215 protein-coding genes, 1 tRNA gene and 1 pseudogene (2 of these 217 running past the window's edge) are annotated in these 225,487 nt (G+C 65.6%); 84 read left to right on the top strand and 133 right to left on the bottom strand.

Annotation, left to right across the window (positions count from 1 at the left end):
• Window positions 1–770, top strand: the final stretch of a protein-coding gene (locus tag ACI766_RS06615; protein ID WP_003098610.1) for a [protein-PII] uridylyltransferase. Its footprint begins 1,933 nt before the window's first position; the window shows 770 of its 2,703 coding nt (coding positions 1,934–2,703); its start codon lies beyond the left edge, outside the window; the stop codon is at window positions 768–770.
• Window positions 771–787: 17 nt separating this feature from the next.
• A complete protein-coding gene (dapC, locus tag ACI766_RS06610) occupies window positions 788–1,996 on the top strand; it encodes a succinyldiaminopimelate transaminase (protein ID WP_016263171.1) in 1,209 nt (402 codons plus the stop codon).
• Window positions 1,997–2,045: 49 nt separating this feature from the next.
• Here the strand turns inward: dapC and ACI766_RS06605 are convergent, their stop codons facing one another.
• Window positions 2,046–3,791, bottom strand: coding sequence for a Na+/H+ antiporter (locus ACI766_RS06605; RefSeq protein WP_003109341.1), 1,746 nt, complete (start codon window positions 3,789–3,791; stop codon window positions 2,046–2,048).
• A 237-nt stretch (window positions 3,792–4,028) separates the two neighbouring features.
• Between ACI766_RS06605 and ACI766_RS06600 the strand changes: the two genes are divergently transcribed.
• Both ACI766_RS06600 and ACI766_RS06595 read left to right on the top strand, forming a co-directional pair.
• Complete coding sequence (locus ACI766_RS06600) at window positions 4,029–4,388, top strand: hypothetical protein (RefSeq protein ID WP_016263170.1); 360 nt, start codon at window positions 4,029–4,031, stop codon at window positions 4,386–4,388.
• 321 nt (window positions 4,389–4,709) lie between these two features.
• Window positions 4,710–5,003, top strand: a complete 294-nt coding sequence (locus tag ACI766_RS06595; RefSeq protein ID WP_003098613.1) for a hypothetical protein — start codon at window positions 4,710–4,712, stop codon at window positions 5,001–5,003.
• A gap of 14 nt (window positions 5,004–5,017) precedes the next feature.
• Here ACI766_RS06595 and ACI766_RS06590 read toward each other — a convergent pair whose 3' ends face one another.
• On the bottom strand, window positions 5,018–5,371 hold the full coding sequence (locus ACI766_RS06590; protein WP_003092421.1) for a YkgJ family cysteine cluster protein: 354 nt from the start codon (window positions 5,369–5,371) through the stop codon (window positions 5,018–5,020).
• Window positions 5,372–5,673: 302 nt separating this feature from the next.
• On the opposite strand from ACI766_RS06590, the gene ACI766_RS06585 reads away from it, so the two are divergent.
• The 5 genes from ACI766_RS06585 to ACI766_RS06565 all read left to right on the top strand — a co-directional run bounded on the left by ACI766_RS06585 (window position 5,674) and on the right by ACI766_RS06565 (window position 9,440).
• Window positions 5,674–6,021, top strand: coding sequence for an ArsC family reductase (locus tag ACI766_RS06585; protein ID WP_087823911.1), 348 nt, complete (start codon window positions 5,674–5,676; stop codon window positions 6,019–6,021).
• Between the two features lie 12 nt (window positions 6,022–6,033).
• Window positions 6,034–6,657, top strand: coding sequence for a LysE family translocator (locus ACI766_RS06580; RefSeq protein WP_004345492.1), 624 nt, complete (start codon window positions 6,034–6,036; stop codon window positions 6,655–6,657).
• Between the two features lie 29 nt (window positions 6,658–6,686).
• Window positions 6,687–7,721, top strand: a complete 1,035-nt coding sequence (gene dapD / locus ACI766_RS06575; protein ID WP_003092431.1) for a 2,3,4,5-tetrahydropyridine-2,6-dicarboxylate N-succinyltransferase — start codon at window positions 6,687–6,689, stop codon at window positions 7,719–7,721.
• Between the two features lie 94 nt (window positions 7,722–7,815).
• A complete protein-coding gene (locus ACI766_RS06570; protein WP_003098634.1) occupies window positions 7,816–9,021 on the top strand; it encodes a cysteine desulfurase in 1,206 nt (401 codons plus the stop codon).
• On the top strand, window positions 9,018–9,440 hold the full coding sequence (locus tag ACI766_RS06565) for a SufE family protein (RefSeq protein ID WP_010793364.1): 423 nt from the start codon (window positions 9,018–9,020) through the stop codon (window positions 9,438–9,440). Before ACI766_RS06570 ends, ACI766_RS06565 begins: the two co-directional genes overlap by 4 nt.
• Before the next feature lie 6 nt (window positions 9,441–9,446).
• Here the strand turns inward: ACI766_RS06565 and ACI766_RS06560 are convergent, their stop codons facing one another.
• Genes ACI766_RS06560 through ACI766_RS06545 form a run of 4 tightly spaced genes read right to left on the bottom strand, consistent with a single transcriptional unit; the run spans window position 9,447 to window position 13,943 of the window.
• Window positions 9,447–10,427, bottom strand: coding sequence for a DUF4340 domain-containing protein (locus ACI766_RS06560; protein ID WP_023119460.1), 981 nt, complete (start codon window positions 10,425–10,427; stop codon window positions 9,447–9,449).
• A gap of 3 nt (window positions 10,428–10,430) precedes the next feature.
• Window positions 10,431–12,278, bottom strand: coding sequence for a GldG family protein (locus tag ACI766_RS06555; protein ID WP_023087098.1), 1,848 nt, complete (start codon window positions 12,276–12,278; stop codon window positions 10,431–10,433).
• A gap of 10 nt (window positions 12,279–12,288) precedes the next feature.
• The gene (locus ACI766_RS06550) at window positions 12,289–13,023 is read right to left on the bottom strand and encodes an ABC transporter permease (RefSeq protein ID WP_023087097.1); all 735 of its coding nucleotides are present in this window, start codon (window positions 13,021–13,023) and stop codon (window positions 12,289–12,291) included.
• Entirely contained in the window at window positions 13,020–13,943 is a 924-nt protein-coding gene (locus tag ACI766_RS06545) for an ABC transporter ATP-binding protein (RefSeq protein ID WP_003122138.1), read from the bottom strand. The genes ACI766_RS06550 and ACI766_RS06545 overlap by 4 nt, the downstream gene beginning before the upstream one ends.
• A 283-nt stretch (window positions 13,944–14,226) precedes the next feature.
• Between ACI766_RS06545 and plsB the strand changes: the two genes are divergently transcribed.
• From plsB to ACI766_RS06530, 3 genes are all read left to right on the top strand, one after another.
• Window positions 14,227–16,731 carry a glycerol-3-phosphate 1-O-acyltransferase PlsB gene (gene plsB, locus ACI766_RS06540; protein WP_003113856.1) on the top strand — a complete coding sequence of 835 codons (2,505 nt, stop codon included), beginning with the start codon at window positions 14,227–14,229 and terminating at the stop codon, window positions 16,729–16,731.
• 143 nt (window positions 16,732–16,874) lie between these two features.
• Window positions 16,875–17,273 carry a YbaY family lipoprotein gene (locus ACI766_RS06535; RefSeq protein ID WP_003098642.1) on the top strand — a complete coding sequence of 133 codons (399 nt, stop codon included), beginning with the start codon at window positions 16,875–16,877 and terminating at the stop codon, window positions 17,271–17,273.
• A 136-nt stretch (window positions 17,274–17,409) separates the two neighbouring features.
• Window positions 17,410–18,090, top strand: a complete 681-nt coding sequence (locus ACI766_RS06530) for a DUF4197 domain-containing protein (protein ID WP_003098644.1) — start codon at window positions 17,410–17,412, stop codon at window positions 18,088–18,090.
• Window positions 18,091–18,130: 40 nt separating this feature from the next.
• Here the strand turns inward: ACI766_RS06530 and mexK are convergent, their stop codons facing one another.
• Both mexK and mexJ read right to left on the bottom strand, forming a co-directional pair.
• Window positions 18,131–21,208, bottom strand: a complete 3,078-nt coding sequence (mexK, locus tag ACI766_RS06525) for a multidrug efflux RND transporter permease subunit MexK (protein ID WP_003117477.1) — start codon at window positions 21,206–21,208, stop codon at window positions 18,131–18,133.
• Between the two features lie 4 nt (window positions 21,209–21,212).
• Window positions 21,213–22,316: a multidrug efflux RND transporter periplasmic adaptor subunit MexJ gene (gene mexJ, locus ACI766_RS06520; RefSeq protein WP_003113855.1), complete on the bottom strand. Its 1,104-nt coding sequence runs from the start codon at window positions 22,314–22,316 to the stop codon at window positions 21,213–21,215.
• A gap of 95 nt (window positions 22,317–22,411) precedes the next feature.
• On the opposite strand from mexJ, the gene mexL reads away from it, so the two are divergent.
• Window positions 22,412–23,050 carry an efflux system transcriptional repressor MexL gene (gene mexL, locus ACI766_RS06515; protein WP_003092468.1) on the top strand — a complete coding sequence of 213 codons (639 nt, stop codon included), beginning with the start codon at window positions 22,412–22,414 and terminating at the stop codon, window positions 23,048–23,050.
• A gap of 6 nt (window positions 23,051–23,056) precedes the next feature.
• Here the strand turns inward: mexL and ACI766_RS06510 are convergent, their stop codons facing one another.
• The 9 genes from ACI766_RS06510 to ppc form a co-directional block, all read right to left on the bottom strand.
• Window positions 23,057–24,334 (bottom strand): cytochrome P450, encoded by a 1,278-nt coding sequence (locus ACI766_RS06510; protein ID WP_003117476.1) that lies wholly within the window; start codon window positions 24,332–24,334, stop codon window positions 23,057–23,059.
• A gap of 28 nt (window positions 24,335–24,362) precedes the next feature.
• Window positions 24,363–25,148: a class I SAM-dependent methyltransferase gene (locus tag ACI766_RS06505; protein WP_023087096.1), complete on the bottom strand. Its 786-nt coding sequence runs from the start codon at window positions 25,146–25,148 to the stop codon at window positions 24,363–24,365.
• 55 nt (window positions 25,149–25,203) lie between these two features.
• Window positions 25,204–25,899, bottom strand: coding sequence for an extensin family protein (locus ACI766_RS06500; protein ID WP_023087095.1), 696 nt, complete (start codon window positions 25,897–25,899; stop codon window positions 25,204–25,206).
• Between the two features lie 4 nt (window positions 25,900–25,903).
• Entirely contained in the window at window positions 25,904–26,728 is an 825-nt protein-coding gene (locus ACI766_RS06495) for an isocitrate lyase/PEP mutase family protein (protein ID WP_003098657.1), read from the bottom strand.
• Window positions 26,729–26,800: 72 nt separating this feature from the next.
• Window positions 26,801–27,667 (bottom strand): DUF72 domain-containing protein, encoded by an 867-nt coding sequence (locus ACI766_RS06490; protein WP_003098658.1) that lies wholly within the window; start codon window positions 27,665–27,667, stop codon window positions 26,801–26,803.
• A gap of 18 nt (window positions 27,668–27,685) precedes the next feature.
• A complete protein-coding gene (locus ACI766_RS06485) occupies window positions 27,686–28,033 on the bottom strand; it encodes a hypothetical protein (RefSeq protein WP_003453667.1) in 348 nt (115 codons plus the stop codon).
• A 73-nt stretch (window positions 28,034–28,106) separates the two neighbouring features.
• On the bottom strand, window positions 28,107–28,787 hold the full coding sequence (gene tsaB, locus ACI766_RS06480) for a tRNA (adenosine(37)-N6)-threonylcarbamoyltransferase complex dimerization subunit type 1 TsaB (protein WP_003092483.1): 681 nt from the start codon (window positions 28,785–28,787) through the stop codon (window positions 28,107–28,109).
• A 103-nt stretch (window positions 28,788–28,890) separates the two neighbouring features.
• Window positions 28,891–29,538, bottom strand: coding sequence for an adenylate kinase (gene adk, locus ACI766_RS06475; protein ID WP_003092485.1), 648 nt, complete (start codon window positions 29,536–29,538; stop codon window positions 28,891–28,893).
• A 160-nt stretch (window positions 29,539–29,698) separates the two neighbouring features.
• On the bottom strand, window positions 29,699–32,335 hold the full coding sequence (gene ppc / locus ACI766_RS06470; RefSeq protein ID WP_003103713.1) for a phosphoenolpyruvate carboxylase: 2,637 nt from the start codon (window positions 32,333–32,335) through the stop codon (window positions 29,699–29,701).
• A 206-nt stretch (window positions 32,336–32,541) separates the two neighbouring features.
• On the opposite strand from ppc, the gene ACI766_RS06465 reads away from it, so the two are divergent.
• Window positions 32,542–32,886, top strand: coding sequence for a hypothetical protein (locus ACI766_RS06465; protein WP_003092488.1), 345 nt, complete (start codon window positions 32,542–32,544; stop codon window positions 32,884–32,886).
• 8 nt (window positions 32,887–32,894) lie between these two features.
• Here the strand turns inward: ACI766_RS06465 and cadR are convergent, their stop codons facing one another.
• Window positions 32,895–33,365 (bottom strand): Cd(II)/Pb(II)-responsive transcriptional regulator, encoded by a 471-nt coding sequence (cadR, locus tag ACI766_RS06460; RefSeq protein WP_003103716.1) that lies wholly within the window; start codon window positions 33,363–33,365, stop codon window positions 32,895–32,897.
• 113 nt (window positions 33,366–33,478) lie between these two features.
• Between cadR and ACI766_RS06455 the strand changes: the two genes are divergently transcribed.
• The 3 genes from ACI766_RS06455 to ACI766_RS06445 all read left to right on the top strand — a co-directional run bounded on the left by ACI766_RS06455 (window position 33,479) and on the right by ACI766_RS06445 (window position 37,313).
• On the top strand, window positions 33,479–35,695 hold the full coding sequence (locus ACI766_RS06455) for a heavy metal translocating P-type ATPase (RefSeq protein WP_003117471.1): 2,217 nt from the start codon (window positions 33,479–33,481) through the stop codon (window positions 35,693–35,695).
• Window positions 35,696–36,074: 379 nt separating this feature from the next.
• Window positions 36,075–36,479 (top strand): DUF4398 domain-containing protein, encoded by a 405-nt coding sequence (locus tag ACI766_RS06450; RefSeq protein WP_003092495.1) that lies wholly within the window; start codon window positions 36,075–36,077, stop codon window positions 36,477–36,479.
• Window positions 36,480–36,527: 48 nt separating this feature from the next.
• A complete protein-coding gene (locus ACI766_RS06445; protein ID WP_003092499.1) occupies window positions 36,528–37,313 on the top strand; it encodes an OmpA family protein in 786 nt (261 codons plus the stop codon).
• 75 nt (window positions 37,314–37,388) lie between these two features.
• Here ACI766_RS06445 and ACI766_RS06440 read toward each other — a convergent pair whose 3' ends face one another.
• From ACI766_RS06440 to ACI766_RS06355, 18 genes are all read right to left on the bottom strand, one after another.
• Window positions 37,389–37,910 (bottom strand): O-acetyl-ADP-ribose deacetylase, encoded by a 522-nt coding sequence (locus ACI766_RS06440; RefSeq protein ID WP_003163253.1) that lies wholly within the window; start codon window positions 37,908–37,910, stop codon window positions 37,389–37,391.
• The gene (locus tag ACI766_RS06435; protein ID WP_003092509.1) at window positions 37,907–38,230 is read right to left on the bottom strand and encodes a hypothetical protein; all 324 of its coding nucleotides are present in this window, start codon (window positions 38,228–38,230) and stop codon (window positions 37,907–37,909) included. The genes ACI766_RS06440 and ACI766_RS06435 overlap by 4 nt, the downstream gene beginning before the upstream one ends.
• Entirely contained in the window at window positions 38,227–39,132 is a 906-nt protein-coding gene (locus ACI766_RS06430; RefSeq protein WP_003103721.1) for an alpha/beta hydrolase, read from the bottom strand. The genes ACI766_RS06435 and ACI766_RS06430 overlap by 4 nt, the downstream gene beginning before the upstream one ends.
• Window positions 39,129–39,875, bottom strand: a complete 747-nt coding sequence (locus tag ACI766_RS06425) for a TIGR00266 family protein (RefSeq protein ID WP_003113847.1) — start codon at window positions 39,873–39,875, stop codon at window positions 39,129–39,131. The genes ACI766_RS06430 and ACI766_RS06425 overlap by 4 nt, the downstream gene beginning before the upstream one ends.
• A gap of 68 nt (window positions 39,876–39,943) precedes the next feature.
• Window positions 39,944–41,239: a flavohemoglobin expression-modulating QEGLA motif protein gene (locus tag ACI766_RS06420; RefSeq protein ID WP_003092515.1), complete on the bottom strand. Its 1,296-nt coding sequence runs from the start codon at window positions 41,237–41,239 to the stop codon at window positions 39,944–39,946.
• Between the two features lie 8 nt (window positions 41,240–41,247).
• On the bottom strand, window positions 41,248–41,799 hold the full coding sequence (locus ACI766_RS06415) for a hypothetical protein (protein WP_003103725.1): 552 nt from the start codon (window positions 41,797–41,799) through the stop codon (window positions 41,248–41,250).
• Window positions 41,800–41,895: 96 nt separating this feature from the next.
• Window positions 41,896–42,609: a TetR/AcrR family transcriptional regulator gene (locus ACI766_RS06410; protein WP_003092520.1), complete on the bottom strand. Its 714-nt coding sequence runs from the start codon at window positions 42,607–42,609 to the stop codon at window positions 41,896–41,898.
• A 211-nt stretch (window positions 42,610–42,820) separates the two neighbouring features.
• Entirely contained in the window at window positions 42,821–44,326 is a 1,506-nt protein-coding gene (gene lysS / locus ACI766_RS06405; protein WP_003103728.1) for a lysine--tRNA ligase, read from the bottom strand.
• 177 nt (window positions 44,327–44,503) lie between these two features.
• A protein-coding gene (gene prfB, locus ACI766_RS06400) for a peptide chain release factor 2 (RefSeq protein ID WP_010895661.1) occupies window positions 44,504–45,599 on the bottom strand; the annotation gives its coding sequence in 2 pieces (ribosomal slippage) (window positions 44,504–45,526 and window positions 45,528–45,599; 1,095 coding nt in all).
• A gap of 122 nt (window positions 45,600–45,721) precedes the next feature.
• On the bottom strand, window positions 45,722–46,765 hold the full coding sequence (gene wspR, locus ACI766_RS06395) for a Wsp signal transduction system regulator diguanylate cyclase WspR (RefSeq protein WP_003103734.1): 1,044 nt from the start codon (window positions 46,763–46,765) through the stop codon (window positions 45,722–45,724).
• A 107-nt stretch (window positions 46,766–46,872) separates the two neighbouring features.
• Window positions 46,873–47,880 carry a Wsp signal transduction system protein-glutamate methylesterase WspF gene (wspF, locus tag ACI766_RS06390; RefSeq protein WP_003092534.1) on the bottom strand — a complete coding sequence of 336 codons (1,008 nt, stop codon included), beginning with the start codon at window positions 47,878–47,880 and terminating at the stop codon, window positions 46,873–46,875.
• Window positions 47,877–50,186, bottom strand: a complete 2,310-nt coding sequence (gene wspE, locus ACI766_RS06385; protein ID WP_023085974.1) for a Wsp signal transduction system sensor histidine kinase WspE — start codon at window positions 50,184–50,186, stop codon at window positions 47,877–47,879. The genes wspF and wspE overlap by 4 nt, the downstream gene beginning before the upstream one ends.
• Window positions 50,183–50,872: a chemotaxis protein CheW gene (locus ACI766_RS06380; protein WP_003103738.1), complete on the bottom strand. Its 690-nt coding sequence runs from the start codon at window positions 50,870–50,872 to the stop codon at window positions 50,183–50,185. Before ACI766_RS06380 ends, wspE begins: the two co-directional genes overlap by 4 nt.
• On the bottom strand, window positions 50,865–52,133 hold the full coding sequence (locus tag ACI766_RS06375) for a CheR family methyltransferase (protein WP_003122132.1): 1,269 nt from the start codon (window positions 52,131–52,133) through the stop codon (window positions 50,865–50,867). Before ACI766_RS06375 ends, ACI766_RS06380 begins: the two co-directional genes overlap by 8 nt.
• Window positions 52,130–52,645 (bottom strand): chemotaxis protein CheW, encoded by a 516-nt coding sequence (locus ACI766_RS06370; protein ID WP_003106290.1) that lies wholly within the window; start codon window positions 52,643–52,645, stop codon window positions 52,130–52,132. The genes ACI766_RS06375 and ACI766_RS06370 overlap by 4 nt, the downstream gene beginning before the upstream one ends.
• Before the next feature lie 4 nt (window positions 52,646–52,649).
• Entirely contained in the window at window positions 52,650–54,278 is a 1,629-nt protein-coding gene (gene wspA, locus ACI766_RS06365; RefSeq protein ID WP_003106291.1) for a Wsp signal transduction system chemoreceptor WspA, read from the bottom strand.
• 266 nt (window positions 54,279–54,544) lie between these two features.
• Window positions 54,545–56,164, bottom strand: coding sequence for an MFS transporter (locus ACI766_RS06360; protein ID WP_003106293.1), 1,620 nt, complete (start codon window positions 56,162–56,164; stop codon window positions 54,545–54,547).
• Between the two features lie 108 nt (window positions 56,165–56,272).
• A complete protein-coding gene (locus ACI766_RS06355; protein ID WP_003159433.1) occupies window positions 56,273–57,946 on the bottom strand; it encodes a GMC family oxidoreductase in 1,674 nt (557 codons plus the stop codon).
• A 171-nt stretch (window positions 57,947–58,117) separates the two neighbouring features.
• Here ACI766_RS06355 and ACI766_RS06350 point away from each other — a divergent pair, with 171 nt between their 5' ends.
• Entirely contained in the window at window positions 58,118–59,023 is a 906-nt protein-coding gene (locus ACI766_RS06350) for a LysR family transcriptional regulator (protein ID WP_023085973.1), read from the top strand.
• A 36-nt stretch (window positions 59,024–59,059) separates the two neighbouring features.
• On the opposite strand, the gene ACI766_RS06345 is transcribed toward ACI766_RS06350, so the two are convergent.
• Complete coding sequence (locus ACI766_RS06345; protein WP_003106298.1) at window positions 59,060–59,755, bottom strand: tellurite resistance TerB family protein; 696 nt, start codon at window positions 59,753–59,755, stop codon at window positions 59,060–59,062.
• A gap of 321 nt (window positions 59,756–60,076) precedes the next feature.
• Here ACI766_RS06345 and ACI766_RS06340 point away from each other — a divergent pair, with 321 nt between their 5' ends.
• The 3 genes from ACI766_RS06340 to ACI766_RS06330 all read left to right on the top strand — a co-directional run bounded on the left by ACI766_RS06340 (window position 60,077) and on the right by ACI766_RS06330 (window position 63,828).
• Window positions 60,077–61,939 (top strand): NAD(P)/FAD-dependent oxidoreductase, encoded by a 1,863-nt coding sequence (locus ACI766_RS06340; protein ID WP_003106300.1) that lies wholly within the window; start codon window positions 60,077–60,079, stop codon window positions 61,937–61,939.
• Window positions 61,940–62,262: 323 nt separating this feature from the next.
• On the top strand, window positions 62,263–62,904 hold the full coding sequence (locus ACI766_RS06335) for a response regulator transcription factor (protein WP_003092560.1): 642 nt from the start codon (window positions 62,263–62,265) through the stop codon (window positions 62,902–62,904).
• A 120-nt stretch (window positions 62,905–63,024) separates the two neighbouring features.
• Window positions 63,025–63,828 (top strand): hypothetical protein, encoded by an 804-nt coding sequence (locus ACI766_RS06330; RefSeq protein WP_023104626.1) that lies wholly within the window; start codon window positions 63,025–63,027, stop codon window positions 63,826–63,828.
• A gap of 78 nt (window positions 63,829–63,906) precedes the next feature.
• Here the strand turns inward: ACI766_RS06330 and ACI766_RS06325 are convergent, their stop codons facing one another.
• Window positions 63,907–65,613: a WG repeat-containing protein gene (locus ACI766_RS06325; protein WP_023104627.1), complete on the bottom strand. Its 1,707-nt coding sequence runs from the start codon at window positions 65,611–65,613 to the stop codon at window positions 63,907–63,909.
• 210 nt (window positions 65,614–65,823) lie between these two features.
• Between ACI766_RS06325 and ACI766_RS06320 the strand changes: the two genes are divergently transcribed.
• The gene (locus ACI766_RS06320) at window positions 65,824–66,165 is read left to right on the top strand and encodes an FKBP-type peptidyl-prolyl cis-trans isomerase (RefSeq protein ID WP_003092567.1); all 342 of its coding nucleotides are present in this window, start codon (window positions 65,824–65,826) and stop codon (window positions 66,163–66,165) included.
• Between the two features lie 86 nt (window positions 66,166–66,251).
• On the opposite strand, the gene ACI766_RS06315 is transcribed toward ACI766_RS06320, so the two are convergent.
• The 3 genes from ACI766_RS06315 to ACI766_RS06305 all read right to left on the bottom strand — a co-directional run bounded on the left by ACI766_RS06315 (window position 66,252) and on the right by ACI766_RS06305 (window position 68,235).
• Entirely contained in the window at window positions 66,252–67,493 is a 1,242-nt protein-coding gene (locus ACI766_RS06315; protein WP_023085972.1) for a CynX/NimT family MFS transporter, read from the bottom strand.
• Between the two features lie 147 nt (window positions 67,494–67,640).
• The gene (gene armR, locus ACI766_RS06310) at window positions 67,641–67,802 is read right to left on the bottom strand and encodes a MexR antirepressor ArmR (RefSeq protein WP_003100689.1); all 162 of its coding nucleotides are present in this window, start codon (window positions 67,800–67,802) and stop codon (window positions 67,641–67,643) included.
• 7 nt (window positions 67,803–67,809) lie between these two features.
• Window positions 67,810–68,235 (bottom strand): hypothetical protein, encoded by a 426-nt coding sequence (locus ACI766_RS06305; RefSeq protein WP_003100688.1) that lies wholly within the window; start codon window positions 68,233–68,235, stop codon window positions 67,810–67,812.
• Between the two features lie 204 nt (window positions 68,236–68,439).
• Between ACI766_RS06305 and nalC the strand changes: the two genes are divergently transcribed.
• A complete protein-coding gene (gene nalC / locus ACI766_RS06300) occupies window positions 68,440–69,081 on the top strand; it encodes an efflux system transcriptional repressor NalC (RefSeq protein WP_003109635.1) in 642 nt (213 codons plus the stop codon).
• Window positions 69,082–69,093: 12 nt separating this feature from the next.
• Here the strand turns inward: nalC and ACI766_RS06295 are convergent, their stop codons facing one another.
• From ACI766_RS06295 to ACI766_RS06245, 11 genes are all read right to left on the bottom strand, one after another.
• Window positions 69,094–69,444 carry a hypothetical protein gene (locus ACI766_RS06295; RefSeq protein ID WP_003100685.1) on the bottom strand — a complete coding sequence of 117 codons (351 nt, stop codon included), beginning with the start codon at window positions 69,442–69,444 and terminating at the stop codon, window positions 69,094–69,096.
• A gap of 188 nt (window positions 69,445–69,632) precedes the next feature.
• Window positions 69,633–70,739: an NADH:flavin oxidoreductase/NADH oxidase gene (locus ACI766_RS06290; protein ID WP_003100683.1), complete on the bottom strand. Its 1,107-nt coding sequence runs from the start codon at window positions 70,737–70,739 to the stop codon at window positions 69,633–69,635.
• A gap of 168 nt (window positions 70,740–70,907) precedes the next feature.
• Entirely contained in the window at window positions 70,908–72,404 is a 1,497-nt protein-coding gene (gene lasB, locus ACI766_RS06285; protein WP_003113835.1) for a M4 family elastase LasB, read from the bottom strand.
• Between the two features lie 286 nt (window positions 72,405–72,690).
• Window positions 72,691–74,406 carry a single-stranded-DNA-specific exonuclease RecJ gene (recJ, locus tag ACI766_RS06280; protein WP_003100681.1) on the bottom strand — a complete coding sequence of 572 codons (1,716 nt, stop codon included), beginning with the start codon at window positions 74,404–74,406 and terminating at the stop codon, window positions 72,691–72,693.
• A gap of 43 nt (window positions 74,407–74,449) precedes the next feature.
• Entirely contained in the window at window positions 74,450–74,989 is a 540-nt protein-coding gene (locus ACI766_RS06275) for a YaeQ family protein (protein ID WP_003092594.1), read from the bottom strand.
• Between the two features lie 106 nt (window positions 74,990–75,095).
• Window positions 75,096–75,788: a phospholipase D-like domain-containing protein gene (locus ACI766_RS06270; RefSeq protein ID WP_003100680.1), complete on the bottom strand. Its 693-nt coding sequence runs from the start codon at window positions 75,786–75,788 to the stop codon at window positions 75,096–75,098.
• An 18-nt stretch (window positions 75,789–75,806) separates the two neighbouring features.
• The gene (locus tag ACI766_RS06265) at window positions 75,807–81,047 is read right to left on the bottom strand and encodes a DNA repair ATPase (RefSeq protein WP_412828492.1); all 5,241 of its coding nucleotides are present in this window, start codon (window positions 81,045–81,047) and stop codon (window positions 75,807–75,809) included.
• Window positions 81,048–81,196: 149 nt separating this feature from the next.
• Window positions 81,197–83,263 carry a flotillin family protein gene (locus ACI766_RS06260; RefSeq protein ID WP_003113833.1) on the bottom strand — a complete coding sequence of 689 codons (2,067 nt, stop codon included), beginning with the start codon at window positions 83,261–83,263 and terminating at the stop codon, window positions 81,197–81,199.
• A 35-nt stretch (window positions 83,264–83,298) separates the two neighbouring features.
• Complete coding sequence (locus ACI766_RS06255; protein WP_003100672.1) at window positions 83,299–83,940, bottom strand: hypothetical protein; 642 nt, start codon at window positions 83,938–83,940, stop codon at window positions 83,299–83,301.
• A 55-nt stretch (window positions 83,941–83,995) separates the two neighbouring features.
• Window positions 83,996–84,691, bottom strand: coding sequence for a PspA/IM30 family protein (locus ACI766_RS06250; protein WP_003092609.1), 696 nt, complete (start codon window positions 84,689–84,691; stop codon window positions 83,996–83,998).
• Between the two features lie 14 nt (window positions 84,692–84,705).
• Window positions 84,706–85,326 (bottom strand): YjfI family protein, encoded by a 621-nt coding sequence (locus tag ACI766_RS06245; protein ID WP_016253055.1) that lies wholly within the window; start codon window positions 85,324–85,326, stop codon window positions 84,706–84,708.
• A gap of 304 nt (window positions 85,327–85,630) precedes the next feature.
• Here ACI766_RS06245 and ACI766_RS06240 point away from each other — a divergent pair, with 304 nt between their 5' ends.
• Window positions 85,631–86,860, top strand: coding sequence for a CaiB/BaiF CoA transferase family protein (locus ACI766_RS06240; RefSeq protein ID WP_004351428.1), 1,230 nt, complete (start codon window positions 85,631–85,633; stop codon window positions 86,858–86,860).
• A gap of 184 nt (window positions 86,861–87,044) precedes the next feature.
• Here the strand turns inward: ACI766_RS06240 and ACI766_RS06235 are convergent, their stop codons facing one another.
• Entirely contained in the window at window positions 87,045–87,329 is a 285-nt protein-coding gene (locus tag ACI766_RS06235) for a DUF3509 domain-containing protein (RefSeq protein ID WP_003092618.1), read from the bottom strand.
• 111 nt (window positions 87,330–87,440) lie between these two features.
• On the opposite strand from ACI766_RS06235, the gene ACI766_RS06230 reads away from it, so the two are divergent.
• A complete protein-coding gene (locus tag ACI766_RS06230; RefSeq protein ID WP_076938858.1) occupies window positions 87,441–88,646 on the top strand; it encodes an adenylate cyclase in 1,206 nt (401 codons plus the stop codon).
• Between the two features lie 53 nt (window positions 88,647–88,699).
• On the opposite strand, the gene thrC is transcribed toward ACI766_RS06230, so the two are convergent.
• From thrC to xerD, 4 genes are all read right to left on the bottom strand, one after another.
• Complete coding sequence (gene thrC, locus ACI766_RS06225) at window positions 88,700–90,109, bottom strand: threonine synthase (RefSeq protein ID WP_087823905.1); 1,410 nt, start codon at window positions 90,107–90,109, stop codon at window positions 88,700–88,702.
• A 52-nt stretch (window positions 90,110–90,161) separates the two neighbouring features.
• Complete coding sequence (locus ACI766_RS06220) at window positions 90,162–91,466, bottom strand: homoserine dehydrogenase (RefSeq protein ID WP_003109642.1); 1,305 nt, start codon at window positions 91,464–91,466, stop codon at window positions 90,162–90,164.
• A 213-nt stretch (window positions 91,467–91,679) separates the two neighbouring features.
• The gene (gene dsbC, locus ACI766_RS06215; protein ID WP_003092626.1) at window positions 91,680–92,408 is read right to left on the bottom strand and encodes a bifunctional protein-disulfide isomerase/oxidoreductase DsbC; all 729 of its coding nucleotides are present in this window, start codon (window positions 92,406–92,408) and stop codon (window positions 91,680–91,682) included.
• A gap of 126 nt (window positions 92,409–92,534) precedes the next feature.
• Window positions 92,535–93,431: a site-specific tyrosine recombinase XerD gene (gene xerD, locus ACI766_RS06210; protein WP_003092629.1), complete on the bottom strand. Its 897-nt coding sequence runs from the start codon at window positions 93,429–93,431 to the stop codon at window positions 92,535–92,537.
• 214 nt (window positions 93,432–93,645) lie between these two features.
• Between xerD and ACI766_RS06205 the strand changes: the two genes are divergently transcribed.
• Together ACI766_RS06205 and ACI766_RS06200 are read left to right on the top strand one after the other, a co-directional pair.
• The gene (locus ACI766_RS06205) at window positions 93,646–95,481 is read left to right on the top strand and encodes a cation:proton antiporter (RefSeq protein ID WP_003100653.1); all 1,836 of its coding nucleotides are present in this window, start codon (window positions 93,646–93,648) and stop codon (window positions 95,479–95,481) included.
• A 112-nt stretch (window positions 95,482–95,593) separates the two neighbouring features.
• Window positions 95,594–96,280 carry a hypothetical protein gene (locus ACI766_RS06200; RefSeq protein ID WP_003119314.1) on the top strand — a complete coding sequence of 229 codons (687 nt, stop codon included), beginning with the start codon at window positions 95,594–95,596 and terminating at the stop codon, window positions 96,278–96,280.
• A 69-nt stretch (window positions 96,281–96,349) separates the two neighbouring features.
• Here ACI766_RS06200 and ACI766_RS06195 read toward each other — a convergent pair whose 3' ends face one another.
• The 6 genes from ACI766_RS06195 to ffh all read right to left on the bottom strand — a co-directional run bounded on the left by ACI766_RS06195 (window position 96,350) and on the right by ffh (window position 100,461).
• Window positions 96,350–96,775: an acyl-CoA thioesterase gene (locus tag ACI766_RS06195; protein WP_003092635.1), complete on the bottom strand. Its 426-nt coding sequence runs from the start codon at window positions 96,773–96,775 to the stop codon at window positions 96,350–96,352.
• Between the two features lie 151 nt (window positions 96,776–96,926).
• The gene (gene rplS / locus ACI766_RS06190) at window positions 96,927–97,277 is read right to left on the bottom strand and encodes a 50S ribosomal protein L19 (protein ID WP_003092637.1); all 351 of its coding nucleotides are present in this window, start codon (window positions 97,275–97,277) and stop codon (window positions 96,927–96,929) included.
• Window positions 97,278–97,318: 41 nt separating this feature from the next.
• Window positions 97,319–98,077 (bottom strand): tRNA (guanosine(37)-N1)-methyltransferase TrmD, encoded by a 759-nt coding sequence (gene trmD, locus ACI766_RS06185; RefSeq protein ID WP_003119312.1) that lies wholly within the window; start codon window positions 98,075–98,077, stop codon window positions 97,319–97,321.
• Window positions 98,078–98,083: 6 nt separating this feature from the next.
• Complete coding sequence (rimM, locus tag ACI766_RS06180) at window positions 98,084–98,611, bottom strand: ribosome maturation factor RimM (RefSeq protein ID WP_003113830.1); 528 nt, start codon at window positions 98,609–98,611, stop codon at window positions 98,084–98,086.
• Between the two features lie 15 nt (window positions 98,612–98,626).
• On the bottom strand, window positions 98,627–98,878 hold the full coding sequence (gene rpsP, locus ACI766_RS06175; protein WP_003092643.1) for a 30S ribosomal protein S16: 252 nt from the start codon (window positions 98,876–98,878) through the stop codon (window positions 98,627–98,629).
• A gap of 209 nt (window positions 98,879–99,087) precedes the next feature.
• Complete coding sequence (gene ffh, locus ACI766_RS06170; protein ID WP_003092645.1) at window positions 99,088–100,461, bottom strand: signal recognition particle protein; 1,374 nt, start codon at window positions 100,459–100,461, stop codon at window positions 99,088–99,090.
• A gap of 300 nt (window positions 100,462–100,761) precedes the next feature.
• On the opposite strand from ffh, the gene ACI766_RS06165 reads away from it, so the two are divergent.
• The 3 genes from ACI766_RS06165 to ACI766_RS06155 all read left to right on the top strand — a co-directional run bounded on the left by ACI766_RS06165 (window position 100,762) and on the right by ACI766_RS06155 (window position 104,484).
• Window positions 100,762–101,562 carry an inner membrane protein YpjD gene (locus ACI766_RS06165; protein ID WP_003092649.1) on the top strand — a complete coding sequence of 267 codons (801 nt, stop codon included), beginning with the start codon at window positions 100,762–100,764 and terminating at the stop codon, window positions 101,560–101,562.
• Window positions 101,563–101,574: 12 nt separating this feature from the next.
• Window positions 101,575–102,867, top strand: a complete 1,293-nt coding sequence (locus ACI766_RS06160; protein ID WP_003111904.1) for an HlyC/CorC family transporter — start codon at window positions 101,575–101,577, stop codon at window positions 102,865–102,867.
• Window positions 102,868–103,170: 303 nt separating this feature from the next.
• Window positions 103,171–104,484: an MFS transporter gene (locus tag ACI766_RS06155; RefSeq protein WP_003113829.1), complete on the top strand. Its 1,314-nt coding sequence runs from the start codon at window positions 103,171–103,173 to the stop codon at window positions 104,482–104,484.
• Window positions 104,485–104,491: 7 nt separating this feature from the next.
• On the opposite strand, the gene ACI766_RS06150 is transcribed toward ACI766_RS06155, so the two are convergent.
• Genes ACI766_RS06150 through ACI766_RS06130 form a run of 5 tightly spaced genes read right to left on the bottom strand, consistent with a single transcriptional unit; the run spans window position 104,492 to window position 107,826 of the window.
• Window positions 104,492–105,241, bottom strand: a complete 750-nt coding sequence (locus ACI766_RS06150; RefSeq protein WP_003122122.1) for an SGNH/GDSL hydrolase family protein — start codon at window positions 105,239–105,241, stop codon at window positions 104,492–104,494.
• A 1-nt stretch (window position 105,242) separates the two neighbouring features.
• Window positions 105,243–106,424, bottom strand: coding sequence for a formate-dependent phosphoribosylglycinamide formyltransferase (purT, locus tag ACI766_RS06145; RefSeq protein ID WP_003092658.1), 1,182 nt, complete (start codon window positions 106,422–106,424; stop codon window positions 105,243–105,245).
• A 37-nt stretch (window positions 106,425–106,461) separates the two neighbouring features.
• Window positions 106,462–106,656 carry a DUF1289 domain-containing protein gene (locus tag ACI766_RS06140; RefSeq protein WP_003092660.1) on the bottom strand — a complete coding sequence of 65 codons (195 nt, stop codon included), beginning with the start codon at window positions 106,654–106,656 and terminating at the stop codon, window positions 106,462–106,464.
• On the bottom strand, window positions 106,653–107,177 hold the full coding sequence (locus tag ACI766_RS06135; protein WP_003092662.1) for a gamma carbonic anhydrase family protein: 525 nt from the start codon (window positions 107,175–107,177) through the stop codon (window positions 106,653–106,655). Before ACI766_RS06135 ends, ACI766_RS06140 begins: the two co-directional genes overlap by 4 nt.
• Window positions 107,178–107,214: 37 nt before the next feature.
• Entirely contained in the window at window positions 107,215–107,826 is a 612-nt protein-coding gene (locus tag ACI766_RS06130; RefSeq protein WP_003092664.1) for a CoA pyrophosphatase, read from the bottom strand.
• A gap of 140 nt (window positions 107,827–107,966) precedes the next feature.
• Here ACI766_RS06130 and ACI766_RS06125 point away from each other — a divergent pair, with 140 nt between their 5' ends.
• From ACI766_RS06125 to nagE, 7 genes are all read left to right on the top strand, one after another.
• A complete protein-coding gene (locus tag ACI766_RS06125; RefSeq protein WP_003092665.1) occupies window positions 107,967–108,521 on the top strand; it encodes an NUDIX hydrolase in 555 nt (184 codons plus the stop codon).
• Between the two features lie 62 nt (window positions 108,522–108,583).
• The gene (locus ACI766_RS06120; RefSeq protein ID WP_003092667.1) at window positions 108,584–109,084 is read left to right on the top strand and encodes a L,D-transpeptidase family protein; all 501 of its coding nucleotides are present in this window, start codon (window positions 108,584–108,586) and stop codon (window positions 109,082–109,084) included.
• Between the two features lie 242 nt (window positions 109,085–109,326).
• Window positions 109,327–110,070: a GntR family transcriptional regulator gene (locus ACI766_RS06115; RefSeq protein WP_003092669.1), complete on the top strand. Its 744-nt coding sequence runs from the start codon at window positions 109,327–109,329 to the stop codon at window positions 110,068–110,070.
• A 16-nt stretch (window positions 110,071–110,086) separates the two neighbouring features.
• Window positions 110,087–111,178 (top strand): N-acetylglucosamine-6-phosphate deacetylase, encoded by a 1,092-nt coding sequence (gene nagA / locus ACI766_RS06110; protein WP_003113826.1) that lies wholly within the window; start codon window positions 110,087–110,089, stop codon window positions 111,176–111,178.
• Window positions 111,175–112,197, top strand: coding sequence for an SIS domain-containing protein (locus ACI766_RS06105; protein ID WP_003119309.1), 1,023 nt, complete (start codon window positions 111,175–111,177; stop codon window positions 112,195–112,197). The genes nagA and ACI766_RS06105 overlap by 4 nt, the downstream gene beginning before the upstream one ends.
• A 16-nt stretch (window positions 112,198–112,213) precedes the next feature.
• The gene (ptsP, locus tag ACI766_RS06100) at window positions 112,214–114,742 is read left to right on the top strand and encodes a phosphoenolpyruvate--protein phosphotransferase (RefSeq protein ID WP_087823906.1); all 2,529 of its coding nucleotides are present in this window, start codon (window positions 112,214–112,216) and stop codon (window positions 114,740–114,742) included.
• Window positions 114,743–114,766: 24 nt separating this feature from the next.
• Window positions 114,767–116,479: an N-acetylglucosamine-specific PTS transporter subunit IIBC gene (gene nagE / locus ACI766_RS06095; RefSeq protein ID WP_003162429.1), complete on the top strand. Its 1,713-nt coding sequence runs from the start codon at window positions 114,767–114,769 to the stop codon at window positions 116,477–116,479.
• Window positions 116,480–116,680: 201 nt separating this feature from the next.
• On the opposite strand, the gene ACI766_RS06090 is transcribed toward nagE, so the two are convergent.
• The 3 genes from ACI766_RS06090 to purL form a co-directional block, all read right to left on the bottom strand.
• Complete coding sequence (locus ACI766_RS06090) at window positions 116,681–116,998, bottom strand: YqfO family protein (RefSeq protein ID WP_003092679.1); 318 nt, start codon at window positions 116,996–116,998, stop codon at window positions 116,681–116,683.
• A gap of 179 nt (window positions 116,999–117,177) precedes the next feature.
• Entirely contained in the window at window positions 117,178–117,456 is a 279-nt protein-coding gene (locus ACI766_RS06085) for a CDGSH iron-sulfur domain-containing protein (protein WP_003113822.1), read from the bottom strand.
• A gap of 6 nt (window positions 117,457–117,462) precedes the next feature.
• Window positions 117,463–121,359 carry a phosphoribosylformylglycinamidine synthase gene (gene purL, locus ACI766_RS06080; RefSeq protein WP_003104809.1) on the bottom strand — a complete coding sequence of 1,299 codons (3,897 nt, stop codon included), beginning with the start codon at window positions 121,357–121,359 and terminating at the stop codon, window positions 117,463–117,465.
• 286 nt (window positions 121,360–121,645) lie between these two features.
• Between purL and mltF the strand changes: the two genes are divergently transcribed.
• Window positions 121,646–123,118, top strand: a complete 1,473-nt coding sequence (mltF, locus tag ACI766_RS06075; RefSeq protein ID WP_003104806.1) for a membrane-bound lytic murein transglycosylase MltF — start codon at window positions 121,646–121,648, stop codon at window positions 123,116–123,118.
• Between the two features lie 13 nt (window positions 123,119–123,131).
• Here mltF and ACI766_RS06070 read toward each other — a convergent pair whose 3' ends face one another.
• Together ACI766_RS06070 and ACI766_RS06065 are read right to left on the bottom strand one after the other, a co-directional pair.
• Window positions 123,132–123,716 carry a DUF2239 family protein gene (locus ACI766_RS06070; protein WP_003113820.1) on the bottom strand — a complete coding sequence of 195 codons (585 nt, stop codon included), beginning with the start codon at window positions 123,714–123,716 and terminating at the stop codon, window positions 123,132–123,134.
• A 125-nt stretch (window positions 123,717–123,841) separates the two neighbouring features.
• Window positions 123,842–125,098: an amino acid permease gene (locus ACI766_RS06065; RefSeq protein ID WP_003105913.1), complete on the bottom strand. Its 1,257-nt coding sequence runs from the start codon at window positions 125,096–125,098 to the stop codon at window positions 123,842–123,844.
• Window positions 125,099–125,160: 62 nt separating this feature from the next.
• On the opposite strand from ACI766_RS06065, the gene ACI766_RS06060 reads away from it, so the two are divergent.
• A complete protein-coding gene (locus ACI766_RS06060) occupies window positions 125,161–125,400 on the top strand; it encodes a hypothetical protein (protein WP_152959661.1) in 240 nt (79 codons plus the stop codon).
• A gap of 86 nt (window positions 125,401–125,486) precedes the next feature.
• Here ACI766_RS06060 and tadA read toward each other — a convergent pair whose 3' ends face one another.
• The 3 genes from tadA to ACI766_RS06045 form a co-directional block, all read right to left on the bottom strand.
• Entirely contained in the window at window positions 125,487–126,035 is a 549-nt protein-coding gene (tadA, locus tag ACI766_RS06055) for a tRNA adenosine(34) deaminase TadA (protein WP_003124122.1), read from the bottom strand.
• Window positions 126,026–127,417: a multicopper oxidase family protein gene (locus ACI766_RS06050; protein WP_003092698.1), complete on the bottom strand. Its 1,392-nt coding sequence runs from the start codon at window positions 127,415–127,417 to the stop codon at window positions 126,026–126,028. The genes tadA and ACI766_RS06050 overlap by 10 nt, the downstream gene beginning before the upstream one ends.
• 162 nt (window positions 127,418–127,579) lie before the next feature.
• Window positions 127,580–128,575 carry an NADP-dependent oxidoreductase gene (locus ACI766_RS06045; RefSeq protein WP_003453713.1) on the bottom strand — a complete coding sequence of 332 codons (996 nt, stop codon included), beginning with the start codon at window positions 128,573–128,575 and terminating at the stop codon, window positions 127,580–127,582.
• Between the two features lie 190 nt (window positions 128,576–128,765).
• On the opposite strand from ACI766_RS06045, the gene ACI766_RS06040 reads away from it, so the two are divergent.
• Window positions 128,766–129,680, top strand: coding sequence for an AraC family transcriptional regulator (locus ACI766_RS06040; protein WP_003162432.1), 915 nt, complete (start codon window positions 128,766–128,768; stop codon window positions 129,678–129,680).
• A gap of 51 nt (window positions 129,681–129,731) precedes the next feature.
• On the opposite strand, the gene ACI766_RS06035 is transcribed toward ACI766_RS06040, so the two are convergent.
• On the bottom strand, window positions 129,732–130,460 hold the full coding sequence (locus ACI766_RS06035; protein ID WP_003453717.1) for an MFS transporter: 729 nt from the start codon (window positions 130,458–130,460) through the stop codon (window positions 129,732–129,734).
• Here ACI766_RS06035 and ACI766_RS06030 point away from each other — a divergent pair.
• Window positions 130,396–130,935, top strand: a complete 540-nt coding sequence (locus ACI766_RS06030; RefSeq protein ID WP_162404107.1) for a hypothetical protein — start codon at window positions 130,396–130,398, stop codon at window positions 130,933–130,935. The genes ACI766_RS06035 and ACI766_RS06030 overlap by 65 nt on opposite strands.
• On the opposite strand, the gene ACI766_RS06025 is transcribed toward ACI766_RS06030, so the two are convergent.
• The 4 genes from ACI766_RS06025 to guaB all read right to left on the bottom strand — a co-directional run bounded on the left by ACI766_RS06025 (window position 130,932) and on the right by guaB (window position 137,524).
• Window positions 130,932–131,894 (bottom strand): SDR family NAD(P)-dependent oxidoreductase, encoded by a 963-nt coding sequence (locus ACI766_RS06025; RefSeq protein ID WP_003453720.1) that lies wholly within the window; start codon window positions 131,892–131,894, stop codon window positions 130,932–130,934. The genes ACI766_RS06030 and ACI766_RS06025 overlap by 4 nt on opposite strands.
• Before the next feature lie 639 nt (window positions 131,895–132,533).
• A complete protein-coding gene (locus ACI766_RS06020) occupies window positions 132,534–134,111 on the bottom strand; it encodes a hypothetical protein (protein ID WP_003453723.1) in 1,578 nt (525 codons plus the stop codon).
• A gap of 286 nt (window positions 134,112–134,397) precedes the next feature.
• Window positions 134,398–135,975 (bottom strand): glutamine-hydrolyzing GMP synthase, encoded by a 1,578-nt coding sequence (guaA, locus tag ACI766_RS06015; protein ID WP_003105901.1) that lies wholly within the window; start codon window positions 135,973–135,975, stop codon window positions 134,398–134,400.
• 79 nt (window positions 135,976–136,054) lie between these two features.
• Window positions 136,055–137,524 carry an IMP dehydrogenase gene (gene guaB, locus ACI766_RS06010; protein WP_003092702.1) on the bottom strand — a complete coding sequence of 490 codons (1,470 nt, stop codon included), beginning with the start codon at window positions 137,522–137,524 and terminating at the stop codon, window positions 136,055–136,057.
• Window positions 137,525–137,787: 263 nt separating this feature from the next.
• Here guaB and ACI766_RS06005 point away from each other — a divergent pair, with 263 nt between their 5' ends.
• The 4 genes from ACI766_RS06005 to ACI766_RS05990 all read left to right on the top strand — a co-directional run bounded on the left by ACI766_RS06005 (window position 137,788) and on the right by ACI766_RS05990 (window position 142,138).
• On the top strand, window positions 137,788–138,765 hold the full coding sequence (locus ACI766_RS06005) for a helix-turn-helix transcriptional regulator (RefSeq protein ID WP_003119304.1): 978 nt from the start codon (window positions 137,788–137,790) through the stop codon (window positions 138,763–138,765).
• 134 nt (window positions 138,766–138,899) lie between these two features.
• Window positions 138,900–139,796 carry a transporter gene (locus ACI766_RS06000; RefSeq protein WP_004345610.1) on the top strand — a complete coding sequence of 299 codons (897 nt, stop codon included), beginning with the start codon at window positions 138,900–138,902 and terminating at the stop codon, window positions 139,794–139,796.
• Between the two features lie 12 nt (window positions 139,797–139,808).
• A complete protein-coding gene (locus tag ACI766_RS05995) occupies window positions 139,809–140,966 on the top strand; it encodes an MFS transporter (protein ID WP_016263149.1) in 1,158 nt (385 codons plus the stop codon).
• A gap of 29 nt (window positions 140,967–140,995) precedes the next feature.
• Complete coding sequence (locus tag ACI766_RS05990) at window positions 140,996–142,138, top strand: class II histone deacetylase (RefSeq protein ID WP_003105893.1); 1,143 nt, start codon at window positions 140,996–140,998, stop codon at window positions 142,136–142,138.
• Here the strand turns inward: ACI766_RS05990 and ACI766_RS05985 are convergent.
• A complete protein-coding gene (locus ACI766_RS05985) occupies window positions 142,123–142,905 on the bottom strand; it encodes a sulfite exporter TauE/SafE family protein (protein ID WP_003113815.1) in 783 nt (260 codons plus the stop codon). The two genes, ACI766_RS05990 and ACI766_RS05985, sit on opposite strands and share 16 nt — an antisense overlap.
• Window positions 142,906–143,012: 107 nt before the next feature.
• Between ACI766_RS05985 and ACI766_RS05980 the strand changes: the two genes are divergently transcribed.
• The 7 genes from ACI766_RS05980 (at window position 143,013) to ACI766_RS05950 (ending at window position 150,083) form a co-directional block, all read left to right on the top strand.
• Window positions 143,013–143,921: a LysR family transcriptional regulator gene (locus ACI766_RS05980; protein ID WP_003137872.1), complete on the top strand. Its 909-nt coding sequence runs from the start codon at window positions 143,013–143,015 to the stop codon at window positions 143,919–143,921.
• Window positions 143,922–143,957: 36 nt separating this feature from the next.
• On the top strand, window positions 143,958–145,337 hold the full coding sequence (xseA, locus tag ACI766_RS05975) for an exodeoxyribonuclease VII large subunit (protein ID WP_003113813.1): 1,380 nt from the start codon (window positions 143,958–143,960) through the stop codon (window positions 145,335–145,337).
• Window positions 145,338–145,343: 6 nt separating this feature from the next.
• Window positions 145,344–146,279 (top strand): LysR family transcriptional regulator, encoded by a 936-nt coding sequence (locus tag ACI766_RS05970; RefSeq protein ID WP_003092728.1) that lies wholly within the window; start codon window positions 145,344–145,346, stop codon window positions 146,277–146,279.
• A gap of 151 nt (window positions 146,280–146,430) precedes the next feature.
• Complete coding sequence (dctP, locus tag ACI766_RS05965) at window positions 146,431–147,471, top strand: TRAP transporter substrate-binding protein DctP (RefSeq protein ID WP_003105399.1); 1,041 nt, start codon at window positions 146,431–146,433, stop codon at window positions 147,469–147,471.
• 74 nt (window positions 147,472–147,545) lie between these two features.
• A complete protein-coding gene (locus ACI766_RS05960) occupies window positions 147,546–148,040 on the top strand; it encodes a TRAP transporter small permease (RefSeq protein WP_003105397.1) in 495 nt (164 codons plus the stop codon).
• Complete coding sequence (locus ACI766_RS05955; protein WP_003105394.1) at window positions 148,037–149,317, top strand: TRAP transporter large permease; 1,281 nt, start codon at window positions 148,037–148,039, stop codon at window positions 149,315–149,317. The genes ACI766_RS05960 and ACI766_RS05955 overlap by 4 nt, the downstream gene beginning before the upstream one ends.
• Before the next feature lie 4 nt (window positions 149,318–149,321).
• Entirely contained in the window at window positions 149,322–150,083 is a 762-nt protein-coding gene (locus tag ACI766_RS05950; protein ID WP_003105392.1) for a M15 family metallopeptidase, read from the top strand.
• Here ACI766_RS05950 and ACI766_RS05945 read toward each other — a convergent pair.
• Entirely contained in the window at window positions 150,080–151,033 is a 954-nt protein-coding gene (locus ACI766_RS05945; RefSeq protein ID WP_003137870.1) for a GlxA family transcriptional regulator, read from the bottom strand. The genes ACI766_RS05950 and ACI766_RS05945 overlap by 4 nt on opposite strands.
• A gap of 120 nt (window positions 151,034–151,153) precedes the next feature.
• Between ACI766_RS05945 and ACI766_RS05940 the strand changes: the two genes are divergently transcribed.
• Window positions 151,154–151,783, top strand: a complete 630-nt coding sequence (locus ACI766_RS05940; protein WP_016253049.1) for a cysteine hydrolase family protein — start codon at window positions 151,154–151,156, stop codon at window positions 151,781–151,783.
• A gap of 34 nt (window positions 151,784–151,817) precedes the next feature.
• Here ACI766_RS05940 and ACI766_RS05935 read toward each other — a convergent pair whose 3' ends face one another.
• From ACI766_RS05935 to ACI766_RS05925, 3 genes are all read right to left on the bottom strand, one after another.
• Window positions 151,818–152,390: a putative natural product biosynthesis protein gene (locus ACI766_RS05935; RefSeq protein ID WP_016253048.1), complete on the bottom strand. Its 573-nt coding sequence runs from the start codon at window positions 152,388–152,390 to the stop codon at window positions 151,818–151,820.
• A 56-nt stretch (window positions 152,391–152,446) separates the two neighbouring features.
• A complete protein-coding gene (locus ACI766_RS05930) occupies window positions 152,447–152,923 on the bottom strand; it encodes a copper chaperone PCu(A)C (RefSeq protein ID WP_003105385.1) in 477 nt (158 codons plus the stop codon).
• Window positions 152,924–153,052: 129 nt separating this feature from the next.
• Complete coding sequence (locus tag ACI766_RS05925; RefSeq protein ID WP_003105383.1) at window positions 153,053–153,442, bottom strand: DUF2946 family protein; 390 nt, start codon at window positions 153,440–153,442, stop codon at window positions 153,053–153,055.
• 171 nt (window positions 153,443–153,613) lie between these two features.
• Here ACI766_RS05925 and ACI766_RS05920 point away from each other — a divergent pair, with 171 nt between their 5' ends.
• Window positions 153,614–154,462, top strand: coding sequence for a M23 family metallopeptidase (locus tag ACI766_RS05920; RefSeq protein ID WP_023085969.1), 849 nt, complete (start codon window positions 153,614–153,616; stop codon window positions 154,460–154,462).
• Window positions 154,463–154,547: 85 nt separating this feature from the next.
• The gene (locus ACI766_RS05915; protein ID WP_003113807.1) at window positions 154,548–154,943 is read left to right on the top strand and encodes a DUF4345 domain-containing protein; all 396 of its coding nucleotides are present in this window, start codon (window positions 154,548–154,550) and stop codon (window positions 154,941–154,943) included.
• Window positions 154,944–154,960: 17 nt separating this feature from the next.
• On the opposite strand, the gene ACI766_RS05910 is transcribed toward ACI766_RS05915, so the two are convergent.
• The 3 genes from ACI766_RS05910 to ACI766_RS05900 all read right to left on the bottom strand — a co-directional run bounded on the left by ACI766_RS05910 (window position 154,961) and on the right by ACI766_RS05900 (window position 159,194).
• Entirely contained in the window at window positions 154,961–156,376 is a 1,416-nt protein-coding gene (locus tag ACI766_RS05910) for a PepSY-associated TM helix domain-containing protein (protein WP_023085968.1), read from the bottom strand.
• 64 nt (window positions 156,377–156,440) lie between these two features.
• Window positions 156,441–158,612 (bottom strand): TonB-dependent copper receptor, encoded by a 2,172-nt coding sequence (locus ACI766_RS05905; protein ID WP_017148415.1) that lies wholly within the window; start codon window positions 158,610–158,612, stop codon window positions 156,441–156,443.
• A 120-nt stretch (window positions 158,613–158,732) separates the two neighbouring features.
• On the bottom strand, window positions 158,733–159,194 hold the full coding sequence (locus ACI766_RS05900; protein WP_003092760.1) for a DUF2946 domain-containing protein: 462 nt from the start codon (window positions 159,192–159,194) through the stop codon (window positions 158,733–158,735).
• Window positions 159,195–159,673: 479 nt separating this feature from the next.
• Here ACI766_RS05900 and leuA point away from each other — a divergent pair, with 479 nt between their 5' ends.
• The gene (gene leuA, locus ACI766_RS05895; RefSeq protein WP_023085967.1) at window positions 159,674–161,344 is read left to right on the top strand and encodes a 2-isopropylmalate synthase; all 1,671 of its coding nucleotides are present in this window, start codon (window positions 159,674–159,676) and stop codon (window positions 161,342–161,344) included.
• A 69-nt stretch (window positions 161,345–161,413) separates the two neighbouring features.
• Here leuA and ACI766_RS05890 read toward each other — a convergent pair whose 3' ends face one another.
• Window positions 161,414–161,746 carry a DUF5629 family protein gene (locus ACI766_RS05890; protein WP_003092770.1) on the bottom strand — a complete coding sequence of 111 codons (333 nt, stop codon included), beginning with the start codon at window positions 161,744–161,746 and terminating at the stop codon, window positions 161,414–161,416.
• Window positions 161,747–161,799: 53 nt separating this feature from the next.
• Entirely contained in the window at window positions 161,800–162,255 is a 456-nt protein-coding gene (locus ACI766_RS05885; protein ID WP_023097271.1) for a hypothetical protein, read from the bottom strand.
• A 180-nt stretch (window positions 162,256–162,435) separates the two neighbouring features.
• Here ACI766_RS05885 and ACI766_RS05880 point away from each other — a divergent pair, with 180 nt between their 5' ends.
• A complete protein-coding gene (locus ACI766_RS05880) occupies window positions 162,436–163,386 on the top strand; it encodes an aldo/keto reductase (protein WP_003107361.1) in 951 nt (316 codons plus the stop codon).
• 87 nt (window positions 163,387–163,473) lie between these two features.
• Here ACI766_RS05880 and ACI766_RS05875 read toward each other — a convergent pair whose 3' ends face one another.
• From ACI766_RS05875 to trmJ, 22 genes are all read right to left on the bottom strand, one after another.
• On the bottom strand, window positions 163,474–164,061 hold the full coding sequence (locus ACI766_RS05875) for a YidB family protein (protein WP_003113804.1): 588 nt from the start codon (window positions 164,059–164,061) through the stop codon (window positions 163,474–163,476).
• 133 nt (window positions 164,062–164,194) lie between these two features.
• Window positions 164,195–164,989 (bottom strand): amidohydrolase, encoded by a 795-nt coding sequence (locus tag ACI766_RS05870; protein WP_003106646.1) that lies wholly within the window; start codon window positions 164,987–164,989, stop codon window positions 164,195–164,197.
• Window positions 164,977–166,125 (bottom strand): pyridoxal phosphate-dependent aminotransferase, encoded by a 1,149-nt coding sequence (locus ACI766_RS05865; RefSeq protein ID WP_003106648.1) that lies wholly within the window; start codon window positions 166,123–166,125, stop codon window positions 164,977–164,979. The genes ACI766_RS05870 and ACI766_RS05865 overlap by 13 nt, the downstream gene beginning before the upstream one ends.
• A gap of 307 nt (window positions 166,126–166,432) precedes the next feature.
• The gene (gene der / locus ACI766_RS05860; protein WP_003092786.1) at window positions 166,433–167,914 is read right to left on the bottom strand and encodes a ribosome biogenesis GTPase Der; all 1,482 of its coding nucleotides are present in this window, start codon (window positions 167,912–167,914) and stop codon (window positions 166,433–166,435) included.
• 77 nt (window positions 167,915–167,991) lie between these two features.
• Entirely contained in the window at window positions 167,992–169,134 is a 1,143-nt protein-coding gene (bamB, locus tag ACI766_RS05855; protein WP_003092789.1) for an outer membrane protein assembly factor BamB, read from the bottom strand.
• A 1-nt stretch (window position 169,135) separates the two neighbouring features.
• Window positions 169,136–169,780: a YfgM family protein gene (locus tag ACI766_RS05850; protein ID WP_023083323.1), complete on the bottom strand. Its 645-nt coding sequence runs from the start codon at window positions 169,778–169,780 to the stop codon at window positions 169,136–169,138.
• 26 nt (window positions 169,781–169,806) lie between these two features.
• Window positions 169,807–171,096 carry a histidine--tRNA ligase gene (gene hisS / locus ACI766_RS05845; protein WP_003092797.1) on the bottom strand — a complete coding sequence of 430 codons (1,290 nt, stop codon included), beginning with the start codon at window positions 171,094–171,096 and terminating at the stop codon, window positions 169,807–169,809.
• 18 nt (window positions 171,097–171,114) lie between these two features.
• The gene (ispG, locus tag ACI766_RS05840) at window positions 171,115–172,230 is read right to left on the bottom strand and encodes a flavodoxin-dependent (E)-4-hydroxy-3-methylbut-2-enyl-diphosphate synthase (protein ID WP_003092800.1); all 1,116 of its coding nucleotides are present in this window, start codon (window positions 172,228–172,230) and stop codon (window positions 171,115–171,117) included.
• Window positions 172,227–173,276 (bottom strand): helix-turn-helix domain-containing protein, encoded by a 1,050-nt coding sequence (locus ACI766_RS05835; RefSeq protein ID WP_017002205.1) that lies wholly within the window; start codon window positions 173,274–173,276, stop codon window positions 172,227–172,229. The genes ispG and ACI766_RS05835 overlap by 4 nt, the downstream gene beginning before the upstream one ends.
• Entirely contained in the window at window positions 173,273–174,031 is a 759-nt protein-coding gene (gene pilF, locus ACI766_RS05830; protein WP_003092804.1) for a type 4a pilus biogenesis protein PilF, read from the bottom strand. The genes ACI766_RS05835 and pilF overlap by 4 nt, the downstream gene beginning before the upstream one ends.
• A 17-nt stretch (window positions 174,032–174,048) precedes the next feature.
• Complete coding sequence (gene rlmN / locus ACI766_RS05825; protein WP_003092809.1) at window positions 174,049–175,188, bottom strand: 23S rRNA (adenine(2503)-C(2))-methyltransferase RlmN; 1,140 nt, start codon at window positions 175,186–175,188, stop codon at window positions 174,049–174,051.
• 24 nt (window positions 175,189–175,212) lie between these two features.
• Window positions 175,213–175,644 carry a nucleoside-diphosphate kinase gene (gene ndk / locus ACI766_RS05820; protein ID WP_003092811.1) on the bottom strand — a complete coding sequence of 144 codons (432 nt, stop codon included), beginning with the start codon at window positions 175,642–175,644 and terminating at the stop codon, window positions 175,213–175,215.
• A gap of 243 nt (window positions 175,645–175,887) precedes the next feature.
• Window positions 175,888–176,088 carry a Fe-S cluster assembly protein IscX gene (gene iscX / locus ACI766_RS05815; protein ID WP_003092814.1) on the bottom strand — a complete coding sequence of 67 codons (201 nt, stop codon included), beginning with the start codon at window positions 176,086–176,088 and terminating at the stop codon, window positions 175,888–175,890.
• Window positions 176,089–176,114: 26 nt separating this feature from the next.
• Window positions 176,115–176,453 carry an ISC system 2Fe-2S type ferredoxin gene (gene fdx, locus ACI766_RS05810; protein WP_003092818.1) on the bottom strand — a complete coding sequence of 113 codons (339 nt, stop codon included), beginning with the start codon at window positions 176,451–176,453 and terminating at the stop codon, window positions 176,115–176,117.
• Between the two features lie 6 nt (window positions 176,454–176,459).
• Entirely contained in the window at window positions 176,460–178,319 is a 1,860-nt protein-coding gene (hscA, locus tag ACI766_RS05805; RefSeq protein WP_003100622.1) for a Fe-S protein assembly chaperone HscA, read from the bottom strand.
• 42 nt (window positions 178,320–178,361) lie between these two features.
• Window positions 178,362–178,883 (bottom strand): co-chaperone HscB, encoded by a 522-nt coding sequence (hscB, locus tag ACI766_RS05800; protein ID WP_003092824.1) that lies wholly within the window; start codon window positions 178,881–178,883, stop codon window positions 178,362–178,364.
• 7 nt (window positions 178,884–178,890) lie between these two features.
• Window positions 178,891–179,214 carry an iron-sulfur cluster assembly protein IscA gene (gene iscA, locus ACI766_RS05795; protein ID WP_003100617.1) on the bottom strand — a complete coding sequence of 108 codons (324 nt, stop codon included), beginning with the start codon at window positions 179,212–179,214 and terminating at the stop codon, window positions 178,891–178,893.
• A 27-nt stretch (window positions 179,215–179,241) separates the two neighbouring features.
• Window positions 179,242–179,628 (bottom strand): Fe-S cluster assembly scaffold IscU, encoded by a 387-nt coding sequence (iscU, locus tag ACI766_RS05790; protein ID WP_003092829.1) that lies wholly within the window; start codon window positions 179,626–179,628, stop codon window positions 179,242–179,244.
• 35 nt (window positions 179,629–179,663) lie between these two features.
• Window positions 179,664–180,878 carry an IscS subfamily cysteine desulfurase gene (locus ACI766_RS05785; RefSeq protein ID WP_003092832.1) on the bottom strand — a complete coding sequence of 405 codons (1,215 nt, stop codon included), beginning with the start codon at window positions 180,876–180,878 and terminating at the stop codon, window positions 179,664–179,666.
• Between the two features lie 29 nt (window positions 180,879–180,907).
• Entirely contained in the window at window positions 180,908–181,399 is a 492-nt protein-coding gene (gene iscR, locus ACI766_RS05780; RefSeq protein ID WP_003092836.1) for a Fe-S cluster assembly transcriptional regulator IscR, read from the bottom strand.
• Between the two features lie 144 nt (window positions 181,400–181,543).
• Window positions 181,544–182,320 carry a serine O-acetyltransferase gene (gene cysE, locus ACI766_RS05775; RefSeq protein ID WP_003100615.1) on the bottom strand — a complete coding sequence of 259 codons (777 nt, stop codon included), beginning with the start codon at window positions 182,318–182,320 and terminating at the stop codon, window positions 181,544–181,546.
• Window positions 182,320–183,093 carry a tRNA (cytosine(32)/uridine(32)-2'-O)-methyltransferase TrmJ gene (trmJ, locus tag ACI766_RS05770; protein WP_003092842.1) on the bottom strand — a complete coding sequence of 258 codons (774 nt, stop codon included), beginning with the start codon at window positions 183,091–183,093 and terminating at the stop codon, window positions 182,320–182,322. The genes cysE and trmJ overlap by 1 nt, the downstream gene beginning before the upstream one ends.
• 151 nt (window positions 183,094–183,244) lie before the next feature.
• Between trmJ and suhB the strand changes: the two genes are divergently transcribed.
• Entirely contained in the window at window positions 183,245–184,060 is an 816-nt protein-coding gene (gene suhB, locus ACI766_RS05765) for an inositol-phosphate phosphatase (RefSeq protein WP_003122098.1), read from the top strand.
• Between the two features lie 104 nt (window positions 184,061–184,164).
• On the opposite strand, the gene ACI766_RS05760 is transcribed toward suhB, so the two are convergent.
• From ACI766_RS05760 to queA, 6 genes are all read right to left on the bottom strand, one after another.
• Window positions 184,165–184,713: a glycine zipper 2TM domain-containing protein gene (locus ACI766_RS05760; RefSeq protein ID WP_003092848.1), complete on the bottom strand. Its 549-nt coding sequence runs from the start codon at window positions 184,711–184,713 to the stop codon at window positions 184,165–184,167.
• A gap of 183 nt (window positions 184,714–184,896) precedes the next feature.
• Window positions 184,897–185,817 carry a protein translocase subunit SecF gene (gene secF, locus ACI766_RS05755; RefSeq protein WP_003100612.1) on the bottom strand — a complete coding sequence of 307 codons (921 nt, stop codon included), beginning with the start codon at window positions 185,815–185,817 and terminating at the stop codon, window positions 184,897–184,899.
• A gap of 10 nt (window positions 185,818–185,827) precedes the next feature.
• Window positions 185,828–187,690 (bottom strand): protein translocase subunit SecD, encoded by a 1,863-nt coding sequence (secD, locus tag ACI766_RS05750; RefSeq protein WP_003100609.1) that lies wholly within the window; start codon window positions 187,688–187,690, stop codon window positions 185,828–185,830.
• 59 nt (window positions 187,691–187,749) lie between these two features.
• Window positions 187,750–188,088, bottom strand: coding sequence for a preprotein translocase subunit YajC (gene yajC, locus ACI766_RS05745; protein ID WP_003092856.1), 339 nt, complete (start codon window positions 188,086–188,088; stop codon window positions 187,750–187,752).
• Between the two features lie 43 nt (window positions 188,089–188,131).
• The gene (gene tgt / locus ACI766_RS05740) at window positions 188,132–189,250 is read right to left on the bottom strand and encodes a tRNA guanosine(34) transglycosylase Tgt (protein ID WP_003100607.1); all 1,119 of its coding nucleotides are present in this window, start codon (window positions 189,248–189,250) and stop codon (window positions 188,132–188,134) included.
• Window positions 189,251–189,262: 12 nt separating this feature from the next.
• Window positions 189,263–190,306, bottom strand: a complete 1,044-nt coding sequence (gene queA, locus ACI766_RS05735; RefSeq protein WP_003162596.1) for a tRNA preQ1(34) S-adenosylmethionine ribosyltransferase-isomerase QueA — start codon at window positions 190,304–190,306, stop codon at window positions 189,263–189,265.
• Window positions 190,307–190,408: 102 nt separating this feature from the next.
• Between queA and ACI766_RS05730 the strand changes: the two genes are divergently transcribed.
• The 16 genes from ACI766_RS05730 to ACI766_RS05655 all read left to right on the top strand — a co-directional run bounded on the left by ACI766_RS05730 (window position 190,409) and on the right by ACI766_RS05655 (window position 199,955).
• Window positions 190,409–190,495: transfer RNA gene (locus ACI766_RS05730), tRNA-Leu, on the top strand.
• A gap of 175 nt (window positions 190,496–190,670) precedes the next feature.
• Window positions 190,671–191,876 carry a tyrosine-type recombinase/integrase gene (locus ACI766_RS05725; protein WP_031635165.1) on the top strand — a complete coding sequence of 402 codons (1,206 nt, stop codon included), beginning with the start codon at window positions 190,671–190,673 and terminating at the stop codon, window positions 191,874–191,876.
• A 1-nt stretch (window position 191,877) separates the two neighbouring features.
• On the top strand, window positions 191,878–192,384 hold the full coding sequence (locus ACI766_RS05720; protein ID WP_124122657.1) for a hypothetical protein: 507 nt from the start codon (window positions 191,878–191,880) through the stop codon (window positions 192,382–192,384).
• A 79-nt stretch (window positions 192,385–192,463) separates the two neighbouring features.
• Entirely contained in the window at window positions 192,464–192,679 is a 216-nt protein-coding gene (locus tag ACI766_RS05715; protein WP_017002363.1) for a helix-turn-helix transcriptional regulator, read from the top strand.
• Window positions 192,679–193,026 (top strand): hypothetical protein, encoded by a 348-nt coding sequence (locus ACI766_RS05710; protein WP_023085965.1) that lies wholly within the window; start codon window positions 192,679–192,681, stop codon window positions 193,024–193,026. The genes ACI766_RS05715 and ACI766_RS05710 overlap by 1 nt, the downstream gene beginning before the upstream one ends.
• Before the next feature lie 269 nt (window positions 193,027–193,295).
• On the top strand, window positions 193,296–193,472 hold the full coding sequence (locus ACI766_RS05705; protein ID WP_023085964.1) for a hypothetical protein: 177 nt from the start codon (window positions 193,296–193,298) through the stop codon (window positions 193,470–193,472).
• The gene (locus tag ACI766_RS05700; protein WP_023085963.1) at window positions 193,465–193,698 is read left to right on the top strand and encodes a hypothetical protein; all 234 of its coding nucleotides are present in this window, start codon (window positions 193,465–193,467) and stop codon (window positions 193,696–193,698) included. Before ACI766_RS05705 ends, ACI766_RS05700 begins: the two co-directional genes overlap by 8 nt.
• The gene (locus tag ACI766_RS05695; RefSeq protein ID WP_003457699.1) at window positions 193,695–193,976 is read left to right on the top strand and encodes a DUF3077 domain-containing protein; all 282 of its coding nucleotides are present in this window, start codon (window positions 193,695–193,697) and stop codon (window positions 193,974–193,976) included. The genes ACI766_RS05700 and ACI766_RS05695 overlap by 4 nt, the downstream gene beginning before the upstream one ends.
• 149 nt (window positions 193,977–194,125) lie before the next feature.
• A complete protein-coding gene (locus ACI766_RS05690) occupies window positions 194,126–194,524 on the top strand; it encodes a hypothetical protein (protein WP_226340891.1) in 399 nt (132 codons plus the stop codon).
• An 844-nt stretch (window positions 194,525–195,368) separates the two neighbouring features.
• Window positions 195,369–196,385 carry a phage major capsid protein gene (locus tag ACI766_RS05685; protein ID WP_023085962.1) on the top strand — a complete coding sequence of 339 codons (1,017 nt, stop codon included), beginning with the start codon at window positions 195,369–195,371 and terminating at the stop codon, window positions 196,383–196,385.
• Window positions 196,385–196,600, top strand: a complete 216-nt coding sequence (locus ACI766_RS05680; RefSeq protein ID WP_023085961.1) for a hypothetical protein — start codon at window positions 196,385–196,387, stop codon at window positions 196,598–196,600. The genes ACI766_RS05685 and ACI766_RS05680 overlap by 1 nt, the downstream gene beginning before the upstream one ends.
• Complete coding sequence (locus ACI766_RS05675; protein ID WP_023085960.1) at window positions 196,597–197,085, top strand: hypothetical protein; 489 nt, start codon at window positions 196,597–196,599, stop codon at window positions 197,083–197,085. Before ACI766_RS05680 ends, ACI766_RS05675 begins: the two co-directional genes overlap by 4 nt.
• The gene (locus ACI766_RS05670) at window positions 197,082–197,309 is read left to right on the top strand and encodes a hypothetical protein (protein WP_023085959.1); all 228 of its coding nucleotides are present in this window, start codon (window positions 197,082–197,084) and stop codon (window positions 197,307–197,309) included. Before ACI766_RS05675 ends, ACI766_RS05670 begins: the two co-directional genes overlap by 4 nt.
• 17 nt (window positions 197,310–197,326) lie before the next feature.
• Window positions 197,327–199,006, top strand: a complete 1,680-nt coding sequence (locus ACI766_RS05665; protein ID WP_023085958.1) for a glycosyl hydrolase family 28-related protein — start codon at window positions 197,327–197,329, stop codon at window positions 199,004–199,006.
• A gap of 45 nt (window positions 199,007–199,051) precedes the next feature.
• Window positions 199,052–199,423: an HNH endonuclease gene (locus tag ACI766_RS05660; protein WP_162836459.1), complete on the top strand. Its 372-nt coding sequence runs from the start codon at window positions 199,052–199,054 to the stop codon at window positions 199,421–199,423.
• A 136-nt stretch (window positions 199,424–199,559) separates the two neighbouring features.
• Window positions 199,560–199,955, top strand: a complete 396-nt coding sequence (locus ACI766_RS05655) for a hypothetical protein (RefSeq protein WP_124122658.1) — start codon at window positions 199,560–199,562, stop codon at window positions 199,953–199,955.
• Between the two features lie 53 nt (window positions 199,956–200,008).
• Here ACI766_RS05655 and ACI766_RS05650 read toward each other — a convergent pair.
• The 8 genes and pseudogenes from ACI766_RS05650 to ACI766_RS05615 all read right to left on the bottom strand — a co-directional run.
• Window positions 200,009–200,230: pseudogene (locus ACI766_RS05650) on the bottom strand (transposase); the annotation flags it as partial.
• A gap of 112 nt (window positions 200,231–200,342) precedes the next feature.
• The gene (locus ACI766_RS05645) at window positions 200,343–200,876 is read right to left on the bottom strand and encodes a hypothetical protein (protein WP_124122659.1); all 534 of its coding nucleotides are present in this window, start codon (window positions 200,874–200,876) and stop codon (window positions 200,343–200,345) included.
• A 130-nt stretch (window positions 200,877–201,006) separates the two neighbouring features.
• Window positions 201,007–201,546, bottom strand: coding sequence for a helix-turn-helix transcriptional regulator (locus ACI766_RS05640; RefSeq protein WP_077557575.1), 540 nt, complete (start codon window positions 201,544–201,546; stop codon window positions 201,007–201,009).
• 459 nt (window positions 201,547–202,005) lie between these two features.
• Window positions 202,006–202,869 (bottom strand): hypothetical protein, encoded by an 864-nt coding sequence (locus ACI766_RS05635; RefSeq protein WP_023085957.1) that lies wholly within the window; start codon window positions 202,867–202,869, stop codon window positions 202,006–202,008.
• Window positions 202,870–203,429: 560 nt separating this feature from the next.
• Window positions 203,430–204,592, bottom strand: a protein-coding gene (locus tag ACI766_RS05630; protein ID WP_086937300.1) for an IS3-like element IS222 family transposase whose coding sequence is annotated in 2 segments (ribosomal slippage) — window positions 203,430–204,337 and window positions 204,337–204,592 — 1,164 coding nt in all. Because the reading frame shifts where the segments join, the coding sequence is not laid out codon by codon here.
• 261 nt (window positions 204,593–204,853) lie between these two features.
• Window positions 204,854–205,294, bottom strand: a complete 441-nt coding sequence (locus ACI766_RS05625) for a helix-turn-helix transcriptional regulator (RefSeq protein WP_034010466.1) — start codon at window positions 205,292–205,294, stop codon at window positions 204,854–204,856.
• A gap of 27 nt (window positions 205,295–205,321) precedes the next feature.
• A complete protein-coding gene (locus tag ACI766_RS05620; RefSeq protein ID WP_071536625.1) occupies window positions 205,322–205,603 on the bottom strand; it encodes a DUF4236 domain-containing protein in 282 nt (93 codons plus the stop codon).
• 646 nt (window positions 205,604–206,249) lie between these two features.
• Window positions 206,250–207,830: an EAL domain-containing protein gene (locus ACI766_RS05615; protein WP_003092861.1), complete on the bottom strand. Its 1,581-nt coding sequence runs from the start codon at window positions 207,828–207,830 to the stop codon at window positions 206,250–206,252.
• Window positions 207,831–207,959: 129 nt separating this feature from the next.
• On the opposite strand from ACI766_RS05615, the gene ACI766_RS05610 reads away from it, so the two are divergent.
• Window positions 207,960–208,457: an RDD family protein gene (locus ACI766_RS05610; RefSeq protein ID WP_003110924.1), complete on the top strand. Its 498-nt coding sequence runs from the start codon at window positions 207,960–207,962 to the stop codon at window positions 208,455–208,457.
• A 139-nt stretch (window positions 208,458–208,596) separates the two neighbouring features.
• Here ACI766_RS05610 and lptG read toward each other — a convergent pair whose 3' ends face one another.
• The 4 genes from lptG to ACI766_RS05590 form a co-directional block, all read right to left on the bottom strand.
• On the bottom strand, window positions 208,597–209,664 hold the full coding sequence (lptG, locus tag ACI766_RS05605; protein ID WP_003092863.1) for an LPS export ABC transporter permease LptG: 1,068 nt from the start codon (window positions 209,662–209,664) through the stop codon (window positions 208,597–208,599).
• The gene (gene lptF, locus ACI766_RS05600; protein ID WP_003092864.1) at window positions 209,657–210,775 is read right to left on the bottom strand and encodes an LPS export ABC transporter permease LptF; all 1,119 of its coding nucleotides are present in this window, start codon (window positions 210,773–210,775) and stop codon (window positions 209,657–209,659) included. Before lptF ends, lptG begins: the two co-directional genes overlap by 8 nt.
• A 191-nt stretch (window positions 210,776–210,966) precedes the next feature.
• Complete coding sequence (locus ACI766_RS05595) at window positions 210,967–211,890, bottom strand: alpha/beta hydrolase (RefSeq protein ID WP_003159398.1); 924 nt, start codon at window positions 211,888–211,890, stop codon at window positions 210,967–210,969.
• 83 nt (window positions 211,891–211,973) lie between these two features.
• Window positions 211,974–212,786 (bottom strand): AraC family transcriptional regulator, encoded by an 813-nt coding sequence (locus ACI766_RS05590; RefSeq protein ID WP_003122092.1) that lies wholly within the window; start codon window positions 212,784–212,786, stop codon window positions 211,974–211,976.
• A 336-nt stretch (window positions 212,787–213,122) separates the two neighbouring features.
• Between ACI766_RS05590 and ACI766_RS05585 the strand changes: the two genes are divergently transcribed.
• The 4 genes from ACI766_RS05585 (at window position 213,123) to ACI766_RS05570 (ending at window position 218,388) form a co-directional block, all read left to right on the top strand.
• Window positions 213,123–214,610 carry a leucyl aminopeptidase gene (locus ACI766_RS05585; RefSeq protein ID WP_023104632.1) on the top strand — a complete coding sequence of 496 codons (1,488 nt, stop codon included), beginning with the start codon at window positions 213,123–213,125 and terminating at the stop codon, window positions 214,608–214,610.
• On the top strand, window positions 214,607–215,035 hold the full coding sequence (gene holC, locus ACI766_RS05580) for a DNA polymerase III subunit chi (RefSeq protein WP_003100593.1): 429 nt from the start codon (window positions 214,607–214,609) through the stop codon (window positions 215,033–215,035). The genes ACI766_RS05585 and holC overlap by 4 nt, the downstream gene beginning before the upstream one ends.
• Before the next feature lie 11 nt (window positions 215,036–215,046).
• On the top strand, window positions 215,047–215,415 hold the full coding sequence (locus tag ACI766_RS05575) for a hypothetical protein (RefSeq protein WP_023085547.1): 369 nt from the start codon (window positions 215,047–215,049) through the stop codon (window positions 215,413–215,415).
• A gap of 120 nt (window positions 215,416–215,535) precedes the next feature.
• Window positions 215,536–218,388 (top strand): valine--tRNA ligase, encoded by a 2,853-nt coding sequence (locus ACI766_RS05570; protein ID WP_003092872.1) that lies wholly within the window; start codon window positions 215,536–215,538, stop codon window positions 218,386–218,388.
• 37 nt (window positions 218,389–218,425) lie between these two features.
• Here ACI766_RS05570 and ACI766_RS05565 read toward each other — a convergent pair whose 3' ends face one another.
• Window positions 218,426–218,839 (bottom strand): DUF2007 domain-containing protein, encoded by a 414-nt coding sequence (locus tag ACI766_RS05565; RefSeq protein ID WP_009876983.1) that lies wholly within the window; start codon window positions 218,837–218,839, stop codon window positions 218,426–218,428.
• 194 nt (window positions 218,840–219,033) lie between these two features.
• Between ACI766_RS05565 and ACI766_RS05560 the strand changes: the two genes are divergently transcribed.
• The 5 genes from ACI766_RS05560 (at window position 219,034) to rlmF (ending at window position 224,835) form a co-directional block, all read left to right on the top strand.
• Complete coding sequence (locus tag ACI766_RS05560) at window positions 219,034–220,011, top strand: ABC transporter substrate-binding protein (protein WP_003092876.1); 978 nt, start codon at window positions 219,034–219,036, stop codon at window positions 220,009–220,011.
• An 83-nt stretch (window positions 220,012–220,094) separates the two neighbouring features.
• Window positions 220,095–220,985 carry an ABC transporter permease gene (locus tag ACI766_RS05555; RefSeq protein WP_003092881.1) on the top strand — a complete coding sequence of 297 codons (891 nt, stop codon included), beginning with the start codon at window positions 220,095–220,097 and terminating at the stop codon, window positions 220,983–220,985.
• A gap of 2 nt (window positions 220,986–220,987) precedes the next feature.
• Window positions 220,988–221,782 carry an ABC transporter ATP-binding protein gene (locus tag ACI766_RS05550; RefSeq protein ID WP_003092883.1) on the top strand — a complete coding sequence of 265 codons (795 nt, stop codon included), beginning with the start codon at window positions 220,988–220,990 and terminating at the stop codon, window positions 221,780–221,782.
• A 118-nt stretch (window positions 221,783–221,900) separates the two neighbouring features.
• Entirely contained in the window at window positions 221,901–223,733 is a 1,833-nt protein-coding gene (locus tag ACI766_RS05545; protein WP_003100585.1) for an SLC13 family permease, read from the top strand.
• Window positions 223,734–223,824: 91 nt separating this feature from the next.
• Window positions 223,825–224,835: a 23S rRNA (adenine(1618)-N(6))-methyltransferase RlmF gene (gene rlmF / locus ACI766_RS05540; protein ID WP_003159388.1), complete on the top strand. Its 1,011-nt coding sequence runs from the start codon at window positions 223,825–223,827 to the stop codon at window positions 224,833–224,835.
• 89 nt (window positions 224,836–224,924) lie between these two features.
• Here rlmF and exoS read toward each other — a convergent pair whose 3' ends face one another.
• On the bottom strand, window positions 224,925–225,487 hold the 3' end of the coding sequence (exoS, locus tag ACI766_RS05535; protein WP_033944829.1) for a T3SS effector bifunctional cytotoxin exoenzyme S. The gene runs 799 nt beyond the window's last position; only the last 563 of its 1,362 coding nucleotides appear in the window; its start codon lies off the right edge, out of view; the stop codon is at window positions 224,925–224,927.

The raw sequence follows: 225,487 nt of genomic DNA, 5'->3' as shown, positions 1-225,487 counted from the left end.
GCAACGGCATCGACCAGGACGATGCCGAGCAGTTATGGAGCCAGCTCGGCGACGACTACTTCCTGCGCCACACCGCCGGCGACGTGGCCTGGCACACCGAGGCGATCCTCCAGCACCCGGACGACGGCACGCCGCTGGTGCTGATCAAGGAAACCACCCAGCGCGAGTTCGAGAGCGGTTCGCAGATCTTCATCTACGCCGCCGACCAGCACGATTTCTTCGCGGTCACCGTGGCCGCCATGGACCAGCTCAACCTGAGCATCCAGGACGCGCGGATCATCACCTCCACCAGCCAGTTCACCCTCGATACCTATATCGTGCTCGACGCCGACGGCGACTCCATCGGCAACAACCCGGAGCGCATCGCCGAGATCCGCGAGGGGCTTATCGACGCATTGAAGAACCCCGACGACTACCCGACCATCATCCAGCGCCGGGTGCCGCGCCAGCTCAAGCACTTCGCCTTCGCCCCGCAGGTGACCATCTCCACCGACGCGCTGCGCCAGGTCTCGGTGCTCGAAGTCATCGCCCCCGACCGCCCCGGCCTGCTGGCGCGGATCGGCGGCATCTTCCTGGATTTCGACCTGTCGGTGCAGAACGCCAAGATCGCCACCCTCGGCGAGCGCGTGGAGGACGTCTTCTACATCACCGATGCGCGCAACCAGCCACTCGCCGACCCCGACCTGTGCAAACGCCTGCAGGCCGCCCTGGTCGAGCAGCTGTCACAAGACAACGGACGGGACACCCTGCCTACCCGGATAAACTTCTGAGAAGCCTTGCCAACGCCATGAATACCGCACTCGACAACCTCCAACCCTACCCCTTCGAGAAGCTCCGCGCCCTGCTCGGCGGCGCCCGGCCGCCCGCGACGCTGAAGCCGATCGCACTGTCCATCGGCGAGCCCAAGCACCGCTCGCCGAGCTTCGTCGCCGAAACCCTGGCGGAGAACCTGGACCAACTCGCGGTCTACCCGACCACCCTCGGCCTGCCAGCCCTGCGCGAAGCCATCGCGCGCTGGTGCGAGCGGCGCTTCTCGGTGCCGGCCGGCTGGCTGGATGCGGCGCGCCACGTACTGCCGGTGAACGGTACCCGCGAGGCGCTGTTCGCCTTCACCCAGACCGTGGTCCGCCGCAGCGAGCCCGGCGAGGCGCCCGGCCTGGTGGTCAGCCCGAACCCGTTCTACCAGATCTACGAAGGCGCGGCGCTGCTCGCCGGAGCCGTGCCGCACTACCTGCCCTGCCGCGAGGAAAACGGCTTCAACCCCGACTTCGACGCGGTCGACGAGGCGACCTGGCAGCGCTGCCAGATTCTCTTCCTCTGCTCGCCAGGCAACCCCACCGGGGCCCTGGTACCGCTGGAGACCCTGAAGAAGCTGATCGCCCTGGCCGACCGCTACGACTTCGTGATCGCCGCCGACGAGTGCTACAGCGAACTCTACTTCGACGAAAACGCCCCGCCGCCCGGCCTGCTCAACGCTTGCGCCGAGCTGGGCCGCACGGATTTCAGCCGCTGCGTGGTGTTCCACAGCCTGTCCAAGCGCTCCAACCTGCCCGGCCTGCGCTCGGGCTTCGTCGCCGGCGACGCGGAGATCCTGAAGAAATTCCTCCTCTACCGCACCTACCACGGCTGCGCCATGCCGGTGCAGACCCAGTTGGCGAGCATCGCCGCCTGGAACGACGAGGTCCATGTGCGCGCCAACCGCAGCCTCTACCGCGAGAAATTCGACGCCGTGCTGGCGATCCTCGACGGCGTGCTCGACGTACAGCGCCCGGACGGCAGTTTCTACCTGTGGGCACGTACCCCGGTGGACGACACCGTATTCACCCGCGAACTGTTCGAGCAGCAGCACGTGACGGTGGTGCCGGGTTCCTACCTGTCGCGCGAGGTGGACGGCGAGAACCCCGGCGCCAACCGCGTGCGCATGGCCCTGGTGGCATCACTGGCCGAGTGCGTCGAAGCCGCCGAGCGCATCCGCGACTACCTGCGGGCGCGCTGAAGCCTGCGCGGAGAAACGAAAAGGGATCGCCGCGGCGATCCCTTTTCGTTCACACCCAGCGGGCGAAGCGATTGGTCAGCCAGCTTTCCTGCTGGTCCAGCTCGCGCAGGATGTCGCCCAGGGTCTCGTCGTCGATCTCGTTGTTACGCCGCTGCCGGTACAGTTCCAGGCGCTGCGCGCGCAACGCCTTCAGGCGCAAGGCCTTGTCGGCGATCTCCAGGGCTTGGGCCTGGTCGCGGGCCTCATCGGTGGTCGGTGCGGTATCCAGCGACTGGCGGTATTCGGCCATGATCTGCGCACGCGCCTCGGCGACCCGCGAAGTATTCGCCGCATCGTTGCCTTCCACCTGCGGCAGTTCCTCGCTCTCCAGGGCCCGGATCGCCGCCTCCGCGGTCTTGCGCCAGGCCTCGCGCCGCTCGCGCTCGTGGGCGCCATTGTTGCTCGCCGGCAGCCCGCGCAGCAGCAGCGGCAGGCCGATGGTCGCGCCGATCAGGGAAATCAGGATCACGCTGGTGGCGATGAAGATGATCAGGTCGCGCTGCGGGAAGGCGCTGCCATCCATCAGGCTCATCGGTACCGACAGCACCGCCGCCAGGGTCACCGCACCACGCACGCCGCTCAATGCACTGAGGGCGGAGAGACGGCGCAGGGAGATGCCGCTCAGCCCGGGCGGGCTTTTGCCGCGCCAGCGATCGATGCGCAGCGACAGCTTCCAGTAGCCATAGACCCAGCCGTAGCGGATCAGCATCAGCACGGCGGTGATCGCCGCCACGTAGGCCAGCAGCAGCGAGGAACGCCAGAGCAGGTCGCCGTGGTGGTTGGCCACCGACTTCATGATGTCCGGCAACTGCAGGCCGAGCAGCAGGAACACCACGCCGTTGAAGGCGAACTCCAGCATCGACCAGACGCTGCGGTTGAGCAGGCGCGTGGAAGTCTGCCGCGGCAGCAGGTCGACCCAGCTCTGCATCATGCCGGCCGCCACCGCCGAGAGAATCCCGGAGACGCCCAGGTGTTCCGCCACCATGTAGGAGGCGAACGGCAGCAACAGCATCAGTACCACGTGGGTCGCCGGGTCGTCCCAGCCACGGGAGATCATCCAGGCGCGGATGCGGCCCAGCGACCAGCTGAGGAACACCCCGATGGCCAGGCCGCCGACCGCGACCAGGAGGAAGTTGAGGCTGGCGTCCACCAGCGAGAACACGCCGGTCATCGCCGCGGCGATGGCGAACTTGAATGCCACCAGGCCAGAGGCATCGTTCATCAGCGCCTCGCCCTCCAGCAGGTGCATCAGGCGCTTGGGCAGCCGCCCCTGGGTGATCGCCGAGACCGCCAGGGCGTCCGTGGGCGACAGCACGGCGGCGAGGGCGAAGGAAGCCGCCAGGGGAATTTCCGGGATCAGCAGATGGATGAAATAGCCGGCGCCGACCACGGTGAAGAACACCAGGCCGAACGCCATCATCAGGATCGGCCAGCGCATCCGCCAGACTTCCCGCTTGGGAATACGCCAGCCATCGACGAACAGCAGCGGCGGAATGAACAGGAAGAGGAACAGCTCCGGGTCGAGGGCAATGTGCAGCCCGAGGGACGGCAAGGCCAGCAGGGCCCCGGCGGCGATCTGGATCAGCGGTAGCGGCAAGGGCAGCAACTGGGCAGCCAGGCGGGTGGCGCCGACGACCAGCAGCAGGGTCAGAACGGTGTACACGGTTTGCATGAGGGCGGGGATCTCCGGCTTCGTCCCTGGACGATGCGACTGCGCCGATTGCACCATCGCGATCGGTAGGCAGCTATCCGACATTCGCACAATCCGTACGGTCTTTCCTAGCCCCGCCGCTCTACCCCGCGCGTCCGCCCCCTCCGCGGCGACGACCGGGGCGCCCGGCCAAGGTTCCCGCACTAGTACATCCGAGCTATTTCATAGCGGTGCGAGACGCTCCTACACTCCCCTTCAGTCCAGGCCCGCCGTAGCGTCGGCCAGGACGACGCCCCGAAGGAGTACGGGGTGCAGCGCCCACTCAGACAAAGGAATGCCGCCATGACAAGCAAGGGACTTACTTCCGCACTGCTGCTCGCCTCGATGTTCGCCGCCACCTCCGGCTGCCTCCAGCAGAACGCACTGACCCAGGGCTACCGCACCACCCAGCCCGGGCAACCCGGCCAGGCCCAGGTCGCCTCCGCCAACACCCCTTGCACCCCCAGCGCCACCAATGACCTGATCGCTACCGGTCGCAGCCTGCTGGACATCACCACCAACCTGATCAAGACCCGCAACCAGATGAGCGACGGCGGCAGCATCCTGCGCGACGTCGACGACGTGCAGAAGGTCGGCAAGGGCCATGCCGTGCTGGACAGCGTCGAGAGCATGACCGGCGGTCCGCAGCAGCCCTGCGGCTAAGCGCACCACGACGATTCATCCCGGACAGCGAGCCCCCGCACGCTGTTCTCCCCCTGAGCCTCGCCTACCCGGCGGGGCTTTTTTTGTCCTGCGCCAAACAGCCGCCGCCCCGCATCAAGGAACTCGCCCATCACCCGGCCATGCAGACCAGGCCGCTTCGAGTCCCGTTCGTCACCTGTGCAAGGCGTCTGGAACGCGGCTATTGTCCGACGATCGAAGTGATGGCAATGTAGAATTACACCTTTGGATGTAGTCGTTTCGGGTAGGTCGCGAGATGGAACGAGCTTTTTCCCCTACCGCGGAATCGCGGAGCAGCGGCCCATGAGGCGCGCCGAGATGCTGTTGCTGAAGAGCCTGGCGGAAACACTGATGGCCGACCGGGACAACCGCCACGACGACTTGCAGGCGACCATGCGGCTGGCGCACCTGAGTTCGCCGGAGATGATCCTGTACATGGTCAACCGGGTGCTCGAGCTCGAAGAGAGCATCGAGCGGATCGCCGCGGTTCTCCAGAAACTCTCTGCGGACGAGCCGATGCCCCTAGAGGAAACGCCGCCCGAACCAGCCTTCGAACCGGCCCTGCAGTCCCGCGCCACCGAGACCGCGGAAACCTAGCGGCGGGCAGGCCGCTACACCAGCACCTGGCGAGTGCTGGCGATCAGCGCATGCACCTGTCGCTCCACCTGCTCCGCCACCGGCACTTCGGGCCCCCGCCCCTCCGGGCAGGGCAGGTTCGGCGTGGTGCCGAACAGCCGGCAGATCAGCGGACGTTCCTCATAGGCCTCGCAGCCGTTCGGTCCGAGATGGACGCAGTTCCACTCGGCCAGGGCGGCGTCGTGTTCGGCCTCGCTCTTCAGCGGCAGGCGGGCCATCTCTTCCGACGAGGCGGTAACCGGCCCGCAGCAATCGTGGCAGCCGGGCTTGCAGGCGAAGCCCGGTATCTGCAGGCGTAATTGGTCTATCTGGCGACCGATGCAACTCATGGGAAATCTCCTCGGCGGGGGAAGGATTGTACAGCGCGGACCGGAGCATTCCGAAAGTACCGGTAAGGATGCTCTCCAGCGAGCCGAATCGACCTGTTCAACCTGCGCTCTCTCCGTTCCCGGCCAGGGAAACAGCCCGGCTCCCTGTCCGCCCGCCCGTCCACGGCTATCTGCCGTCACGCCGCTCCCGAGCGCGGTAGCCCCGAGACCGCACAGGGGCGGAACGACGTGGCATAATCCAGCGATCACCTTTCGGCGACCTATCGGCAGGGCCCGGGAAGACCCGGGCCTCGGGAGAAGCAATGACCTACGTTCTCTACGGCATCAAAGCCTGCGACACCATGAAGAAGGCTCGGACCTGGCTCGACGAGCACAAGGTCGCCTACGACTTCCACGACTACAAGGCCGTCGGCATCGACCGCGAACACCTGCGGCGCTGGTGCGCGGAGCACGGCTGGCAAACCGTCCTCAACCGCGCCGGCACCACCTTCCGCAAGCTCGACGAAGCGCAGAAGGCCGATCTCGACGAAGCCAAGGCGATCGAGCTGATGCTGGCCCAGCCGTCGATGATCAAGCGCCCGGTGCTGGAACTGGGCGGCAGGACGCTGGTCGGCTTCAAGCCCGACGCCTACGCCGTCGCCCTGGCCTGAGCGGGAGGCCGCATGAGTGTCGCCTGGGCCCTGTTCGTACCCGCCTGCTTCGCCCTCAACCTGGCGCCGGGGCCGAACAACCTGCTGTCGCTGAACAACGCCGCCCGGCACGGTTTCGCCACCGCCTCGCTGGCCGGCGGCGGGCGCCTGCTGGCATTCGCCGGCATGCTCGCCCTGGCCGCCTCCGGGCTGGCGCTGGTGCTGCACACCTCGGCCTGGCTGTTCCTGGCGATCAAGGTGCTCGGCGCTGCCTACCTGTTGTGGCTTGCGGTGCAATTGTGGCGGACCGATGCGCAGCCACTGGCGAACGAAGCCAGCCCGGCGCGTCCCAGCCTCTGGCGCCTGGGGCGCCAGGAGTTCCTGGTGGCGGCGGGCAACCCGAAGGCCATCCTGATCTTCACCGCCTTCCTGCCGCAGTTCGTCGATCCCGGCCAACCGCTGGGCGCCCAGTTCGCCCAGCTCGGAGCGGCATTCCTGCTGCTCGAATGGCTGGCCATCGCTCTTTATTCCTATGCCGGGCTCCACCTCGGCCGGCTGCTCGCCGGCCAGCGGGCCCGGCGTCTGTTCAACCGCGGTTGCGCCGCGCTGCTCGGCAGCGCGGGACTGGGCCTGCTGCTCAGCCGCCGTCCGGCCTGACCGTTCCACTCCGTTTCGAGGAAACCCACATGTCGCAATCCCTGTTCAGCCTGGCCTTCGGCGTCGGCACCCAGAACCGCCAGGAAGCCTGGCTGGAAGTGTTCTACGCGCTGCCGCTGCTCAAGCCTTCGAGCGAAATCGTCGCCGCCGTCGCACCGATCCTTGGCTACGCAGCCGGCAACCAGGCGCTGACCTTCACTTCGCAGCAGGCCTACCAGTTGGCCGACGCCCTGAAGGGTATCGACGCCGCTCAGTCGGCCCTGCTCTCGCGCCTGGCGGAAAGCCAGAAGCCGCTGGTCGCCACCCTGTTGGCGGAAGACGCCGCGCCGTCCTCCACCCCGGAGGCCTACCTCAAGCTGCACCTGCTCTCCCACCGCCTGGTCAAGCCGCACGCTGTGAACCTGAGCGGCATCTTCCCGCTCCTGCCGAACGTGGCCTGGACCAACATCGGCGCGGTGGACCTGGCCGAACTGGCCGAACTGCAACTGGAAGCGCGACTGAAGGGCAAGCTGCTGGAAGTCTTCTCCGTCGACAAGTTCCCGAAGATGACCGACTACGTGGTCCCGGCCGGCGTACGCATCGCCGACACCGCCCGCGTGCGCCTGGGCGCCTACATCGGTGAAGGCACCACGGTGATGCACGAAGGTTTCGTCAACTTCAACGCCGGCACCGAAGGCCCGGGCATGATCGAAGGCCGCGTATCCGCCGGCGTGTTCGTCGGCAAGGGGTCGGACCTGGGCGGCGGCTGCTCGACCATGGGCACCCTTTCCGGTGGCGGCAACATCGTCATCAGCGTCGGCGAAGGCTGCCTGATCGGCGCCAACGCCGGCATCGGCATCCCGCTGGGCGATCGCAACATCGTCGAGGCCGGCCTGTACATCACCGCCGGCACCAAGGTCGCCCTGCTCGACGAGCAGAACGCCCTGGTGAAAGTGGTCAAGGCCCGCGACCTGGCCGGTCAGCCCGACCTGCTGTTCCGCCGCAACTCGCAGAACGGTGCGGTGGAGTGCAAGACCAACAAGACCGCCATCGAGCTGAACGAAGCGCTGCACGCGCACAACTGAGCCCAGCTCGCCTCCCCGCTCGCCCGACGGTGCTCGCCAGCGCCGCCGGGTGCGCTACCCTTTCCCCTGTAACCGTCCTCGCACAGTGTCCGCCATGTCCCTGCCGTCTCCCTGGCGCGCCGACTTTCCGGCCTTTTCCGCCTTCGCCGCGGAAGGCCTGACCTACCTCGACAGCGCCGCCACCGCCCAGAAGCCACAGGCCGTACTCGACGCCCTGAACGGCTACTACCTCGGCGGCGCCGCCAACGTCCACCGCGCCCAACATGTCCCCGGCGAGCGCGCCACCCGGGCCTTCGAGGCCGCGCGCAGCCGCGTCGCCCACTGGCTGCACGCCGGCAACCCGGCCGAGGTACTGTTCACCCGCGGCACCACAGAGGCGATCAACCTGGTGGCCTATGGCCTGGAGCGGCATTTCCGGCCTGGCGATGAACTGCTGGTCAGTGCCCTGGAACACCATGCCAACCTGCTTCCCTGGCAGCAGTTGGCCCTGCGCCGCGGCCTGGTCCTGCGCGTGTTGCCGCTGGACGAGCGCGGGGTGATCGACCTGGAGCAGGCCCGCCATATCATCGGCGAGCGTACCCGCCTGCTGGCGATCAGCCAGTTGTCCAACGTTCTCGGCACCTGGCAACCGGTGGTGGAGTTGATCCAGCTGGCCCGCGAGCGCGGTGCCTGGACCCTGGTCGACGGCGCCCAGGGCAGCGTCCACGGACGCCACGACCTGCCGGGCCTGGGCTGCGACTTCTACGCATTCTCCGGCCACAAGCTCTACGGCCCCGACGGCATCGGCGTGCTCTGGGGTCGCCCACAGGCCCTGGAGCAACTGGCGCACTGGCAGTTCGGCGGCGAGATGGTACGCCACACCGGCTTCCACGAAGCCAGCTTCCATGCCGCTCCGCTCGGCTTCGAGGCGGGCACCCCGGCGGTTTCCGCGGCGATCGGCCTAGGCGCGACCATCGACTGGCTGGCCACCCTGGACGAAGCCGAAGTCGCCGCCCACGAAGGCGCCCTCCACGCCCGCCTGCTCGCCGGCCTGCTGGCGCGCGACGGCGTCAGCCTGCTCGGCGAACCGCAGGCGGCGCTGGCCAGCTTCTGCGTCGACGGCGTGCACGTCGCCGATCTCGCCCACCTGCTCGGCGAACAGGGCATCGCGGTGCGCGCCGGCCACCATTGCGCGATGCCGCTGCTGCAACGCCTCGAGGTACCCGGCGCCCTGCGTGTCTCGCTGGGCTTGTACAACGATGCCGACGACCTGGAGCGCTTCTTCCTGGCCCTCGACCGCTCACTGGAGTTGCTGCGATGAACCCGGTTCTCCCCGAACAGGCCCAGGAGGCACTGGACGCCTTCGGTCACACCGCCAGTTGGGAACAGCGTGCGCGTCTGCTGCTGCAATGGGGCGAGCGCCTGGCGCCGCTCACGGAACACGAACGCCAGGAAGAGCATCGCGTGCACGGTTGCGAAAGCCTGGTCTGGCTGCTCGGCGAGCAGCGCGACGGCCACTGGCGCTTCCGTGCCGACAGCGACGCGCGCCTGATCCGCGGCCTGCTGGCGGTGCTGCTGGCACGGGTCGACGGCATCGAGACCCGCGAACTGGCGCGCCTGGACCTCAACGACTGGTTCACCTGCCTGGGTCTTTCCCGCCAACTGTCGCCCTCGCGCAGCAACGGCCTGAACGCCGTGCTGCAACGCATGCGCGAACTGGCCGGCCAGACCGCCGGCTGAGCCCGCTCAGCGCGCCAGCAGCTCCGGCAGGTGCCGGGCCAGGGCGCGGTAGCGGTCCTCTTCGATCCGATAGGCCCAGTCAGGATGGGCGGCGACCTCGCCCTCGGCGAAGCCCTCGACGCTCTTCGGCAACAACCAGTATTGCTCGCCCTGGCGCCGAATCTCGCCATCCAGGCGCGCGCCGGAAAACGTCCGCAGGCTGAACGCCAGGAGCAATGGCGCCTGCCTGAATCCCACCTGCGCCAGCGGCGCTACATCGGCGAAACGCAGGTCGGCGAACAGCGTCGCCGCGCCGTTGGCCGCTGCCTCATAGGCCAGCTTGCGCCCTGTGGGCAATTGCCGAACCTGCAGGTTCGGCTGCCCGGCGTCGTCGCGATAGAGATCCAGGCGTTCGCCCTTCGGATAGCGCAGTTGCAGTTCGCGCACCCGGGCGAAGGGCAGCGTGGCGATCCGCCGGTCGAGCCACTCCAGTTCGTTGTTCGGCAACGGCAGGCGCTTGTCGATCAGCCAGGCCTGCGAGTCGCCCAATCGTCGTACGAAGCTACCGCCATGCTGCGCATCCTTGCCCACCAGCAGCACCAGAGGCTCGCCGGACTGCCAATGCAGGCTCAGGCGTAGCGCCTGCCCCTCGCCACGCTCCGCCAGGCCAAGCAGCGCGTGGTTCTTCGGGTTGGCGCTCTTCGCCTCGACCTTGCGCGCCTCTGCCAACGCCTCGAGCAGCGCCGACAAGCGTAGCCGGTCGGCCGGATAGTCGGCCTTGGCCGGCAGGACCCACGCGCCCGCACGCCGCTCGACCCGGATATCCGGCGAACCGTCGGCAAACTGCATGTGCAGGCCACTCAGCGTCGCGCTGTCCAGTTCCGGCAGCCAGCGCTCTGCCGCCGGCAAGGCAGGTACCTCGGCTGCGCGCTCGCGCTGCAGCCAGGCGAAGGTTCCGGCCAGCGCCGCCACCAGCGCCAGCAGGACGATCAGCGTATTGCGCCGCATGCGTCAATGCCCTCCCCGGGCCATGCGCCGGCGCCGCCAGAGCCAGCCGAGCAGCACGCCGACCGTGAGCAACGAGGGAACCAGGGCGATATTGACCAGCTTCAGGGTGCGGCCCAGTGCGTCGATATCGGCGTTCAACTGGTACTGCACCTCGCGCAGCTCCTTGCGGATGCGCAGCTTCTCCTGCATGTACTGGCGCACCGTGGCCTGCTGATCGGGCGTCAGTTCGACGGCCTTCTCCGGGTCGGCACCCTGCTGGAGGGCGGCGAGTTGCTGCTCGGTATCGGCGAGGCGCTGCTTGAGCTGCTCCTCCTTCTGCCGGAAGCTCGTCTCGGCCTCGCGCTGCAGGCGCTCGACCACCACGAACGGCCGGCTGAACCGGCCGCGGGAGCGCACGCTGATCAGCGCGTCGGTGCCCGACAGGTTGTCCAGCGCGTTGACCACCAGTGCGCCGTTGTCGGCCCAGGGCTGCGGCACGCGCTGGCCGAAGAAGTCCTGCACCTGGACCCACATGCGATCGCTGAGCAGGTCGGTATCGGCCACGACGATGACATTGATGTTGCGCGCCTCCTTCAGGCCTTCCCGATGCCCCTCAATGCCCTCCGCGAAGGCACTCTTCGCCGGCCCCTGGATACGGGCGGCGAGAGTATGCCGTCGGCCGCTCGGGCGCAGCTCGCGCATCAGATCGCCGGGGTCGCGCAGCAGGCCGAAGCGCGAGGCGTCGAATGGCATCGCCTGGGTCGAGCTTTGCAGCAAAGGGGTGAAGCTGGTGCTCGCTCCGGGGAGCCTTTCGAGGATACCGGGCGTCGCCAGGGTCAGGCTTTCCAGGCCGGCAGTGGCGATGTCGTCCTGGTCCAGCGCCTCGCGCGGCAAGCTGAGCCAGGCCGGATGCCGGGCCGGACGCTGGTCCCGGCCAAGACTGATGGACATCGCATAGGCGCCGTCGCCGAGCACCTTGCCCGGCAGCAGCCGCAGCCCCCAGGCCTCGAACAGCGGCGCGAGGTCGGACGACTTGTCGCCATCCAGCGTAGCGGCGAAATCGCTGCCGCTGTCGGCCTCGCTGAAGGGGTCGACGAACGCCAGCAGCTTGCCCCCGCGCAGGACGAACTGGTCGATGGCGTATAGCGTCTGCTCGGGTAACTGCTTGGGATGCACCAGCAGCAGCACCGAGACCTCCGGCGGGATTTCCGTGGCATCGCTCTTGAGGCTGCGCAGGTCGAATTGCTGGCGGATTTCCTCCATGACCATCCACGGCGAGGTCGGCTGCCGGCTGGCCATGTCGAAGCCGCCATTGAGCGGCAGCGACGACATCAGGCCGACCACCGGCCGCTGCGGCTGGGCCAGGGTCTGCACCAGGCGACTGATGTCGTATTCGAGGAACTCCTCCTGATCGAGCGGGAAGAAGGGTATGACCTGGACTCCGTCCAGGGCGTTGCTGCCGGCCAGGCCGAAGTACAGGTTGTCGCCGCCCTGCTGCAGGGGAATTCCTTGCAGGCCGAACTCGGCGGCCTTGTCCTCGTTCTCGGAGAACGGCTCGGGATCGATCACCTGCAGGCGAATCCTGCCATTCGCCTCGCGCTCGTAGGCGCGCAGCAGTTCCTCGACGCGCCTGGCGTAGTTGCGCAGCGGCACCAGTTCCCGGGCACCGCTATCCGAATAGAAGAAGTACAGGTTGATCGGCTCGTCGAGGCCGGCCAGGATCCGCTTGGTGCCGGGGCTGATGGTGTAGAGCTTCTGCTCGGTCAGGTCGAGCCGCGCGCCGCTGAACAGCAGGCCGGAGACCATGTTGAAGGCCAGGAACGCCAGCGCGATCAGCAACAGCCCGGCGCCAGAGGACAACACGCGTTTCATCGACTCCCCCTCATTCGGCTTTCTTCAGCTCGACCGCCACCGCCGTGGCGGCCAGCCAGGCGACGATCAGGCTGACGAAATACAGCAGGTCGCGCAGGTCGATGACGCCCTTGCTGACGGCATCGAAGCGGGTCAGCAGGCTCAGCGAGGCCACCGCATCGAGCAACCACTGCGGCGCCCACTGGCTGAACGCATCGAGCACCAGCGGAACGCCGCTGAGCATGAACAGGAAGCAGGCGGCCACGGCGAGGATGAAAGCGATCACCTGGTTCTTCGCCAGGGCCGACATGCACGAACCGATGGCCAGGTAGCCGCCGGCCAGCAGCCAACTGCCCAGGTAGCCGGCGAGAATCGCACCGTTGTCCGGCTCGCCCAGGTAGTTCACCGTGAGCACCATGGGGAAGGTCAGCAGCAGCGCGATTCCGGCGAACGCCCAGGCGGCCAGGAACTTGCCGGCCACGGCTTCGAAGCGGGTCAGCGGCAGGGTCATCAGCAGCTCGATCGAGCCGGACTTGCGCTCCTCCGCCCAAAGGCGCATGGCCAGCGCGGGAACCAGGAACAGGTAGAGCCAGGGATGGAAGGCGAAGAAGGAGGCCAGGTCGGCCTGGTTGCGTTCGTAGAAGTTGCCCAGGTAGAAGGTGAACACACCCGCCAGGACCAGGAAGATCACGATGAACACATAGGCCAGCGGCGTGGCGAAATAACTCGCCAGCTCGCGCTTGAAGATCACCGGCAGTTGCTTCATGCCTCCGTCCCCCGGGTCAGGTTGCGGAATACCTCGTCGAGCCGGCCGCGCTCCACGTCCAGTTCGCGGATCCGCCAGCCGCGCTCGGCGACCAGCCCGCTGACCTGGGGGAAGATCACCGCGCCCGGCTGCGCCAGGACGGTCAGGCTGCCTTCGGCGGGGTTCTCCTCGATGCCCGCCACGCCCGGCAGCACCGCCAGCGCCACGGCATCCAGGGGCTCGTCGCTGTAGAGCGTCACCGCCTGGTGGTAGCGCGAGCGGCTGGCCAGCTCCAGCGGCGTGCTGTCCGCCAGCAGCCGCCCGCCGCCGATCACCAGGGCGCGGCTGCACAGCGCCGAGACTTCCTCGAGGATATGGGTGGAGATGATCACGATGCGCTCCTGCGCGAGGCCGCGGATCAGTTCGCGGACCTGGTGCTTCTGGTTCGGATCGAGCCCGTCGGTGGGCTCGTCGAGCACCAGCGCCCGCGGTTCGTGGAGGATCGCCTGGGCCAGGCCGACACGCCGGCGGAAGCCCTTGGAGAGGGTTTCGATGGTCTGCCGGCGCACCTCGTCCAGTTCCAGCAGCCCCAGTGCCCGGGCGACCCGCTCGCGCTTGCCGGCACCACGGTAGCCACGGATCTCGGCGATGAAATCGAGGAAGCCCTGCACGGTCATTTCCGCGTAGCAGGGCGAACCTTCCGGGAGGTAGCCGATCAGCCGCTGCGCCTGCAGCGTGCGGTTGCGGATGTCGAAGCCGAAGATGCTCGCGGTGCCGGCGCTGGGCGCCAGGAAGCCGGTGAGCATCTTCATGGTGGTGGACTTGCCGGCGCCGTTCGGACCGAGGAAGCCCAGTACCTCCCCCGTCTCCACCTGGAAGGACAGGTCGTCCACCGCCACCCGCGAGCCGAAGCGTTTGCCGAGGTTTCTTGTTTCGATCATGGTCCCCTACCTGTTCCGGCGGCCGCCGCCATGTCCGGCCAGGGCCGCGAAAAACGCGCAGGGACTATAGCCGAAGCGCCCCGCCGCCTGGCAATACGGGGCATCGGGAGAACCTTGGCAAAACGTGACAGAACCCGAACGCCTGCCGAAGGTTCTACATTCGCAACCTGTTCGCCGCCGTTCGCCGTAGGACGCGTTGCGTTCTTTTGCGGCCCTCCGGGGATTGCGGCAAACTAGCCGCGCCCGTCACGCCGGGTCCCGATCAACTGCCAGTAGACACCGTATGCCCCGCTACCCTTTCCGCCGCTTTGGTTTTGGCGCCCTGCGCCGCCTGCTGTACCTCTGGGTACGCTCGGAAACCATCAACCAATCGGCCTTCACCCTGAAGATCGACCGCAGCAAGCCGGTGCTCTACGTGCTGCAACAGCCTTCGGTCAGCGATCTCGCGGTAGTGGATACCGAATGCCGCAAGGCCGGGCTGCCGCGTCCGGTGATGCCGGTAGCGGTAGGCGACGCCATCGAGCCGGCGGCGTTCTTCTACCTGACGCCCGAACCCGACTGGCTCGGCCGCCAGGATAAGCGCGGCGCCTCGCCGACCCTGGTGCGCATGCTCGCCGCGGTCGGCCAGAACGGTCTCGACGACGCGCAGATCATTCCGGTCAGCGTGTTCTGGGGACAATCGCCGGACAGCGAATCGAGCCCCTGGAAGCTGCTGTTCGCCGACAACTGGGCGGTCACCGGGCGCCTGCGCAAGCTGGCGCGTATCCTGATCCTCGGACGCAAGACCCGCGTGCAGTTCTCCGCGCCGATCCACCTGCGCGAGCTGGTGGAACAGGGCAAGGGCCACGAACGCACGCTGCGCATGGTCAACCGTATCCTCCGGGTGCACTTCCGCAACCTGAAGACCGCGGTGATCGGTCCCGACCTGTCGCACCGCCGCAACCTGGTCAAAGGCCTGCTGCGCGCGCCGCTGGTACGCCAGGCGATCAGCGAGGAATGCGAGAGCGAACGGATATCCCAGGAAAAGGCCGAAGGCATCGCACTGCGCTACGCCAATGAAATCGCCTCGGACTTCTCCTATCCGGTGATCCGCTTCCTCGAAGTCATCCTCAGTTGGTTCTGGAACAAGCTGTACGAAGGTGTCAAGGTCAACCACATCGAGCGGGTGCAGGACGTGGCCCAGGGCAACGAGATCGTCTACGTGCCCTGCCACCGCAGCCACATCGACTACCTGCTGCTCTCCTACCTGCTGTTCCGCAACGGCCTGACCCCGCCGCACATCGCCGCCGGGATCAACCTGAACATGCCGGTGATCGGCTCGATCCTGCGCCGCGGCGGGGCCTTCTTCATGCGCCGCAGCTTCAAGGGCAACCAGCTCTACACTGCGGTGTTCAACGAGTACCTGCACACCCTGTTCTCCCGCGGCTTCTCCACCGAGTACTTCGTCGAGGGCGGCCGTTCGCGCACCGGGCGCATGCTCCACCCACGCACCGGCATGCTCGCCATCACCCTGCGCAGCTTCCTCCGTGACTCGCGCCGGCCGATCGTCTTCGTGCCGGTCTACATCGGCTACGAGCGCGTGCTGGAAGGCCGCACCTACCTCGGCGAACTGCGCGGCGCGACCAAGAAGAAGGAGTCGATATTCGACCTGTTCAAGGTGGTCGGCGCCCTGAAGCAGCGTTTTGGCCAGGTCTGGGTGAACTTCGGCGAGCCGATCCATCTCGACCAGTTCCTCGACCGCCACCAGCCCGACTGGCAGGACCAGGACCTCGGCCCGGAATACCGCCCCGACTGGCTGCCGCAGACCACCAACCTGCTGGCCAAGGACGTCGCCCGCCACCTCAACGACGCGGCGGCGATCAACCCGGTCAACCTGGTCGCCCTGGCGCTGCTCTCCACCAGCCGCCAGGCCCTCGACGAAAGCGCCCTGGCGCGAATCCTCGACCTCTACCTGGCGTTGCTGCGCAAGGTGCCCTACTCGCCCAGCGCGACCCTGCCGGACGGCGACGGCCAGGCCCTGATCGAATACGTGAAGAGCATGAACCTGCTGGCCGAGCAGAAGGACGCGCTGGGCCGCATCCTCTATCTCGACGAACAGAACGCGGTGCTGGCGACCTACTACCGCAACAACGTCCTCCACGTCTTCGCCCTGCCGGCGCTGATCGCCAGCTTCTTCCAGAGCAACTCGCGGATCAGCCGCGAACAGTTGCTGCGCTTCGCCCGCGCGCTCTATCCCTACCTGCAGGCGGAACTGTTCATCCGCTGGAGCCTGGACGAACTCGACGCGGTGATCGACCAGTGGCTGGCGGCCCTGGTGGAACAGGACCTGCTGCGCCAGGAGAACGACACCTTCATCCGCCCGGCGCCAAGCTCGCGGCAATACGTGCTGCTGATCCTCCTCGCTCGTTCGGTAACCCAGACCCTGCAGCGCTTCTACATGGCCATCGCCCTGCTGCTCAACGCCGGGCAGAACGCCCTGACCGCCGAGGAACTGGAGAACCTCTGCACCGTGATGGCCCAACGCCTGTCGATCCTGCATGGCCTGAACGCCCCGGAGTTCTTCGACAAGAGCCTGTTCCGCCACTTCATCCAGACCCTTCTCGACCTGCGCGTGCTGCGCAAGGACGAGGCCGGCAAGCTGAGCTACCACGAACTGCTCGGCGAACTGGCCGAAGGCGCCGCCAAGCGCGTGCTGCCGGCGGAGATCCGTCTGTCGATCCGCCAGGTGGCGCTGGAGCGCCCCGCCGAGGAAGCCGCCGCCGAAAGCAACGACGCGGCCGCCAACTGAAGCCCGGCGCCCGCCCCGCGAGGGACGGGCGTCGCTCCGCTGAAATATCCTGCGACCTTTCCCTGTTCCGGCCCGGCAACCTATGCTGGTTTCCCGGGTCAGAGGCCCGCTCGTTTTTTTGTTCCGTCTGAAAGGAGGCTCCCATGAAAAAACTGCCATTGCTGCTCGCCGCCAGCATTCTCGCCGGCTGCGGTACCCAGCAATCGACTTCGAACGCCAGCTTCGATGGTGAGGTCTTCTACCGCGAGCGTATCGCCCTGCCGCCCTCGGCGCGCCTGAGCGTGAGCCTGGAAGACGTGTCCCTGGCCGACGCCCCCTCGGTGCAGTTGGCCAGCCAGACCCGCGAGATCACCAGCCAGGTGCCGCTGGCGTTCCACCTGGAGTACGACCCGAAGCAGGTCAAGCCGGGCCACAGCTATGCGGTGAGCGCGCGCATCGAGCTGAACGGCCAGTTGCTGTTCATCAACACCACCCGCCACTCGGTGAAACTCGACGGCAGCGACCCGCAGCCCTATCGCGTGCAGGTCGAATCGGCGCGCTGAAGCACACCGCGGCATGCCGCCGGTGCGAACCGGCGGTTCCCTCCAGTACACTCCACCTCCTATTCGCTACCGGTTGCCGATCCACCTCACGACGAGCGGCCGGATACCCCGTACGTTCCACATCAAGGACGCTGTCATGTTCCGACTCACTGCCCTCTGCGCCGGCCTGCTGCTCTCGGCCAACGCCCTCGCCCTGTCCCTCGCCGACCTGTCGCAGAACGACGCCTCCAGCGGCCTGAAGGACGCCCTGACCCAGGGCGCGCAGATCGCCGTCCGCCAGCTTGGCCAGCCGGGCGGCTTCAACAACAACCCGGACGTGCGCATCGAACTGCCCGGCAAGCTGGGCAAGGCGGCGAAGCTGATGAAGCAGTTCGGCATGGGCGCCCAGGTCGACCAGCTCGAGGCGAGCATGAACCGCGCCGCCGAGGCTGCCGTGCCGCAGGCCCAGGGCCTGCTGGTGGAGGCGGTGAAGAAGATGACCGTGGCCGACGCCAAGGGCATCCTCAAGGGCGGTGACGACGCCGCCACCGAATACCTGGACAAGTCCAGCCGCGAACAGCTGCGCGCGAAGTTCCTGCCGATCGTCAAGCAGGCCACCGACGAGGTCGGCCTGGTCAAGCAGTACAACGCCTTCGCCAGCCAGGCGGCGACCCTTGGGGTGGTCGATGCGAAGAGCGCCAACGTCGAGGGCTATGTCACCGAGCAGGCCCTCGACGGGCTCTTCGAGATGATCGCCAGGCAGGAGAAGAGCATCCGCCAGAACCCGGCGGCTGCCGCCACCGGCCTGGCCAAGAAGGTCTTCGGCGCGGCCAGGTGAGCCGACGGACGGGGCGCGATCGCCCCGTCCCCTTCTCCCGTCAGGCCCGCGCCTCGTCCTTCTTCACGCGGAACCAGGCGGCATAGAGCGCCGGCAGGAACAGCAGGGTGAGCACGGTGGCGACGATCAGCCCGCCCATGATCGCCACCGCCATCGGCCCGAAGAACACGCTGCGCGACAGCGGGATCATCGCCAGCACCGCCGCCAGCGCGGTCAGCACGATGGGCCGGAAACGCCGCACGGTAGCCTCGATGATGGCGTGCCAGCGATCCAGTCCATGGCTGATGTCCTGTTCGATCTGGTCCACCAGGATCACCGAGTTGCGCATGATCATGCCGGCCAGGGCGATGGTCCCGAGCATCGCCACGAAGCCGAACGGCTGGCGGAACAGCAGCAGGAACAGGGTCACGCCGATCAGGCCCAGCGGTGCGGTGAGGAATACCATCGCCATCCGCGAGAAGCTGCGCAACTGCACCATCAGCAGGCTCAACACCACCACGATGAACAGCGGCACGCCGGCGTTCACCGAACTCTGGCCCTTCGCCGCGTCCTCCACCGTGCCGCCCACCTCCAGCAGGTAGCCGTCCGGCAGCTCGGCGCGGATCGGTTCCAGGGTCGGGGCGATCTGCGCGACCAGGGTCGCCGGCAGCGAATCGTCGTAGATATCGGCGCGCACGGTGACCGTCGGCAGGCGGTTGCGGTGCCAGATGATGCCCTCTTCGAAGCCGTATTCGAGCGTAGCGATCTGCGACAGCGCCACGCTCCGGCCATTCTCGGTCGGCACCGCCAGGCTCGGCAGCAACGACAGGTCGCGACGCTCCTGCTCGGTGCCGCGCAGGAGGATCTCGATCAGCTCGTTGTCTTCGCGGAAGAAGCTCACGTGCGAGCCGGTCAGCGCGCTCTGCAGGAACTGCGACAGGCTGGCGGTGCTCACCCCCAGGGCACGGGCGCGCTCCTGGTCGATGCTCAGGTACACCACCTTGCTCGGCTCTTCCCAATCCAGGTGCACATTCACCACGTGCGGGTTCTCGCGCATCTTGTCGGCGACCTTGCGTGCCAGTTCGCGAACCTGCGGGATGTCCTCGCCGGAAACCCGGAACTGCACCGGATAGCCCACCGGCGGCCCGTTTTCCAGGCGACTGATGCGGCTGCGCAGGTGCGGGAAGTCCTCGTTCATCCGCTCGATCAGCCACTTGCGCAGCGCCTCGCGGCTCTCCAGGTCCTTGGCCAGCACCACCACCTGGGCGAAGCTGGCCGCCGGCAATTGCTGGTCCAGCGGCAGGTAGAAGCGGGGCGAGCCGGTGCCGACGTAGGCCACGTAGTTGTCGATGCCGTCATGGCCCTGCAGCATTTTTTCCAGGCGCTGGACTTCCTCGCCGGTAGAGCGCAGTGAGGCGCCCTCCGCCAGCTTGATGTCCAGCAGCAGCTCCAGGCGCGCCGAGGGCGGGAAGAACTGCTGCGGCACCAGGCGGAACAGCAGCAGCGCGCCGACGAAGGCGGCGAGGGTCAGGACGATCACCGTCTTGCGGTAGCGCACGCACCACTCCACCAGACGCCGGAAGCGCTGGTAGAAGGCCGTAGCATAGGGATCGTAGCCATCGGCGCTGCCGCCGTGCTTCTGCGCGTGCAACCTGGCCAGGTCCGGCAGCAGCTTGGCCCCCAGGTAGGGAACGAAGACCACCGCGGCGAACCAGGAGACCACCAGGGCGATGGTCACCACCTGGAACAGCGAGCGGGTGTATTCGCCGGTGCCGGACTGCGCGGTGGCGATCGGCAGGAAGCCGGCGGCGGTGATCAGGGTGCCGGTGAGCATCGGGAAGGCGGTACTGGTCCAGGCGAAGGCGGCCGCCTTGAGACGGTCGTAGCCCTGCTCCATCTTCACCGCCATCATCTCCACCGCGATGATCGCGTCGTCCACCAGCAATCCCAGCGCCAGCACCAGGGCGCCGAGGGAGATCTTGTGCAGGCCGATGCCGAAGTAATGCATGGCGGCGAAGGTCATCGCCAGCACCAGCGGGATCGACAGCGCCACCACCAGGCCGGTGCGCAGGCCGAGGGAGAAGAAGCTCACCAGCAGGACGATCACCAGCGCCTCGGCCAGCACCCGGATGAACTCGCCGACCCCGGTACGTACCGCCGCCGGCTGGTCGGACACCTTGCGCAGTTCCAGTCCGGCCGGCAGCGACTGCTGCAGGCGGGCGAACTCGGTTTCCAGGGCCTTGCCCAGCACCAGGATGTCGCCGCCCGGCTTCATCGCTACCGCCAGGCCGATGGCGTCCTCGCCCATGAAGCGCATGCGCGGCGCCGGCGGATCGTTGAAGCCGCGGCGAACCTCGGCCACGTCGCCGATGCGGAAGGTGCGGTCGCCGACGCGGATGGGGAAGTCGCGGATCTCCTCCACCGAATCGAAACGCCCGGAAACGCGCAACTGCACGCGGTCGCTGGCGGTCTCGAAGAACCCGGAGGAGGCCACCGCGTTCTGTTCCTCCAGCGCCTTCTGTACCGCCGCCAGGGGCAGGCCGAGGGTGGCCAGCTTGGTGTTGGACAGGTCGATCCAGATCTTCTCGTCCTGCAGGCCGATCAGCTCGACCTTGCCGACGTTCCTGATCCGCTGCAATTGCAGTTGCAGGCGGTCGGCATAGTCCTTCATCACCGCGTAGTCGAAGCCCTTGCCGGTGAGCGCATAGATGTTGCCGTAGGTGGTGCCGAACTCGTCGTTGAAGAACGGGCCCTGGATGCTTTGCGGCAAGGTGGCGCGAATGTCGCTGATCTTCTTGCGGATCTGGTACCAGAGTTCGGGGATCTCGCTGGAATGGATGTCCTCGCGGGCCATGAAGGTCACCTGCGAGACGCCGGGGCGGGAGAAGGACACGATGCGATCGTAGTCGCCGGTTTCCATCAGCTTCTTCTCGATACGCTCGGTGACCTGCCGGGCCACCTCTTCGGCGCTGGCGCCCGGCCAGTTGGTCTGCACCACCATGGCCTTGAAGGTGAACGGCGGGTCTTCGCTCTGCCCCAGCTTGCTGTAGGACAGCGCGCCGACCGCGCCAAGCAGGATCATCAGGTACAGGACGATCTGGCGATTCTGCAACGCCCAGGCGGAAAGGTTGAAGGACATGCGACTACTCCTTGGCCGCCAGTTTCACCGTGCGGTTGGCCCGGTCGATCGGACGCACCTGCTGCCCTTCGCGAAGCACCTGGACCCCGGTGGCCACCACCCAGTCGCCAGCCTTCAGGCCTTCGAGCACCGGCACCCGGTCCTCGGCATAGGGACCGGTGCGCACCGCCTGCCGGCGCAGGGTCGAGCTGCCCGGCTCGACCACCCAGACGAACGCCTGGCCGGCCTCTGCGGTCAGCGCCGACAAGGGAACCGATAACGGCACCGCCTCGGCGGCGGCGACGTAGACCCGCGCGCTCTGGCCCAGTTCGGCCGGAGTCGCGCGGTCGTCGAAGGCCACCCGGGCGGCGAAGGTACGCGATTGCGGATCGGCCGCGGGCGAGAGCTCGCGGATATGCCCGGCGAAGCGTCTGTCGCGTTGCGACCAGAGTTCGACCGACACCGGCTGGCCGATGCGGAAACGTTCGAAGCTGTGTTCCGGCAGGCCGATCAGCACCTCGCGTTCGCCGTCGGCGGCCAGGCTGAAGACCGTCTGTCCGGCCGCCACCACCTGGCCCACCTCGACGCGCCGGCTGGCGATCACGCCATCCTGGGGCGAGCGCAGCACGGCGTAGCCGGCCTGGTTGTCGGCGACGTTGAATTCGGCGCGGATCTGCTTCAGCCGCGCCTCGCCGGCGCGGTAGCTGTTCTGGATGTTCTCGAACTGGGAATGGCTGACCAGGTTGCGGTCGAGCAAGGTGCGGTAGCGCCGGTACTCGGCGCGCACGGTCTGCAAGTTGGCCTCGGCGGCACTGACCTGGGCCCGCGCCGCCTCCAGTTGCAGGCGCACGTCCTGGGGATCGAGTTCGGCCAGGGGCTGGTCCTTCTTTACCCGCTCGCCGACTTCCACCAGCCGGCGGATGACCTTGCCGCCGATGCGGAAGGCCAGCTCCGGCTCGTGGCGGGCGCGGATCTCGCCGGGAAAGGCCTGGCTCACCTCCCCCGCCGGCTGGGGCTGGACGACGATCGCCGGACGCGCCGCGGCTGGCGGCGGCGTGCCGTTGCCGCAGGCGGCGAGGAACAGGGAGGAAAACAGGGACAGGGCGACGAGCGGGATATGGCGGTACATGTGACACCTTCCGCAAACTGCGTTCGAGTTCTTATACTGGGCGGTATAGTAAAAATACAGAACCCATCAGTCCAGTATTTCAATTGTATAAGCGCATGTCAGAATCCACCTCCTCCGTCGGTCCCGGCCGGCCCAAGGACCCGGCCAAACGGGAAGCCATTCTCGAGGCGGCCAAGCGCCTGTTCCTCTGCAACGGCTACGACGGCAGCAGCATGGAAGCCATCGCCTCGGAAGCCGGCGTTTCCAAGCTCACCGTCTACAGCCACTTCACCGACAAGGAAACCCTGTTCAGCGAAGCGGTGAAGGCCAAGTGCGCCGAGCAGCTTCCCGCCCTGTACTTCCAGCTGGCCGAAGGCGCGCCACTGGAAAAGGTCCTGCTGAATATCGCCCGCGGCTTCCACCGGCTGATCAACAGCCACGAGGCGATCGCCCTGACCCGCCTGATGGCCGCGCAGGCCGGGCAGAACCCCAAGCTTTCCGAGCTGTTCTTCGAGGCCGGGCCGAAGCAGGTGATCGACGAGATGGAACGCCTCCTCGAGCAGGCCCGCCGCAGCGGCAAGCTGGCGTTCCCGGACGCGCGCCACGCCGCCGAACACTTCTTCATGCTGGTCAAGGGCTGCGCCAATTACCGTCTGTTGATCGGCTGCGCCGAACCGCTGGACGAGGCCGAAGGCGAGCGGCACGTGGAAGAAGTGGTGGCGCTGTTCCTGCGCGCCTTCGCCGCGGGCGGCTGAGGCAGCTCAGGCGCGACGGCGGAAACGCACCCGCGCTCGCTGCGGACGCAGGGAAAACCAGCCGCGCGGCGCCAGGTCGCCGTCGTGCATGATGTCCCAGTGCTCGACCCAGTAGGCCAGCGCCGCCGCCAGATCGATCATCGCCATCGCGGTGCCGGGGCAGGCGCGGTCGCCGAGGCCGAAGGGGAAGTAGGCGCCGCGCGGCCAGCGCGCCGGTTCGAGGAAGCGCTCGGGACGGAACTCCAGCGGCGCCTCGAACCAACGGGGATCGCGCTGGGTGATCCAGCTCGAGACCATGGTCACGTCGCCGCGCTTCAGCCGCTGGCCGAACACCTCGATGTCCGCCGTCACCTGCCGCGGCGCCAGGCCGTAGGCCGGCGGGTACAGGCGCAGGCACTCCTGCAGGACCGCCCTGAGCAGCGCGCAATCGCGCAGGTCGGCGACCGAGCGGATCGCCGTCCAATTCACTCGCGCCAGCTCGGCGCGTAGCCGCGCGAGCAACTCGGGACGCTGGGCCAGCAGCAACAGGCTCCAGGTCAGGGTCACGCCGGTGGACTGGTGGGACGCCATGAGCAGGGTGCAGAGTTCATCGCGCAGGTCCGCCAGCGGCCGCGGCGAGCGCTCCGCCACCTCGCCCACCGCCTCGCGCAACTGGCCCAGCGCCCAGCGCTTGCGCGGGCACAGTTTGCTCGGGAACCAGTGGCCCAGCGGCAGGCCGGTGCTCATTTCCAGCAATGCCACCCGTGACAGCAGGCGCACCGCCTTGGCGATCCGATAGGCCGACGGTTGCAGGTCGACGTCGAACAGCGCGTGACCGCTGAGGGTGACGCTGAACGCAGCCATTTCCAGGTCGAGGTCGTATTCGCGCCCCTCCTCCACCCGCTCGCCCCACTCCGCGGCCAGGCGGCGAACCTCGCTGGCCGGCGGCGGCGCCAGGTGCGGCCGTACTTCTTTGCGCCGGGCCTGGGCGGGGGCGCCCTCGCGCATCATGAAGCTGCGCCCGTTCCACTGTTTCAGCATGCACAGCGCCGGCTGCCAGCGTTGCAGGTCATCGCGGCGATCGACCATCAATTCCTGCACCGCCTGCGGATGGAACAGGCACCAGAGGCGCTGCGGGCCCATGCGGGCAACCGCGAGGTCCGGCTGCGCGACGTGCATCTTCTGCAACCAGGCCAGCGGATCGCGCTGCATCTCCAGCCAGTGGCGGACACCGGCACGCCCGTCGTTGGCCCAGGGCAGGTGCGCCAGGCGCCGGCGAATCGGACAATCGATGGTCTGCTGCATGCTCGCCGCCTCCCTGCGGTGTCGACACTCAGCCCTTGCCCAGGGCCTTCTTCGGATAGATGTCGTAGCGGCTGGACTTGCCTTCCAGGCTATAGCCGGGCTTGGGCCCTTCGATGATCGGCGCCTTGCGCGGGCGCTTCACCACCACCCGGTGGCTGGCCAGGGCCAGGGCCGCCTGCAACAGCGCCGGGGCGTCGAGATCGTCGCCCACCAGCGGCCGGAACAGACGCATTTCCTTCTTCACCAATGCGCTCTTGTCGCGATGGGGAAACATCGGGTCGAGGTAGATCACCTGCGGCGCCTCGCCATCCCAGACGCGCATCAGGTCCGCCGAGTTGCCGCCGAGCAGACGCATCCGCGCGGCGATCGGCGCCACGTCGGGATCGCGCCGGGCGCGCTCCAGGCCATCCTCGAGCAGGGCGGCGATCAGCGGCTGGCGCTCGACCAGGGTCACCTCGCAGCCCAGGCTGGCGAGGACGAACCCATCCCGGCCCAAGCCGGCCGTGGCGTCCAGGACCCGCGGACGGATGCCTGGCTGGACGCCGACCGCCTTGGCGATCATCTGTCCGCTGCCGCCGCCGAACTTGCGCCGGTGGGCGCTGGCGCCCTCGACGAAATCGACCCGCACCGGACCGGGGGAGTCCGCCCCCAGTTGCAAGACCTGCAAGCCCTGCTCGCCGACCTGCACGGCGAACTCCGCCTCGTCGTCCGCCGCCAGCGGCAGGCCGAGCCGCTCCGCCCAGCGCCGCGCAGCCTCGGCGCAACCGGCGGACAGGGCTTGGACATGCAGGCGAGGAGCGGCGGAATCGGTCATGGTCGGGCAATCGTCGGGGAAAGCGCGGATTTTGCCAGAGTTGGCCCGCGCGCGCTCACCGGCAGACCTGCCATAGGCCCATGTCGAGGTGGAAGTGATCCCGGTGGGCGGCGTTGTAGTCGGGCCCCAGCACCGCATTGAAACTGGCGCAGGCGCCGTCCCGCACGCGGCGCAGGAAGCGCCCGTCGGCGCTCTCGCCGGCCCAGTCCGTGGCCAGGCGGATCCGCCTCCCGTCGGCCAGGCGGAAGCCGCTGATGTCCAGGGCATTGGCCGAGGCATGCTGGCTGCGCCGACCGTCCTCGCGGTTGTAGACGTTGCGGCAGGCGAAGCTGCCGACATGCTCGACCCGCGCCAGCGGCTGGCCATAGATGTCCAGGGCTGCCGGTTGCAGCACGTGCCGCTCGAACAACGCATAGCTCACCGCCAGCGGGCAACTGGCGAGAAAGCTGCTGCTCAACTCCAGCGCCGCCCCACGCACGCGCAGGCTGTTGCTCAACGGGCAGGTAGCCGATGGCGGGTCGTCGGCTACCCGCTGGTAGCGCAGTTGCGAGGAGGCCAGGGCGGCGTCGCAGAGGCTCCGGTCGTCGGCCAGCCGCCATAGCTTGTAGCGGGTCAGCAGGTTCGGCGGTTCGCGCACGTCCAGCGGCAGCCAGGGATTCCAGCGCGCCGGCAGATCGAGCCACTGGTAGCGCAGGGCGCCGACGGCCCCCGCCAGCAGCAGTAATGGCAGCAACCAGGCCAGGCGGCGCACGGGTTCAGCGGAACAGGTCGTTGATGCGGTCGAAAGGCATCGCCGCACGGGTCGCTTCCAGGTCGCGCCGCGCCAGCGCCTGCGCCGCCTGATGGAAAGCGCCGAAGGCGACCCGGGCAAGATTCGAGCCCAGGCTCACGCGCTTGACGCCGAGGGCTTCCAGCTCGTCCAGCGACAGCTCCAGGCGCGGCGAACCGACCAGCACGTTGATCGGCTTCGGCGCCACCGCTTCGAGCACCGCGACGATCTGTTCGCGGCGGTTCAAACCGGGCGCGTAGAGCACATCGGCGCCGGCATCGGCGTAGGCGCGCAGACGCCGCAGGGTGTCGTCGAGATCCTCGCGACCATGCAGGAAGTTCTCCGCGCGGGCGCAGAGGGTGAACGGAAATGGCAACGCACGGGCAGCCTCGACCGCGGCAGCGACCCGCTCCAGCGCGGCGGAGAACTCATAGATGGGCTGTCCGGCGCGCCCGCTGGCATCCTCGATGGAACCACCGACCAGACCGGCCTCGGCGGCCAGGCGGATGGTCGTGGCGCAGTCTTGCGGAGCATCGCCGTAGCCGTTTTCCAGGTCGGCGGCGACCGGCAGATCGGTGGCGGCGACGATCGCCCGGGCGTTTTCCAGCGCCTCGGTCCGGCTCACCGCGCCTTCCGCGTCGCGCCGGCCCAGGGAGAACGCCAGGCCTGCGCTGGTGGTGGCAAGGGCATCGAAGCCGAGGCTGGCGAGCATCTTCGCCGAACCGGCATCCCAGGGATTGGGCAGGACCAGCATGCCGGGCCCCTGGTGCAGGTCGCGGAAACGTTCGGCGCGTTGGCGTTGGCTGGTCATGGCGGCGGGCTCCGTGGCGGGGAAAGGACTCCCTAGCCTAGGCGCAGGCCGGCGGAGCGTCGAGCGCCGCGCTCAGAGCAGGCCCAGTTGCTCCACTTCCGGGGCCGGGATCGGCTCGGGTAGCGCCGGCAAGCCTGGCAGGCGCTGGCCCAGCAGCGCATGGAAACGCTGGGCCTGCTGGGCCGCCAGGTGATTGTCGGGGGTATGCAGGAATACGTATGGAGTCAGGCCGGCCTCGATCCAGTCGGCCACCTTGTCGACCCAGGGCAAAAGGAACACCTCGTTGGCCGGCAGGTCGGGACCGCCGATGAAACGCACCTGTGGCGTATCGCTGAAGGCCGCCGGACGGATCGGCAGGCGCGGCTTCTTCGACTGGGCGTGGAGCACCGCCGGATCGTCCGAACGGCAACTGAACAGCGCCCGCGAATCCAGGCAGATGCGCTCCACGCCACGCTCGCGCAGGTGGCGGTTGAGCAGGCGCTCGTCCTCGCCTTTGTCGAAGAACGCCGGGTGGCGTACTTCCACGGCAATCCGTCGCGGACTCAGCTCATCGAGGAAATACAGCAGTTCGCCCAGGCGCTGCGGGGTGAACGCCGCCGACAGTTGCAGCCACAGCGGGCTGACCCTTTCGCCAAGCGGCGCCAGCAGTTCGAGGAAGTCGCCGGCGGCCTCGAGCCGTTCGCGCAGGTCGCCTTCGTGACTGATATCGCGGGGAAACTTGGCACAGAAGCGGAACCCCGCCGGCATCGTCTCGGCCCAGCGCCGCACGGTTTCCGCCGAAGGCCGGGCATAGAAGGTGGTATTGCCCTCGACCGCGTTGAAGATGCCGCCGTAGTGTCCGAGGTAGTCGGCGGAACGCAATTCGCGCGGATAGAAGCTGCCGCGCCAGGCCGCCTCGTTCCAGGATGGACAACCGAGGAAATAAGGAAGGGAAACCACGGGAGCGCAGGGAACCGCTCAGGCGTAGAGGTCGAGGCCGAGGACATCCTCGGCGCCGGCGTCGATGTTGAGGCTGGCGGTGGAGTTGTAGCTGGCCAGGGCCATCGCCGCATGGCTGCTTACCGGGCGCTGGAACGCCAGCAGGTCGCGGGCGCTGACCGGCAGGCTGTCGCCGCCCGCCGAACTGGCCTGGACCTTGCGCGCCTGCGGCGCCTGCTCGAAGCCCTGGCTGCCGGAAACCGGCGCCGGCTGCTCGCGCCGCGCCTCGACCTCGCGCTGCATGTCGCGATACGGCGTGACCGCGGAGCCCGGTCGGGCGCTGCGCTCCAGCGGCAACGAAGAGGAAGAAAGTCCGTCGATACGCATGATCAAAACCCGGGGAAGTCTCCACACTCTAGCCAGCCCCGAAAGGCTTGGCAATTACCGCTGCGCGGCATTTTCAGGGCGCTTTTTTCGGCGTCGCCACGTTGTCGCGCAGGTACACCGGCAGCGCCTGTTCCGCCTCCACGCCTTCGCCGCGCGCCCAGGCGAAGCCGGCCAGGCTGAGCAAGTCCTCGGCATGCGGCAGCAGGCTCGCGTCCAGCGCGGCCGGGCGCTGCGGCATGCGCTCGACGTAGCCCCAGCCGGTGCCGGCGCCGAACCAGTCCGCGGCAGCGGCGTCCCACGGTACGGCGACCCGCTCGGGCGGCAGTACCGCTTCGCTGCCGGCCAGGCGCATCTCGCCCTGTTGCAACTGGTAGCAACCCCAGTAGACCTCGTCCATCCGCGCGTCGATGGCCGCGGCGACCCGCTCCGCACCCTGCTCGCGGTAGGCCCGCTGGGCCAGGATCGCCAGGTCGGAGACCGCCAGTACCGGGCGCTGCAGGGCGAAGGCCAGGCCCTGGACCACGCCGATGGCGATGCGCACGCCGGTGAAGGCGCCCGGACCGCGCCCGAAGGCGATGGCGTCCACCGCGGACAGGGCGACGCCGGCCTCGTCGAGCAGGTCGCGGACCATCGGCAGCAGGCGCTGGGCGTGCAGGCGCGGGATCACCTCGTAGTGACTGAGCGCCCGCCCCTCGTGGAGCAGGGCGACGGAGCAGGCTTCGGTGGAGGTATCCAGGGCCAACAGAGTGGACATCGACGGTTCCGCGTGGTGAAAAAGACGCCGATTGTACCAGCCTTCGCCGCCCCGGAAACGCCGACGGCCCGCAAGCGGGCCGTCGGTGCTACAGCGCTGCGGATCAGCTCAGGGCCGAAAGCACTTTCGCGGTGATCTGCTCGACCGAGCCGACGCCGGCGATGCTGTGGTATTTCGGGGTGCCTTCGGCGGCCGACAGCTTCTGGTAGAAGTCGACCAGCGGCTTGGTCTGCGAATGATAGACCGACAGGCGGTGACGCACGGTCTCTTCCTTGTCGTCCTCGCGCTGGATCAGCTCTTCGCCGGTAACGTCGTCCTTGCCGGCGACCTTCGGCGGGTTGTGCTCGGTGTGGTACACGCGGCCGGAGGCCGGATGCACGCGACGACCGGCGATACGCGACACGATCTCCTCGTCGTCGACGGCGATCTCGACCACGTGGTCGATGGTCACACCGGCGTCCTTCAGCGCTTCGGCCTGCGGGATGGTCCGCGGGAAGCCGTCGAACAGGAAGCCCTTGGCGCAATCGGCCTCGGTGATGCGTTCCTTGATCAGGGCGATGATGATGTCGTCGGATACCAGGCCGCCGCTGTCCATCACGCCTTTCACCTGCTGGCCGAGCGGGCTGCCGGCCTTGACTGCGGCGCGCAGCATGTCGCCAGTGGAGATCTGCGGAATGCCGAACTTCTCGGTGATGAACCGTGCCTGGGTGCCTTTGCCGGCACCGGGTGCCCCGAGCAGAATCACACGCATCGATATGCTCCTTAGAATTGGTAAGCGAAAGTCTGGATCCGCCTCGTGGGGCCAATCTCGTATTTGCAGGAAACGGCACTGTATGGCGCCGAAAAGGCTGTCCAAGATACACAGCGCCCCCCCACCGCACAAGACACCGAAAGTTGCCCCCCGCCTTCCCTCATCCGGTGTTGCGCAGTCCGGCGGCGACCCCCGCGACCGTCACCAGCAGCGCCTGCTCCAGGCCGCCGCAGGCGTCGCCCCGGCAGCGCCGCGAACGGGCCAGAAGCTCAGCCTGGAGCAGGTGCAGCGGGTCTAGATAGCTGTTGCGCACGCTGATCGACTCGCGGGTCTCGCTGGCGTGGGCGAGCAGCAGCGACTGCCCGGTCAGTCCCAGCACCACGCGCACCGCCTGCGACAATAGGTCGCGTAAACGACGCCCCAGCGGACGCAGCTCGAGCGGCACTAGACGTTCGTCGTAGAGCCGCGCGATATCCGCGTCGGCCTTGGCCAGGACCATTTCCAGCATGTCGATGCGGGTGGTGAAGAACGGCCATCGCTCGCGCATCTGCCCGAGCAGCGCGCCCTCGCCACGCTCGATGGCGTTCAGCAAGGCGGTCTCCCAGCCAAGCCATGCCGGCAGCATCAGGCGCGTCTGGGTCCAGGCGAAGATCCAGGGAATCGCCCGCAGGCTCTCCACCCCGCCTTCGCGGCGCTTGGCCGGGCGGCTGCCCAGCGGCAGGCGACCCAGTTCCTGCTCGGGCGTGGCCAGGCGGAAATACTCGACGAACTGCGGATCGTCGCGCACCACCCTGCGGTAGGCCAGCAGCGCGTCCTTCGCCAGGCGGTCCATCTGCGCGCGCCAGGCCGGCTCCGGAGCCGGCGGCGGCATCAGGGTCGCTTCCAGCACCGCGGCGAGGTAGAGATTGAGGTTCTGTTCGGCGATGTCCGGCAGACCGAACTTGAAGCGGATCATCTCGCCCTGTTCGGTGACCCGGAAGCGCCCGGCCACCGAACCCGGCGGCTGCGACAGGATCGCCGCGTGGGCCGGCCCGCCGCCGCGACCGACGGTACCGCCGCGGCCGTGGAAGAGCAGCAACTCGACCTCGTGCTGGCGGCAGATCTCCACCAGTTTCTCCTGCGCCCGGTACTGCGCCCAGGCCGCCGTGAGGGTACCGGCGTCCTTGGCCGAATCGGAGTAGCCGATCATCACTTCCTGCACCCCGGACAGCCGCGAACGGTAGCCCGGCAGCGTCAGCAGGCGCTCCATGCAGGGGCCGGCGTTGTCCAGGTCGTCGAGGGTCTCGAACAGCGGCACCACGCGCATCGGCCAGTCGACGCCGCTTTCCTTTAGCAGCAGTTGCACCGCCAGCACGTCGGACGGCTGGCCGGCCATCGAGATCACGTAGGACCCCAGCGACGCCGGTGGTGCGGCGGCGATCGCCCGGCAGGTGGCGAGCACCTCGGCGGTATCCGCCGAAGGCTGGTAGTGCGCCGGCAGCAGGGGGCGGCGGCTGTTCAGTTCCTCGAGAAGGAATTCCAGGCGGGTCTTCTCGTCCCACTCGTCGTAGCTGCCCAGCTCCAGGTACTCGGTGATCTCGCTCAGCGCGGCGGCATGGCGGGCCGAGTCCTGGCGCACGTCCAGGCGTACCAGGAACAGGCCGAAGGTGGCGGCGCGGCGCAGGCAGTCGAGCAACGCGCCATCGGCGATCACGCCCATGCCGCAGGCGTGCAGCGACTCGTGGCACAGTTGCAGCGGCTCGACCAGGTCGCGGTTGTGCTCCAGGACGCCCTCCGCGGCCGGCACCTCGCCGGCCAGGGCCTGGTGGGTCCAGTTGCGGGTCACGCGCAGGCGCTCGCGCAATTGCTTGAGCAGGGCGCGATAGGGCTCGGCGCTATCGCCGACCCGCGCCAGCAGCTGCGGCGAGGCCTGCTGCATGGACAGCTCGGCGGCCAGTCGGTCGATATCGCGCAGGTACAGGTCGGCGGCCATCCAGCGCGCCAGCAGCAGGACCTCGCGGGTCACGCTGGCGGTGACGTTGGGATTGCCGTCGCGGTCGCCCCCCATCCAGGACGCGAAGCGCAGCGGCGCGGCGGTCAACGGCAGGCGTTCGCCGGTGCTGCGCAGGAGTACCTCGTCGACGTGCCGAAGGACGTTCGGCAAGGCCTGCCAGAGAGAATGTTCGATCACCGCGAAGCCCCATTTCGCCTCGTCCACCGGGGTCGGCCGGACCTTGCGGATCTCGTCGGTATGCCAGGCCTCGGCCACCAGCCGCTGCAGGCGCTGCTGGATGCGACTGCGCTCCTCCGGCAGCAGGTCGGCATGGTCCTTGGCCGCCAGCTGCGCGGTGATCGCATCGTATTTCTGGATCAGCGTGCGCCGCGCCACCTCGGTGGGATGGGCGGTCAGCACCAGTTCGATCTCCAGCCCGGCGAGCTGGCGAGCCAGTTGCCCGGGGGCATGCCCGGCGTCCTTGAGACGCCCCAGCAGCTCTTCCAGCACCAGGTTCTCGAAGGGTTCCGGCTCGTTCGGCCGGCGCCGGCGGATACGGTGGTATTGCTCGGCGATATTGGCCAGGTTGAGGAACTGGTTGAAGGCCCGCGCCACCGGCAGCAGTTCGTCTTCCTCGAGCCCGTCGAGGGTGGCGGTGAGCTGCTGGGCGCCCTCCGCGGAACCGCGGCGGGCAGCCTTGGCGCCCTTGCGGATCAGCTCGATCTTGTCGAGGAACCGCGGGCCGTACTGCTCGCGGATGGTGTCGCCGAGCAATTCGCCCAGTTGGTGGACGTCCTCGCGCAGGCGCGCATCGATTTCCGGCATGACCTGTCTCCACTGCGGGTGGGAAACCAGCTTGGCTCAGGCGCCCCCGCGCTTACAAGCCCGCAGGGTGCCAGTACGGCGCCGCCGGGCCGGAAGCGAGGCTGCCGGCGCCGATCGGGTCTAGTCTGAAGGAAGTGCCCGCACCGAGGCACGGCCCCACGAGGGCCCCCCAGCACGCCCGCCACGACCGGGCTGAAGAGGTCAGCATGAAGATCCGTGAGCTTGTCCGCCATTGGGAACACACCGCCAAGGGCCGCATGGCCCGCAACCACTACAGCATCCCGCTGGACGTCGAAAGCGCCGCGCGCCTCGCCGCGCTGCACGAGATGTATCCGCGGCGCAGCGTCGAGGAACTACTGGGCGAGCTGGTCGGCGCCGCCCTGGAAGAACTGGAGGCGAGCTTTCCCTACGTGAAGGGGAGTCAGGTGGTGGCCACCGACGAACAGGGCGATCCGCTGTATGAGGATGTCGGCCCTACCCCACGCTTCCTGTCGCTCTCGCGCAAGTACCTGCACGAACTGGTCGCGCAACAGGACACCTCCAGTCACTGAGCGCGGCTTCAGCCATGCCGGCGGTGCACGCCGGGGACGTGCATGTGCCCGGCCTCGGCGCATTCCTCGGCGATTGGCGACAGCGGCGCGGGCTGCTCCAGTTCGCGGAGGATGCCGCAGGCCTGGCTGTTGCCGGCGACCGTACAGCGTGAGCCGAGATCCCGCAGTTGCTCGCGCAATGCCTGGAGTTCGGCGATGCGCACCTCGACGTGATGCAGGTGCTCGTCGATCAACCGGTTGGCGGTGCCGCAATCCGCCTCGGGACGGTCGCGCAACGCCAGCAGGGTACGGATTTCCTCCTGGGTCATGTCCAGCGAGCGGCAGTGACGGATGAACGACAGGCGCTCGACATGCGCCAGGGTGTATTGCCGATAGTTGCCTTCGCTACGCGCGGGCTCGGGCAACAGGCCTTCGCGCTCGTAGTAGCGGATGGTCTCTACCGGGCAACCGGTTCTCTTCGCCAGCTCACCGATCTTCATGCCAACCCTCCTCCAATCGCCGACGCGGCTACCCGAATTGGCAGTACCGCTTGACTCTGTAGTTGCTACAGGGTGTGCAATCGCACCCAACACGTCAAACGGGAATTGTTTCCATGAGCCACGAACACGCCGACACTTGCTGTCACGGTCACGGACATGATCATGGGCACCGCCACGCGCCTCGCCCGGCGGTGGCCGCCATCGGAACCCTGGCCGGCAACGCCGAGTTGCGCTGGAGCGACCTGCGCATCGAAGCGATGGACTGCCCGACCGAGGAGCGCCTGATCCGCGACGCCCTCGGTCGCCAGCCGGCAGTGGAGTCGCTGGAATTCAACCTGATGCAGCGCCTGCTGCGCGTCCAGCATCGCTTCGACAGCGTCGAGCCGCTGCAGAAGCTGATCGCCGGCCTCGGCATGCAAGCGGTGCCGCTGGATGCCGGCGAAAATACCGACGGCCCCTCGCAAGCGCCGGCGAAACCCTGGTGGCCGCTGGCCCTGGCCGGCGCGATGGCGCTGGCCTCGGAGATCGTCGAATGGTTCGGCCTGGCGCCGGACTGGGTGGTCGCCGGCCTCGCCCTGCTGGCCATCCTCGGCGCCGGCCTGCCGACCTACCGCAAGGGCTGGATCGCACTGAAGAACCGCAACCTGAACATCAACGCCCTGATGAGCATCGCCGTGACCGGCGCCGTGCTCATCGGCCAGTGGCCGGAAGCGGCGATGGTCAGCGTGCTGTTCGCCATCGCCGAGTTGATCGAGGCGAAGTCCCTGGATCGCGCGCGCAACGCCATCCGCGGCCTGCTGCAACTGGCTCCGGAACAGGCCACCGTGCTGGTCGGCGGCGAATGGAAGGAGCTGCCGGCCAAGCAAGTGGAACTGGAAGCCACCGTGCGCGTGAAGCCCGGCGAACGCATCGCCCTCGACGGCGAGGTGACCAGCGGCCGCTCCAGCGTCAACCAGGCGCCGATCACCGGCGAAAGCCTGCCAGTGGAGAAGGAGGTCGGCGAGCCGGTGTTCGCCGGCAGCATCAACGGCGAGGGCGCGCTGGAGTACCGCGTCACCCGCCGCGCCGACGACAGCACCCTGGCCCGGATCATCCACGCCGTGGAGGAAGCCCAGGGTTCCCGCGCACCGACCCAGCGTTTCGTCGACAGTTTCGCCCGCGTCTACACCCCGGTGGTATTCCTCATCGCCCTCGCCACCGCGGTGCTGCCGCCGCTGCTGTTCGGCGGCGCCTGGCTGGACTGGATCTACCGCGCCCTGGTGCTGCTGGTGATCGCCTGTCCCTGCGCGCTGGTGATCTCCACCCCGGTGACCATCGTCAGCGGCCTTTCCGCCGCGGCGCGCCTGGGCATCCTGATCAAGGGCGGGGTGTTCCTCGAACTCGGGCGCAAGCTGTCCTGGGTCGCCCTCGACAAGACCGGCACCATCACCCATGGCAAACCGCAACAGACCGACTACCTGCCGATCGCGGAGGCTGACGGGACGGATGCGCGCCTGCTCGCCGCCAGCCTGGCCGCGCGTTCCGACCACCCGGTATCGCGCGCCGTGGCCAACGCAGCGGAAGAGGACGGCCTTGCCCTGGGCGTGGTCGAGGACCTCGCTGCCTTGCCGGGACGAGGCGTCAGCGGACGCATCGACGGCGTCCTCTACCACCTCGGCAACCATCGCCTGGTGGAGGAACTGGGCCTCTGCTCGCCGGCCCTGGAAGAGCGCCTGGACGCCCTGGAGCGCCAGGGCAAGACGGTCATCGCGCTGTGTGATCCGCAGCGCGTGCGGGCCCTCTTCGCCGTCGCCGACGGGGTCAAGGACAGCAGCCGCGAGGCGATCCGCGAGCTGCACGCGCTGGACGTGAAGACCCTGATGCTCACCGGCGACAACCCGCACACCGCAGCCGCCATCGCTGCCCAGGTAGGCATCGACGCAGCTCGCGGCAACCTCCTGCCGGAGGACAAGCTGCGTGAAGTGGAAGCGCGCCAGGCCGACGGCTCGCGGGTCGGCATGGTCGGCGACGGGATCAACGACGCGCCGGCCCTGGCCCGCGCCGACATCGGCTTCGCCATGGGCGCGGCGGGCACCGACACGGCCATCGAGACCGCCGGCGTCGCGCTGATGGACGACGACCTGCGCAAGTTGCCGCAATTCGTCCGGCTGTCGCGCACCACCCACGCGATCCTGGTCCAGAACATCACCCTGGCCCTGGGCATCAAGGCGGTGTTCCTCGCCCTTACCCTGGCAGGCGAAGGCACCCTATGGATGGCGGTATTCGCCGACATGGGCGCCAGCCTGCTGGTGGTGTTCAACGGTCTGCGACTGTTGCGCAAGCGTTTCTAAAAGGCCCCACTGGCCTCCTCCAGCCCCACTCAGGTGGGGCTTTTTTCTGCCCGAGTGTTCCGTCCTGGAGCGCTGCGGCAGTTGTGCGTTTCGTGGACTAGAGCCCTGTAGGACGGGCTTTAGTGAGCAGAGGTGGCGTTCTGCGACCACGCCGGAAGCCGACTGTTCAGTCAGAAAATTTCAGATTTTTTTTTGAACCCCTGAACCAGCGGGGGAGTCACTAAAAGTACATGGCCAATCGCCAAGCCCCTGAAACAGAGGCCTGGCAGAGGCTTGCTCAGTGAGCAGGAAGAAAAGACCGGAGGGCCGGAAACGCGCCCACGGTAATGGCCAGAGATGAAAGCCAAGGAATCAGCATCCCTGTCAGAGGAAATTTCCCATGGAGCAAAAAGCGATGAGCAAGCAACACACCGGTTCCCTGCGTGGCCTCAAGCTGGCCCTGCTGGCCGTAGGCAGCAGCCTGGTCCTGGCCGGCTGCGCCGGCAACCCGCCGACCGAGCAGTTCGCCGTGACCGAATCCGCGGTGAATAACGCGGTGAGCGCCGGCGGCCCGGAATATGCCCCGGTCGAGATGAAGTCCGCTCAGGACAAGCTGAGCCAGGCGCGCATCGCCATGAACGACAAGGAATACGACCAGGCCAAGCGCCTGGCGCAGCAGGCCGAGTGGGACGCCCGGGTCGCCGAGCGCAAGACCCAGGCCGCCAAGGCGCAGAAAGCCGTGAAGGATGCCCAGCAGGGCGTCATGGAACTGCGTGAGGAAGGCATGCGCGATACGCAGCACTAAGCCGGATTCCGCCCTTCTTTCGTCGATTCGTGATTAAGGATGACCCCTATGCGTAAGTACATTGCCCTCCCCGCCGTATCCCTGCTGGCCCTGGCGCTGGCCGCCTGCTCCACGCCGCCGAACGCCAACCTGGAACAGGCCCGCAGCAACTTCTCCGCGCTGCAGTCGCAGCCCGACGCGACCAAGGTCGCGGCCCTGGAAACCAAGGACGCCGGCGACTGGCTGGCCAAGGCCGACAAGGCCTACCAGGATGGCGAAGACCAGCGCGACGTGGACCAACTGGCCTACCTGACCAACCAGCGCATCGAACTGGCCAAGCAGACCATCGTCCTGCGCAATGCCGAGGCGCAGTTGCAGAACGCCTCCGCCCAGCGCGCCCAGGCCCGCCTCGACGCGCGCACCGCGCAACTGGACAAGCTGCGTAGCCAACTGAATGCCAAGCAGACCTCGCGCGGCACCATGGTGACCTTCGGCGACGTTCTGTTCGATCTCGACAAGTCCGACCTGAAGCCCGGCGCCATGCGCAACATCCAGCAACTGGCCGAGTTCCTCCAGCAGAACCCGGAGCGCCAGGTGATCGTAGAGGGCTACACCGATAGCACCGGTTCCGCCAACTACAACCAGCGCCTGTCCGAGCGTCGTGCCGACTCGGTGCGCATGGCCCTGCTCAGCCGCGGCATCAGCCCGGAACGCGTAGCCACCCGTGGCTACGGCAAGGAATATCCGGTGGCCAGCAACGGCACCAGCTCCGGCCGTGCCATGAACCGTCGGGTGGAAGTCACCATTTCCAACGACGCCAAGCCGGTCGCGCCACGCTCCTCCGTCAGCGGCTGATAAGCCCTACGGAAGCCCAAAAGCCCCGCCATCCGGCGGGGCTTTTTCATGGGCGGGGCTTGAGCTTTCCAGGTATCAGCGGGCCACAGGCCGCTCGCCGAGCAAGCGCTGGTAGCGCTCGGCCATCGAGCTATCGAAGGCAACCAGGACGATTTCCTCCAGGCTGCTGTGCGCCGGGCGTTGCCGGCAGACCTCTTCGACGGCAATGGCCGCGGCCTGCTCCAAGGGATAGCCGTAGATGCCGCAGCTGATGGCGGGGAACGCGACGCTGGCCGCCCCGGCCTGCTCGGCCAGCGCCAGGCTGCGCCGGTAGCAGCTGGCCAGCAGCTCCGCTTCGCCGTTGTCGCCGCCGCGCCAGACCGGGCCGACGGTGTGGATCACGTGGGCCGCCGACAGACGGAACCCACGGGTGATCTTCGCCTCGCCGGTCTTGCAACCGTGCAGCAGGCGGCAGGCCGCCACCAGTTCGGCACCGGCGGCGCGGTGGATGGCGCCGTCGACACCGCCCCCACCGAGCAGCGAGGAGTTCGCCGCGTTGACGATGGCATCCACCGCAAGACGGGTGATGTCTCCCTGCCAGACGCGGACCTCGGTCATTTCACTTCCTGCGGGACTTCCTGTCCGGCGCAGCGCACGGCGTGCTTCCTGTTGTCCACCAGCACGCCGGAAAGGCCCTTCTGCTCGGTGTCGAACAGCACCAGGACGCCATCGATGCACTGCGCGACCTGCTTGGCCGGCTCCAGGGACAGCTTCACATCTTCGCCGGGCAGGCTCTTCAGCATGGTGAAGTCGGCCAGCAACAGGGCGTCCTGCGGCTTGGCGAAATGCAGGTAGCCGTAGTACCAGAGCACGCCGACGGTGACGAAGATGGTACCGATGCCGGTCAGGATGCAGGGGAGTACGTTACGGTCGCTCATGGATTGCCTTCGGGTTTCGCGGATTCGCGGTTCGGGATTTCGGCCAGCCGGCGCAGGCCGGTGAAGCCATGGGGATCGTCGAGGAAGCGCAGCATCACTTCCTGCCAGGTCGCTTCGGCGAAGGTCTGCACGTGGCCGCCTCGGGTCAGTTGCAGGACCTTCGGCGGCCGCGCCTGGCGGTACAGGGCGATGCCGTTCTCGAGGGGCACAATGGTATCGTCGATGCTGTGAAAGAACAGCATGGGTGCGCCAGAAAGCCGCGCCACCGAATGGATGGCGCTGTCGTCGTCGGGCACCAGCCAGGACAGCGGCACCTGCAGTGGCCAGGTCAGCCAGGAACCGTCCAGCATGTGCCGGGCGATGCCGCGGTAGCTCGCCGGTACCCCGTCGAACACCAGCGCCTTGAACTGGCCCTGGCGCTGCGGATGCTCGGCCAGGTAGTGGATCGCCAGCGCGCCGCCGAGACTCTGCCCCAGCAGCACGCGCTCGGTGCCCTTCACCTCCGGCGCCTGGTCGAGCCAGGCGAACGCCGCGTCGATGTCGCGGTAGACCTCCGGCAGTCCCGGCTGGCCCTCCGACTGGCCGTAGCCGCGATAGTCGAGCATCAGCACCTGGTAGCCCTCGGCGGGCAGCCACCACGTGCCGCCGAGGTGCCAGGACAGGTTGCCGCCGTTGCCGTGCAGGTAGAGCACGGTGCCTTTCACCGGCACGCCTTTCTTCGCCGGCAGCCACCAGGCGCGCAGGCGCACGCCGTCGGCGGTGGTCAGGGTGACGTCGCGGTACTCCAGCCCGGCGCGCGCCGGAGTGATCTGCACCACCGGCTCGGGATAGAACAGCAGCGAACTGCAGCCACCGAGGAACAGCGCGCCGAGTACCAGCAGCGGGATCAGCAGGCGCTTCATCCGTTGTTGGTCCTTACCTCTTCGCGGGCGCGAAAGGTGGCGTCGTAGATGCGCCCAGCCAGGCGCGAGAACGGCAGGCTCTGCAGCCAGACGGTGCCGCTGCCCTTGAGGGTGGTCAGCAGCAATCCTTCGCCGCCGAACAGCATGCTCTTCAGGCCGCCGGCCAGTTGCACGTCGTAGTCGATGCCGTCGGTGAAGGCCACCAGGCAACCGGTGTCGACCCGCAGCGTCTCGCCATTCAACTGGCGGCGGATCAGCGTGCCGCCGGCGTGGACGAAGACCAGGCCATCGCCCTCGAGCTTCTGCAGGATGAAGCCCTCGCCGCCGAAGAAACCGGCGCCCAGGCGCTTGGTGAAGGCGATGCCGACCCGGGTGCCATAGGCTGCGCAGAGGAACGAGTCCTTCTGGCAGAACAGGCGCCCGCCGACATCGTCCAGGTCCACCGCCACCACGCTGCCCGGATAGGGCGCGGCAAAGGCCACGTGCTGCTTGCCCTGGCCTTCGTTGGTGAAGTGGGTCATGAACACCGACTCGCCACCGAGCTTGCGCTTGCCGGCGCTCCACAGCTTGCCCAGCAGGCTGCCGTCGGAGCCGTCGCCCATCCGCGCGGTGAAGCGGATGTCGCCGGTCATGTAGTTCATCGCCCCGGCCTCGGCGATCACGGTTTCCCCGGGGTCGAGTTCGATCTCCACGGTCTGCATGGATTCGCCGAGGATGCGGTAGTCGAGTTCGTGGCTGGCCATCGCCGTTCTCCTTGCTTGCCGGCCGACCGCCCGCGCGCACCGGGAAAGACCGGCACGGCGGGGAACGGTCAGAGGATGTTCGCGTAGTCCGCTTCGATGCGGTCCAGGCTGAGGTGGTTGAGGAAGTTCGAGAAGCACATCCAGGCCGACAGCGCGTTGAGGTCGCGGAACTGCGGCGGCAGGTACTTCGGCGGCGCCACCAGGCCCTCGTCCACCAGTTGGCGCAGGGTGCGCATGTCTTCCAGGGTGGTCTTGCCGCAGAACAGCAGGGGGATCTGTTCGAGCTTGCCCTTGCGCACGGCGAGCTGGATGTAGTTGTAGATGAGGATGAAGCCCTTCAGGTAGGACAGGTCCTTGGTGAACGGCAGGCCATCCGGGGTCGAGCCGCGGAAGACCCGGCTGGCGTTCTGGTAGCTGTCCTCCAGGCTGTAGCCCTGCTCGCGGTAGAAGTGGAACACGTCGAGGAAATCGGCGCCCTCCTCGGCCATGTGGATCGCCCGGGTGCGATTGGTCAGCTTGCGCAGGCGGGTCGGGTAGGAGGCGAAGGCGATCACCTCCATCAGGATCGCCAGGCCTTCCTGGGTCACGGTGGAGGACGGCGGTCCCTTGGCGAGGAAGGTGCAGATCGGCTGGCTCAGGCCGTTCAGGGTGGTGCCGACGTGCACCAGGCCCTCGTGGACCTCCAGCGCGCGCACGTCGCGCTCGTTGAACAGGGCGTCGGCGCGTACCTTGATGTAGTCGGCGCCGGCCGCCGCGTCGGCGACGATGCCGTCGGACTCGAACACGCGGATGGTGCCCTCCTCCTCGCCGAACACGGTGTTCAGCCGCGCCTGGAGGATCGGTACGACCTCCTTGGCGGTCAGGGTCTTGGGTTCATCCTTGAGATCGCCGCGGTCGGCGATGTTGTTCAGGTAGTCGGAGAGCATCAGGCCGAGGTCGGCCAGGGTCGGATCGCCGGCATGGAAGGCGTCCGAGGCCGAGCCGTAGAGTTCCTGGGAGATCAGCCCGAGGTCCGGGGTGCCGCGCGCCTCGAGCATGCGAATGACCATCCGGTATTCCTTGCACATCCGCCGCATGATCTGCCCGACCGGGTTGAACTGGCCCAACTGGCGGGTGATGTCGCGCTCGATGTTCTGGAATTCCTGCTTCTTGGCGCTGGCGTCGAAGGCCAGCGGGCGGCTGTCGTAGTAGCCGCGGTCGACCTTCGGCGCATGCTTGCCGCGGCCCTTGAGGAAGTCCTGGCGGATCCCGTCGTCCCATTTGATCGCATCCAGCACGCGGATCGGCGTCTGCGCCTCGACGATGCGATCGGACAGGGAGCGGATGATCTTCTGGTAGTCGTTCTGCGCCTTGCGCTGGCTCATCGGCAATCTCATTGGGTGACCCGCTGGAAGCGGGCGGCCTCGACGAACACGTCGGAATTGGCGGGATCGTTCAGGTAGGCGAAGACCTTCGCCAACGGGCTGCGCACCAGCGCGCCCTTGCCCTGATCGCTGTCGACGGTCTCGCCGTCGAGCTGGCCGGCGCCGAGGTCCTCGACGATGCGCTCGACGTCGAGGTTGTAGATCACCAGCTCGTCACCGTCGGTGATCTCGAAGCCGGCGATGATGAAGTTGCCGCCCAGGCTCTTCGGCAGGCCGGCCGACAGGTACCAGCGCTTGCCCTGGTGGGAGACGGTGAAGCCGTAGTCTTCCAGGCTCTCGGTATTGTCCTTGCTGTCCACGTAGCTGAGCGCACGGTAGACATTGCTGCCGGAACGGGTGATCTCCAGGAATTGTTCTTCCTTCCACTCGTTCTCGCGGCTCCAGGTCCCGAGCAGATGGCTCGGCGCCGCCTCGCGCGGCGGTATCGGCTCCTTGAAGGTGACCAGGCAACCGCCCAACAGCAGGAAACTCAGGACCACCAGGCAACGCCAGGCTTTCATCACACGCTCCTTAGGAACCCTCCGCAACCTGCGACCGGCTGGCCGAGGGAAGGTTCGGGTATGAAAAACCCCGCCATGGCGGGGTTGACGCTCAGGTCACAGGCCCATGACCAGATTCAGGTACCGTCTGAGTATGGCGCGCATTTCGTCCACGGCCAGTTGCTCGACCCCGTCCACGAGGCCCTGATATTCCATCTGCAGAATAATCGACGTCAACACCTTGGCGTCCTGCTCGGGCTGCCCGGAACCGAGCACCTGGAAGAAATGCACGGCGCCGAGGGAGAGAATCCGCTGGTGGGCATCGGCCAGTTCGCGCAGGCGCGGGTTGAGCAACGCCTCCTGGCGGAAGGCCTGCTCGGCCAGCAGGTGCTCGCGGCGCTCGGTGAGCTGGACCTGGACATACTGCACGGCAAGCTCGACGATCCGTTCCACCAGCGAGCCACGGGCGCCGGGGTCGTCGGCCAGCACCGCGGCCATCTCCTGGAGGTCGCCCTCCACGCTGCTCCAGAACGCCGACAGCGCCTCTGCGTTGCGCTCGACGAAGAGGGCGAAGGTGTCGGTGATGAGATCGTCGATGTCCTTGAAGTAGTAGGTGGTGGCCGACAACGGCACCTGGGCCTCGGCGGCCACCGCGCGGTGGCGCACGGCCCGTACGCCGTCGCGGACGATCAGGCGCATGGCGGCATCGAGAATCGCCTGGCGCCGCTGCTCGCTGCCCTGGCGGCTGGCCTTGCGGCCCTGGTAACGAACGCTTTCGGCTACCGCGCTGGCGGCCTGCGCGGCGCTGTCTCTGGGAGCTACTCGGGACACGGTGTTTCCTCCGCTCGCGGACGATGGGGCATTGTTCGGACTTTTTCGCGTGGAATCAATCGGCCGCTATCGGGGAAGCTCCGATCCCACCCGCACCTTCCGTGGTCAGCCGGCGGATCGGCGGCTATCGGCCCCTGGCCCGGCGGCCGGGACACCGCGCGGCCATGAAAAAACCGCCCGAAGGCGGCTTTTCCATGGACTGTTGCGGCGCTCAGGCCTGCGGGCGCATGTGCGGGAACAGGATCACGTCGCGGATCGACGGCGAGTTGGTCAGCAGCATCACCAGGCGGTCGATGCCGATGCCTTCGCCGGCGGTCGGCGGCATGCCGTATTCCAGGGCATTGATGAAGTCGGCGTCGTAGTGCATCGCCTCGTCGTCGCCGGCGTCCTTCTCCTTGACCTGCAACATGAAGCGCTCGGCCTGGTCCTCGGCGTCGTTCAGCTCGGAATAGGCATTGGCGATCTCGCGGCCGCCGATGAACAGCTCGAAGCGGTCGGTGACGCTCGGGTCTTCGTCGTTGCGGCGGGCCAGCGGCGAAACCTCGAAGGGGTAGCGGGTGATGAAGTGCGGCTGCTCCAGCTTGTGCTCCACCAGTTCCTCGAAAATCATCACCTGCAGCTTGCCCAGGCCTTCGTGGCCGAGGACCTTGGCGCCGGCCTTCTTGGCGATGGCCCGCGCCTTCTCGACGTCGTTGAGGTCGGCGGCGGTGATCTCCGGGTTGTACTTGAGGATCGAATCGAACACCGACAGGCGCACGAACGGCTCGCCGAAGTGGAAGACCTTGTCGCCGTAGGGCACGTCGGTGGTACCGAGTACCGCCTGGGCCAGTTCGCGGAACAGTTCCTCGGTCAGGTCCATGTTGTCTTCGTAGTCGGCGTAGGCCTGGTAGAACTCGAGCATGGTGAACTCGGGGTTGTGCCGGGTCGAGACGCCTTCGTTACGGAAGTTGCGGTTGATCTCGAAGACCTTCTCGAAACCGCCGACCACCAGGCGCTTGAGGTACAGCTCCGGGGCGATGCGCAGGAACATGGCCATGTCCAGCGCGTTGTGATGGGTCTCGAACGGCTTGGCCGCGGCGCCGCCGGGGATGGTCTGCAGCATCGGGGTCTCCACTTCGAGGAAACCGCGCTCGCTGAGGAAACGGCGGATGTGGGCGATGACCTGGGAGCGCACGCGGAAGGTGTGGCGGGTTTCCTCGTTGACCATCAGGTCGACGTAGCGCTGGCGGTAGCGCTGCTCGGTGTCGGTCAGGCCATGGTGCTTGTCCGGCAGCGGACGCAGCGACTTGGTCAGCAGGCGCACGCTGGTCATGTCGACGTACAGGTCGCCCTTGCCCGAGCGGGCCAGCACGCCTTCGGCGCCGATGATGTCGCCCAGGTCCCAGGTCTTGATCTCGGCCAGGGTTTCTTCCGGCAGGGTCTTGCGGTTGACGTAGACCTGCAGGCGCTCGCTGCTGTCCTGGAGGACGATGAAGGAACCGCGGTTGAGCATGATCCGACCGGCCACCTTGACCGGGATCGCTGCGGCTTCCAGCTCTTCCTTGGTCTTGTCGGCGTACTGTTTCTGCAGGTCCGCGAAGTAGGCGTCGCGGCGGAAGTCGTTGGGGAAGGCGATGGCCCGGGCTTCGCGCACGGCGGCAAGTTTTTCCTTGCGCTGGGCGATCAGCTTGTTTTCTTCCTGTTGCAGTTCGTGCTGGTCGAGTTGTTGGTCGCTCATGGTCTTGGTGGTTCCTGGTTAGGCTCTCTTGCCTGTGGAAACGGATTGCGCAACAGGGGCGAAAAGCGTAGCGAACGCCGGCCAGGCAAGGCGGGAAATGGCGAGGACGCGGCGTTCACGATCGTAAACGAGCAGTCCGAACCATTTTCCAACGCGGCCTGGCCAGGCGCAGCAGCTTTACAGCCCCTGTTTGAGGCTGGCTTCGAGGTATTCGTCTAGATCGCCGTCGAGCACCTTGTCGCAGTCGCTGCGCTCGATACCGGTACGCAGGTCCTTGATCCGCGACTGGTCGAGCACGTAGGAGCGGATCTGGTGGCCCCAGCCGATGTCGGACTTGGAGTCCTCCAGGGCCTGGGACGCAGCGGTACGCTTCTGCATTTCCAGCTCGTACAACTTGGCCCGCAGCATCTTCATCGCGGTGTCCTTGTTGGCGTGCTGGGAGCGTTCGTTCTGGCACGCCACCACGGTATTGGTCGGCACGTGGGTGATCCGCACCGCCGAATCGGTGGTGTTCACGTGCTGACCGCCCGCGCCGGAGGAGCGGTAGGTATCGATGCGCAGGTCGGCCGGGTTGATCTCGATCTCGATGTTGTCGTCGATTTCCGGCGATACGAACACCGCGGTGAACGAGGTGTGGCGACGGTTGCCGGAGTCGAACGGACTCTTGCGCACCAGGCGGTGCACGCCGATCTCGGTGCGCAGCCAGCCGAAGGCGTACTCGCCCTTGATGTGCACGGTGGCGCCCTTGATGCCGGCGACCTCGCCCTCGGACAGCTCGATGATAGTGGCGTCGAAGCCGTGCTTGTCGGCCCAGCGCAGGTACATGCGCAGCAGCATGTTGGCCCAGTCCTGGGCCTCGGTGCCACCGGAGCCGGCCTGGATGTCCAGGTAGGCGTTGTTCGGGTCCATCTCGCCGCTGAACATGCGGCGGAACTCCAGCTTCTCGAGGATCTCGCGCAGACGCTCGACTTCGTTGGCAACGTCGTCGACGGCACCCTCGTCGTCTTCCTCGACCGCCATGTCCAGCAGGTCGCGGGAGTCGGCCAGGCCGCTGGTCAGGTCGTCCAGGGTTTCCACCACCTGCGCCAGCTGGGCGCGCTCGCGGCCGAGGTTCTGGGCGTATTCGGGGTTGTTCCAGACGTTGGGGTCTTCGAGCTCGCGGTTTACTTCGACCAGGCGATCATGCTTCTGATCGTAGTCAAAGATACCCCCGAATGGTCTGGGTGCGCTCGGAGAGGTCCTTGATGCTGTTGAGGATCGGGTTGATTTCCATGGCTGGCGCTCACTCGCGGGAAAACGTCGAAAAGCTGCGAAGTATACTGCACTTGCGCCCCACAGGCAGTACGCCGGCCTCTATTTAATGCCGGCCGGCGACGCATGGCCGCCGCGCGCCGCTCAGCCCGCCGGGGCCGGCGGCACCGGCTGTTCCATCAGGCCGACCTGGTTGCGGCCATTGTTCTTGGCCTGGTAGAGCGCCTGGTCGGCCATCTCGATGAGAACCCGGAAGGTTTGCCCGCCGCCGCCCGGCACCAGGGTGCTGACGCCGATGCTGACGGTCAGGTGCGAGCCCGGGCGTGGCTGGTCGTGGCTGATCTGCAGGCTCTCCACCGTGCGCCGGACCTTCTCCGCCAGCAACCGTGCGCCGCCCGGCGAGGTGCCCGGGAGGACCATGGCGAACTCCTCGCCGCCGTACCGAGCCGCCAGGTCCGAGGAGCGACTGCAGCCCTCGCGGATGGCCCCGGCGACCTGGCGCAGGGCCTCGTCGCCGGCGACGTGGCCGAAGGTGTCGTTGTAGCTCTTGAAATAGTCCACGTCGATCATCAGCAGCGACAGTTGCGACTGCTCGCGCAGCGAGCGGCGCCACTCCATCTCCAGGTATTCGTCGAAGTGACGACGGTTGGAGAGCCCGGTCAGGCCGTCGGAGTTCATCAGCCGCTGCAGCACCAGGTTGGTCTCCAGCAACTGCTGCTGGCTCTCGCGCAGCGCCCGATAGGCCTCGTCGCGTTGCTGCAGGGCGATGTACGAACGCGAGTGGTAGCGGATCCGCGCCACCAGCTCGATGGCGTCAGGCAGCTTGACCAGGTAGTCGTTGGCGCCGGCGGCGAACGCCGCGCTCTTCACCGTCGGCTCTTCCTTGGTCGACAGGACGATGATCGGGATGTCGCGGGTCGCCGGGTTGCCGCGGTAGGCAGCGAGCAGCGTGAGGCCGTCGACGCCGGGCATCACCAGGTCCTGGAGGATCACCGTCGGCTTGATCTGGTTGGCCACCGCCACCGCCTGCTGCGGATCGGAACAGAAATGGAAGTCGATGCCCGCCTCGCTCGCCAGTGAGCGACGCACAGCCTCTCCGATCATGGCCTGATCATCGACAAGCAGTACCATGACCGCGCCGTCCAGAGGGGCGCCCAGGTCGGTCTTGCTCTCATGAGGGTTGTGCATGTTTCTCTCCGGGACCGGGGCCCCTCGTATCAAATTGAATGCTGTTCCACGCACCGCCGCGGCGGGCGCCGGCGCCTACCCTGGCGCCTGGCCGGAGTCGAACCCGGCTAATCGAATACCTCCGCCAGGCGCGGGGCGATCTTTTCCAGGGAAAGGATCTGCACCGCGGCATCGATCGCCGCCGCGGCCTTCGGCATCCCGTAGACTGCGCAACTGGCCTGGTCCTGGGCGATGGTGAGGAAACCGCGCTCGCGCATCTGCTTGAGGCCCTGGGCGCCGTCGCGGCCCATGCCGGTCAGCAGCACGCCCACGGCATCGCCACGCCAATAATTCGCCACGCTCTCGAAAAACACGTCGATGGACGGCCGGTAGACGAAAGAACGCGGTTCGGCGGTGTACACCAGCGAACCGTTGCGCAGCAGGCGGATGTGATTGTTGGTCCCCGCCAGCAGGATCTGCCCCGGTATCGGCGGCTCGCCATCGCGCGCCAGGCGCACCGGCAGCTTCGATTCGCTGGCCAGCCATTCGGCCATGCCGGCGGCGAAGACCTCGTCGACATGCTGCACCAGCACCACTGCGGCATTGAAACTGGCCGGCAGTTGCTTGAGCAACACCGCGAGCGACGCCGGACCGCCAGCCGAAGCGCCGATCGCCACCAGACGCTGGCGCGCCCCGCCGGCCTTCGGCGGCACCACCTGGACCTTGCCACGGTTATCGCGCTGGCCGATCAGCCAGCCGACGTTCTGAATCTTGCGCAACAACGGCGCCGCCGCCGTTTGCGGGTTGCCGATGCCCAGCGCCGGCGTGTTCACCGCATCGAGCGCCCCATATCCCATCGCTTCGAAAACCCGGTGCACATTCTGCTCGATATCGACGGTAACAATCACGATCGCGCAAGGACTTTCCGCCATGATCCGACGAGTTGCCTCGACGCCGTCCATCACCGGCATGAGCAGGTCCATCAGCACCACGTCGGGCGTATCGGCGGCGCATTGGGTCACCGCCTCGGCACCGTTGCTGGCGACCCAGACGATCTGGTGCTGCGGCTCGAAGGCCAGCGCGCGGCGCAGCGCCTCGACGGCCAACGGCATGTCATTGACGATTCCGATCCTCAACCCTGTGCTTCTCCGATCAGGACGACGACGGCATCCAGCAAGGCCTCATCGTGGAAACTGGCCTTCGCCAGATAATAGTCGGCGCCGGCGTCGAGACCGCGCCGACGGTCCTCCTCACGATCCTTGTAGGACACCACCATCACCGGCAGCGACTGCAGGCGGCTGTCGCGACGCACCAGGGTGACCAGTTCGATACCGTCCATACGCGGCATGTCGATATCGGTGATGAGCAGGTCGAAATGCTCCGAGCGCAGGGCGTTCCAGCCGTCCATGCCATCCACCGCCACTGCCACGTCGTAGCCGCGACCGAGCAGGAGCTTGCGTTCCAGCTCACGCACCGTGAGCGAGTCGTCGACCACCAGGATGCGCTTGCGTTGCGCCCCGCCGGCCTGCCGCCGGCTGCGATCGATGCGCTCCAGGCGGCCGCTGCTGAGCAGCTTGCCGACCGAATGCAGGAGGTCCTCGACGTCCAGGATCAGCACCGGCGAACCGTCGTCCAGCAAGGCGCCGGCGGAAACGTCGCGCACCTTGCCCAGGCGCGGATCGAGAGGCATCACCACCAGGGTACGCTCGCCGACGAAACGCTCCACGGCGACGCCGTAGACCGCATCGCGGTCGCGCACCACCACTACCGGGATGGCCCCTTCGGTGCGGCTGCTCTCGGGCCGCTGCAGCAGTTGCGCAGCCGAGACCAGGCCGACATGGCGACCCTCGTACCAGAAGTGCTGGCGACCTTCGAGCTGGACGATCTCCTCCGCTTCCAGCTCGCACATGCGCTCGATATGCGCCAGCGGGAAGGCGTAGGCCTCCTCGCCGATCTCCACCACCAGGCTGCGCACCACGGACAGGGTCAGCGGCACCTCGACGTGGAACAGCGTGCCCTGCCCCTGGCGTTGCTCCATGCGCACGCCGCCACGCAACTGGCGGACCATGTGCTGCACGGCGTCCAGTCCGACGCCGCGACCGGACACCTCGGTGACCTGCTCGCGCATGCTGAAGCCGGGCAGGAAGAGAAACGCCAGGAGTTCCTCCTCGCTCAATTGCGCCGCGGTCTCGGCGGTGGCGAACTGGCGATTGAGCACGGTCTCGCGCAGGCGCTGCAGATCGATGCCGCCGCCGTCGTCGCTCAGTTCCAGGACCAGCATGCCGGCGTGGTGGCGGGCGCGGATGGTGATCCTGCCCTCGGCCGGCTTGCCGGCGGCGAGGCGGGTTTCCGGCGCCTCGATACCGTGATCGACGGCATTGCGCAGCAGGTGGGTGAGCGGCGCTTCGAGTTTTTCCAGGACATCCCGGTCGACCTGGGTGCTTTCGCCCTCGACCAGCAGGCGCACCTGCTTGCCCAGCGAGCGGCCCAGGTCGCGAACCATCCGCGCCTGGCCGCTAAGGACGTCAGCGAACGGTCGCATCCGCGAGGCCAGCGCCGCGTCGTAGAGCACCTGGGCACGCTGGCCGCCCTGCCAGGCGAACTCGTCGAGATCGGCGATGTGCTGCACCAGCATCTGCTGGCATTCGCCAATCAGTTGCCGCGCCTCGCCGAGCATGGCCTGGGCCTGCGGGTCGAGGGCGGTTTCCTGGACCGTCTCGCGTACCACGTCGAGCGCGCGGCTGGCGCTGGACTGCAGGCGACGCAGGCGTTGCAGGGAATCGGCCAGCGGCTTGATGCGCTGGAACTCCACCAGCGACTTGCTGGAGATATCCAGCAGCCTGTCCAGGCGTTCGGCGGTGACCCGCAGGACCCGGCTGCGGCGCTCCTCGGCCTGTTCGCCGCCCGCCTGCCCGGCGGGCTCCTCGTCGTTGTCGTCGCTGGCGGCCGCTGACGCCGCTGGCGGCGCCTCGGGGACCGCTTCCGGCAGACCGGGAGTCGTCGCCGGCAGCTCCGCGCGGGCCAGCGGCAGGCCGCTGCGCACCAGGCCTTCGAGGCGCAGCACCAGGCCGTCGATCTCTTCCCGCCCGGCGCCTTCGGCCCAGCCTGCGTCGCCGGCTGGCGGGGTGCCGATACGCAGCAACAGGTCGCAGCCCTGGAGCAACGCATCGATATGTTCCGATTGCAGGAGCAGGCGTCCGTCCTGCGCCTCCACCAGGCAATCCTCCATGACGTGCGCCACGCGCACGCCGGCGTCCAGCCCGACGATACGCGCCGCGCCTTTCAGCGAGTGCGCGGCGCGCATGCAGGCTTCCAGTTGGTCGGCCTGGGTCGGGCTGCGCTCCAGCGCCATCAGGCCGGCGTTGAGCACCTGGGTCTGGGCCTCCGCCTCGAGCCGGAACAGCTCGAGCAGCGACGCGTCTCTCATCTGGTCCGGGGTCATGCCAGGCTCCGCGCTACGGCTTGCAGGAGAGGGCCTTCGTCGAGCAGGGTGATGCTCCGCTCACGCCATTGCAGCACGCCGGCCACGTGCCGGCGCGAGGCCTGGCCGTCGGCGTGGTTGGGCGGCAGTATCCGCGCCAGCGGAATCGCATGGATGCCGTCGACTTCCTCCACCGGCGCCACCACCGGACCGCCGGCGGCGGAAATGATCAGCATGCGCGGAACCACCCGGCGCTCGCTGACCGGCGCGGCGCCGGGTTCGAGATCCAGCAGTTCGCCGAGGGAAAGGCAGGCGACCAGCGCGCCGCGCACGTTGGTCACCCCTTGCAGAGCGCGCGAGCGCTGGTGCGGCAGGGAATGGATAGGATTCATCGGCGCCACTTCCACCAGGCTGCCGGTGGCCAGGCCGAACCACTCTTCGCCCAGGCGGAACACCAGGATCGAACGCGTCTCGCCGAGGTCGCTCTGTTCGCGCTGGCTGTCCATCGTTTCGGCGCTGTCGAGCTGGTCCTGGCGCAGGGCGATGCGGTCCAGCAAGTAGGTCGCCGCGGCAGCGTAAACCTCGCAGTTGCGGCAATGGACATGCTCGGCCAGGCGTTCGCAGGACTTGTCGCCATGCACGCCGATGCGGTTCCAGCAGTCATCCACCTGTTGGGTATCGAGCAAGGTCAGGCTCGCCTCAACCATCTTTGTTCACTCCACGGGCCGCACGTTGCTGCAGGCGCCGGGCGCCGGCATGGTCGCCGCGAGCGGCGAGCAGCGCCGCCAGGTGCGCCAGCGCCTCGGCGTGCTGCGGCTCCAGGTACAGGGCCTTGCGGTAGAAATCCTGGGCTTCCTGCTCCTGCCCGGCGACATCGCTGAGCAGCCCGAGCCAGTAGAAGACCGTGGCCGACGGCCCACGCGCGGCCAGTTGGCGCTCGCAGGCGGCGCGCGCCTCGCGGTGCTGGCCGGCATCCGCCAGGCGGGCGATTTCGTCGAACTCGCCGACGGGACTGGCGAGGGGCTGGCCGCTGGCTGGCGGAACCAGGCTGGACAGCCGCTGGCGCGGTTTCGCCGGTGGCGGCGGCGAAGGCCGAATACTCGCACGCTCCACGGCGGCGGCAACGACCGGGCGCGCTCCGTCGCTCACCGCCTTGGGCCGCGCGCCGCGGGGCGCCTCGCTGGTCCGGCGGAACACGAAAGACAGCGGCACGCCGATCGGCTGCATGCCGTGCTGGCTGAGCAGGCTCGCCTCGGCCGGACCGATGAACATCGCGCCGTCCGACCGCAACAGGCGCTTGAGCACCTCGACCACCTCGCTCTGGGTCGGGCGGTCGAAATAGATCAGCAGATTGCGACAGAACACGAAATCGTAGGGTGCCTCGCCCGCCAGTAGCCCGGGATCGAGCAAATTGCCGCAGCGGAAGCGCACCTTGCGGCGAACCTGCTCGGCCAACTGGTAGCCCTCGGCAACCTCGCTGAAATGGCGGTCGCGAAACCCCAGTTCGTCGCCGCGAAAGGAATTCCTGCCGTACACCCCGAGGCTGGCGCGCTCGATCACCCGAGCGCTGACGTCCAGGGCGTCGACCTCGAACAGGTACTCGGAGAGCCCGGCATCGAGCAAGGCCATGACGATGGAATACGGCTCCTCGCCGGTGGAACAGGGCAGGCTGAGGATCCTTAGCGCGCGTCCGCCGCCCAGGCTCGGCAGGCGCTCGAAGGCCAGCCTGGCGAGGGTGGTGAACGACTCCGGGTAGCGGAAGAACCAGGTCTCCGGCACCACCACCGCTTCGATCAGCGCCTGCACCTCGCCCGGAGAGCCGTTCAGGCGCATCCAGTATTCGTCCTCGTCGTGCAGCGCGAGGCCGCTCATGCGCTGGCGTACCGCGCGCTCGATCACCGCGCTGCCCACCGAGCTGGCATCCAGGCCGATCCTGCTCTTGAGCAGGCGTTCGAAGCGATCGTTCATGCCGTCCCCTCGCCGCACTCCGGCGGGAACAGCAGGGCGCGCACTTCGTCGGGCAGCAATGCCTCGACCCGCACCCATTGCACCAGTCCCCGTGGTCCTTCATAGACCGGACCGAGATAGCGGGCCCCGCCGTTGTCCAGGCCATAGTCGCGGAACGCAGACGGTTCGCAGCGCAGGGTATCGGTGGCCTGTTCGAGGATCAGTCCGAGCCAGACCGGCTCCCGGTCCTGGCGGGCGCGGTATTCGACCAGCACGATGCGCGTGCTGGTGCGGGCCAGCGCCGCGCGGCCGAAGGCCATTGCGCAGAGGTCGAGCACCGGGACCAGGACGCCGCGATGGGAGAACACCCCGGCGACCCATTCCGGCGCCTCCGGAATGCGCTTCAGGCGCAGCAGCGGCAGCACTTCGACCACTTCGCGGGCATCCAGGGCATAGCGGTCGCCTTCCATGCGGAACAGCAGGAACAGCTTGCTGGTGCGTCGATGATCGCCGGTGGAGCGGGACACGGTCACAGCCTCAGACTTTGAAGCGGGATACGCCGTTGCGCAGCCCGTTCGCCACCAGGTTCAGCTCATCGATGGCGAAGCTGGCCTGGCGCAGCGACTCCACGGTCTGCCCGGTGGCCTCGCCCAGTTGCACCAGCGCCTGGTTGATCTGCTCGGCACCGGTAGCCTGGGCCTGCATACCCTCGTTGACCATCTGCACCCGCGGCGCCAGCGCCTGCACCTGCTGAATGATCTGCGACAGTTGCTCGCCGACCTGGCCGACCTCGGCGATACCGCGGCGGACCTCCTCGGAGAACTTGTCCATGCCCATCACCCCGGCCGATACCGCCGACTGGATCTCGCGCACCATCTGCTCGATGTCGTAGGTGGCGACCGCGGTCTGGTCCGCCAGCCGGCGCACCTCGGTGGCCACCACGGCGAACCCGCGGCCGTACTCGCCGGCTTTCTCCGCCTCGATGGCGGCGTTCAGCGAGAGCAGGTTGGTCTGGTCGGCGACCTTGACGATGGTGGTGACCACCTGGTTGATGTTGCCGGCCTTCTCGTTGAGGATCGCCAGCTTGGCGTTGACCAGGTCGGCCGCGCCCATCACGTGGTGCATGGTTTCCTCCATGCGCGCCAGGCCCAACTGGCCGGAACCGGCCAGGGTCGAAGTCTGCTCGGCGGCGCCGGAGACTTCGCTCATGGTCCGCACCAGGTCGCGCGAGGTGGCGGCGATCTCGCGAGAAGTGGCGCCGATCTCCGTGGTGGTCGCGGCGGTTTCGGTGGCGGTGGCCTGCTGCTGCTTGGAGGTCGCGGCGATCTCGGTGACCGAGGTGGTGACCTGCACCGAAGAACGCTGGGCCTGCGACACCAGGCCCTTGAGCTCTTCGGCCATGCCGTTGAAACCGGTCTCGATGGCGCCGAATTCGTCACGCCGGCCGAGGTTCAGGCGTGCGGTGAGGTCGCCACCGGCCATCAGGTCGAGGCTGCGGACGATCTTCTGGATCGGCTGGGTGATCGCCCGCAACAGCAGGAACCCGCAGATGCCGGCTACCACCACCGCCAGCAGCAGGGTCACCAGCATGCTCAGTTCGGCATCGTCCACCGCGTTTACGATGTTGTCCGAGGCGCGGTCGGCGATGTCCTTGTTCAGCTCGATCATCTCGTTGAGGTACTTGCGGCCCTCGCGCCAGTGCTCGGTCAACGGGCCGGCGACGAGCTTGCCGGCTTCCTCGAAGCGCTTCTCGCGGTAAAGCTCGAGCACCTTGTCGTGCTGCTCCAGGTAGTTCTTGCGCACGGCCTGGAAACCGGCGAGCAACTCGTGGTCGCGGGCCTCGTCCGGGTTCATGGTCTTCTGGTAGGAGGCGATCTGCTGGTCCAGGCGCTCCTCGCTGGCGAGGATACTGTCGGCCTCGGCCTTGCTCAGCTCGTGGTCGTCGGTGATGCCGAACAGTTCCTGGGTCTGCAAGTAGTTGTCGGTCCACGAACTGCGTACCAGCGTGATGAAGTACATCCCCGGCATGGCGTCGTCCTGGACACGGTAGGCGCCCTTTTCCACCGTCAACATCTTCACGTACGCAGTAGCGGCCATCAGCAGCATGATCGCGATGATCACGGCGAAACTTGCCAGGATTCGCTGGCGAACAGTCCAGTTCTTCACATTTTTCCCCAAGACTAGAGTCCGGATTCGTTCCTGCCGCCACAACGGCCCGTCAATCGCGCGGACTGTATAGGCCGTCCCCGGCACCGGCAAGCAGCGCCATAGGGTTTTCCCGCTATTGTAGGCGCTGGAAAGGCGTTTTTTGACGCCAGAAGTGTGGCAGAAAGAGAAAGAAAGAAAACTGGCAAGCCAGACTTTTCTGAGAAGACAGGCTCATCACGGAGGGAATGTGCGCCCCGTCCCCATGCCGGGAACGGGGCGCGATTTCACCGGTGGATGTCGGTATGGCGGGTTTCGCGGAGGAACAGCAAGGCGCAGACCAGGCTACCACCGGTGATCAGCACCGGATACCAGAGGCCGTAGAAGATGTCGCCGGTGTACACCACCAGGGCGAACGAGACCGTGGGCAGGAAGCCGCCGAACCAGCCATTGCCGATGTGGTACGGCAGGGACAGCGAGGAATAGCGGATGCGGGTCGGGAACAGTTCGACCATCAGCGCCGCCAGCGGGCCGTAGCAGAGGGTGGAGATCAGTACCAGGGCGAAGATGATGGCGATCACCATCGGCTTGTTCACCTGGCTGCCGTCGGCCTGCTGCGGATAGCCTGCCGTCTTCACCGCGGCCGCCATCGCTTCGGCGTCGAAGCCGGCGATCTCGGTCTCGCCGATCCGCACCCTGACGTCGCTGCCGGCGGGCGCCGCCACCGTCGAGTAGGGCAGGCCGGCCTTGACCAGGAAGGTCTTGACCTTGTCGCAGGGGCTGTCGAAGGTCGCCTTGCCTACCGGGTCGAACTGGAAAGTGCAGGTCGCCGGGTCGGCCACCACGCTGATCGGCGACTGCCGGCTGGCCTGGTCGATGGCCGGGTTGGCGTAGTGGGTCAGGCCCTTGAACAGCGGGAAGTAGAACAGCGTGGCGAGCAACAGGCCGGCCAGCAGCACCGGCTTGCGGCCGATGCGGTCGGACAGCCAGCCGGCGACGATGAAGAACGGCGCGCCAAGCACCAGGGCGACGATCAGCAGACCGTTGGCGGTGCCGCCATCGACCTTGAGCACCTGGGTAAGGAAGAACAGCACGTAGAACTGCGCCGTGTAGAAGGTCACCGCCTGGCCGGCATTGATGCTGAACAGCGCGGTCAGCACCACCTTCAGGTTGCCCCACTGGGTGAAGGACTCGCGCAGCGGCGCCTTGCTGACCTTGCCCTCGGCCTTCATCTTGAGGAACGCCGGCGACTCGCGCATGGACAGGCGGATCCAGGTGGAAATGCCCAGCAGGACGATGGACAGCAGGAATGGCAGGCGCCAGCCCCAGGTCTCGAACTCGTCGCCGGTCAACTGGCGACAGGCCAGGATCACCAGCAGCGAGAGCAACAGGCCGAGGGTCGCGGTGGACTGGATCCAACTGGTGTAGCTACCGCGCTTGTTCGCCGGGGCGTGCTCGGCGACATAGATCGCCGCGCCGCCGTACTCGCCGCCCAGGGCCAGGCCCTGGAGCATGCGCAAGGTGACCAGGATGATCGGCGCGGCGACCCCGATCGAGGCATAGGTGGGCAGCAGGCCGACGGCGAAGGTCGACAACCCCATCAACAGGATGGTCACCAGGAAGGTGTACTTGCGCCCGATCATGTCGCCCAGGCGGCCGAACACCAGCGCGCCGAAGGGCCGCACCAGGAAGCCGGCGGCGAAGGCCATCAGGGCGAAGATGAAGGCCGTGGTGTCGTTGACGCCGGCGAAGAACTGCTTGCTGATCACCGCCGCCAGGGCGCCGTAGAGGAAGAAGTCGTACCACTCGAAGACCGTGCCCAGCGAGGAGGCGAAGATCACCTTGCGCTCCTCCTGGGGCGTGGTCGCAGGCACTGTGTAGGAAGGGGTCGTTGCGTACTCGGTCATTGCGGCTCTCCCGCCCCTTGTGGGGGCTCTTATTGTTGTCTGCCATTTCCGTTTTCAGCGTCGACCGCTGCGGCGCCGGGCGCCACGCGATACGGGGTGTAGCGATCCTCAGGCCTCCACCGCCTCCTTGCCGCCGGCCGCCATGGCGCTTTCGACGACCTGCGGCGCGGCCTCGCGGCGGCGCTCGGCGAGAATCATCTGCGCCGCCTTCTCGGCGATCACCAGCACCGGCGAACAGGTGTTGCCGGAGGTCAGGCTGGGCATGATCGAGGCATCGGCGATGCGCAGGCCGGGGATTCCGTGCACCCTCAATTGCGCATCCACCACCGCTTGCGGCCCCTGGCCCATGCGGCAGGTGCCGGCAGGGTGGAAGATGGTGGTGCCGATCTCCGCCGCAGCGCGCTGCAGATCCTCTTCGCTGCGGTATTCCGGGCCGGGCTTGTATTCCTGCGGACGGAAGGCGGCCAGCGCCGGTGCGGCGGCGATGCGGCGGGTCAGGCGTATGGCGTCGGCGGCGACCTTCAGGTCGCGCGGATCGCTCAGGTAGTTGGGCTGGATCGACGGCGCCTCGCCCGGGTCGAGCGAGCGGATGCGCACCGTCCCCCGGCTGTGCGGGCGCAGGTCGCAGACCGACGCGGTGAACGCAGGGAAGGCATGCAGCGGCTCGCCGAAGCGATCCAGCGAGAGCGGCTGGACATGGTATTCGAGGTTGGCCGAGGGCTGCTGCGGATCGGAGCGGGCGAAGGCGCCCAGTTGGCTCGGCGCCATCGACAACGGCCCGCTGCGGCTCGCCAGGTAGCGCAGGCCCATGCCCAGCTTGCCCCATAGGCTGCCGGCGATCTGGTTGAGGGTGGGAACGCCGTCGACCTTGTAGATCATGCGCAGCTGCAGGTGATCCTGGAGATTGCCACCGACCCCGGGCAACTCGTGGACGACCCCGGCGCCGAGCCGCTCCAGCAGGTCCCGCGGGCCGATCCCGGAGCGTTGCAGCAGGCACGGCGAACCGATCGCGCCGGCGCTCAGGACGATCTCGCGGCGCGCCTCGAAGCGCTGCTCGCGGCCCTGCCAACGGACCGACAGGGCCCTGGCGCGGCCGTCCTCGAGGAGCACTCGCTGGACTTCGGCATGGGTCAGAACCGTCAGGTTGGCGCGCTGGGCGATGCCGCGCAGGAAGCCTTTCGAGGCATTCCAGCGCACCCCGCCGCGCTGGTTGACCTGGAAGTAGCCGCAGCCTTCGTTGTCGCCACCGTTGAAATCCTCGACGCTGGCGATGCCGGTCTGCGCCGCAGCCTGCTGGAAGGCATCGAGCAGCTTCCAGGAGAGCCGCTGGCGTTCTACCCGCCATTCGCCGCCGGCGCCGTGCATTTCGCTGGTCCCGGCGAAATGGTCCTCCATCCTGCGGAACAGCGGCAGCAGCTCTCTCCAGCTCCAGCCCGGATTGCCTTCGGCCACCCACTGGTCGTAGTCGCGGGCCTGGCCACGCATGTAGATCATGCCATTGATCGAGGAGCATCCTCCGAGCACCTTGCCGCGCGGGTACTTCAGGGAACGACCGTTGAGCCCGGGGACCTCGTCGGTGTCGAAGCACCAGTCGGTACGCGGGTTGCCGATGCAGTAGAGGTAGCCGACGGGAATGTGGATCCAGGGATAGTTGTCCGGGCCGCCGGCTTCCAGCAGCAGGACACGGTTGGCAGGGTCGGCGGAAAGCCGGTTGGCCAGCAGGCAGCCGGCAGGTCCGGCGCCAACGATGAGGTAGTCGTAGGTATCCAGTACCTCGGGCATGGCGAGCCTCGTCTTGTCGTTCTTGTGATGGGCCGTCGGACCTGCGGATGACCGGCAAGTCTCGAACGGCTTGAGGCTAGTCGTTCATTCGCGATAAAAAAACAAACGTTTCGGGGCAGCTATTGTTCGTTTTCTAACAGCCCCCCCTCGGCCCGGCAGAAGGCTCTCCCCATGTTCGACTGGAATGACCTGCGTTTCTTCCTCGAGTTGCAGCGCAGCGGTCGCCTGCTGACCGCCGCCAAGCGTCTCGGCACCACTCACGCCACGGTGGCCCGGCACATCGAGAACATCGAGCGCGACCTCGGCACCCAACTGTTCGCCCAGCACACCGGCGGCTACCAGTTGACTCCGGCCGGCCAGGCGCTGCTCAAGCACGCCGAGGCGATGGAGAACACCGCGCTGCTCGCCCAGGAAGAAATGAGCCAGAGCATCTCGCCGCTGGGGCAGATCCGCATCGGCGTCACCGAAGGCCTCGGCAGCGTCTTCCTCGCTCCGCGCCTGGCGCAATTGATGCGCCACTACCCGGGCCTGGAGGTCGAGCTGGTCTCGGTGCCGCGCTTCGTCAGCATCACCAACCGCGAAGCGGACATCGCCATCTCCCTCGACCGGCCGAGCGCCGACCTGGTGATCACCCGCCTGCTGACCCGCTATCGCCTGGCGTTGTTCGCCAGCCCCGCCTACCTGGAACAGGCGCCGCCGCTGCGCGACCGCGACGACCTCGGCAGGCACCAGTGGATCGGCTACGTCGACGACCTGCTGTTCAGCCAGGAACTGATGTTCCACCACAGTTTCTGCCGCCACCCGCAGGTCGTGTTCCGCAGCACCAGCGTGGTCGCCCAGCAGCAGGCGGCACAGGCCGGCATCGGCCTGGCGATCCTGCCGCACTTCATGGGTAGCCGCGATCCGTTGCTGGTATCGGTGCTGCCCGAGGAAAGCATCCAGCGCGAGTACTGGATGAGCACCCGGCGGGAGCTGCACCGCTCGGTGCGCCTGCGGGTGGCCTGGGACTTCCTGCTGGAGCTGTGCCAGCGCGAGCGAGAGGTTCTGCTAGGCCCTTCGGCAACGCCGCCGCCATGATGGCGGCGGTTATCCGCGGAACGACGCTCCGCCGTCTCAGGCCAGGCGTTGCAGCGCCTGTCTGGCCTGGTTCTCCAGCTCCAGCTTGAACGAGGGTTCCAGGCGCAGCTGCCGCGCCAGCTCCTCGAGGTAGGAGCGCTCCATGAAGCTTTCCTCGTCGACCATCAGCAGGCTGGCCAGGTACATCTCGGCGGCGATCTCCGGGGTGCTCGCGGCACGGGCGATCTCGGCCGGGTCCAGCGGCTTGTTCAGCTCGCGCTCCAGCCAGCCCTGCACCTCGCGGTCGCTGGTCAGCTTGGCCACCTCGCCTTCGATCATCTGCCGTTCGCGCTCGTCGATGTGGCCGTCGGCCTTGGCCGCACCGACGATGGCCTGGAGGATCGCGTGGCTATGCACTTCGGCCTGGGCTTCCGGCAGGCGGTCGACGGTCTGCGGCTGCGCCTGCGGCGCGGCGCCGTTCTGTTGCTGCTGCCAGTTGTTGTAGGCCTTGTAGGCGATCACCCCGAGCGCGGCGAGGCCGCCGTAGGTGATCGCCTTGCCGCCGAACTTGCGCGCCTTCTTGTTTCCCAGCAGCAGGCCGATGGCGCCGGCCGCCAGGGCTCCGCCGCCGGCGCCGGAAAGCAGGCTGCCGAGCTGTCCGCCGCCGCTGGCGCCGGGCTTGCCGCCGGACTTGTTCTGCAACATTTCCTGCCCGGACTTGAGCAATTGGTCGAGCAAACCACGGGTATTCATGAGGAACCTCCAGGACGTTCGGTAACAACCGGATTCGACCGACTCTAGCCCTTCGCGTCCGCGCTGCCCGCCGGGAGTTTGCTTCGAGATATTGCCGGCCTCCCCGGACACCGTGGCAAAGCGCGACACATGTCACATTTCTCCAGATAGAGGCCTAGTGCCAGCAGAAAGCCCTTCGACGCGCCGGCATGGCCCTCTAAACTCCGCGCCCGCCTGCGACTGCGGGTCGGCGTCCGACGCCAGCCGCTCCGCGCGCATTCGCAACAGCAATCTGTGAACATGGCTCCCCCGAGCCACCCACTGCCTCGCAAAGGACTTCCCATGACCATCTCCCGCCGCGACTTCCTGAACGGCGTAGCCCTGACCATCGCCGCAGGCCTGACCCCCGCCGAGATCCTCCGCGCCGCCCCCGGCGGCCGCTACTATCCGCCCGCGCTCACCGGCCTGCGCGGTAGCCATCCGGGGGCCTTCGAAGTCGCACACCAGATGGGCTGGGAGAAGAAGACCTTCGATGTCGACCACCTGCCGATCGAAGAGGAATACGACCTGGTGGTGGTCGGCGGCGGCATCAGCGGCCTCGCCGCCGCCTGGTTCTATCGCGAACGGCACCCCGCGGCGCGCATCCTGGTCATCGAGAACCACGACGACTTCGGCGGCCATGCCAAGCGCAACGAATTCCAGGCCGGCGGGCGCACTATCCTCGGCTACGGCGGCAGCGAGTCGCTGCAATCGCCGAACGCCCTCTATAGCGAAGACGCCAAACACCTGCTGAAACGCCTGGGCGTCGAGCTCAAGCGCTTCGAGACAGCCTTCGACACCGACTTCTACCCCGGCCTGGGCCTGTCCCGCGCGGTGTTCTTCGACAAGGCCAGCTTCGGCGTGGACAAGCTGGTCAGCGGCGACCCGACGCCAATGGTTGCCGACGAGGTCCCCCGCGATCGTCTCAATGCCCGCTCCTGGCGCGCCTTCATCGGCGACTTCCCGCTGAGCCGCGAAGACCGGGAGGCGCTCATCGCGCTGTACGAGTCACCTCGCGACTATCTTGCCGGCAAGAGCGTGGAAGAGAAGGAAACCTACCTGGCGAAGACCAGCTACCGCGACTACCTGCTCAAGAACGTCGGGCTCTCGGAAACCTCGGTGAAGTACTTCCAGGGCCGCAGCAACGACTTCTCTGCCCTCGGCGCCGACGCCCTGCCGGCGGCCGACGCATACGCCGCCGGCTTTCCCGGCTTCGACGCCCTCGGCCTGCCGCAACCCAGCGAGGAGGCCCAGGCGGAAATGGACGAGCCGTACATCTACCATTTCCCCGACGGCAACGCCTCGCTGGCTCGGCTCATGGTGCGCGACCTGATCCCCGCGGTGGCGCCGGGCCGAGGCATGGAGGACATCGTCATGGCCCGCTTCGACTACTCGAAGCTGGACCTCGCCGGGCACCCGGTGCGCCTGCGCCTGAACAGCACCGCCGTCAGCGTGCGCAACCGCGCCGGCGGCGTCGATGTCGGCTACAGCCGCACCGGCCGCCTGCACCGGGTACGCGGCAAGCACTGCGTGATGGCCTGCTACAACATGATGGTGCCGTACCTGCTGCGCGACCTCTCCGAGGAGCAGGCCCACGCGCTGAGCCAGAACGTCAAGTTCCCGCTGGTGTACACCAAGGTATTGCTGCGCAACTGGCAGGCCTGGAAGACCCTCGGCATCCACGAGATCTACGCGCCGACCCTGCCCTACTCGCGGATCAAGCTGGACTTCCCGGTCGACCTCGGCAGCTACCGGCATCCACGCGACCCGCGGCAGCCGATCGGCGTGCACATGGTCTACGTGCCGACCACCCCGAACGCCGGCATGGACGCCCGCACCCAGGCTCGCGTAGGCCGCAGCAAGCTCTACGCGATGAGCTTCGAGCAACTGGAAAAGGACATCCGCGACCAGCTCCAGGCCATGCTCGGCCCGGCGGGCTTCGACCACCGCCGCGACATCACCGGCATCACCGTGAACCGCTGGTCGCACGGCTACTCCTACTTCATGAATACCCTCTACGACGACGAGGCGGAAAGCGAAGCGCTGATGGAACTGGCGCGAAGCAAGGTCGGCAATGTCGCCATCGCCAACTCGGATGCGGCCTGGGATGCCTACGCCCATGCCGCCATCGACCAGGCGGTGCGGGCAGTCCGCGAACTGGGTTGAAGGACGGCGACGGCAGCGGAACCCGCGCTGCCGTCGCGCCCTTCCGATGTCCAGCAAGACTGACAGAAATGTACTGACAGCGATTTCAACCCCTACTCCACGAAAGCCGTTCAAAGACCCTATGTTTCTCGGCCTCCCCTCGAAATAACCTAGGGAAAACACATAGGAAATTTCCTACTAGCATTCAGAAAAGTCCTGATTAAACCGACAGACACCATCGCTAGAATTCGAGCCCGTCCGGAGCTGCCTCCTGGCGGATTATCCGCCTGCCGGCGTTGCCGGTAGCCGCTGCGGAAACCTCCACCTAGATCGGGTTCGATTTCATGAAAACACGCGTCATCCTCGTCGACGACCACGCCCTCACCCTGATCGGCATGCGCTATCTGCTGAGTGCGTACGACGACCTGCGGATCGTCGCCCAGGCCCAGGACGCCGATGGCTTGCTGGCGCAGCTCGAAGCGCACCCCTGCGACCTGCTGATCACCGACCTGATGATGCCCGGCAGCCAGCAGGCCGACGGCTTGCGCCTGGTGCAGAAGGTCCGGCGGCGCTATCCGGACCTGCCGATCATCGTCGTCACCATGCTCGGCAACCCGGCACTCGTTTCATCCCTGCTCAAGCTGGGCATTCACGGCCTGGTGAGCAAACGCGGCATGCTCGACGATCTGCCCAAGGCGATCCGCCACGCCGGCCGTCGACCATTCATCTCGCGCTCCATCGCACACCTGCTGGAAGTGGGCGAAGCCGAGCACGGCAAGCCCCTGGCCAGCCTCGAACAACTCACCCCGCGCGAAGTGGAAGTGCTGCGCCTGTACGGCAGCGGCCTGGCGGTCGGGGAAATCGCCATCCGACTGTGCCGCAGCAAGCAGACCATCAGCGCGCAAAAGAGCAGCGCCATGCGCAAGCTTGGCCTGGACAGCAATGCCGGACTCTTTATCTACATCCGGGAAAACGGCCTGGCCTGAGCAGCGCGGCCGCGATATGTCCGCCCCGCCAGCCCGCTTCGCAAGGTCCGCGCAGCCGCTAGAATGTCCCGCAGCGCCGGGCGTCTTCCGTGCCCGCCTCCACCAAAGGACTCTTTTCACATGGACCGTAACCGCCGCCTCTCCGCCCGACTCTGCCTCCTGCTGCTGGGACTCGCCAGCCAGGCCGAAGCCCGCGAACCGCAGCCCTGCGCGTCGCGACTGCTTGACGCCGTAGCCAGGCAGGTCGGCCACGATGGCTGGATAGCCCCTTCGTACGAATCTTCCGGTCCGTTCCTCGCCGTGGTCTGCAAGCCCTGGCCGGACGACCCCGCGCAGACGGTGATCGCCATGGCCTACCTGGATCCGGGCGACACCGCCGTGGAAGGCGAACGCCACCCGCATCTGCTATTGGCCAAGGCCGACAGCCGCAGCGGCAGGCTGCTCGAACGCTACGACAGCGACTTCGAAGAAGACGCCTCCGTCGCCGTCGGCAGCGACAGCCTCTGGCTGGACACCGCGCGCTATCGCCTGAGCCCGACGGTGCGCGCCTTCGGCGTGGTATTCCATAGCGTGGCGCGTGGCGCCAGTTGTCCGGAAGCCGGCTTCGACAACCTGCTGACCCTGGTGGTGCCGGCCGGCGAAGGCAAGCTGCGGCCGGTGCTCAATACCTACCTGGACCAGTGGAGGACGCTGAAAGGCTCGGTCTGCTCCGCCGAGCCCGGGTTCGAACAGGAAGTCTCGCACCTGACCCTGGAACTCGGCCGCGGACGCTCCAACGGCTTTGCCGACCTGGTCATCACCTCGCGGGTCAGCGACGGCGAAACGGAGAACGGCAAACCCTTGCGCACGGTGAAGCGCACGCTGCGCTATGACGGCGAGCGCTACCCGTTCGAGGAGTATTCGGACTTCTGGCACCGCCAGTGAGGGGAGACCGTGGCCAGCAGCCACGGCGAAACAGCGGAACCGCGCGCCCGCCGCAAGGGACGGACGCGCCCGGGGAACTCAGCTCTCGCTGGTTTCCTCGCTCTCTTCGACGGGCGCCGGCTCCTGCTCCGGCTCGCCTTCGTCGTCCTGCTCGTCGTCCGACTGGCAATACGGGGTCGGGTCCTGCGGCCAGATCGCCTTGCCATTGCCGTCGAGCAACTGTTCGGCGCCGCAATCGGTGGTGGCCACGGTGAAGCGCGGCTTGCCGTTCAGGTCGTACAGTGCGCGCAAGGTTTCCGTCGCCTCGTCGCCAGTGCCGCTGACTTCGTAGCCCAGGATGTAACCCTGCTGCGGATTCACCTCCAGCTTCTGCCAGAGCGCTGGAACCAGCGTGCGTCCCTGGCGATCGAGCAACACGGTGTGGGCAGCGTTGTCCATACCGTCGAGACCTTCCAGGAAACGACCGTCATACGCAGACTGGATGCTGATCAGTTCGCCCGGCTCCAGCAGCATCTTGCCGCTGCGGTCCATCAGGCCCACCACCGGCACCTGGCTTTCCGAACCCATGAAGCTGACGGTCTTCTGCGGCCCGCCCTTCTTCGCCACGACGAACAGGTCGTTGCCCAGCGCGCCGATCTGCGCATAACCCGGCTTCACCCACTCGCGGCCTTCGTCGAGGTTGAAGATGCCGAAGTCGGCGCTGAACAGGCCGGTGCTCACGCCGACGGCAGCCAGGCCGGGCACGTCGACGGTGTAGCCAAGCGCGGTGAGGCCGGCGCTGTCGGCCGAATCGTACTGCGGCTGCACCTTCCAGGCGCCGCTGCGATCGATCAGGCCGTATTTGCCCGACGAGCCATCTTCCATGCGCTGCTGGGCCAGCCCACCCTGCTTGCCGAAGGCGCCGCAACCGGCGAACTGGGCGGCGATCGCCACCTTGCCCTGGTAGTCGAGGTAGCCACAGGGGCTGTCGTACTTCTCGCGGAACGCGACCAGGCCGTTGGCCGGGGTGCCCAGGTAATCGTAGCTCTTGCCGTCACCGACCACGTCGCCCTTGGCATCCACCAGTTGGGAGCCCTTGCCGATGACGCTGGCGCTCATCACGCCGTCGTGGAGGTCGCCCAGGCTCTCGTAGGCCACGGCCTTCTGTTCGCCGGTAGCGAGGTTGATGATCCACTTCTCCTCGCCACGCTCGGCGCTGATCAAGCCGCCGTGTTCGGCGACGCTGCCGTTGACCAGGGTGGTGTCGTAGAGCGCCTCGGTGAGCTGCTTGCCCTTGGCATCGAGGATGCCGCGCTTGCCATCGATCTCGTAGATGATGAATTCGTTGGCACTGTTGGGGTAGATGTCGTCGAAACGCGGCGCCTGGACTTCCTTGCCCTGGCCGTCGACCACGCCGTACTTGCCATCGCGGACGAAGCCATAGAGGTTGGGGGTGAGCAGCGACAGGGCTTCGCCGATATCGTCGCGCAACACCTTGCCGTCCTTCGCCTGGATCAGGTTCCAGCGCTCCTCGCGCGCCGCCATCAGGGTGCCCTGGTAGGCGCTGGCGACGATATTGTCGTAGTCGTTGTCGAACGGCACGAGCAGCTTGGCGTCCTGGTCGATCACCGCGCACTGGCCGTTGAGGCATAGCGGGATGCTCAGTGCAGCCATGCTCGGTGCGGCCGGTTGCGGCGCGACCGCCGCAGGCTTCGGCGCATCGTCGCCCTGGTTGCAGGCGCTGAGGAGCAAGGTGGAAACGGAGACGGCGAGGGTGTTGCGGCCGATACGCGACAGTCTTTGCATGCGGATATGTTCTCGTATGATCCCTGAGATATGTGTCCAGCCGCGATGCGCGCGACATCGCGGAACGCGGTAGCCTTCCCGACGGAAAGGCGCGGGCATGATGCCCGTGCCGCGGACCGCCTGGCAATGCCCTGATCCGGCGGCTCGGCGACAGGCGGCGCGCTTGCTGGCAGAATCGCGGCTTTCCGCAAACCGCGCAGGTACCGCCCCATGAACGACCGACTGCAGATCGAAGACCTCCTCCTGGGCGACGGCAAGGAGGTAGTGAAGGGTGCGCTGATCACCACCCAGTACAAGGGCACCCTGGAAGACGGCACGCTGTTCGACTCCTCCTACGAGCGCGGCCGGCCATTCCAGTGCGTGATCGGCACCGGACGAGTGATCAAGGGTTGGGACCAGGGCCTGATGGGCATGAAGGTCGGTGGCAAGCGACGGCTGTTCGTCCCTTCCCACCTGGCCTACGGCGAACGGCAGGTCGGCGCGCACATCAAGCCCCACTCCAACCTGCTGTTCGAGATCGAACTGCTGGAAGTGCTCACCCGCGACGACTGAGCCGAGGGACGGCGGCGGCCTCTGGTCGCCATGCGCAGGACGAATAGTCGCTCGACTATTCGCCCTGCACGAAGCCGGTTTCTCTTCTAATCCGCGGGGCGAGCCGCGGAACCCGTGGCAATGGCGCGAGGCAGGCCGTCCAGCACACGCAGCAGGCAGAACCCCAGGACGGCCCCCGCCGCGCCCGCGACCAGCATCAGGCCGATCGCGCCCGACCAGTCGAAACGGCTGACGATCAGGCCGATCAGCAAAGGGCCGATCACCTGCCCCAGGTAGTTGCCCTGCATTACCCAGCCGATGGCCAGTGGCGTCAGCGAAGGCGTGGGCGAGGCCAGCGGCGCGGTCGCCAGCACGGTGGTGGGAAGCATGCCGGCGACCGCCGAGAAGACGAACCCCAGCGCAATCGCCAGGAGCCCCGGCGTCGCGGCATGGAAGAACGCCGCACCGGTGACTCCCATCAGGATCGCGGTGGTCGCCAGCAAGGCGCCGGGACGTATGCCGCGGGAAAGGATGAAGCCCGCCGCGACATTGCCCAGGGCGTTCGCCGCGACGATGGCCGCGCCGATGAGTCCCGCAGTCTCCAGGGCGACACCCAGGCGCTGCATGAGGAACACGGGGAGGAACGTCATCAGGGCGAAGAACTGCAGGTTGTAGGTGGTGAAGCCGAGCGCCAGCAGGGTGATCGCCGGAACCTTGAGCAACGTGCCAAGACCGGCCGGCCTCACGCCTGCCGCCCTGCGCCCATCGTCGGCAGGGACGCTGAGCGGCAGCAGCAGCGCCGCGACCAGTACCAGCAGTGCGCTCAGTTGCCAGTCGGCGCGCCAGTCCGCGAGCAGCGGCCCGAACAGCATCGAGAGGGCGATTCCGCCTGCCATGAAGGTGCTCCACAGACCGAACACCACGCTGCGCCGCGTCTCGCTGGTGATCCTGTGCAACACGGCGGGCGCCGCCACCACCACGATGAGGAAACCGAGCCCCTCGACGAAGCGAGTGGCGAGCAACCAGGCGAAGTCCTGCATCGACGCACCGAGCAGGCTCGCCCCGCCGAGAATCGCCAGCCCAACGGTCAGCAGCCGGCGATCTCCCCAACGACGCACCAGGAGGCCGGCGGCGATGCCGCCGAATACGCCGACGAACGGAAAGGCGGACATGATCCAGCTCAGCGCGGCGAGGTCGCCGCCGAAGCTCCGTTGCAGCGACGGCAGGGCGATGGTCGCCTTGCCGACATGCAGGGCAGCGGCGATGCCGGCGAAGATCACATTGGCAACTGCCAGCCATCGCGGGCTGGCCTGGGGGTGCGGACGAGCGAGAGTGGACGGGCTATCCATCGTTGCCTCCGGGCATGGAGTGGCGCCCGGCAAGATCGCCAGACGCTCTGCGCGGATTCTGATAGCTCAAGTTAACTTGAGGTAAAGAGCCCAGGAATCAAACGATGTGTTCCATCGCCCGCACCAATGGCAATCCGGCACGCCCGCTCAGTAGAAGTGCTCGCCGTAGAGGTCCCAGGCATTGCGCCGGGCTGCCCGGCGCAGCTGCTCGGTGTAATCCCGCCGGCCGACGGCGGATCGTCCCGAGCTGGCAGCGACAGCTTCGGTCTCGGTGCGGGACGGTTTGTTGCGCGGAGTGTTCAGGGACATGGCGGCGTCACCAGTTCATCCCCGTCGCCGGCCCGCTCAGCAGTGCCTTCGCCATGCCGCGGGCGGACGCCAGGTCCGGCGCCACGCTCACCGGCGGGCCGTAGACAGCCTGCAGCACCGGCGCCAGTTGCTGCAGGTCGGCGAGGTTGTCCGGCTGGCCGTTGGCACTGAGCAGGATGCCCCGGCAATGCTCGACGAAGCGCTGGCGATTTTCCTTGAGCCACAACACCAGGCGCTTGCGCGCCTGCTGGTCGCCTTCAGCTGTTTCCTGCGGGAGCGGCGGATAGACCAGGGCGAAATCGCGCTCGACGGCCAGCAGCGCCTCGACCTCCTCCAACCAGCGCTCGACATCGGCCAGCTCGCGGGGCATCTCGCGGACCTGGACCAAGGGAAAGGCATCGATATCCAACAGGCTCTTAGCGGGGGCATTCATGGGGGGACTCCTGCGTGGAGGCAAGGCGGAGGAATGAGCGGAAGTGCTTGCCAAAACAGTACTGTACGATACAGTTCTTAAATGACCAGCGTCAACCCTAACGAGAAACGCTCTCAGCAAACCGCCTGGAGGCTTGAACGGACCGTCCCGACGGCCCACCATGCGCACCTTCCGACCGCCACCCCGCGAGGCCCGATACCGCTCATGAACGATGCTTCTCCCCGTCTGACCGAACGCGGCAGGCAACGCCGCCGCGCCATGCTCGACGCCGCTACCCAGGCCTTTCTCGAACACGGTTTCGAAGGCACCACCCTGGACATGGTGATAGAACGGGCCGGTGGTTCACGGGGGACCCTGTACAGCTCCTTCGGCGGCAAGGAGGGCCTGTTCGCCGCGGTGATCGCCCACATGATCGAGGAAATCTTCGACGACAGCGCCGATCAGCCGCGCCCCGCCGCCACGCTGAGCGCCACCCTCGAGCATTTCGGCCGGCGCTTTCTCACCAGCCTGCTCGATCCCCGCTGCCAGAGCCTCTATCGCCTGGTGGTGGCGGAATCCCCGCGGTTTCCGGCGATCGGCAAGTCCTTCTACGAGCAGGGGCCGCAGCAGAGCTATCTGCTGCTCAGCGAGCGACTGGCCGCGGTCGCTCCTCACATGGACGAGGAAACGCTCTACGCGGTGGCCTGCCAGTTTCTGGAGATGCTCAAGGCCGACCTGTTCCTCAAGGCCCTCAGCGTGGCCGACTTCCAGCCGACCATGGCGCTGCTGGAAACCCGCCTCAAGCTGTCGGTGGACATCATCGCCTGCTACCTGGAACACCTGTCGCAGCGCCCCGCGCAGGGCTGAGCGACGCGCCGATCAGGCGGAGGGCGGCAGCGCCTGGCCCGGCAGTTCGGTGAGGTGGATCTCGGTGACCAGGGGTTCCTGGCGCGGCAGGGTACGTTCGAGCAGGGGCGAGAAACGCGCCAGCGCGCCGATCAGGTCCCACTGGGTCTCCAGGGCGGCCCCCAGCTCCGAGAGTTCGTTCAGGACCCGATGACCGACCCGTTGCAGGCGTGGCTCTTCGCTCTGGCTGAGCTCCACCGAAAGGTGCGCCAGCATGGTGGTCATGTTGTTCATGTTGCGTGTCGCCAGGACCAGGATATTGGCCAGCAGGGCGACATCGCTGTCAGGCAGGGAGGCGTGGGGAGAACCGGCGTTGGCGTGCATGCGAGCATCCTTTCTCGAAGTGCGGTCCGGAGCGAACGTCGCGGGAGAATAACATCATATTGCCATTACGCAATATCTCCCACGAAACGCTCAGGTTGATTTCCTGATGCCAGGCAGACCGCCAAGGTCGGCAAAGGTTTCCATCAGGTGGGCCGCCAGCGCCTCGCCGCGCCGACGGCCCCGACGGCTCACTGCATTTCCAGGGATTTGCGCGGCGGCGTGCTGCGATGAGCGGCTCGCAGGTACTGCGGCGGCCAGGGCATCTGCTCGTTGCGCAGTTCGTCGGCGGCGTGCAACGGCCAGTACGGATCGCGCAGCAGTTCACGGGCAAGCAGGATCAGGTCGGCCTGACCGGTGCGCAGGATATGCTCGGCCTGCACCGGCTCGGTGATCATGCCCACCGTGCCGCTGGCGATGCCGGCCTCCTTCTTCACCCGTTCGGCGAACTCGGTCTGGTAGCCCGGTCCTACCGGGATTTCCGCATTTGCCGCGGTACCGCCGGAAGACACGTCGATCAGGTCCACGCCCAGGTCCTTCAGGCGCCGGGCCAGTTCCACGGTCTCGTCGGGGTTCCAGCCATCCTCCACCCAGTCGGTGGCGGACAGCCGCACGAATAGCGGCAACTCTTGCGGCCAGGCCTTGCGCACCGCGGCGGTGACCTGCAGAAGCAGGCGGATGCGGTTCTCGAAGCAGCCGCCGTACTGGTCGCGACGCTGGTTCGACAGCGGCGAGAGGAACTGATGCAACAGGTAGCCGTGGGCCGCATGCACCTCCGCGACCTTGAAGCCGGCAGCCAGGGAGCGCTCGGCGGCGCGTACGAAGGCCTGCACCAGCGCCTCGATCTGCGCCTCGCTCAGGGCCTCGGGGGTCGTGTGCTGGGGATCGAACGGGATCGCCGATGGCGCCACCGGTATCCAGCCGCCGTCGCCGATCGGCACGCTGCCGTGCTTGCCCAGCCACGGCCGCCAGGTACTCGCCTTGCGCCCGGCGTGGGCCAGCTGGACCCCGGCGACCGCGCCCTGGGACTCGATGAAACGGGTGATGCGATGCAACGGCTCGACATGCGCGTCGCTCCAGATGCCGAGGTCGTCAGCGGTGATGCGCCCCTCGGGCAACACCGCGGTGGCTTCGACTATCACCAGGCCGGCGCCGCCCACCGCGCGGCTGCCCAGGTGCACGAGATGCCAGTCGTTGGCCAGGCCCTCCTGCGCCGAGTACTGGCACATGGGCGATACGGCGATGCGGTTGGGCAAGGTGATTTGACGCAGGCTAAGAGGCTCGAACAGCAGACTCATGGCAGGACTCCCGGTCGGTCTTGGAATAAAGCTCACACCTGAACTTTAGACCGGGTTCGCGGAGGCCAACGGCCCAAGCGACATAAAGCAGCCGCCCTCCTGGCGGAAGACGGCTTGAGCGACCCCGACCGGCATTCCTTCCTGGAGTGCCAGCCGGGACCACCGAGCTTACAACGCGCTCGGGCAGGTCACGCCGACGGTGCTGAACGCCCGGGTGACGTCAGCCGCCGAGTAGTTGCGGTTCTGCGCCGAGCGAATCACCCCGCAGGCGCCGCTGTTGTAGTTGCTGGTGGCGGTCCAGTAGTAGCGGTTGGCGTCGACGAACACCTCGAAGGCCTTGCGGGTATCCCAGCCCGGCGAATTGGCCAACAGGTAGAACGCACGGTTGTACACGCCGCTGGAGTGGTGCACGTCGATGCCGTTGTAGTACTGCGACGCGTTGTCGATGGATCGCCCGTCGCGGCTGGGCTGGTCCATGTAGCGCAGCGCACCGCTGCCCTTCTTGATGTCGTAGCCGATCAGGAAGTCGTTCTTGCCGCGCATGTAGAACTCGGCTGCCTCGCCGGCCATGTCGGAGAACGCTTCGTTCATTCCGCCTGATTGCCCGCGGTAGATCAGCCCGGAGTTCTGCTCGGTAAAGCCGTGGCTGACCTCGTGGGCCGCCACGTCCAGCGACACCAGCGGATAGAACATGGTGGCGCCGTCGCCGAAGAGCATCGCCGTGCCGTCCCAGTAGGCGTTCTCCACGCTGCGCCCGTAGTGCACCTTCATGTACAGCTTGTGGGTCAGCGGGCTGGTGCCGAACCAGTCCCGGTACAGTTTGAACACCACGCCGCCGAAGAAATGCGCGTCGTTCAGCGGCGAATAGGCGCCGTTGACCTGCTTGTAGGTGTTGGTCGGGCAGGCGAAGCGGAACGGCGTGGTCTTGCTGTCGTCGGTGCTGCTGTTCATGTCGACGGTGATGACGTTGCCGTCGTCCATCTCGCAGCGGTCGTTGACGATCAGCGGACCGTAGTCGCTACCGTAGGTGTACTTGCCGATCTTCTGGTTGCCGCCGGGGCCGCCCGCCTCGGCGTGGGCCAGGCCTTCCCACTGATCGAGCACTTCGCCGGTCTTGGCGTCGATGACGAAATGCGGCCGCGACAGTCCCTCGCCGGGAATCAGGTAGGAGACGTTGTAGACCAGTTGGGCGATGTTGTTCTCGCCCAGGCGGATCACCAGTTCCACTTTGTCATTCTCGGTCTTGCGGCCCTGGGCCTTCAGGCTCTTGGCCTGGGCCAGCACCTGCTCGGCGGATACCGCCGCGGTGGTGCTGCCCGGCAGGTCGGCGGCGATGTTGGCGACGAAATGGCCGCTGCGCTGCGCCGCCACGCTCTTGCCGGGACCCTTGACTTCGGTGATGGCTTCGCCGACCACCCGTACGCCGTTGTGGAATTGCTCGTAGCGGGTGACCTGCTTGCCGTTGGGCAGGGTCGTGCTGCGGATCGCTTTCAGTTCGTCGGCACCGCCAGCGCCGACCGCGGCTTGCAAGGTGACCGGGCCGGGCGCGCCCTGGGCAGCCTTGCTGGGGAGTTTGGACACGTCGATCAGGTCGGCGGCAAAAGCGGCCGGCGAAACACCCATGATCGCAACGAACAACAGGTCAAGCGTAGAAACCTTCTTCATCTTGTTCAGTTCTCCTGGTTTTTTCAGGCCGAAGTACTCGGCCGACGCTTACCGCCGCCTTGTGGGCTGATCGGAACAGCCGTATCAGTCCTTCGGGTAGAAGGAACTGCACTCCCCTGGCTCGGTCCCGTTTTCGACGGTGCTTTCGTGTACCAAAAAGAACCCGCGGCCAAACCTGCCAGAACTGGCAGGTAGCCTTGATTTCGCCGGAAATCTGTATGTTTTCGCTGGAATAGCTAACAGAAAAGCAGGGGGCAGCTAGGTTGCCCGTGGCCCCGTGGCGCGTTCAGCGAGGAGCCATGTGGACGATCATCAACTGCACGCTTTCCTGGCCGCGGAATTCGTTGACGTCGAGTTTGTAGGCCAGTTCGGCCCAGCGCACGGTGGGGTTGGGCCACTGCTCGCGGTCGATGTTGAAGGCAATGCCATCCAGTTGCAGCGAGCCGCATTCGCTTTTCAGCACCAGCTTCAGGTGACGCTCGCCGACGATCCGCTGCTGCACCAGCTGGAACACCCCGTGGAACATCGGCTCGGGAAAGTGCTGGCCCCAGGGACCGGCCTGGCGCAACGCGCGCGCCAGCTCCAGGTGGAACTCCTGGATGCTCAACTGGCCATCGGAGAGCAGGCGCCCGGCCAGGTCCTCCTCGGCCAGTTGGCGGCGTACTTCGGCATCGAAGGCGGCGGAGAAAGCGCCGAAGTTTTCCTGCGGCAACGATAGTCCGGCAGCCATCGCGTGGCCGCCGAACTTGCTGATCAGCCCGGGATGACGGGCGGCTACCGCGTCCAGCGCGTCGCGGATGTGGAAGCCGGGAATCGACCGTGCCGAGCCTTTCAGGCTGCCGTCGCCGGCATCGGCGAAGGCGATGGTCGGCCGGTGGTAACGCTCCTTCAGGCGCGAGGCGAGGATTCCGATCACGCCCTGGTGCCAGTCGGCGTCGAACAGGCACAAGCCGAACGGCAGTTGCTCCAGGCTCAGCTCCTTGAGCTGCGCCAGCGCCTCGCGCTGCATACCCTGCTCGATGGCCTTGCGGTCCTGGTTCAACTGGTCGAGCTGCACCGCCATGTCGCGGGCCAGCGCTTCGTCGTCGCAGAGCAGGCATTCGATGCCGAGGGACATGTCGTCGAGCCGACCCGCCGCGTTCAGGCGCGGACCGAGGATGAAACCCAGGTCGGTGGAGGTGATCCGTACCGGAGGCCGCCCGGCCACCTCCAGCAGCGCGCGCAAGCCCGGCCGGGCGCGGCCGGCGCGGATGCGCGCGAGGCCCTGGTGGACCAGGATGCGGTTGTTGGCATCGAGCGGCACCACATCGGCGACGCTGCCCAGCGCCACCAGGTCGAGCAGCTCGGCGAGGTTCGGTTCCTTCAGCCCGCGCCGGGCGAACCAGTCCAGCTCGCGCAGGCGCGCCCGCAACGCCAGCATCACATAGAAGATCACCCCGACCCCGGCCATGGCCTTGCTGGGGAATTCGCAGCCCGGCTGGTTGGGGTTGATGATCGCATCCGCCGCCGGCAGTTCCGGGCCAGGCAGGTGGTGGTCGGTGACCAGCACCTTGAGCCCCGCGGCTTTCGCCGCCTGGACGCCGTCCACGCTGGAGATGCCGTTGTCCACCGTCACCAGCAGGTCGGGACGCTTCTCCAGGGCCACGCCGACGATCTCCGGGGTCAGGCCGTAGCCGTACTCGAAGCGGTTCGGCACCAGGTAATCGACCCAGGCCGCGCCGAGCATGCGCAGGGCCAGCACGCCGACGCTGCTGGCGGTGGCGCCGTCGGCGTCGAAGTCGCCGACGATGAGAATCCGCTGGCCGCCCTCCAGGGCGTCCACCAGCAGCGCCACGCCCTCTTCGATGCCTTTCAGCCGCTGGTAGGGAATCAGCCGCGCCAGGCCCTTGTCCAGCTCCTCGGCGCAACGCACGCCACGAGCCGCGTACAGGCGCGCCAGCAATGGCGGAAGGTCGCCGAGATCGGGCAGGGTTTCGGGCAGGGGGCGGGGTTCGATACGCATCAGGTCACTCGTTCGGCTCGACGGAAGGAAACGGCGGCGGCGATCAACGCTCGCCCTGCAGCCACTCCAGCTGCAACTCGTGCTGGCCGTTCTCGTCGGTGACGAACAGGGTGCCCTCGCTGATCATCACGGTCCAGTTGATCGAACGCGGCAGGTCGCGGGACAGGCTCTCCAGGGGTTCCTGGGGCACTGCCGCGACGTTGATGTTCTTCAGGCTGCGCACGCTGTCCAGCACCTTGGTCTGCCAGACCCGCAGGTTGCCATAGGCGAGCAGGCTGAAGCGCTCGCAGCGACGCGAGCACCAGGTGATGCGCTCGGCGTCCGGCTGGCCGACTTCGATCCAGTGCAGGACCCGGCCGTCCAGGCTCTTTTCCCAGAGCGCCGGTTCGTCCACGTCCGACAGGCCACGCCCGAAGGCGATCTGCTCGCCGTACCACAGCACGTAGGCCAGCAAGCGCACGGCCAGGCGCTCCTCGGTCTCGGAGGGGTGCCGGGCCACGGTCAGGCGCAACGTCTCGTAGACCCCGCGGTCCAGGTCGGTGAGGGAAATATCGGCTTTATAGGGCGTGGATTGCAGGGCCATGGGAATACCGGCGTGGGAAGCGAAAGGGCGCAAGTCTAACCTGAAACCCGCCCGCGTGCGGTCCGCCGGCCGACCGCCTGCCCTGCCTTTCTCGCGTCGCTGCCGCTCAGCGCGGGGCGTAGCGGCCCCAGAGTTCCTCGAACTCTCGCCGATAGGCGCCGATCAGCACGGCGTCGTCGGTTACCAGCAGGTTCTCTTCGTTGTTGACGCTGGCGCTGCGGGTCCAGTTGAAACTGCCGTTGAGCAGCCAGGCGCCATCCACCAGGGCGAACTTGTGGTGCATGTGGAAGGGACTGTCGTCGATTCGCAGCGGTACGCCGGCCTCGCGCAGCGCATGGATGTCGCTGCCTTCGTCGAACTGCTTGTCATCGTCGCTGATGATCCGCACCGGAACGCCGCGCCGATGGCAGGCCAGGATTTCCGCACTGAGCTGGTCGTCGGAGATGGTGAACACGCAGATGTCCAGGCTCTGCCTGGCCTGCCGGCACAGTTCGCGGATCTTCCGCCGACACTCCTCGCCGGGACTGAAATAGGCGCTGGCGCGGCTGCGCGGCGGCGCCGCGGTAACCTCCAGGGTGCGCACCACCTGCTCCAGCCACTTCAGGGCGGCTATCCGTTCGCCCTGCTCCTCCAGGAGGACCAGCTCACGCACCAGGTCGAAGGCACGGTTGCGCAGGAAACGCACCTGGTCGGGTGCCAGCTCGCTGCCCAGTTGGCGCAGTTCGTCCCGCTCCTCGTTGCTCAGCTTCAGATCGGCCAGGCTGTCGCGCAGCTGGCGGTCCAATCCGTCGAAGTCCATTTCCCGCTCCTCGTGTCCTCAGGGTTGATCGTTCTCCAGCGGCCTCTGCTCGCCGCCCAGCAACCGGCCCAGTTCGTCGAGGCGGCTGGATATCTCGTTGATGCAGTTGTGCGTGCGCAGGTCGACGTCGATCTTGCGGTCCATCACCTTGATCAGCGGCAGGAAACTGTCCTGCAGGCAGGCGGCAAGGCTCTCCAGCACCTGCTGCACGCCCGGCTGCGCAGGCGCCGTCACCTCGACGTTCAGCGCCGGCGCACCCTGGCCGAGCTGGCGCAATCCAGCCAACAACTCGTCCCAGGGCGCCGGTTGTACCGGCTGGGGTTCGCGAGCCAGGCCACGGACGCTTTCCACAAGGTCGTTGAGCTGCGCAACCAGCCGTCCGCCGACGTCGGCGTCGCTGCCGCCCATGGACTTGTTGCGCAGGAAGTCACGCTTGATCTGCGCCCAGCGCTCGGCCTGCTCGGGGCTCTGGTTGCCGCGCAGTTCGGCGAGCTTCAGCAGGTTCTCCTCGGCTCCGGTGGTCAGCAGTTGCGACTCGCCCTGGTAGTGGTCGGCGATCAGTTGCAGCAGCTCGGCATCGTTCATCACCGCGGAGATCTTCTCCGCCATCTTGTTCATGTTGCGGTAGCTGCCCTGCAGCTTGAACGGCGGCTCGCTGCGGTACTGGTCGGCCTGGGCGGCGCTGGCGATGTACTGCTGGTTGACCTTGAGCACCACGTCGCGCACCTGCATGAGGCGTTGCAGGGTGCTGCTGATCTCGTTGATCTCGGCACCGCTGTAGCCGTGGGCCAGCTCGTTGCTGGAGAACGGCTTGCCCTCGGCCTTGGCGACGAAGCGATAGACGTCGGCCATGTCGCGGGTGGCCAGCGGCGCGAGAACCGGGTTGGAGGTCAGGGCGTTCTCGATGTAGCTGAGGGAGAACGCCTCCTGCATGCCGCTGAGGGTGTCGCCGAGGTTGTAGATGTCGGCGCGGTTGGCGAGCATGTCGGGAATGCGGAAGACCTCGCCGGACTCGGTGTAGGGGTTGCCCGCCATCACCACGCAGAACTTCCGCCCACGCATGTCGTAGGTCTTGGTCCGGCCCTTCCACACCCCTTCCACCCGGCGCGTGCCGTCGCAGAGGGAGATGAACTTCTGCAGGAACTCCGGATGGGTGTGCTGGATGTCGTCGACATAGAGCATCACGTTGTTGCCCATCTCCAGCGCCAGGTTGAGCTTCTCCAGTTCCTGCCGCGAAGTCGCGTCCGGCGCCTGCCCGGGGTCAAGCGAGCGCACCTCGTGGCCGAGGGCAGGACCGTTGATCTTCATGAAGATCAGCCCCAGGCGGTGCGCCACGTACTCCATCAGGGTGGTCTTGCCGTAGCCTGGCGGGGAGATCAGCATCAGCAGGCCCATCAGGTCGGTGCGCTTGTTCTCGCCCACCGTCCCCATCTGCTTGGCCAGGTTGTCGCCGATGACACCCAGGTAGACGTCATTGATCAGCTTGTTGCGAACGAACGAGGACAGCGGTCGCGGCTTGAACTCGGCCAGGCGCAATGCCTCGCGCTCGCGTTCGACGATCTCCTGGCGCAGCGCCTGGTAGCGCCGCAGCCCCGGCAGGAACTGCTGGCGATGGCGACGCAGGCGGCCGAAGAAGTCGTCCACCGCCAGCGCCAGGCCGCGTTCGACGATGCGCGGATGCTCGCCCATCAGGCCGTCGACCTGGAAGCGCAGGTCGACCTCGGTGATCCGTCGTGGCATCTCCTCGTCCAGCAACGAGAGCGCCACCGCCTCGTCCAGGTAGGCCGCCAGCGGCTGGAACTCGGCGTCGCCACATAGTCCGCGCAGCCAGTTGCCGGCCAGTTCCCACTGGGCGGCGGGCCGCTCGCCGAGACGCTCCAGGGTCTGCCGGTAGTCGTCCCATAGACGCGCGCCTTGCAGGCGCAGCTTGAGTCCTTCCTGCAATTGCCGGGCATATTTGCTGAAGGTGAATTCGGGACGCTCGGCGGACAATTCCCAGACCAGGTACTCGGCCGCCTCGTCGATATGCTGCGGGTCCAGCGCGATGGGCTGTTCGGCGAGCAGCGCACGCATCGCCGCGACCACTTCGCCGCGAAGGGCGAGCAGGCCGTCGTCACGACCGAACATCTGCTGGATGCTGCGGCTGCTGCGTGCCCGCTCGGGCCAGCCGGCGACTTCCCGCTCCTCGCGCCGGCGGCTCCAGAACAGGCTGGCGAAGGCCCGCGCCGAGGGTGCGTAGCGTAGCAGTCCGGCGCTCTCGCGCAACGGCAGCAGGCGAACCAGGATCGCCGCCGCATCGTGGTCGTGAATGCCTTTCTCGTAGCCCTCCTTGTAGCGCGGTGCGGCGAAATCGCGGATCGCCCGCGCCAGCTCGTCCGGCTGCGCCAGCAGCGCCTGCAAGCGCTCCAGGCTGAAGCCATCGCGGCCCGCGTCGGCGGCGGCGAGCACTTCGCCGGCGAGATATTCGGCGCGGTACAGCGTCTCCGATTCGGATTCCAGGTTCACCTGCCAGAACTCGCGCAACTCATCGAGCCGCGGGTCCTGCAGCGGTTCGAGGAAATCGGTGCCGGTCAGGTGCAGGTACAGCGCGTCGCCGCGCGGCATCAGGGTCAGGTCGAGTTCCTGGGTGTTGACGCTGAAGCGGTGGCGCGGGCCCAGGCGGATGACGTCGCCGCCCTCCTCGAACAGCTCGCTCTTGTCGCGCAATGCGCGGACCGCCTGGTCGCGCGCGGCCTTCAGGCGCGCCTCGACGTCGTCGGCCTTGACGCTGTCCTTCAATTCGCGAAGACGTTCGGCCAGTTCGCGCAACTTGAGGATCAGCGGGTCGGCGGCGAAGAACGCGTTCAGTTCCTCCGCCTGGGTGAAGCGCGCGGTGCGTCGTTGCAGGCTGTCGAGAATTCGCCGGGCGGCGTCGAGCAGTCCCTGGGCCTTGCGCTGGCGCTCGTCGAGCAGGGTCTGCTTGTGCGCTTCGAAGGTTTCCAGCAGCTCCTCGCGCTTGGCCAGGATGTCGCCGAGGAACTGCTCATGGTCGCCGAACTGGCTTTCCAGTTCCTCCAGTTGCACCAGCAGGCGCGACAGTTGCTCGTCGCAGCGCTCGGGGTCCTGGGCCTGGGCCAGGGCGTTGGTGATGCCCTGGCCGAACAGTTTGAACTGGGCGCCGAACTGGGCCACGGTCTCGCTCGAACCGAGTCCCTTGCGCCGCTGCTCGGCGCGCGCCTTGGCCTGGTTCAGGCGGGCGTAGATCTCCGAGATCGACTCGATGATGCGGGTCCGCTGGGTCGCGTCGTCGATGCGCAGCGAAGCCATCAGCGAGGACAGCATGTCGAGGTCGCCGGCCATCGCCTCCAGGGCCGCCAGCGGCTCGCCGAGCTGGGCCACGGTCTCGGCTTTCTGCGCCTCGCCATCGAGGCTCTGCAGGCGCTCCAGCAAGGGCTGCAGGGCCTGTTCGCTGGCGAGGAAGGTCGCGGTGGCGGCGGCCACCCGCTCGTGGGCCGCGAGCAGTTCGGCCTCCATGGCGTCGAGTCGCGCCACGTCGATGTAACGGTACTCGCGGATGGTCAGCAGCAACCCACGCTGGGCGGTGATGCCGTTGAGCCCGTCGACGAACTGCTGCACCCGGTCCCAGCCGTCGGGCAGCAAGCCGGAGAGGAGCGCCTTGTGCCGCTCCTCCGCGTCGACCATCGCCTGGGCCGACTGGCGGCGGATACTTTCGACCTTCTCGTACTCGTCGAGCACCAGCTCGGCGGTCGCCGCCACTTCGCGCAACAGCGGCGCCAAGCCGTCCAGTTGGTCGCTGCCGAGCCAGTGGTAGACGTCGAACAGGCGCTGGGTGTTCTGGCACAGCAGCGAGTAGCGCTGGATCGAAACCGCCGGGGTCTCGATCTCCCGGCACAAGTCGTAGAGGTCGGAGACGCCGCGCACCAGCTCGGCATTGCCGATCCGCCCGAGAAAACCGCTACGCGCCGGTTGGCGGGCCGCGTACTCCTCGGTGCAGAACGGCGTCTGCCAGACCTGCATCGGATGGATGCGGGTCGGTTCCTCGCCTTCGGCGGCGAAGATCACCATGCGCCCGTCCTCCAGGCGCGCGTAGCCGTGGCCGAACAGCGGATTCTGCAACTGGCGGTTGATCAGGTTGTAGGTGAGCAGCACGTTCCGCCCCTGCTCGGGATGGTAGAAAACGTACTGCACGTCCTCGCCGTTGGGCGAGCGTACCGAGCGCTTGAAGCGCATGCCTTCCATGGATTGCTCGAAGGTGCGGTACTCGCCGTTCTGCAGGTAGTAGCCGCCGGGGAAGATGATCCCGTGGTCCTCCGGCAACTGGATGCAGGCCAGGCCGATGGCGTCGATGCGCTCGACCTTGCCGGTCAGGCTGTTGAACACCAGGTAGCGCCACTGCTCCTCGCGATAGGGCAGGACCTTGAGCAGCAGCAGGCTGCCGAGGCGGGCGAACTCAACCTGCGCGTCGTCCAGCGACTGGGTCTTGTCCATCACCTCTTCGCGATAGATGCCCAGGCCGACCTCGGTGTTGTTCTCGACCTTGATGGTCAGGTCGCCGCCAATGGTCTCGACGAACAGGGTGTCGAGGATGTTCAGGTGCGGGAAGCGGCCCTCCACCACCATCTCGCGGGTAGCCCGCTGCCATTCGAAGTCGAACGGTGCCGGCAAGGCGATGTCGCGCTCGCCGCGGTTGTCGATGTAGCGGACCTCGCTGCCGTCGCTGGAGATCGACCAGCGGAACACGCGGATGTCGGTGATCCGCTCGCCGATCTGGAAGCTGGCCAGCAGCTTGCCGTCGCGGATCGCCAGTTGCAGCAGGCGGGTGTTCTTGTAGTAGGTGTAAAGCTCGTTGAAGTCGTTGACGAAGCCCGGCGCGGCGAGAAAGCTGTCCCCCAGTGGTACAGGCTCCGCCTCGTAGCCTTCGCTGCCCTCCACCAGGCGGTAGAGGGAGAACACGTCGGCCACGCCGGTTTCCTTGCGCAGGCCGATGAACACGTTGTAGCCGAACAGCAGGCAATCGCCGACCTGGACGATATCGCGGGCGATGCAGTTGTTCTCGGTACGGATGCGGACCCGGCCGATCACATCCATCTGGCTGTCGCCGAACTCCTCCAGGCGACTGGCGTTGAGCCTTTCGGCGGTCTGCCGCAGGCGCTGGCCCTGCTCCAGCAGGCGCTTGTGCAGCACCTCGTAGGCGCCGCCCTCGGCAACGGCCTTGTCCAATACGTCCTGCGCGGGAGTTGCGGCTTGAGTGTCCGACATCCTGGTCTTCCTGGGTCTACGGCGGTCATCGATGGAAACCGGCCCGAGCGGCCTGCCCCGGGCGCAGCCAACAGGCCACGCCAGGGGCTGCGCCGCTCAGGGCGCGGGCGGAACGCCTCCGCAGTTGGCGGAGGAGGCTGCGGGTCGACTCAGACTTCCGCCGCCGGCTCGTTCTCGTGGCCGCTCTTGCGTTCCGGCATCACCGCAGCGGCTGCGCCACGGCCGTTGAGCAGGCGGGCGAGAACGTCCTGCACCACCGGGCTCTTGCCGACCACACCTTCGATGGCCTTGCCTACCGACAGCGACTTGGCGAAGGAGTTGAAGAAGTCGCCCTCGCCGCCGACGATCTCGATGTTCGCCTTGCCCAGCGCGGTGGCGAGCACCTCGGCCTGGTCCTTGGCGATGTCCTTGTTCGCGGCGATGGCCGCCATGGCCTCCTCGAAGCTCTTCTCCAGCTGCATGCGGAACTCTTCGTGCTGGCGAGCGCTGTCGCTGAGGGCATCCAGGGCGCCGAACTTCTTGCCAAGCCCCTCGGCCTCGGCATTCAGGCGCTGCAGCAGTACTTCCGCTTCCGCGCTGCCCTGGTCCTTGGTGGCCTTGGCCTTGGCCGCGCCGAGCTGCTCCTCGCCGCGCGCCTGGGCGCCGAGCTTCTCGGCCAGCACCTTGGCTTCGGCCAGGCCGTCCTTCTCCTTGGCCGCGGCCTGCGCCTCGAGCACCCGGGCGTCGGCCAGGCCGCGCTCTTCGTCGCCCCTGGCTTCGGCGATCAGTTGTTCGGCACGTACCCGCGCCGCTGCCAAGCCATCCTTTTCCTTCGCCGCGGCGGTGACTTCCAGCACCCGCGCATCGGCCAGGCCCGGCGCTGCGCGCTCGGCCTCGATGCCCTCGGCCAGACGCTTCTTCGCCTCGGCCTGCTTCGACGCCGCCTCCAGCTCGGCCTGCGCCATGGTGTTGATTTCCACCGCCTTGTGCTTGGAGCGGGCCTCGTCGGCTTCCGCCTGCTTGACCTGGCGTACCAGCTCCTGCTCGGCTTCCGCCTGGGCCTGCAGCAGTATCACCTGCTTGACCCGCTCGGCCTCGGAAACCTCGCGCACCTCCTTGATCCGCTCCTCCTCCTGGGCCACGGTCTTTTCCACCGCGACGCGCTCGCGAATCACATTGGCGATGTTCTTGCGCTGCTCTTCCAGCGCCTTTTCCTTCTCGATCTTCTGCAGCTCCACCTCACGCTCGCGGGCGACGATCTCCAGGTCCTTGGCGCGGGTGACCTTCTCCACCTCGATGACCACCGCGCGCTGGCGGTTCTGCTGCGCCACCTCGACCTCGCGCTGGTGGTTCTCGGTGCGCACGTCGATTTCCTGCTGCGCCTGGATCCGCGCCTGCTCGGCCTTCAGCCGCTCCTCTTCCTTGACCCGCGCGGTTTCCGCTTCCTCGCGGGCACGGATGGTCTCGATCTCGCGCTTCTGCCGGGCCTCGGCGTCAGCCTGCTGGCGCTCCAGGGCCAGGGCCGCCTCGCGGGTCTCGACGTTCTTCTTCTTGATCGCCAGCTCTTCGTTGCGCTCCAGTTCGTTGGTGATGACGTTCTGGGTGGCGGTCAGCTCGGTGATCTTGCGGATGCCCTCGGCATCGAGGATGTTGCTCGGGTCCAGCGAGTTCTTCGCGGTCTGCTCCAGGTAGTCGATGGCGACGTCTTCCAGGACGTAGCCGTTCAGGTCGTTGCCGATCACCTCGATGATGCGGTCACGGAAGTCCTGGCGATTCTCGAACAGCTGGACGAAGTCGAACTGCTTGCCGACGGTCTTCAGCGCCTCGGAGAACTTGGCATTGAACAGCTCGTTCACCGCCGAACGGTCGGAAGCACGGTCGACGCCGATGGCCTTGGCCACCTTGAGCACGTCGTCCTGGGTCTCGTTGACCCGCAGGTAGAAGGCAACGGTGATGTCCGCGCGCATGTTGTCGCGGCAGATCAGGCCGTCCTTGCCGCGCCGGTCGACCTCCAGGGTGATCAGCGAGATACGCATGAACTCCTTCAGGTGGATCACCGGATAGACCAGCGCACCGGTGAAATGCACCTTGGGCGTCGACGACATGTCGTTGACGATCAGCGCGGTGCCTTGCGGGACCTTGATGTAGAAGGCCTTGAACAGGGCCAGCAGGCCCACGACCAGCAGAACGACCAGGCCCACTCCCAGCAGGAGGGGCATCAGCGACGTCATATCCATAGCAGCAGTTCTCCTTGATTCTCACCGAGCCCGGGTCAGATACCGCGGAACTCTTCCTCGGTAACGACCCGATAGGCGTGCTCCGCCTCCAGGTACTCCAGCAGCACGACGCGATCGCCGCGCTTGAAGCCTTTGTTTTCTTCCGCACGAACTTTCAGGATCAGCCCGGCGCCGCCGTCTTCCAGCAACGCCTCGCCATGTTGCAGGGTGACCCGCCCGCTGCGCACCACCGCGACCTGGCCCAGCACCGACTTGCTGCTGGTGCTTTCCAGCTTGCGGAACAGCGGCCGCAACGGCCGGCACAGCGTGGCCGCCAGCGGCGCCGCCAGGAACAGCGCGCCCACCGCCACCACGGCGCCCAACGGGTAGCGCAGCCAGCCGAGCGGCAATGCGCTGAGCAGCCACAGCTGGACGAAGTAGCAGAGGAACCAGGCGAAGAAGGACAGCAGGGTCAGCACCAGGGTGACCGGTACGCCGTTGAGTTTCAGCTTCGCCAGCAGCGCGGCGAGGCCTTCGGCCTGGCCGGCGCCATCGACGACCGACTCGGCGTCGAGATCGAGCACATCGATCTCGACCATGCCCAGGGCGACGATGCCCCAGTAGATGATCGCTAGGATCAGAAGAAAGCTGAACAGCACGGTCGGGAACGACAGCGCCGTCTGCAGGAAACCTTCCATTGTCGCTCTATCCCTGAAAAACGGGCCCGGACGCCTTCGCCGGGCCGCGGGCCTATCAGGCCTTGCCCTTTTCCTTCAGGCGCGCCAGCACGCCATCCACGCTGTTGCCCGAGGCCTTGATCCCAGCCGCGCGCAGCTTGGCGTCCAGCGCATCGTCCGGCGCCGCCGCGCTGGCCAGTTCGGCCGCGGCATCCATGGTCGCCGCGCGTTCGGCCTGGCGCTGCTTGATCCGCTCCAGGGAGTCCACCGCGGTCTGCAGCTTGCTCTTCGAGTTGCCGTAGCGCTGGGCAACGGCCATCTGCGCCTTCTGCACGCTCTCGGTGGCCTTGACCGTATCCACCTGTTGCTTGAGCTGGCGGATGTTGCCCTCGGCCTGGCTCACCGACTTGCGCAACTGGGCTACGCTGGCGGCGAATTCCGCGACCTGGGCACGCTCGCCCTCGAGCTGGTTCTCCAGGGTCGCGATCTTCTCCGCGACCTCCCGGGCCAGCTCCTCGTTGCCGGCCTCCAGTGCCTTGATCGCGTATTGCTCGTACTCGGCGACCTGGGCCGCGCCCTTCTCGACGCGCTCCTGGGCCAGGCGGTGGCGGGCCATGATCGAGGCCAGCGCTTCCCGCGACTTGCGCAGTTCGACGTCGGCGTCGCGGATCTCCTGGTCGAGGATGCGCAGCGCCTGGCTGTCGACGATCGCCTCGCCAACCTCGTTGGCTCCGCCGCGCAGGGCGCTCAGCAGCTTGCTCCATACCGTCATGATGGTGTCCTCCCTCAGGCCCGGGCTTTCAGGTAGCCGGCGTAGACTTCCGTGGCGCGGATCACGTTGCCGGCCAGGGTTTCGATTTCGTGCAGCACGCTGGCCAGCGACGAAGTCGTGCTCAACGCGCCGAACATGCTGTAGCAGCGCTCCTCGCCCGGCAGGTTGAGCAGGCCGATGCTCGACAGCGGGAACAGTTGCCGGCTGAGCAGGACCTCTTCGTTGAAGGCGGTCGCGTCGGTAACGTCGCTTTCCGGCCAGAGCAGCGCCTCGACGATGATCTGCTCGCCCTGGGGCGCGACGAACACCGGCAGGTCGCCGTATTCGCGCATGATCACATAGAGACTCGCTTCCGCCCCCTCGATCAGCTCGATCTGGGCCTCGCCGCTGCTGAACAGCTCGGTGCCGCTCAGGGCCTCGGCCAGCGAGCGAGCGTTCCATACCCGGGCTTCCGTCATGTCTTCCTCCTTCTCCAAATGAGCCGCTCCGGCAGCCGGGCGACGCAGCATCCGCTCGGTGCCGGCGAGCGCCGCGGCGTTCTCCGGCAAGATCCAGACTTCCTTCTTCACCAGGCCCTGCTCGCGCAGGCGCTGGCGAAAGACACGCTGATAATGGGCTGATGATTTCCGTTGCATGGACTCACACTACGAGATCACATGTAAGATTTCAACAGCTCACATGTAATAAAATCCAACGCACGCGCATATCTACGCCGGGCCGGCCGGAGCATGGAAAAGAAACACGGGGAGGAAAGAGAGAAAGAAATGGCACGAGGGGCCTCCCTGGCTCGGTGTCTGGCGCGCTACATCCTGTATCGGCTCCCGCATTAAACCCTCTATGCAAAAGGAATTGAAGGACCGCCGGGCATATCGGGAAAAAACGGGAAACGTCTCACCCTACCGCGGCACCCGCCCGCACCGCCGGCAAATGCTCTAGGCTATGCGCACACTGCAGCCTGACGGACACCGCATGGAACATTCGCCCAAACCGCTGGCCGGCCTGAAGGTGGTCGAGCTCGGCACCCTGATCGCCGGCCCTTTCGCCTCGCGGATCTGCGCCGAGTTCGGCGCCGAAGTGATCAAGATCGAGTCGCCCGACGGCGGCGATCCACTGCGCAAGTGGCGCAAGCTCTACGAAGGCACCTCGCTGTGGTGGTTCGTTCAGGCACGCAACAAGAAATCCCTGACCCTCAATCTCAAGCACGCCGAAGGCCAGGCGATCCTGAAACGCCTGCTCGGCGATGCCGACATCCTGATCGAGAACTTCCGCCCCGGCGTACTGGAAAAGCTCGGCCTGGGCTGGGATGTCCTCCACGCGCTGAACCCGCGCCTGGTGATGGTGCGCCTGTCGGGCTTCGGCCAGACCGGCCCCTACAAGGACCAGCCGGGCTTCGGCGCGGTCGGCGAGTCGATGGGCGGACTGCGCTACATTACCGGCTTCGAGGACCGCCCGCCGGTTCGCACCGGGATTTCCATCGGCGACTCGATCGCCGCCCTGTGGGGCGTGATCGGCGCGCTGATGGCGCTGCGACACCGCGAGGTCAACGGCGGCGAGGGACAGATGGTCGACGTCGCCCTCTACGAGGCGATCTTCGCCATGATGGAAAGCATGGTTCCGGAATTCGACGTGTTCGGTTTCATCCGCGAGCGCACCGGCAACATCATGCCGGGCATCACCCCCTCCTCCATCCACACCAGCGCCGATGGCCGCCACGTACAGATCGGCGCCAACGGCGACGCGATCTTCCGCCGCTTCATGCAGGCCATCGGCCGCGACGACCTGGCCAGCGACCCGCAACTGGCCAGCAACGACGGGCGCGATGCGCGCCGCGACGAACTCTATGGGGTTATCGACCGCTGGGTCGCCTCGCAGTCCCTGGAGGAAGTGCTGGCAGTGCTGGCGCGAGCCGAAGTCCCGGCCAGCCGCATCTACTCCGCCGAAGACATGTTCCGCGATCCGCAATTCCTTGCCCGCGAGATGTTCCTCTCGGCACGCTTGCCGGACGGCAAGCCATTCCGCATGCCTGGCATCGTGCCCAAGCTGTCCGCCACGCCAGGCTCGGCGGATTGGGTAGGCCCGGAACTGGGCGAGCATACCGATGCCCTGCTCGCCGAGCTGGGCTACGACAGCGAGGGCATCGCCGCCCTGCGCCGGGAAGGCGCCATCTGAACGGTACGCGGAGCCCTTCATCGGTGCTCCGCGGACAGGGCGGCCCCTCTCCCCTATCCAGCCAGGGAGAGGGGGTTATCCGCACGCTTCCACGAGCATGGCGCCATCCGGCAAGAGCCGCTGCACCGGCGCGCGCCTTCGGCCTGACCGCCCGATGCGCAACGCGCCCTCGAACGAGACGGTGCTAGCGCGACGAATACAGCAGCACGTGATCCCGCTCGCGGAAGGTCGCCAGCACGTCTTCCTCCATCCGCCCGACCAGCACCTGCAATTCCCGGCGAATGGTCTGCACGGCATCCTCGAGATAGCTTTCGTCGTTCAACTGCACCTTGGCGATGACCCGCTGCAACAGGGTTTCCCCCTGCGGATCGACCAGCGTGACCACCCGTCCGCCATCGGGCCGGGGCTGGCTGAGGGTGAAGGGATGGGGAGCGAAGGCATCGGCCAGTCGTTGCTTCAGGCTGTCCAAATCAGGTCTCCTGTTTCGACGAATAAGACTCGTCAAAGACCGAAAAACGCGAATAGGGTTCGTCGATGCAAGCATTTACCGGACTAACGGCAGCATCTGGCGAAAGGCCACGTGCCGGCGCAAATAGCCATTCGAGCCGAACCAGGCCAACGCAACGATCAGCCCGCTATAAGGGAAGCACCGGGAAAAACTCCAACCATCCCACCCTCGCGCAACGCCTTCACCTGCTTGAAATTGCAGTATCCGGCGCGTCCGTCAGGCAGTAACAACGAGACTTCCCCCTGCGCATCGAACAGCGAGGATATCATGACTGCCTTCGCATCCCCCCGCGGCGCCTGGCGCGCCTTCATCCTCGCGCTGGCATTCGCCGCCGGCACGGCACAGGGCTCGCTGCTGTTCGGCGCCGTCGGCCTGGCCAACGACCAGTACGCGCGTCCGGTCGCCGACACCGAGATCGCCAGCACCGCCGTGCTCGCCGATTGTCGTGGCTTCGTCGGGACCATCGCCAGGATCGTCCTGCTGGACGGCTCGATCCGCTGCAACGAGGCTTTCCCCTATGGCTTCGCCAGCCCGATCAGTACCAGCGTCTACTATCCGGCGGACATCGCCGCGTCCGACGCCAAGCTTCCGGTCATCACTTTCGTCGGCGGCATACTTTCCAACGCCGGCAACTATCACGAACTGATGAAACTGTGGGCCAGCCACGGCTTCATCGTGGTGATCTCCTCCGACTTCATCAATTCCTTCCCGCTGATGCACGCCCTCGGCATCCTTGAGGTCGCGAAACTGGACAGGGACCCGGCCTCGGCCCTGCATGGCCGGGCCGACTTTTCCCGGACGCTGGTCGCCGGGCACTCCGCCGGCGGCCAGGCCACACTGCAGAGCGCCAGCCTCTCTGCACAAGCCCTGCAACTCATCGAGCCACGGTTGAAGCTGGTCGGCGCCCTGCCGATCGAGCCAGGCCCCCTGGCCATCGGTTCCACGGTAAAGACCCCGACCCTGCTGCTGACCGGACTGGCCGATGTGGTCGTGCCGCCGCTCAGTTGGCCGATCCTCTGGCAGGGCCCGTTGATCCGCGACGTGCCCGCCTGGGGCGCCACGGCCACCACGGCGACCCACTTCAGCCCGCTGCGACAGATCGAGTACAACGAGTTCGCCGGCATCAGCGTCGCCTGGGTGCTGTACCAGGGAAAGAACGATGCCCAGGCCCGCGACTATTTCGTCGGGCGCTACTACAAGCTGGCCAGCGACATCCAGTTCAACGATCCACTGAGGCTGCTCCGCCCCTCGCGCAACAAACTCGCCGCTGCCCTTTGAGAAGACATGAAAAAGCCCGCCATCAAGGCGGGCTTCTTCCTTTCACGACAGGCTCAGAGCGGCTTGCCGCGATTGCCGTGCTGGCTGACGAAGGCCTGTACCTTGGCCAGCTCGTTCGGCAATACGGTGCAGCGCTCCTCGCGCTCGAACAGGTCGGCGAGGTGCGCAGGCAGCGCCGGCGCCTGGCCGATGCCGGCCTTCTCCACCGCTTCGGGGAACTTGACCGGATGCGCAGTGCCCAGGGTCACCATCGGCACGCTCAGGCTGCGCCGGCATTCGCGGGCGGCACGCACGCCAATGGCGGTGTGCGGGTCGAGCAACTCGCCACAGGAGCGGTATACCTCGGCGATGGTCTCGCAGGTCTGCTCGTCGCTGACCGCCAGGGAGTCGAACAGCTTGCGCGCCTCGGTCCAGCGCTGGTCTTCCACCGACAGCTTGCCGCTGGCCTTGAAGGCATCCAGCAGTTCGGCGACGGCCTTGCCGTTGCGGCCGTGCAGGTCGAACAGCAGGCGTTCGAAGTTGGACGAGACCATGATATCCATCGACGGCGACAGCGAGGGATGCAGGGTGTCCTTGTCGTAGCGATTACCGCTCATGAAGCGGTGCAGGATGTCGTTGCGGTTGGTCGCGACGATCAGCTGGCTGACCGGCAGGCCCATGTTGCGCGCCAGGTAGCCGGCGAAGATGTCGCCGAAGTTGCCGGTCGGCACCGAGAACGCCACCGAGCGATGCGGCGCGCCGAGCTGCAGCGCGGCATGGAAGTAGTAGACGACCTGGGCCATGATCCGCGCCCAGTTGATCGAGTTCACCGCTACCAGGCGGGTACCCTTGAGGAAGCCCTGGTCGGCGAAGCTGGCCTTGACCATCTCCTGGCAGTCGTCGAAGTTGCCTTCGATGGCGATGTTGTGGATGTTGTCGCCGAGGATGGTGGTCATCTGCCGGCGCTGCACCTCGGACACGCGGTTGTGCGGGTGCATGATGAAGATGTCGACGTTGTCGCAACGGCGGCAGCCTTCGATGGCCGCGGAGCCGGTATCGCCGGAGGTGGCCCCCATGATCACCACGCGCTCGCCGCGCTTGGCCAGCACATGGTCGAGCAGGCGGCCGAGCAGTTGCAGGGCGAAGTCCTTGAAGGCCAGGGTCGGGCCGTGGAACAGCTCCAGCACCCATTCGTTGCCGTTCAACTGGCGCAGCGGCGCCACTGCGTCATGGGCGAAGACGCCATAGGTTTCCTCGAGGATCTTCTTGAAGTCGGCATCGGCGATGCTGCCGGCGACGAACGGGCGCATCACCCGGAAGGCCAGCTCGTGGTAGGGCAGGCCGACCCAGGAGGCGATCTCCTCGAGGGTGAAGCGTGGCAGGTTTTCCGGGACGTAGAGGCCGCCGTCGCTGGCCAGGCCGGCGAGGAGGACATCTTCGAAGTTCAGGGCGGGCGCTTGGCCGCGGGTGCTGATGTAACGCATGTTCAAAACCTTCGCTGTTGACGCGGGCCCGCGAGCGGCGCCCGGCGTTCGATCAATTCAGTTGTTCGACACGGATACGGACCACCGGCCCGGACACGCCTTCCAGCGCTTCCAGGGCGGCGATGGCATCGTTGATGCGTTGTTCGATGACCCGGTGGGTAACCAGGATCATCGGCACCAGGCCGTCCTGTTCCTCGGCCTCCTTCTGCATGATCGATTCGATGTTGATGCCGCGCTCGGACAGGATGGTGGCCACCTGGGCCAGTACGCCCGGGTGGTCCTTGGCCTGGATGCGCAGGTAGTAGGCGCTTTCGCAGGCTTCGATCGGCAGGATCGGGTGGTCGGACAGCGCGTCCGGCTGGAACGCCAGGTGCGGTACGCGGTTCTCCGGATCGGAGGTCATGGCGCGGACCACGTCGACGAGGTCGGCCACCACCGAGGAAGCGGTCGGCTCCATGCCGGCACCGGCGCCGTAGTAGAGGGTCGAGCCGACGGCGTCGCCGTTGACCATCACCGCGTTCATCACGCCGTTGACGTTGGCGATCAGGCGATCCGAGGGAATCAGGGTCGGGTGCACGCGCAGCTCGAAGCCGCTCTCGGTGCGACGCGCCACGCCCAGGTGCTTGATGCGATAGCCGAGGGCGTCGGCGTAGTTGACGTCGGCGCTGGTCAGCTTCGAGATGCCTTCGGTGTAGGCCTTGTCGAACTGCAGCGGAATGCCGAAGGCGATCGAGGCGAGGATGGTCAGCTTGTGGGCGGCGTCGATGCCTTCCACGTCGAAGGTCGGGTCGGCCTCGGCATAGCCCAGGGCCTGGGCCTCGGCGAGCACGTCGGGGAAGGTACGGCCCTTCTCGCGCATTTCGCTGAGGATGAAGTTGCCGGTACCGTTGATGATCCCGGCCAGCCAGTTGATGCGGTTGGCCGACAGCCCCTCGCGGATCGCCTTGATCACCGGGATGCCGCCGGCGACAGCGGCCTCGAAGGCGACGATCACGCCCTTCTCGCGGGCCTTGGCGAAGATCTCGTTGCCGTGCACGGCGATCAGCGCCTTGTTCGCGGTGACCACGTGCTTGCCGTTCTCGATGGCCTTGAGCACCAGCTCGTGGGCCAGGGTGTAGCCGCCGATCAACTCGACGACCACGTCGATCTCGGGATTGCACGCTACGTCGAAGATATCGGCGGTGATGGGGGTCGCACCGGTATCGCACTTCGGGTTCGGCCGGCGGGCGGCGATCTGCGCAACCTCGATACCGCGCCCGGCACGGCGGGCAATCTCCTCGGCGTTGCGTTCGAGTACATTGAAGGTACCGCCACCGACGGTCCCCAACCCACAGATGCCTACTTTGACCGGTTTCACGCTGGAACTCCCCATCTCACCTACGACGGCCGGACGCGCCGGCCTGCTATGGTTCCCCGAGCGAATCGAGGTTGACGCGACCACTGTACGGGCCACGACACATCCTGGCGATGGATTCCGCCAGCGGGCGGCGGAAATCGCCAATGATGAAAACAAAAGAGCCGCACATTACGAAGCGGCTCTTTATTAGTCAATTGTTCGGCAGACCCGGCGCTATTTGGCCTCCAGCGCCAGCTTGGCCAACTGCTTGGCCGGCTGGTAGCCGGGGAGCAACTGGCCGTTGGCAAGGACGATCGCCGGCGTTCCCTGCACCCCGACCATCTGGCCCATCTGGAACTGCTTGTCGACCGGGTTCTTGCACTCGGAAGACTTGATCTCCTTGCCGTTCATCATGGCGTCCATCGCCTTGGTCGGCTCCTTCGCACACCAGACCGCCTGCAGTTGCTTGTCGCCCGCCGACTGCGGCCCCTGCCGCGGGAACGCCATGTAGCGCACCTCGATCCCCTGCTCGGTCAGGTCCGGCACCTCGGCATGCAGCTTCTGGCAGTACGGGCAGGTGGTATCGGTGAACACCGTGATGTGCGCCTTGGCCTGGCCCTTGGCCGGATACACCACCATCTCGCTGGCGGGCACGCCGTTGATCGCCTTGGCGATCGCCTGGCTCTCGGCCTTCTCGGTCAGGTTGACCGGCTTGCCGTCCTTCACCTGGTAGAGGTAGCCCTGCATGACGAACTGGCCGTCGGCGCTGGCGTAGAGCACCCGGCCGCCCTTCAGCTGCACCTGGTAGAGCCCCTGCAGCGGGCTGCTGGCGATGGAGTCGATGGGCAGGTCCGGTTGCAGGGCCTGCAGGGTCTTGCGGATGTTCTGATCGGCATTGTCTGCCAGGGCCAGGGTACTCATCAGGCCGAGGGCGGCAGCAGCCAGAAAACGGGTCACGCGCATGTGTCACTCCTGTCGTGCGGTCGGCGAAGCCTACCATAGACCGCTATCCCGACGGGCCCGACGCTTGTCGCAGAACGCTACGAAAGCGCCTCTTTTCGGGTAGGTACGGATTTTTCGGACAAAGCGTCAGCCTCGCGGGTGGTGGCGTGCGTGCAGATCCTGGAGGCGGGCCCGGGCGATATGGGTATAGATCTGGGTGGTCGACAGGTCGCTGTGGCCGAGCAGCATCTGCACCACCCGCAGGTCGGCGCCATGGTTGAGCAGGTGGGTGGCGAAGGCGTGGCGCAGGGTGTGCGGCGAAATCGACGTGCCGATCGCCGCCACCTGCGCGTGATGCTTGATGCGATGCCAGAAGGTCTGGCGGGTCATCTGTTCGCCGCGCAGGCTGGGGAACAGCACGTCGCTGGGCCGCCCGCCGAGCAGGTCGCCGCGGGCCTCGCGCAGGTAGCGTTCGAGCCAGCCGATGGCTTCCTCGCCGAGCGGCACCAGGCGCTCCTTGCTGCCCTTGCCGAACACCTTGACCACGCCCTGGCGCAGGTTGACCTGCTCCAGGGTCAGGCCGACCAGTTCGCTGACCCGCAGGCCGCAGGCATACAGCACTTCGAGCATGGTGCGATCGCGCAGGCCCAGCGGGTCGTCGACTTCCGGCGCCGCCAGCAATGCCTCGACGTCCGCTTCGGAGAGGGATTTCGGCAACGGCTTGCCCAGTTGCGGCAGGTCCACCTGCAAGGTGGGATCCTCGGCGATCAGGCCGTCGCGCAGGCAATAGCGATAGAAGCCACGCAGGCCGGAGAGGAAGCGCGCGGTCGAGCGGGCCTTGTAGCCCTGTTCCAGGCGCCAGGCCAGGTGATCGAGGATGGCGTCGCGGCCGATGCCCTCCAGGCGCAGCCCGCGGCCATCGAGCCAGGCGTTGAACTGCTGGAGGTCGTTGCGATAAGCCTCGCGGGTGTTGTCGGCAAGGCCTTTTTCCAGCCACAGGGCATCGAGGAAACGGTCGATCAGGGGATGTTCGAGGGTACTCATGGATGAAGGCTGCGAACCAAATGAAAGCGCGGCTAGTCTTTCATAGCCTGGGCGCTATCGCGAGCGTTGGCCGTCATCGCCACGTAATGGTTAGTCAGGCCGGTCGACAGGAGGTCGGCCGGCTTCCCGTGCCCGCGGGAAAAAGCGGAGCCATGTGGCTCGATGGTTCGCCCCGGCTCAGGACGAGCGGAGCGACGCTGACAAGGAATCCTCGATGGACCAGAACGCTATCCTGCTCGCCCTCGGCGGCATCGGTGCCGCCGCCCTGCTCAGTCAATGGCTGGCCTGGCGCCTGCGCCTGCCAGCCATTCTTTTCCTGCTGCTGTCCGGGATTGTCGCCGGCCCGCTACTCGGCTGGCTCGATCCGGACGAGATGTTCGGCCCCCTGCTGTTCCCACTGGTATCCCTGGCAGTGGCGCTGATCCTCTTCGAGGGCAGCCTGACCCTGCATTTCAGCGAATGGAAGGAAATCGGCACCGTGGTGCACCGAATGGTGACCATCGGCGCGCTCTCGACCTGGGGCGTGATCGCCCTGGCCGCCCACTACCTGCTCGACTTCAGCTGGGAAATGGCCCTGCTGTTCGGCACCCTGACCCTGGTCACCGGGCCCACGGTGATCGTTCCGATGCTGCGGGTGGTCCGGCCCAAGGCCGCGGTGGCGAACATCCTGCGCTGGGAAGGCATCGTCATCGATCCCATCGGCGCCCTGCTGGCGGTAGTGGTGTACAGCTTCATCATCTCCAGCGGCGAAGGCGATGGCTGGCTGCACAGCCTGCAGACCTTCGGTGGAGTGATCCTCTGCGGCAGCCTGTTCGGCATCCTCGGCGGCTGGGCGCTGGGCATCGTCCTGCGCCGCCACTGGCTGCCGGACTACCTGCACAACCTGGCGACGCTGGCCGCGGTGCTGGGCGTATTCATCGCCTCGAACCGGGTGATGCACGAATCCGGACTGCTCGCCGTCACCCTGATGGGCATGGGCCTGGCCAACATGAAGGGCGTCGACGTACGGCAGATCCTGCACTTCAAGGAAAACCTCAGCGTCCTGCTGATTTCCGGCCTGTTCATCCTCCTGGCCGCGCGCCTGGACATCAATGCCCTGCTCGGCCTGGGCCCGGCGGCGCTGCTGGTGCTGCTGCTGATCCAGTTCGTCGCCCGGCCGCTGAACGTGGCGCTGTCGACCTGGGGTTCGCCGCTGAGCTGGCGCGAGCGCGCCCTGCTCAGCTGGATCGCCCCGCGCGGGATCGTCGCCGCGGCGGTCTCGGCGATCTTCGCCATCCGCCTGAGCGCCGAAGGCCATGCCCAGGCGGCGCTGCTGGTGCCGCTGACCTTTCTGGTGATCATCGGCACGGTGGTCCTGCAAAGCGCCACCGCCCGCCCCCTGGCGCGCCTGCTGAAGGTCGCCGAGCCCTCGCCCAGCGGCTACCTGATCGTCGGCGCCAATCCGGTCGGGCGCGCCATCGGCAAGGCCCTGAAGAGCCTCGGCAGCCGCGTGCTGCTGACTGATTCGAGCTGGGAAAACATCCGCGCCGCCCGCATGGACAACCTGCCCACCTATTTCGGCAATCCCACCTCGCAGCACGCCGAAGCCCACCTCGACCTGGTCGGCATCGGGCATTTGCTGGGGGTTTCTCCAGCCGGCGAGCTGAATACCCTGGCGGCCATGCGCTTCCGCCACGAGTTCGGCCATCGCCAGCTGTTCGGCCTGCCGACCAGCCAGGAAGCCAAGCGTACCGACAAGCACCGCTCCAGCGACGAACACCGTGGCCGCCCACTTGGCCAGCGACCGCTGACCTACGCGCAGTTCGCCAGCCTGCTGTCGCGCGGCGCCGAAATCCGCACCACCCTGCTCACCGACACCTTCGGCTGGAACGACTACCAGGCGCTGCACGGCGAGTCCGCGATCCTGCTGTTCGCCCGCGATCCGAACGGCAGGATGCACGTCGCCACGCCACAGTCCACGCTGGCGCCGGGCACCGGCTGGACGCTGCTGTCGCTGATCGACGCGGAACCGTCAGTCAGCAAGTCGCAGGCTACGGAAATCGCCGACTAGACTTCAACGAACCGACGAAAGACCGTCGTCACCCTATCCAAGGTTGGGTGACAAACGAAGCCCACGAAGAGGATGATTGCATCTAGCCATCATCCTCTTTTTTCATCAGGCCATGACCATGTCCAATCAACAACATTCCCGCCTGGGCCAGATCCTGATCAACAAGGGGCTGATTAGCGCCGCCCAACTGGACGCCGCGATCCAGGCGCAGTTGAGCAACCACAAGCGCCTGGGCGAAACCCTGATCGAGCAGGGCCTGCTGAGCGAACGGCAACTGAAGAAGGCGCTGAAGAAGCAGACCAACCTGCGCCTGGCCGCGACCCTGGTCGCCGCCCTGCTCAGTCCGTTCCAGATGGCCAGCGCCGACATCCAGCGTATGCAGCCGCCAGCGGCCATGAGCCGCCAGGAATTGCCGAAGAACCTGCGTCCGCTGACCGACGTCGAGATGAGCAACGTCAACGCCCAGGGCCTCAACGAAAGCCTCGAGGGCCTGTTCCTGAAGGCCGAGGGCGGCGACGGACTGGCCGCGGTGAAGCAACTGGCGAAGCTGGTGATGCCGATGCTCGACAGCCTGGAGGCGGAAACCTCGATGAGCGACGTTCGCTACGAAACCGGCAAGACGCAAAGCACGCTCAACCCCGACGGCTCGGTCAACCTGCGCCTGCCGAGCAGTATCGGCGAGGTGCGCTTCGACAATATTCGCATTGCCGGCGCGCCGCGCGAGCAGACGTTCGGCAGCGTCAGCCTGCAACAGATCGACCTGTCCCAGGCCTCCCTGAAGATCAGCCTGCGGCCCTGATCCCAACCCAGGGCCGGATCGTCCGGGGATATGGAAAAGGCACCCGTGGGTGCCTTCTTTCCGCCTGTCTCAAGCCGCCTGGCTGGCCGGGAACCCCGGCAGGACCGGAACCGGCCGCTTTTCGTCGTCGATGGCAACGAAGCTGAACAGGCCGTGTATGGCCTTCTCGCGACCGTCGGCGTACATGCTTTCCAGGTACACCTCGACCTCCACCTTGAGGCTGGTGTTGCCGACCTTGACCACCCGTCCGACCAGTTCGACGATCGAGCCCGCCGGGATCGGGTGGTTGAAGTCGATGCGATCGGTGGAAACGGTCACCAGCGGCAGGCGGCAGAAACGGGTCGCGGTGATGAACGAGACCTCGTCCATCCAGGCCAGCGCAGTCCCGCCGAACAGGGTGTTGTGGTGATTGGTGGTGGGCGGGAATACCGCCTTGGTCACACGGGTTTCGGAAAGCTCGGTGCGACGCAGGATTTCTTGCTCTCTGGGGGTCATGCCACGAATACCGGATGGAGTGGCTGCCTGGGTGCCGCGGATGTTGTACTGGTTATGCGCTGCCGTGGGCAGTAGGAAGCGCCGCCGGAAAGGCGAACGCCAGACATGAAAAAAGCAGCCCTCGGGCTGCTTTTCTCGGAGAAGAACCGGATTAGACCAGTTTTTCCTTGATGCGCGCGGCCTTGCCGGACAGGGCGCGGAGGTAGTACAGCTTGGCCTTGCGCACGTCGCCGCGACGCTTGACGCTCAGGCTGTCGACGATCGGGCTGTAGGTCTGGAAGGTACGTTCCACGCCCACGCCGTTGGAGATCTTGCGCACGGTGAAGGCGCTGTTCAGGCCACGGTTGCGCTTGGCGATAACGACGCCTTCGAAGGCCTGCAGACGCTGACGGTCTCCTTCCTTCACCTTGACCTGGACGATCACGGTATCGCCGGGGGCGAACGCCGGGATCTCTTTGTTCATCTGTTCAGCTTCGATCTGCTGAATGATCTTGTTGGTCATGCTGTGCTCCTAAGACCGGCAATCGGCCAGCCATCGATACGTTAACTATCGTCCCGCTGACGGATATATTCCGCCAGCAGCTTCTGCTCTTCTCCAGAAAGCGAGCGGCTATCCAGAAGATCGGCGCGTCGTTCCCAGGTCCGCCCAAGGGCCTGCTGCAAACGCCAACGCCGGATGTGTTCATGGTTGCCACTGAGCAACACTTCAGGAACACGTTTGTCCGCGTACACCTCGGGTCGGGTGTAGTGCGGGCAGTCGAGCAGGCCATCCGTGAAGGAGTCCTCCTCGGCGGAATCTGCATGACCCAATGCACCGGGCAGCAACCGCGTCACTGCATCGACCAGCACCATGGCCGGCAACTCACCGCCGGACAGGACATAATCGCCGATCGACCATTCTTCATCGACGTGCTCTTCGATGAAGCGCTCGTCGATGCCTTCGTAGCGCCCGGCGATGAGGATCAACGCTTCCTCTTCGGCCAGTTCGCGTACGCCCGCCTGCGTCAGCTGGCGGCCTTGCGGCGAAAGGTAGATCACCTTCGCCTTCCTGCCCCCGGCGGCTTGCCTGGCATCCGCCAGCGCGCCCTCCAGAGGCTTGATCTTCATCACCATGCCAGGGCCACCGCCGAAGGGCCGGTCGTCCACCGTCTGGTGGCGGTCCTCGGTGTAGTCCCGTGGATTCCAGCAGGTCAGCGTGAGCAACCCCTGCTTTACCGCACGGCTGGTGATGCCATAGTCACTGATCGCGCGGAACATCTCCGGAAAGATGCTGACGACGCCCACCCACAAACGCTTGTCCATGGATGATCAGAAGTCCGCGTCCCAGTCCACCCGCATCTCGCCAGCGGCCAGGTCGATCGACAGCACGCACTGCCCGGTGTAGGGCAACAGGCGCTCGCGGTCGTCCAGGCTGCCCGCGCAGGGCTTGACCACCATGACATCGTTGGCACCGGTTTCCAGCAGATGGTCGATCACGCCGAGCAACTGCCTGCCCTGGTCGATCACCTTCAGGCCTTCCAGCTGGTGCCAGTAGTACTCACCTTCCTCGAGAGAGGGCAACTCGCTACGCGGGATGCAGATCTCGTAACCGGTGAAGGTGCGGGCCTCTTCGCGATCGTCGAGCCCCTTGAGCTTGGCGGCCAGGACCTTGCCATGCAGGCGCCCCCTGACCAGCTCGGCCTGCCGAATCTCGCCGTCGCGCCGGAGCGTCCAGCGGCGATAGTCCAGCAGGTTGTCCAACGGGTCGGTAAAGGAATACACCTTCACCTCACCGCGGATGCCGTACACCGAAACGATCTTGCCGATCACGACCAGGTCGTCGGCGGGTGTCGGCATTTCACTCATGACGGCTTAGGCGTTTGCCTTGGCAGCGTCCTTGAGCAGCTGAGCAACGCGCTCAGACGGCTGTGCACCCTGGCCGAGCCAGTAGGTAGCACGCTCCTGGTCGACGGACAGACGCACTTCGCCACCAGTCGCAACCGGGTTGAAGAAACCGATGCGCTCGACGAAGCGACCATCGCGCGCATTGCGGCTGTTGGTCACGGTCAGGTGGTAGAAGGGGCGCTTTTTGGAGCCGCCACGAGCAAGACGGATGGTTACCATGTGAACTTCGTTCCTGTAGTCGGTGCTTGCAAAATGAATGCACGCTGGGCCCACGGCCCGAAAGGCCGCATATTCTAAGGATTATCGGGGAATTTGCAAATCTCTTTTTCGGCCACCCATCGGCCGGCGCGGAGAGCGCGGGAAGCACACGGTCCGCCCGCCGGCCGACGGAGCGAAACCGCCGGCGTGGCCAGCGGCCGCGCGTCCGATCAAAGCTTGGGCATGCCCCCCGGGAACATACTGCCCATGCCTCGCATCATCTTGGCCATGCCGCCCTTGGCGGTGACCTTCTTCATCATCTTCTGCATCTGCTTGTGCTGCTTGATCAGCCGGCCGACGTCCTGCACCTGGGTACCGGAGCCAAGGGCGATGCGGCGCTTGCGCGAGCCGCTGATCATTTCCGGATCGCGCCGTTCGCCGGGCGTCATCGAGTTGATGATCGCCTCCATCTGCTTGAACTGTTTCTCCGCAGCACCCTGGGCATTGCCCATCTGCGCCAGGTTGACCCCGCCGAGCATCGGCAGCTTGTCCATGAGCCCGCCGAGGCCGCCCATGTTCTTCATCTGTTGCAACTGGTCGCGGAAGTCTTCCAGGTCGAAGCCCTTGCCCTTCTTGATCTTCTTCGCCAGCTTCTCGGCCTTGTCGCGGTCGAGGTTCTGCTCGGCCTGTTCGATCAGGCTGAGCACGTCGCCCATGCCGAGGATGCGCGAGGCCACGCGGTCGGGATGGAACGGATCGAGCGCTTCGCTCTTTTCGCCCATGCCGAGGAACTTGATCGGCTTGCCGGTGATCGCCCGCACCGAGAGCGCGGCACCACCACGCGCGTCGCCGTCGACCTTGGTCAGGACCACGCCGGTCAGCGGCAAGGCGTCATTGAAGGCCTTGGCGGTGTTGGCGGCATCCTGGCCGGTCATGGCATCGACCACGAACAGGGTTTCCGCCGGCTTGATCGCCGCGTGCACCTGCTTGATCTCGTCCATCATGTCGGCATCGATGTGCAGGCGGCCTGCGGTATCGACGATCACCACGTCGATGAACTTCAGCCTCGCCTCGCGGATCGCCGCCTCGGCGATGGCCACCGGCTTCTGGCTGACGTCGGAAGGGAAGAAGGTTACGCCGACCTCGCCCGCCAGGGTTTCCAGCTGCTTGATAGCGGCGGGTCGGTAGACGTCGGCGGAAACCACCATCACCGACTTCTTCTTGCGTTCCTTAAGGAAGCGCGCCAGCTTGCCCGCGGTGGTGGTCTTGCCCGCGCCCTGCAGGCCGGCCATCAGGATCACCGCCGGCGGCGCGACGCTCAGCGCCAGGTCCTCGTTGGCCGCCCCCATCAGCTCCTCGAGCTCGGCGCGGACGATCTTCACGAACGCCTGTCCCGGGGTCAGGCTCTTCGAGACCTCGGTACCGACGGCGCGCTCCTTGACCTTGTTGACGAAGTCCTTGACCACCGGCAGGGCCACGTCGGCCTCGAGCAGGGCCATGCGCACTTCGCGCAGAGTGTCCTTGATGTTGTCCTCGGTCAGCTTGGCCTTGCCGGTGACATGGCGAAGCGTCTGCGAGAGGCGGTCTGTAAGGTTTTCGAACATGCGCGATCCTTCCACGGGGGTTGCGGCAAGCGGCGGATTATAACCAAGAGCGCGTCGCGGGACACGCGATGAAAGACGGAGTGTGTGTCCGGCGACGACCGGAGGCCAGCCTCAAGTCCTTGATTTGCCGATGCGTTCCGTCTTTGCCGAAGCGACCGCCGGACCATGAGGTCGCGGCGCCCGCGGCAGGCGGTCCGCCAACCCGGCCACAGGTACGAGAGAACTGTTCGCAACGGCTTTCTCGCGACGCTCGATCTATGCCAAACTCCCATCCTTTCGGGCCCGCGATTACAAGGACTTATGCATCCCCTGCTGCCCAGCCTCATCGCTGCTGTTCTCTATCTCGGCACCGCCGCCTACCAGGGTGCCTGTGTGTCCAAGCGCACCGCGCCGGGCAAACCCCTGCTGCTCCTGTTCGGACTCCTGGCACTGGTCGCCCACGCCTTCAGCCTCTACCAGCAATTGCTGACCCCGGCCGGCCTGGTGCTGGACTTCTTCAACGCCGCCAGCCTGATCGCCGCCGCGGTAATTCTCCTGACCCTGCTGGCGACCTTGCGGATACCGGTGGAGAACCTGCTCCTCCTTCTATTCCCGCTGGGCGCCCTCACCACCCTGCTGGCGGTACTCATCCCCCACGGCACCGTCGAGCCGATCAACGAACAGCCGGGCATCCTGGCCCACATCCTGCTCTCGATCCTGGCCTACGGCCTGCTCACCATCGCGGTGTTCCAGGCGCTCTTGCTGCTGCTCCAGGACTACCGCCTCAAGCACAAGCATCCGTCCGGGCTGATCCGCAACTTCCCGCCCCTGCAAACCATGGAAAGCCTGCTGTTCGGCTTCCTCTGGGGCGGCTGGTCGCTGCTTTCGCTGTCGCTGCTGTCCGGATGGCTGTTCGTCGACAACCTGTTCGCCCAGCACCTGGCGCACAAGACCATCCTGTCCTGCTTCGCCTGGGTGGTCTTCGCCGTGCTCCTCTGGGGTCGCCACCAGCTCGGCTGGCGGGGCCACAAGGCGATCCGCTGGACCCTGGCCGGTTTCTGCCTGTTGATGTTGGCGTACTTCGGCAGCAAGCTGGTGCGGGAATTCATCCTGCACATCTGATGGGCCTCCTTCATGGATGAGCTGCACCCCGGGTACCTGGTCGGCCTGCTGGTTCTCTTGGTCGCCTGCTCGGCGTTCTTCTCCTGCGTCGAGACCGCCCTGCTCAACCTCGACCGTTACCGCCTGCGCCTGCAGGCCAAGCAAGGCCTGCGCGGGGCCCGGCGCAGCAGTTGGCTGCTGCTGCACGACGACCGCCTGCGCGGCACCCTGTTGTTCGGCCGCACCCTGGTCAACGTCAGCGCCGCCGCCCTGGCCAGTTGGGCCGCGCTGCGCCACTGGGGCGTCATCGGCCTGGCCGTCGCCATCCCCGGCATGACCCTGCTCCTGCTGCTGTTCGGCGCCCTGCTGCCGCGCCGCTACGGCGCCCTTCGCTCGGAACGCGTCGCCCTGCCGCTCAGCCTGCCGCTCCTGATCCTGCAGCGCCTGTGCTGGCCCCTGCTGTGGCTACTGACCCTGCTGAGCAACGCGCTGCTGCGCCTGCTCGGCGTCGCCGCGGCGGAACAGGACGACAGCGGACGCAGCCGCGACGAAGAGGCCCTGCATCCGGCCGACAACCCCCAGGCCAGCGAGGTCAACCGGCATGACATGCTGCTCGGCCTGCTGGACCTGGAGAAGGTCACGGTCAACGACCTGATGATCCCGCGCAACGAAATCGAAGGCATCGACCTCGACGACGAACTCGAGGTCATCGTCGAGCAGTTGCGCACCACCAGCCACACCCGCCTGCCGGTCTACCGCGACGACGTCAACCAGATCGAAGGGGTCGTGCACATGCGCCAGATCGCGCGCCTGCTGACCCAGGGCCGCCTGACCAAGGAGAATCTCCGCCAGGCCTGCATGGAGCCGTATTTCGTGCCGGAAAGCACGCCGCTGTCGACCCAGCTGGTGAACTTCCAGAAGGAGAAGCGCCGTATCGGCGTGGTGGTCGACGAATATGGCGAGGTGATCGGCATCGTCACGCTGGAGGACATCCTCGAAGAGATCGTCGGCGACTTCAACGACCTCGACAGCCTCGACAACCCGGATATCCAGGCCCAGGAGGACGGCAGCTTCGTCATCGACGGCAGCGCCAACCTGCGCGAGCTGAACAAGTCGCTTGGCTGGCAATTGCCCTGCGACGGCCCGAAGACCCTCAACGGCCTGGTCACCGAAGCCCTGGAGCAGATCCCCGATTGCGCGGTGTGCCTGCGCATCGGCCCCTACTGCCTGGAAATCCAGCAGTCGGCGGAAAACCGTGTGAAAAGCGTGCGCGCCTGGCATCCCCGCGCGCTGACCCCGCTGGTCGAAAGCGACGCCAGCGTCTGATCCGGGATTGTCGAACCGGCCCCGCGGCGCTCTATAATCGACCCCAGCTTATCCAGCCCTGCCGCCGGTTCCGCCGCTACCCGCAGCCCGAGCCCCGGCCAGTCACCCGCCAGTCCCGCCTGCCCGCCCGGCCCCGATGCCGACGGTACCAGCCGGCGCACGGCGCGCAGCCCCATCCTCCCTGCGCGACCGATCTCGTCCGCCCCACCCGGGCGCCGCGCCGCCGCATCGGCGCACTGGCCATAACCATCCGGCCGCACGGAAGCACTCCGTCGTGCCCCGACTGCCAGGGACCTTCCCACCATGACCGCCGCCACCCTCGCCGCCGACGCCGCTCCGGAACCGGCCAACTCGACCACCCGGGTCGCAGTCGCCAGCTTCATCGGCACCGCCATCGAGTTCTACGATTTCTACGTCTATGCCACTGCCGCCGCCCTGGTGATCGGTCCGGTATTCTTCCCGCAGACATCCGGCACCGCGCAGATGCTCAGCGCCTTCCTCACCTTCGGCATCGCCTTCCTCGCCCGTCCGCTGGGCTCGGCGCTGTTCGGCCACTTCGGCGACCGCATCGGGCGCAAGTCGACCCTGGTCGCCTCGCTGCTGCTGATGGGGGTATCCACCACCCTGATCGGCGTCCTCCCCGGCTACGACAGCATCGGCTACTGGGCGCCGTTGCTGCTCTGCGTGCTGCGCTTCGGCCAGGGCCTCGGCCTCGGCGGCGAGTGGGGCGGCGCCGCGCTGCTGGCCACGGAGAACGCGCCGGCCGGCAAGCGCGCCTGGTTCGGCATGTTTCCCCAGCTCGGCCCGTCGATCGGCTTCCTCGCCGCCAACGGCCTGTTCCTGGCCCTGGCGATGCTGCTCAGCGAGGAGCAGTTCCGTGAGTGGGGCTGGCGGATCCCGTTCCTGCTCAGCGCGGCGCTGGTCGTGGTCGGCCTCTACGTACGCCTGAAGCTGGCGGAAACCCCGGTGTTCGCCAAGGCCATGGCCAAGCACGAGAGGGTCCGCCTGCCGATCGCCGAGCTGTTCGCCCAGCACTGGCGGCCGACCCTGCTCGGCGCCCTGGCGATGGTGGTGTGTTATGCGCTGTTCTATATCTCCACGGTGTTCTCGCTGAGCTACGGGGTGGCCAGCCTCGGCTTCAGCCGCGAGGAGTTCCTTGGTCTGCTGTGCCTCGCGGTGCTCTTCATGGCCGCCGCCACGCCGCTGTCGGCCTGGCTCAGCGACCGCTTCGGACGCAAGCCGGTACTGCTGCTCGGCAGCCTGGCGGCGATCGCCTCCGGCTTCGCCATGGAGCCGCTGCTCAGCCAGGGCTCGACGTTCAGCGTCGCCCTGTTCCTCTGCATCGAGCTGTTCCTGATGGGGGTCACCTTCGCCCCGATGGGCGCGCTGCTGCCGGAAATATTCCCCACCCACGTGCGCTACACCGGCGCGTCGGCGGCCTACAACCTGGGCGGCATTCTCGGCGCCTCGGTGGCGCCCTATATCGCCCAGAAGCTGGTCGGCATCGGCGGCCTGGGCTGGGTCGGCGGCTACGTCTCCGCAGCGGCGCTGCTCAGCCTGCTGGCGGTGCTGTGCCTGAAGGAAACCCGCGACAACGACCTCGGCGCAGTGTCCTGAGTCTCGCTCAGACTACCGCGACGCCGCCCTTCTCCCTCGCCGCCAACCAGTCGGCGAGGGCCCCGGCCCAGACCTGGTAGCCCAGCTGCGACGGATGAAAGCCGTCGATGGCCAGGTAGCCCGGAAGCAGGTCCAGCGAGATCGGGCAGTAGCCGGCGCCGGTCGCGCCAGCGAGATCGCACAGCGCCTCGTCGAGCAGCCGCCCGCGCCACCCCAGCAGGGCCCGCAGCAACCCGGGCAAGGCGGAAAAATGCTGCAGCGGCGGCACCGCGGTGCAGGTCACCTGCGCGCCGGCCGCCTGGAAGCCGTCGATCAGGGCCGCGCAGTCGGCGCGCCAGCGTTCGAGGGAGCGCAGGCTGGTGGTGTCATTGACGCCGAAGACCAGGATCACCTGGTCGAAGAAACGTCCCGCCACCTGCGGTAGCAAGCGTTCGCGCGCCTCGCCGCTGGTGATACCGTTCTCGCCCAGCGCCTGCCAGGCCACCGGGCGCCGCAGACGCTCGCCCAGCGCCGCGGCCAGGCGGCCGGCCAGGGCGTAGTCCAGGCAACTGGCGCCGACCCCGGCCACTGTCGACTCACCGAACAACAGCAAGCGCAGCGGCTCTTCGGCACCGGACCCACCGACCAGCCCTTCGCGAGGTCCCGCCGCGGGCGCCAGGCGCAAGGCTCGGCGGCGGGTGCGGATAGCCAGCGGCACCGCCAGCGGCAGCAACGGCAGAGCCGCCGCCCACCAGGCCAGCGTTGCCAGCCGGCGCATCTCAGAGTTCGACGCGAACCGCCTGGGCGGCCCGGGTCGCCTTGGCGCGGGCGGCGTCGATCGACTCGTCGCGCGCCAGGGCCACGCCCATCCGCCGCTGGCCATCCACTTCCGGCTTGCCGAACAGGCGTAGCGCCGTATCCGCCTCGCTCAGCGCGGCGCCGAGGTTGGCGAAAGCGACCTGCCGGGACTTGCCTTCCACCAGGATCACCGCCGAGGCCGACGGGCCGAGCTGGCGGATCACCGGGATCGGCAGGCCGAGGATCGCCCGCGCGTGCAGCGCGAACTCGGAAAGATCCTGGGAAATCAGGGTCACCAGGCCGGTATCGTGCGGACGCGGCGACACCTCGCTGAACCACACCTGGTCGCCCTTGACGAACAGTTCGACGCCGAACAGCCCGCGTCCGCCGAGGGCCTCGGTCACTGCCCGGGCGACCCGCTCGGACTCGGCCAGGGCCTGCGCGCTCATCGCCTGCGGCTGCCAGGACTCGTGGTAGTCACCCTTGACCTGGCGGTGACCGATCGGCGCGCAGAAAGTGGTGCCGTCGACGTGGCGCACGGTGAGCAGGGTGATTTCGTAGTCGAAATCGATGAAGCCCTCGACGATCACCCGGCCCTTGCCGGCGCGCCCGCCTTCCTGGGCATAGTCCCAGGCCGCCTGCAGGTCGTCGGGGCCTTTCAGGACGCTCTGGCCCTTGCCCGACGAACTCATGATCGGCTTCACCACGCAGGGGTAGCCGACGCGCTCGACGCCACGGCGGTAGTCCTCGAAGGTATCGGCGAAGTGATAGGGCGAGGTCGGCAAGCCGAGCTCCTCGGCAGCCAGCCGGCGGATACCCTCGCGGTTCATGGTCAGTTGCGCGGCGCGGGCGGTGGGCACCACGGTGTAGCCTTCGGCCTCCAGCTCGACCAGGGTCGCGGTGGCGATGGCCTCGATCTCCGGCACGATGTAGTGCGGCTTCTCCTGCTCGATCACCGCGCGCAGGGCGGCGCCGTCGAGCATGCTGATCACGTGGCTGCGATGTGCCACCTGCATGGCCGGCGCGTTGCCATAGCGATCGACGGCGATCACTTCGCAACCCAGGCGTTGCAGCTCGATGGCGACTTCCTTGCCCAGCTCGCCGGAGCCACAGAGAAGGACGCGGGTCGCGCTCGGCGACAGGGGGGTACCGATACGGGTCATGGAAGAACCTCGGAAATGAAAGAAAACGGAATCCGCTTCAGGCGGAACCGCTGACCAGCCCTTGCGCCTTGGCGCGCTCGAAACAGCGACCGAGCACCTCGCGGCGCTCGTCGTTGCTCATCAGGCCCCAGCGGGTGATCTCGGCCGCCGTGCGCTGGCAGCCGATACAGATGTCCTGCTCGTCCAGCGCGCAGACATGCACGCAGGGCGAAGCCACCGGTCGCTCGTTCACGCCGGGTCCTCGACGAGGTCGCGGGCGTAACGGCGGGCATTGTGCACATAGTGGGCGGCGCTGGCCTCGAGCATCTTCTTCTGCGGCTCGCTCAGCTCGCGCACTACCTTGCCCGGCGAGCCCATCACCAGCGAGCCGTCGGGAATCTCCTTGCCCTCGGGAATCAGCGCGTTGGCGCCGATGATGCAGTACTTGCCGATCTTCGCCCCATTGAGGATCACCGCGTTGATCCCCACCAGGCTGTAGTCGCCCACGCTGCAACCATGCAGCATGGCGTTGTGGCCGACGGTGACGCCCTTGCCGAGGGTCAGCGGATAGCCCATGTCGGTGTGCATCACCGAGCCGTCCTGGACGTTGCTGTGCTCGCCGATATGGATCAGCTCGTTGTCGCCGCGCAGCACCGCGCCAAACCAGACGCTGGCGCCGGCATCCAGGCGAACCTTGCCGATCACCGCTGCGCTGGGCGCGATCCAGCTGTCGGGATGGGTTTCGACGCGGGCATCGCCCAGGCGGTATTTCATCGCGATCTCCTCATGGCCGGGGTCTGCGCCCCGTCGGTCAACTCAGTTTGATGAACGAAGCCGGCGGCGTGTGCAGGTCGATGGGGTCGTCGTACAGCAGGTTGACCAGCTCCACCACCATGATGGCCGTCAGGCCCCAGATCTTGAACTCGCCGAAGCGATAGCTGGGCACGTACCAGCTGCGGCCGAAGTAGTCGATACGGTGGGTGACCTCGCGCGGGTCGTCGCGAAAGAAACTCAGCGGCACGTTGAACACCGCGGCGATCTCACCGTCGTTGGGCTGGTACTCGACGAAGTCGGGAATGAAGGCGACATAGGGAGTGACCTCGATACCATGCCGCGAGACCAGGGTGCTCAGCGGCCCGACCACTTCCACCAGGCCCGGCGGCAAGGCGATCTCCTCCTCCGCCTCGCGCAGGGCGGTGCGCACCAGGTCGGCATCTTCCGGGTCGCGCCGCCCGCCGGGGAAGGCGACCTCGCCGCCATGGGTGGACAAACCGGCGGCGCGCAGTGTCAGCACCAGCTCCGGATCGTCGCTGCGGGTGATGGGCACCAGCACGGCCGCTTGGGGGAAGCGCTGGTCGGTATCCAGTTGACGGGGGCGGTGCGCCTCGATGCGTTGGCGCAGCTCGTCGAGCGTGCAGTTCATACTGCCGGGGTTTCCGAGGTCTTGTCGTTTCCCCGAGATCATGGCACGAAAGCCCCGGCCAGCCCACCCCTCCCGCACGAGGCCTTGTCGCCTCCCGGCCAGCCGAGCAAGATAGGCCTTTCCCCGAAGAAGAACCTGGCATGAAATTCTGCAGCCTGTGCGGCGCCACGGTGGTCCAGCGCATCCCGGACGGCGACAACCGCCTGCGCTACGTCTGCGACGCCTGCCACACCGTGCACTACCAGAACCCGCGTATCGTCGCCGGCAGCCTGCCGGTGTGGGACGGCCAGGTCCTGCTCTGCCGTCGCGCCATTGCGCCGCGCCTGGGCTACTGGACGCTGCCGGCCGGCTTCATGGAGAACGGCGAGACCCTCGCCCAGGCGGCGGCCCGCGAGACAGAGGAAGAAGCCAACGCGCGGATCGGCGACCTGCAGCTCTATACCCTTTTCGACCTGCCGCACATCAGCCAGGTCTACCTGTTCTTCCGCGCCGAGCTGCTCGACCTGGATTTCTCCGCCGGCGATGAAAGCCTGGAGGTGCGGCTTTTCGACGAAGCGGAGATTCCCTGGTCGGAGCTGGCTTTTCCGACCATCGGCCGTACCTTAGAATGCTACTTCAGCGACCGCCGCGAAGGCTGCTTCCCGGTGCGCAACGAAGCCATTGCACCTATGCTGGCTTCCTATAAGAAAGACTGAACGCCAAACACTCGAACACCGCCGCCGTTGCGGCTCAAGGGAACATCGGGGATTTCACTTCCATGCGCTGGTTGCTTGCTTTGCTGTGCTTGACCTTCGCCAGTCTGACCCAGGCCAATGCCGCGCCGAGCCTGGAAGGCAAGGTGGACAAGGTCCTGGTGCTCAAGTCCGAGCGAAAACTGCTGCTCCTCAACAAAGGCAACGTCCTGAAAAGCTACCGTGTCTCGCTGGGCAAGCGCCCGACCGGCCCGAAGCTGGCCGAAGGCGACAACCGCACCCCGGAAGGCTTCTACTGGATCGACTGGCGCAAGACCAGCAACAACTACAACCTCTCCATGCACATTTCCTACCCCAACGCCCGCGACGTGGCCAAGGCCCGGGAAAAGGGCCTGCCGGCCGGTGGCATGATCATGATCCACGGCACCCCGCTGGATGACGAATACCCGGAGTGGTACTTCTCCACCCTGGACTGGACCAATGGCTGTATCGCCATGAACAACACCGACATGCGCGAAGTCTGGAGCGTGGTGAAAGACGGCACGCTGATCGAGATCCGCCCCTGACAGAACCAGGCTGATACCACTCGTCAGCCGTCAGCCACGCCAGGAACGCCGCCGCGAGATTTTCCGGCGGCGTTTTCTTTTATCCGTCAAACCCTTGCATCCCTTACTCAGGCCGAGTCAATCGACGGGACGGCTGGCTGACGCGTGCGCGACGCACAACTGGCATTGACGTGGTATTCAAGTGGTATTAGTTTTCCCAGCATTACCGGGCGACAACAACACAATCCGCATCGGAACCTCTCATGAAGACAGCCCACGACCTGCTCCTGGCCCTGCGTCCCGACGAGGCGCAACCCACCCCCCTCTATCTGCAGCTGGCGCGCAATCTCGAGAGCGCGATCCATGCCGGCCAGTGGAAAGCGGAGGAAGCGCTGCCCTCCGAACGCAACCTCAGCGAAACCCTGAACATTTCCCGCGTCACCGCGCGCAAGGCCCTCGAAGTACTCTTCGAGCAGGGCCTGATCCGCCGCAACCAGGGCTCCGGCACCTTCATTACGCCGCGTCTCGAACAACCGTTGTCGCGACTCTCCAGCTTCAGCGAGATGCTCCGCCTGAAAGGCTTCACCCCCGGCTCCACCTGGCTGGAACGCGGCATCGCCCTGCCCACCCACGACGAACTGATCCGCCTCGGCCTCTCGCCGACCGAGAAGGTCGCGCGCATGAAGCGCCTGCGCAAGGCCGACGGCACAGTGATGGCGATCGAGAACAGCACCCTGCCGGCGCGCCTGCTGCCGGACCCGACAGCGGTCGGCGATTCCCTCTACGAATACCTGGACGGCATCGGTCGCCCGGTGGTCCGCGCCCTCCAGCACGTGCGCGCGATCAACGCGTCCGCGTCCGATGCCGCGTTGGTCGGCATCGCGCCGGGCACCGCGATGCTGCTGATGACCCGGATCGGCTACCTCGAGGACAACACCCCGATCGAGCTGACCGACACCTACTGCCGCAACGACTACTACGACTTCGTCGCCGAACTGCGACGCTGACCGACACGGAGCCGCCATGCTCGAAGGCAACATTCTCACCCCGCAAGGCTGGGTCCTCGGCCGCCTGCACATCCAGGACGGGCGTATCCAGCGGATCGAAGGCGAGCCCTGCGATCCGGCCGGCAACGCCGATCCGTACCTGCTGCCAGGCTTCATCGACCTGCATGTGCACGGCGGCGGCGGCCGCGACATCATGGAAGGCGGCGACGCCTTCGCCACCATCGCCCGCACCCACCGGCGCTTCGGCACGACCTCGCTGCTGGCCACCACCATGACCGCACCGCGCGAGGAGATCGCCGACATCCTCAGCCAGCTCGGCGCTTACTGCCGCCGCTCGCTGGAGGGCGGTTCACGGATACTCGGCGTGCACCTGGAAGGCCCCTACATCAACTCCGGCAAGCTCGGCGCGCAGCCCAACTTCGCCCATGCCGCGGTGCTCGAGGAAGTCGAGGACTACCTGCGCCGCGCGCCGATCCGGGTGATCACCATCGCCCCCGAGATCGCCGGACACCGGCCGCTGATCCGCGCCCTCGCCGAGCGCGGCGTACGCCTGCAGATCGGCCATACCCTGGGCAGCTACGAGGACGGCGTGGCCGCACTGGAAGCCGGCGCCAGCAGCTTCACCCACCTCTACAACGCGATGACCGGCCTGCACCACCGCGAACCGGGTATCGTCGGCGCGGCCCTGGCCCACGCACGCTACGCCGAGCTGATCCCCGACCTGCTGCATGTCCATCCCGGCGCCATCAGGGTGGCCCTGCGTTCGATCCCGTGCCTGTACTGCGTGACCGACTCCACCGCCGCCGCCGGCATGCCCGACGGCCAGTACAAGCTCGGCAGCCACACGGTGACCAAGTGCCTGGGCGGCGTGCGCCTGCCCGACGGCACCCTGGCCGGCAGCACCCTGACCATGGACCAGGCGCTGCGCAACCTGGTGAAGATCGGCCTGCCCCTGGCCGAAGCCTCGCAACGCCTTTCGCAATTCCCCGCCGATTACCTCGGCCTCGCCGAGCGCGGCCGCCTGGCGCCCGCAGCCTGGGCCGATGTGGTGCGCCTGGATCGCTCCCTGGAACTCGACGCCGTGATGGTGGAAGGAGAACTCGAATGACTTCGCTGATGCTCGAGGAAGCGCTCTCCGCCGCCGCGGTGGCGAGCCGTCAACTGGCCGTGCTCGACGCTTGCCTGCCGGCGCTTGGCCAGCGCCTGCGGGAGGTCGATCCGAACCTGGCGCTGACCGTCGCGCGCGGCAGCTCCGACCATGCCGCCAGCTACTTCGCCTACCTGGCCATGCAGCACGCCGGCTTGCCGGTGGCCTCGCTGCCCATGTCGGTAGTGACCCTGAACCGCTCGCCGCTGCGTGTCGCCGGGCAGGCCGTCTTCGCTTTCTCGCAGTCAGGACAGAGCCCCGATCTCGTGGACAGCCTGCGCATCCTGCGCGAACGCGGCGCCCTGGGCATCGCCCTGGTGAATGCCGAAGATTCGCCGCTGGAAGCCGCCAGCGAATTCGTCGTGCCGCTCTGCGCCGGCACCGAGCGCAGCGTCGCAGCGACCAAGAGCTTCATCGCCACGCTCAGCGCCAGCGCCCGCCTGCTCGCCCACTGGCAGCGCGACAATGCCCTGCTGGCCGCCGGCCAGGGCCTGGCGGCCGGGCTGGAGCAGGCCGCCAGGCTCGACTGGTCGCCGGCCATCGAGGCCCTGCGCGACTGCCAGCGGCTGATGGTGATCGGTCGCGGCGCCGGCTACGCCATCGCCCAGGAGGCCGCGCTGAAATTCAAGGAAACCTCGGCGATCCAGGCCGAGGCCTTCAGCAGCGCCGAGGTCCGCCATGGACCGATGGCGCTGGTCGAGGAGCGCTATCCGCTGCTGGTGTTCGCTCCCCGCGGCCCGGAGCAGGAAGGCCTGCTGGCGCTCGCCGAGGATATGCGCCAACGCGGTGCGCAGGTATTGCTCGCTGCCCCGGACGACATCGCCGAACGCGACCTGCCGCTGCAGCGCGCCGCGCATCCGGCGCTCGATCCGATCCTGGCGATCCAGAGCTTCTACGTCATGGCCGCCGGCCTGGCCGAAGCCCGCGGCATGGACCCGGACCAGCCACGGCACCTGAGCAAAGTCACCCGAACCCACTGAGCCTGAGCGCGCGCCCATGAACAACAAGAATCTCGCCCTCAAAGCGCCCCTGAGCGGCCCCGTGATGCCGCTCAACCGAGTACCCGACCCGGTGTTTTCCAGCGGCACCCTGGGCGAAGGCATCGCCATCGACCCACTCAACGACTGCCTGCACGCGCCCTGCGCCGGGCTGGTCAGCCACCTGGCGCGAACCCGCCACGCGCTCAGCCTGCGCGCCGACAACGGTGCCGAGCTGCTGCTGCACGTCGGCCTCGATACCGTACAGCTGCAAGGCGAAGGCTTCGAGGCGCTGGTCGAGGAAGGTGCGCGGGTGATCGAGGGCCAGCCGCTGCTGCGCTTCGACCTGGACCGCGTCGCCCGCGGCAGCCGCAGTCTGATCACGGTGATGATCCTGACCAACGGCGACGGCTTCCAGGTACGCCCGCTGACCACCAACCCGGTGGAGGTCGGCGCGCCGCTCCTGCAACTGAGTCCGGAGAAGGCCGAGCAACGTCCGGCCAATCCCGCGCCTGGCGAAGGCTCCGCGCAGCGCCAGGTCCGCGGGCGGGCGCGGGTCGCCCATCATGGCGGTCTGCACGCACGCCCGGCAGCGCTGCTACGGAAGACCGCGCAGGGCTTTTCCAGCCAGGCCGAACTGCACTTCGCCGGGCAGGTGGCCAGCGTCGACAGCCTGGTCGGCATCATGGGCCTGGGGGTCGCCGAACAGGACGAGGTAGAGGTGATCTGTCGCGGCGAAGACAGCGAGGCGGCCCTCGACGCCCTGCTCGCGGCCCTCGCCAGCGCCACCGCGGGGGCTCCGAAGGAGGCCCCGCGCGCCATCGCCCCGGGCGAGCCGGCGCGACCTGCGGCTGTCGCCGGTACCCTGGCCGGCGTCTGCGCTTCGCCCGGCCTGGCCAGCGGTCCCCTGGCGCGGCTCGGCGCCATCAGCCTGCCGGCGGATGACGGCCGGCATCGTCCCGAGGAACAGCACCTCGCCCTGGACCAGGCCCTGCAACGGGTGCGCGACGACGTACAGGGGAGCCTGCAGCAGGCCAGGCTCGGCGGCGACGAGAACGAAGCGGCGATCTTTTCCGCGCATCTCGCGCTGCTGGAAGACCCGGGTCTGCTGGACGCCGCCGACATGCTGATCGACCAGGGCGTCGGCGCCGCCCACGCCTGGCACCGGGCGATTCAGGCCCAGTGCGAGATTCTCCAGGCGCTGGGCAACCTGCTGCTGGCCGAGCGCGCCAACGACCTGCGCGACCTGGAAAAACGCGTGCTGCGGGTGCTGCTCGGCGACACCGCACCGTTGCGGGTGCCTGCTGGGGCCATCGTCGCCGCCCGGGAGATCACCCCCTCCGACCTCGCGCCGCTGGTGGATGCCGGCGCGGCTGGCCTGTGCATGGCCGAAGGCGGCGCCACCTCCCACGTGGCCATCCTCGCCCGTAGCAAGGGCCTGCCGTGCCTGGTGGCGCTCGGCGCCGGGCTGCTGGAGCTGGAGGAAGGCCGGCAGGTAGTACTGGACGCCGGCCAGGGCCGGCTGGAACTCAGCCCCGACGCTCGACGCCTGGAGCAGGTCGCCTTGCAAGTGGCGCAGCGCGAGGAACAACACCGCCGCCAGCAGGCCGATGCGCAGCGCGAGGCGCTCACCCGCGACGGCCGGCGCATCGAGATCGGCGCCAACGTCGCCTCGCCGCGCGAGGCCGCCGAAGCCTTCGCCAACGGCGCCGACGGGGTCGGCCTGCTACGCACCGAGTTTCTCTTCCTCGAGCGCCGCGCCGCGCCCGACGAAGAGGAGCAGCGCAACGCCTACCAGGAGGTCCTGGACGCCATGGGCCAGCGCAAGGTGATCATCCGCACCATCGATGTCGGCGGCGACAAGCACCTCGACTACCTGCCGCTGCCGGTGGAAGAAAACCCAGCACTGGGCCTGCGCGGCATCCGCCTCGGCCAGGCGCGCCCGGAGCTGCTCGACCAGCAGTTGCGCGCGCTGCTGAGGGTCGAACCACTGGAACGCTGCCGGATACTGCTGCCGATGGTCAGCGAGGTCGACGAACTGCGCGCCATCCGTCGCCGCCTCGACGAGCTGGCCACGCAGTTGGGGATCGAGCGCCTGCCCGAACTCGGGGTGATGATCGAAGTGCCCTCCGCCGCCCTGCTCGCCGATCAACTGGCCGAACACGCCGACTTCCTCTCCATCGGCACCAACGACCTGTCGCAGTACGCCCTGGCCATGGACCGTTGCCACGCCGGCCTGGCCGACCGCATCGACGCCCTGCACCCGGCGCTGCTGCGGCTGATCGCCCAGACCTGCGCCGGAGCAGCCCGCCACGGCCGCTGGGTCGGCGTCTGCGGTGCGCTGGCCTCGGACCCGCTGGCGACACCGGTACTGGTCGGCCTCGGGGTCGAGGAATTGTCCGTCGGGCCGAACCTGGTCGGCGAGATCAAGACCCGGGTGCGCCAGCTCGACGCCGCTGAATGCCGCCGCCACGCCCAGGCGCTACTGGACCTGGGCAGCGCCCGGGCGGTGCGCGACGCCTGCCTGCAACACTGGCCGCTGGCCTGACAAGAACAATCGGAGACCACCGCCATGCCCCCGTTCCTGATCGAAAGCCTGCAACGCCTGGGCCGCGCCCTGATGCTGCCGATCGCGATCCTGCCGATCGCCGGCCTGCTGCTGCGCCTGGGCGACGTCGACCTGCTCGACATTCCGCTGGTCCACGACGCCGGCAAGGCGATCTTCGCCAACCTGGCGCTGATCTTCGCCATCGGCATCGCCGTCGGTTTCGCTCGCGACAACAATGGCACCGCCGGCCTCGCCGGCGCCATCGGCTACCTGGTGATGATCTCGGTGCTCAAGGTGATCGATCCGGGCATCGACATGGGCGTGCTCTCCGGCATCATCAGCGGCCTGGTGGCGGGCGCCCTGTATAACCGCTTCAAGGACGTGAAGCTGCCGGAATACCTGGCGTTCTTCGGCGGCCGCCGCTTCGTGCCGATCGCCACCGGGATCAGCGCGGTCTGCCTGGGCCTGCTGTTCGGGGTGATCTGGCCACCGCTGCAACAGGGCATCAACGGCCTCGGCCAACTCATGCTGGAAAGCGGCAGCTTCGGCGCCTTCGCCTTCGGCGTGCTGAACCGCCTGCTGATCGTCACCGGGTTGCACCACATCCTCAACAACCTGGTGTGGTTCGTCTTCGGTAGCTTCACCGACCCGGAAACCGGGCGCGTCGTCACCGGCGACCTGGCGCGCTATTTCGCCGGCGACCCGAAGGGCGGCCAGTTCATGGCCGGGATGTTCCCGGTGATGATGTTCGGCCTGCCCGCCGCCTGCCTGGCGATGTACCGCAACGCCCGTCCGGAGCGGCGCAAGCTGATCGGCGGGCTGCTCCTGTCGATGGCCTTGACCGCCTTCCTCACCGGCGTCACCGAGCCGGTGGAGTTCGCCTTCATGTTCCTCGCGCCGCTGCTCTACCTGCTGCATGCGCTGCTCACCGGCCTGTCCATGGCCCTCACCGACCTGCTCGATATCCGCCTCGGCTTCACCTTCTCCGGTGGCGCCATCGACCTCGCCCTGGGCTGGGGCCGTTCCACCCACGGCTGGATGCTCTGGCCGCTGGGCCTGCTCTATGCCGGCATCTATTACCTGGTGTTCGACTTCTGCATCCGCCGCTTCAACCTGAAGACCCCGGGCCGCGAAGACGACGCGAGCAGCGAATCGGGCGACAACGCCGAAGCCGAGCGCGCCCCGGCATTCATCCGCGCCCTGGGTGGCGCAACCAACCTCGAAGTGGTGGACGCCTGCACCACGCGCCTGCGTCTGCGCCTGGTCGACCGCGACAAGGCCTCGGACGCCCAGCTCAAGGCCCTCGGTGCGATGGCCGTGGTACGTCCGGGCAAGGCCGGCAGCCTGCAGGTGGTGGTCGGCCCACAGGCCGACAGCATCGCCGACGAGATCCGCCGCGCCCTGCCCTTCGATACGCAACCGGGCGAAGCCGTACCGCCGCTGGGCAGTCCGAACGCAGCCGAAGAGGTGGTGTCGATGCAGGCCACCGTCGACGCCGCCGAAGCCCAGGCCTGGCTCGGCGCCCTCGGCGGCGCCGGCAACCTGCGCGAGGTACGGGACGTCGCACTGACCCGCCTGCGGGTCAGCGTGGCGGACGAACGCAAGCTGGCCACCGAGCAACTGCGTCGTCTCGGCGGACAGGGCGTCAGCTCCCTCGCCGGCGGCATCTGCCATATCCTGGTGGGCCCCCGCGCCGCGGCCCTGAGCCAGGCCCTGCAACCGCTGCTGCGGCGCTGACGGCAGGAGGGCTGGACCTCGGCCAATCGGCGGATAACCGCCAAGCGGTTATTCGCCCTACGCCACAGCTCCCCCGTTCGGGTTCGATAATCGCGAAGCGGTTGTTCGCGCCACGCCACAGCCCCGGGTCGGGCTCTCCCCGTGAGGCGGATAACGAAAAGGGCGGCAACTGGCCGCCCTTCTTGCTTGTCCGAGGAAAACTCAGAAGACCATGTCGGTCAGGCGCCAGACTTCGTAGGCCGGGGTCTCATAGGGATGCGCCGCCTTCAGCGCCTTGACGCTGGCGTGGATGAGCTCGTCGGCCACCACCAGCTCCACTTTCCACTCCGCCACGTGCTCGACCTGGCCGACCTGGCCCAGGTAGGGTTGGCTACCGTCCAGGGGCCGGAACTGGCCCTGGCCAAGGGACTGCCAGCAGCAACTGTCGTACGCCCCGATGCGCCCGCCACCCGCGGCGAACACCGCTTGCTTGACGACATCCAGATGGCTCTCAGGCACATAGAAACACAGCTTGTACATCGTTTTCTCCGCACGAATCGAATGCTGCACGAGGCGGTCGGTGGTTGTGCGACTGCCGACGCCAAATAATGGCACTTTGCCTTGACATGATGAATATTTGACGCTGCCTTTACGACAGATAAGCGCAACATTTGTTCGCTCGTCACAACACCTTCGTGCGGGCGTTCACAGATTTACGCTCAGCCGCGGAAACGCCGCCACCTGGCCTTCAGCCCGGAGGCGGAAGGCGCATGGCTGCCGTCGCAATACGGCAGGTCGGCGGAGCGCCCGCAGCGGCACAACAGCAACAGGCGCTCGCGGGTCGCGTGGAGCGTCAGGCCGTTGCGGCAGTCGGCGGGACAATCGGGAAGCGAAGCCGAAGCCCCGCAGGTACAGAGCCGCAAGGTGTCGCCGGGAGAGACCCGGCGAACCTCGGGAAGAAGGTCGGGCGACGAGTTGGAGTCCGCATCGCCCGCCATGCCGGATCAGTCCACCCAGACCCGGGCGTTGCGGAACATGCGCAGCCAGCCGCCGTCTTCCTGCCAGTCGTCCGGACGCCAGGAATTCTGCACGGCGCGGAACACCCGCTCGGGGTGCGGCATCATGATGGTGACCCGGCCGTCGCGGCTGCTCAGCCCGGTGATGCCGCGCGGCGACCCGTTGGGGTTGGCCGGGTAGGCTTCGGTGACCTTGCCGTGGTTGTCGACGAAACGCAGCGACACGCAGCCGGAAAGGTCGGCCTCGAGCAACGCTTCCTCCGACTCGAACTCCGCATGGCCTTCGCCATGGGCGATGGCGATCGGCAGGCGCGAACCGGCCATGCCCTGCAGGAAGATCGACGACGACTCCTGCACCTGGACCATCGCCACCCGCGCCTCGAACTGCTCGGAACGGTTGCGCACGAAGTGCGGCCAGAACTCGGTGCCGGGAATCAGCTCGTGCAGGTTGGACATCATCTGGCAGCCGTTGCAGACGCCGAGGGCGAAGCTGTCCTTGCGCGCGAAGAACGCCTGGAAGCCGTCGCGGGCGCGGGCGTTGAAGAGGATCGACTTGGCCCAGCCCTCGCCGGCGCCGAGCACGTCGCCGTAGGAGAAGCCACCGCAGGCCACCAGGCCCTTGAAGGCGTCCAGGTCGACCCGCCCGGCGAGGATGTCGCTCATGTGCACGTCGATCGCGGCGAAGCCGGCGCGGTCGAACGCCGCGGCCATCTCCACCTGGCCGTTGACGCCCTGCTCGCGGAGGATCGCCACTTTCGGCCGCACGCCCTTCTTGATGTAGGGCGCGGCGATGTCGTCGTTGACGTCGTAGCTGAGCTTGATCGACAGCCCGGGGTTGTCTTCGTCCAGCAGCGCGTCGAACTCCTGCTCGGCGCAGTCGGCGTTGTCGCGCAGACGCTGGATCTGGTAGCTGGTCTCGCTCCAGATGCGTTGCAGGATGCGGCGCTGGGCGCTGTAGACGGTCTCGCCGTTGTAGTTCAGGTTGATCTCGTAGCCGTTGACCGGCTGGCCGATCACCGCCACGCAGTCGTCGAGACCGGCGGCGCTGAACTGCGCGAGGACTTCCGGAGTGGCGCCCTCGCGAACCTGGATCACCGCGCCCAGTTCCTCGCTGAACAACACGGCCGCCAGCTCTTCGCGGCTATCGGCCAGGGCATCGAGGTTCAGCTCGACGCCGCAGTGACCGGCGAAGGCCATCTCCAGCACGCTGGTGATCAGGCCGCCGTCGGAACGGTCGTGGTAGGCGAGGATATGGCCGTCGGCATTGAGTCCCTGGATCACCGCGAAGAAGGCTTTCAGGTCCTCGGCGTCGTCGACGTCCGGCACGGCGCGGCCGAGCTTGCCGTGGACCTGGGCCAGGATCGAGCCGCCGAGACGGTTCTTGCCGCGGCCGAGATCGATCAGGATCAGGTCGGTCTCGCCCTTGTCCAGGCGCAGTTGCGGGGTCAGGCTCTGGCGCACGTCGGCGACCGGGGCGAAGCCGGTGACGATCAGCGAGACCGGAGAAGTGACGCTCTTGTCCTCGCCATTGTCCTGCCAGCGGGTCTTCATGGACATCGAGTCCTTGCCCACCGGGATGGTGATGCCCAGTTCCGGGCACAGTTCCATGCCCACGGCCTTGACCGTGTCATACAGGCGCGCGTCCTCGCCGGGGTGGCCGGCGGCGGCCATCCAGTTGGCGGAAAGCTTGATGTCGGACAGCTTGCCGATACGCGCGGCAGCCAGGTTGGTGACCGTCTCGCCGATGGCCATGCGTCCGGAAGCCGGGGCGTCCAGCAGCGCCAGCGGGGTACGTTCGCCCATCGCCATGGCCTCGCCGGTGTAGACGTCGAAGCTGGTGGCGGTGACGGCGCAGTCGGCCACCGGCACCTGCCAGGGCCCGACCATCTGGTCGCGGGCCACCAGCCCGGTGATGGTGCGGTCGCCGATGGTGATCAGGAAGCTCTTGCTGGCCACGGCGGGATGGCGCAGGACGCGCTCGACGCTTTCCTGCAGCTCCAGCCCGGCGGCGTCGAAATCGTCGCCCAGCTCGGCCTCGCGGGTAACCGCGCGGTGCATGCGCGGCGCCTTGCCGAGCAGGACTTCCAGCGGCATGTCCACCGGTTTGTTGTCGAAATGGCTGTCGGCGACGGTCAGCTGGCGCTGCTCGATGGCCTCGCCGACCACCGCGAACGGGCAGCGCTCGCGCTCGCAGATGGCCTTGAAGGTCTCGAAGTCGGCGGCGTCCACCGACAGCACGTAGCGCTCCTGCGACTCGTTGCACCAGATTTCCAGCGGGCTCATGCCCGGCTCGTCGTTGGGCACCGCGCGCAGCTCGAAGCGACCGCCGCGGCCGCCGTCGTTGATCAGTTCCGGCAGGGCGTTGGACAGGCCGCCGGCACCGACGTCATGGATGAAGCTGATCGGGTTGCGCTCGCCGAGCTGCCAGCAGCGGTCGATCACTTCCTGGCAACGTCGCTCCATTTCCGGGTTGTCGCGCTGCACCGAGGCGAAGTCGAGGTCGGCGGAGCTGGCGCCGGTGGCCATCGAAGAGGCGGCGCCGCCGCCCAGGCCGATCAACATGGCCGGGCCGCCAAGGACGATGAGCTTGGCGCCGACGCTGATCTCGCCCTTCTGCACGTGTTCGTCGCGAATGTTGCCCATGCCGCCGGCGAGCATGATCGGCTTGTGGTAGCCGCGCACTTCCTCGCCGTGAGGGGTAGCGATCTTCTGCTCGAAGGTACGGAAGTAGCCGGTCAGCGCCGGACGGCCGAACTCGTTGTTGAACGCGGCGCCGCCCAGCGGGCCCTCGATCATGATGTCCAGCGCGGTGACGATGCGCTCGGGCTTGCCGTAGGGCACTTCCCAGGGCTGTTCGAAACCGGGGATCTGCAGGTTGGACACGGTGAAGCCGGTCAGGCCGGCCTTCGGCTTGGCGCCGCGGCCGGTGGCGCCCTCGTCGCGGATCTCGCCGCCGGAACCGGTGGAGGCACCGGGGAACGGCGCGATGGCGGTCGGGTGGTTGTGGGTCTCCACCTTCATCAGGATCTGCACCGGCTCGCGGCTGGCGGCGTATTCGCGGGTCTGCGGATCGGGGAAGAAACGCCCGGCGACATGGCCGACGATGACCGCGGCGTTGTCCTTGTATGCGGACAGCACGCCTTCGCGGTTCATCTCGTAGGTGTTCTTGATCATGCCGAACAGGCTCTTGTCCTGGGCCTGCCCGTCGATGTCCCAACTGGCATTGAAGATCTTGTGCCGGCAATGCTCGGAGTTGGCCTGGGCGAACATCATCAGCTCGACGTCGTGCGGGTTGCGCCCCAGTTCGCCGAAGCTCTTCAGCAGGTAGTCGATCTCGTCCTCGGCCAGGGCCAGGCCCAACTCGACGTTGGCCTTCTCCAGCGCGGCGCGACCGCCGCCAAGCACGTCGACGGCGGTGAGCGGGCGGGGCTGCGCATGGCTGAACAGCTCGGCGGCGCCTTCCAGGCGGTCCAGCACCAGTTGGGTCATGCGGTCATGCAGGCGGGCGGCGACCTGCTGGGCGTCGCTCTCGGACAGTTCGCCCTGCACATAGTAGGCAATGCCGCGCTCCAGCCGGTCGATCTTCGCCAGGCCGCAGTTGCGGGCGATGTCGGAGGCCTTGCTCGACCACGGCGAGATGGTGCCGAAGCGCGGCACCACCAGGAACAGCCGTCCGCTGGGCTCCTGCACCGGCACGCTCGGGCCGTATTTCAGCAGCCGCGCCAGCACCTGCTCCTCGTCGGCGGTGAGCGCGCCGGTGACGTCGGCGAAATGCGCGAACTCAGCGTACAGCCCGGTAACGGCAGGTACGTGCTGGGTCAGTTGCTCGAGCAGTTTGCCGTGGCGGAAAGCGGAAAGGGCGGGAGCGCCGCGCAGGATCAGCATTGTCGGAACAGCCTCTGGAGACGGGAAGGTGTGGGGGCCGGCCGGGCCGGCCCGCAGAGGCCGTGCATTCTACCGTAAAGCACCGTCCGGCGGCACCCGCGCCGATGGCTATCGCATAGCCCTCCATCGGATCCGCGGCGGCCCGCTTCGAAACACTTCGAGAACGGCGCCGCAGCGCTCTGCGACGGGGCAAGCGAAACGGCGGACGAACGGTATCCCGGCGATAGCAGAGAAGGTCCCGGCTGTCGAGATATGGCGCCGTCTCGCCTTTGCGTATACTGCGCCGATGTTTGCCCTGACCGCGTACCGCTTACGTTGCGCCGCCTGGCTGTTGGCGACCGGCATCTTTCTGCTGCTTGCGGGCTGTAGCGAGGCGAAAGCCCCTACCGCCCTGGAGCGCGTGCAGAAGGAGGGCGTACTGCGCGTGATCACCCGCAACAGCCCGGCCACCTACTTCCAGGACCGCAACGGCGAAACCGGCTTCGAATACGAACTGGCCAAGCGCTTCGCCGAGCGTCTCGGCGTCGAGCTGAAGATCGAGACCGCCGACAACCTCGACGACCTCTATGCCCAGCTTTCCCGCGAGGGCGGCCCGGCGCTCGCCGCGGCCGGCCTGACCCCGGGACGCGAAGACGACGCCAGCGTGCGCTACTCGCACACCTACCTCGACGTAACCCCGCAGATCATCTACCGCAACGGCCAGCAGCGCCCGACCCGCCCGGAAGACCTGGTCGGCAAGCGCATCATGGTGCTCAAGGGCAGCAGCCACGCGGAGCAGCTCGCCGAGCTGAAGAAGCAGTATCCCGAACTGAAGTACGAAGAATCCGATGCTGTCGAAGTGGTCGACCTGTTGCGCATGGTCGACGTCGGCGACATCGACCTGACCCTGGTCGACTCCAACGAACTGGCGATGAACCAGGTGTACTTCCCCAACGTCCGCGTCGCCTTCGATTTCGGCGAAGCCCGCGGGCTGGCCTGGGCCTTGCCGGGGGGCGACGACGACAGCCTGATGAACGAGGTCAACGCGTTCCTCGACCAGGCCAAGAAGGAAGGCCTGCTGCAACGCCTGAAGGACCGTTACTACGGGCATGTCGACGTACTCGGCTACGTCGGCGCCTACACCTTCGCCCAGCACCTGCAGCAACGCCTGCCGCGCTACGAAAGCCACTTCAAGCAGAGCGGCAAGCAGCTGGATACCGACTGGCGCCTGCTCGCCGCCATCGGCTACCAGGAATCGCTGTGGCAGCCCGGCGCTACCTCCAAGACCGGCGTGCGCGGCCTGATGATGCTGACCAACCGCACCGCCCAGGCGATGGGGGTGTCCAACCGGCTCGACCCGAAGCAGAGCATCCAGGGCGGCAGCAAGTATTTCGTGCAGATCCGCAGCGAACTGCCCGAGAGCATCAAGGAACCGGACCGCAGCTGGTTCGCCCTGGCCGCCTACAACATCGGCGGCGCGCACCTGGAAGACGCGCGCAAGATGGCCGAGAAGGAAGGCCTCAACCCGAACAAGTGGCTGGACGTGAAGAAGATGCTGCCGCGCCTGGCGCAGAAGCAGTGGTACGCCAAGACCCGCTACGGCTATGCGCGCGGCGGCGAGACCGTGCACTTCGTACAGAACGTGCGGCGCTACTACGACATCCTCACCTGGGTGACCCAGCCGCAGATGGAAGGCAGCCAGATCGCCGAGAGCGGGTTGCACCTGCCCGGCGTGAACAAGACGCGCCCGGAAGAAGACAGCGGCGACGAGAAACTCTAGCCGCCCCCTCCCCTCAGGATTCTCCGTCGCTTGCCAGCCAGGCGGCGTGCTCGCGCACATCGGTCGGCCAGCCGGCGATCCGCTCGGCGAAGCCCTCGCGATCCCCGGCGAACAGCGCACGCGTCGCCTCCTCGAAGCCCGGCAGGTCGCCGGCCATCGCATTCATGAAATGGTAGGCGCGCTCCTGCGCCTGCCGCGCACGCCCGGACTGGCTGCGGCGCGCCTCCTCGACCAGCTTGCGCAGCGCCACCGAGGCGCCCCCGGGCTGCGCGGCGAGCCATTCCCAGTGGCGCGGCAACAAGGTCACCTCGCGCGCCACCACGCCCAGCTTCGGCCGCCCGCGCCCGCGCGGCGCGGCCTCCTCCGCCGGTTGCCGCTCGCCTGCGACGACCAGGCGCGCCAGCAGGTCCTCGCTGGAACCACGGATATCGAGATCGACGGAGCGCCCAGTGGCATTGTCGAATACCAGCAGCGGTCCGGCTGCACCGCCGGCGACCGCTTGCTTCAAGGCCAGCGCGACCTCCGGCAGCGCCGCCGTCAGCAGCCGGCGCGTGCCGTCGAAGCAGGTGAAGGATTGGATGTATGGATCATTGGCCATGACAGGCTCCCATGGATGGAACGCCCGAATAATACCCGGATATAAATAGAGCAACAATATTATCCGGATAAAATAAATCCCATGAAAAAGGCCGCCCTATGGCGGCCTCTTCCGGCAGCGATGACCTACCAGCCGGCCGGCAGCAGGTTCATGGCGCTACAAATGGCGTAGGCGGCGCTGGCCAGGTAGATCGTCACGATCACCGCCTGGATCGCCGGATGGGCGATCCAGCCGCATTTCCAGGCCGGCTCGAAGTCGCCGTTCCTACGCGCCGAGCGCAGCATCAGGATCGGCATGATCGAGAGAATCACCCCGCTGAAGGCCCCGGCGAAGTACAACGCGTTGACGAAGCCGACCAGCCCGCTGTAGGCCAGGACGAACGGCGGCAGCGCGACGATCGCCAGCACCAGCAGGCGGGTCTTCGGCCGGTTCTCCGGACCGAGCTTGTGGAACTTGTCGAAGATGTTGGTCAGGAAGCTACCGCCCAGGCCCCAGTAGGACGTCAGCATGGCGCACAGGGCGAAGGTGTTGGCGGTGAAGAAGGCCCATTCGCCGAGCGCCTTGCCCCAGGCCAGGGTGGCGACTTCGGACTGGTTCTCCAGGCCGGTCAGGGCGATCACCGAGAGCGGCACGATGCTGAGCAGGACGAAGGTGGTCAGCATCCCGGTGATCACCGCCTTCGGCAGGCGCTCCGGGGCGTGGCTGAAACCACGGGCCATCTCCGGGACGATGTACTGGGCGGAGAAGCAGAACACCGCGATGTTGAATACCGGCACCATGTAGATCCAGTCGCCGTCGAGCAGACGGGCGAACTCGGTATTGTCGTTGAGCAGGGTGGCCGCCACCAGGATCAGGATCATGCTGACCATGCCGATGCTGATGAACTTCTCGCCCTTGCCGATGGCGCTCAGCCCCAGGTACAGCACGCCGGCGGCCGGAATGAAGAACAGCACGCTGCCCAGGGCCGGGCTGATACCGAAGAAGGCGCTGAGGATCTTGCCGCTGCCGCTCATGTAGGCGATCAGCGCGCCGATGCTGTTGACCGCTACGGACAGGAAGATCGCCCAGGCGCCGAAGGAGCCGACATAGCGCTGGGCAAGGCCGCTCAACTGGTTGTGGGTGCGCGTGCGCAGGGCGGTTTCCGAGACGTAGAGCATGGAAATGGTGGTGAACAGGCCGGCCACCGCCAGCCAGAGCAGCAATGGCATGAAGCCGGCCTTGCGGCTGGCGTAGGCCATGGACAGCACGCCTGCGCCGATGTTGGTTCCGACGATCATCGCCACCGCCTCGAGGAACGTCAGGCGCTTGACCTCCAGTCCCGAGGAATCGACGGCTTCCGCCCCGGCGTGATCCTGATACTGCTGGACCCGGGTATCACTCATGACAACAACTCCCTGCATTTCGAATTGGCATTGTGCGGGAGGCGGCCAGGACCGCCGTACCGATGGCCTTCTTCGAGGACAATGCAGGGCCGGGAATCGCGGACGCCTCCGGACCGGCCGCGCTTTTCGGCTGCGCGGTCCGGCGGGGGTATCCGCAGGCGGGCTCGCTCTCACCTGAAGCCATTGCCTGCGGGCCGCTTGCTCAAGCGGCCGTGCAAAATATCACACAATTCGACGAAGGAAGCGCGCGGCGACTACGACTTTACGCCTATGCCGATCGTCCGAAATATCCGGATAAATAATTGATGCAGATGGCTTTTGAAGTAGAGGAAGGGGCTAGGACGTGCTTTAACGTTTCAGCCGGAGCGTTCGAAAAGAGAAACATCCGTCAGTCTTCGCGAGGCTTCTTCGCCGCTTCGCGCCGCGCGCGGAAGAACGCCGAGAGCGTCTGGCTGCATTCTTCCGCCAGCACGCCACCCTCGACCATGACCCTATGGTTGAGATGCTCCTGCTCGAAGAATCGCCCACGGCTTTCCACTGCGCCCGACTTGGGCTCGACCGTGCCGTACACCAGGCGCTGGATGCGTGCGTGCACCAGCAGTCCGGAACACATGCTGCAGGGTTCCAGGGTCACATACAGGGTGCTGCCTGGCAGCCGGTAGTTGCCCGCCTCCGCCGCTGCCATGCGGATCGCCAGCATTTCGGCGTGGGCACTGGGATCGTGGCTACTGATCGGCCGGTTGAAGCCCCGCCCGATGATCTCGCCCTCGCGCACCAGGACCGCGCCCACCGGCACTTCGCCGAGGGCCGCGGCCTTTTCCGCCTCTGCCAGGGCCTCGCGCATGAAATGCGGGTCCCGGCTGCGATCGATGATCGGACGCACGCCTTTTACCGTCGGGTAGCCCTTGCCGTTGCTGATCAGCTTAGTCACCCGCACCAGGCCTCGCCGACCGCGATGGTCCCCATCAGGCCGGTCTCCATATGGTCGATGACGTGGCAGTGGAACATCCACAGGCCCGGATTGTCCGCCACCAGCGCCACGCGGGCAGTCTCGTTCTTGCCCAGCAGGTAGGTGTCGGTGAAGTACGGGATGATCTCCCGGCGATCCGAATCCAGCACCTTGAAGGCCATCCCATGCAGGTGGATCGGGTGCTGGTACTGCGCCATGTTGCGCAGCTCGAAGATGTAGCTCTGGCCTTCCTTGAGCTTGGCCAGCGGCGGCGCGTTGTGCTTGTGCTCCTCGCCGCCTTCCCAGGCCTTGCCGTTGATCTGCCAGAACGACGGATAGGGATTCTTGCCGCTGGTATCGGACATCGCCCCGACCCACTCGAAACGGAAACCGATCTTCTCGGCATTGGCCAGGTCCGGTTCGCTCACCGGATTCGCCGGCAACGGCTTCGGCCAGTCGCCGGCAGGTGCCTCGGCGCTGGCCACGCTGCGGATCGTCGCCAGGCGTACCGGCCCGTCGCGCAGGGACAGCTCGGTGCCCGCTTCCGGCACCTTCAGCGCCAGCTCCAGGCGCATCCCGGGGCCGATCCAGTACTGCCCCTCGAAGCCGCGTGGTTCCACCGGATGGCCATCGATGGCATAGATCCTCGCCTCGCCGTTGGGCAGGTTGAGACGGTAGGTGACGGTGTTGTCGACGTTCAGCAGGCGCACCCGGACAATCTGCCCGGCCGGCAGGTCGATGGTCGGCACATGCTTGCCGTTGATCGTCGAATAGCGCCCGCGGGTGCCTTCGCGCGCGGCCTGGCGCGGCACGCTGAAGGGGGTGAAGGCGCCCTGCTCGTCCACGTGCCAGGTCTTCAGGCAGAGAACCTTCTCGTGGCGGAACCCGGTGGGTTCGCGCTCCTCGATGATCAGCGGGCCGACCAGCCCGCGGCCGAGCTGCTCGCTGCTCATCAGGTGCGGGTGGTACCAGTAGCTGCCGGCGTCCTGGGTCTTGAACTGGTAGATGAAACTCTCGCCCGGCTGCACCGGCGGCTGGGAAATGTACGGCACGCCGTCCATCTCGATCGGCAGGCGGATGCCGTGCCAGTGGATGGTGGTCGGTTCGTCCAGCCTGTTGGTGAAGCGCACCCGCAGCCACTCGCCCTGCTTCGCCCGCAACTCCACGCCGGGGCACTGGCCGCCATAGGCCAGCGCCGGACTGCTGAAGCCCGGGACGATCTCCAGGTCCAGCGGCGCGGCGATCAGTTCGTAGTCGTACTCCTGCGCCACCTGCGGACGCGCCAGCCAGAAGCGCGCGCCGCCGGCGCCGAGGCCGACCACCGCCAGCCCGGCGAGGCCGCCGAGCACTTGTCTACGGGTAAATGTCATGGAGCCTTCACCTTCGCGGTACTGCGGCTGGGAAATGATAGATTTTCTCATTTCCACGCCCACAAGGCGAGTTCTCGCTCGGAACAAATACACTCCCGCTGACCTGCAGCAAGCAAAAGAGCTCCCCAGCGCCAGCGGCGGATCGCTGGTCGCGGACTACGCTCAGGCTACCTTCACGATGCGCTTGCCGAAGTTCTCGCCATTCAACAGGCCGACCAGAGCCGCCGGCAGGCTTTCCAGTCCGTAGAGCACATCCTCGTATACCTTGATCTGCCCGGAGTCGACCCATGCCTTGAGATCGGAGAGCGCCCGCTCTCTGCTCTCGAGAAAGTCGCCAAGAAGGAATCCGCGCAACGTCAGGCGCTTGATGATGAGCAGCCCGGGGATCCCGGCAGGACCGGCGGCGGGTCGGTCCAGGTCGTATTGCGAAATCGCGCCGCAACAGGCGACCCGTCCATGCTCCGCCATGTTCGGCAGACAGGCATCGAGGATTGCACCGCCGGTGTTGTCGAAATACGCGTCGATCCCGTCCGGACAGGTCCGCCGCAAGTCATCGGCCAGCGTCCCCGTCTTGTAGTCGAGTGCCGCGTCGAAACCCAGTTCACGAACCAGCCAGGCGCATTTGCTGGCGCCTCCCGCAATGCCGACAGTACGGCAGCCCCTGATCCTGGCGATCTGCCCGACGATAGAGCCGACGGCACCGGCGGCGGCTGACACCGCCAGCGTTTCGCCCTGCACCGGCCTCACGCATTCGAGAAGGCCGAAATAGGCCGTCAGGCCTGCTACGCCGTAGACGCTGAGCAGGTGCGTGAGGGGCTCCAGGCGCGGCAGCCTGATGAGCCCGGCCGCCGGCACGACCGCGAAAGTCTGCCAGCCGGTCTCGGCACAGACCAGGTCGCCGGGCTGGAACGACGCCGAGCACGATTCCACCACCTCGGCCAGTCCCAACCCCGCCATCACCTCCCCGGCCACGAGGCCGGGGCGATAGGTCGCGCCTTGCATCCAGGCCCGGCTGGCGGCGTCCAGCGGTATGTACAGGACACGAAGCAACAGCTCACCGTCGGCCGGAACCGGACAACGCACCTCCCGCCCCTGAAAATGCCGGACAGCGAGCGCAGTCCGGGGAAGCTCGCTCAGAACGATCTGACGGTTGATCATCGCTTCTCTCCCGCCGCGAGAGCGACACTGTCGCTGGCCTCACCGCCGAAAGCGGGAGGCATGTGAAACTGTCTGTCGTGCATGCTGTTCTCCGAGTCGATGGCAACCTGATGCAATCTCATTGTGAGAAAACATCTCCGGACTTAGAATGCAAAAAACTCCTATCTTCTATCGCGATCGTCCAGCATCAATGGATCCTCTCTCCGAAGTCCTTTCCCTGGTCAACAGCCAGGACTCCTCCTTCGGCGCCCTGAAGACCGGCGGCGATTGGGCACTCCGCTTTCCGGCACCGGAAGGTGTGAAGTTCAACGTGGTAGTCCGTGGCGCTTGCCTGCTGGCCACCGACGGCATGGAAGAGCCGATCCGACTGGAAGCGGGCGACTGCTTTCTGGTGTCCTGCCGCAGTCCGCTGCTGGTCGGCAGCGATCTATCCCTTCCCGCCGCCGACGCCACGCTGCTCTACCGAGATGCCCCTGACGGCGTCGCGCACTATGGGGAAAGCGAGGATTGTTTCCTGATCGGCGGTCGCTTCGCCTTTGGCGAAGAAGCCAACCTGCTGTTCGACGGGCTGCCTCCGGTGACCGTCGTGAAAAGCGATTCGGACCAGGCATCCGTACTGAGCTGGGCGCTGCACCGACTGGCCCATGAGTTTTCCTGCCCGTCACCCGGTAGCGCGCTGATCGCTCACCACCTGGGCCACATCATGCTGGCGCAGGTGCTGCGCCTCTATCTCGCCGGCAAGGGCAGCGACACGCCCAGTTGGCTGCTGGCGTTGTCCGATCCGCGCATAGGCGCGGCGATCCGGGCGATCCACGCCGAGCCGGCCAAAGTCTGGACGGTCGAGCGCCTGGCCGACGTAGCGGGTACCTCGCGCTCCACGCTGGCCCTGCGTTTCAAGCAAACCGCGGGACTGGCGCCGCTGGAATATGTATCGCACTGGCGTATGCAATTGGCGGCTCGCGCCCTGCGCGACAGCAAAGCGACGATTTCCTCGATCGCGCAAACCCTGGGCTACGGCTCGGACAGCGCCTTCAGCAACGCCTTCAAACGCATCATGAAATGCTCGCCCAGAGACTATCGCAGCCGGCAGGCCAGCAGGGCATAGCGCTCGGCGAACCGCCCATGCGGCAGGTTCCCCGAGCGGTCGAGCGCATGGTCAAACGACCGACGGAGCTTGCCACGGTATCTTTCCCGCCCGAAGGATGATCCCGATGGCCAGGACCACGCACGCGCCGAAGGCATAACGCAGGCCGAACGCTTCGGAGAGAAAGCCGATCAGCGGCGGGCCGATCAACGTGCCCAGGAATCCGATCGTCAGAACGGCTGCGATAGCCGAACTCGGCGCCATGCTCGAGGAGCGGGCGGCGGCCCCCGCCACCAGCGGAATGACGGTACAGATGCCGAGACCGACAAGGCAGAAGCCAATGATCGACGCCAGCAGGCTCGGATAGGCGATCGTCGTGACCATGCCGATCAAGGCGAGCCCCCCGCTCCACTGCAAGGTGCTGCGCGTACCGAAACGGTCGGCGACTCGGTTCAGCAGAAGCCGGCCGACAGTCATGGCGCCCATGAACACCATGAAGCCGACTCCGACCAGTTGCCGCTCGGCCGAGACCACGTCCTGGAAATAGACGACGCTCCAGTCATACATGATGCCTTCGCAGGCCATCGAGAAAAAAACGATCAGCCCGTAGTTGAAAAGCCTCCTGTCCGGCATCGTGAAGGCCCGCCCGACCCGCTCCGCGCCAGGCTGGTCGTGGAGAAAGCGCCAGCAGGCCAGGGCGGCCAGGAAGGCGATCACCGATATCACGCCGAAATGCGTGGACAAGGCAAAGTCCTGCCCGATCATCAACGCCCCGAACCCGGCGCCGACGAATCCCGCCAACCCCCATATACCGTGGAAAAACGGTAACTCGGTCTTTCCGATGAGCGCCTCCGACAGGCTTGCCTGGGTATTCGCTATAGGAGAACCCCGATACGAACAACAGAGCAGCAAGCTGGTAGACGCTAGAAGCCAAGGGAACCAACAACAGCAGAACGGCGTTCGCGAGAATCGCCGTTACTCCAACGTTTCTGCTGCCGAGCTTCGCGATCATCCAGCCGGATACCGGCAACGAGAGCACCACCCCGGCCGACATGGCGAAAAGCGCACTGCCGAACACCCCGTCGGAAAGCTGGAGTCCGTCTTTTATCGTGGCCATCCGGGAGCTGAGGCTCCCGAAACACAATCCGAGCATGAAGAACATGCCGGAGATGGCAATACCTTTCCCTACGCTGCTGGAGGTCATTCGATCGATCCCGGTGCTTGTTTGATGGACAGAAAGCGCGGTATCCGCGACGTCTTCCGTGTGCTCGACTAGGACGCGAATGCGTCGATCCCGGTGAGCGTCGCCGAAAGCCTCCAGAGGCGGCGGGCCTGCTCCGGATCGATCGCATGCTCGCGTACGCCGGCCAGGGTGCGCGAGTCGTCCGGCGCGATGCCTGCGATGTCGCAATCCTCGCAGTAGAGCCCGCCCATCCCCGCCAGCAGCGGAGAGGTCGCAGCCCACAGCTGGGTGGCAGCCCCCTGCTGCGGGGTCTTGAGCGTGTCGGGGCTGGCCGGATTGCCGGCTTCGTCCATCCAGCCCAGGGCGATCATCTCCGCCCGTGGAACATGGCGTTGCAACGGTGTGGCGATGCTGCCCGGATGCAATGCGAAGGCATGCACACCCCTCTCGCGACCCAGCGCATCCAACTGGATGGCGAACAGGGCGTTGGCAGTCTTCGACTGCGCATAAGCCAGCCACTTGTCGTAGCCCCGTTCGAACTGCACGTCGTCCCAGCGGATCGCCGAGTAGTGGTGCCCGGCGGAGGACACGGCGACCACTCGCGCGTCATCCGCGAGCGACGGCCACAAGAGGTTCACCAGGGCGTAGTGGCCAAGGTGATTGGTCGCGAACTGCGCTTCCCAGCCCGGGCCTACGCGGGTCTCGGGACAGGCCATCACACCGGCGTTGTTGATGACGATATCGGCACGACGGCGCGAGGCGGAGAAGGCCTCGGCGAACCGACGCACGCTGGCCAACTCGGCCAGGTCGAGCGCCTGCACCTCGACTTCGTCGAGCCCGAGCAGCGCCTCCCTTGCCACATCCGGTCTGCGCGCCGTAACAATGACCCGCGCGCCCGCGTCGGCCAGCGCCTTCGTGGTTTCCAGGCCAAGACCGGAGTAGCCGCCGGTCACGATGGCGGTCTTTCCGGAGAGGTCTCGCCCCGCCATCACCTCGCTGGCCTGCGTTTTCGCTCCGAATCCCGAATTGATGGGGGTTTGCCTGATAGCCATGAGAACTCTCCTCGCATGCGGAAGCGGCCAGGCGGATAGCGCTGGCTCTTGGGACGAGGGTCATTATCGAAGTGGAAAACTGGATTCCGAATGCAGCGGAATCCAGTTTCCTATCGAGATCGTCCGATCCCGTAAGCAGCTGTTTCATCACCGCTGCAAGAAAAGCACGGGACGGCGCAGAATTTGCTGTACGTTGGCGAACTCGCCAACAGCAGCTGAAGCAGGAAAAATTGATATCAACCCCAGGGCCTACTAACTAGGCAGCTGTACTAAAACTGGGGGCAGGTCACTCCACCGAACACTTCCGGGAAGGCATGGAACACAATGACGGAAAGCACCGCCACTGCGCGCAAGCCATCAATATCAGAGCGATACTTTGGTGGATAACCGTTCGACATGAGCCTGACTTGTACTTGCTTGTTGAAGCCGCTCCCTCGCTTGCTCGGGAATAGGTAAAACCACAGAAGCTTCCGCCGCCGAGCGAAGAAAATCGATGGCTAACATCACAAATTCGCCGGCCTGCCAAGACGCATACATAGAAGACGGCGACCTGTCGGCCACCCTGCCCCATGTGCGTCTCTACGACCAGTAGTCGCTCCGCCCAGTTCGTGGGTAACTTGCTGGCGACGCGGAAATGGCTCAGCCCCTGCTGAGCAGCCTGGCCACCAAACGGCGATACCCCGCCAGAAGCGAAAATCTGTCCTGGTAGAAATCGAGGATCATGGTTTGCCCATGAATGTCGATGGTATGCGGACCGCGTGCGTCCTGGAACGCCAGGTTTGCTACACGCTTCTCCGAATAATGCTCTGGATCGAGCACCTCGATTTCGTTTACGGCCAGACTGCTTCCATAACCATAGGAGTTGTTCTGACCGAACCGGTAAAGCTTTCCTCCCTCCTTGAAGATACGCCCGCCCATTCGTGCGGAGCCGGGATTCATCACCACAGGGTTACAGGGATGGGAAGTGTAGGGTCCTTCCAGGCTCTCGCCGACATAAAGATAAAGGTTGTCCGAACCTGATACCGCCTGGCCGCAGAACAGGTAGTACCTGCCCCCGTGTTCGAAAAGCGTGCCATCCAGAATCCGCTCACCCTCCATTCCCTGGAATAGCTTCTTGCTCTCCAGAGCGAAAGGAGGAGGCAGAAGACAGGGAGCGGAATGAGAGGCGACTTCCGGTATCAGATATTCGACACCAGACGCCTCGAACGAATAGGGATAGGAAAAATGATTCCCCTTCAAGATCACACGTGAAAAGTCAAGACTCTGGGCCTTCAATTCAATGATTTCACCCAGACCGTTGCTAGCATTCAAGGCTTCGAGACGTATCAGCTTACCGTCCGCACTAAAGAAAGGATCGGCGTAGAAAGTATACCCCTTCTCCACCTTCGGAATCTTTCCTGCTGAGACGGACAATTCTTGCAACGAAGGAATATCGTTGTAAGGAAGCGCAACGACATTCCATTTTTTTTCGAAAAACGCCCCGTACGATAGCCGGGCAAGCCCCCGGAAGATAGTCTTGCAGAAAAACTTGAAGACGGTGAAATTGCTGGGCAGACGGTAGTTTTTGCCCAGCTTTTCTAATACCACCTGCTCTCCCCGAGAGTAATTGACAAGCGCCTTGCGAAGCAGCACGACCGAATTCAGATAAAAGTTTCTTGAGGTTTTCTTGTAGGAGTGGTGATGAACCTTGGAGTACCCGCGCACCAAGACCTCGCCGGCGTCCAGTTTGTTGGAGAGCTTCTGGACTATGATCCCGACGCTGTCTGCATTTTCATATATCTCATAAAAGCCCGCGGGCCGCCCCCTGTAGTACTCTGGATCGCCATGGTGGTAGGAAAGAATGTCCAGCCTCTGCAATCCTCCATCGATGCGGAGCAGAGACATGCCAAACTTGATGACCAGCTTTATTCCCTTATCCAGAATTCGGGCGCAGACATCTTCCGGGATGCGCTGCCAGGCCCCTTCGTAATCAGAATCGAAATGAATGACTTCTGAGCCACGAGAGTCTAACTGCACTCGACGAGTCATATCATTCTTCAGGGAAAGAATATTGAGAAAATAATACCCGCAATGCTTGATGACACTTTTCTTGGTCGCGCTATTACGACAACTGAGAACCAATTGAATATCAAGATACTCAGAAGAGTCTTCAATCGCCCGCTTTTGCCACTCACTCAATGAAAGATCATCAACAATCAACGCGGCCTTTATTTTCATCCCGAAACTCGCCTCTAAAACAATGAAACCCCAAAAATGCTGCGAAATTTCGACAGCCCCGAGAAACCGACACTTTTCACTGAAAAGCTGCCATGACAATTAGCAAAGCATCATTAAAGCGAAGCAGTATATCTCATGATCGACGGGCCGATTCAACCGTAAAACGGCCGTTAAACAGTTGCCGGACCACCAGCCAACGCTATACAGACATCATTTGGCGGAGCCATAAAAGACAACGGCCTTACGGCCGTTGTCTTTCGGATGAATCACCAGGGAAGAAGTGGCTTCACTCCCACTCGATAGTCGCCGGCGGCTTGCTCGACACGTCGTAGGTGACCCGGGAGATACCGGCAATCTCGTTGATGATGCGGTTCGAGACCTTCTCCAGCAGTTCGTAGGGCAGGTGCGCCCAGCGCGCGGTCATGAAGTCGATGGTCTCCACCGCGCGCAGGGCGACGACCCAGGCGTAGCGACGGCCGTCGCCGACCACGCCGACCGATTTCACTGGCTGGAACACCACGAACGCCTGGCTGGTCTTGTGGTACCAGTCGAAGGCGCGCAGTTCCTCGATGAAGATGTGGTCGGCCTGGCGCAGCAGGTCGGCGTACTCCTTCTTCACCTCGCCGAGGATGCGCACGCCCAGGCCCGGGCCGGGGAACGGGTGGCGGTAGACCATGTCGTAGGGCAGGCCCAGCTCCAGGCCGATCTTGCGCACTTCGTCCTTGAACAGTTCGCGCAGCGGCTCGACCAGTTCGAACTGCATGTCCTCCGGCAGGCCGCCGACGTTGTGGTGCGACTTGATCACGTGGGCCTTGCCGGTCTTGGCGCCGGCCGACTCGATCACGTCGGGGTAGATGGTGCCCTGGGCGAGGAACTTCACGTCCTGCAGCTTGGTGGCTTCTTCGTCGAAAACTTCGATGAAGGTGCGGCCGATGATCTTGCGCTTCTCTTCCGGGTCGGCGACGCCGGCCAGGCGGCCGAGGAACTTGTCCTCGGCGTTGGCGCGGATCACCTTCACGCCCATGTTCTCGGCGAACATGGCCATCACCTGGTCGCCTTCGTGCAGGCGCAGCAGGCCGTTGTCGACGAACACGCAGGTCAGTTGGTCGCCGATGGCCTTGTGCAGCAGCGCGGCGACCACCGAGGAGTCCACGCCGCCGGAGAGGCCTAGCAGGACCTTGGAGGAACCGACCTGGGCGCGCACGGTGGCGATGGCGTCGTCGACGATGTTCGAGGGGGTCCACAGCGCGGCGCAACCGCAGATGTCGAGGACGAAGCGCGAGAGAATGCGCAGGCCCTGCTTGGTGTGGGTGACTTCCGGGTGGAATTGCACGCCGTAGTAGGCGCGGGCATCGTCGGCCATGGCGGCGATCGGGCAGCTCGGGGTGCTGGCCAGGATGTGGAAGCCGGCCGGCATCTCGGTGACCTTGTCGCCGTGGCTCATCCACACGTCGAGGCCGAGCACGCCGTCGTCGTCCACGTGGTCCTCGATGCCGTCCAGCAGGCGCGCCTTGCCGACCACGTCGACGCGGGCGTAGCCGAACTCGCGCAGGTCGGAGCCCTGCACCTTGCCGCCCATCTGCTCGGCCATGGTCTGCATGCCGTAGCAGATGCCGAACAGCGGCACCTTCAGGTCGAACACCGCCTGCGGCGCGCGCGGGCTGTCGGCTTCGTGTACCGACTCGGGGCCACCGGCGAGGATGATGCCGCGCGGCGCGAAGGCGATGATCGCCTCGTTGCTCATGTCGAAGGGATGGATTTCGCAATACACGCCGATCTCGCGCACGCGGCGAGCGATCAGTTGGGTGTACTGGGAGCCGAAATCGAGGATCAGGATACGGTGGGCGTGAATGTCTTGGGACATGGCCATCTCTCGCTACGGAATTCGAAAACGACACGGGGCTGAATCGAACAGCCCCGTGCAGCACTCATTTCAATCAGCCTCAACCAACCCGGTAGTTGGGGGCTTCCTTGGTGATCTGGACGTCGTGGACATGGGACTCGGCCATGCCCGCGCCGGTGATCCGGACGAACTGCGGCTGCGTGCGCATCTGCTGGATGTCGGCGCTGCCGGTGTAGCCCATGGCGGCGCGCAGGCCGCCCATCAGCTGGTGGACGATGGCGGACAGGGCACCCTTGTACGGCACGCGACCCTCGATGCCTTCCGGCACCAGCTTCTCGGCGCCGGCGGAGGCGTCCTGGAAGTAGCGGTCGGACGAGCCCTGGGAGCCGGACATGGCGCCCAGCGAACCCATGCCGCGGTAGGACTTGTAGGAACGGCCCTGGAACAGCTCGATCTCGCCCGGCGCTTCCTCGGTACCGGCGAACATCGAGCCCATCATCACACAGTAGGCGCCGGCGACCATGGCCTTGGCCAGGTCGCCGGAGAAGCGGATGCCGCCGTCGGCGATCAGCGGTACGCCGGTGCCTTCGAGGGCGGCGGCAACGTTGGCGATGGCGGAGATCTGCGGCACGCCGACACCGGCGACGATGCGGGTGGTGCAGATCGAGCCCGGGCCGATGCCGACCTTGACCGCGTCGGCGCCAGCCTCGGCGAGGGCCTTGGCGGCCTCGGCGGTGGCGATGTTGCCGCCGATCACCTGGACGTCCGGGAAGGTCTGCTTGACCCAGCGCACACGCTCGATCACGCCCTTGGAGTGGCCGTGGGCGGTGTCCACCACCACCACGTCGACCCCGGCGGCGACCAGCGCGGCAACGCGCTCGCCGGTATCGGCGCCGGTGCCGACGGCGGCGCCGACGCGCAGGCGGCCCTGCTCGTCCTTGGACGCCAGCGGGTAGGTCTTGGCCTTCTCGATGTCACGGAAGGTCACCAGGCCACGCAGGTAGAAGTTCTCGTCGACTACCAGCATCTTCTCGATGCGGTTCTCGTAGAGCTTGGCCTTCATCTCTTCCAGCGGGGTGCCTTCGCGGGCGGTGACCAGCTTGTCCTTCGGGGTCATGATCGCGGCGACGGTATCGCCGGCGTTCGGCTTCACCCGCAGGTCGCGACCGGTGACGATACCGACCAGCTCGCCCTGCTCCACCACCGGGAAACCGGAGAAGCCGTACTCGCGGGCCATCTGCAGCAGTTCGATGATCTTGGTCGAGGGGGTCACGGTGACCGGGTCGCGGACGATGGCCGTTTCGTGCTTCTTGACCTTGCGGACTTCCGCGGCCTGCTGCTCGATGCCCATGTTCTTGTGGATGATGCCGATGCCGCCTTCCTGGGCCATGGCGATGGCCAGGCGGGCTTCGGTCACGGTATCCATCGCGGCGGATACCAGCGGGATGTTCAGTTCGATGCCGCGGGTCAGGCGAGTTTTCAAACTCACGTCCTTGGGCAGGACTTCGGAATAACCGGGGATCAGAAGGACGTCGTCGAAAGTCAGGGCTTCTTGACTGATTCGCAGCATGGCGGGCGCTCCCAGACGGGAAAAATGGAAGCGCGACATTATACCCAGCCACGGGCTTCCGCTCAACGCAGTTGATCGCCGAAAACGGCGAATGGGCAAATATCTTGCAAGGCGCCCGCCAGGCCCCGTTCCGCCTGTCCTATCCCGCATTTGCAGGATGGCAGCGCGGCGGCGGATGGCCGGATACTGCGTACGTCACCCAGCGACCGCCCAGGCGGCGGGACGCCGATTCCAAGAACTATAAAAGTGGGACGGGGGAGAGAATGAAAGGGAGCACTGACCCGCATTCGTCATCCGCAGCCTTGCTCGCGGCGTTCGGCGCCGCCGTGCTGGACATCAACCGGCTGGCGCGCGACAAGACCCTGGAGCGTTTCCATCGCACCGCGCTGGAACGTCTGCAGCAACTGGTGCCGTTCCAGCGTGCCTGGTGGGGCCGCGCGGCGCTGATCGACGGCGTGCCGGTGGAGCACAGCGCACACCTGTTCAACCTCGAAGAGCACTATGTCGAGGACTGGAAATCGATCAGCCACGACGACATCACCGTCGGCCTGGTACACGCCCGCCCGGGCACCGCCGTGGCCGTTGACATGCAGGCCACCGCCGGGCTGCGCTGGCTTGGCGCGCGTCACGACATCGGTGAGCTGCTCTGCGTGATCCACGTCGATCCGATCACCCGCCTCAGCGACCATGTCGCCCTCTATCGCACGCCTGGCGGCCCGCCCTTCGCGGACCAGGAGAAACTGCTCCTCGGGCAACTCTCGGCGCACCTGGCCGCGGCCGTCTCGGCCAACCAGATCCGTACCCTGGTGGCCCTGCGCGAATCCCTCGAACGCCAGGCTCTGGCCATGGCGGTATGCGATCGCTACGGCGTGCTGCATTGCGCCGAACGCGGCTTCGTCGACCTGCTGCTCGGCGCCTGGCCGGGCTGGACCGGTCCGCAGTTGCCGGAGGAAACCAGCCCGCAGGGCTATCGCGATGCGCGCCTGGTGATCGACTCGCGGCAGGTCGGCGACCTCTACCTGCTCACCGCGCGGCAACCGAGCGCGATCGAACAGTTGAGCAATCGCGAAGGCGACGTCGCCCTGCTGTTCAGCGAAGGCAAGACCTACAAGCAGATCGCCCGCGACCTCGGCCTGGCGCCGAACACCGTGCGCCATCACATACGCACCATCTATTCCAAGCTCGGCGTCAACGACAAGGCGAGCATCGCCCACCTGCTGCACCAGTTCCCGCCTGGCTGACAGCCCTCCACCCCTGCCATCACCGCTTCGCCCGCCCCGCCATGGGCGGCATGGGCGCCCTTTCGCCTGCGAAAAGGCGCAACCACCACCGGCGCGACGAACGCCGGGCACACAACGACCGGGGAGACCGACACATGACCCACCGCACCGCCTCGATGGCCGCACCGACCGCCAGCGCCCTCGCGCTGCTCGGCATCCCGCTCCTGCTGGGCGCCGAAGCCGGCGCCGCCGACCTCAACGCCCGCGACTTCTTCGGCGCCCCAGCAGGCACCACGCTCGGCGTGCTCTACCTGCCGGCGACCCGCGCCCATGAGTTCCACGGGCCGGCCGATCGCAACGGCAAGGCCGAACTGAAGACCAACGCGATGGCCTACCGCCAGGTGTTCTTCAGCGACATCTGCGGCACTCTCTGCACGCCGCAGTTCATCATTCCCTTCGTCGACATCGATGCGCGCCTGCCCGGCAGCGCCGGGCATACCGGCGAGACCGGTTTCGGCGATCCCCAGGTCGGCGGCACCCTGTTCTTCATCAACGACCCGGAACGGCGCCGCTACAGCGGCCTGCTGACCCTGATCACCCTGCCGCTGGGCGAGTACCACGCGAAGAACCCCGATGTCTCGCCCGGCGCCAACCGCTGGGGCGCCACCTTCGTCTACAACTACACCCAGGGCATCGGCCGCGACTGGGTGCTGGAAGCCAACCTGGAAGCGCAGTTCTACGCGAAGAACGACGACTACTTCGGCAGCGACCTGGAACAGAAACCGCTCTATCGCCTGCAGGCCTTCGCCTCCTACGACTTCAGCCAGAGCACCTACGGCGCCCTCAAGCTGGTGCACGCCGATGGCGGCGAACTGAAGCTGCAGGGCCATACCCTCGACGACACCCACCAGCGCTACACCCAACTCGGCTTCGAGCTAGGCCACTGGCTGGACCGGCGCAACAGCCTGATGTTCGGTCTCTCGCGCAACGTCGCCACCGACAATGCTTTCCATGGCAGCCAGGCCCTGTTGCGCCTGGTCCATGTGTTCTGAGGAGGCGCAGCCATGAGCGCTTCCGACAAGACTCTCGCCAGCGCCTCTCCGGCGTCCGGCAACCTCGCGCTGCTCGCGGCCATCGTGGTGTTCGCCGCGATCACCCCGACCATCCTGATGACCGCCCCCGCCGTCGCCGCGCAACTGGCGACCCAGTGGCAACTGAGCCCGGCGCGGGTCGGCGACCTGTTTTCGGTGGAGCTGGGCGCCATGAGCCTGGCGACGCTGCCGGCCTTCCATTGGCTGAAACGCGTCGATTGGCGCCACGCGGCGCTGCTCGCCGGCCTGCTGTTCATCGCCGCCAACCTGGCCTCGGCGCTGGCCGGCAGCTACCCGCTGCTGCTCGCCCTGCGTTTCTGCAGCGCCCTCGCCGGCGGCTCGCTGATGATCCTCTGCCTGTCCAGCGCCGCCAGCACCGCCACCCCGAGCCGGGTCTACGGGCTCTGGGTGATGGGCCAACTGGTGGTCGGCGCCGTCGGCCTGGCACTGCTGCCGGCGCTGTTCGAACGCTTCGGCCTGGCCGCCTGCTACCTGTTGCTGGCCGGCCTGATGGGCCTCGCCCTGCCGTTGTCGCGGGCCTTCCCCAGTGGCAGCCCGCCAGCGGAAGCCCGCGCCAGTACCGGCGCGGTTCACTCGCGACTGCGGGTCGGGCTGGGTATCCTCGCCGTGCTCACCTTCTATATCAGCCTCAGCGGCGTCTGGACCTTCATCGGCGCCATCGCCGAAGGCGCGGGGATCGGTGCCGGCGCCAGCGGCGAGGTACTCGCCGGCGCCACCCTGATGGGCATCGCCGGGGCGGCCTGCGCCTCCTTCATCGGCAACCGCCTGCCGCGCGACCTGATGCTGCTCGGCGGCTACCTGGCGATGGCCGCGGCGATCCTCCTGCTGATCGGCCAGCCACCGCTGGCGCGCTTCGCCCTGGCCGCGCTGCTGTTCAAGTTCACCTGGACCTTCGCCCTGCCGTTCATCCTCGCCTGCCTCGCCGACCTGGACCGCTCCGGCCGCCTGATGAACGCCTCCAACCTGGTCATCGGCGGCGGGCTGGCCATCGGCCCGGCGCTGGCCGGACGACTCATCGAAGGCAGCGGCGGTTTCCTCCCGCTGCTGCCGATCGCCGCCGGCCTGGCCGCCCTCTCGCTGCTGCTGGCCCTGGCCTGCCGGCCACGCTGAAACCCTTTCCCGAACCACGGATACCCGCCATGACCCGACGTACCGCTTTCTTCTTCGACGAACTCTGCCTCTGGCACGCCGCCGGCCCGCACGCGCTGACCCTGCCGGTCGGCGGCTGGGTGCAACCGCCTGCCGCCGCCGGACACGCCGAATCACCGGAAACCAAGCGCCGGCTGAAAAGCCTGCTCGACGTGTCCGGCCTGACCGCCCGCCTGCAACTGCGCAGCGCACCGCCGGCGAGCGACGAGGACCTGCTGCGCGTGCATCCGGCGCACTATCTGGAACGCTTCAAGGCGTTGAGCGACGCCGGCGGCGGCAGCCTCGGCCAGGACGCGCCGATCGGCCCGGGCAGCTACGAGATCGCCCGGCTCTCCGCCGGCCTGGCCATCGCCGCGCTGGACGCGGTGCTCGCCGGCCAGGCGGACAACGCCTACTCGCTGTCGCGGCCGCCAGGTCATCACTGCCTGCCGGACCAGGCGATGGGCTTCTGTTTCTTCGCCAACATCGCCGTGGCCATCGAGGCGGCCAAGGCGCGCCACGGCGTCGAGCGGGTCGCGGTGCTGGACTGGGACGTGCACCACGGCAACGGCACCCAGGCGATCTACTACCGGCGCGACGACGTGCTGAGCATTTCCCTGCATCAGGACGGCTGCTTCCCGCCTGGCTACAGCGGCGCCGAAGACATCGGCGAGGATCGCGGTCGTGGCTTCAACCTCAACGTGCCGCTGCTTCCCGGCGGCGGTCACGACGCCTACATGCAGGCCATGCAACGCATCGTGTTGCCAGCGCTGGAGCGCTTCCGCCCGCAATTGATCGTGGTCGCCAGTGGCTTCGACGCCAACGCGGTGGACCCGCTGGCACGCATGCAACTGCACAGCGACAGCTTCCGGGCGATGACCGCGATGGTCCGCGACGCGGCCGAGCGGCATGCCGGCGGACGCCTGGTGGTGGTCCACGAAGGCGGCTACTCGGAAGCCTACGTGCCGTTCTGCGGCTTGGCTGTGATCGAAGAACTCAGCGGCGTGCGCAGCGCGGTGCGCGACCCGCTGCGCGACTTCATCGAGTTGCAGCAGCCCAACGCGGCGTTCCGCGACTTCCAGCGCCAGCGCCTCGAAGAGCTGGCCGCACAGTTCGGCCTGTGCCCGGCGCAGCCGCTTCAAGCGGCCAGGTAGCGCCCGACCAGCGCCAGGCCGCTGCACAGCACCAGCCAGGTGACCAGGCGGACGAAGGCTTCACGCGACAGACGCAGGGTCACCCGACGGCCGATCCACAGGCCCAGCGCCATGCCCGGCAGCAGGCAGGCGGCGAGCAGCCAGGGCTCGCGCGCGGCATACAGCCCGGCGAGCAGGAACAGCCCCAGGCGGACGAAGGTGCTACAACCGATCAGCGCGCTCTGGGTGGCGCGCATCTGCTCCTTGCTCGCCAGGCGTCCGTTCAGGTACAGCGAATAAAGGAAGCCGCCGCTGCCGAACAACGCGCCGAACAGCCCGCCGAAGACACCGAAGGGCAACGCCCAGGTCGCCCGCCAGCGCGGCTGGCCGCGTGGCTGGAGGAACAGCGCGTAGAGCGCATAGAGACTGACGAACACGCCGAGGGCCAGCATCAGCAGCTCCGCGCGTAGCGCCAGAAGTCCGTACGCCCCCAGCGCACAGCCCAGCAGCATGCAGGGCAGCAGACGCTTGAGCTCAGTGACGGCGATCTGCCGCCGCGCCGGCAGCCAGTTGCCGAACGACGCGCTGAAATCCAGCAGGACCAGCAGCGGAATGATCTGCGACAGCGGCAGCACCCCGGCCAGCAACGGGCCGGCGACCAGCGCGGTGCCGAAGCCGGCGATGCCGAACACCACATAGGCGAGGACGATGGCCAGTTCGACCAGCAGCCATTGCCATAGGCTGAACGGCAGGGCGGCGAACAGGACTGACGGATCGAGCGAGGACATGGCGACTCCCGGAACGACGACCTGCGCACTCTAGCGAGCGCAACGGCGCGCCAGCCAATACAATCCGAGCCCTGTAGCCATCTCGAAAAGGCATGGGTAATCTTCCGATGATCTCTTTGCGGCAACTCCATTACTTCGTCGAAATCGTCGAGTCCGGCGGCTTCAGCCGTGCCGCCGAACGCCTGTTCGTCGCCCAGTCGGCGCTCAGCCGGCAGGTGCGCGAACTGGAGGACAGCATCGGCACCCCACTGCTCCGCCGCGGTCCGCGCCAGGTCGAGCTGACGCCGGCCGGTCGCGCCTTCCTGCCACGCGCGCAGCGCCTGCTCGGCGACCTGGAGGCCGCCCGGCGCCTGGCTCGCGAGGTCGGCGAAGGCGGCCATGGCCTGCTGCGCCTGGGGCACTCCAGCTCGGTGCCGCTGGTGGGCGGCCTGCAAGCGGCGCTGCGCGGCTACCTCGCGGCGCAGAGCGGCGTCCGCCTGGAACTGACCCAGCAATCCTCCGAGCAGCAACTCGCCGATCTCGCCGAAGGACGCCTGGACCTTGGCCTGCTGCGCCTGCCGGTGCTGCGCCAGCATCCCCGGCTGCACCTGCGCGCCCTGTACCGCGAGCCGTTGCTCCTGGCTCTCGCCGCCGACCATCCGCTGGCCCGCCGTGAAGCCCCCGTGGCCCTGGCCGCCCTGGCCGGAGAAACCTTCGTCTCCATTCCCCACCTGCAACGCGGCGGCCTCAGCTATCGCGCCGCCGAACTCTGCCTCGGCGCCGGTTTCTACCCACGCCCGGCGCGCGCGCTGTCGCGCAAGACCAGCCAGTTGCAACTGATCGAGGCCGGCTTCGGCGTCGCCCTGGTGCCCGCCTCGATGCGCGCCATCGCACCGCCCGCCGTGCGCTTCATGTCTCTGGCCGAGGCCGAGGCATACAGCGAGGTGGCGCTGGCCTGGCGACGCGACGATAGTCCCCTGGTGGAAGGCTTCGTCGAATATTTCCTGGAGAATCTGCCGAACGAAGCCAAGGATTGATCGCACATCCCGGTGCGCCGCCTTATCATGCCGCCCATGCGTAACGATCCCTTCCAACGGCTCGGCCTCGATCGCGAGGTGCTGACCGTCAGCCAACTGAACCAGCGCGCCCGCCTGCTGCTGGAAGACGTGTTCCCGCAGGTATGGGTCGAGGGCGAGCTGTCCAACCTCGCCCGGCCGGCCTCCGGACATGTCTACTTCACCCTCAAGGACAGCAACGCGCAGATCCGCTGCGCGCTGTTCCGGCAGAACGCCCTGCGCGTACGCCAGGCCTTGCGCGACGGGCTGGCGGTAAAGGTGCGCGGAAAGATCTCGCTGTTCGAGGGACGCGGCGACTACCAGTTGATCGCCGATACCGTCGAGCCGGCCGGCGACGGCGCCCTGCGCCTGGCCTTCGAGGCATTGAAGGAAAAACTCGCCGGCGAAGGCCTGTTCGCCAGCGAACGCAAGCGTCCGCTGCCCGCCCATCCGCGCCGCATCGGTATCGTCAGTTCGCCCAGCGGGGCGGTGATCCGCGACATCATCAGCGTGTTTCGCCGCCGCGCACCGCAGGTCGAGCTGACCCTGGTGCCCACCGCAGTGCAGGGCCGCGAGGCCGTCGCGCAGATCGTCCGCGCGCTACAACTGGCCGACCGGCAGGGCTTCGACGCGCTGATCCTGGCCCGTGGCGGCGGTTCCCTGGAAGACCTCTGGTGCTTCAACGAAGAAGCGGTGGCGCGCGCCGTGGCGGCCTGCGCCACGCCGATCGTCAGCGCGGTCGGCCACGAGACCGACGTATCGATCAGCGACTTCGTCGCCGACGTGCGCGCGCCGACGCCTTCGGCCGCCGCCGAACTGCTGGCGCCCAACGCCGGCGACCTGCAGCAGCGTCTCGACGGCCTGCGCCGGCGCCTGGTGCTGCGCATGCGCGACCAGTTGCTGCGCGAACGCCTGCGCCTGGAAGGCGTCGCCCGCCGCCTGCGCCATCCCGGCGAACGCCTGCGTCAGCAGGCGCAGCGCCTGGACGACCTGGACATGCGCCTGCGCCGTGCCTTCGAGCGCCAGCTGGCGGTCCGCCACGAACGCCTGGTCCGCCTGGAGACACGTCTCGCCGCACAGCATCCGGGCCGCACCCTGGCGCTGCTCCGGCAGAAGCTCGACAGCCTCGCCGCGCGCCTGCCGCGCGCCGCCCGCGAGGTACTGAAGGATCGTCGTCAGCGCCTCGAAGGACTGGCGCAGACGCTCAACGTGGTCAGCCCGCTGGCGACCCTGGGCCGCGGCTACAGCATCCTCCTCGACGAGCGTGGCCGGGCGATCCGCGATGCCGGCCAGACCCAGCCGGGACAGCGCCTGAAGGCGCGCCTGGCGGAAGGCGAACTGGAGGTGCGGGTCGAGGACAACCACCGGACGCCGGTGACCCTGTCGCTGCTGGACTGAGCCGCGATGATCCGCCTCAGCCAGCGCGCCCTGGCCTACCTCAACGAGGTGATCCACCACGGTTCTCTTCGCCGCGCCGCCCAGCACCTGAACATCGACCCCTCGGCCATCAGCCGGCAGCTCGCCAGCCTGGAGGAACATCTCGGCGTGCGCCTCCTGCAACGCACCCCGCAAGGCGTGGCGCCTACCGAGGCCGGCGAGCTGCTGGTGGCGCACTACCGCCAGCAACGGGCCAACGAAGAGGGCGTGCTGTCGCGTCTGTCGGCCCTGCAGGGGCTGCGCCAGGGCAAGGTGCGCCTGGCGGTCGGCGAGGGCTTCATCGCCGACCTGATCTCCCAGCCATTGCAGAGTTTCATCCTGCGCTACCCCGGCATCGAGCTGGAGGTCCGCATGGCCGGGGCCAACGAAGGCGTGGCGCTGGTCAAGGAAGACGCCGTCGACCTGGCCCTGGTCTACGCCCCGGTCGAGGACGGCGAACTGGACGTGCACGTCGACACCCGCCAGCCCCTCGACCTGATCATCCCCGCCAACCATGCCCTCGCCGGACACCGCGGCGCGGTGCCGATGCGCGCGCTGCGCAACGAGTCGCTGGCGTTGATCCACAACAGCACCGGCATGGGCCAACTGGCGGTGATCGCCGCCCAACTGGAGCGCATCGAGCTAAGGCCGAAGCTGCGCACCAACTCGGTGGCGGTGCTGACCAATTTCGTCAAGTCCGGCATCGGCGTGGCCTTCATGCCGGAGTTGACGGTCAGCCACGAGATCGAGGCCGGGCATATCCGTTGCCTGCCGCTGGCCCACCCGGCGCTGCGCGACGCCCGCGCGCGGATCGTCAGCCACAAGGGCCGCGAGCTGACCGTGGCGGCGATCGCCTGCCTGGAACACCTGCGCCGCGGCATGCGCTTCTTCAGCGGCGACGCGCCCGGGCTCTCGCAGCGCTGAGGCGTTGCCTTTTTCGCATCACGTCCGGACTTGAATAGTCAACGAGACAACGGCTAGCGTTGCTTCGCTTTCGTGCGAGCACCCGGCCCCGCGCCCCGACAAGAAGTGCCGCCGATCCCTCGACCGTTCGGACTGCCATAAGGAAAACAACATGCACACGAATCCGCGCCGCGGCCTCGCCCGCCGCTTCGCCGCCGGACTGCTGGCCGCCGCCCTGGGCCTGGGCGGCAGCCTCGCCCAGGCCGCCACCACCCTCAACCTGAGCTATAACGGCGCCGCCGACAGCGAGAAGAACCTGGTGCACCTGTTCGCCAGCAACCTCAAGCGCCTGGCCGAGGAAAAGAGCGGCGGCGAACTGCAGTTCAAGCTCTACCCCAACAGCATGCTCGGCGAAGAGGAGCAGCGCATGGAACAGGTGATGACCGGCCCCGGCCTGAACATCGCCTCCTTCGCCGGGATCGCCCCGCTGTTCCCGGAGATCTACGTCAGCGCCACGCCCTTCATGTTCAAGGACGCCGCCGCGGCCCACGCCTTCTTCGACAGCGGCAGCTACTGGCAGGCCGCCCGCGAGGCCTTCCGCGAGCGCACCGGCACCGAGCTGCTGGCGGTGGTCGAGGAAGGCGGCTTCCTCAACTTCACCAACGGCAAGAAGCCGATCCACGGCCCGGCGGACTTCCAGGGCCTGCGCTTCCGCGCCATGGATCCCAGCCAGGTGGCGCTCTACGAAGCCTTCGGCGCCTCCGGCACGCCGATCCCCTGGACCGAGTTGTACATGGGCCTGCGCACCGGCGTCGCCGACGGCCAGATGAACCCGACCTCCTACATCATCCTCGGCAGCCTCTACCAGGTGCAGAAGTACCTGACCCTGGCCAACATCCAGTACTCCGACCAGTTCCTGGTGGCCAACGGCGATCTGCTCGCCAGCCTCCCGGCAAAGGAGCGCCAGGCCCTGCTCGACGCCGCCGCCGAAGCCACCCGGCTGAACCGCGAGGCGGTCGCTGCCCAGCAGGAGCGCGACCTGGCGTTCCTCAAGGAAAAGGGCATGCAGATCATCCAGCCGTCCGCCGATGACCTCGCCGCCTTCCGCGAGAAAGGCCAGCCGTCCTACCTGGCCTGGCTGAAGACCCAGGACATCGAGCCGCGCTGGACCGAGATGGCCTTCCGCGACGCCGGTCTCGCCACCGCCCCCTGACCTTCGCGCGTTGCCCCCCCGACGGCCGCTGCCGTCGGCCGGGCGCGCCTGTCCGACTTTCCGGAGTACCTCCCATGCCGTCATTGCTCAAGGGCATGCGCGCCGCGTTGCTGAACCTCGCCACGCTGCTGTTGCTGCTCGACCTGGTCCTGCTCATCTACGGCGTGTTCGCCCGCTACCTGCTCGGCAGCTCGCCGATCTGGATGGACGAACTGGCCCGCTACCTCATCATCGGCGCAGTAATGCTGGCGCTCGGCGCGGTATGGATGGAAGGCGGGCACATGCGCGTCAACCTGCTGGAACAACGCCTGCCGCCGCGCCTGGCGCAGGCCCTCAGGCTCTACCAGTGGCTGCTGGCGCTGGCCTTCTTCGCCTTCGCCGCCTGGGTCAGCACCCGCTACGCGCTGAACGCCGGGCGCTTCCGCAGCCTCGGCCTGGGCGTCAGCCGCACCTGGCCGTTGCTCAGCCTGCCGCTCGGCTTCGGCCTGCTGACCCTCATGCTGTTGCTCCAGGGGCCCTGGCCGCGGCAGCCGGCCAGCACCACCGTCGAGGGAGGGTCGCAGGCATGATGGCCATCGCCATGATCGCAGCCTTCGTGGTCAACCTCCTGCTCGGCCTGCCGCTGTTCCTCTGCCTGCTGCTCACCGCGCTGGTGGGGTTCCTCTTCGTCGACCCGGCGCTGTTCGCCAACACCCTGCCGCAGCGCTTCTTCGGCGGCATGGACATCTTCTCGCTGATGGCGATCCCGCTGTTCGTGCTGGCCGGCAACCTGATGAACCATTCCGGCATGACCCCGCGCCTGATGCGCCTGGCCAACGCCCTGGTCGGCCACTTCCGCGGCGGCCTCGGCCACGTCAACGTGGTCGCCGGGGTGTTCTTCGCCGGGGTCAACGGGTCCGCCGCGGCCGACGCTTCGGCACTCAGCACCCTGCTGGTGCCGGCCATGGAAAAGGAAGGCTACTCGCGGCGCTTCGCCGCCGGGCTGACCGCGGGCAGCTCGCTGATCGGTCCGATCATCCCGCCGAGCATCTTCATGATCCTCTATTCCTCGCTGACCAACACCTCGGTGGGCGAGCTGTTCCTCGCCGGGGTGATTCCCGGCCTGCTGCTGGCCGCCGCCTTCATGCTGCTGAACGCGGTGTACGCCTACCGCAACGGGCTGCAGGCGCGCCATGCGGCGCCGGCCTGGGGCGAGATCCTGGCGGCGCTGTCCGGCGCCCTGACCGCGCTGATCGCGCCGGTGATCATCGTCGCCGGAATCGTCCTGGGACTGGTCACGCCCACCGAGTCGGGCGCCTTGATCGCTCTCTACGTGGCGCTGGTCGGTCTGCTCCAGCGCCAACTGAGCCTGGTCGGGCTGTGGAACTCGCTGCGCGAGACGGTACGCCTGACCGCCAGCATCTACGTGATCATCGCCGCCGCTTCGGTGGTCAACTGGTTGCTCAACTACGCCCAGGTCGCCAGCGAGTTCGCCCAGTTGCTGGAGCCGTTCGGCCACTCGCCGACCCTGATGCTGTTCATCATCAGCGCGGTGATCTTCGTCTGCGGCATGCTCATGGAAGAAGTCTCGGTACTGATGCTGCTGACGCCGATAGTCGCTCCGGTGGCGCTGGCCGCCGGCGTGGATCCGGTGCACCTGGGGCTGATCTTCACCCTGAACATCACCATCGCCCTGATCACCCCGCCAATGGGCGCCTGCCTGTTCATCGTGGCGACCATCAGCCGCCTCGATATCCTGGAAATGTTCAAGGGTATCTGGCCGTTCATCCTCGTGGCCCTGGGGGTGCTGTCGCTGCTGATCCTGTTCCCGTCCCTGACCCTGTGGCTGCCACGCCTGCTCAATTGACGCCATGACCGACTTCACCCAAGCCATCCCCGTTCTCCCGGAGCCCGACTGGCACGCCGTGGCCGGCATCCCCATCGTCGATGCCGGCACGCCGCTGGAGGCGCTCGGGCTGAGCCGCGAGTTCAGCGTCTGGCCGGCCTACCACAAGCTCGGCATTCCTCACGCGATCCCGGAGTGCCACGCTCGCGGCGAGGTCTTCGAGCGTCTCCTGCGGGTCGCCGCCGCCCTCCCCGGCGGCGTGCGCCTGGTGGTGCTGGACGCCTGGCGGCCGTTCGCCGTGCAGCAGTATCTCTACGACAGCCTGTCCAGCGCCCTGGCCGCGCACTACCCACGGGCCGGCGAGGCCGAGCTGGAACGGCTCACCCGCCAGTTCGTCTCGCCGCCGAGCAGCAGCCGCGAGGCGCCCAGCCCGCATCTCACCGGCGGCGCGGTGGACGTCACCCTGTGCGACGCCCAGGGCCGCTGGCTGGACATGGGCAGCGCCTTCGACGAAGCCGTGCCGGCCTCCTACACCGCCTACTTCGAACGCCTGGCGGAGCCCGACACGCGCCAGCGACGCGTCCGCGATCACCGTCGTCTGCTCTATCACGCGATGCTCGACGCCGGTTTCAGCAACCTGCCCAGTGAATGGTGGCACTACGATTTCGGCGACCAGCTCTGGGCCTGGCACACCGGCGCGACGCAGGCGCTGTTCGGCCCGGTGCAGTTGCAGGCGATGGACGCGCTCTGGCGCCAGCAGTTGCAGAAGCGCCCTCCGGCGGACTAGGAGGCGAAGGCGCGCCGGTAGCCCAGCGGCGGCAGGCCGAAAGCGGCGGAGAACTGCTGGCGCAACGACACCGCCGAACCGAAGCCGGCCAGCCCGGCGATCGCCTGCACCGAATGCTCGGTGGTTTCCAGCAGGCGCTGGGCCAGGGCCAGGCGTTCGGCCTGCAGCCACTGGCTGACGGTGGTGCCGGTGAGCTGGCGGAAATGCCGGGTGAAGGTCCGCCGGCTCATCAGCACCCGCTGTGCCAGGCTGTCCAGGCTGTGCGCCTGGTCGAGGTTCTGCCGCAGCCACACCAGCAGCTCGCCGAGACGGCCGTCCTGGGCACTGTCCGGCAGCGGCTGCTCGATGAACTGGGCCTGGCCGCCCTGTCGATGCGGCGCCACCACCAGGCGCCGGGCCAGGTGATTGGTAGTCTGCGCACCGAGCCGCTGGCGGACCAGGTGCAGACAGCAGTCGATGCCGGCGACGGTGCCTGCCGAGGTCAGCAGGCCGTCGTCCTCGATGTACAGCACGTCGGGCTCCACCCGCACCGCAGGGAAGCGCCCGGCGAAATCCTCCGCCCACATCCAGTGGGTGGTGGCGCGGCGACCGTCGAGCAACCCGGCCTCGGCCAGCACGAAGGCCCCCAGGCACAAGCCCACCAGTTGCGCACCGCGTGCACGGGCCGCGATCAACGCATCCAGCAGCGCTTGTGGCGGACGCTCGTGTGGATCGCGCCAGCTCGGCACGATCACGGTCTGCGCCTCGGCCAGCGCTTCCAGCCCGGCCTCGGCCTCGATGGTGAACCCCACCGTGGTTCGCAGCCGGCCCGGCTCGGCGGCGCAGACACGCAGGTCGAAGGCCTGCGCGCAGGGGTCGTAGCACTCCTGGCCGAACACCAGGCAGGGCACCGACAGGTGGAACGGACTGATGCGGTCGAAGGCCACCACGGCCACGGACTGGCGGGACATGCACACCTCGGTGGGTATGAGCGGGTTGGCCCGATTCTAGCGAAAGTTGTCTCTCAGGCCACTCACTCGCTACGCCGCGCCGGGACCAGAATCTGCCTCACCCACTCAGGAGGAAACGCCATGTCCGCACGTCAACCCAAACGCGCCTTGCTGGTCATCGACGTACAGAACGAATACGTCAGCGGCAACCTGCGTATCGAATTTCCCTCCATCCAATCGTCGCTGGAACGCATCGGCGCCGCCATGGATGCCGCCCACGCGGCGGGCATCCCGATCGTCGTGGTGCAGCACCTGGCACCGGCGGACTCGCCGTTGTTCGCGCGCGGCAGCCGGCAGGCCGAGCTGCACGAGGTGGTCGCCTCGCGGCCCTACCAGCACAAGGTGGAAAAGCAACTGGCCAGTTCCTTCGTCGGCACCGGGCTGGCCGACTGGCTGCGCGAGCGCGACATCGACACCCTCGCCGTGGTCGGCTACATGACCCAGCACTGCGACGACTCGACCATCCGCCAGGCGATCCACGAAGGCTGGCAGGTGGAATACCTGCACGACGCCAGCGGCTCGGTGCCCTACCGCAACCGCGCCGGCCAGGCCAGCGCGGAAGAGATCCACCGGATCTTCGGCATCGTCCTGCAGTCCTCCTTCGCCGCCGTGCTCAGCACCGAGGAGTGGCTGGAAAGCCTCGCCGGCCGGCACGTTCCGGAACGCGACAACATCTACGACTCCAACCAGCGAGCCCTGGCCAACCGCTGAAACGGCGCCGCCCCCCACGCGGGGCGGCGAGCGCTCAGCCGACCAGCGAGCCGCGCGCCGGCAACGGCTTCCAGCCCGGGAACTCGCGCAGCCGCGTGTCGGGCACCGCGCAATAGGCGAATGTCCAGTTCGGCGCCGGCAGGTCCAGGCGCTCCAGCGGCACACGCGTGCCGGCGCCGGCCTGCGGCGCCTTCCAGTCCTGGGTGATGTGCGCGCCGCCCTGGCTGGCCAGGAGGATGCCGCGGTTGGCGCTGGTGTCGTCCACCGTCCAGCGCGCGGCGGAGGCGTCCATCAGCACCTCCAGATGCTCGTCGGTCACCTTGGCGCCGAACGGCGACTGCAACAGCCAGCAGTACAGGCGCAGGTGCATCGCCCAGTTCCAGGCGGCCTTCTGCTCGGCCGCCCATTGCAGGAAACCACGGAGGATGGTCAGGCCATCCGGCGGATCGATCTTCAGCAGTTCCGGGCAAAGGTCGTAGAGATGGTGCCAGGCGCTGCTCAGGCGCTTGTTGAGCTGGTCCGGACGCAGGGTGGAGTTCTTCGGCGGCAGGCCGGGAGCCACCACCAGGCCGGTCTGCGCCGGCAAGGGATATCTGTTGCTGTTCATGCTCTGAACCTCGCACGCAAAGGCGGGGCGCCGGGCGCCCCTGCTCGACACGGCGCTCAGTGGCCGTGCTGCTCGTGCCCGCCCTGTTCGGCCGGCGCCTTGGACTCGACGACGATTTCCACCGGCACGTCGCCGGCCTTGCGGAAATGCAGCGTCAGCGGGAAGCGCTCGCCGGCCACCAGTGGCTGCTTCAGGCCCATCAGCATCAGGTGGTAGCCGCCGGGAGCGAAGCGCAGGTCCTTGCCTGGTGCGACGTCGACGCTGTCGACTTTCTGCATGCTCATCATGCCGTTCTTGTGCACATGCTCGTGCACCTCGGCGGAAGCCGCGCGCGGCGTGTCGGCGCCAAGCAGGGTGTCGTTTTCCTTGCCGTGGTTCTGCACCACGAAGTAGGCCGCGCCGTTCGGCGAGGTCGGCGGCAGGGCCAGCGCCCAGGGATGCTCGATGTGCAGCTGGCCGGCGTTGTACTCGTGGGCCTGGGCGAAAGCGGAAACGGCCAGCAGGGCCGCGGCAGCAAAGAAGGATGTGCGCATGGTGACTCTCCAGTAGCGTATGACCGGTCTTTTTCCGTCGGACCGGCGATTCCAGGGGGGAAGCTAGGGTATTGCGCCGCGACCTGCCCCGACCCGAAGGTCCAGGTTGTCGAAGGCGCGGGGGAGGAGTCAGGCGACAGGAGAAGCGCGCGGATTGGCGAGGCGCCAATAGCGCAGGGGAGGCAGGTCGGTGGCGGAGAAGGCGTTACGGGCCGGGCTGGCCAGCGGCGCCAGCGGCAATGCCGGCCAGGAGGCGACCAGTCCGGGCGTGCCGGCGGCGCCGGCGCAGCAGCAGAGGTGCGGGGCCAGGCTTTCGTGGTCGTCGGGAAGATCGATGTCCTTGAGCGCGGCACCCAGCTTCAGGCGCAGCAGCGAATCGGACGAGGTGCTGCAGAAGCCGCCGAGCAGCAACGAGGCGCGCTCCTGCGTCGTCAGCGCCTGCGAAAGCGGCACCACGAACAGGTTCATCAGCACGGCCAGGCTGGCCAGCCAGGCCACGGGGCGCCGTGACAGGGGCATCGTCGGTTCTCCGGAGAATGGGCCCTTTATGCCTGAGCGCGGGGCAAAAGTAAAAACGCCGGGCGCGACAGAGTGCCGCAGGTGAAAACGTTTGCAACCCTTGCGGGCTTTCCCCCGCCGCGCTCTTCCGCCAGCATAGACGGCTTTGACGCCCGACGAGTCGAGAAGCCGATGCCCCGCACCCTAGCCTTCGTTTCCACGCTGTTGCTCGCCGCTTTCTGCGCCCTGCCCGCCCAGGCCGACAGCTTCATCATGCGCCTGCTGAACAAGCCGGTGCCCGGCGGGGTGGCGGTGGTCGACCTCGGCGAGGAAGGCCCGCCGCCGCGGGCCTTCTACCAGGGCAAGCCGGTGCTGGTGGTGCGCGAGGAGAGCCGCCGCTGGATCGCCGTGGTCGGCATCCCGCTGAGCACCAAGCCCGGCCCGCAGAAGCTGGAAGTGCGGGCGGCGACCGGCAACCACGAGGAACGCTTCAGCGTCGGCAGCAAGCACTACCGCGAGCAGCGCATCACCCTGAAGAACAAGCGCCAGGTCAATCCGCTGCCGGAAGACCTCAAGCGCATCGAACGCGAACTCGCCGAGCAGACCGCCGCCTACCGCCGCTTCAGTCCCGGCCTGCCCAGCAACCTGATGCTCGACAAGCCGGTCGACGGTCCGCTCTCCAGCCCCTTCGGCCTGCGCCGCTTCTTCAACGGCGAAGAGCGCAACCCGCATTCCGGTCTAGACTTCGCGGTACCGGCCGGTACGCCGATCAAGGCGCCGGCGGCCGGCAAGGTGATCCTCATCGGCGACTACTTCTTCAATGGCAAGACGGTGTTCGTCGACCATGGCCAGGGCTTCATCAGCATGTTCTGCCACCTGTCGAAGATCGACGTGAAGCTCGGCCAGCAGGTGCCGCGCGGAGGCGTACTCGGCAAGGTCGGCGCCACCGGCAGGGCCACCGGACCGCACATGCACTGGAACGTCAGCCTGAACGACGCGCGAGTCGACCCGGCAATCTTCATCGGTGCCTTCCAGCCCTGAGAAGTGAGCAACGCGGCGCCGGCTGAGGTCAGAAGGAACAGGGGGCGCGTCGATGCGCCCCTTTCATGACCAAGGGAGACACCGCATGACTCACCCGCTTCGCCTGCTCTGGCTGTGCTCGACACTGTTCGTGGTCCTCGGCCTGGGCTTCGTCTTCTTCCCCGGCCCGCTCGCCTCCCTGCTCACCAGCGGCGAACCGCTCACCCCCGCCGCCCTCACCGACCTGCGCGCCAGCTACGGCGGCACCAGCTTCGGCATCGGGCTGCTGCTCGGCTATGCCGCCCTGCGCCCCCGCTACCTGGTGCTCGGCCTGCTCGCCGCCCTGGCGGTGATCGCCAGCGGCGGCGCGGCGCGTCTCTACGGTGTGCTGATCGACGCCTCGCCGGCGCTAACCACCTTCCTCTGGCTCGGCGCCGAGGCGCTGCTCTGCGTGCTGTTGCTGGCGGCACTCTGGAAGACCCGCCAGCTCGACCTCGACTGAGCGCCGGGCAGCAGGTCTCAAGCCAGGACCCGGCGAACCGCCGGCAGCCGCGACAGCACCAGCCAGTCCAGCGCCCAGACCAGCAGGAGCGAGGCCCCCACCAACGGGAAGGCCACGCCCAGCGCCAGCATGATGGCGATGCCGCTCTTCCAGCGCGGCAGCTCGTGGCGCAGCGGCGGCACGCCAAGGCGTCCGGCCGGCTTGCGCTTCCACCAGATCCACAGGCCGCTCGCCGAGCTGAGCAGGATCGCCAGGCAGACCGCGAGCATCAGCAACTGGTTGCCGAGGCCGAAGAGCTTGCCTTCGTGCAGCACGACGCCCATCTGCACGCTCCTCGCCACCGAGTTGTAGTCCTGCCAACGCACGTCGGCGAGAACCTTGCCGCTGTACTGGTCGATGTGCAGGGTGGCGTCGTGGCGCGGATCGTCGGGGAACACGGAAATCGTGTAGACCCCCTCCATCCCGCTCGGCAGGGCGATCCCGTAGCCCGCCGCCACGCCGCGCTCGCGGGCGATATCCACCACCCTTTGCAGAGGGATGCCCGCCGGCATCGGCATGTCCATCGGCATCGCGTGCCCGGCCTGGGCGGAATGCCCGCGATGCTCGGCATGGGCGTCGGCCGCCGGCGGCTGCGAGCGCGGCAGCGGAGTGTTCTCCAGCGGCCAGGGCACCTGCTGGCGCGACGCGCTGTTGAGGCTACCGGCCTGCATGTCGGAGGTCGGCACATCGTTCCACATCGCCGCCGGGAAGCGGTTCCAGACATCGGCGAACTGCTTGCCCCAGTAGCCGGTCCAGGTCATCCCGCTGAGCAGCATGAACAGCAACAGCAGGCTGCCCCAGAAACCGGCGAGCACATGTAGCTCGCGCCACAGCGGTCGTCCGCGCAGGTGCAGGCGCGGCCAGAACAGCGCGCTCGCCGCCCGCCCGCGCGGCCACCATAGGTAGAGACCGGAGACCACCAGGACGATGCCCCAGCCGGCGGCCAGCTCGATCAGCCGGTCGCCGACGGTCCCGACCATCAGCTCGCCATGCAGTGCCCGGGCCACCGCCTGGAGATTCAGCTGCGCATCCTGGCGGCCGAGTTCGCGCCCGCTGTAGGGATCGACGAAGAGGTTCCATTGCCTGCCCTCTTCGCCAATCACGAATTGCGCGCTGCGCCCCGCCTCGCTCGGCGGCAGGTACTGGCTGACGGCGGCCTGCGGGTGCGCCTGGCGCACCCCGGCGAGCAACTGGTCGGCGCTGCGCATCTGCGCACCGGCCTCGACCCGCAGCAGTTGCGGATAGAGCAGCGCATCCAGTTGCGGCTTGAACAGGTAGACGATTCCGGTCAGCGCCAGCAGGATCATGAAGGGCGCGACGAACAGGCCAGCGTAGAAATGCCAGCGCCAGGCCAGCGCGTAGAAGTCACGGCCGTTCTTTTCGTTCGATTGCATGGATCACCTCATCGGAGCGCACACAGGCAAGGCGGGCCCCGCTGGACGGGGCCTCGTTGAAGGTTCAGAAGCTGAAGTCGACCTTGGTCCAGAAGGTCCGGCCCGGCTCTGGAACCGTTTCGTTGGCGGAGAAACCGAAGCCGGCGTCGCCGGCCTTGTTCAGGTGCTCGGTGTAGTCCTTGTCGAACAGGTTATCGACACCGGCGCTCAGCTTGACGTTGCGAGTCACCCGGTAGGCGCCGTTGAGCGAGAAGACGCCGAAGCCGGCGCTCTTGTCGAAGTCCTTGCCGACCACGTTGCCCTGGTCCCTGGCGATGCGATTCTGCGGCGCGACCACCCGCCACAGGCTGCCGGCACTCCAGTCGCCTTCCTCGTAGGTCAGGCCGAAGCGCGCTTCCAGCGGCGGGATCTGCGGCAGCGCGCGGTCGTCCGAGCTGTTCTTGCCCCAGGCATAGGCCAGGCTGGCGTCGGTCTTCCAGTTGCCGGTGAGCTGGTAGGAAGCGCCCAGCTCGCCGCCCATGATCCGCGCGTCGACGTTGGTCGCCTGGGTCGAGGAACCCATCATGCCCTCGCGATAGCTGAACAGGATGAAGTCCTGGACCACCCCGACGTAGCCGGAGGCCCAGGCCTGCAGCTTGTCGCCGTTGTACTGGAGGCCGAAGTCGAGCTGGGTGGTCTTTTCCGGCTTGATCTTGTCGAAGGCGTTGACCGACCCGTTCGGCCCGCGCTTGGGCGAGAACAGCTCCCAGTAGTCGGGGAAGCGCTCGGCATGGCCGAGGCCGGCGTAGAGGGTGGTCGGCGAGTCGGCGAGGTCGTGCTCGTAGCGCACGAAGCCGCTGGGCAGGGTATCGGCGCGGGTGTCGTTGGCCGTCGGGTTGGCCATGGCGTGGCCCATGTGCCCGGACTTCAGGGTCTGCCGGTAGTCCTTGACCGAGGCGCGGTCCAGGCGCAACCCGCCGATCAGCCGGTCGCGCTCGGCGGCGAACCAGGTCAGTTCGCCGAAGGCCCCGTAGTTGTGGAACACCGCGTCCTTGCTCCAGGGGAACTGGTCGGCGTCGGTGTAGTAGTCGGTCATCATGTCGTACTTGGAGCCGCGCGCGCGGTGCTCGTTGCGCATGGCGTCGACCCCGGTGACCAGCTTGAAGTCGTCCCAGCGCCAGGTGGCCGCCAGGCGACCGCCGAGGGTGCGTCGGTCCACCTGGGACGCCATCGGCATGGGCATCATGCTGGATGGGTCGGGAGTGCGCAGGCGGAAGTTGTCCATGATGTGGTCGGCGTAGTTGTAGTAGACCTGTGCCTCGACCTTCTCCAGCACATCGCTGACGTTCGATTTGACGAAGCGCAGGCCCAGGCTCTCGCGCTTGAACTGCGAGCCGTCCATGCCGCGCCCGGCGTAGCGTGCCTCGCCGTCGCCCTTGCCGGCGGTGAGTTCGATCAGGGTGTCCTCGTCGGGGGTCCAGCCGACCGCGACGTCGCCGTTCCACTTCTTCCAGCGCGACGGCACGGTATTCCCGGCGCCGTCCTCGTAATCGTCGGACTGCGCGTGGTTGCCGGTGAAGCGCAGGTAGCCGAGCCGGTTGCCGGCGGCGGCGTCCAGCACCTTGTCGAAGCGGCCATTGGAGCCGGCCAGCAGGCTGGCGTTGACCCGCGAGCCGAGTTCGCCGAAGCGCTCCGGCTCACGCTCGAAGAGGATCGTCCCGGCCGACGCGCCCGGCCCCCAGAGCACCGTCTGCGGGCCCTTGATCACGGTGAGCTTGTCGTAGGTTTCCGGCGAGATGTAGGAGGTCGGCGCGTCCATCCGGTTCGGACAGGCACCGAGCATCATGCCGCCGTTGGTGAGGATGTTCAGGCGCGAACCGAACATCCCGCGCAGCACCGGGTCGCCGTTGCTGCCGCCGTTGCGGATCACCGCGAAGCCGGGAATGGTCTTCAGGTAGTCGGCCCCATCGCTGGCCGGCACCGGTTGGCGCGGCTCCTTGGGATTGGTGACGATGGTCAGCGGCGAACTCTGGGCGACTCCGGTGACCACGCTCGGCGCCAGCTCCACGGCGTGATCCTGGTACTGTGAGTGTTCCTCGGCCAGGAGCGCCGACGGAGACAGGGCCAGGCCGCACAGAGCGGCGAAGGCTCCCGCCCAGCGGCGGCGTTGTGCGAGACGGGCAGGGTCGAAGCTGAAAGCGGCGGTCGGGCAGGCGTTGCCGGCCGCTCGTTGTTGAGTAGACATACGTTTTTCCATGATCTATGTGACTTCCGCCCCGCCCCCACGGCGAGCAGGCACGCGGCCAGGCTCGCGTCACCGGCGCGGCGAAGACGCGCCGGTGCCCCCAGGAAGCGGCGGCTATCGGATTGAAAGAGGTCAGGCGATCAGGAACGGCGGCGCACGGGTACGGGCGCCGGGAAACACCGGCGAGGCGACGAACGCCTCGTTCAGGAAAGCGACGGCGGGCGCCGTCGCGAAGGGAACGGAGAACAGCGCCAGGCAGGCGTCTTCGGTGAGCGGCGGGCTGTGGAACAACAGGCTGCAATAACCGCACTTCTCCCAGAGCACGTCGCTGGCCAGGCGATTGCCTTCCTCGCCGCCCATCCCCGGCATGCCGGCATGGACGACGGAGCGCTGGGCATCGGAACAGCCGGCATGGGCCATGTCGCCATGGTCCATGTTCTCGTGGGACATGCCTTCGTGGCCCATCCCCACGCCCATCGGCATCGGGTGGTCCATCGGCATCGACTGGGAGATCAGCGGCCCGACGAAGATCATCAGCATGGCGAACAGAGCCAGCCATGCACCGATGCCTTGTCGTTTCAGAGTGGTCGCCACCTGCGACTCCCGCCGTCTTGAATGAAGACCACCGCGTAGCGGGCCGGATGGCCGCTCGCGCCGGGTCATGCCGAAAAGAAGAATGCGCCTGTCGTTATACGCCCCAGGCACGGGGAACGAAATGATCGCACAAGGGCGGCTGGCTCTTCTGCGGCATGGGGCCGCAGAATTTTCCGTTGCGGAGAGCGTGCCGGCGGCGCAATCGGGGACAAGCTTTCACCGCAGAGAAAGAATAAAAACCCACAAAAGCCGCACAAATGGGAAATTCTACTAATTTTCCTTTAATGCTTGCCATTCAAATGCAGTCTCACTAGTGTGGTACGCATGAAAACACCACACACCCTCATCCTGCTCCGCCAACACGCCTGCCTGTGCCTGGTCAGCCCGCGACTGCGTGGCTGAGCGACGCTTCTCTTCATCTCGTCACTGCGTTCGCCTGGCCCCGCCGGCCCAGGAACCGACTCCAAAGGATTAGCCCCATGAGCATGTTGAAAGACCCTTCGCAGAAATACCGCCCATTCCCGGCCATCAATCTGCCCGACCGCACCTGGCCGTCGAAGACCATCACCGAGGTGCCGATCTGGTGCAGTTCCGACCTGCGCGACGGCAACCAGTCGCTGATCGAACCGATGGACGCGGCGAAGAAGATGCGATTCTTCAAGACCCTGGTGCAGGTCGGCCTGAAGCAGATCGAAGTGGCCTTCCCGTCGGCTTCCGATACCGACTTCAACTTCGTCCGCGAGTTGATCGAAGGCAACCACATCCCGGACGACGTCACCATCCAGGTGCTGACCCAGGCCCGCGAAGACCTGATCACCCGCACCTTCGAATCCCTGCGCGGGGCGAAGAAGGCCATCGTCCACGTCTACAACGCCACCGCCCCGTCGTTCCGCCGCATCGTCTTCAACCAGGACAAGCAGGGCGTCGTGGACATCGCCACCAACGCCGCGAAACTGATCAAGAAGCTGGCCGCCGAGCAACCGGATACCCAGTGGTCGTTCCAGTACTCGCCGGAAATCTTCAGCTCTACCGAGCTGGAGTTCTCGGTGGAGGTCTGCAACGCGGTGATCGACGTCTGGCGACCGACCCCGGACAACAAGATCATCCTCAACCTGCCGGCCACCGTGGAGTGCGCCACGCCGAACGTCTACGCCGACCAGATCGAATGGTTCGGCCGCCACGTCGACAAGCGTGACAGCGTGATCATCAGCCTGCACACCCACAACGACCGTGGCACCGGCGTGGCCGCCACCGAGCTGGGCCTGATGGCCGGCGCCGACCGCGTCGAAGGTTGCCTGTTCGGCAACGGCGAGCGCACCGGCAACGTCGACCTGGTGACCCTGGCCTTGAACATGTACACCCAGGGCCTGCATCCGCAACTGGACTTCTCCGACATCGACGCGGTGCGCAAGGTGGTCGAAGAGTGCAACCAGTTGCCGGTCCACCCGCGCCATCCATATGTCGGCGACCTGGTCCATACCGCTTTCTCCGGCTCGCACCAGGATGCCATTCGCAAGGGCTTCGCCCAGCAGAAGGAAGACGCGATCTGGGAAGTGCCGTACCTGCCGATCGATCCGGCCGACATCGGCCGCGACTACGAAGCGGTGATCCGGGTCAACAGCCAGTCCGGCAAGGGCGGCATCACCTTCCTGCTCGAACAGGAGTACGGCATCAGCCTGCCGCGGCGCATGCAGATCGAGTTCAGCCAGGTAGTGCAAGGCGAGACCGACCGTCTCGGCCTGGAAATGACCGCACAACAGATCTACTCGCTGCTGGAAAACGAATACCTCAAGGCGACCTCGCCCTACGTCCTCGCCAGCCATCGCCTGCAGGAAGAGAACGGCACCAGCGCCGTCGACCTGGAAGTCTCCTTCGACGGCGAGAAGCAGCACTGGCGCGGGATCGGCAAGGGACCGCTGGAAGCCTTGGTGGCCGCCCTGCCGGTCAAGGCGGAAATCATGGACTACCATGAGCACGCCATCGGCGCCGGCGCCAATGCCAAGGCCGCGGCCTATATCGAGATCCGCCTGGAGGGCCAGCGCCCGCTGCACGGCATCGGCATCGACGAGAACATCACCACCGCCAGCTTCCGCGCCCTGTTCAGCGCGCTGAACCGCGCGGTGACCCAGGCCGAGGCCAAGGCGGCCTGACCGGCACGGAAGGGAAAAAGGGAGCCAGGCGGCTCCCTTTTTTCATGGGCATCTTTCAGCTGAGTCGCTTCACTCATCCTCGCCGCTGGCGCTGACCGCTCCCAGGCAACGGAGCTGGTACGCCCCCTCCCCTGTGGTCAGGCGCCAGGACTCGCCATCGGCCTGGGGCTCGGCTTCCATCACCGCGTTGTAGGAAAAACGCCACTCGCGACGGGTGCGTCCATCCAGGCTTTCCACCGCCAGCACCCAGTCTTCGCTGGCGAACGGCTGGTCGGCTTCCGCCGCCAGGTCCGCCTGGTCCAGCAGGTTCTCGTTGAGTTCGAAGCGCCAGGCGTGCAGACCGTCGATCTCGAGCATGTCGGCGGTTTCCAGTTCATCGAGCAGGTAGCGTTGTGTAGTCATGGCCAGTCATCGCGGATAAAGAACTCATGATAAGGCAAAGCGCGGGCTGCCCCTCACACCACCAGCATCACCACCGGGATCGCTACCGACAGGACCACCAACATGAACAGCAGGCCGATCCCCGCCGCCCGCCAGTTGGAAATGAACGCTCCGCCCGCTGCCTTGTGGCTGTCCAGGGCCGGACCGAAGGCTGATTTGGCGTAGTAGACCATGCCGAATATCTGCGCCACCGTGAAGCCGATCGAGGGGATGTTCTCCGGCAGTATCGCGCCCAGAACTGGCAGCAGGACAAACAGGCAGAGGCCGACCAGCCAGGTTTTCCCGACTTCCTGCGCCCGTCCCAGGCGACGGAGATTCACCGCCACGAGGAAGGCACCGGCCAGGGGCGTGCCGATGAAGGTACCCAGACCGATCGCGGAAAGCCTGTACAGCGGCTCGCCATGGGTGGCGTCAGGCTCGTCCAGGCGGGCCTCCGGTGGGCGGAACGGATTCTCGGTGTCGCTGTTCATGCGTGTGCTCCCTGCGGATATTTACTGAAGCTTTACCAGGGCCGGCATTGGAAAATCCCGGCAACCGGCAGAGTCTATAGGACGCTGCGCGCCGGCTGAACATTCCGCGCCCGCCGGGAGTCACAGCAAGACGTGCGAACGAAAGCGCCCACACAGGACCGCACTCAGGAGGGATGACGCATGACCACACGCAAACTCGGCAACTCCGGCCTGGAGATACCGGCACTGGTATTCGGCGGCAACGTCTTCGGCTGGACTGCCGACGAAAGCACCTCCTTCAGGCTGCTGGACGCCCTGCTCGACGCCGGCCTGAACTGCATCGACACCGCCGACGTCTATTCGCGCTGGGTTCCCGGGCACCAGGGCGGCGAGTCGGAAACCCTCATCGGCAAGTGGCTGAAACGCACCGGCAAACGCGACCGCATGGTGATCGCCAGCAAGGTCGGGATGGACATGGGCAATGGCCACAAAGGCCTCTCCGCCGCCTATATCGAGCAGGCCCTGGAGCGCTCGCTACGACGCCTGCAGACCGACTACCTGGACCTCTACCAGTCGCACACCGACGATCCCCACACCGACCTGGAGGAAACCCTTTCCACCTATGGCGAACTGATCAAGAAAGGCAAGGTACGGGTCATCGGCGCCTCCAACTACGACGCCCGGCGCCTCCTCGAAGCGCGCCAGGTCAGCGCCCGGCTTAACCTGCCGAGCTACCAGAGCCTGCAACCCGAATACAACCTGTACGATCGTGCCGACTACGAGACCAACCTGGAGCCGACGGTGGAAGAACTCGGTATCGGGGTGATCAGCTACTACTCGCTGGCCAGCGGCTTCCTCAGCGGCAAGTACCGCAACCAGGCCGACACCGCCGGGCGAGCCCGGGGAGAGAAGGTGAAGGGTTATCTCAACGAGCGCGGCGTGGCCATCCTCGCGGCGCTCGACGAAGTGGCCGAGCAGTACAACGCCAACCCGACCCAGGTCGCCCTGGCCTGGCTCATCGCTCGTCCGACGGTGACCGCGCCGATCGCCAGCGCCACCAGCCTGGAACAGCTCGACGACCTGATCGCCGCCACCCACCTGAAGCTCGACGAACAGGCGATCCACCGCCTGGACAGCGCCAGCGCCTATTGACCGACCTGCCGTCGAGGGCGGCCTCGCCCCGTTGAGTGGAGCGGATAACCGTATCGCGGCTATCCGCTCCGCATCGACGGGAAAGCCTTAGCTGAAGCGCGCCAGCAGCGAACCGATGTCCAGGTCGCCCTGCGGCGCCTGGCCGTCCGGCGTCAGCTTGTTGACCAGTTCCGGCAGCAGGCTGCTCAGGTGTTCGGCCGCCTCGCCCTGGCTGACTCCGGCGGAGTCCGCCAGTTGCTGCAATTGACCGTCGCCGAAGACCCGGGAAATGTCCGCCGCCGACACCGACTGGTTCGGCCCACCGCCGATCCAGGAATTCAGGGCATCGCCCAGGCCTGCGTTCTGGAGCATCTGGAACAACCCGCCGAGTCCGCCCAGTGAGCCGGCCTCCACGCCCGGCGCCGCCTGCCCGGCACCGCCCGCGGCGCCACCGAGCAGATCGCCGAGGACGCCACCCAGCCCGCCGCTCGCGGCCCCGCCGCCGGCACCACCAAGGATGCTGCCCAGCGAACCGAGCAGACCACCGCCATCGCCACCGCCCTGTGCCGCACCGCCCTGGCGCGACATCAGCATGGTCACCAGCCCGATCAACAGGGCCACTTTCGGATCGCGAGCACCTCCCTGTCCTTCAGAGCCACCCAGCGCCGAACCGAGAATCGAATCGAGCAGTCCCATTGGTCTTCCTCCTGATCTGATGCCCACGGCGCGGCGCCGCGGGATACGGGTAACTCCATTCCCGGCACTGCGCCATCATGCGCAGCGCCGGGTCATGGCCTCGGACATCGACCGGAAGCGGACGTTCCGGCACTCAAGGATGGATTTCGAAGCGATCCGCGTCCATGTAGGCCGGGAAACGCTGGCGATAGGCCGCCAGTGCCGCCGCGTCCAGCCGGACGCGGAACACGCCGTCGGCGTCCGCCGCGTTGAACAGGCTGTCGCCCTGGAAGTCCAGGACCTGGCTATCCCCAGCGTAGCGCAAGGCGTTGCCGTCTTCGCCGATACGGTTCACCGCCACCACGTAGCAAAGGTTCTCGATCGCCCGCGCCGGCAGCAGGCGGTTCCAGTGCTGTCGACGAGGCGCGGGCCAGTTGGCGGTGTAGAGCAACAGGTCGGTGTCGTGCGGGTCGCGGCTCCACACCGGGAAACGCAGGTCGTAGCAGATCAGCGGGCGCACCCGCCAGCCCTTGAGTTCGAACAGTTCCTGGCGTTCGCCGGGACTGTAGTGCTCGTGTTCGCCGGCCATGCGGAACAGATGGCGCTTGTCGTAGTGCAGCATCTCGCCGTCCGGACGCGCCCAGAGCAGGCGGTTGCGATGGCTGCCGTCGGCGAGCTGGACGATCAGGCTGCCGGTGACCACCGCGCCAAGGCGCCGGGCCTGCTCCAGCAGCCAGGCATGGGTCGGCCCCAGTTCGGGCTCGGCCTGCTCGGCCGAAGCCATGCTGAAACCCGTGGTGAACATCTCCGGGAGGACCACCAGATCGGCGCCGGCGGCACTCTCCAGCAGGGCGGCGAAATGCTCGCGGTTGGCCTGGGCGTCGTGCCAGACCAGGGAGGATTGGACCAGGGCGATGTCCAGGTCCGGCAGAACCGTCAGATCGCGCATAGCTTTTCCGCTGCCTGACGCAGCGTCTCCTCGCGTTTGGCGTAACAGAACCGGACCAGCCGCATGGCGTCCGGAGCCTTTTCATAAAACACCGAAACCGGGATCGCCGCCACTCCGTGTTCGCGGGTCAGCCACTCGGCCATGGCCACGTCGTCCAGGTCCGGACGGATGGCCGAATAGTCCACGCACTGGAAGTAGGTGCCCGGCGCACGGGTAAAACGGAAGCGAGAGTCCAGCAGCAGGTCGCAGAACAGGTCGCGCTTGGCCTGGTAGAAGCCGGGCAATTGCCGCAAGTGCTCCGGATGGCCGGCCATGTAGTCCGCCAATGCCCATTGCAGCGGCGTGACGCCACAGAAGTTGACGTACTGGTGAACCTTGCGCAGCTCCGCGCTGAGCGCCGGCGGCGCGACCACGTAGCCGGTCTTCCAGCCGGTGACGTGGTAGGTCTTGCCGAACGAACTGACCACGAAGGAACGCGGATACAACTCGTCGTGGGACAGCACGCTGGTATGGGCGACACCGTCGAACACCAGGTGCTCGTAGACCTCGTCGCTGATCAGATAGATATCCCGGTCGCGGATCAGCGCGGCCAGGCGGTCCAGTTCCTCGCGGCTGATCAGCGCGCCGCTGGGGTTGTGCGGGGTATTGATGATGACCAGCCGGGTACGCGGCCCGATGGCCTCGGCCATGCGCTGCCAGTCGATGGAGAAGTCCGGCAGCGCCAGCGGCACGTGCACGCAACGCCCGCCGGCGAGTTGCACGGAGGGTTCGTAGCTGTCGTAGGACGGGTCGAGCACCACCACTTCGTCGCCCGGATGGACCAGCGCCTGGATCGCGCTGAAGATCGCCTCGGTCGCCCCCGGCGTGATGGTCACCTCGCTGTCGGCGCTCACCCGGCGTCCATAGAACTGCTCGATCTTCTTCGCCACCTGCTCGCGCAGGGCCGGCAAGCCGGTCATCGGCGCGTACTGGTTGTGCCCGGCGGCGATATGCCTACCTACCGCCTCGCGCAACTCCGGCGGGCCGTCGAAATCGGGAAAGCCCTGGGAGAGGTTGATCGCGCCACACTCGGCGGCCAGTTGCGACATGCGGGTGAAGATGGTGGTGCCGACATTCGGCAGCTTGCTCTGAATCATCGGGACTTCCTGCAGAGACTCGCCGGACGACAGCCCGGCCAGACGGGTGGCAGGGCAGGATAGCCGATCCGGGAGCGACGCTGCAGGGGCACGCCTTAGAAAAAACCGTGACCGCTTCAGGTCAGAGGGGAATATGCGCCAGGCGATGGCGCAGGACGAATAACCACCTCGCGATCATTCGTCGCCACGACAGGGAATCGGCGGTCAACGCCGGCGGCCTGGTTCGTCCCGCGGGCTACAGCCGCGGCCAATGAAAAAGGCCCGACAGGGATACCTGCCGGGCCTTTCGACGAAGGAAACGCCACCCTCAGCGGCGCTTGTCCTTCTTCTTCTTCTCGGCTTTCTTGTGGTGCGACATCAGCCGGCGCTTCTTGTTGACCTGGCGCGCGGTGAGCGAGTTCTTCTTGCCCTCGTAGGGGTTCTCGCCGCCCTTGTACTCGATGCGGATCGGCGTACCGACCAGCTTCAATACCCGCCGGTAGGTCTTCTCCAGGTAGCGGGTATAGGCCTTCGGCACCGCGTCCACCTGGTTGCCGTGGATCACGATCAGCGGCGGATTGGCGCCGCCCAGGTGGGCGTAGCGCAGCTTGATCCGGCGACCGTTGACCATCGGCGGCTGGTGCACCTGCACGGCGTCCTCGAGGATGCTGGTCAGGCGGCTGGTCGGCCAGCGGGTCACCGCCGAACGGAAGGACTCCTGGACCGACTTGTAGAGATGGCCGACGCCGGTGCCATGCAGGGCCGAAATGAAATGGATGTCGGCGAAGTCGACGAACAGCAGGCGCCGCTCCAGTTCGGTCTTCACGTAGTCACGCTCGGCCGCCTCCATGCCATCCCACTTGTTCAGGGCGATGACCAGGGCACGGCCGGTCTCGAGGACGAAACCGAGCAGGTTGAGGTCGTGCTCGACCACCCCTTCGCGGGCGTCCATGACGAAGATCACCACGTTGGCGTCCTGGATCGCCTGGAGGGTCTTCACCACCGAGAACTTTTCCACCGCCTCGAAGATCTTGCCGCGACGCCGCACGCCAGCGGTGTCGATCAGGGTGTACTTCTCCTCGTTGCGCTCGAATGGGATGTAGATGCTGTCGCGGGTGGTGCCGGCCTGGTCGTAGACGATCACCCGCTCTTCGCCGAGCATGCGGTTGACCAGGGTCGACTTGCCCACGTTGGGCCGGCCGATGATGGCAATCTTGATCCCGTCCTTCTCGCTGGGACCGGGAATCCGGGTCGGTTCCTCGCCTTCGGCGACCTCTTCGCTGGCCGGCTCGCCCTCGCCCTCTTCCTCCGCGTTGTCCTTGGGGAAGATCCCCAGGGCTTCCTGCAGCATATGGTTGATGCCGCGACCGTGGGCGGCGGCGATCGGCAGCGCATCGCCCAGGCCCAGCGGGCTGAACTCGGCGCGAGCGAGATCGGGATCGATGGTGTCGACCTTGTTGGCGATCAGGAAGCTGCGCTTGTTCCGCTTGCGCAGGTGCTCGGCGATCATCTGGTCGGCGGCGGTCATGCCGGCGCGCGAATCGACCAGGAACAGGACGGCATCCGCCTCCTCGATGGCCTGCAACGATTGCTCGGCCATTTTCGCATCAATGCCTTCCTCATCGCCGGAGATGCCTCCGGTATCGATGACGATATAGGTGCGGCCCTGCCAGCGCGCCTCGCCGTACTGGCGATCGCGAGTCAGGCCTGCGTACTCCGCCACGATGGCGTCGCGCGACTTGGTCAGGCGGTTGAACAGAGTGGACTTGCCGACGTTCGGGCGACCCACCAGGGCAATAACGGGAACCATGCGGCTCTCCACGAGAATTCAGAAAACACAAAGGCCGCTGACGTCGGACGGCAGCGGCCGGACACTTGAAACCCAGTCTAGCGGATGGTGTAGGCGACGAGCTTGCCACCGTTGCCGAACACGTACATCCAGCTCCCGACCACCAGCGGACGAACCCGCACGCCATCGCTGTCGACCCGCTCGCGACCGACGAAGCGACCGTCCACCTGGCTCAGCAGATGCACGTAGCCTTCCAGGTCGCCGACCACCACGTTGCTGGAGAACACCGCCGGAGCCGACAGTTGGCGACGCGCCAGGGCGTCGTTGTTCCACAGCGAAGAAGCGCCGCGCGAATCCAGGCCTTCCACCGAACCGCTGGCCTGGCTGACGTAGATATTGCCGAAGCCTTCGGCGACGCCGACGTAGCTCGACGCTTCGCGCTGCCAGAGCAGGCGGCCGCTGTTCACGTCCAGCGCCGCGGCACGGCCCTGGTAGCTGACCACGTAGAGGGTGTCGCCGGACAGCAGGAGGCCGCCGTCGATGTCCACCACGCGATCCAGTTCGGAACGCCCCTGGGGAATCGCTACCCGCTGCTCCCAGATCGGCAGGCCGCGCTGTACGTCGACCGCCACCACCTTGCCGCTGGCCAGGCCGGCCAGGGCCATGTTGCCGGCGATCAGCGGCGCGCCGGTGCCGCGCAGGGTCAGCACCGGCACGGTGCTTTCGTAGATCCAGCGCTGGTCGCCGCTGGCCGCATCGAGGCCGATCAGCTTGTCGTCCTGGGTCTGCACCACCACCACGTCGCCATTGGTGGCCGGCGCCGATAGCACTTCGCTGTTGACTCGCTTGGTCCACTTCTTCTTGCCGGTGGCTTCGTCGAGGGCGATCACGTCACCGCGCAGGGTACCCACCAGCACCAGGCCGTAGCCAACGCCGACACCGCCGGAAACCGGACGTTCCAGGTCCTTCTTCCAGAGCACGTCGCCGGTCTCGCGCTGGATCGCCATCACCCGCCCTTCGGCGGACGCGGCGTAGATGGTGGAACCATCGACGGCCGGTTCGAGCAGGTTGTACAGGTCGCCCTGACCATCACCGACCGAGCGGCTCCACTGCTTGCTCAACACGACTTCCTCTTTGAAGTCGGTCAGTTCGGCGGGCGGGAGTTCCTTCTTGCTGTTGCTGCTGCAACCCACGACCGCCAGGGCCAGGGCGAGCAGCGCCGCGTGTTTCCATTGCACCATCTCAGGCCTCTCCCTTGGACAGGTCGTCGAGCTTGATCTGCAGGGCATCGCCGGCACCGTCTTCGGGCAGCGACTGCTTGGCTTTCTCGTAGGCCGCGCGCGCCTCGTCGGTGCGCTTGAGCTGCACCAGCAGGTCGCCCCTGAGCTCCTCGCGGGTCGAGACGTAGGCCTTGTCGGCATCTCCATCGAGCAGCTTCAGGCCTTCCTCGACCTTGCCCTGGGCCGCCAGGACCCGGGCCAGGCGCTGCCGCGCCAGTTCGCCGAGGGTGGCGTCGGCCGGCTTGTCCATGACCGCCTTCAGCTCGGCAACGGCGTCATCCAGCTTGCCGCTGTCGACCGCGACCTTGGCCACGAACAGGCTGCCGTACTGGGCATAATGGGTGCCGCCGAACTCGCTCTTCAGCTTGCCGGCCAGCTCCGCCACCTTCGCCGGATCCGGCTGGCCGGTCGGATTCAGCGCGGTTTCGATCAGTTGCTGGTAGACGATCGAGGCGCCCTGCGCCTGGTTGGTCTGGTACTTCTGCCAGGCCTGCCAGCCGAATACCACTGCCAGCGCGAGGATGCCGCCGGTGACCAGGGGCTTGCCGTTGCGCTGCCACCAGTCCTTGATCTGCGCCAGGTCTTCGTCTTCGGTACGCGATGTCACCCCAATCACTCCTATTCTTTATGTTCTCAAGCCTGTGCCAGACAGGCTGCCAGGTGCTCGGGCAGAGCATCCCAGGCAATGCTTTGTTGCTCGCCCTCGTCACGCAGGGGCTTGAAACCTACCACGCGATTGGCCACCTCGTCCTCCCCGAGGATCAGGGCAAAGCGCGCGCCGCTCTTGTCGGCCTTCTTGAACTGGCTCTTGAAGCTACCGGCGCCGGCGTTGACCAGCAGGCGTATGCCGGGAATGGCGCTGCGCAACTGTTCGGCCAGGGTCAGGGCGGCCAGCTCGGCCGGTTCGCCGAAGGCGCAGACGTAGAGGTCGGCCGGACGGTTCAGTTCGGCGGGGATCACCCCCAAGGTTTCCAGCAGCAGCACCAGGCGTTCCACGCCCATGGCGAAACCGACACCCGGGGTCGGCTTGCCGCCGAACTGGCTGACCAGCCCGTCGTAGCGGCCACCGCCGCAAACGGTGCCCTGGGCGCCAAGCTTGTCGGTGACCCACTCGAAAGCCGTGCGGCAGTAATAATCCAGGCCGCGCACCAGCTTCTGGTTGATTTCGTAGCGCAGTCCGACAGCATCCAGGCGGGCCTTGAGACCCTCGAAGTGGGCGATCGATTCTTCGTCGAGATAGTCGTGCAGGGTCGGCGCGCCGACCAGCAATGCCTGGGTGCTCTCCACCTTGCTGTCGAGGATTCGCAGCGGATTGGTGGTCATGCGCCGCTGGCTGTCTTCGTCGAGTTGCTCGAAGCGCTCCTGCAGATAGGCCACCAGGGCCTCGCGATAGCGTGCGCGGGCCTCGCTGGAACCGAGGGTGTTGAGCTGCAGGGTCACCGCGTCGGCCATGCCGAGCTTCTGCCACAGGCGCCAGGTGAGGATGATCAACTCGGCGTCGATGTCCGGACCGGGCAGGTTGAAGACTTCCACGCCGATCTGGTGGAACTGCCGGTAGCGACCTTTCTGCGGTTTCTCGTAACGGAACATCGGCCCGGTGTACCAGAGCTTCTGCACTTGACCACCGCCGCTCAGGCCGTGCTCCAGCACGGCGCGCACGCAACCGGCGGTACCTTCCGGACGCATGGTCAGGGATTCGCCGTTGCGGTCGAGGAAGGTGTACATCTCCTTGTCGACCACGTCGGTGCCTTCGCCGATGCCGCGGGCGAAGAGTTCGGTGAACTCGAGGATGGGCAGGCGGATCTCGCTGTAGCCGTAGCCGTCCAGCAGGCCGGCGAAGGTGCGTTCCAGATAGCGCCAGGCCGGAGTCTGCTCCGGCAGGATGTCGTTCATGCCACGAATGGCTTGCAGGGACTTGCTCACGTAGGGTCCTTAAACGGGTCAGCCGCGGGCGATCAGGCTCGCATCGGCTTCGGCCTTCTCGGCCGCCTTCTGGCGGATCAGCCGTTCCAGCTCGTCCACCAGGTTGTCGTTGGTCAGTTTCTGCGACGGCTTGCCGTCGATATACACCAGGTTCGGAGTGCCGCCGGTGAGGCCGACATGGGCCTCCTTGGCTTCGCCCGGACCGTTGACGACGCAACCGATCACGGCCACGTCCATCGGCACCAGCAGGTCCTCCAGGCGCCCTTCCAGCTCGTTCATGGTCTTCACCACGTCGAAGTTCTGCCGCGAACAGCTCGGGCAGGCGATGAAGTTGATGCCACGGGAGCGCAGGTGCAGGGACTTGAGGATGTCGAAACCGACCTTGATCTCCTCGACCGGATCGGCAGCCAGGGAAATCCGGATGGTGTCGCCGATTCCCTCGGCCAGGAGCATGCCCAGCCCCACCGCCGACTTCACCGTGCCGGAGCGCAGGCCGCCGGCCTCGGTGATGCCCAGGTGCAGGGGCTGCTCGATCTGCCTGGCCAGCAGGCGATAGGCGGCGACGGCCATGAAGACGTCGGAGGCCTTGACGCTGACCTTGAAGTTCTGGAAGTCCAGCTTGTCGAGATGATCGACGTGGCGCATGGCCGATTCGAGCAGGGCTTCCGGGGTCGGTTCGCCGTATTTCTTCTGCAGGTCCTTTTCCAGCGAACCGGCATTGACGCCGATACGGATCGGGATGTTGCGCTCGCGCGCGGCATCGACCACGGCCTTGACCCGGTCCTCGCGACCGATGTTGCCCGGATTGATGCGCAGGCAGTCCACTCCCAGCTCGGCGACGCGCAGGGCGATGCGATAGTCGAAGTGGATGTCGGCGACCAGCGGCACGTTGACCTGCTGCTTGATCTTGCCGAATGCCTCGGCGGCGTCCATGTCGGGGACGGAAACCCGCACGATGTCCGCGCCGGCATCTTCCAGGCGGCGGATCTGCGCGACGGTGGCAGCGACGTCGCAGGTCTCGGTGTTGGTCATGCTCTGCACGGCGATCGGCGCATCGCCGCCCACCGGGACGTTGCCGACCCAGATTTTCCGAGACTTGCGGCGAATGATCGGAGAAGCGCTATGAATGCTCATTGTCCTACCTTCAGACGGGCCGTTTCGCCGCGGACGAAGGGGGTCACGTCCACCGGCTGGCCGTTGTAGCTGACCTGGGCGCCGCGAGCGAAACCGAGGCGCAGCTCCAGCGGGGCCTTGCCGGCCAATTCCAGGCTGTCGCCCTTGCGCTTCAGCGCGCTGACCAGGACCTTGCCGTTGGCGTCGGTGACCTGGGTCCAGCAATCGGCGACGAACTGTACCTTGACCACCCCCTGGCCCTCGCCGGCCACCACGGGCGCGGCGGCAGGTTCGCTCGGCGCTGGCGGGGCGGCCGGACTGGCCGTCGCTGGAACGGCTGGAGCAGTACCGGGAGCGGGAGCGGGAGCCGTGCCGGCAGGCGCGGCGGTAACGGGCTGCTGGGGTGCGGCGGGGGTGCCCTGGGCCGGAGCGGCGAGAACCTGCGCGCCCTCGCTCGCCACCGGCGGCGCTCCCTCGGCCTGGGCAGCGACTTCCGGAGAAACCTCGGCGGGCGCTTGCTCGCCTTCCTTCTGCGCTTCGATCACCGCCTGGTCTTCAGGCTCGTCCAGGGTATGGATCTCGGTGGTGCCGTCGGCGCTTTCCACTTCGACATGCTCAAGGCTCAGACCGGCGGTTTCCGGCGTGCGCGCGGAATGCTCCTGCCACCAGAAGTAGCCGAAGCCGATCAGCAGGGCGAGCAGTAACAGACTGACGATACGCAGCACGTTGCGCGACAGGCGCACCGGCTCGGCGACCCGTCCCAGGCTCTGTACGGTGCTGCCGCTGGCATTGGTGCCGGTGAAATGGTCGAAGCTGTTGACCAGCTCGGCCTGGTCGAGGCCCATGAGCTTGGCGTAGGCGCGGATGTAACCGCGCGAGAAGGTGTGTCCCGGCAGCTTGTCGAACGCGCCGTTTTCCAGCTGACGCAGCGAATTCTCGGTCAGGTTCAGTTGCCCGGCCACCTGCGACAGCGACAGGCCCTTCTGCTCGCGCGCCTGGCGCAGGGTTTCCCCGGGGTTCTGACGGGAAGCGGTGGCTACGACTTCGGGCTGCGGCGCTTTCATCATTTTTCCGCCTGGAATTCCTGATATTCGGGAGAGCCTGGGTACAGGCGTTTCAACTGCAGGCCATAGCTGGCGGCCGTGTCGCGGTCTTCGAAGACCTTCGCGAGACGAATGCCCAGCAACAGACTACGGGCGTTCTGCCCGCCGCCCTGGGCAAAGAGATCATAGTACTGGCGAGCCGGCACGTACTCGCGCTCCTTGTAGAGCAGGTCGGCCATCTCCAGCGCGACGCTGGGCTGGTTACGGTTCAGACGCAGGGATTTCTCGAAGTACTCCTTGGCCTGGGCCGGTTTCTTCATTTGCAGCGAAACCAGGCCGAGGTTCTCGAAGACCCGCGAGCGCTCGGGATAGAGGGTGTCCTGGCTGGCCTCCAGGAGACGCTGGTAGGCCTCCTCGTAACGCTTCTGCTCGTAGAGGAAACCGCCGTAGTTGTTCAGTACCCGGGCATTGCGGCTATCGCTGGCGAGCGCCTTGCGGTACTCCTCGTCGGCCAGCTTGGGCTCCATCTCGGTCTGGAACACCACCGCCAGCGCGGCGTGCGCGTCGGCGCTGGAAGGGTCGATCTCGAGGGCCTTGCGCAGCGGCACCTTGGCCTGCTCGGTGTTCCCCCGCTGGAGATAGCCGAGGCCAAGCTGGATATAGGCGTCGCGCGCCTCGTCACGGCCCTTGTCGGTTTTCAGGGGATTCTGATCTCCGCTCGTCACGCAGCCTGTCAGCCCAACTGCCAACAGGAACACCAGCGCGGCGCGTACAGTCATCGGAACCCTCCTCTCACTCAATTTCGATTCGCCGCCGACTCGGACTCGGCCAGTTGGCGCACGGCAATATAACGTTCGCTCCGGCGGGTACGATCCATGACCTGACCAACCAGTTGGCCACAGGCCGCGTCGATGTCGTCGCCGCGGGTGGTACGCACGGTCACGTTGAAGCCGCCCTTGTGCAACATGTCCTGGAAACGCCGGATGGCATTGTTGCTCGGGCGCTCGTAGCCGGAGTGCGGGAATGGATTAAACGGAATCAGGTTGATCTTGCAAGGCGTGTCTTTCAGCAATGCGATCATCTGCTCAGCATGCTCGGGCTGATCGTTGACATCCTTGAGCAGGGTGTATTCGACGGTCAGCACGCGCTTCTCGCCGAGCCGGGAAATATACCGGCGGCAGGCATCCAGCAGCATGCCCAGCGGATATTTCTTGTTGATCGGCACCAGCTTGTTGCGCAACTCGTCGTTCGGTGCGTGCAGCGACAGGGCCAGGGACACGTCGATCACCTCGCCGAGCTTGTCGATCATCGGCACCACGCCGGAGGTGGACAGGGTCACCTTGCGCTTGGAAATACCGTAGCCGAGGTCGTCCATCATGATGTTCATGGCGGCGACCACGTTGTCGAAGTTCAGCAGCGGCTCGCCCATGCCCATCATCACGACATTGGTGATGGCGCGGTCGATCTTGGCCGGAACGGTACCGAACGACTTGTTGGCGATCCACACCTGGCCGATCACCTCGGCGGCGGTGAGGTCGCTGTTGAAACCCTGCTTGCCGGTGGAGCAGAAACTGCAATCCAGGGCGCAGCCCGCCTGGGAGGACACGCACAGGGTGCCGCGTCCGCCCTGGGGGATGTACACGGTCTCGACGCAACTGCCGGACGCCACCCGGACCACCCACTTGCGGGTGCCGTCGGCGGAAATATCCTGGCTGACGATCTCGGGACCGCGTATCTCGGCTGAGGCCTTGAGCTTTTCGCGCAAGGCCTTGCCGACGTTGGTCATGGCGTCGAAATCGTCGACGCCAAAGTGGTGAATCCACTTCATGACCTGGCCGGCCCGGAAACGCTTCTCGCCGATGGACTCGAAGAACTGTTCCAGCTGCGGCTGGGTCAGGCCCAGCAGGTTCACCTTGCCGGCGGTGGTCGTTGTCATGGTTTCACCCTCACCCACGCTCGATCAGCGAATGCGCTCGCAGACTTCGGTAGCCGCGAAGAAGTAGGCGATCTCGCGAGCGGCGGAAGCTTCGGAATCGGAACCGTGGACGGCGTTCTCGTCGATGGAGACGGCGAAGTCGGCGCGGATGGTACCGGCGTCGGCTTTCTTCGGATCGGTGGCGCCCATCAGCTCGCGGTTCTTGGCGATGGCGTCCTCGCCTTCCAGGACCTGGACTACAACCGGACCGGAAGTCATGAAGGAAACCAGGTCCTTGAAGAACGGACGCTCTTTGTGCTCGGCATAGAAGCCACCGGCTTCACGCTCGGACAGCTGAACCATTTTAGCGGCGACGACGCGCAGGCCGGCTTTCTCGAAGCGGGTCAGGATTTCGCCGATCACGTTCTTGGAAACGGCGTCCGGCTTGATGATGGACAGGGTGCGTTGCAGTGCCATTGGTAAAACTCCGAAACAAGGTTGTCTAGCATGGGCGGCCCCGCCAGCGGGGCGGGACGCCGTGATTCGTTCAGGACGCTGACGAAAACGGCCCGAAAGGGCCGGAATCAGCGTGGCTGCGCCTGGCATCGGGCCCGGCGCGCCTAGCCTGGAATGCGCCCGCGGGCGATTTCAGGCCTTACCTAAAATAAAACCCGCGAATTATACGCGGGTTCCCGGCAAATGCGTAGGGCGGGCCTATGGCTAGTCCCGTTCCTCGATCCAGGCGGCCTGGATGGCCTCCAGGACTTTCTCCCCGCTACGCTGAGGATCGTCGGAGAACTCTGGAAGTTCCACCACCCAGCGCCGCAGATCGACGAAGTTGACGTATCGCGGATCGACCTCCGGCTTGCTTTCGTCGAGCTGGATGGCGATTTCCAGCACATCGGTCCATTTCAGGCTCATTGCACGCTCCTCTACTACCGCCGGGCTCAGTGGCCTTCCGACACCTGGTTGATGGTGTACTTGGGAATCTCGACCACCAGGTCTTCGTCGGCCACCACTGCCTGGCAGGATAGCCGCGAATCGGGCTCCAGGCCCCAGGCCTTGTCCAGCATGTCGTCTTCGAGTTCGTCGGACGGCTCCATGGAGTCGAGGCCTTCGCGGACGATTACGTGGCAGGTCGTGCAGGCGCAGGATTTCTCACAGGCATGCTCGATCTCGATGCCATTGCGCAACGCGGCATCCAGGATGGTTTCGCCGGGCTTCGCCTCGAATACCGCCCCCTCGGGGCAGTGATCGGCATGGGGCAGAATCACGATCTGCGGCATCTTCGCTTATTCCTCGATTTCGTTGAGCCGGCGGCCGGAGAGCGCGGCCTTGACGGTCGCGTCCATCCGCCGTGCGGCGAAAGCGTCGGTCACCTGGGACAGGCGCTTGATCTGGTTCTCGATGGCCGCGGTGTCGCTACCACCGGCCAGTTCACGCAAAGTGTCCATCTGCGCCGCGATGGCCAGGCGCTCCTCTTCGTCCAGGAGCCGCTCGCCGTCGACGTCCAGCGCCGACTGCACGGCCTCCAGCAGCCGCTGCGCCTCGACCTGCTGTTCGCGCAGGGCGCGGGCAGCCTTGTCGTCGCCGGCGTAGTCGAAGGAGTCCTTGAGCATCCGCGCGATCTCGCCGTCGGTCAGCCCATAGGACGGCTTGACCTGGATGCTGGCCTCGACGCCGGAACTCAGTTCGCGTGCGGACACGCCGAGCAAGCCGTCGGCGTCGACCTGGAAGGTCACCCGGATTTTCGCCGCGCCCGCCACCATCGGCGGAATGCCGCGCAGCTCGAAGCGCGCCAGCGAACGACAATCCTTCACCAGCTCGCGCTCGCCCTGCAGCACGTGGATCATCATGGCCGTCTGGCCGTCCTTGTAGGTGGTGAACTCCTGGGCGCGCGCCACCGGGATGGTGGTATTGCGCGGAATCACCTTCTCCATCAGCCCGCCCATGGTTTCCAGGCCGAGCGACAGCGGAATGACGTCCAGCAGCAGCAATTCCTCGCCGCGCTTGTTGCCGGCCAGGGCATCGGCCTGGATGGCCGCGCCGATGGCGACCACCTGGTCCGGATCGATATCGGTCAGCGGCTCGCAGCCGAACAACTCGCCAACCGCCGTGCGCACACGGGGCACGCGGGTCGAGCCGCCGACCATCACCACCGAGCGGATTTCTTCCAGATCGACACCGGAGTCGCGCACCGCTCGGCGGCAGGACTTCAGGCTGCGAGCGACGAACGGCTCGATCAACTCGTCGAGCGTCGCCCGGCTCAGCTCGCCGCTCCAGTCGCCATAGGCGACCCGGACCGACGCCTCGTCGGTAAGACGCTCCTTGGCCGCACAGGCGATTTGCAGCAACTGCCGCTGGCTGCCCGGGTCCAGATCGGCAGAAAGGCCAGCCTGCTCGATCACCCAGCCAGCGATGGCATGGTCGAAGTCGTCGCCACCCAGGGCCGTATCGCCGCCGGTGGCCAGGACTTCGAAGACACCGCGGGTCAGGCGCAGGATGGAAATGTCGAAGGTTCCGCCACCCAGGTCATAGATGGCCACCAGGCCTTCCGCGCCCTTGTCCAGGCCGTAGGCCACGGCGGCGGCGGTCGGCTCGTTGAGCAGGCGCAGGACGTTCAGTCCGGCCAGGCGCGCGGCATCCTTGGTAGCCTGGCGCTGGGCGTCGTCGAAATAGGCCGGCACAGTGATCACCGCACCCACCAGCTCGCCACCGAGGGTGGTTTCGGCGCGCTGGCGCAGCTCACGCAGGATGTCCGCCGAGACTTCCACAGGACTCTTCAACCCCTGTACGGTCTCGATGAAGGGCATGTGCGACTCACCCTGGCGGAAGCGGTAGGGCAATTGCTCGCCCAGTTGCTTGACGTCCTCCAGGCCGCGCCCCATCAGGCGCTTGACCGAAATGACGGTATTGAAGGGATCCTCCGCGGCGGCCGCGCGGGCGCTCTCGCCCACTTCCGCCCGCTCGGCGTGATAACGCACCGCGGAAGGCAGGATCAGGCGTCCCTGCGCATCCGGCAAGGGCTCGGCGACGCCGCTACGCACCGCGGCGACCAGCGAATTGGTGGTACCCAGGTCGATCCCAACCGCCAGGCGACGCTCATGGGGCTTGGGACTCTGACCGGGCTCGGCGATCTGCAGTAGGGCCATGCTCTGTCTTAACTATGGGGTGCGGCCCGGGGGCCGCAGGGATTAATCGTCGAGTCGCTCTTCCAGCTGGCGCACTTCCTGCGCGAGCTTGTCGAGGAACTGCATGCGACGGACCAGGCGTTCGGCCTCTTCGCGGCGCTGCGCATCGTCCCAGCACGCGGCGAACTCACGCTCCAGCTCGGCCTGGGCGGCCTTGAGCCGACGCTTGAAGGTCGCCACGCCGGCCAGGTCGGCGCTGTCCTGCAACTCCTCCAGTTCCTCGCGCAGCTGCATCTGCTGCAGGAGAAACTCCGGATCCTGCACCGTAGCCTCCAAGGGCAACTCGTGACCACTCAGGGTCAACAGGTACAGGGCCCGGCGCGGAGCGCTCTTCAGGGTCTGGTAGGCCTCGTTCAGTTGCGCCGCGCGTTCCAGGGCGAGACGCTGCTCGCGCTCGGGAGCGTCGGCGAAACGGTCAGGATGGACGCTGCGCACCAACTCGCGATAGCGCTGGCCGAGCTCGTCGAGATCGACCAGGAAAGCCGGTTGCAGGTCGAACTGGGCGAAATGACAGGGTTTACCCACGCCGGCCTCAGACGTTGAAGCTTTCGCCGCAGCCGCATTCGCCACGAACGTTGGGATTGTTGAACTTGAAGCCTTCGTTGAGCCCTTCGCGAGTGAAGTCCAGCTCGGTGCCATCGAGATAGACCAGGCTTTTCGGGTCGATGATGACCTTCACGCCATGGCTCTCGAAGACCAGGTCCTCGGCCGCCAGTTCATCGACGAATTCGAGGACATAGGCAAGCCCGGAACAGCCAGTGGTGCGCACGCCAAGACGGATACCCTCGCCCTTGCCGCGCCCCTCGAGGGAGCGCTGCACGTGTTTGGCGGCGGCTTCGGTCATGCTGATGGCCATTGCAACTCCTTACTCGTCACGAGCGGCTTAGAGCAAACCCTTCTTCTGCTTGTAGTCGCGAACGGCGGCCTTGATGGCGTCTTCGGCGAGAACGGAGCAGTGGATCTTCACCGGCGGCAGGGCCAGCTCTTCGGCGATGGTGGTGTTCTTGATGGTTTCCGCCTCGTCCAGGGTCTTGCCCTTCATCCACTCGGTGGCGAGGGAGCTGGAGGCGATCGCGGAACCGCAACCGTAGGTCTTGAACTTGGCGTCTTCGATCACGCCCTGCTCGTTGACCTTGATCTGCAGGCGCATCACGTCGCCGCAGGCCGGCGCGCCGACCATGCCGGTGCCGACGTTGGGATCGGCAGCGTCGAGCTTGCCGACGTTGCGCGGGTTTTCGTAGTGGTCGATGACCTTTTCGCTATATGCCATGGCTAATCCTCACGTTTTTCCGGGGCACGAGGCGCTCAGTGCGCCTGCCATTCGACCTGGGACAGGTCGACGCCCTCTTTGTACATATCCCACAGCGGCGACAGTTCGCGCAGCTTGGAAACGGCCTCGACCACCTTCTTCGCGGCATAGTCGATCTCTTCCTCGGTGGTGAAGCGACCGAAGGTGAAGCGGATGGAGCTATGCGCCAGTTCGTCGTTGCGGCCCAGGGCGCGCAATACGTAGGACGGTTCCAGGGACGCCGAGGTACAGGCCGAACCGGAGGAGACCGCGAGGTCCTTGAGCGCCATGATCAGCGACTCGCCCTCGACGTAGTTGAAGCTGACGTTGAGGTTGTGCGGGACGCGGGAGGTCATGCTGCCGTTGATGTAGAGCTCTTCCAGGCCGTCGATCTGCGCGAAGAAGCGGTCGCGGAGCGCCAGCACGCGGGCGTTCTCCTGGGCCATTTCTTCCTTGGCGATGCGGAACGCCTCGCCCATGCCGACGATCTGGTGGGTGGCCAGGGTGCCGGAACGCATGCCGCGCTCATGGCCGCCACCGTGCATCTGACCCTCGATGCGGACGCGCGGCTTGCGCCGGACGTAGAGCGCGCCAATGCCTTTCGGGCCGTAGGTCTTGTGCGCGGAGAAGGACATCAGGTCGACCTTGAGCTTGTCCAGGTCGATCTCGACCTTGCCGGTCGACTGTGCGGCGTCGACGTGGAACAGCACGCCGCGGGAGCGGGTCAGCTCGCCGATGGCGGCGATGTCGTTGACGGTGCCGATCTCGTTGTTCACGTGCATGACCGAGACCAGGATGGTGTCGTCACGCAGCGCCGCCTCGACCAGAGCCGGAGTGATCAGGCCATCTTCGCCCGGCTCCAGGTAGGTCACTTCGAAACCTTCGCGCTCCAGCTGGCGGCAGGTGTCGAGGACCGCCTTGTGCTCGATCTTCGAGGTGATGATGTGCTTGCCCTTGCCCGAGTAGAAGTGCGCGACGCCCTTGATCGCCAGGTTGTCGGACTCGGTGGCGCCGGAGGTCCAGACGATCTCGCGGGGATCGGCGTTGACCAGTTCGGCCACCTGGCGACGGGCGTTCTCCACGGCTTCTTCGGCTTTCCAGCCGAACACGTGGGAACGCGAAGCCGGGTTGCCGAAGTTGCCGTCCATCAGCAGGCATTCGCTCATTTTCTGGGCGACGCGGGGATCGACGGGAGTGGTCGCGGAGTAATCGAGGTAGATCGGCAATTTCATCAGGTAACTCCTACAGGCTGGCGCCCTGCTCAGTCGATGGCGGACGCTTCAATCTTGTCGAGACGAGGCGTCTTGCCTGAGCAACGGCGTTCGTCCTGGCGCAGCGCGACCTCCTGGACCTCCTGGCGGCTGACCAGATCGGCCAGGCTGATGCCGCTGAGGAACTCATGGATCTGCAAACTGAGGTCGCACCACAGGTGGTGGGTCAGACAGGTATCGCCGGAGTGGCAATCGCCCTGCCCCTGGCAGCGGGTCGCATCGACGGATTCGTTGACCGCGTCGATCACCTGCGCCACATGGATGCCCGACATATGGCGGGACAGCTGGTAGCCGCCGCCCGGGCCGCGCACGCTGGTCACCAGGTTGCCACGGCGCAACTTGGCGAACAGCTGTTCGAGATAGGACAGGGAAATGCCTTGGCGTTCGGAGATATCGGCCAGCGAGACCGGACCTTGCTGAGCATGCAGCGCCAGGTCGAGCATGGCGGTTACGGCGTAGCGGCCTTTGGTGGTCAGACGCATGGGCTTTTCCCATCGGGATCATTCGGGGTTGACGCGGATTATGCTCTTATCCGAGTAATTAGGTCAACTATAAGACCGATCAAATTACTCAGGATTAGGCAAATTCAGGGCGCTACATGCTAGCAGAAAGCCGCCGGCCGCGCATTACGCGGCCGGATTGCCGTCCTCGTCCTTGACTCCGGCGAAATCTTCCTCGCGCAATACCGGCAGGTCCTTCGCGCAGTAGTCGCTACCCAGGGCGGTGAGCGCCTGGCACATGCCCTCGAGCCGGCCGTCGACGGCCTGCAGGTGATCGAGCAACTGACCAATGGCACGCGCCACCGGGTCCGGCATGTCCTGGCTGACCCCATAGGCATCGAAGCCGAGCTTCTCCGCCATCGCCTGGCGCTTGGCCTGCTGCTCGGAGTCCTCGCGCATGATGATCCGCCCGGGAATGCCGACCACGGTGGCACCCGGCGGGACTTCCTTGGTCACCACGGCGTTGGAGCCGACCTTGGCGCCCTCGCCGACGGTGAACGGGCCGAGCACCTTGGCACCGGCACCGACCACTACGTTGTTGCCGAGGGTGGGGTGGCGCTTGCCCTTGTTCCAGGTGGTGCCGCCCAGGGTAACGCCCTGATAGAGGGTGACGTCGTCGCCGATCTCGGCGGTTTCGCCGATGACGATGCCCATGCCGTGGTCGATGAAGAAGCGCCGGCCGATCCTGGCCCCCGGGTGGATCTCGATGCCGGTCATCCAGCGGCCGAAATTGGACACCAGGCGCGCCAGCCACTTCCAGCCGGACGTCCACAAGCCGTGGGCCAGCCGATGCAGCCAGACGGCGTGCAGGCCCGGATAACAGGTGAGGACCTCGAGTGCGTTGCGAGCCGCCGGATCACGGTGGAATACGCTTTGGATATCTTCACGCACACGTTCGAACATCAGTCGTCACTCCGCTTGTAGGACAGGCCTCGGGCCACCTTCTGGGTTTCGGTCAGGATCCCGCGCAGGATATTCATTTCCAGCTTGCTGATCGCGCTGCGCCCATACAGGCGCCGCAACCGCGACATCAGGTGGCGCGGCTTCTCCGGATCGAGGAAGCCGATATCGATCAGCGTCCTCTCCAGATGCGCGTAATAGAGTTCCAGCTCGTCGGCCGTCACCAGCTCGGTGTTGAGCATCGAGGTGGACTCGAACTTTTCCATCTTGGTCGGCTTGCCCTGGGCCGCCAGCCACGCCATGCGCACCTCGTAGGTGAGCACCTGGACCGCGGCCGCCAGGTTCAGCGAGCCGAACTCGGGATCGGAGGGGATATGCACATGGAACTGGCAGCGCTGCAATTCTTCGTTGGTCAAACCCGCATATTCGCGCCCGAATACCAGGGCCACCTCACCATTCGCCTCCAGGTGCTCCAGGCAGGTCGTCGCGCACTCGCGCGGATCCAGCAGCGGCCAGGGAATCCGCCGGTCGCGGGCGCTGGTGCCGAGCACCACGCTGCAGCCGCTCAGGGCCTCTTCCAGGGTGTCCACCACCCTTGCGGCGTCGAGGATGTCGGTGGCGCCGGAAGCCCGCGCCACCGCGTCGCCGTGGGGAAAGCTTTCCGGCTGCACCAGCACCAGTTGCGACAGGCCCATGTTCTTCATGGCACGGGCCGCCCCGCCGATGTTGCCGGGATGACTGGTGTTGACCAACACCACACGAATACGGTCGAGCAACGCCGATGCTCTCCAACGCCAAGTTACTGAAGGGTGTGAAATCCTACAGCAGAGGTCAGCTTTATACCATGCGGCCGACAGGTCGCCCTTCAAACGCCATCGGTTTCTGCTAGAATGGCCGGCTTTCTTTAACGACCCAGGTGACCTCTCCATGCAGCCTATGCTGAATATCGCCCTGCGCGCCGCTCGCAGCGCCGGTGAACTGATTTTCCGCTCCATCGAACGCCTGGATGTCATCTCGGTCAACGAGAAGGATGCCAAGGACTACGTGACCGAAGTCGATCGCGCCGCCGAGCAGACCATCATCGCCGCGCTGCGCAAGGCCTATCCGACTCACGCGATCATGGGCGAGGAAGGCGGCTTCATCGAAGGCAGCGGCGAGGGCGCCGATTACCTCTGGGTGATCGATCCGCTGGACGGCACCACCAACTTCATCCATGGCGTACCGCACTTCGCCGTGAGCATCGCCTGCAAGTACAAGGGCCGCCTGGAGCACGCCGTGGTCCTTGACCCGGTACGCCAGGAAGAATTCACCGCCAGCCGCGGTCGCGGCGCCGCCCTCAACGGTCGCCGCCTGCGCGTCAGCGGCCGCAAGAGCCTGGAAGGCGCCCTGCTCGGCACCGGGTTCCCGTTCCGCGACAACCAGATCGACAATCTCGACAACTACCTGAACATGTTCCGCAGCCTGGTCGGCCAGACCGCCGGCATCCGCCGCGCCGGCGCCGCCAGTCTGGACCTGGCCTACGTCGCCGCCGGACGCTACGACGCCTTCTGGGAATTCGGCCTGTCCGAATGGGACATGGCGGCAGGCGCCCTGCTGGTACAGGAAGCCGGCGGCCTGGTGAGCGACTTCACCGGCAGCCACGAATTCCTCGAGAAGGGTCACATCGTCGCCGGCAACACCAAATGCTTCAAGGCACTGCTGACCACCATCCAGCCGCACCTGCCGCCGTCGCTGAAGCGCTGATCCGCCGCTGACGAAGAACCCGGCCTGGCGCCGGGTTTTTCATCTCCATGAAAATGCACAAGGGCGCCCGCGGGCGCCCTTGTGCATCATTGCGACAGTCAGGCTCAGCGCAGCGTTTCGCCCTGGCTGAGGATCAGCCGGCCATTCTTGTCGACCGGGATCTGGCTGCCCGGATCGCGCTCCATGCGGATCTGCCCGGCCTTGCCGTCGAGCATGTACTTCACGTCATAGCCGACGACCTTCTCGCTGCTGTCGTGCACGGTGCTGCAGCGGGTTTCGGTGGTGGTGTAGGTGTCACGCTCCTGCATGCCTTCCTGCACCTTGTTGCCGGCGTAGCCGCCGCCGACGGCGCCGGCCACGGTGGCGATCTTCTTGCCGGTACCGCCGCCGATCTGGTTGCCCAGCAAGCCGCCGACCACCGCACCGATGGCGGTACCGGCGATCTGGTGCTGGTCCTTGACCGGACGCTGGCGGGTCACGGCCACGTCCTTGCAGACCTGGCGCGGCGTCTTGATGGTTTCCTTGACCGGCTGGACAGCGACGACCTCGGCGTAGTCGGGACCGCGATCCACCAGGCTATAGGTGGCTACCGCGCCACCTGCGGTCACGCCTACGGCACCCAGAACGGCCCCGACGAGCATCGACTTGTTCACATGTACCTCCTGGCTTTCATCCAATGCGGGCTATGTTCGCCCTTTGCCTTGCCTAGGACTGGGCAAAAACCACCAAGTTCCAGGCTCCCGACAAACGTTTCGTTGGCGCAGATACGAAAACTCCCGCCAAAAGCGGGAGTCCTCGAGTGACCGGCAGGCGCCGGAGTGCCGAACCAGAGCGCCTCAGGGGCGATCGTCGACGGTGTCCTTGGCCTGCGGCGGGATCAGGTCCTCGCTGGTCAGGTTCAGCCAGATCAATACCACGTTGGCGATGTAGATCGACGAGTAGGTACCCGCCATTACACCGACGAACAGGGCGATGGAGAAACCGAACAGGTTGTCGCCGCCGAAGAACAGCAGCGCGGCGATAGCCAGCAGCGTGGAAACCGAGGTGGCGATGGTACGCAACAGGGTCTGGCTGGTGGAGATGTTCAGGTTCTCGACCAGATCGGCCTTGCGCAGCACGCGGAAGTTCTCGCGCACCCGGTCGAAGATCACGATGGTGTCGTTCAGCGAGTAACCGACCACCGCCAGCACAGCGGCGAGGACGGTCAGGTCGAAGGTCACCTGGAAGAACGACAGCACGCCCATCACGATGATCGCATCGTGCACCAGCGAGAGGATCGCACCGAGGGCGAACTTCCACTGGAAGCGGAAGCCGACGTACAGCAGGATGCCGCCCAGCGCCAGGAGCATGCCGAGGCCGCCCTGGTCGCGCAGTTCTTCACCCACCTGCGGGCCGACGTACTCGACCCGCTTCAGGTTCGCCGGGTTGCCGGCATCGGCCTGCTGCAAGGCGGTAGCGACCTTCTTGCCCAGTTCCGGGTCCTCGCTGGGCATCCGCACCAGCACGTCGCGGGCGTCGCCGAAGCTCTGCACCACGGCGTCCTCGTAGCCGGCGCCGACCAGTTGACCACGCACCTTGCCGAGATCGGCCGGTTGTTCGTAGGTCAGCTCGATCAGCGTACCGCCGGTGAAGTCGAGGCCGAAGTTGATGCCCTTGGTGAACCAGCTGCCCAGGGCGATGACGGTCAGGATCAGGGTGACGGCAAACGCGACGTTGCGGATGCCCATGAAGTTGATGGTACCGATCTTGATATTCATCTCAGTCCCCTTAGATCCACAGCTTCTTGAAGTCACGCCCGCCGAAGATCAGGTTGACCATTGCGCGGGTGACCATGATGGCCGTGAACATCGAGGTGATGATGCCGAGCGACATGGTCACGGCAAATCCTTTCACCGGGCCGGTGCCCATGGCGTAGAGGATGCCGCCGACCAGCAGCGAGGTCAGGTTGGCGTCGAGGATCGCGGTGAAGGCACGGTTGAAGCCTTCGTGGATCGCCCTCTGGACCGACATGCCATTGGCCAGTTCCTCGCGTATCCGCGAGAAGATCAGCACGTTGGCGTCCACCGCCATGCCCATGGTCAGCACGATACCGGCGATGCCCGGCAGGGTCAGGGTCGCGCCGAGGATCGACATCAGCGCCACCAGCATGACCATGTTGAAAGCCAGCGCAACGGTGGCGATCACGCCGAAGAAACGGTAGATGACGATGATGAACAGCGATACGAAGAGCATGCCCCAGAGCGACGCATCGATACCCTTGGCGATGTTGTCCGCCCCCAGGCTCGGGCCGATGGTGCGTTCTTCGGCGAAGTACATCGGCGCAGCCAGGCCGCCGGCACGCAGCAGCAGGGCCAGCTCGGAGGACTCGCCCGGGCCATCGAGGCCGGTGATACGGAACTGGTTGCCCAGCGGCGACTGGATGGTCGCCAGGCTGATGATCTGCTTCTCTTCCTTGAACGCCGGAACCGCGACCTCCTTCTCGACGCCATCGACCATCTGCTTGGTGTAGCGGGTCACCGGCTTCTGCTCGATGAACACCACCGCCATGCTGCGGCCGACGTTGTTGCGGGTGGCGCGGTTCATCAGCTCGCCGCCATGGCCATCCAGGCGGATGTTCACCTGCGGGCGGCCGTTCTCGTCGAAACTGGCGCTGGCGTCGGTGACCTGGTCGCCGGTGATGATCACCCCGCGCTCCAGCGGCACCGGCGGCCGGCGCGGCTCGCGGAACTCGAAGGTCTCGGTGGCGGACTTCAGGGCGTCCGGCTCGGCGGCCAGGCGGAATTCTAGGTTGGCGGTCTTGCCGAGGATCCGCTTGGCTTCCGCGGTGTCCTGCACGCCCGGCAGCTCGACCACGATGCGATTGGCGCCCTGGCGCTGAACCAGCGGCTCGGATACGCCCAGCTCGTTGACCCGGTTGCGGACGGTGGTGAGGTTCTGCTTGATGGAGTATTCGCGGATTTCCGCCAGTTTGGCCTGGGTCAGGGCGACGCGCAGGACCTGCAGGCCGTTGCGCTCTTCGGGCACGACCTCGAAATCGCGGAAGTCCTTGGCGATCAGGCTGCGCGCCTTGTCCAGGGATTCGCTGTCGGTGAAACCGAGCTGGATCGCGCGATCCTGGATCGGCAGGCTGCGGTAGCGCACGCGCTCCTTGCGCAGCAGGCTCTTCACTTCGCTTTCATAGACCTTCAGGCGGGCATCGACCGCCTTGTCCATGTCCACTTCCAGCAGGAAGTGCACACCGCCGGACAGATCCAGGCCGAGCTTCATCGGGCTGCCGCCCAGCTTGCGCAGCCACTCGGGAGTGGTCTGGGCCAGGTTCAGCGCCACCACGTAGTCGTCGCCCAGGGTCCGGCGCACCACTTCCTTGGCGGGAAGCTGGTCGTCCTGCTTGACCAGGCGGATCAGGCCGCCCTTCTTCGACAGGCTGTCGGCCTTCACCGCGATACCGGCGTCGGTCAGCGCCTTGGCAGCGCGGTCGACATCGGCCTGGGTGACCTGCAGCGCCGTGCTGGCGCCGCTGATCTGCACCGCCGGGTCGTCCGGGTAGAGGTTGGGTGCGGAATAGATGAACCCGACGGCGAGGACCGCCAGGATCAGCAGATATTTCCACAGAGGATACTTGTTGAGCATGACACCGCCCGTTATGACGCGGGGCGCCTTGCGCGCCCCGTCATGTGTTTAGGTGAAAATCAGATCGCCTTCAGGGTGCCTTTCGGCAGGGTCGCGGCAATCGCGGCCTTCTGGAACTTCAGCTCGACGTTGTCGGAAACCTCGACGACGACGAAATCGTCGGCGACCTTGGTCACCTTGCCGGCGATACCGCCGGAAGTGACGACTTCGTCACCTTTTTGCAGGTTGCCCAGCAGGTTCTTGTGTTCCTTGGCGCGCTTGGCCTGGGGACGCCAGATCATCAGGTAGAAGATGACCAGGAAACCAACCAGGAAGACCCACTCGAAACCGGTGCCGGCCGGGCCAGCGGCTGCCGGAGCGGCTGCGTCGGCGTAGGCAGCGGGAATTAGAAAGCTCATGTAGCACTCCTGTCACAAAGCAATAGAGTTGGATAAAGGAAAGTCAGGCATCCAGCGGCGGCGTGGGAAGGCCGCGCTTGGCATAGAAGGCATCGACAAAGGCGGCCAATGTACCCTGTTGGATTGCCTCGCGCAAACCAGCCATAACCCGCTGATAATGCCGCAAGTTGTGGATGGTATTGAGCATGCTACCGAGCATTTCCCCGCACTTGTCCAAGTGGTGCAGATAGGCGCGGGAAAAATGTTTGCAGGTGTAACAGTCGCAGGTCGGGTCGAGCGTGGAGTCGTCGTGCTTGTGTACCGAGTTGCGGATCTTGATCACCCCGCTGTCGACGAACAGGTGGCCGTTGCGCGCATTGCGCGTCGGCATCACGCAGTCGAACATGTCCACGCCGCGGCGCACGCCTTCCACCAGGTCTTCCGGCTTGCCCACGCCCATCAGGTAGCGCGGCTTGTCGGCCGGCATCTGCGGCGGCAGGAAATCGAGCACGCGGATCATCTCTTCCTTCGGCTCGCCCACCGACAAACCACCGATGGCCAGGCCGTCGAAGCCGATCTCCTGCAAGCCATCCAGCGAGCGCAGGCGCAGGTCCTCGTGCATACCGCCCTGGACGATGCCGAACAGCGCCGACGGGCTATCGCCATGGGCGATCTTCGAGCGCTTGGCCCAGCGCAGCGACAGCTCCATGGAGCGCTTGGCGACGTCATGGTCGGCCGGGTACGGCGTGCATTCGTCGAAGATCATCACGATGTCCGAGCCCAGGGCGCGTTGCACCGCCATGGACTCCTCCGGCCCCATGAAGACCTTGGCGCCGTCCACCGGCGAGGCGAAGGTCACGCCCTCCTCCTTGATCTTGCGCATGGCTCCCAGGCTGAACACCTGGAAACCGCCGGAATCGGTGAGGATCGGGCCTTTCCACTGCATGAAGTCGTGCAGGTCGCCGTGGCGCTGGATCACCTCGGTGCCCGGGCGCAACCAGAGATGGAAGGTGTTGCCGAGGATGATCTGCGCGCCGATGTCCTCGATGTCGCGCGGCAACATGCCCTTCACCGTGCCGTAGGTGCCCACCGGCATGAAGGCCGGGGTCTCGACCACGCCGCGGGGGAAGGTCAGGCGGCCGCGACGGGCCTTGCCGTCGGTCGCCAGCAGCTCGAAGTTCATGAAGCTCATGGATCAGTCCTCGGGTCCGCGGGGCGCGGGATTGCGGGTGATGAACATGGCATCACCGTAACTGAAGAAGCGATAGCCCTGCGCCACCGCCGCGGCGTAGGCGGCCATGGTCTCCGGGTAGCCGGCGAAGGCCGAGACCAGCATCAGCAGGGTGGATTCGGGCAGGTGGAAGTTGGTGACCAGGGCATCGACCACATGGAACGGCCGGCCCGGGTAGATGAAGATGTCGGTGTCGCCGCTGAAGGGCTTCATCTCACCGTCGCGTGCCGCGCTTTCCAGCGAGCGCACGCTGGTGGTGCCGACGGCGACTACCCGGCCGCCGCGGGCCCGGCAGACGGAAACCGCGTCCACCACGTCCTGGCCGACCTCCAGCCATTCGCGGTGCATCACATGGTCCTCGATACGCTCGACACGCACCGGCTGGAAGGTACCGGCGCCGACATGCAGGGTAACGAAGGCGGTATCCACCCCCTTCGCGCGGATCGCCTCGAGCAGCGCCTCATCGAAGTGCAGGCCGGCGGTCGGGGCCGCCACCGCACCGGCGCGCTGGGCGTAGACGGTCTGGTAGCGCTCGCGGTCGGCCGCATCGTCCGGTCGGTCGATATAGGGAGGCAACGGCATGTGCCCGACCCGCTCCAGCAAAGGCAGCACGGGTTCGGCGAACGCGAGTTCGAACAGGGCGTCGTGGCGTTGCAGCATCTCCGCGCTGCCACCGCCTTCGACGAGAATCCGCGTGCCGGGCTTGGGCGCCTTGCTGGCGCGTATGTGGGCAAGCACCCGGTGCTGGTCGAGCACGCGCTCGACCAGGACTTCCAGCTTGCCGCCGGATTCCTTCTGGCCGAACAGGCGCGCCGGGATCACCCGGGTATTGTTGAACACCATCAGGTCGCCCGGACGCAGGTAGTCCAGGAGATCGGCGAATTGTCTGTGGGCGAGGGTTCCCGTCGGGCCATCCAGCGCCAACAGGCGGCTTGCGCGGCGTTCAGGCAGGGGATGACGGGCGATCAGGGCCTCGGGCAAGTCGAAATGAAAATCGGCGACACGCATGGGGAGACTCTCGAAAGGCCGCGTAGCTTACCGGAAATGTGTTTTCCCCGCCACGAACCCGATTGACCAACGGTAGGCGCCTCCCTATACTGCGCCGCCATTGCCTCGGTGGCGGAATCGGTAGACGCGGCGGATTCAAAATCCGTTTCTGGCGACAGAGTGAGAGTTCGAGTCTCTCCCGAGGCACCATCCTGACTTCCCAAGCGTTTCCAGGGGAGCCCAGGACAGCAGAGAAACCGGCCTTCGCGCCGGTTTTTTGTTGTCTACAGTTCCCAAGCGAACCCTTGTAAGCCCAACTCGTTGGGGGTATATCTGGGGGCATCTTAGTTCGGTCACGAACGATACCCCCAGACGAGCCCGTTCAATGCCCCTCACGGATAGCGCCATCAAGGCAGCAAAGCCCGCAGCGAAGCCCTATAAGCTGAGCGACTCTCAAGGGCTGTACCTGCTAATCAATCCAAACGGCTCCAAGCTGTGGCGCCTCAAGTACCGCATGGCAGGGAAAGAGAAACTCCTGTCTTTCGGCACCTACCCCACTGTCACACTCCTTCAGGCGCGCAGACGACGAGACGAAGCCAAGCTTCTTCTGTCCGAAGGGAAAGACCCAAGCGTCGAGCGCCAGGCAGAGAGAATAAATAAGCAGAACGAAAGCCTTACCTTCGAATCCTTGGCAAGGGAATGGCATGCTTACCGCTCACCCCGCTGGGCGAAGTCGACTGCCGACAAAGCCGCGGCATATATGAAGTCGGATCTGTTGCCTGCGTTAGGCAAACGCCCAGTCAGAGCCATCAGCCGCCCGGAACTGGTCGAACTCATCCGCAGAATTGAACAACGCGGCGCACACAACGTTGCCAGGAAGGCACGGCAGTGGCTGAGTCAGATATTCCGCTACGGCCTCGCCAAGGGAGTGGTGGAAGGCAACCCGGCAACCGATCTTGACGTCATCGCTGCGCACGCTCCGGTTGCGCGTCACCATCCTCACGTCACGATGGCAGAGCTTCCTGAACTGCTACATAAAGTTGATGGAGCACGGATCAATACACTGACGCGCGCAGCTATCCAACTACTGATTCTCACGGTAGTTCGGCCCGGAGAGTTACGGGCAGCGCCCTGGTCAGAGTTCGATCTGAAAAATGCTACCTGGACGATCCCGAGGGAGCGTATGAAGGCACGCCGCCCACACATCGTTCCCCTTCCCCATCAAGCCATAACCATCCTGCGCCAGATCCACGAAATTACCGGCCGGTATGAGTTGGTTTTCGCAGGCCGCAACCATGCCAATCGGCCGATGAGTGAGAACACCATTAACAAGGCTCTGGCCGAGGCCGGCTACAAAGGACGCCAGACCGGGCACGGTTTCCGGCATCTGTTCAGCACGGAGATGAACAACCAGGGCTTCAATCGTGACTGGATTGAGCGCCAACTGGCGCATGGTGATAGAGACGAGATCCGCGACACCTACAACCACGCCAGCTACTTGGAGCAGCGCCGGGGAATGATGCAAGCCTGGGCGAACGAGATTGATGCGCTCTGTGCTGGTGCGAATGTCCTGGCTCTTAGGAGTGCCTGAGATGGATTTTGCAGACTTCGACCCAACTTGGAGTTTTGAGCAAGCAAAGGCCGCTGGAGACGATGGCCCCGTAAGCCCGTTCCAGCGCTGGCAGGCATGGTCGCTGATGCTGGAAGCTTATCGATCTAGCTTTGAGGAAGGAGAGCGGAACAGTGTCCTTGAAGCACTTCGCCTGTGCGCGATCCATGAGCTTCCTATGCCTGAATGGCTTTCGGCTGGGTACCAGCAATGTTTTCGTGAGTGGCGACATTTACACGTAAAGACACTGGACGAGGCGTTCGGAGTAACGCTACCAAAAGGGTCGCATTTTGCTGCCATGAGGAAGGCTCGGCGTCTTGCTTTCGCAGTTCCCGCCTTGGTTATGAGATTGAAAAGAAAAGGCATGCCAGTAGACGAGGGGCTTTTCCATGAAATTGGAAAAGCCCTGAATGTTAGCGCCGGAACGGCAAAAAGCGCGTACTACAAGTCTGGCTATCACCGATCGCGAAAACTTCCAAAGAAAAGCTAAATCTCTTGGAAATACTTAATCGGTAGTCATCCATAGCATTTGCCCATCGCTCCCAAACAGCCCCAAGGAGGCTATAGCGATGGCAGACAAAACTACCCGGCCCCAACGCTTCATCCGCATTAAAGAAGTTCTTTCCATCACATCACTCAGCAAGTCCGACCTATATCGCCGGATCGCTGCTGGAACCTTCCCTGCTCAAATCAATCTCGGGCCGATGACCGTTGTATGGGCCGAAGACGAGGTTCATGCCTGGATGGGTTCGCGCATTGCCGAAGCTCGCGGGGTGGCCGCCTAATGAACAAAAAAAAGGCCGACCAACAGGCCAGCCCACAACGTTCTGAACGTAATACTATCACAGTCGCCAATGCTCCCACCAAGACCAGCAGGATCCTCGCTTACCTGGTCGCTGGCGGCTCTCTAAACCGCTTCGAAGCCGAGCGGCTGGGCGATCACTGTCTGAACTCCACCATCAGCGCCTTGAAACACAACTGGGGGGTCGATTTCGATATCGTCCCCGAGCGTGTTCCGACCCGCTGGGGCAAAGGCTGCGACGTGAACCGCTACAGCATCCCCGAGTCGCAGCGGAAGCGTGCCCAGCGGGCCCTCTCGATGATGACCCTCAATTGGAGGGTTGCAGCATGACTCTTGCGATCCCTCCGACCTGGCTCTATAGTCTTCTCGCTGCCGCAAATTCGGCAGACGGGATTGGCGTCTCGGTAGCATTGGCGGACACACCGCCTCAGAGCGGTTTTTTTGTGTCCGCAGCATGGCAGCACCTCTATGGGTGGGGCCGTGTGGTGGCATCTTCGGATGCGCCGGTTCCAATGCCCGGTACGCCAACGCCGCACGGCTCCGCTCTCCCTGATTGGCGTCAGACGAGCGGAAAGTCATCCAGCATTGGAGATCTTTCCATGACCAAGCGTCGCATCCTCACCCTCAATCCGTCTAAAGCTCGCGCACGCTTCCATCGCGCCTGCGCAATTGCCGCCCTCCATAGCAATTCATCTCTCGCCGTTCGCCTACGCCGTTACAACGCAGCCATGAAGCAGGCTCGCGCACTGGAAACGCAGGAGGCGAGCCATGCGTAATCTCACCTTTGTTGCCGATAAGGTCGGAAATAACCTGAGTACCGCTAGCATTGCACTGGAGACAATCGCAAACCTGCTGGGCGCCGATGGCTGCGAGCACCATCTTCATGATCACGAAGTAAGCGGCCTGCTTAACGCTGTAGCGGCCTTGTCTGCCTACATCTCGGGAGCTAGTTATGACCTGTGCTCCGCCGTGGAAGAAGAGCGGAATGGGGGTGCCCAATGAAGCGTGCAACCACTAAGAAAACGGACTTCGATGCGTTGACGGGGCTTAAAGATACGCCTCTGTTCTCTGTAAATAGCGGCGCGCCTATTCCGGAAGTGATCGAAAACGTGTCCTGCATGCTGGACATCGCCCGTTCCCTAACTCGCAAGGCCGAGGGCATGCCGCTTGAGGCCAACTGCGTGTACGCCATTGAGATGATCATTACCCAGGCGAAAGCTGCTGTAGATGCCGTCTGGGCAGGTCTCCAGGCAGAGCAAGCCGAACCCGGCAAGGAGTAAATCATGCGCTCCAAAAAACGGCGAATCATCGCCGACGGGATCGGCTTGCCTGTAGAAGCCCAGAAGGCGGACTAACCGTGGGCCGAAACCTGAGGAAGTCAAAGGGGCGTAACCCGTCCGGGACCTTCGCTGCCTTGCCGCACGCGGTAATGGATAGCGAAGACTTCCGGACGCTTTCTGGTGGCGCGCTGAAGGTACTGCTGGGATTGCTTCGGCAGTACCGAGGCATGAACAACGGTGACCTCAGTGCCTCATTCACTCAAGCCAAGCAATGGGGTGTGAACAGCCGTACCACCCTCGCCAAGGCTCTGGATGAGCTTCAGGAGCACGATCTGATCATTCGTACTCGAGAAGGCAAGTTCATCAAGCCAGGTGGCTGTTGTGCGCTTTACGCCATTACTTGGCGCCCTATCGATCCGTGCGAAGGGAAGATCGAGATTTCGCCCACCACCACGCCTCCCCGGAAATTCAGTCTCGAAAGAACAAAACACCCAGTCCAGAAAATGGACGCACTGCGTCCAAAAAATGGACTCATGGAGGTTGCCTAGGCCATGAAAAACACTCTCATCGGTCCAGAAAATGGACGCATGGAAGCAGTTCACTTAGTCCATTTTCTGGACTCCTTCTTAGATATACCAGGCGCAGCCTGGGATTTAGATCTTCTGATTTACCTCTCCTCCTGCTCAAAAATGCCCTCAAGAGTGCGCGCAGCCCCACGTCGCAAAATTTCCAACCTTGGATTTTCGTTCGGTCTAGCAGTGTGCCGACTTCAGCCCCGGCCCCACCTGGGCCAGTGTGGCAATTTGGTCTCAGTGAGGCGTTTCCACCACGCACAATCACGCTTAGTCACGAAACGTGTACCTCTGGTGGGAGGCTCTTATCGCATTGGTAGCAAGCCTGCGGATGTTCACGTATTCGAGGACGGGTTAACGCAGGCTGCATTAGTGCCATTCGCATCCTTGGTTGCGAAAAAACAGCAAACCAGTATGTGGAAAACCAGCAAAGTGGTAGCGAGGTGATGCTGATGACCGATTCAATTGAGGCTCGCGTCGAGGCTACCGTCCGGTTACTGCTGGACGCGTGTAGAGAACGGGATATCCGCCTTTCCGGTGATCACGCCGTGAGTGAGAACGACGCTGCTGATCTGCTTGGATACTCGAGTGGAGACACACTGCGGAAGCAGATAAGCGAAGGCGTCTGTCAACTGCCCTACCGGCGACTTGGAAATCGCCGTCTCTACCGTCTTCGCGATCTCGCTATTGCGATCGAAAGGACGTACGGTCACGGATAACCCGGAAAACTCTGGGTTTCGCGGAACAGACGGAAATCTCGGCATGGTTCAAGGAGCGCAGGGAAGCGACCATTTCTCCAGCAACTTTTCTGGAGAAACCCATGCGCGAACTCGTCCTTTCCCAATTCGCCAAAGCGCTTCTAGCCAACCGTGATCGGCAATCAGCTCTGACGATCAGTCGATCACTTTATGGCCACTCCAGCGCAGTGGTCCGCCTTTTGGAAAAGGCGGTGGTTACAACCAGCGATCTACATGCTGACCCTGACTTCCGTTCCGCTGGGCGCGCATTTATCGAACTTGTTCAAACCCGATCTTTGATCGGCAAGATCAACTCCATCTCACCCTTCCGGGCCATTCCAGCAGAGACGCGCGTGCTGGCACAAACCGAGAGACCTGCGGTGTATTGGACTGCCCAAGGGCAGCCGAAGGTGGCCACGCACACTGCGTTTGAGCAGAAGCGCCTCGACTCAAAAAAGGTCACCGCACTTCTGGTGCTAACCAACGAACTACTTCAGGGACAAGGCGCCGAGTTCGAGTCGGCCGTTAGCAATGACCTGGTGAATCCTATTGCCGCCCTCGAAGGGGTCTCCTTCTTGGACCCAACCAACTCGGGTAACGCTGAGTCTCCGGCGTCTATCACCAGTGGGGTTACACCTATCCCTTCATCCGGCAGCGATGCTGACGCTATGCGCACTGATATTCGGGCGCTTTTCGCGAACTTCGGTGGTTCGCTCGAAACCGCGGTTATCGCGATGCATCCAGAGTCAGCCCTTGAGCTGTCGATGATACAAGCGTCCCTCGGCGAGACGAGTCTGACAGTGCGTGGCGGTGAGATGTTTGGTATCCCGGTTGTGACTAGCGACTCGGTACCGAAGGATTCCAACGGCGCTCTAGTGGCTCTCATCGATCCGGCCGGAATCCTCCTCACAGATGAAGGTGTTGATATCAAACAATCCACTATCGCAACCATCCAGACAGATGATGGGCAAGGCGGCACCGGGTACCTGTCGCTTTGGCAGAACGACCTCACCTCTGCTCTGGCTGAGCGTTTCCTGAACTGGGAAGCGGTTCGTGCTGGCTCAGTATCCTGGCTGTCCGGCGTTCAGTGGGGTGCGTGATGAGCACATCCGAAGACCGCGTGCAGAAGCTCGCCAGGCGCATCATCGATGAGTCCAAGGAGTTCGCCAATGCTGGCGCCAAAGAGCCTTTCGGCATGGCCGCTGCCGCAATTTTGACTGGGCAGTTGATCAATTCACTTGTGCGCATCGAACGACTGGAGGGCGATATCAAGGTCCTGACCGAATTATTGGCCAATGTGGAGTCCAGCCGATGAGCACCAATCACCAGTGCAACGCAGTCATCGACGCTATAGGCGAGATCATCGGAAAGAACGCCGAATGGCTCGATGGACGTCTTTTCCAGAAGCTCGCCATGATCGCCGCTCGCGCGAACTACGAAGATGAAGAACTGGACGACTATGGCACGTTCGATGACTTCCTAAAGGCTTTCGAAACGTCTTCAACCGCCATCCAGGCAGAGACAGCCGACGGCAGCAACGACCAGCATAAGCCCGAGGAACTTCCCCCTTTAGACCTCATAGGACTCGTGAAATCTCTTCCTCAAAGCCACTGGGACCGAATCGCGCAGCAGCCAATGAACCCCGTTTTAGCTCAGCGTCTCTCCGCACTGCGGAACGAAATGGGAGATGTGCGCGTGCTAAGAAACGAGCCGGACAGGCTGCTCATCCTTGTGGAAAACGGCAAATCTAAACCTTTCCTTATGGCGCTTCTTGCGAAAAATCTGGAGACCAAACAATGACCAGGGCAGCAGACGAAAACGAAATCCTCGACAGCCTCGGCCGGATCATCAGCACTCATGCCGATTGGCTGGATGGCTGCACTTTCCAGCGTCTCTGCCAGCAGGTAGCCCGCGCGTACTTCGAAGAGCAGGATCTGGATAGTCTAGGTACCTTTGACGATCTACAGGAAAGCGCCGCCCTACTCGACCAAGCCATGAACCTTTGGCCCAAAGCCAAGCAGTGATCTTCCGGAGGACAAAAATGACCACATATCACACCAGGAACCCTCTTGGCTCGAAGGATCCACGGGATCTGTACGATAACGCCGAGAACTACGATACGGCGATGAATGATCGAACCAATGAGCAATGGACTGACCGCTTCGACGTACATCGGCCAACTTGGTTTGGTATCGAGGAGAGGGTCTCTAGATTCCTTGCGAACTCTGGTTTTGAGCTTCCACCCTTGACATATATCGACGGTTCTCCGCTGCAAGTAGACCGCGCGACTCAATTAATTGAACGTGGCGAGAACCTGTATAGCATCAAGCTTCCAGCAAGCTTCCCAATAGTCCTTAGCGGTACGTGGGGAGAGGACGAGCCATTCTTGATTGCAAGAGTTGATCAGGCGCTTAGGCAGGAGCTGGCGGTCACTGGCGGCGCCGGGATAGTTGGGTTTGATCCGGGCGAAACGTACAGTTCTGGGACCGTTGGAGAGAACCTAAAAAGCTTGCAGGCCCTGAGGAAAATAGTGGTAACTGATTATGGCGCGGTAGGTGACGGAGTAACCGATGATACAACTGCTATCCAAGCGGCGATTGCCGCAGCTGGTATCGGTTCAGATGTAGAGTTTCCCAATGGAACCTACCTAATCACGGATACATTGGTTCAGCTTCAAAGCCAACGTTGGCTAGGACGTGGAGGTCAGAGAGGCACCACCATTAAAAAAGGCGCAAATATCGATATGGTGTTGGTGGGATCGCTCGGAACCATCCTAGATATAAATTTGGAAGGAAATGGGGCGAACTTTTCCGGCAAGGGGTTCCGCATCCCCGCAGGATTCAGCCAGACAATTGAGCGCTGCCGCGCTGTGAACATGGGCGGCGAACCATTGTACTTCGACAACAATGCCGGAGGTGGTGCGAATGTTAGTACATTTGAAGGCTATCCCACGGATACAACTACATACGCCGGCATAGCAATCGCAGGAGATACCGGCCCGCACCCACGTTTTTTCCGAGGGATTTGGCTCAGCGGTGCTAATTTTGCACTTGGCCCTGGCGCAGGAAACGGAGGATCAATGACGGGGTTCTATATCCGTGACCTTCGTTATGACGCCACGTCAACCCTGTTCCATATCTCCAATGGGCGATGCGCGACGCTCGGAGAAACAACTACGCTGCGCGGCTTCGATCATACCCTAGATGGTGTCGCGTTTGCCGGACCGGTCGCACTTGAGAGTGCTCAGGGGATCAATATCGGTTCATCGTGCACTGTTCCAAGTTTGATCGAGAACCCAACGAACTGCCAGTACAATTCAGTTCATGTTCAACGACGAACTTACACACCAACATGGTCGCAGACCAGTGCAACGCCCGCAGTAGGGAATGGGAGCCTTACAGGAGACTACATCCGTCATGGTTATGAATGCAAGGTAGAAATCGAACTTACTGCTGGTTCTAGTACAACCTTTGGAGACAGCGCTTCGGCATGGCGGTTCTCTCTACCTTTTCCAGGTCATCTCTCTAGAAATCAGCGTGCCTTGACTGTATACATCTATGACTCTAGTACAAACACCGACTTCGTAGGGAAAGCGTCTATCGGCGCAGGCCAAAACTATATAACCATTTCGATAAAGGGTCAGCAAGTTAGAGAAGGATATCCTATGGTGTGGGCCGAAGGCGACACACTACAGGCTTCATTCAGCTACATGGTCAGGTGATGTCAGGAGAAAAACCGCAAGGTGTACGCATATGAGAAAATCAGAATGGGTCGAATAACCACTATAAAGCCGCGGATACAAATGCTTCAGATTAATCGTACCCCATCACTACCATCTATCTCTGATCGGCGCATCACAGGCAGAAAGCTTCAGGATAGGAGGCTCAGAGTGTGGTCATATAACCCATGCTGCGCAATGTGCGGAAAGTTATGTGACTTTCCAAGAGGCTTTGAACTTGACCACAAGGTTCCTCTCTTCAAAGGAGGAGAGGATTCCGAGGAGAACTGTCAGGTGCTTTGCTCAGGCCCAGACGGGTGTCATGCAAAAAAGACCAATGCTGACCTTGGTAGGCGTTCAAAGCTACAGGTTGGGATCGATGGATGGCCAGTTGCGGATGAGCTAACCGAGAAACCTTGAAGCGCAGAACTGGAAACCGCAGCCGACGATTTCTCTTCATTAATCGGAAGAATTTTTCCTAAAAATAAGGAGATGCCAGGGGGGGAGGTGAAAAATCTACCACCCTTCTAGGCGGAAACCGCTCCTGAAGAGCTTATTGGCGGAACCTGTCGAGAATGAGCTGACTGGTACCGTTGCAGAGCAGTTCAAAATAACAGGCAAGAATCCAGGCCATAATCTTTTTGAGCTGTACAAAGCGATTCCAGCAGACCTGAGGAGCAAGCTTGGCCTTGTGCGCCATGTAAACACGTTTAATGAAAAGAAGGACGTTTTCACTACCCGCAGGTATAGCTATGAGCCAAGAACCGAAGGGACATATGATAATACGCTGCTCCACCTCGCAGCCGAACTGATACCTAAGCTTGTTGAGCACTTTATTGAGTCAGGATCTACTGACCCTTGGCTCCAGATATACAAGGCCGATCCAAATCTTTTTCTTCTTCCAAAGGGTATAGGCAAATTCGCATTCCACCCAAGTGGACATCAGGTTTGATCGTAGCCGAAAGGAACATTAGCCCATGCTGCTTTGGAATTAAATAAAATAGCCAAATGGGCTTCGGCCAGCAGCTTTTTCAGCCGGCTGTTCTCCAGTTCGAGATCCTTGAGCCGCTTGGCATCCGGCACGGTCATGTCACCGAACTTGGCGCACTAGGTATAGAACGAGGCATCACTAAAGCCATGCCGCCGACACAGCTTCTTCACCGGCACACTGGCCTCTGGCTGCTTCAGAAAGTCTAGAATCTGTTCTTCAGTAAAACGCTTTTTCACTGCCGTCTCCTGCTCGGAAAACGGACTCTACTAAGTTCGGCGTGGTACTGAAATCGGGGGAGCAGGCCAAAATGACCCCATCACACCGCGTGACTGATGGGGTCTTCGTTGGTTAAATAACCCAAGTCGGGCCGAAATCGACAGACTTTCTACCTACGATAGGGATCTGAACCCATACGTGTGCTTCAAGTTGAAGACCAAAACCTCCAATGACTTTCAGATTCACACTGTAACTTCCCCCAAGGGCACTCCCACCCACTTGCTCGGCACGATGTAGCGTTCCGTTCTCGAAAGACATACGGGATGTACCTACACTAAACCCCAAGATCTTAGAGGTTACATCAACAGAGTAACCATCATTACTGGTCTGGTTCACCACAACATGAAAAGACGCCACCCCAAAATTAATATCCTTGGTAATGGGAAATAAACTTGACGTCCCACCACCAGAAACATAGCTCGTCTTCTCACCAGTAAAGAAGACATCCTGAGATTGTTTGTGGCTATACAGCTGAAGGTATGACTCGGCTAGCTTTTCTTTAAAAGACTCTTCTCCCAGCTTAGAGTCCTTATAAAGCTGTTGTACCTCAGCATTATCAAAATTGTCTTCGATGAAATTTTTGATGAAGCTTTCTGCAGTAGCCATGTTATCTCCTTAACTTTATGACTTAGGCAACAGGACAGCTCGTCCTGCCAGCAAAAGGCTAGAACGGGTAATCTGATGCGCCTATCGCGAAAAATAGCGATTCGTCCTGAACCTACTAGTTTTAGCAGGCTTAGAGGATGCCAAGCGTTGTAGCTATAGCGATAGCTTGTGGCTTGTTTTTACATCCAAGCTTCTTTATCGCGCTACTTATATGAGTATTAACGGTATGCAATGAAATATTTAGATAACCAGATATAGAGCGCGCAATTTCACCACACGCTGACATTCGCAAAACCTCCAACTCCCTTTTTGTCAAAACCTTTTCAAGTCTTACAAATAAATCAGGATACCTCTTGACAACTTCACTTATTAAGCTTCCGTACAATGCATATTTATAAGCCACCCAACAAGTCTTATCAAACTCCCCCTCTAGACAATTAATCTCTATAGTCACCTCACACAGAGACACCCTGTTTAGCTCTGGCTTTAAGTTTAGCCATGCAACAGAAAAACCATTTACACAAGACTTAATATTCCTTTCAGATCCTAGCGACATAGGATTCCGTATTGAAATATCATAAAAAACATGAAAAGACTCCTTAAAACAACTTTTTGTTATTTTTACAGCCTCCCTTAGAGCCTCACTTATTTTCTTCTCAATATCGTCCATTGCGTATCCCTACATGGTTTAGTGCTCGCAATTAATGATTGTTAATCCAAGACACTTGAACCTATCTGTTTTGTATAAAAACACCTAACCGAGAGATCATCCTGTATTTGCTGGGTTCTGGCAGAGTGTTCAGGTTTTCTGTATGGATTATCTAGATGTAACGAACAATAACTGAGCTAGCTTCTGTCTATGCTGGGCTCGTAGGCTCGCGATAAAGGTACGCAGTGGTATTAAGAAGGCCAAAGGGAAGGCGGCTGGACAAAGCTCTAAGCTGAAACGAAAGTCTGTTTGGCGGCGGGGCTATGATGGCGACAGGGAAGGCGCTAGGCAGGGATGGACGGCGCTGGGGCGAGTTCAGCGCCGGTGTGGGGCGGTCGTCAGCTCAGTGCAGAGCCGGGAAGGAAGGACAGCTTGGAACGAAAAGCCCCGCGGGTGCGGGGCTCGTTAGGGTGTTGCGTATTACTCGGCGTCAGATATGAAGAAAATCTTGATGTACCCGTCGCGCATCCTTGCCTTACCCTTAGCCTTTAAGGGCGTGCCAAGAGCAAGGCTCATGCTGTATTTGTTTCCCTGAGATTCGATTTCAGGGTCCGTAATTTTCCCAGAGAAACGTAACGGATTACCGTCTTCGTCAGTTTGATCTGGTTCATTGAGAAGGCGGAATTTGCAGGTCTGCTTTTCTACGTCGAGTTCAGTGATGAGTATCTCTAGTGAGATCTGGCCTGTGAGCTCATCACCATCTTCGCTTTGGATGGCGTCCTTCATAGCTTGGTCGAAAACGCCTTTGTAGCCAGTTCCAATTGCCTCTATGTGATGGCAAGAGGAGCCTATTGGAGAAAGCGCCTTCTTGGCGGAGGGGCGCGAGGCATCTGCGAGACGGTCGATCGTGTCCATCATGCGGTTTATGATGGCGGAGTCGCTCCCGTATCGCTCCTTGAGCTGATTCTCAAGAATCTCGCGGAGATGCTTCATTTCGTCCTTCTGGTTGGATAGCTTCATCAGGATATAGGCGATGATAGGCCCAATGATGGCCGCGGCCAACCCGCTAAGCACTTGAGTCTGAGAGGCCCATGAAAGGAGCATCCCCATCTCGAAACATTTCGCCTTAGGCTCTGTGGCGTATGCCCTTATCTCTAGAGCTTTCCATTGCTTGCTGTAGACACCAGTCTCTACAAAATTGGCTACGGTGGAGTAAAGCCTAGCGAAGCCCTGGAGCGACTCGCCAAGCTCAAGCATGTCGAGCTCGTGCCGGTCTGCATCCCCTCCCTCATATCGAATCTTGATCTGTTCAACATCGAACGTAGACTGTTCATTCTGATCCATGTCCATCCCCTCCCTTGATTTCAATCACTGCCCCATGATCCTCCGGTACTCCCGCAGCATCCGTTAGAGATCCCCGCCCCGCAAGATGACCTGGTTACCGCTTGAAGGCTCCACGCTAGGCGGCTTATGGCTCCTTTGGAAAGTTCTAGCTGCGGCGTCTTAGGGTGAATCTCCTAGCGGCCATGCCAAACAGGCAGAAAATGGCGCCTGCCGCTGCTTTGGCCAGAAGGATAGTAGTAGGGTGCTGCTCCCAGGCAGGGATACTGCCTGAAAAGGCAAGCGTGATAGCGACATATACACACGCAGAGATCAGTACCGAGATTCTGCTCTTGATGAAGAACCCGATAGCCGCGCAAAGGACGAACACCAATGGGTCCAGAAGGGAAGCTGCTAGGCAAGCGACAAACACAACCAAAGCGATCTCCTATCCAATACCGCCTCCATGCCATATGACTTGGCCTATGATGCGGTGCTTGTGAGCCTACGGCCTATATGCGATGACGCTGTGGTTCACCTAGACCAGATTGAACATCGAGGCTTGCCAGTGCTTCTTGTAGTGGTCAACCCATCCCGGACAGTGGGTTGAGTTTTTCTTCGGCCACCGCAGGTGGTAACCCGTCGTTGAATTGATGCGGCCTGATCCAGTTGTAGCGGTGCATCAAGTAATGACTGATGTCCCGTTGGGCCTCCTGCGCCGTCAGGTAACCCGTTGACGGGACCCACTCCGACTTCAGACTGCGGAACAGGCGCTCCATCGGCGAGTTATCCCAGCAATTCCCTCGGCGACTCATGCTCTGCTGCATCCGATAGCGCCAGAGCCGTTGCCGAAACAGGCGGCTGGCGTACTGGCTGCCCTGGTCTGAATGGAACAGCACCTGCTGTGGCTTGCCGCGCTGTTCGTAGGCCATGTCCAGGGCCTTGATCACCAGTTCGGCATCCGGCTTGGCCGAGAACGCCCAGCCGATCACCCGCCGGGTATGCAGATCCAGCACCGCGGCCAGGTAGTGCCAACGGCCTTGCGCCCAGACGTAGGTGATGTCGCCACACCACACCTGATTGGGATGCTCGGTCGCGAATTCGCGGTTCAGCCGATTCGGGATATCCGGCCGCTCAACCGTGGCCTGTTTGTAGGCGTGCGAGCCCGGTTGCTTGCTGACCAGGCCCAGCTCACGCATCAACCTACGCACTCGGAAACGGCCGATGGTCACGCCCTCTTCGCGCAGCATGCCCAGAATGCTGCGGCTGCCGGCCGAGCCCCGACTCTGGCTGAACAACTGGTTGACCTGGCTGCGTAGCGCCACGCGGCGAGCATCGACACGCCGCCGTCGAAGACGGTGGACGTAGTAGCAAGACCGCGCCACATCGAAAGCTGAACAGACCACTTCCACCGACTCCTGCTCACTCAACTGGTCTATCAGCGCGTACGATCGAGTTCGTCCGACATCAAGAGAGCGGTAGCCTTTTTTAATATCGCTTTCTCCCGCTCCAACCGGTTGATCCGGGCTTCCAGCTCCTGGATCTTTTGCTGCTCAGGCGTCAACGCCTTGCTCTTCGGGGTCACACCCTGGCGCTCCGCCTCGAGCTGCTTCACCCAACGGCGCAAGGCCGAATCCACCACCCCCAGCGAACGGCAGGCGTCGATATGGCTGTAGCCTTGGTCCAACACCAGGGCCGCGGCCTCTCGTTTGAACTCGGCGGAAAACGTACGTCGTTGCTTGCTCATCAGGCACCTCTCTCACGGCAAGGATTTTCGCCTAAATCGGTGTCCGGGATCAGTAGACCACTACATCTCGCTGATTATCGCGATGGGATGGCCTTCCTCGCGCAGCTCGACAGCTCGCTTGTCTTGGTTCCATACCTGCCCTTACCCATCGCTATTCTCCTACAGATTGCGCAAGCTTTTTCTGCATGAGAACTGCCTGGACGCCCAGTATCCATGCCGACTGATCCAGTCAGGCACCAGTAGCCAGTCCGCCTCCTTTAGTCAGTCGAACACGGTCTTTGACCTATCACGTAGGGCTCTCAGGAATGGAAGCATATCCTCCCTAAGCCAAACGTACTCCGAACCAATCTTGAAGCTAGGAGGCAACCACTCGGCCGATGTCCGCATGGCAGCTCTGATTGAAGACTCAGGCTTGCCAAAAAACCTGGCGACATCCGCAACGTAGAGAACCTCTTGCTGTATCTCATTTGGCTTGGGACTGAGCCTCAGGCCATCAGTGGGCAGCGAATTGCCTCGATGATCCGCTATCCACGCAAGAACCTGTCTTTCAGAGAAGTAGACCCCAGCTTGCCTTGTCGGACCATTTTTTTTCGGAGGGGGAAATGCACCGCTCCGTATGAGGTTGTAGAGGGTAGTTTTCCCTCGCCCGATTAGCTGGCAGACCTCGGTAGCCTTGATGAGTCTGTCGTCCATGATATCCATAAGTCTTCCCAGATGAGCGTGCCGACATCATTTCAGGATCAGGACGACGAGCACCAAACCAATCAAACAGAGGATGGCCCAACCAGTAACGTTCAGACCTGCGCTTTCTCTGCTGCCTCGCTTCCTCACAGGGTAAGAAGTGGAAGCAGATAGTCCAGTCCCAGGAATACTGGCGGTAGTTTTTACGCCCCTCTTACTGACGTTGGCAGTGAACCCCTTACCACCAACAGAGGTACTCACCCCACTTTTGCTGATGTTCAGGCGAACGCCTGGAGCCACCTTGATTGACTTCCTAAACCTGATTGCCATTGCAGACTCCTTTGCACCTACCGACGGCTATCACCTGTAGCCAACTGCGCGCTGCTGAGCGTAGCTCACATTGGTGTCCCTATCCGATATGGTGAGACATTGCCCAACGAAGACTCTAGTCAAACGGCCTGAGACAAGGCTTCTGTAGATATACGGGCGCGGCTCAATCTGTAGGAGTCGCAACCACTCCAGCAAAGTGAGCCTGGCTATCGAGCAACTTTCGACATGGGGGTATGAATGGGGGTATTACAAAAACAAAAATAGATTTATGACTTTATTTTCAAATAGATATAAATCGAATTTAAGTCCCTCCCGAGCACCATCCTGACTTCCCAAGCGTTTCCAGGGGAGCCCAGGACAGCAGAGAAACCGGCCTTCGCGCCGGTTTTTTGTTGTCCGCGATCTGGCTGATCCGGCCTGCAAATAAAAAAAGGCAGCGCTGGAGTCGAGACGCTGCCTTTTACCCGAGCTGCTGTCTTCCCAGCTCGGCGAAAAAAATCTACCACAGCCGACGCCAAAAAGAAGCCCCGCGGATGCGGGCTTCTTGTCGCGCCAGGGGCGGTTTGCACCTGTTCGGTCTGCGAGCCTTTTGCTCATCCGTGACGAATAAGCTGGCAGCTCGCCCCTGGCGCGGGACTTTCAGCCGCTAGCCTCGGTCCGCCGGAAGTGCGACGACGGAAGCCCCCTGCCCTTCCTGCACAGTCAGGCTGGAAAGCAGACTCTCCAGCGGCATCGGCCGGCCGATCAGGTAGCCCTGCAGGTAATCCACCCCGCGGGCGGCCAGGTAGTCACGCTGCTCGGGGGTCTCCACGCCTTCGGCGACGATATCCAGGTCGAGCTTGGCGGACAGCTCGACGATGCTGTCGAGAATATGCCCGGAAAGAGTATCGATGCCGATGCGGGCGACGAAGCTCTGGTCGATCTTCAGGCAGTCCACCTGGAACTTGCGCAGGTAGGCCAGGCTGGAATGTCCGGTGCCGAAATCGTCGATGGCGATCTTCACTCCCAGGGCATGCAATTCGTCGAACAGGCGGTCGGTGACTTCGCTCGACTCGATCAGCTCGCGCTCGGTCAGCTCCAGGACCAGGGTGATGTGCCCGGGCGGAAACGCCGCCAACAGCTCGCGACAGTCGTCCACCAAGGCCAGTTCGTGGCAATGGGTGGCACTGATGTTGAAACCGATGTGGAAGCCTGGCTCCAGCTTCCCGGCATGCCCGCCCAGGTCTTCCGCGACCTGGCGCATCAGCGCGCGCGTCATCGGTACGATCAGTCCCGAGCGCTCGGCGAAAGGTATGAACAGGTCGGGCCGGATCAGTCCCTCGCGCGGATGACGCCAGCGCATGAGCACCTCGACGCCTATCCAGCGTCCGCCCTGGCCGGGACTCAGCGGCTGGTAGTAGGGAATGAACTCGTTGGCCTCCAGGGCCCGGCGCAGTTCGCTGCTGGGCGAGGCGACCCGCCTGGATAGCCAGTAGCACAGAGTGCCGGCCAGCAGTCCGAAGAACAGTAGCAGGCCGAACATCGCCGGGTTCTGCGAGCGGATCGATCGCCATTCCTCGCCCTCGGGGAAGCCCGACAGCACCCGCAACGGATAACGCTGCGAAGCGAGCGATACGGCGGCGACCTCATAGGTGGGCGGCGCGTCGCGGTGGGTGCGGCCCTCGGCATCCAGCCAATTGGGACCGACCACCAGCACCTGTCGGCTACGTCGGTCGACGAGGTCCAGCACGTAGCTCAAGTAGCGCCCGTCGATCGCCGCCAATACCCCGCGCTTGCCGTCGGAGTCCCGCAGGACCAGCAGCGCGGCGTCCGGCGTGACCTGGTTACCGGGCATCAGCAAGAGGCGTCCGTCGACATAGTTCTCGATCCGCACCGGCTCGTCGAAGCCGCCGAACAACGACGTGCAATAGATCGTATTGTCGCGCGTCAAATTGACCGAGCGTACGAACGGCATGATCGCCACTTGCTCGCGCAGCGCCAGTTCGGCCTCGGGACAGGGGCGCCCCGCCACCGGCATGACCTTGCGCGCCGCCAGCGCAGCGTTGTCGAGCATCCGTTCGAACTGCCGCACCGCATTCCCGGCTGCCTGCTCGGACGTCTCCTGGAGGCTTCGCTCGGCCTGCCAGTAGAGGATGAGCAGCCCCAGGACGATCGGCATCACCCCGACCAGCACGGACAACGACAGCCGGAGCGCCTTTCTCCTGGCTCGCTTCACCGGAATCGGCATAGAAAAGACTCGTAATGATTGGGGTCTGCGCAAAGACTAGAACAGCCGGGGAAAAGCGTTGCCCGGGTGGGCGGCGCAAGCTGCGGATGGACGTATAATCCCCGGCTTTGCCCCGCACGGAACACGCCGATGCCGAAACACATGCTTTCTCCCCAGGGCGACTATGCCCCTGCCGGTCTGGTCCGCCGCCTGGCGGCGATGTTCTATGACTTCCTGCTCTGCGTGGCGCTGATGATGGTGGTCACCCTGGTCTACCAGCAAGGCATCCTTCGACTGATCTACGGCAGCGACCATCTGCGCGAACTGGCCGACCGCGGCGCGCTGATCGGCGACCCGCTGCTCTCGACCTTGCTGGTGTTCGCCCTGTTCGGCTTCTTCGCCAAATTCTGGACCCACAACGGCCAGACCCTGGGCATGCAGGTCTGGGGACTGCGCGTGCAGAACCGCGACGGCAGCGCCATCAGCCTGCTCCAGGCGCTGCTGCGCTTCATGATCGCCATCGCCTCCTGGCTGTGCCTCGGCCTCGGCTTCCTCTGGATGCTCTGGGACAAGGACAAGCGTACCTGGCACGACCGCTATTCGGAGAGCCAGGTGGTCAGGCTGCCGAAGAACACTCACAAGAAGTGAGCGAAACAGGTCCGCAGAGCGCGCTGTTTTCGCCTTCGTCGCGCCGGCGGCCAGGCCGCTGGATCCCCGCCCGACTTGAAAAGGAAATACAAAGGCCACCCGAAGGTGGCCTTTTTTCATACCCGGCCTGCCGGGCCTGTCAGCCCGCCCGGCGTAGCAGCCAGACACCCGCCAGTGCGCAGATCGAGGCGGGGATCACCACCGCCAGCAGCGGCGGGAAGTCGAACACCAGGCTGGAGGGTCCGAGCAGGTCCTGGGCGATGCGGAAGACGAAGCCCACCAGCACGCCGGTGAAGATCCGCTGGCCCAGGGTCACCGAGCGCAACGGACCGAAGATGAAGGAAATCGCCATCAGCACCAGCGCGGCGGTCACCAGCGGTTGCAGGACCTTGGTCCAGAACGCCAGCCAGTAGCGGTTGTTGTTCAGGCCCTGGTCGGCGAGATAGTGGATGTACTGCCAGAGACCGCTGATAGACAGCGCCTCGGGCTCCATCACCACAGTGTTCAGCAGTTGCGGGCTGAGCTGGGCATCCCAGCGTTCGGTCGGTAGCTTGACCACCTCGGAACGCTTTTCCCTCGGATGCAGCAAGGTGGTGGTGACCTCTTCCAGTTGCCAGTGATCGGTCTCGAAGCGCGCGCGCTTGGCGAAACTGGCCGATTCCAGGCCACGCTGCTCGTCGAAGCGGTAGCGGGTCACGCCGTACAGCACGCCATTGGGCTGCACCGCGTTGATGTGGATGTACTCGCGCCCCTGGCGATGCCACAGACCGCGCTTGGAGCTTTGCGAATCGCCGCCGCCCTGGGCCAGGGCGCGGCCGCTCTGGGCGATGTTCTCGGTCCAGGGCGCGACGTACTCGCCAACCAGGATGCCGGCCAGCATCAGCACCAGCATCGGTTTCATCACCGCCCAGACGATCCGCGACAGGGATACCCCGGCCGCGCGCATGATGGTCAGTTCGCTGTTGCTGGCCAGGGTGCCGAGGCCGACCAGGCAGCCGATCAGCGCCGCCATCGGCAGCATGTCGTAGGCGCGCCGTGGCGCGGTGAGGAAGATGAAGCGCAGGGCGTCGCCGATGCCGTAGCTGGCGCTGATGTCGTTGAGTTCGTCGATGAAGGCGAACAGCAGCGCCAGGCCAAGGATCACCCCGAGCACCGCGAGGATCGCGACGAAGACGGTGACACCGATGTAACGATCGAGCTTAACCATGCGCCACCTCGCGACCGGCACGGGAGGACGCCAGCTTCAGGCGCAAGGGTTCCCAATAGAACAGAAGAAGACCGATCGCCAGGAATAGTCCGTGGACCCACCACAGGCCGATGGCCATGGGGATCTTGCCTTTGTCCAGTTGGCCACGGACAGCGATCAGCAGGGCCAGGTAGCCCATATAAAGGAGGATCGCCGGCAGCAGCTTGAGGAAGCGCCCCTGGCGTGGGTTGACCCGCGACAGCGGCACCGCCAGCAGGGTCACCACGAACACCAGCAGCGGTGTCGACAGGCGCCACTGCAATTCGGCCTGGTAGCGTGGGTTGTCGCTGCCGAACAGGTCGGCGGTGGGCACCGCGTCACGCTCGCTCACCTCGCTGCTGGCCTCGGGCTTGGGCAGCATCACGCCATAGGTGTCGTACTGGATCGCCCGGTAGTTGGCCTGCCCGGGATTGCCGTCGTAGCGGTAGCCGTTGTGCAGGATCAGGTAACGGCTGCCATCCGCCTGGATGTTCTGGGTGCCCTTCTCCGCCACCAGGATGGAGATGCCGCGTTCCTGGTTGCTGCTGTTGAGGTCCTTCTGCGAAATGAAGATGCCGGCCAGTTCGCCGCGATCCTTCGACAGTTCCTCGGTATAGGTCACCCGGGTACCGTCGCGCATTGCCTGGAAACGGCCCGGGACCAGGGTGTCGAACTCGGTCAGGGTATCCTGCTTGTTCAACAGCAGGGCGAACTGGTTGATGCCCTGGGGCGCCAGGAACAGGCTCAGCCAGGCCACCAGGATCGCCACCAGCAGCGCCGGCGCCATGGTATAGCCGAGCAGGCGCTTCTGGCTCATGCCGGTCGCCGAGAGCACAGTCATCTCGCTTTCCAGATAGAGTCGCCCGTAGGCCAGCAGGATGCCGAGGAACAGGCCAAGCGGCAGGATCAGCTGCAGGAAGCCGGGAATCCGGAACGCCATGATCAGGAACAGCGAACCGGGGTCGAGCAACCCTTGCGCCGCTTGCGCCAGGTACTTGATGAAACGGCCACTCATGATGATCACCAGCAGCACGGCGCTGACGGCGCTCATGGTGACCAGCACTTCACGGGACAAATAACGGAAAACGATCAATCCGGACACTCCTGGGTTGCCAGGCTCTGACGGGGCCCGTCGGCCCCGTCATCACGCGTTTCCGGCCATGGCGGCATGGCGCGGAGAAAATAGCCGGCATTATCCTGCGATTCGGCGGGCCTGTCACTGCGCAGGCCGAACCAAGAGCCCGATAGACCGTCGAGGCGAACGCTCGTTCAGCGCTCGCCGATTTATTCGACGACTGTCGCTGGCTGCTCGCCGCCCTCTCCGAGATGACGGACGAACCAGTCTGCCGCAGCCTGGCTGGTGGCGTCGAAATGCTCGATGTACGGCGTGAAATGGCCGCCGGCGAGCATCAGCAGCCGCTTGGGCGGCAATGCCCGCTGGTAGGCCTCCAGGCAAAGGTCCGTGGGCGTGAGCAGGTCCCGGTCGGCGACGATCATCAGCAGCGGCGTGGGGCTGATCCGCGCCATGTGAATGCCTGGCTCGTTCTCCCGCGCCAGCTCGGCGCTACGCAGGGTCACCCGGTTGCACCAGTTCGGCGCCAGCGCCGCGCTGTCGGTGAAGAACCGGTGGGCGTCCGCGCCGGCCATCGCGCAAGGCTCGTCGGGGCCCGCGGCGACCGCCGGCAACAGCGCCGGCGGCAAGTCCTCGAAGCGCCGCTGGCGGTCCGCGTCGAAGCTTGCCAGCAATGCCGGCAACTGCTCGGCGCGGGTCCGGCGCAACGCCGAGGCGTGGCCGCTGACGGTCGGCACCTGCGCCACCACGCATTTCACCCGCCGATCCAGTGCGGCCACTTCCAGCACATGTCCGCCGCTGTAGCTGGTTCCCCAGATGCCGATGCGCCTCGCGTCGACCCGTGCCTGGGCGCCCAACCAGGTGATCGCGTCGCGATAGCCGCGACGCTGCATCACCGGATCGATTTCCTGGCGCGGCTCGCCGTCGCTGTCGCCGAAGTTCGGATGATCGTAGAGGAGCACGACGAAGCCGGCGGCGGCGAATACCTCGGCGTAACGGTCCAGGTACTGCTCCTTCACCCCGGAAAAACCGTGCGTCATGACGATCGCCGGCCGCTCGGCACGCGCCTCCGGCAAATACAGCCAGCCGCGCAGGGCGACACCCTCGGAGCGGAATTCCACGTTCAGTCGTTGCATGCTTGCCTCCCGGGGCAGTCGTCTGGAAACGGGCCCAGCATAGGAATCCTGCCGCGTCGGCGCCGTCCGCCAACGGACGAAGGCTACGCCGAATCGGACAAGGCGAAGTAGCGGCTCGGCGTGCTCCCGGTCAGGCGTCGGAACATGGCACTGAATGCGCTGGGCGTCTGGTAGCCGAGATCCACGGCGATCCGCGCCACCGCTTCGCCAGCCGCCAGGCGTGGCAGGGCGGCGGCCAGGCGCACCTGGTGGCGCCAATGGACGAAGGTCACTCCCAGTTCGGAGAGAAACAGCCGTGCCAGGGTCCGCGAGGACGCCCCCACGTAGCGCGCCCACTCCTCCAGCCCGCGAGGGTCGGCCGGGTTCTCCAGCAGCGCCTGGCAGATTCTTCCCAGGCGTCGGTCCGCGGGGTCGGGCAAGGCCAGGGGCTGTTCCCGCGACCACTCCAGTTCGTCCAGCAGCACCGCCATCAACCGCCCCTCCCGGCCGCGCTCGTCGTACAACAACGGCAGGCCGGCGGCGCGCACGATCAACTCGCGCAACAATGGGCTGACCATCACTCCGCGCGGCACCCGGGGGAATTCCGGCGGGCAGGACTGCGGCCGGGCATAGACGGTGTGCAAGCGGACCTCGCCGCGCGCCAGCATCGCGTGCGCCATCCCCGCCGGCATCCATACCGCGCGCTGCGGCGGGACCAGCCATAGCGTGCGACCGACATGCAGTTCGATCACGCCCGACAGGGCATGGATCAACTGCGCCCGCTCGTGCCGGTGCTCGGCGACCACGAACCCCGCCGGGAAGGTCTTGGCCATGACCCCGAGCGGCCGGCCGACTCGCTGGTAATCGCGCGGATCGGTACTCCGGGCGGGATCCGCGACTGGTTTGCTGGCGGGCACGGTGCGACTCCTGCGGAACGAAACGTTCATTATAGGGACGCGGCATGGCCGCGGGTTCCCATGCGTACACAGTCGTGCCAGACACGCCGCAGTTGTGCGACCATGTGCGGCAACGGCCGGGAGGCACCGCCAACCCGGCTCCGGCGCTGTAGAACCTCGGTTGCCATCCTCGGCATGGAACGACCCCCGCCGCAACGACTAAGCTGTCGCTGCCTGCGTCACCGCCCCGGCGGCGACCGTCAGTCCTCGGGACGAATCGTGCTCGGAACAATCGCTTACCGCTAACGGATGCCGCCCCTTGCGCCATCCCGACTGTCTGTATTGGGGACCTCTTCCATGGAATTCCTTGTTAAAAGCGTACGCCCGGAAACCCTGAAAACCGCCACCCTGGTGCTCGCCGTAGACGAAGGCCGCAAGCTCGGCGCCAGCGCCAAGGCGGTCGACGACGCCACCGGCGGCGCCATCAGCGCAGTGCTCAAGCGTGGCGACCTGGCCGGCAAGGTCGGCCAGACCCTGCTCCTGCAGAGCCTGCCCAATCTCAAGGCCGAGCGCGTGCTGCTGGTCGGCGCCGGCAAGGAGCGCGAACTGGGCGACCGCCAGTACCGCAAGCTGGCCTCCGCCGTGCTGTCGACCCTCAAGGGCCTGGCCGGCGCCGATGCCGCGCTGGCCCTCGGCGATCTCGCGGTGAAAGGCCGCGATGCCCACGCGAAGGCGCGTCTGCTGGTGGAAACCCTGGCCGATGGCCTGTACGTGTTCGATCGCTACAAGAGCCAGAAAGCCGAGCCGCTGAAACTGAAGAAGCTGACCCTGCTCGCCGACAAGGCCGACAGCGCCGCCGTCGAGCAAGGCAGCAAGGAAGCTCAGGCCATCGCCAATGGCATGGCCCTGACCCGCGATCTCGGCAACCTTCCGCCGAACGTCTGCCATCCGACGTTCCTCGGCGAGCAGGCCAAGGGCCTGGCCAAGGAGTTCAAGGGCCTGAAGGTCGAGGTCCTCGACGAGAAGAAACTGCGCGAGCTGGGCATGGGCTCGTTCCTCGCCGTCGCCCAGGGCAGCGACCAGCCGCCGCGGCTGATCGTCCTGCAATACAACGGCGCGAAGAAGGACCAGGCCCCGCACGTGCTGGTCGGCAAGGGCATCACCTTCGACACCGGCGGCATCAGCCTCAAGCCGGGCCTGGGCATGGACGAGATGAAGTTCGACATGTGCGGCGCCGCCAGCGTCTTCGGCACCTTCCGCGCGGTGCTCGAACTGCAGTTGCCGATCAACCTGGTCGGCCTGCTGGCCTGCGCCGAGAACATGCCCAGCGGCGGAGCCACCCGTCCGGGCGACATCGTCACCACCATGAGCGGGCAGACCGTCGAGATCCTCAACACCGACGCCGAAGGGCGCCTGGTGCTGTGCGATGCACTGACCTACGCCGAGCGCTTCAAGCCTCAGTCGGTGATCGACATCGCCACCCTCACCGGCGCCTGCATCGTCGCCCTGGGCAGCAACACCTCGGGCCTTATGGGCAACAACGAAGCGCTGGTCAGGCAACTGCTCAAGGCCGGCGAGTTCGCCGACGACCGCGCCTGGCAATTGCCGCTGTTCGACGAATACCAGGAACAGCTGGACAGCCCGTTCGCCGACATCGCCAACATCGGCGGGCCGAAGGCCGGCACCATCACCGCCGGCTGCTTCCTCTCGCGCTTCGCCAAGAAATACCACTGGGCGCACCTGGACATCGCCGGCACCGCCTGGATCAGCGGCGGCAAGGACAAAGGCGCCACCGGCCGCCCGGTTCCGTTGTTGACCCAGTACCTGCTGGAACGGGCCAAGTGACCCGGGTCGATTTCTACGTGATCCCCAGCGCCGATCCGTCGGCGCGCCTGCAGGTCGCCTGCCGCCTGGCCGAGAAGGCCTGGCGGCAGGGCATGCAGGTCTACCTGCATTGCGCCGACGAGGCGCAGCGCAGCGAGTTGGACGGCCGCCTGTGGAGCTTCCGCGGCGAGGCCTTCATTCCTCACAGCCTGGCCGAGGAAGACGCCGAGGCGCCCGTCGCCCTGGGCCTGGGCGAGCCCCCGGGGAACCATCGCGACCTGCTGATCAACCTGACCCTCGAGGCCCCCGGCTTCGTCCCGAACTTTTCGCGGGTGGCCGAACTGGTGGTCGAGGAGCCGGCGATCCGCCAGGCGGCACGGGATAAATTCCGCTTCTACCGGGAGCAGGGCTATCCTCTACAGGACCATCGCCTGCCGCGTATCTGAAGTGCACGACCATGGACAGCCACAAACCGACACACCCCCCGGAGCAGTTGCTCGATGACCTGGAGTCGATCCACGACCTGCTCTACGAACGGAACGAGCCGCCCTTGCTGACCGAATCCTTCGAGCCGGACAACATTCCCCTGCTCTCCGACGTCGTCTCCCCCGGTACCGCCCCGCGCGCGCCAGAGCCGCAGACCGCGGCAGCCACCACGGCAGGGCTGGCGCCCGCCGAACAGGAGCGCCTGGACGACGAGTTGCGAGCGTCCGCCGAACTGATCCTGCAGGAAGTCATCGACGACTTCGCCCCGCAGATCGAAGCCGAACTGCGCCGCCGCCTGCAAGCCCGCCTGGGTCGCCTGCTCGGCCAACGCAACAGCTGATCCGGACGCGGCGGGCGCCCGCCGCGGCCCGCGGCCTTACCCCCGGGCTGCCATCCCCGCTATACTCCCGGACTTTCTTCGCATTTTCCCCAGCCATATTCAGCTTTGGTCCCCTTTCGCATGGACAAGACTTACCAGCCGCACGCCATCGAGACTTCCTGGTACGAGACCTGGGAGTCCAACGACTACTTCGCTCCGAGCGGCGAAGGCCAGCCCTACACCATCATGATCCCGCCGCCGAACGTGACCGGCAGCCTGCACATGGGCCATGGCTTCAACAACGCGATCATGGACGCGCTGATCCGCTACCGCCGCATGCAGGGCCGCAACACCCTGTGGCAGCCGGGCACCGATCACGCCGGCATCGCCACCCAGATGGTGGTCGAGCGCCAGCTCGGCGCCCAGGGCGTGAGCCGCCACGACCTCGGCCGGGAGAAGTTCCTGGAGAAAGTCTGGGAATGGAAGGAACAGTCCGGCGGCAACATCACCCGGCAGATTCGTCGCCTGGGCTCCTCGGTGGACTGGTCGCGCGAGCGCTTCACCATGGACGACGGCCTCTCCGAAGCGGTCAAGGAAGCCTTCGTGCGCCTGCATGAAGACGGCCTGATCTACCGCGGCAAACGCCTGGTGAACTGGGACACCAAGCTGCACACCGCGATTTCCGACCTGGAAGTGGAAAACCACGACGAGAAGGGCCACCTCTGGCACCTGCGCTACCCGCTGGTGAACGGCGCGAAGACCAGCGAAGGCCTGGATTACCTGGTGGTCGCCACCACCCGTCCGGAAACCCTGCTGGGCGACGCCGCGGTCGCGGTGCACCCGGAAGACGAGCGCTACGCCAAGCTGATCGGCCAGTTCGCCGAACTGCCGATCGTCGGCCGGCACATCCCGATCATCGCCGACGAGTACGTCGACCGCGAATTCGGCACCGGCTGCGTGAAGATCACCCCGGCCCACGACTTCAACGACTACGAAGTGGGCAAGCGCCACGACCTGCCGCTGATCAACATCTTCGACAAGAACGCCGCGGTGCTGGCCCAGGCCCAGGTGTTCCACCTCGACGGCAGCGTCAACCCGAACCTCGACCCCAGCCTGCCGCAGAGCTACGCCGGCATGGACCGCTTCGCCGCGCGCAAGGCCATCGTCGCCGAGTTCGAGGCCATGGGCTTGCTCGAGAAGGTCGACGACCACGCGCTGAAAGTACCGAAGGGCGACCGCTCCGGCACCGTCATCGAGCCCTGGCTGACCGACCAGTGGTACGTCAGCACCAAGCCGCTGGCCGAAGACGCCATCGCCGCCGTGGAAGACGGCCGTATCCAGTTCGTGCCCAAGCAGTACGAGAACATGTACTTCTCCTGGATGCGCGACATCCAGGACTGGTGCATCAGCCGCCAGCTCTGGTGGGGCCACCGCATCCCGGCCTGGTACGACGAGGCCGGCAACGTCTACGTCGGCCGCGACGAGGTCGAGGTGCGCACCAAGCACAAGCTCGGCAACGAGGTCGAGTTGCGCCAGGACGAAGACGTTCTCGACACCTGGTTCAGCTCCGGCCTGTGGACCTTCTCCACCCTCGGCTGGCCGCAGCAGACCGAGTTCCTCAAGACCTTCCACCCCACCGACGTACTGGTCACCGGCTTCGACATCATCTTCTTCTGGGTCGCGCGGATGATCATGCTCACCATGCACCTGGTGAAGAACCCCGACGGCACCCCGCAGATCCCGTTCAAGACCGTCTATGTCCACGGCCTGGTGCGCGACGGCCAGGGCCAGAAGATGTCCAAGTCCAAGGGCAACGTGCTCGACCCGCTGGACATCGTCGACGGCATCGACCTCGATACCCTGCTGCAAAAGCGCACCAGCGGCATGATGCAGCCGAAGCTGGCGGAGAAGATCGCCAAGCAGACCCGCGCCGAATTCCCCGAAGGCATCGCCAGCTACGGCACCGACGCCCTGCGCTTCACCTTCTGCTCGCTGGCCTCCACCGGCCGCGACATCAAGTTCGACATGGGCCGCGTCGAAGGCTTCCGCAACTTCTGCAACAAGATCTGGAACGCCGCCAACTTCGTCATCGAGAACACCGATGGCCAGGACACCGGGGTCAACGGCGAGCCGGTCGAGCTGTCCTCGGTCGACCGCTGGATCATCTCCCAGTTGCAGCGCACCGAGCAGGAAGTCACCCGCCAGCTCGACGCCTTCCGCTTCGACCTGGCCGCCCAGGCCCTCTATGAGTTCATCTGGGACGAGTACTGCGCCTGGTACCTGGAGCTGGTCAAGCCGGTGCTGTGGGACGAGAACGCCCCCATCGAGCGCCAGCGCGGCACTCGTCGCACCCTGATCCGCGTGCTGGAGACGGCCCTGCGCCTGGCGCACCCGTTCATGCCGTTCATCACCGAGGAAATCTGGCAGCGCATCAAGGGCCAGGCCGGCAAGGAAGGTCCGACCCTGATGCTGCAACCCTGGCCGGTGGCCGACGAAGGCAGGATCGACGCCGCCGCCGAAGGCGACATCGAGTGGGTCAAGGCGCTGATGCTCGGCGTGCGGCAGATCCGCGGCGAGATGAACATCTCCATGGCCAAGCGCATCGACATCATCCTCAGGAACGCCTCGCCCAGCGACCACCGCCGCCTGGCCGACAACGAGCCGCTGCTGATGAAACTGGCCAAGCTGGAAAGCATCCGCGTGCTGGAAGCCGGCGAGGAAGCGCCGATGTCCGCCACCGCCCTGGTCGGCGACATGGAAGTATTGGTGCCGATGGCCGGCCTGATCGACAAGAGCGCCGAACTGGGGCGCCTGGACAAGGAGATCCAGCGCCTGGAAGGCGAGGTCAAGCGCGTCGGCGGCAAGCTGTCCAACGAAGGCTTCGTCGCCAAGGCCCCGGCCGACGTGATCGAGAAGGAACGCGCCAAGCTAGCCGAGGCCGAACAGGCCCTGGCCAAGCTGGCCGAGCAACGGCAAAAGATCGCCGCGCTCTAACTCCAGCGCCCGCCTCCCAGAGGCGGGCGTTTTGCTTTCACTCGCTTAGAGGCATCGGTACTTCGCTGCGGAAACCGCAGACCTCGCACACCAACCGACGCCGGATCGGCCACAGCGGTACGTTGAGCAGCAGGATCCCAAGGAAGGCCAGGCGGCGGCCGTCCACCTTCCAGGCCACCTGGTCGCCGCCACAACGCAAGCACTGGAACTCGCTGCTGCCCTGCTCGGCCCGCAGCGCCTCGCTTTCATCGGTGGCCAGCAGCGCCACCGCGTCTTCGCGACAGACCATGGGCACTTGCAGGCGCACGCCGCCCAGTGCGTTGGAGTACAGCCACTGCATGTTGATGGTGTGCTCGTCGGCGACGAACGCCGGAATTCCAGCGGCCTCCAGGCGGGCGCGAGCGATCTGCGCCTCCAGGGGATGGGAAAAACGGCCGATGGTCGTGAGCATGTCGCCTCCTTTCGGTCACGGTCCGACGCCGACACCTTACCCGGATCACCCCCAGCGGTAATCCCACCGCAAGAAAAAACATCAAACCTGCTGACGACTTGCGCGAAAAATGCGATGTTTCGGCCACGCTGTACCCGCACCGCCCAATCAGAACAATTCGCTACAGCGCGCCAATACAATCAGGAGATCGCCGCATGATGCAGGCCTATAAGAATAAATGGTTGCCCCTCAGTGCCCTGGCCCTTGGCATGGCCCTGTCCTTCGGCGCCAACGCCGAAGAGCAGAAGTCGGTGGCCGTGACCGCCATCGTCGAGCACCCGGCGCTGGACGCCGCTCGCGACGGGGTCAAGGAGGCCCTCCAGGAGGCCGGCTACGAAGACGGCAAGAACCTCAAGTGGCAGTACCAGAGCGCCCAGGGCAACACCGGCACCGCCGCGCAGATCGCCCGCAAGTTCATCGGCGACAAGCCCGACGTGATCGTCGGCATCGCCACTCCGTCGGCCCAGGCGCTGGTGGCCGCGACCAAGAGCATCCCGATCGTCTTCAGCACCGTCACCGACCCGGTCGGCGCGCACCTGACGCCGAGCTGGGAAGCCTCCGGCACCAACGTCACCGGGGTTTCCGACATGCTCGCGCTGGACAAGCAGATCGAGCTGATCAAGAAAGTGGTGCCGGGCGCCAAGCGCATCGGCATGGTCTACAACCCGGGCGAAGCCAACTCCGTGGTGGTGGTCAAGGAGCTGAAGGAACTGCTGCCGAAGATGGGCCTGAGCCTGGTCGAAGCCTCGGCCCCGCGTTCGGTGGACGTCAGCTCGGCGGCGCGCAGCCTGGTCGGCAAGGTCGACGCGATCTACACCAACACCGACAACAACGTGGTGTCCGCCTACGAGGCGCTGGTCAAGGTCGGCAACGATGCGAAGATCCCGCTGATCGCCTCCGACACCGACAGCGTCAAGCGCGGCGCCATCGCCGCCCTCGGCATCAACTACAAGGAGATGGGCAAGCAGACCGGCCGCATGGTGGTGCGCATCCTCAAGGGCGAGAAGCCGGGCGAGATCAAGCCGGAGACCAGCGACAACCTGCAGCTGTTCGTCAATCCCGGGGCCGCGCAGAAGCAAGGCGTGACCCTGTCCGACGAACTGCTCAAGTCGGCCGCGGAAGTCATCAAGTAAAAAAAGCGGCCGCCGGCCGCGGGCGTTCCGCCCGTGGCCGGACGGCACGATAATCCTGCCTTCACGCACTCGGTTACGAAGTCATGTCTCTGTTTTCCCTGTTCGGTGCCCTGGAGATCGGCCTGATCTTCAGCCTCGTGGCACTCGGCGTGTTCATCTCCTTCCGCCTGCTGCGCTTCCCCGATCTCACGGTGGACGGCAGCTTCCCGCTCGGCGGCGCGGTCTGCGCGACCCTCATCGCCCTTGGCTGGGACCCGTACAGCGCGACCCTGGCGGCCACCGCCGCCGGTGCACTGGCCGGGCTGGCCACCGGCCTGCTCAACGTCAAGCTGAAGATCATGGACCTGCTCGCCAGCATCCTGATGATGATCGCGCTCTACTCGATCAACCTGCGCATCATGGGCAAGCCCAACGTACCGCTGATCGCCGAGCCGACATTGTTCACCCTGCTGCAGCCGGAATGGCTCAGCGACTACGTGTTCCGGCCGCTGCTGCTGGTGTTCATCGTGATCGCCGCGAAGCTGCTGCTGGACTGGTTCTTCACCACCCAGAAAGGCCTGGCGATCCGCGCCACCGGCTCCAACCCGCGGATGGCCCGTGCCCAGGGGGTCAACACCGGCGGCATGATCCTGCTCGGCATGGCCATCTCCAACGCGCTGGTGGCGTTGGCCGGCGCGCTGTTCGCGCAGACCCAGGGCGGCGCCGATATCTCCATGGGTATCGGCACCATCGTCATCGGCCTGGCGGCGGTGATCGTCGGCGAGAGCATCCTGCCCTCGCGCCGGCTGATCCTGGCGACCCTCGCGGTGATCCTCGGTGCCATCGTCTACCGCTTCTTCATCGCCCTGGCGCTGAACAGCGATTTCATCGGCTTGCAGGCCCAGGACCTGAACCTGGTCACCGCGGTGCTGGTCACCGTCGCCCTGGTGATTCCGATGATGAAGAAACGCCTGCTCGGCAAGAAGGGAGCCTGACCATGCTCAGCGCGAAGAACCTGAAGATCACCTTCAACCCCGGCACCCCCATCGAGACCCGCGCCCTGCGCGGCCTGTCGCTGGACATCCCGGCCGGCCAGTTCGTCACCGTGATCGGCTCCAACGGCGCCGGCAAGTCGACCTTCCTCAACGCAGTCTCCGGCGACCTGCCGATCGACAGCGGGCAGATCCTGATCGACGACGAAGACGTCACCCGCAAGCCGGTCTGGGCCCGCGCCAACCGCGTCGCGCGGGTGTTCCAGGACCCCATGGCGGGTACCTGCGAGGACCTCACCATCGAGGAGAACATGGCCCTGGCGCAGCGTCGCGGTGCCGGTCGCGGCCTCGGCAGGGCGGTGCAGGCATCGATGCGCGACGGTTTCCGGGAAAGCCTGGCGACCCTCGGCCTCGGCCTGGAGAACCGCCTCGGCGACCGCATCGGCCTGCTCTCCGGCGGCCAGCGCCAGGCCGTCAGCCTGCTGATGGCGGCGCTGCAGCCGTCGCGTATCCTGTTGCTCGACGAACACACCGCGGCGCTCGACCCGCGCACCGCCGACTTCGTCCTGCATCTCACCGCACGGATCGTCGCCGAGAAGAAACTCACCACCATGATGGTCACCCACAGCATGCGCCAGGCGCTGGACGTGGGCGAGCGCACGGTGATGCTGCACCAGGGCCAGGTGGTGCTGGACGTCTCCGGCGAGCAACGCAAGGGCCTCGACGTACCGGACCTGCTGGCGATGTTCGAGAAGGTGCGCGGCGAGAAGCTCGCCGACGACGCCCTCCTCCTCGGCTGACAGGGCCGCGGCGCCTCTCCGCGGCGAAGCGGGGAGGCGCCGTCGACCTGCAGCAGATCAAGGCGCGATCCGCGTCCGTCTGCCACACTCGCAGGCATCCTCCCGCTCAGATGCCCGCATGAACCTCGAACTGCTCTGGGTGGTCGGCCTGCTCGCCACCACCGTCGCCCTCTTCATCCACAACCGCCTGCGCCTGGACGTGATCGCCCTGCTGGTGATCATGGCCTTCAGCGTCAGCGGAACCCTTACCCTCAACGAAGCCCTGGCCGGCTTCAGCGATCCCAGCGTGATACTGATCGCCGCGCTGTTCGTGATCGGCGAAGGCCTGGTGCGTACCGGGGTGGCCTACCAGGTCGGCGACTGGCTGATCGCCCGCGCCGGCAGCAGCGAAGCGCGCCTGCTGGTACTGCTGATGCTGGCGGTGGCCGGGTTGGGCTCGGTGATGAGTTCCACCGGGGTGGTGGCGATCTTCATCCCGGTGGTCCTGAGCATCGCCGCCAAGCTGAAGATCCCTCCGGGCCGGCTGATGATGCCGCTGGCCTTCGCCGGACTGATCAGCGGCATGATGACCCTGGTCGCCACGCCACCGAACATGGTGGTCAACAGCGAGCTGGCGCGCGAGGGTCATGCCGGCTTCGGCTTCTTCGCCTTCACCCCGATAGGCCTCATGGTGCTCGCCATCGGCGTGGCCTACATGCTGCTCACGCGCAACTGGCTGAACGCCGCCAGCCCGGCGGAAGTCGGCGCGCCGAAGGCACGGCGGACCCTGCGCGACCTGATCCGCGACTATCGCCTGGCCGGCCGCGAACGGCGCCTGCAGGTCCAGCTCGGCTCGCCGTTGATCGGCAGCACCCTGGAAGAACTGCAACTGCGCACCCGCCTGGGCGCCAACGTGGTCGGCCTGGAGCGGGTACGCAAGTTCCACAGCGAGGTGGTCAAGGTCGGCGGCAGCACCGAGCTGAAGGCGGGCGACGTGTTGCTGCTGGACGTCTTCGCCCCTCCGGAGGACATGGACCGGCGCTGCGCCGAGCTGAACCTGGTGCGCCTGCCGTTCCGCGCCAGCTACTTCATCGACCAGTCGCGGGAGGTCGGCATGGCCGAGGTGACTCTGCCGCCGGACTCCACCCTGCTCGGCAAGAGCGTCCTGGAACTGGGCTTCCGTTCGCAGTACGGGCTCAACGTGGTCGGCCTGCGTCGCGACCACGAAGCGCTCACCGACGGCATGCTGGAAGAGAAGCTGCGCCTGGGCGATACCCTGCTGGTGATCGGCGCCTGGAAGGCGATCCGCCAGTTGCAGGGACGCAACCGCGATTTCCTGGTGCTCAGCCTGCCGGCGGAGATCGACGAGGTGGCGCCGGCCCTGAGCAAGGCGCCGCACGCCCTGCTCAGCCTGGCCGTGATGGTGGCGCTGATGGTCAGCGGGGTGGTGCCCAACGTGGTCGCGGCACTGGTCGGCTGCCTGTTGATGGGCCTGTTCCGTTGCATCGACATGGACGGCGCCTACCGCGCCATCCATTGGCAAAGCCTGGTCCTGATCGTCGGCATGCTGCCCTTCGCCCTGGCCCTGCAGAAGACCGGCGGTATCGACCTGGTGGTCTCGCTGCTGGTCGACGCCCTCGGCGACGCCGGCCCGCGCGTGCTGCTGGCCAGCCTGTTCCTGCTCACCGCGGCCATCGGCCTGTTCATCTCCAACACCGCTACCGCGGTGCTGATGGCGCCGATCGCCATCGCCACCGCCAAGCAGATCGGCGCCTCGCCCTACCCCTTCGCCATGGTGGTGGCGGTGGCGGCCTCGGCAGCCTTCATGACGCCGATTTCCTCGCCGGTGAACACCCTGGTGCTGGGCCCTGGCCAATACCGCTTCGGCGACTTCGTCCGGATCGGCGTGCCATTTACCCTGCTGGTGATGTTCGTCTGCGTGCTGGTGATTCCGTGGCTGTTTCCATTGTGACCGGGCCAGGAGCGCGCCGCTCGGCAGAAACACTGGCCAGCCTCCGGCGGATGTGAATAATGCCCGCCTCGCCGTCACGGAAACCGAGAACATGCCCCGCCCGACCAGCCCGCATCCCGACGCCGAGCGCAAGAGCGCCAGCCCGCTGCACCCGCGCAATCGCCACCTGGGACGCTACGACTTTCCGCGCCTGATCGCCGGCAGCCCGGAACTGGAGCGCTTCGTCATCCTCAATCCGTACGGCAGGCAGAGCATCGACTTCGCCGATCCGGCGGCGGTGAAAGCCTTCAACCGCGCGCTGCTACAACAGTTCTACGACGTACGCGAGTGGAATATACCCGATGGTTACCTGTGCCCGCCCATTCCCGGTCGCGCCGACTACCTGCACTACCTGGCCGACCTGCTCGGCGCCAGCCACGATGGCCTGATTCCACGCGGTCCCGGCCTGCGTGCGCTGGACGTCGGAACCGGAGCCAACTGCATCTACCCGCTGCTCGGCCACCACGAATACGGCTGGCGCTTCGTCGGCGCCGACATCGACCCGCAATCGCTGGCCTCGGCCGCTGCGATCCTCGCCGCCAACCCACGCTTCGCCGCTGCCATCGAGTTGCGCCGGCAGCCTGATCGCAGGCAGATATTCCAGGGCCTGATCGGCGTCGATGAGCGCTTCGACATGACCCTCTGCAACCCGCCCTTCCACGCCTCGCTGGACGAAGCCACGCGCGGCAGCCGGCGCAAGTGGAAGAACCTCGGCAAGCTCGACCCGACCCGTACCCTGCCGCTACTGAACTTTGGCGGCCAGGGCGCCGAGCTGTACTGCGAGGGCGGCGAAGCGGCCTTCCTGGCCGGCATGGCCGAGGAAAGCCGGGCGTTCGCCACGCAGGTGTTCTGGTTCACCACCCTGGTATCCAAGGCGAGCAACCTGCCGAACCTCCAGGAGCGCCTGAAGACGTTGGGCGCCAGCGATATCCGCGTGGTGGACATGGCCCAGGGACAGAAGCAGAGCCGTTTCGTCGCCTGGACCTACCTCGACAAGAAGCAGCGCCGGGCCTGGCGCAAGGAGCGCTGGACAGCAGCCCTCCTGGAACCACTGGGCGAATAGCCAGCACGCCTCTCCACCCGGATCCGCTGCCGAGCCAAGAATCGGACACCCCAAGGTGTCCGTTCGTGACGTCTTTCTTTTACGACCGGTCAGGCCAGATCAAGGCCGCGCATCCTCAGGCGTACATCCTGTTCCTGGACCTCGCCTGAACGTTCCGGTTTGCTTGCCAGGTCGAGAGCATCGAGCAGTCCCTGGCTATGGCCACTCTGCTCCCCCAGGGCCGCCTCTTCGAGGACCCGGCGGGTCACTCCCTGCTCATCGCTGGCGCTCAGCAGCACGCGCATGTCGGTCTCTTTGTTATAGAGAATCTCTTTTTCATTCTTGTAGTTCGATATCCCGCTGACATCGATTCCGGACCTGCCGAACACGGTGGATATCGTGCCCTGCCCGAAGCTCCTCGCGACACCGGGGTTCAGGGAGGTGGAGAGATAGCCGTCGTCGTGGCCAACCTTGCCCTCTTCCACGGCGTTGAAGGCATCCCCGCCACGGGTGCCACGGAAAGTCTTCACTACCTGTTCAGCCTGTCCGCTCTTCTCGAAGGCCGCGGACATACCTTGGTCGATCAGCTTTTGTCCCGCATCCAGCTCCTGCCCCTGACGCAGAGCGCGATTCAGGTCCGCGTAGTGAATGCCGGTGTAGAGACCAAGCGCCA

It is taken from the genome of Pseudomonas sp. DL, from assembly GCF_047199225.1.
Classification (GTDB): Bacteria; Pseudomonadota; Gammaproteobacteria; order Pseudomonadales; family Pseudomonadaceae; genus Pseudomonas; species Pseudomonas aeruginosa.
The sequence above is the reverse complement of the archived record's forward strand: the minus strand, read 5'-3'. Positions and strand labels throughout refer to the sequence as shown.

Coding starts and splice junctions, on each gene's coding strand:
- dapC (WP_016263171.1), top strand. CDS start 788: ATGAATACCGCACTCGACAACCTCCAACCCTACCCCTTCGAGAAGCTC.
- ACI766_RS06605 (WP_003109341.1), bottom strand. CDS start 3,791: ATGTCGGATAGCTGCCTACCGATCGCGATGGTGCAATCGGCGCAGTCG.
- ACI766_RS06600 (WP_016263170.1), top strand. CDS start 4,029: ATGACAAGCAAGGGACTTACTTCCGCACTGCTGCTCGCCTCGATGTTC.
- ACI766_RS06595 (WP_003098613.1), top strand. CDS start 4,710: ATGAGGCGCGCCGAGATGCTGTTGCTGAAGAGCCTGGCGGAAACACTG.
- ACI766_RS06590 (WP_003092421.1), bottom strand. CDS start 5,371: ATGAGTTGCATCGGTCGCCAGATAGACCAATTACGCCTGCAGATACCG.
- ACI766_RS06585 (WP_087823911.1), top strand. CDS start 5,674: ATGACCTACGTTCTCTACGGCATCAAAGCCTGCGACACCATGAAGAAG.
- ACI766_RS06580 (WP_004345492.1), top strand. CDS start 6,034: ATGAGTGTCGCCTGGGCCCTGTTCGTACCCGCCTGCTTCGCCCTCAAC.
- dapD (WP_003092431.1), top strand. CDS start 6,687: ATGTCGCAATCCCTGTTCAGCCTGGCCTTCGGCGTCGGCACCCAGAAC.
- ACI766_RS06570 (WP_003098634.1), top strand. CDS start 7,816: ATGTCCCTGCCGTCTCCCTGGCGCGCCGACTTTCCGGCCTTTTCCGCC.
- ACI766_RS06565 (WP_010793364.1), top strand. CDS start 9,018: ATGAACCCGGTTCTCCCCGAACAGGCCCAGGAGGCACTGGACGCCTTC.
- ACI766_RS06560 (WP_023119460.1), bottom strand. CDS start 10,427: ATGCGGCGCAATACGCTGATCGTCCTGCTGGCGCTGGTGGCGGCGCTG.
- ACI766_RS06555 (WP_023087098.1), bottom strand. CDS start 12,278: ATGAAACGCGTGTTGTCCTCTGGCGCCGGGCTGTTGCTGATCGCGCTG.
- ACI766_RS06550 (WP_023087097.1), bottom strand. CDS start 13,023: ATGAAGCAACTGCCGGTGATCTTCAAGCGCGAGCTGGCGAGTTATTTC.
- ACI766_RS06545 (WP_003122138.1), bottom strand. CDS start 13,943: ATGATCGAAACAAGAAACCTCGGCAAACGCTTCGGCTCGCGGGTGGCG.
- plsB (WP_003113856.1), top strand. CDS start 14,227: ATGCCCCGCTACCCTTTCCGCCGCTTTGGTTTTGGCGCCCTGCGCCGC.
- ACI766_RS06535 (WP_003098642.1), top strand. CDS start 16,875: ATGAAAAAACTGCCATTGCTGCTCGCCGCCAGCATTCTCGCCGGCTGC.
- ACI766_RS06530 (WP_003098644.1), top strand. CDS start 17,410: ATGTTCCGACTCACTGCCCTCTGCGCCGGCCTGCTGCTCTCGGCCAAC.
- mexK (WP_003117477.1), bottom strand. CDS start 21,208: ATGTCCTTCAACCTTTCCGCCTGGGCGTTGCAGAATCGCCAGATCGTC.
- mexJ (WP_003113855.1), bottom strand. CDS start 22,316: ATGTACCGCCATATCCCGCTCGTCGCCCTGTCCCTGTTTTCCTCCCTG.
- mexL (WP_003092468.1), top strand. CDS start 22,412: ATGTCAGAATCCACCTCCTCCGTCGGTCCCGGCCGGCCCAAGGACCCG.
- ACI766_RS06510 (WP_003117476.1), bottom strand. CDS start 24,334: ATGCAGCAGACCATCGATTGTCCGATTCGCCGGCGCCTGGCGCACCTG.
- ACI766_RS06505 (WP_023087096.1), bottom strand. CDS start 25,148: ATGACCGATTCCGCCGCTCCTCGCCTGCATGTCCAAGCCCTGTCCGCC.
- ACI766_RS06495 (WP_003098657.1), bottom strand. CDS start 26,728: ATGACCAGCCAACGCCAACGCGCCGAACGTTTCCGCGACCTGCACCAG.
- ACI766_RS06485 (WP_003453667.1), bottom strand. CDS start 28,033: ATGCGTATCGACGGACTTTCTTCCTCTTCGTTGCCGCTGGAGCGCAGC.
- tsaB (WP_003092483.1), bottom strand. CDS start 28,787: ATGTCCACTCTGTTGGCCCTGGATACCTCCACCGAAGCCTGCTCCGTC.
- adk (WP_003092485.1), bottom strand. CDS start 29,538: ATGCGTGTGATTCTGCTCGGGGCACCCGGTGCCGGCAAAGGCACCCAG.
- ppc (WP_003103713.1), bottom strand. CDS start 32,335: ATGCCGGAAATCGATGCGCGCCTGCGCGAGGACGTCCACCAACTGGGC.
- ACI766_RS06465 (WP_003092488.1), top strand. CDS start 32,542: ATGAAGATCCGTGAGCTTGTCCGCCATTGGGAACACACCGCCAAGGGC.
- cadR (WP_003103716.1), bottom strand. CDS start 33,365: ATGAAGATCGGTGAGCTGGCGAAGAGAACCGGTTGCCCGGTAGAGACC.
- ACI766_RS06455 (WP_003117471.1), top strand. CDS start 33,479: ATGAGCCACGAACACGCCGACACTTGCTGTCACGGTCACGGACATGAT.
- ACI766_RS06450 (WP_003092495.1), top strand. CDS start 36,075: ATGGAGCAAAAAGCGATGAGCAAGCAACACACCGGTTCCCTGCGTGGC.
- ACI766_RS06445 (WP_003092499.1), top strand. CDS start 36,528: ATGCGTAAGTACATTGCCCTCCCCGCCGTATCCCTGCTGGCCCTGGCG.
- ACI766_RS06440 (WP_003163253.1), bottom strand. CDS start 37,910: ATGACCGAGGTCCGCGTCTGGCAGGGAGACATCACCCGTCTTGCGGTG.
- ACI766_RS06435 (WP_003092509.1), bottom strand. CDS start 38,230: ATGAGCGACCGTAACGTACTCCCCTGCATCCTGACCGGCATCGGTACC.
- ACI766_RS06430 (WP_003103721.1), bottom strand. CDS start 39,132: ATGAAGCGCCTGCTGATCCCGCTGCTGGTACTCGGCGCGCTGTTCCTC.
- ACI766_RS06425 (WP_003113847.1), bottom strand. CDS start 39,875: ATGGCCAGCCACGAACTCGACTACCGCATCCTCGGCGAATCCATGCAG.
- ACI766_RS06420 (WP_003092515.1), bottom strand. CDS start 41,239: ATGAGCCAGCGCAAGGCGCAGAACGACTACCAGAAGATCATCCGCTCC.
- ACI766_RS06415 (WP_003103725.1), bottom strand. CDS start 41,799: ATGAAAGCCTGGCGTTGCCTGGTGGTCCTGAGTTTCCTGCTGTTGGGC.
- lysS (WP_003103728.1), bottom strand. CDS start 44,326: ATGAGCGACCAACAACTCGACCAGCACGAACTGCAACAGGAAGAAAAC.
- wspR (WP_003103734.1), bottom strand. CDS start 46,765: ATGCACAACCCTCATGAGAGCAAGACCGACCTGGGCGCCCCTCTGGAC.
- wspE (WP_023085974.1), bottom strand. CDS start 50,186: ATGACCCCGGACCAGATGAGAGACGCGTCGCTGCTCGAGCTGTTCCGG.
- ACI766_RS06380 (WP_003103738.1), bottom strand. CDS start 50,872: ATGGTTGAGGCGAGCCTGACCTTGCTCGATACCCAACAGGTGGATGAC.
- ACI766_RS06375 (WP_003122132.1), bottom strand. CDS start 52,133: ATGAACGATCGCTTCGAACGCCTGCTCAAGAGCAGGATCGGCCTGGAT.
- ACI766_RS06360 (WP_003106293.1), bottom strand. CDS start 56,164: ATGACCGAGTACGCAACGACCCCTTCCTACACAGTGCCTGCGACCACG.
- ACI766_RS06355 (WP_003159433.1), bottom strand. CDS start 57,946: ATGCCCGAGGTACTGGATACCTACGACTACCTCATCGTTGGCGCCGGA.
- ACI766_RS06350 (WP_023085973.1), top strand. CDS start 58,118: ATGTTCGACTGGAATGACCTGCGTTTCTTCCTCGAGTTGCAGCGCAGC.
- ACI766_RS06345 (WP_003106298.1), bottom strand. CDS start 59,755: ATGAATACCCGTGGTTTGCTCGACCAATTGCTCAAGTCCGGGCAGGAA.
- ACI766_RS06340 (WP_003106300.1), top strand. CDS start 60,077: ATGACCATCTCCCGCCGCGACTTCCTGAACGGCGTAGCCCTGACCATC.
- ACI766_RS06335 (WP_003092560.1), top strand. CDS start 62,263: ATGAAAACACGCGTCATCCTCGTCGACGACCACGCCCTCACCCTGATC.
- ACI766_RS06330 (WP_023104626.1), top strand. CDS start 63,025: ATGGACCGTAACCGCCGCCTCTCCGCCCGACTCTGCCTCCTGCTGCTG.
- ACI766_RS06325 (WP_023104627.1), bottom strand. CDS start 65,613: ATGCAAAGACTGTCGCGTATCGGCCGCAACACCCTCGCCGTCTCCGTT.
- ACI766_RS06320 (WP_003092567.1), top strand. CDS start 65,824: ATGAACGACCGACTGCAGATCGAAGACCTCCTCCTGGGCGACGGCAAG.
- ACI766_RS06315 (WP_023085972.1), bottom strand. CDS start 67,493: ATGGATAGCCCGTCCACTCTCGCTCGTCCGCACCCCCAGGCCAGCCCG.
- armR (WP_003100689.1), bottom strand. CDS start 67,802: ATGTCCCTGAACACTCCGCGCAACAAACCGTCCCGCACCGAGACCGAA.
- ACI766_RS06305 (WP_003100688.1), bottom strand. CDS start 68,235: ATGAATGCCCCCGCTAAGAGCCTGTTGGATATCGATGCCTTTCCCTTG.
- nalC (WP_003109635.1), top strand. CDS start 68,440: ATGAACGATGCTTCTCCCCGTCTGACCGAACGCGGCAGGCAACGCCGC.
- ACI766_RS06295 (WP_003100685.1), bottom strand. CDS start 69,444: ATGCACGCCAACGCCGGTTCTCCCCACGCCTCCCTGCCTGACAGCGAT.
- ACI766_RS06290 (WP_003100683.1), bottom strand. CDS start 70,739: ATGAGTCTGCTGTTCGAGCCTCTTAGCCTGCGTCAAATCACCTTGCCC.
- lasB (WP_003113835.1), bottom strand. CDS start 72,404: ATGAAGAAGGTTTCTACGCTTGACCTGTTGTTCGTTGCGATCATGGGT.
- recJ (WP_003100681.1), bottom strand. CDS start 74,406: ATGCGTATCGAACCCCGCCCCCTGCCCGAAACCCTGCCCGATCTCGGC.
- ACI766_RS06275 (WP_003092594.1), bottom strand. CDS start 74,989: ATGGCCCTGCAATCCACGCCCTATAAAGCCGATATTTCCCTCACCGAC.
- ACI766_RS06270 (WP_003100680.1), bottom strand. CDS start 75,788: ATGGACTTCGACGGATTGGACCGCCAGCTGCGCGACAGCCTGGCCGAT.
- ACI766_RS06265 (WP_412828492.1), bottom strand. CDS start 81,047: ATGTCGGACACTCAAGCCGCAACTCCCGCGCAGGACGTATTGGACAAG.
- ACI766_RS06260 (WP_003113833.1), bottom strand. CDS start 83,263: ATGGATATGACGTCGCTGATGCCCCTCCTGCTGGGAGTGGGCCTGGTC.
- ACI766_RS06255 (WP_003100672.1), bottom strand. CDS start 83,940: ATGGAAGGTTTCCTGCAGACGGCGCTGTCGTTCCCGACCGTGCTGTTC.
- ACI766_RS06250 (WP_003092609.1), bottom strand. CDS start 84,691: ATGACGGTATGGAGCAAGCTGCTGAGCGCCCTGCGCGGCGGAGCCAAC.
- ACI766_RS06245 (WP_016253055.1), bottom strand. CDS start 85,326: ATGCAACGGAAATCATCAGCCCATTATCAGCGTGTCTTTCGCCAGCGC.
- ACI766_RS06240 (WP_004351428.1), top strand. CDS start 85,631: ATGCGCACACTGCAGCCTGACGGACACCGCATGGAACATTCGCCCAAA.
- thrC (WP_087823905.1), bottom strand. CDS start 90,109: ATGCGTTACATCAGCACCCGCGGCCAAGCGCCCGCCCTGAACTTCGAA.
- dsbC (WP_003092626.1), bottom strand. CDS start 92,408: ATGCGCGTGACCCGTTTTCTGGCTGCTGCCGCCCTCGGCCTGATGAGT.
- xerD (WP_003092629.1), bottom strand. CDS start 93,431: ATGAGTACCCTCGAACATCCCCTGATCGACCGTTTCCTCGATGCCCTG.
- ACI766_RS06205 (WP_003100653.1), top strand. CDS start 93,646: ATGGACCAGAACGCTATCCTGCTCGCCCTCGGCGGCATCGGTGCCGCC.
- ACI766_RS06200 (WP_003119314.1), top strand. CDS start 95,594: ATGACCATGTCCAATCAACAACATTCCCGCCTGGGCCAGATCCTGATC.
- ACI766_RS06195 (WP_003092635.1), bottom strand. CDS start 96,775: ATGACCCCCAGAGAGCAAGAAATCCTGCGTCGCACCGAGCTTTCCGAA.
- rplS (WP_003092637.1), bottom strand. CDS start 97,277: ATGACCAACAAGATCATTCAGCAGATCGAAGCTGAACAGATGAACAAA.
- trmD (WP_003119312.1), bottom strand. CDS start 98,077: ATGGACAAGCGTTTGTGGGTGGGCGTCGTCAGCATCTTTCCGGAGATG.
- rimM (WP_003113830.1), bottom strand. CDS start 98,611: ATGCCGACACCCGCCGACGACCTGGTCGTGATCGGCAAGATCGTTTCG.
- rpsP (WP_003092643.1), bottom strand. CDS start 98,878: ATGGTAACCATCCGTCTTGCTCGTGGCGGCTCCAAAAAGCGCCCCTTC.
- ffh (WP_003092645.1), bottom strand. CDS start 100,461: ATGTTCGAAAACCTTACAGACCGCCTCTCGCAGACGCTTCGCCATGTC.
- ACI766_RS06165 (WP_003092649.1), top strand. CDS start 100,762: ATGCATCCCCTGCTGCCCAGCCTCATCGCTGCTGTTCTCTATCTCGGC.
- ACI766_RS06160 (WP_003111904.1), top strand. CDS start 101,575: ATGGATGAGCTGCACCCCGGGTACCTGGTCGGCCTGCTGGTTCTCTTG.
- ACI766_RS06155 (WP_003113829.1), top strand. CDS start 103,171: ATGACCGCCGCCACCCTCGCCGCCGACGCCGCTCCGGAACCGGCCAAC.
- ACI766_RS06150 (WP_003122122.1), bottom strand. CDS start 105,241: ATGCGCCGGCTGGCAACGCTGGCCTGGTGGGCGGCGGCTCTGCCGTTG.
- purT (WP_003092658.1), bottom strand. CDS start 106,424: ATGACCCGTATCGGTACCCCCCTGTCGCCGAGCGCGACCCGCGTCCTT.
- ACI766_RS06135 (WP_003092662.1), bottom strand. CDS start 107,177: ATGAAATACCGCCTGGGCGATGCCCGCGTCGAAACCCATCCCGACAGC.
- ACI766_RS06130 (WP_003092664.1), bottom strand. CDS start 107,826: ATGAACTGCACGCTCGACGAGCTGCGCCAACGCATCGAGGCGCACCGC.
- ACI766_RS06125 (WP_003092665.1), top strand. CDS start 107,967: ATGAAATTCTGCAGCCTGTGCGGCGCCACGGTGGTCCAGCGCATCCCG.
- ACI766_RS06120 (WP_003092667.1), top strand. CDS start 108,584: ATGCGCTGGTTGCTTGCTTTGCTGTGCTTGACCTTCGCCAGTCTGACC.
- ACI766_RS06115 (WP_003092669.1), top strand. CDS start 109,327: ATGAAGACAGCCCACGACCTGCTCCTGGCCCTGCGTCCCGACGAGGCG.
- nagA (WP_003113826.1), top strand. CDS start 110,087: ATGCTCGAAGGCAACATTCTCACCCCGCAAGGCTGGGTCCTCGGCCGC.
- ACI766_RS06105 (WP_003119309.1), top strand. CDS start 111,175: ATGACTTCGCTGATGCTCGAGGAAGCGCTCTCCGCCGCCGCGGTGGCG.
- ptsP (WP_087823906.1), top strand. CDS start 112,214: ATGAACAACAAGAATCTCGCCCTCAAAGCGCCCCTGAGCGGCCCCGTG.
- nagE (WP_003162429.1), top strand. CDS start 114,767: ATGCCCCCGTTCCTGATCGAAAGCCTGCAACGCCTGGGCCGCGCCCTG.
- ACI766_RS06090 (WP_003092679.1), bottom strand. CDS start 116,998: ATGTACAAGCTGTGTTTCTATGTGCCTGAGAGCCATCTGGATGTCGTC.
- ACI766_RS06085 (WP_003113822.1), bottom strand. CDS start 117,456: ATGGCGGGCGATGCGGACTCCAACTCGTCGCCCGACCTTCTTCCCGAG.
- purL (WP_003104809.1), bottom strand. CDS start 121,359: ATGCTGATCCTGCGCGGCGCTCCCGCCCTTTCCGCTTTCCGCCACGGC.
- mltF (WP_003104806.1), top strand. CDS start 121,646: ATGTTTGCCCTGACCGCGTACCGCTTACGTTGCGCCGCCTGGCTGTTG.
- ACI766_RS06070 (WP_003113820.1), bottom strand. CDS start 123,716: ATGGCCAATGATCCATACATCCAATCCTTCACCTGCTTCGACGGCACG.
- ACI766_RS06065 (WP_003105913.1), bottom strand. CDS start 125,098: ATGAGTGATACCCGGGTCCAGCAGTATCAGGATCACGCCGGGGCGGAA.
- ACI766_RS06060 (WP_152959661.1), top strand. CDS start 125,161: ATGGCCTTCTTCGAGGACAATGCAGGGCCGGGAATCGCGGACGCCTCC.
- ACI766_RS06050 (WP_003092698.1), bottom strand. CDS start 127,417: ATGACATTTACCCGTAGACAAGTGCTCGGCGGCCTCGCCGGGCTGGCG.
- ACI766_RS06045 (WP_003453713.1), bottom strand. CDS start 128,575: ATGATCAACCGTCAGATCGTTCTGAGCGAGCTTCCCCGGACTGCGCTC.
- ACI766_RS06040 (WP_003162432.1), top strand. CDS start 128,766: ATGGATCCTCTCTCCGAAGTCCTTTCCCTGGTCAACAGCCAGGACTCC.
- ACI766_RS06025 (WP_003453720.1), bottom strand. CDS start 131,894: ATGGCTATCAGGCAAACCCCCATCAATTCGGGATTCGGAGCGAAAACG.
- ACI766_RS06020 (WP_003453723.1), bottom strand. CDS start 134,111: ATGAAAATAAAGGCCGCGTTGATTGTTGATGATCTTTCATTGAGTGAG.
- guaA (WP_003105901.1), bottom strand. CDS start 135,975: ATGTCCCAAGACATTCACGCCCACCGTATCCTGATCCTCGATTTCGGC.
- guaB (WP_003092702.1), bottom strand. CDS start 137,524: ATGCTGCGAATCAGTCAAGAAGCCCTGACTTTCGACGACGTCCTTCTG.
- ACI766_RS06005 (WP_003119304.1), top strand. CDS start 137,788: ATGAAAGGGAGCACTGACCCGCATTCGTCATCCGCAGCCTTGCTCGCG.
- ACI766_RS06000 (WP_004345610.1), top strand. CDS start 138,900: ATGACCCACCGCACCGCCTCGATGGCCGCACCGACCGCCAGCGCCCTC.
- ACI766_RS05995 (WP_016263149.1), top strand. CDS start 139,809: ATGAGCGCTTCCGACAAGACTCTCGCCAGCGCCTCTCCGGCGTCCGGC.
- ACI766_RS05990 (WP_003105893.1), top strand. CDS start 140,996: ATGACCCGACGTACCGCTTTCTTCTTCGACGAACTCTGCCTCTGGCAC.
- ACI766_RS05985 (WP_003113815.1), bottom strand. CDS start 142,905: ATGTCCTCGCTCGATCCGTCAGTCCTGTTCGCCGCCCTGCCGTTCAGC.
- ACI766_RS05980 (WP_003137872.1), top strand. CDS start 143,013: ATGATCTCTTTGCGGCAACTCCATTACTTCGTCGAAATCGTCGAGTCC.
- xseA (WP_003113813.1), top strand. CDS start 143,958: ATGCGTAACGATCCCTTCCAACGGCTCGGCCTCGATCGCGAGGTGCTG.
- ACI766_RS05970 (WP_003092728.1), top strand. CDS start 145,344: ATGATCCGCCTCAGCCAGCGCGCCCTGGCCTACCTCAACGAGGTGATC.
- dctP (WP_003105399.1), top strand. CDS start 146,431: ATGCACACGAATCCGCGCCGCGGCCTCGCCCGCCGCTTCGCCGCCGGA.
- ACI766_RS05960 (WP_003105397.1), top strand. CDS start 147,546: ATGCCGTCATTGCTCAAGGGCATGCGCGCCGCGTTGCTGAACCTCGCC.
- ACI766_RS05955 (WP_003105394.1), top strand. CDS start 148,037: ATGATGGCCATCGCCATGATCGCAGCCTTCGTGGTCAACCTCCTGCTC.
- ACI766_RS05950 (WP_003105392.1), top strand. CDS start 149,322: ATGACCGACTTCACCCAAGCCATCCCCGTTCTCCCGGAGCCCGACTGG.
- ACI766_RS05945 (WP_003137870.1), bottom strand. CDS start 151,033: ATGTCCCGCCAGTCCGTGGCCGTGGTGGCCTTCGACCGCATCAGTCCG.
- ACI766_RS05940 (WP_016253049.1), top strand. CDS start 151,154: ATGTCCGCACGTCAACCCAAACGCGCCTTGCTGGTCATCGACGTACAG.
- ACI766_RS05935 (WP_016253048.1), bottom strand. CDS start 152,390: ATGAACAGCAACAGATATCCCTTGCCGGCGCAGACCGGCCTGGTGGTG.
- ACI766_RS05930 (WP_003105385.1), bottom strand. CDS start 152,923: ATGCGCACATCCTTCTTTGCTGCCGCGGCCCTGCTGGCCGTTTCCGCT.
- ACI766_RS05925 (WP_003105383.1), bottom strand. CDS start 153,442: ATGCCCCTGTCACGGCGCCCCGTGGCCTGGCTGGCCAGCCTGGCCGTG.
- ACI766_RS05920 (WP_023085969.1), top strand. CDS start 153,614: ATGCCCCGCACCCTAGCCTTCGTTTCCACGCTGTTGCTCGCCGCTTTC.
- ACI766_RS05915 (WP_003113807.1), top strand. CDS start 154,548: ATGACTCACCCGCTTCGCCTGCTCTGGCTGTGCTCGACACTGTTCGTG.
- ACI766_RS05910 (WP_023085968.1), bottom strand. CDS start 156,376: ATGCAATCGAACGAAAAGAACGGCCGTGACTTCTACGCGCTGGCCTGG.
- ACI766_RS05905 (WP_017148415.1), bottom strand. CDS start 158,612: ATGGAAAAACGTATGTCTACTCAACAACGAGCGGCCGGCAACGCCTGC.
- leuA (WP_023085967.1), top strand. CDS start 159,674: ATGAGCATGTTGAAAGACCCTTCGCAGAAATACCGCCCATTCCCGGCC.
- ACI766_RS05890 (WP_003092770.1), bottom strand. CDS start 161,746: ATGACTACACAACGCTACCTGCTCGATGAACTGGAAACCGCCGACATG.
- ACI766_RS05885 (WP_023097271.1), bottom strand. CDS start 162,255: ATGAACAGCGACACCGAGAATCCGTTCCGCCCACCGGAGGCCCGCCTG.
- ACI766_RS05880 (WP_003107361.1), top strand. CDS start 162,436: ATGACCACACGCAAACTCGGCAACTCCGGCCTGGAGATACCGGCACTG.
- ACI766_RS05875 (WP_003113804.1), bottom strand. CDS start 164,061: ATGGGACTGCTCGATTCGATTCTCGGTTCGGCGCTGGGTGGCTCTGAA.
- ACI766_RS05870 (WP_003106646.1), bottom strand. CDS start 164,989: ATGCGCGATCTGACGGTTCTGCCGGACCTGGACATCGCCCTGGTCCAA.
- ACI766_RS05865 (WP_003106648.1), bottom strand. CDS start 166,125: ATGATTCAGAGCAAGCTGCCGAATGTCGGCACCACCATCTTCACCCGC.
- der (WP_003092786.1), bottom strand. CDS start 167,914: ATGGTTCCCGTTATTGCCCTGGTGGGTCGCCCGAACGTCGGCAAGTCC.
- bamB (WP_003092789.1), bottom strand. CDS start 169,134: ATGGTGCAATGGAAACACGCGGCGCTGCTCGCCCTGGCCCTGGCGGTC.
- ispG (WP_003092800.1), bottom strand. CDS start 172,230: ATGAGCATTCATAGCGCTTCTCCGATCATTCGCCGCAAGTCTCGGAAA.
- ACI766_RS05835 (WP_017002205.1), bottom strand. CDS start 173,276: ATGATGAAAGCGCCGCAGCCCGAAGTCGTAGCCACCGCTTCCCGTCAG.
- pilF (WP_003092804.1), bottom strand. CDS start 174,031: ATGACTGTACGCGCCGCGCTGGTGTTCCTGTTGGCAGTTGGGCTGACA.
- rlmN (WP_003092809.1), bottom strand. CDS start 175,188: ATGACAACGACCACCGCCGGCAAGGTGAACCTGCTGGGCCTGACCCAG.
- ndk (WP_003092811.1), bottom strand. CDS start 175,644: ATGGCACTGCAACGCACCCTGTCCATCATCAAGCCGGACGCCGTTTCC.
- iscX (WP_003092814.1), bottom strand. CDS start 176,088: ATGAGCCTGAAATGGACCGATGTGCTGGAAATCGCCATCCAGCTCGAC.
- fdx (WP_003092818.1), bottom strand. CDS start 176,453: ATGCCGCAGATCGTGATTCTGCCCCATGCCGATCACTGCCCCGAGGGG.
- hscA (WP_003100622.1), bottom strand. CDS start 178,319: ATGGCCCTACTGCAGATCGCCGAGCCCGGTCAGAGTCCCAAGCCCCAT.
- iscA (WP_003100617.1), bottom strand. CDS start 179,214: ATGGCCATCAGCATGACCGAAGCCGCCGCCAAACACGTGCAGCGCTCC.
- iscU (WP_003092829.1), bottom strand. CDS start 179,628: ATGGCATATAGCGAAAAGGTCATCGACCACTACGAAAACCCGCGCAAC.
- ACI766_RS05785 (WP_003092832.1), bottom strand. CDS start 180,878: ATGAAATTGCCGATCTACCTCGATTACTCCGCGACCACTCCCGTCGAT.
- iscR (WP_003092836.1), bottom strand. CDS start 181,399: ATGCGTCTGACCACCAAAGGCCGCTACGCCGTAACCGCCATGCTCGAC.
- cysE (WP_003100615.1), bottom strand. CDS start 182,320: ATGTTCGAACGTGTGCGTGAAGATATCCAAAGCGTATTCCACCGTGAT.
- suhB (WP_003122098.1), top strand. CDS start 183,245: ATGCAGCCTATGCTGAATATCGCCCTGCGCGCCGCTCGCAGCGCCGGT.
- secF (WP_003100612.1), bottom strand. CDS start 185,817: ATGAATATCAAGATCGGTACCATCAACTTCATGGGCATCCGCAACGTC.
- secD (WP_003100609.1), bottom strand. CDS start 187,690: ATGCTCAACAAGTATCCTCTGTGGAAATATCTGCTGATCCTGGCGGTC.
- yajC (WP_003092856.1), bottom strand. CDS start 188,088: ATGAGCTTTCTAATTCCCGCTGCCTACGCCGACGCAGCCGCTCCGGCA.
- tgt (WP_003100607.1), bottom strand. CDS start 189,250: ATGAACTTCGAGCTGCTGGCGACCGACGGCAAGGCCCGTCGCGGCCGC.
- queA (WP_003162596.1), bottom strand. CDS start 190,306: ATGCGTGTCGCCGATTTTCATTTCGACTTGCCCGAGGCCCTGATCGCC.
- ACI766_RS05725 (WP_031635165.1), top strand. CDS start 190,671: ATGCCCCTCACGGATAGCGCCATCAAGGCAGCAAAGCCCGCAGCGAAG.
- ACI766_RS05720 (WP_124122657.1), top strand. CDS start 191,878: ATGGATTTTGCAGACTTCGACCCAACTTGGAGTTTTGAGCAAGCAAAG.
- ACI766_RS05715 (WP_017002363.1), top strand. CDS start 192,464: ATGGCAGACAAAACTACCCGGCCCCAACGCTTCATCCGCATTAAAGAA.
- ACI766_RS05710 (WP_023085965.1), top strand. CDS start 192,679: ATGAACAAAAAAAAGGCCGACCAACAGGCCAGCCCACAACGTTCTGAA.
- ACI766_RS05705 (WP_023085964.1), top strand. CDS start 193,296: ATGACCAAGCGTCGCATCCTCACCCTCAATCCGTCTAAAGCTCGCGCA.
- ACI766_RS05700 (WP_023085963.1), top strand. CDS start 193,465: ATGCGTAATCTCACCTTTGTTGCCGATAAGGTCGGAAATAACCTGAGT.
- ACI766_RS05695 (WP_003457699.1), top strand. CDS start 193,695: ATGAAGCGTGCAACCACTAAGAAAACGGACTTCGATGCGTTGACGGGG.
- ACI766_RS05690 (WP_226340891.1), top strand. CDS start 194,126: ATGGATAGCGAAGACTTCCGGACGCTTTCTGGTGGCGCGCTGAAGGTA.
- ACI766_RS05685 (WP_023085962.1), top strand. CDS start 195,369: ATGCGCGAACTCGTCCTTTCCCAATTCGCCAAAGCGCTTCTAGCCAAC.
- ACI766_RS05680 (WP_023085961.1), top strand. CDS start 196,385: ATGAGCACATCCGAAGACCGCGTGCAGAAGCTCGCCAGGCGCATCATC.
- ACI766_RS05675 (WP_023085960.1), top strand. CDS start 196,597: ATGAGCACCAATCACCAGTGCAACGCAGTCATCGACGCTATAGGCGAG.
- ACI766_RS05670 (WP_023085959.1), top strand. CDS start 197,082: ATGACCAGGGCAGCAGACGAAAACGAAATCCTCGACAGCCTCGGCCGG.
- ACI766_RS05665 (WP_023085958.1), top strand. CDS start 197,327: ATGACCACATATCACACCAGGAACCCTCTTGGCTCGAAGGATCCACGG.
- ACI766_RS05660 (WP_162836459.1), top strand. CDS start 199,052: ATGGGTCGAATAACCACTATAAAGCCGCGGATACAAATGCTTCAGATT.
- ACI766_RS05645 (WP_124122659.1), bottom strand. CDS start 200,876: ATGGCTACTGCAGAAAGCTTCATCAAAAATTTCATCGAAGACAATTTT.
- ACI766_RS05640 (WP_077557575.1), bottom strand. CDS start 201,546: ATGGACGATATTGAGAAGAAAATAAGTGAGGCTCTAAGGGAGGCTGTA.
- ACI766_RS05635 (WP_023085957.1), bottom strand. CDS start 202,869: ATGGATCAGAATGAACAGTCTACGTTCGATGTTGAACAGATCAAGATT.
- ACI766_RS05625 (WP_034010466.1), bottom strand. CDS start 205,294: ATGGATATCATGGACGACAGACTCATCAAGGCTACCGAGGTCTGCCAG.
- ACI766_RS05620 (WP_071536625.1), bottom strand. CDS start 205,603: ATGGCAATCAGGTTTAGGAAGTCAATCAAGGTGGCTCCAGGCGTTCGC.
- ACI766_RS05615 (WP_003092861.1), bottom strand. CDS start 207,830: ATGCCGATTCCGGTGAAGCGAGCCAGGAGAAAGGCGCTCCGGCTGTCG.
- ACI766_RS05610 (WP_003110924.1), top strand. CDS start 207,960: ATGCCGAAACACATGCTTTCTCCCCAGGGCGACTATGCCCCTGCCGGT.
- lptG (WP_003092863.1), bottom strand. CDS start 209,664: ATGGTTAAGCTCGATCGTTACATCGGTGTCACCGTCTTCGTCGCGATC.
- ACI766_RS05595 (WP_003159398.1), bottom strand. CDS start 211,890: ATGCAACGACTGAACGTGGAATTCCGCTCCGAGGGTGTCGCCCTGCGC.
- ACI766_RS05585 (WP_023104632.1), top strand. CDS start 213,123: ATGGAATTCCTTGTTAAAAGCGTACGCCCGGAAACCCTGAAAACCGCC.
- ACI766_RS05575 (WP_023085547.1), top strand. CDS start 215,047: ATGGACAGCCACAAACCGACACACCCCCCGGAGCAGTTGCTCGATGAC.
- ACI766_RS05570 (WP_003092872.1), top strand. CDS start 215,536: ATGGACAAGACTTACCAGCCGCACGCCATCGAGACTTCCTGGTACGAG.
- ACI766_RS05565 (WP_009876983.1), bottom strand. CDS start 218,839: ATGCTCACGACCATCGGCCGTTTTTCCCATCCCCTGGAGGCGCAGATC.
- ACI766_RS05560 (WP_003092876.1), top strand. CDS start 219,034: ATGATGCAGGCCTATAAGAATAAATGGTTGCCCCTCAGTGCCCTGGCC.
- ACI766_RS05555 (WP_003092881.1), top strand. CDS start 220,095: ATGTCTCTGTTTTCCCTGTTCGGTGCCCTGGAGATCGGCCTGATCTTC.
- ACI766_RS05550 (WP_003092883.1), top strand. CDS start 220,988: ATGCTCAGCGCGAAGAACCTGAAGATCACCTTCAACCCCGGCACCCCC.
- ACI766_RS05545 (WP_003100585.1), top strand. CDS start 221,901: ATGAACCTCGAACTGCTCTGGGTGGTCGGCCTGCTCGCCACCACCGTC.
- rlmF (WP_003159388.1), top strand. CDS start 223,825: ATGCCCCGCCCGACCAGCCCGCATCCCGACGCCGAGCGCAAGAGCGCC.